This window comes from Streptomyces sp. NPDC092369, from assembly GCF_044755245.1.
Classification (GTDB): domain Bacteria; phylum Actinomycetota; class Actinomycetes; order Streptomycetales; family Streptomycetaceae; genus Streptomyces.
In genome coordinates this window covers 201,203-374,672 of record NZ_JBIVQP010000008.1, presented here as the reverse complement: position 1 = coordinate 374,672, position 173,470 = coordinate 201,203, and the positions used below count along the sequence as shown (strand labels likewise).

The following is a 173,470-nucleotide window of genomic DNA, read 5'->3' as shown; positions in this document are numbered from 1 at the left end:
GCCACGAGCCCGGTCGTCCAAAGGGACGGTGTCCTCGACGCGGGCCGGGAAGCCCGCCGTGGGCTGGTCGCCGCCCGTCACCGGGCCGTCGGCGAAGCCGGAACCGTCCGGCCGAGCCGGCCCCTCCGCGGAACCGCGGACCTCTGCGCGAGCGAACCCCTTCGTCCCGCCCCGGACCCCGCCACGAGCCCGGTCGTCCAAAGGGACGGTGTCCTCGACGCGGGCCGGGAAGCCCGCCGCGGGCTGGTCGCCGCCCGTCACCGGGCCGTCGGCGAGGCCGGACCCGTCCGGTCGAGCCGGCCCCTCCGCGGAACCGCGGACCTCTGCGCGAGCGAACCCCTTCGCCCTCCCCCGGACCTCCCCACGAGCCCGGTCGTCCAAAGGGACGGTGTCCTCGACACCGGCCTGGAAGCCCGACGGGGACTGGTCGCCGACCGGCGTCGGGTCGTCGGCGAGGCCGGAGCCGTCGGATCGAGCCGGTGCGTCCGCGGGGCCGCCCCTGTCTCCGGCTCGGGGGCGCTCGCCCGCCGGGACCCGGGTCTCCGCAGCGGCGACTTCGCCCGCCCGTCCCTGGCCTCGATCCCGGACATCCGTCCTCCCGTCCAGCCAGCCCAGCAGCGCGAGTCCGCCCACCGCTCCCACGACCGCGAGCCCCAGCACCGGCCATGTCACCGGGCGGACGAAGGCGCTGCGGCTCGCGATCGCCGTGATCAGGGCCAGCAGTCCGACCGCGGCCGCGAGCGCGCGCGGGTCCGGTGGGCCGTACGAGAGCGCGTGCCAGGCGGCGATCACCATCAGCGCGCACAGCACGAAGGCCTGGCGGTAGGCGCTGCCCTGCGGGGTGGCGAAGGCGTGCCAGACCAGGTGGGTGGGTTCCCACTGGAGCGACAGCGCCACCGCGGCGACCAGGACCGTCCAGCCGCCGCGCACCCGGCGCGGGACCGTGCGGTGGAAGGGCAGGGCGAGGAGGAGCACCAGGGCGGTGATGCCCACGTAGAGGGCGGGGGTGCCGAAGCTGTACGTCGTCGGGAGCAGACGGGCCAGCAGGTCCTTCGTGGGCACCGGCGTGAAGTGCACGACCCGGCCCGGGTAGGCATGCTTGGTGCCGAAGTACACGACCGTGACCAGTGGCGCGGCCAGGCCTACGCCGAGGGCGACCGTGGCGGCGGCGCGGCCCGCCGTGGCGAACTTCTGCCGCAACGGCAGTCCGGAGAGCCAGAGTTGGAGCAGCAGGACCAGGCCCGCGCCGATCGTGGCCATGTACGCGGTGTAGAAGTTGGCGATCCAGCCCAGGGCCACGACCAGGACGCCGAGCAGCGGGTGCCTTCGGTGCAGCGTCCACTCGCCGACCAGACAGAACAGCGGCAGCGCGACCAACCCGTCCAGCCACATGGGGTTGTACGAGGCGACGGCCACGCTCCACCCGCACAGGGCGTACGAGGCACCGAGCAGCGACGCCGCCCACCAGCGGCCGGGGCGCAGTGTCAGCAGCAGCCAGGCCATCGCCGCGCCCGCGGCGGCCGTCTTCGACACCGTGACGACGTACACCGCGAGGTCGATCCGATCGCGCGGGAACACGGCGACGAGCAGGGCGAACGGGCTGCTGAGGTAGGTGCCGAGGTCGGGCAGGAAGCTCGCGCCGTACCCGGACTGCCAGTTGATGAGGAGGCCGCCGTCGGCGCGGCCGTGCAGCAGGTCCCACAGGTGCGCGTGGAAGGGGACGTACTGGTTGCCCAGGTCGTTGACGCTCCGCGTGTTCGAGCCGAAGGGGTAGCTGCGGGCGACGGCGTCCGCGGCGCAGAACACGGCGACGGTGAGAAGCGCGGCGAGCAGAGCCGCGCGCTGCCTGAGCCCGGCCGGAAAGATGGTCCGTTTCACGCCACAGGAAATGCCTGTGGACAGGGTTGAGCGATCCATCTTCGTTGCCCCCGCACGTCATTGATTCGCCGACTTAGACGGTCGGAGTTTCCGTTCGGTTGTTCCGTCGATGAAAAGTGGTGGAGCGAATTCGGGGAGCGGTCACGGCCTTACCGAAGAGGAAGTGAACATTCGGCAAATTAAAAACTCCCTCCGCATTATTCGGTGATGAACCCACCGCTCCGGCTCTTACTGTCGAGGGCATGACGACCGACGCAGAGCAGCACCGCACGCCTGACGAACGCTTCGCCCACGGCCTGGAGATCCTGCGGGCGATCGACGGGGAGGCGGGCCAGCGGGTCATCGACTCGCTGCAGGACATCAGCCCCGACATGGCCCATCACATCGTCGCCTGGGGCTTCGGGGAGATCTACTCCCGGCCCGGACTCCCCCCGCGCGACCGCCAGTTGGTGACATTGGGCATGCTCACCGCACTGGGCGGTTGCGAGTCCCAGCTGGAGGTCCACGTCAACGCGTCCCTCAACGTGGGCCTCACACCGCAGGAGATCGTCGAGGCGCTGCTGCACTCGGCCGGCTACTGCGGCTTCCCGAAGGCCCTGAACGCGACCTTCGTGGCGAAGAAGGTCTTCGCCGAACGCGGACTGCTGCCGATCGGCAAGCAGCCCACGGACGGTGAGAGCGCTACTTCTGCCTGATCCGCAGGAAGGTGACGGAGTTCGCCGGGAACGTGTACGAGAAGTTCTCGGCGACCGAGCCGAAGGTGGACGTCACCGGGGCGACCGGAGTGGCCGTCTCGGTGTTCACCGCGTCCGGCGCGGCGGCGAGGGTGGTCACCCGCGCTTTCCTGGCGACCTTCGCGCCGCCCAGGTCGATCGCCGTACGGGCCGCCGACGCCTGGGCGTTGACCACCTTGACGATCAGATCACCGGTGCTGTGGTCCTTGGTGACGACCTGCCGGAACGGCTCGGCCGGCTTGTCGTCGGTGAAGCTGCCCCACTCCTGGCCGTCGAGGTAGAGGGTGACCTGGCGGCCCCGCACCTTGATGTCGATGTCGTAGGCACGGCCGGTCTCGATGCTGCCCGCTTTGGAGATCAGCGTCGACTTGCCGCCGTCCACGGCCTGTTCGACCGCGCTCTGGGTGTTGTTCCAGCCGCCCAGGTTCCACCAGTAGTAGTTCCCGGTGTCCTTGACGCCGAAGGCGACCAGGAAGCCCTCCCTGCCGGACTTCTTGGTGGCCTTCACCCGCAGGTCGTAGTCGTGCCAACCCGGGTCACCGGCCGAGACCATGGTGTTCTCGGCGGCTTCGGTGGTCTGCACGTACTGCCCGTCCTGGACCGCCCAACTCCCGCCGCCCGTATGGGTCCACTGACCGGCACCGCCGGAGAAGTCGTCGCTCAGCAGCGTGTTGCCGGCCGCGTCGGTGACCTGCACATCGTCGTACGCGGCGGTCGTGTTCCACGTCGACAGGCCGACGGCGCCGCTGATCGGGCCGGTGAGCGAGGGGGTGCCGGTGGCCGTGGAGGGGACGACCCGGTCGCCGACGTTGGTCATGAACAGCTTCTGGACCTCGTAGTCGGCCGAGCCCCAGGAGGCGTGGTTGTTGAACCACACCATGTCCGGGCGCCACTGCACGTAGTCCTCGTTGGCGAACAGCGGTGCGTAGGAGGCGAGTTTCACGACGTCGGCGTTGCGTTCCAGGCCGGTCAGGTAGGCGGCTTCGGCGAGGCCGTTCTTGAAGGCGTTGCCCTGAGAGGCGTACTCACCGAGGAAGACCTTCGGGCCGGTGCGGCTGTAGGAGTCGTAGCGGTCGTTGTTCTGCAGGAACCACTGCGGGCTGTTGTAGTAGTGCTCGTCGACCATGTCGACGTTCGCGTCCCGGTTGAGCCGCCAGGCGGTGTCGAAGGTCGAACCCGAGTCGTCCGGACCGGAGTTGGAGATCACCGTCATGTACGGGTACCTGGCGCCGATCGCGGCCCGGAACTGCTCGAAGCGGGCGAAGAACTCGACCGGCAGGTTCTCCTCGTTGCCGACCTCGATGTGGGTGAGGTGGAAGGGCTTGGGGTGCCCCATCCGGGCGCGGACCTTCCCCCACTTCGACGTCACCGGGCCGTTGGCGAACTCGACGAGGTCGAGGGTGTCCTGGATGTGCCGCTGCAGCAACGCGTCGTCGTCGACCGCCTGGTTCTGGCCGCAGCCGGTCACCAGTGCGGGCACGACGGGCAGCGGCATCGCGCCGATGTCCTCGGCGAGGCGGAAGTACTCGTAGTAGCCGAGGCCGTAACTCTGGTTGTAGCCCCAGACGTTGGAGTTGGTGGCGCGCGTCTCGACCGGGCCGACGGTGTCCTTCCACTGGTACGAGCGCTTGCGCTGATAGCCGGAGGCCTCGCTGTAGTCCCGCATGGAACCGGTGTTGACCAGGCAGCCGCCGGGGAAGCGCACGAAGCCCGGGTGCAGGGCGGCGATCTTCTCGGCGAGATCCTTGCGCAGGCCGTTGGGTTCGTGCCGGTAGGTGTCGCGCGGGAAGAGCGACACCATGTCGAGGGCCACGGCGTCGGAGGCGGCGACGGTGAGACGGCCGGTGGAACTGGTGCGGGTGGCGGTGAAGGTCGCCTTGTACTGGGCCCAGCCACCCTTCACAACGACCGGGCGGGCAGTGGCGAGAGACCCGTCCCCGTCGCCGAGAGCGACACTCAGGTCGGCACCCGACTCCGCCCGCGCCCACACCGAGAAGTCGTACTTCTTGCCCGCCTCGACGTGGACGCCGGTGTTGTAGCCGGCGTTCGTGACCGACGAACCGGCACCCAGGGAGAGGTAGTTGCGGTTGCGAGCGTTGAGCCGCCCGTCGTCGACCACCACCTGCGCCGCACCGGCGACCGTCCAGGAGGTCAGCGGGGTGTACGACCTGTTGTCGTCGGGGGAGTACTCGAAGGACCGGTTCTGCACGAGTTCGGCGTACAGGCCGCCGTCGGCGGCGCGGTTGATGTCCTCGAAGAAGACGCCGTACATCGTGTCGTCGATCTTCGGCCCTTTGGCTGCGGGGTCGACGGTGATCGCGTAGTCGGTGACGTCGTCGGCGTGGGCCGGGGTGGGAGCGGCCGGGATCAGGCCGACGGCCAGCAGGAAGGCACTGGCACCCAGGCCGAGTCTCAGGCGGGTGCGGGCGGTGCGTGACATGGATACTCCGCGGCTCGTGAAGGTTTTCGAGGCGTTCGACATTTCGGACGTTGGTCAACACTTCGAACGGGAAGATAGGGAAGGGGCATGAGCGCGTCAATGGGGCCCGGGATCGAGAACTTTCGAGACGTAAATGCGGCGACGTAAGGTCGAGGACATGCATGCGCTGTGGCCCTATCTGATCGCCGCCGGCTGTCTGGCCCTGGTCCTCGGGTTCCTCACCTGGGCCGCACGGTGGATCCGGCGGCGCGGCTCCGGCGGCGGGGGTGTCGGCGGGGCGCTGGCCGCGTACGAGGAGGCCTTTCGCGCCACGAGTCACGTCGCGTACCAGGAAATCCGGGCGGAGGCGGGGCGCAAGGACCCCTTGGAGTCCCCGGAATGGCTGCGCCGACTGCGGAAGCGGCGTTGAGCGTGGGCGGGTTCTGGCCCGTGCCGGACGTGCTGGCGCATCTGGCCGGGCGGTGGCGTGTGGAGCGGTCGGTGCGGGATCTGGTGAGCGGGGACGAGGGGCGCTTCGAGGGGGTCACCGTGTTCGGGGCGCCGCGCGTGGAGCCTCTGTCGGAGGGCGAGCTGCCGGAACGCGGCCTGCCGCAGGGCGGGTTGCTGCACGAGGAGTCCGGCACGTTCACCTGGCAGGGCGTCGCGCGGCCCGCCGAGCGGACGTTGAGGTTTCTGCCGGGGGCGGCGCCGGGGACGGCGGACGTGCGCTTCGCCGACGGGCGGCCCTTTCACCAACTGGACCTGAGCAGCGGGCGGTACATCGCCGACCATCCGTGCGCGGCCGACCTCTACCGGGGCGAGTTCACGGTCCTGGACGCGGACCACTGGCGGACCGTGTGGCGGGTGGGCGGTCCGGCCAAGGACCTGGTGCTGATCACGGACTACGCGCGCGAGGACCGCGAGAACTGAACGCCGGCTACGTCCGTGAGTCCTGCACCCGTGACTGTTACGCCTGTGACTTCTACGCCTGTGACTGCTGCGTCGGCACTCCGTCGAAGCGGAGATTCCAGCGCCCCGCATGGCCCGTGAACGTGACCGTCGACAGGGGGCGCACGTCGATGTTCCAGTACGTCGCCGGGGGCGCCTTCAGGACGTACACCAGCGCGGCGCGGATGACGGACGGCTCGGCGACGGCGACGATACGGCCGCGGTCCTCGACGGGCCGGGTGTCGAGCCAGTTGCCGACGCGGGAGATGAAGTCCAGCAGGGACTCGCCGCCGTGCGGTGTCGAGCGCGGGTCGGCCAGCCACGCGTCCACCAGGGCCGGCTCCCGGGCCATCGCCTCGCCCAGCGTCAGCCCGCGCCAGCGGCCCATGTCGCAGTCGCGCAGGGCGAGTTGGACGAGCGGGGCGTAGCCGAGGCCCTCGCCGGTGGAGCGGCTGCGCGGGGTGGGCGAGCAGTAGCGCAGTTCGGCGACCGCGAGCGGGACCAGGTCGTGGGCGGCGCGCTGTACCTCGCCCCATCCGGCCTGGTCCAGTGGGCGGTCGTCCTCGAAGCGTTCGGCGAGCAACGGGGAACTGCGCGCGGCGGCGACGAACGTGACCCGAAGTTGCATGCCGTGATCGTCAGTCTGGAAAGTACGCAGGTCAAGGGGTGTCGGCCGGGCGTTACCCAAAGTACGCGAGGCCTCACTTCACGGTGTGGACCTGGCGGACAATCGCCTCAAACCTCCGGCTGGAGCAGCAGCGCCATCCATCGCTCGGGGTGCGGCAGGGCCCGGAAGCCGACCTTCTCGTAGACCCCGTGCGCGTCCGCCGTGGCGAGCAGGATGCGGCGCAGGCCGTACGGCTGGAGGTGGTCGCGGACGGCGGCGACCAGCGCGGTGCCGATGCTCTTGCCGCGCACCGAGGGGTCGACGTACACATCGCACAGCCAGGCGAAGGTCGCGCGGTCGGTGAGCACCCTGGCGTACGCCACCTGCTCGCCCGAAGCCGCCTCGTACACACCGAAGTTCAGCGACGCCTCGATCGCCCGGTCCTGCTTCTCACGCGGCCGGCCGAGGGCCCAGTACGCGTCGGTGGACAGCCAGCGGTGGACGCGGTCGACGTCGATGCGGTCACGGTCGGTGGAGATCTCGTAGCCGTCGGGGAGGCCAGGGGTGTCGGTCATGGCGGGAGATTCGCAGGTCGGGGGCGGGCTGTCGAGCGGGTTTCGGTGGGCGGACGGGCGTTGCCAGTGGCGGCCGGCACCTGCTGACGGCGGTGGACGGAACCAGCGGTACGGCTGACGGCCGAGCTGCTCGACTCGCTGGAGTCCATCGCCGCACCGGTGCCCGCCCCCTAGCGCACCTCGTCCCAGGCCGTCCGCAACCGCCGTACCCCCTCCACGATCTCCCCCACCCCCGCCACCGCGGCGAAGCTCAACCGGACGTGCGCCGCCGGAGGTTCGGCACTGAAGTAAGGCCGCCCCGGGGTGATGGCGACGCCTGCGCGCAGGGCCGCCGCGGTGAAGGCCAACTCGTCCAGGCCCTCGGGCAGCCGCAGCCACAGGTGGTAGCCGCCCGACGGGATGTGCGGGAGGGCCAGTTCGGGCAGCTCAAGGCTGAGCGCCGCGGTCATCGTGTCGCGGCGGGTCTTCAACTCCCCCGAGATCGCCCGCAGATGACGTGGCCAGGCGGGCGAGCCGACGAGTTCGAGGGCCGCCTCCTGGAGCGGGCGGGGGACGAAGAAGGTGTCGACGATCTGGATGGCGCGCAGCCGTTCCAGGACCGGGCCACGGGCGGCCAGCGCGCTCACCCGGAAGCTCGGCGAGGTCGCCTTGGTGAGGGAGCCGACGTGGACGACGACGCCGTCGGGGTCGGCCGCGGCGAGCGGACTCGGCAGCGGTCCCGCGTCCTCGTGCACGAGCCGCCGTACGAAGTCGTCCTCGATGACGAACGCGCCGGACTCGCGGGCGATCCGGAGGACTTCGGGCCGGCGCTCGGGGGCGAGCACCGCGCCCGTCGGGTTCTGGAACAGCGGCTGGCAGACGAAGACCCGCGCGCCGGTGGCCCGGAAGGCGTCGGCGAGCAGCTCCGGGCGGACGCCGTCCGCGTCCACCGGGACGGGGACCGGGCGCAGGCCCGCCGCCCGGGCGATCGCCAACATGCCCGGGTAGGTGGGTGATTCGACCAGGACGGGCGCGCCCGGCGGGGCGAGCGCGCGCAGCGCCGTGGTCAGCGCGGACTGACCGCCGGAGGTGACGAGCACCTCGGCCGCGGTGACCGCGCCGCCGATGTCACGCGCGAACCACTCGCGCAGCTCCGGCAGCCCCTCCACCGGCGGCCGCCCCCACGCGCCGGGGCGCCGGCCCGCCCGGGACAGCGCGGCGGCCATCGCGCGCTCCGGCTGGAGGGAGGGATGCAGATAGCCGCCGGTGAACTCGACGACCCCGGGCGGCGGAGCGGCGAGCGTGGCCAATACGCCGGACGCGTCCACCGTGCGCGGTACGAGGTCGGCAGCGCTGTCCGCGCTCAGCACCACCTCCTGCCAGGACGTGTCCCCCGCGGGAGCGGCGGCGGCCCGCGCCGCGGCCCGGAAGGCACCGGCTCCCGGCCGGGTGACCACCAGCCCCTCGGCGGCCAGCTGGGCCAGTGCCCGCGAGACCGTCACCGGGCTGACCCGGAACCGCTCGACGAGACTGCGGCTCGACGGGAGCTTTCCACCCGGCGAGTAACGGTTGAGTTCCTGCCGCAGCTGATTCGCCAGTTCACCGACACTGCTACGCTCGTGCATGAGAGCACAGAGTAGCACTACCGCAACGAACGGGATAGCGGTCAGCGGTCCCCCGGCCACCGAGTCGACCGCCGCCGGCACCCTGCTGGCCGCCCTCGGTGTCGTCTCCTTCTCCCTGACCTTCCCCGCCACCGCCTGGGGCCTGGAGAGCTTCGGCCCCTGGGCGCTGGTCGCCGTGCGCAGCGTGCTCGCGGCGCTCATCGCGGGCGGTTGTCTCCTGGTGCTCCGCGTGCGGGTGCCGGAGCGCCGGCACTGGGCTGGCCTGGCCGTCGTCGCCGCCGGTGTCGTCATCGGCTTCCCGCTGCTGACCACGCTCGCCCTGCAGACCTCGACCACCGCGCACGCGGCCGTGGTCGTCGGCCTGCTCCCGCTCACCACCGCGCTGTTCTCCGCCCTGCGCATGGGCACCCGCCCCTCACGCACCTTCTGGACGGCGGCCCTCGCGGGCGCCGCCGCGGTGATCGCCTTCACCGTGCAGCAGAGCGGCGGCGCGCTGACCACGGCAGACCTGTACCTCTTCGGCGCGCTCCTGGTCTGCGCGGCCGGTTACACCGAGGGCGGGCGGCTGGCCCGGGTCATGCCCGGCTGGCAGGTCATCGGCTGGGCGCTGGTGCTGTGCCTGCCGCTCACCCTGCCGGGCGCGGCCGTGGCCCTGTCGTTCGAGCCGGTGCATCTCACCGCGCACGGCGTGGCCGGACTGCTGTGGGTGGCGGCCGGCTCGCAGTTCCTCGGCCTGGTCGTCTGGTACCGGGGCATGGCCGCGATCGGCATCCCGAAGGCCAGCCAACTCCAGCTCGCTCAGCCGCTGTTGACGCTGGTGTGGTCGGTACTGCTGCTGGGCGAACACCTCCCGGTGGCCGCTCCCGTGACGGCCGCCGCGGTGCTCGTCTGCATCGCCGTCACCCAGCGGTCCCGGGGCTGAGAGGCACGTACGGGCAGGTACCGACGGGAGCCCCGCGCCGTAGACTCGAAGCCCCGGACCGCTGCTCCCACACAGGTGAGGAGACCCGACAGATGCGTGCAACCATCGGTGACCGGCTTGTCCAGCACGGCAGGGTGGTCGGCCAACACGACAGGATCGGCGAGATCGTCGAGGTGCTCGGTGCGGAGGGCAACCCGCCCTACCGCGTCCGCTTCGAGGACGGCCACGAGGGCGTGTGCTCGCCCGGCCCCGACACGGAGATCCGGCACAAGGAGACGCTGCAGTAGCCCGACGCGGGCCCCTCGCCCCTGAAGAACGGCTCAGCGCGGGGCCTTCGCCCGCTGCTGGTAGTGGTCGGCGACCACGCGCGCCATCGCCCCGATCCGGTCCGCCGCCACGTCCTTGGCGGCGAAGTACACATGCCCGTCGACCTCTTCGCGGCGGTCGGCCAGGGTGAGGTGCCGGGACAGTTCGGCGGGGTCCTGCCAGGCCGCGGGCTGTGCGGGGTCACCGGCCTTGTACAGCGCCTCGCCGAGATAGAGGCGGGTCCCGCTGCCCCGCGCCACGTCCGCCCACCAGGGCACGAGCTTGGCGTAGTCGGCGGCGGCGAAGCCGATGTTCCAGTACAGCTGCGGGCAGATGTAGTCGATCCAGTTCTTCCGCACCCACTTGCGGGTGTCCGCGTGCAGATCGTCGTACGTCTGCACCCCCGCCCGCGTGTCCGAGCCGAGCGGGTCGGTGGCGAGGTTGCGCCACACGCCGAACGGGCTGATGCCGAACTGCGTTCCCGGCCGCGTCCTCTTGATCCGGGCCGCCGTCTCGCGCACCAGCTTGTCGATGTTGTCGCGCCGCCAGGCGGCCCGGTTCGGGAACGCCGCGCCGTAGCGGTCGTAGGCCGCGTCGTCGTCGAAGGTCTGGCCGGCCACCGGGTACGGGTAGAAGTAGTCGTCGAAGTGCACCGCGTCCACGGGGTACTTGACGACCGCGTCGAGCATCGCGTCCTGCACGAAGGCGCGGACCTGCGGCAGCCCCGGGTTGTAGTAGAGCTTGCCGCCGTAGACGACCACCCAGTCCGGGTGCTTGCGCGCGGGGTGGGTGGCGACCAGCCTGGTGGGGTCGGTGTGGTTGGCGATGCGGTACGGGTTGAACCAGGCGTGCAGTTGCAGGCCGCGGGCGTGCGCCTCCTCGACCGCCGTCCCCAGCGGATCCCAGCCGGGGTCCTTGTCCTGGGTCCCGGTGAGGTACTGCGACCAGGGCTCGTACGGCGAGGGCCACATCGCGTCGGCGGTCGGACGGACCTGGAAGATCACGGTGTTGAGGCGGTTGCGCACCGCGAGATCGAGCTGGGCGATCAGCTCCGTGCGCTGCTCGACCGCGGTCATGCCGGGGCGGGAGGGCCAGTCCCGGTTGGCCACGGTCGCCACCCACACGCCGCGCAGTTCAGGGTCCACCCACCGCCGGTGGCGGACGTCCGGTACGGCGCTCGCGTCCGGCGCCGCCGCCAGGGTCGCCAGCGCGGCCAGTGCGAACGTCCGGCGAGACAGTCGTCCCATCTTCACAACACCCCCATACCCGGCGGATCCGTGCGGTCACGGATCGTCTCCGCCGCCCAGGATGCACGTCCCCGCGCGATCGATCATCGATACTTACGGGTAACGTGCACGATCGGAGCAGGGCACCGAACCAAAGGCGCCCTGCCGCACGCGTAGATCAGCGAAGGGGACGATGTGACGGACATCCCGGCGGGAGACATCGCGAGCGTCGGAGTCGTGGGCTGCGGTCAGATGGGCGCGGGCATCGCCGAGGTGTGCGCCCGGGCCGGTCTTGACGTGAAGGTCGCCGAGACCACCGGCGAGGCCCTGGAGATCGGCCGGACCCGGCTGTTCAACTCCCTTGCCAAGGCGGCCGAACGCGGCAAGATCAGCGCGGACGAGCTGGCGGAGACCCAGGCACGGCTGAGCTTCACCACGGACCTCGGCGAGTTCGCCGACCGCGACCTGGTGATCGAGGCCGTCGTGGAGAGCGAGCAGGTGAAGACGGAGATCTTCCAGGTGCTCGACCAGGTGGTGACCCGCCCGGACGCGATCCTGGCCTCCAACACCTCCTCGATCCCGCTGGTGAAGCTCGCGGTCGCCACCTCGCGCCCGGACCAGGTCATCGGCGTGCACTTCTTCAACCCGGCCCCGGTGCAGCAGCTCGTCGAGCTGATCCCGGCGCTCACCACCTCCGAGGGCACGCTCGCCCGCGCCCAGGCCTTCGCCGAGAAGGTGCTCGGCAAGCACGCGATCCGCGCCCAGGACCGCTCCGGCTTCGTCGTCAACGCGCTGCTGATCCCCTATCTCCTGTCCGCGATCCGGATGTTCGAGTCGGGCATCGCCAGCCGCGAGGACATCGACAACGGCATGGAGCTGGGCTGCGCCCACCCGATGGGCCCGCTGAAGCTGTCCGACCTGATCGGCCTGGACACCGTCGCCTCGGTCGCGTCCAGCATGTACGAGGAGTACAAGGAGCCGCTGTACGCCGCTCCCCCGCTGCTCCAGCGCATGGTGGACGCGGGCCGGCTCGGCCGGAAGTCGGGCTCGGGGTTCTACGCCTACGCCTGACTACGAAGAGCGATGTCAATGGGCCCGGCACCGGGATGGTGCCGGGCCCACGTCATTCACACACCGTGTGCGGACCGGGCCCGCATATGCCGCGCGCACACGCTCCCTCCGGGCCCACCAGGCGAGTTGACTCTTCATGCGCATGCAAGGGATGTTCCGACTACGGAAAGGAGCGGACTCGTGACCGCCGACCCCGAGCATCCCGTGGTCCATGGAGAACTCGCAGAGTTACGCCGCCGCCTCGACGTCGCCTACGCGCGTGTCGAGGGCGGGTTGGCGCTGCTCACTCATCGTACGGAGGAGACCGACAAGGAGATGGACGACCTGAGCGCGCGGATCGTCGCCCTCGAACACTCCCGCTGGCCGCTGCCCGCGGTGGCGGCGCTGACGGCGGTGGGCGCGCTCGTCGTGACGGTCTGGCAGGCCCTGGGACACTGAACGGCCAGGACCGGATGGGGGGTTCAGCGCAGAGTGTCCTGGCCGAGCCTGAGATGGTGCAACAGCAGTAACGCGGCCGCCATGTTGGCGGCCGGGACCTCCCCACGGGCGACCATGTCGGGGACGAGCTTGAGCGGGACCCACTCCCGGCGGTCGGACTCGAAGTCGTCCACGGGGTGCCCGATGTACTCGCCCTCGTCGGACCAGTAGATGTGGTGCCGGGCGTCGGTGAGTCCGTTGGAGGGCTCCACGGTCATGAGGTGGTGCAGGGGTCCCGGTCGCCAGCCGGTCTCCTCCTCCAGTTCCCTGGCGGCCGCGTACGCGAGGTCCTCGCCGTCCTCGACGACGCCCGCCGCGAGTTCCCACCCCCAGCTGTCGGTGATGAAGCGGTGCCGCCAGAGCAGGAGGACCTCATTGGCCTCGTTGACGACCGTGGCCACGGCCACCGGCCGCAGCTTGATCAGGAAGTGATCGAGATGCCGGCCGTCGGGTAGTTCGACATCCGCGAGGTTGACGCTGAACCAGCGATTTGAGTACACGGTTTGTTCGCTCTGTTTCGTCCACTGCACGGTTCTGCCACCTTCCGTCGAGTAAGTGGCAATATCGCAGCAGGAACGAAGACGTGTCGGTGATCATGGGCCGGGTCTACAGCGGTACGCGCAGCGCCCCGTCGATGAGTTCGGCGGCCTCGGCGGTGCCCGAACCGCCGCTGCGCACCAGGTGTTCGCGCACCGCGCGGAGTCTGTCGCGCAGACGCTGGGACTCCATTCCGCGGACCTGTTCGGCCATCTGCACGGCCGCGGCCACCGCCTTCTCGGCATTTCCCTGGCGGAGTTCGATCGTGCTCAGCATGGCGAGCCGGTGCACCCGGCCGCGGTCGTGCGCCGGCTCACCGACGGCGGCCTCCGCGTGCTCGCCCGCCGCCACCAGCTCGCCGAGGCTGAGCAGCGCCTCCGCCACCTGGACGTTGACCAGGCCCGGCTGGACATAGCCCGTCTCGTCGGGTTCGTACCCGCGCCGGATGCGTTCGGCGGCCTTCTCGGCACGCCGGATGCAGGACAGGGCGCTCGTGCTGTCGCCCAGGTGCGCGTACGCCTTGGCCTGCATCGCGTACAGGTCGGAGGCGAGCGCCGGGGTGATGTGCTTGCCGGCGGCCCGCAGCGCGGCCTCGGCGAAGGCGACGGCCTGGCGGTACTCCCGCATGAACAGCGCCTGGTTGACCAGCAGCGCGATGACGTAGGCGCCAAGTCCCTGGTCCCCGCTGGCCTTCGCGAGCCGCAGCGCCTGGTGGAAGTAGCGCTGGGCCAGGCCGTGCGCGTCGGAGTCGTACGCGCAGATGCCGGCGATCGCCACCAACCCGCCCGTGGCGCGGTGCAGTTGGCGGCCCATCGCGTCGGTGTAGCTGCCGCGCAGCAGCGGTGCGGCCTCGGCGTTGAGGAAGCCGACGATCCGGGTGCGGGTCGCGATGCCACCGGCCTTGCGGTACATCTGCTCGTAGTGGGTGCGGGCGGCGCGCAGCATGTCGAGGTCGCCGGCGGTGACCCGGTGCCGGCCGCCGCGGGAGACGTCCGTGTCCTCGGGCGGGTTCTCCCACTCCCACACGGGCATCACGGCGGGTGTGCCGGTGACGGCGGGGGCGCCCAGTATGTGCGGTCGCTGCTGCTCGTCGGAGCGCCACAGGGCGGTGGCCCGCTCGACGAAGCCGGAGAGGGAGGTGCCGTGCGGGGTGGACGGTTCGCCGGGGACGCCGAGGCCGATGTCGTCGAGGGTCACCGGCCGGTGCAGGCGCTGTGCGAGCACTTCGCAGATCAGGTCGGGGACCTGGCCGCGGGGGCGTTGGCCCTTCAACCACCTTGCCACGGCGGTGTGTTCGTACCGCAACGCGAGTCCGCGGGAGCGGCCGGCCTGGTTCACGTGGGCGGCGAGGCCGGCGTGCGAGATGCCCGCCTCGTCGAGGATCGCGTCTAGCAGAGTGTTGGGCTGCATGGATGCCCCCCGGGTGCCTCGGTGCGGACAGAGTAGTGCGGGGCCGTTCACACGGGGTGCGAATGGAGTGCTCGGATCCTCAGGGTGCGCGCTCTGTCGCGGAGAGTCGCCGGTCGGTTGACTGGAGTGCCTCGCCAGAGGCCTGCGGGGTCGCCGGCTCCCCCTCAATAGTGCGGCGACCCTGCCGGGGCTCGGGGGTTCGACTAAGCGCCGTTTGATTGGAGGTGTGTTGTCGGCTGCGGGCTCGATGTGGCTGGTCGCGCAGTTCCCCGCGCCCCTTGGGGGCGTTGGCGTTGGCGGTCGTTCTGGAGTGCCAGTAATGCGACATCGTCTGCAGGAGCACCTGCGGTGTGGCGGAGTAGGGCTGTGAAGACCGTGCCGAGTAGTAACTGGGGGGCCACCAACGGGTGTTCACGAATTCTCTCGGCCAGAACGTCACGCAAGGGAAAGAAACGGCCCCGGGCGTTTCTCGCGTCCTCGGCTCCGTCTGTGTAGAGGAACAGGGTTTCGTCCAGGAGCAGGGGGCCGCAGTGGAGGACCGGGAGTTCCGGTGGGAGGGGGAAGGGGCCGAGGGGTGGGAGGGGGTCCACACAGGTCAGGTGTTCGACGCGGGGGCCGCTGAGGAGGTACGGCCAGGGGTGGCCGCAGTTGAGGGCTCGGATCTCGCCGTCGGGGCGGATCTCCAGGAGGAGGACGGTGACGAACTCCTCGGCGACCGGGTGGTCCGGTTCGAGGCCGGCGGAGGGGTGTTCGGCGCGGGCTCTTTCGCGCAGGTGGCGGGCGAGGGCCCGGTCCAACTTCCGCAGGACGCAGCCGAGTTCGGGTTCATCGTGCACGACCTCGCGGAACGAGCCGAGCACGGCGGCGACGGTGCTGATCGCGCCGATCCCGTGGCCCCGTACATCACCCATGACCACACGCACCCCGTGCTCGGTGGCGATGACCTCGTACAGGTCGCCGCCGACCACCGCGCCGCGGTCCGTGGCGAGTTGGGCGGCCGCGACGTTCAGGCCGTCGATGCGCGGGGGCAGCGGTCGCAGCAGGGCGCTCTGGGCGGCGCCCGCGACCCGGCGGACCGCCCTGAGCTCACGCATCAACGCCTGCCGGACGTGGACCATCAGCCCGGTGCCGACCGCGAAGAAGACCGCGCTGGTGACGATCCGCGCCCCGATCCCGTTCTGCTGGGCGAGCGGACAGGCCAGTTTGTACGTGATCGCCATGGCGCCCCAGACCGTGGGCAGCCCCAGCGCGAGAACCCGGCGAAGTGGCCTCGGCTCCTCCTCGCGGACGGCCCGGCGGGACACCCCAGCCTTGATGCGGATCATGCCGATGGCCCCCCATTCAGGCCCTGACAGCGCAGACGGACCGGCCCCGAAAGGCCGGTCCGATTCTGTCGACCGCATGGCCCGGGAGGACCAGATCGCCCGGAATTGTCACCCGTATGAGTGACGTGACCGAGGGTGGCCGGTCAGGCCATGGCCATGGTCACGGCTCTGAGCCGAAAAGCCACCGTCGCAGCCACCCTCGCGGTCGTCAGCCGCGCAGTACCGCTCCCGTCCGCTCGCCCGCGAGGGCGACCGCCGCGTCCCGGGCCGCCGAGGCCTCGTCCACGGTCAGCGTCCGGTCGGCCGCGCGGAACCGCAGCGCGTACGCCAGCGACTTGTTGCCCGCGCCGAGCTGTTCGTCGTTCTCGTAGACGTCGAACAGCCGGATGGATTCGAGGAGTTCGCCCGCGCCCTCGCGCAGCGCGGCCTCGACCTGGGCCGCCGGCACCTCGCGGGCGACGACGAGCGCGACGTCCTGCGTGGCGACCGGGAAGGAGGAGATCCGGGGCGCCTGCGGGGTGTCGTCGCCGACCGCCGCGAGCGCGTCCAGGTTCAGCTCCATGGCGCTGGTGCGCGCGGGCAGGCTCAGCGCCTTGATCACGCGCGGGTGCAACTCGCCCGCGTGGCCGACGACTTGCTCGACGCCGTCGGTGACGACCACGAGTTCGGCGGTGCGGCCGGGGTGCCACGGACCGTACTGGCCCTGGCGGACGACCAGTTCGGCGCCGGTCTCGCGGGCGACCGTGCGGGCCGCCTCGACCGCGTCGGCCCAGTCGGCCGGCCGGCCCTTGCCCCACCAGCCGGCCTGCTCGCGGGCGCCCGCGAGGACGACGGCGACATGGCGCGGCTGCTCGGGCAGCGCCGCGTTCAGCTCGGCGATCTCCTCGTCGGTGGGACGCCGGTCCACGGGCAGGGACACCGCGGTGCGCTGCTCCTCGGCCGGGTGGAAGACCAACCCGGTCTCGAACAGCGCCAGGTCGTGCCCGCCCCGGCCGTCGTTGCGCCGCAGCGCGCCGAGCAGGCCCGGCAGCAGCGACGTACGCAGCGCGGGCTCCTCGTCGTTGAGCGGGTTGGTGAGCCTGACGACACGGCGGGCCGGGTCGTCGGCCGCCAGCAGGAGCTGGTCGAAGACCTGCTCGCCGACGAACGGGTAGTTCGGCGCCTCGACGTATCCGGCACCGGCGAGCACCCGGCCGACCCGGCGGTGCAGCCGCTGCCTGCGGGTCAGACCGCGCCCGGCCGGGGGCCGGGGCAGCGTGGAGGGCAGGTTCTCGTAGCCCTCCAGACGGATGACCTCTTCGGCCAGGTCGTTGATCGCGACCAGGTCGGGCCGCCACGACGGCACGGTGACGATCAGCTCGTCCTGCCCGTAGACATCGCAGCCGATCTCCTGGAGCCGGCGGACGACGGTCTCGCGGCCGTAGTCGACGCCCGCGACCTTGTCCGGGTGGTCGGCCGGGACGGCGATGGTGTGCGGCGCGGACGGCGCGCTGATCTCCGTGACGCCGGCCTCGGCGGTGCCGCCGGCGAGCAGCACGAGCAGGTCGACGGTGCGCTGCGCGGCGGCGGCCGCGGCCTGCGGGTCGACGCCCCGCTCGAAGCGCCGGGACGCCTCGGAGGACAGCTTGTGGCGGCGGGCGGTACGGGCGATCGACACCGCGTCGAAGTGCGCGGCCTCGATCACGACGTCGCTCGTCGCGTTCTCGGTGTCCTCGTGGTCGGCGATCTCGGTGTTGGCGCCGCCCATGACGCCGGCGAGCCCGATGGGCCCGCGGTCGTCGGTGATGACCAGGTCCTCGGCGTGCAGGGTGCGCGTGACACCGTCGAGGGTGACGAGCTTCTCGCCCTGCTCCGCGCGCCGGACGCCGATGGTGCCGTGGACCAGGCCGCGGTCGTAGGCGTGCAGCGGCTGGCCGAGCTCCATCATCACGTAGTTGGTGACGTCGACGGCGAGCGAGATCGGGCGCATGCCGACCTTCTGCACCCGGCGCTGGAGCCAGATCGGCGAGCGGGCCTCCGGGCTGAGCCCGGTGACCGTGCGGGCGGTGAAGCGGTCGCAGCCGACCGGGTCGGCGACCTTCACCGGGTAGCCGAAGGCGTTCGGGCCGGGCACGTCGAGCAGCGCCGGGTCGCGCAGCGGCAGGCCGTAGGCGACGGCGGTCTCGCGGGCCACGCCGCGGATGGACAGGCAGTCGCCGCGGTTGGCGGTGACGGCGATGTCCAGGACCTCGTCGACCAGTTCGAGCAGCTCGATGGCGTCCTTGCCGACCTCGGTCTCCGGCGGCAGCACGATGATGCCGTGGGTGCCGTCGTCGCCCATGCCCAGCTCGTCGCTGGAGCAGATCATGCCGTGGGAGGTCTTGCCGTAGGTCTTGCGGGCGGCGATCGCGAAGCCGCCGGGCAGCACGGCGCCCGGCAGGACCACGACGACCTTGTCGCCGACGGCGAAGTTCCGGGCACCGCAGACGATCTCCTGCGGCTCACCGGTGCCGTTGGCGGTGCCGACGTCCACGGTGCAGAACCGGATCGGCTTCTTGAAGCCCTCCAGCTCCTCGATCGTCAGCACCCGGCCGACGACGAGGGGACCCTTGAGGTCGGCGCCGAGGTGCTCGACGGTCTCGACCTCCAGGCCCGCCGAAATGAGCTTGGCCTGGACGTCACGGCCGGTTTCGGTCGCCGGCAGGTCGACGTACTCCCGCAGCCAGGAAAGCGGGACCCGCATCAGATCTCCATCCCGAACGGCCGGGTGAACCGGACGTCACCCTCGACCATGTCTCGCATGTCTTCGACGTTGTGGCGGAACATCAGCATCCGCTCGATGCCGAACCCGAAGGCGAATCCGCTGTACTTCTCGGGGTCCACACCGCAGGCGGTCAGCACCTTGGGGTTGACCATGCCGCAGCCGCCCAGCTCGATCCAGCCCTCGGAGGAGCAGGTGCGGCAGGGGCGGTCGGGGTTGCCGACGGACTCGCCCTTGCAGACGTAGCAGAGCATGTCCATCTCGGCCGACGGCTCGGTGAACGGGAAGAAGTTCGGCCGCAGCCGGGTCTTCATACCCGCGCCGAACAGGGACTGGACCATGTGGTCCAGGGTGCCCTTGAGGTCGGCCATGGTGAGGCCCTCGTCGATGGCGAGCAGCTCGACCTGGTGGAAGACCGGGGTGTGGGTGGCATCCAGCTCGTCGGTGCGGTACACGCGGCCGGGGCAGATCACGTAGACCGGCAGCTCACGCTCCAGCAGCGAACGGATCTGCACGGGCGAGGTGTGGGTGCGCAGCACGACACCGGACTCGGTGCCACCGTCAGGGCCCTGCACGAAGAAGGTGTCGGCCTCGCCGCGGGCCGGGTGGTCCGGGCCGATGTTGAGGGCGTCGAAGTTGAACCACTCGGCCTCGACCTCGGGGCCCTCGGCGACCTCGTAGCCCATGGCCACGAAGACGTCCTCGATGCGCTCCGAGAGGGTGGTCAGCGGGTGGCGGGCGCCGGCCGGCACGCGGTCGTAGGGCAGCGTGACGTCCACCGCCTCCTCGACCAGCACGCGCGCGTCGCGCTCGGCCTCCAGCTCGGCCTGGCGGGCGGCGAGCGCCTTGTTCACCGCACCCCGGGCCTGGCCGACCAGCTTGCCGGCGGCGGCCTTGGCGTGCGGGGGCAGCGCGCCGATCTCGCGGTTGGCGAGGGCGAGCGGGGAGGTGCCGCCGGTGTGGGCGACCTTGGCCTCCTGGAGCGCGTCGAGGTCACCGGCGGCGGCGAAGGCGGCGAGCGCCTCGTCCCGCATGCGCTCGATCTCTTCCGGTTTCAAGGCCTCGACCTCTACAGGGTCGTACGACTTATTCGGTGCCGACATCTCTTCCCGTGCTTCCGGTTGGCTGGCGGATGGTCCCCGTCCCGACTCGGGGGGACGCGTCGTCCCTGAAACCTGAAACGGGGACGCAAAGGTGCCAAAGGCCGAGTCTAACGGGGGTGAGACAGGTGACCGCGCCCGTGGGGCCTCGTCGGCGGCTACTGGAGATACGCCGGGGTGCCCACGGGCAACGTAAATCGGAACTCGGCGCCGCCGCCGGGGCCGCGGCCGACCGTGATGGCGCCGCCGTGGGCTTCGACGATGCCCTTGACGATGTAGAGCCCGAGGCCCGTGCCACCGCGCTTGCTGCCCCGCCAGAAGCGGGTGAAGACGCGGTTCATGGACTCCTCCGGGATGCCGGTGCCCTCGTCGCCCACGGTGACCGACGTGCCGGCGGCGTCCTCCCGCTCGCGCGGGGACGCCGAGGGCGTGATGTCGATGGTGACGGTTCCCTCGCCGTGGCGCACGGCATTTTCCAGCAGGTTGCTGAGCACCTGGTCGACCTTGTCCGGATCGGCCCACAGGGCGGGCAGCGGCTGCTCGATCCGCAGCAGGAACTTGTCGGCGGGCTGACCTGCGGCGACGTAGGCCTGGATGTGACGGCCGACGGCGGCCCCCATGTCGACGGGCTGGCGGCGCACCTCCAGGCGGCCGCTGTCGATCCGGGAGATGTCGAGCAGCTCGGCGATGAGCCGGGTGACGCGGTCGGCGTCGGCGTCGACGGTCTCCAGCATCAGCCGCTTCTGGTCGTCGGTGAACCTCTCCCACTTGGCCAGCAGGGTGGCGGTGAAGCCCTTGACCGAAGTGAGCGGGGAGCGCAGCTCATGGGCGACGGTCGCGATCAGCTCGGCGTGGCTGCGCTCGGTGCGACGGCGGGCCTCGGTGTCCCGCAGGGAGACGACGAAGCGCTGGACGGGTCCGGTGGGCTCGTCGCGCACGTACCGCGCGGAGACCAGCACCTCTCGTCCGCCGGGCAGCAGAAGGTTGCGCTCGGGCTGGCGGACCCGGGTGGCGAGGCCGCCGTAGGGATCGGTCAGCTGCCACCAGCGGCGGCCTTCCAGGTCCTCCAAGGGCAGGGCCTTCTCCAGCCGCCGGCCCAGGGCGTCCTCGGCGCGGACGGCGGTGATGCGCTCGGCCGCCGCGTTGAAGCAGATGACCTGGCCGTGCTCGTCGGCGACGACGAGTCCGTCGGGCAGATCGTCGGGGTCGATGCCGAGTCCCGCGGGGCCGCCGTGCGAGGACACGGGTCCGGGCCGCACGTCACGTGCTCCCCGCGCCCTGCTCGTGCCGACGCTCATATCCCCGTATCCCGCCTTTCAACCGGCGCAGGTGGCTCCCGAGCTGGTCACCCTACTAGCTCTCGGTGACGGAGCGGCACCCTCCGGAGGCGCGCTGTGCACGGGCCGACGCATACAGACATACGGCGGCGGCGGTGGCGAGGTTCAGGCTCTCGGCCTTCCCGTGGATCGGAACGCGCACCACGGCGTCCGCGAGCACCCGGGTCTCCTCCGGCAGCCCCCACGCCTCGTTCCCGAACACCCACGCGGTCGGCCCGCCCATGGTGCCCTGATCCAGCTCGTCGTCGAGATCGTCGGTCCCGGCCCCGTCGGCGGCGAGAATGCGCACCCCGATCCCCTTGAGCCCGGCCACGGCCTCCTCGACGGGCACCCCGACGGCGACGGGGAGATGAAAGAGAGACCCGACGGAAGCGCGTACGGCCTTCGGGTTGTAGAGATCGACAGAAGCATCGGTCAGTACGACGGCCTCGGCCCCGGCGGCATCGGCGCACCGCAGGACGGTGCCGGCGTTTCCGGGATCCCGGACGTTGGCGAGCACGGCGACCAACTTGGGCCGCGCGGCGAGGATGTCGTCGAAGGGCGTATCGAGAAACCGGCAGATCCCGACAAGTCCCTGCGGGGTGACGGTGGTTGAGATGTCGGCGATGACCTGCTCATCGGCGAGATGCACCCGGGCGCCGACTTCCCGTGCCTCACCGACGATGTCGGCGTACCGCTCCGCGGCCTCGACGGTGGCGAACAACTCGACCAGCGTGTCCCCGAACCCGGCGGCCTCCCGCACGGCCTGCGGCCCCTCCGCGAGAAACAGCCGCTCCTTCCCCCGAAAATTCCGCTTGGCCAGCCGCCGGGCGGCGGAGACACGGGGGGAACGGGGAGAGATCAGGTCAGGACTGACGGGGGACATCCAACTCACTTTCCGCGTACTTTTCTCCGCCGCGTTCGCGAATCCGTCGCGTTCGCGAATCCGCCGCGATCTTTTCTCCGCCGCAACGGCGATCAACCACGACGGCGGTCAACGGCGGTGCCGAACAAACCCACACCACTCAACGCAATGGACCCGCAGGCAGAAACCCACGGGTCCACACAGTGACGCCGGCCAGAGCCAGCGCAGCGATCACGCAGCCTTGGGCGCGTTGACGTCGCTCGGCAGAGCCTTCTGCGCGACCTCGACCAGCGCGGCGAACGCGCCGGCGTCGTTGACGGCCAGCTCGGCGAGGATCTTGCGGTCGACCTCGATGTTCGCCGCGTTCAGACCCTGGATGAAGCGGTTGTACGTGATGCCGTTGGCGCGGGCAGCGGCGTTGATGCGCTGGATCCACAGCCGACGGAAGTCGCCCTTGCGCTTCTTGCGGTCGTTGTAGTTGTAGACCAGCGAGTGGGTGACCTGCTCCTTGGCCTTGCGGTACAGGCGCGAACGCTGACCGCGGTAGCCGGAGGCGGCTTCGAGGATCGCCCGGCGCTTCTTGTGGGCGTTGACTGCCCGCTTGACGCGTGCCACTTTTTAACTCCTTGTAGCGGGGCCGTGGTTGGACTCACACGGCCCGGAATCGATGGGGTCCCGGTCCAGACGTACGGCGCTCAACCGGAGCGCCGCGTACGTCACTTGCCGAGAAGCTTCTTGATCTTCTTGGCGTCGCCCGGGGCCATCTCGGCGTTGCCGGTGAGGCGACGCGTCACGCGGGACGACTTGTGCTCGAGCAGGTGGCGCTTGCCGGCGCGCTCACGGAGCACCTTGCCGGAGCCGGTGATCTTGAAGCGCTTGCTGGCACCGCTGTGCGACTTGTTCTTCGGCATAGCGCCGTTGTCTCCTCGTCGGTGGCACTCCGGTGCCCGGTTGTGAAAACCGGGCACGGTGGAGCGTCGTGTGTATCGGTTACGTCCTGGGGACTCGCGTCCCCGGGATCACGCCTCGGCGGTCGCCTCGGCCGGAGCCTCGACGGATTCCTCGGCGAGCTCGTCGTCGGCGAGGTCGCTCTCCGCGGCGTTCTGCGACTTGCCGGGGTTGGCCTTCGCTTCTGCCTTGCGGGCTTCCTGCGCCTGACGGGCCTCGGCCATCGCCTCGGTCTTCTTCTTGTGCGGACCGAGAACCATGATCATGTTTCGGCCGTCCTGCTTCGGGTTCGACTCGATGAACCCGAGGTCCTGAACGTCCTCCGCGAGACGCTGCAGCAGTCGGTAGCCCAACTCGGGCCGGGACTGCTCGCGACCACGGAACATGATCGTGATCTTGACCTTGTCGCCCTGCTTGAGGAACCGGACGACGTGACCCTTCTTGGTGTCATAGTCGTGCGGGTCGATCTTCGGCCGGAGCTTCATCTCCTTGATGACCGTGTGCGCCTGGTTCTTGCGCGCCTCACGGGCCTTCATGGCCGACTCGTACTTGAACTTCCCGTAGTCCATGAGCTTGCACACGGGCGGACGGGCGTTCGCCGCGACCTCGACCAGGTCCAGGTCGTACTCCTGCGCAAGCTCCAGGGCCTTAGCAAGCGGCACGATGCCGACCTGCTCGCCACTGGGACCGACCAGTCGCACCTCGGGAACGCGAATCCGGTCGTTGATGCGGGGTTCGGCGCTGATGGATCCTCCTCGGTTAGCACCACACGGCGGTCTGGCGGACAGCCGCGTTTGTCTTGTGACAGACCTAACCGCGCCGAAGCACAAAAAATGCCCCGGACGATCACAAGGCGGGGCTCCAAGCACTACCGGAGCACCGCCGCGAGGGATCGCGGGGCGCACTCTCGGGCGACTCCATCGTCCGTACGGAACGATGGCGGCCGCCTGACCGGGGTGACCCGCCGTCCCGGAGGACAGCTGGGTGGGAGATCGGAGCCTCCACTTGAGGGCCGGGCACATAAGCGTCCGGCCGGTCGTCACACAAGGTTAGCAGCTACCAGGGGGTGGTGCGAATCGGCGTGCGCCGCGCTCTAGGGTGAGGCCTATGAGTGACTCCCCTGCCGACTTCTCCGCCGACTCCGCCGAGGGCCCGCAGTCCCCCGGCTTCGACGAGATGACCCGTGACATCGCCGAGGTCCCCGCCGTCGAGGTGATCGTGACGGTCGCCGTCAACCTGATGAGCGCCGCCGCGGTGAAGCTCGGTCTCACCGAGGAGGGCGACAAGTACAAGGACCTGGACGAGGCCCGCAAGCTGGTGCACGCGCTGGCCGGTCTGCTGGACGCGAGCGCGACCGAGATCAGCTCCTTCCACGCCGCGCCCCTGCGGGACGGCCTGAAGTCGCTCCAGCTGGCGTTCCGCGAGGCATCGCTCGTCAAGGACGAGCCGGGCCAGGGCCCGGGCGAGAAGTACACGGGCCCGATCTACGGCTAGCCCGCGCCCTCCCCTTGGAACCCCTTAACCCTCGTAAGAACCTCTTCACCCTCGTACGTACAAGGGCTCGCCCGGTGGCGTCGCCCCGGCCGGCAGCAGTGCCAGGTCGAGGCCGCGGACCAGGCGGGCCCTGAGTGTTTCCGAGGCGGCGAGCCGCTCGGCGACCGCTCGGGCGGTCTCGGCCGGGGCGGCGGCCGGGTCGAGTACGAGGGCCAGGGTGCCGTCGGCCTGTCCGGGCCCGAGGTGGGCGCGCAGCACGCCGGACTCGGCGGCGACCGCGGTGCGCACCGCCTCCCGTACGGCCGGATCGGCGAGCGGGTCGGCCGTCGTACGCCCCTCGGCGAGCGCCCGCAGCGCGGCCCCCGTCAGCTCGTACGGCACCGGTCCCGCGAGGTCCAGCACGACCGTGTCGGCCTTCTCGTGCGCGGCGGCCTGCAACGCCTGGTGCAGGGGTACGGCGACGGGGCGCGCTTCCGGGTCCCAGCGGGCCAGCGTCTCGGTGGAGGTGAAGGCGGGCAGGGCGGTGCGGGAGCCTGCCTTCAGGGTCGGCACCGCCATGTCGCTGGTCTTCTCGCGGCGCAGCCCGTTCTCGTCCTCCTCGACCTCACCGAGCACGGCGACGACAGGGACCAGCAGTCGGGCGTCCTTCAACGCCGCCAGGACGGGTCCCACGGCGTCGCGGTCCTCGGCCCAGGCCGCTAGCGCCGCGCTCAGCCGGGGGTCCGCGGAGCCGTCGTCGTCGGAGAAGCCGGGGTCGGGAATGTTCTTGTTCGCCACGGTCATCGACCCTATAGGGGGGATGCTGCTGGGCTTGTGCGGGCCCGGAAACCTGGCCGACACCGCTTTCACCGGTTTCTCAGATATCCCTGACACACCTCTAACGTGCGTCTAACGGCCCGCACAGTCACCGGGACGACCATCGCGGGCATGGAGTCCTCCAGAGCCCGCGGCCGCCGTGCCCGCCCGTCCCGGACGCGCCCCCTGCTCTACACCGCCCTCGCCGCCGTCACCATCGTCGGCGGTACGGCGGCGGGGACCGTCTACGTGAAGGCCCAGGCGCACACCGGTACGAGCCCCGTATCGTCGACGGCGCTGCCGTCGGCCACCTCCTCGGCCTCGGCGGACGGGGAGGAATCGGTGGAACCCGTGGCGGAGCCGACGGTCGATCTCGACGCCCTGCTGGCGAAGGCCATGAAGTCCGTGGCCGTCACGGGCGACGCGAAGGTGTCGGTGGCGGTGCTGGACGTGGACTCCGGCGACAGCGCCACGTACGGGGACGGCTCCTTCGACACGGCGAGCATCGTCAAGGTCGACATCCTGGCGGCGCTGCTGCTCCAGCACCAGGAGGCGGGGACGCGGCTGTCCGCGCAGGAGAAGGCGTACGCCACCACGATGATCGAGAACAGCGACAACGCCTCCGCGTCCGCGCTGTGGGACATCATCGGGAAGGCCGGCGGACTGGACAAGGCGAACAAGAAGCTGGGGCTCACCGACACCGAGGGCGGCGACGGGGCGTTGTGGGGGCTGACCCAGACCACGGCCGCCGATCAACTCACCTTGTTGCGGCAGGTGTTCGGGGACGACTCGGAGCTGAGCGAGGCGTCGCGGACGTATGTGCGGGGGCTGATGGGTGAGATAGCCGTCGATCAGCACTGGGGGGTGTCGGCCGCGGCCGACGGTTCCAAGTGGGCGTTGAAGAACGGCTGGCTGGCCCGGAGCACCACCGGTCTGTGGGACATCAACAGCATCGGGCGCGTGACGGCGACGGACGGCCACGACTATCTGGTGGCCGTGCTCTCGAAGGGCAACTCGACGCAGGCGAAGGGGATTTCGCTGGTCGAGGCGGCGGCGAAGGCGACGGTGTCGGTGTTCGCCGAGGACACCTCGACGTCGCCGGCACCCCGGGTCTAGAGGAGACTAGAAGGCCTCCCGGCCCTCGAAGTCCTCCTGCCGGGGTCGCCGCCCGCGCCATACGACAACCCCCGCGACGAGCAACAGGCCGCCGGCGCCTCCGGCCAGCGGGGCCGCCCAACTACTGGTGTTGCCATCGGACTTGGGCGCGTCCGGTCCCTTCCCGAAGTACTTCTCCCCGTACGAGGCGGCCTTGAGGCCCTCCGGTTCGAGCGCGCCGGCCGCCTTGATGGCCGCGGCCGGGTCGATCATGCCGAAGCCGCGGGAGTCGTCGCGGCCGCCGGTCGGGGCGTCGCGGGCGGTGTCCTCCAGGAGCTTCTTGACCTGGGCCGGGGTCAGTCCCGGGTGGGCCGCCTTGATGAGGGCGACGGCTCCGGAGACGAAGGCGGAGGCGGCGCTGGTCCCCCAGCCCTCGTAGTACTTGTGGTCGGGATCGGCGATGACGATGTTGACGCCCGGGGCGCTGACCGTGGCGTACCAGCGGCGGGTGGAGAACGCGGCGCGGGTGCCGTAGCGGTCGACGGCGGTCGCGGCGATGACGCCCGGGTAGGCGGCCGGGTAGGAGACGTGGTCGCCCTTCTCGCCGCCGTTGCCGGCGGAGGCGACGACGGTCACGCCCTTCTTGAGCGCGTACTGGACGGCCTCGTCCTCGGTCGGTTCGGGGTGCGCGGAGGCGGAGTCGTCACCGAGGGAGAGGTTGATGACGTCGGCGCCGTGGTCGGCGGCCCAGCGGATGCCTTCGGCGAGGGCGTTGCCGCGGGTGCTGCGGGCCTTGGCGCGGGCGGAGTCGCCGTCCTCCAGGATCACGCGGACGGGGAGGATCTTCGCCTCGGGGGCGATGCCGAGGACTCCGTCGCCGTTGCCGGGGCCGTGTCCGTGGCCGGCGATGATGCCCGCCATGGCGGTGCCGTGCCGGGCCCAGGCGCGGTCGCCCTCCTTGGCGCCGAAGCCGATCATGTCCTGGGTCGGGAGCACGTTGCCGACGAGGTCGGGGTGGTCGGTCTCGACGCCGGTGTCGAGGACGGCGACGGTGATGCCCTCGCCCTTGGTGGTCTGCCAGGCCTGTTGGGTGTGCAGGGCGTCGAGGGCCCACTGCTGGGCACGGATGCCGTCGGCGTGGGCGGCGGTGGAGGGTATGAGGGCGAGGGAGGCGGCGAGCAGCACGCTCAGCGCCCCGGCCCTGGTGCGGCGCGTCATGAGGGCTGCTCCGAGGCGGGGCTGCTCACGTCCTTGCGCAGGGCACGCTCGATCCGGTCGGCGAGGCCCTGGGCCTCGTGGCCCAGGCCGGCCTGGGCGGGGGGTGTGGTGGCGCCGGATTTCATGGCTTCCTCGGCGGGCTGCGGGGTGTCGACGGTCCGGCCGTCGGACCAGCCGGAGACGGCGTAGGCGACGACGGGGGCGTCGGTGAGGACGGACACGGTCCAGGAGGCGCGCTGCTTGCCGCCGAACCCCGCGGCGACGGTCCCCTTCTCGGCGTACGGGAGGGGCATCAGGTCGGTACGACGTCCCAGGCCCTCGCGTTGGAAGCGGGAGGCGAGGGACTTCATGCCGACTGCGTCGGCGTTGGTGAACAGCAGTCCCACGGTGGTGACGAAGCTCTGGGTGGCGTCGGTGTAGGTGGCGCGCAGCAGCCGCTGGCACCCGACGGGCGCGAGCACCTTCTTGAGCAGCGGGTCGAAGGCGTTCCGACAGCCGCTGTCCGGGGCGACGGCGATCCGGGTCCAGGTCCGGTCGGCACCGCCGGGCCCGGCGCCCTGCCCCTGCACGGTGGTCGGGAACAGTCGGTCGACGGGCACGCTGTGCCACAGCCCGGCGGCCGCGCTGAAGGTGTCCTGAGTACTCCCGTCCCCCGAGTCCCCGACCAGCCAACTCCCCGTCACCGCCCCGCCGATGAGCCCGAGCCCGAGCACCATGCACACGGCGACGGCGGCGACCCGCGGAGGTATCCGCACCCCCAACGGCCGGGCCCGCACGCGCTCGTCGTACCCCTCGGGCTCCCCGAACGACACCACAGGCCTACCGGCCCCTGGCGCGACGGGCGCACTCCAGTTCAGAGCGGGATCGGGAGCGACCCCGACGGACCCGTCCGCTCGCGGCGGATCCGTCGGCGCGGGGGGCACGGGTGGGGGCGGGGTGTCGGTGGATGCCGAACGTGGCGGGTGTGCGGCGGGAACGTCGGAGACGGGAGCGGATCCTGGGCGGGCACCGAGACCCGAAAGCGGGGCCTTGGCAGAGTCCGGCGCCGGGGCCGGAGGGGCGGCTGAGCCAGGAGTACGGGTGGGGGCGACACCCGGCCGCCCGTCCGGTCGCGGAGGCACGCCCGGCCCCGAGGCACGGGCGGAACCGGGCCGCGAAGGCACGTACGGCGCACGCGCGGGATCGACCGGCCCGGAACCGGAACGGCCACCCGAAGCCGGGGGACGGCCTGAATCGGCGGGCGCGGAACTCTGGCGGGAAGACGGGGGCGCGTACGGGGCACGCGCAGCATCGGCCGGCGCAGAGCGGGGACGGTCACCCGAAGCCGGGGGGCTGCCCGAGTCCGCGGGCGCGGAACCCTGACGGGAAGACGGGGGCGAGTACTGGACGCCTGCCTCGTCAGCCGACGCGGAGCCCGGGCGGGTGGTGCGTGCCACAGGCGCGGTCGGGCCGGAGGTACGGGTCGGATCGGCCGACGGGGAGCCCGGGCGGGTGCCCGGGACCGACGGGGCGGGACGGTCGGGAGGGCTGGGGGGTGGCGGGGGATCCAGGCGGGTGTCCGGAGCCGGTGGCGTGGTCGACGGCCTCGTGCCTGACGTGGGCTCGGCGGGGCGGCGGGGCTGGTCGGAGGTGGCCGCGTTGCGGCCGGGGGTCGATTCGTTCGACGGGTCCGGGGAGGGCGGGCGCAGGCGCCTCGTGGTCTCCTGGCCGGTTTCGGTCGGCGTGGGGTACATCAGGCGGAACGGTGGCGTGGGGCGCTGACTCGGGCGCGGCGGCGCGGCGGGGGCCGGCGGTGCGGCCGGGACCGGCGGCGCCGTCCTGCCCTGGGCGCCCGCGTTCCGGGCGGTGCTGCCCGGCGTCGACGGACCCGGCACGCTCGTATCCCTCGTGTCCCTCGCGTCCCCGGCATCGGCACCACGCGGGGAGGTATCTCTCACCTCACCGCGCGACGGTGTGCCCGTCTCGTCCCGGCGGGGTTCGCCGGCGGGTGGCGGTGGGATGTCCGGGAAGCGGGCCGAGGCCTGCGGTGGGGGCAGGGGGGCAGCGCCCGTGTCCTGCGGGGAGCGCAGGTTCGGAAAGTTCGGGTGGGTCGGTGAAGGGGCGGGCGTGGGGCGGTCCGGGGCGGACCGCGCGGTGCTGGTAGCCCGGTGGCGCGGCGAAGGCCGGGCGGAGTCGGGCTCGCCGTCAGGTGATTCGCCCCCGGTGTCGCCCGTCGCCGTCCGCGCAACCGTGTTCCTGGCACCCGGACGTTCCGCGAAGGCGTCGAAGGGCCGGCTTCCCCGCCAGGGCGACCAGACGCCGCCGGAGCCGCCCGCGCCGGCCGACGGACCCGGAGCGGACCCACGTGATCCCCGCGATCCACCGGCCTCCGTGGCCGAGGACGTCCCGTCCATCGCTCCCCACTCGTTCCCCGAAGCCCCGCCCGCGGCACTCCACGCGCTCCCCGCCCCCGGCATCGAAGCTCTGTCGGACGACCTGGACCCAGACTCGGGCCCGGCTCCCGCAGGCGCCGTGCCGTTCACGTTCTCCGGAGACGGCGTGGTGCCGTCCTCATGAGGCGGTGGGGGCTCTCCCGGCGTGCCGGGGGGCGTGCGGTGCGGAGGGGTGGAGGCGTGCCGCGCTTCCGTGCTCATGCACCCCCCGTTTCCTCGCGCCCGGGCCGACTACTCTTACGCACCCCGTCGCCGTCGTGCTCAACGCCCGGTCAAGGCGTCGGCAAGTCCGTCCCGGACACGCATACCCGCACGGAAGGACCGACATCCCGGCGCGGTGGTGACCCGGCGCGTTCCGCCATGCGTGCGCGTCACTCTACGGGTTGACCCGCGCGGAGCGGGAACCAGTCGCCGCCCCCGGGGCATCTGCCCGGAACGTCCCCCTACCCTGCGGTAAACCTGTCTGGCAGGCTTCGTTCATGACTGCGCGCTCCGCCGACAGGGCCCGTTACGACCGGGCCACCGCCCATCTCGACGCCCCTCTCGCCCTCGTGGACCTGGACGCCTTCGACGCCAACGCGGACGACCTGATCCGCCGCGCGGGCGGCAAGCCGATCCGTGTCGCCAGCAAGTCCGTACGCTGCCGGACCCTGCTGGAACGCGCCCTGGCGAAGGACGGCTTCGCGGGCATCATGTCCTTCACCCTGGCCGAATCCCTGTGGCTGGCGCGCTCCGGATTCGACGACGTCCTGCTCGCCTACCCCTCCGCCGACCGCGCCGGCTTCGCCGAACTGGCCGCCGACCCCAAGCTCGCCGCCGCCGTGACCGTCATGATCGACGACCCGGCCCAGCTCCGCCTGATCGACGAGGCACGCGGCGGCGGACGCGAAGTCATCCGCGTCTGCCTGGAGTTGGACACCTCGCTGAAGCTGCTCGGCGGCCGGGTGCGGGTCGGCGCCCGCCGCTCACCGCTGCACTCCCCCGCCCAAGTCGCCGACGTGGCACGGGCGGTGACGCGGCGCCCGGGGTTCAAGGTCGTCGGGATCATGGCGTACGAAGGTCATATCGCGGGCGTCGGGGACGCCGTCGCGGGCCGGCCGATGCGTTCGCGGGCCGTCCGGCTGATGCAGGCCACCGCCCGCCGGGAGCTGGCCGAGCGGCGTGCCGAGGTGGTGCGCGCGGTCCGGGCCGTCGTGCCCGACCTGGAGTTCGTCAACGGCGGTGGCACGGGCAGTGTGCAGTCCACCGCCGCCGAGGACGCGGTGACCGAGATCGCGGCCGGCTCGGGGCTGTACGTCCCGCGGCTGTTCGACAACTACACGTCCTTCACCGGCCGTCCGGCCGCCCTGTTCGCCATGCCCGTCGTCCGCAGGCCCGGCGTCGGTGTCGTGACGGTGCTCGGCGGCGGCTACCCGGCCTCCGGCGCGGCCGGCGCCGACCGGCTCCCGGTGCCGTACCTGCCGGAGGGGCTGCGCTACGACCCCCAGGAGGGGCCCGGCGAGGTCCAGACGCCGCTGCTCGGGCCGCCCGCCGACGATCTGCTGCTCGGCGACAAGGTGTGGTTCCGGCACGCCAAGGCCGGCGAGCTGTGCGAGCGGTTCGACGTGCTGCATCTCGTCGAGGGGGACGCGGTGACGGCGACCGTCCCGACGTATCGCGGCGAGGGCCACACGTTCCTGTAGGGCAACTCCCGTTCGGTACGGGTCAGTTCGTCGGGCCGATACTGCTGCCCACGCCGCCGCCCGTGCCCGCGTCGTCGACGGACCGGATGCCCCGCGTGATCCGGTCCATGTCGGCGAGCGGCGGCCCGTCCGGGCCCGCGTCGAAGACGAAGCGGACGAGGACCGGTGACTCGGTGCCGACGCTCGCGGGGAAGGCGAGGGACTCGACATATCCGCCGGGCCCCTTGGCGGTCTGCACGCGCCAGCGCACGAGGTAACCGGCGCGTCCGGCCACCGCGACCTGGCCCGATTTCACCAACTGGTTTGATTTCAGGCCGCCGTACGGGCGCCGGCCGAGTTCGTCGCGGTCGTAGGCGTCGTCGGCCGCCTTCGAAATGTCCTGCTCGGCGAGGGTCTTGGGGGACGTCTCCGCGTTGGCGGTCACCGTGCGGGAGATGACCAGGCCGTGCCGGCACAGGCCCGTGTCGCCAGGGCAGTCGTAGGTGCCGGGTGTGGTCATGACGACGTCGTCCTCGCTGACGTACTGCGGCGCGACCCAGCCGTCGGGCAACGGGAGGGTGATGCCGTTGAGTTGGTCCTCCACGACGGACGGGTCGGCGGCGGACGGGGACGGCAACGGTGTCGGGCTGTCGCTCGTCGGTGTCGATGCGACCGTGGTCGGCGCGGTCTGGGCCTGCGCGCCGCCCGAGTCGTCGTCCTGGCCCAGGAAGAACGCGCCCGTGACGATCGCCGCGACGAGCACGGCCCCGGCCGTGGTGATCGCGACGACCTTCGCCCGGCCGTTACCCGTGCCGGGCTCCGGCACGGGGGCCTCGGGCGCGTGCCAGTGCTCGGTCCAGCCCGTGCCGTCCCACCAGCGTTGCAGGTGGGGGGCCGACGGGTCGGGGTACCAGCCGGGCGGGGGCGACATGCTCATTCCGCCACCCTAGGACGGGTGGCGGAGGGCGTACACGGCGGCCGGACGTTCCTACAGGGGTGTGACGTACGCGCCCGAGATGCCGCCGTCCACCAGGAAGTCGGTGGCGTTGACGAAGGACGAGTCGTCGCTGGCCAGGAAGGCGACGGCCGCGGCGATCTCGTCGGCCTCGGCGAACCGGCCGACCGGGATGTGGACGAGTCGGCGGGCGGCCCGCTCGGGGTCCTTGGCGAACAGCTCCTGGAGGAGCGGGGTGTTCACCGGCCCCGGGCACAGCGCGTTCACGCGGATGCCCTCCCGCGCGAACTGCACGCCCAGTTCACGGGACATGGCCAGGACGCCGCCCTTGGAGGCGGTGTAGGAGATCTGCGAGGTCGCCGCGCCCATCCGCGCCACGAAGGACGCCGTGTTGATGATGGAACCCCTGCCCTGCTGCCGCATGTACGGGATCGCGGCCTTGCAACACAGGTACACGGAGGTGAGGTTGACCTCCTGGACGCGCTTCCAGGCCTCAAGCCCTGTCTCCAGGATGGAGTCGTCGTCGGGCGGCGAGATACCGGCGTTGTTGAAGGCGATGTCGACGCTGCCGTAGGTGTCGAAGGCCGCCTTGAAGAGGGCCTCGACCTGCTCCGGGTCGGTCACGTCGACCTTCACGAAGAGGCCGCCGACCGCGTCGGCGGCCGCCTTGCCGCCGACCTCGTCGACGTCTCCGCAGACGACGTTCGCACCCTCGGAGGCGAGCCTGCGGGCGGTGGCGAGGCCGATGCCGCTGCCGGCTCCGGTGATGACGGCGGTACGGCCGACGAGTCGACGGCAGACAGTCTGTTCGGTCACTGTGCGGGGCCCTCCGTGCTGATGAAGACGTTCTTGGTCTCGGTGAAGGCGGTCAGGGCGTCCGGGCCCAGCTCGCGGCCGATGCCGGACTGCTTGTAGCCGCCGAAGGGGGTCCAGTAGCGGACGCTGGAATGGGAGTTGACGGACAGGTTGCCGGCCCGGACGGACTGCGAGACACGCAGCGCGCGGCCGAGGTCGCGGGTCCAGATGGAGCCGGCGAGGCCGTAGGGGGTGTCGTTGGCGAGGCGGATCGCGTCGGCCTCGTCGGTGAAGGGCAGCAGGACGGCGACCGGGCCGAAGATCTCCTCGCGGGCCGCCTCGGAGTCGGGCCGCTCCCCGGTGAGGACGGTCGGCGCGAACCAGAAGCCGGGCCCGTCGGGAGCGCTGCCGCGCAGGCCCTGGGCGTCGTCGGGCACGAACGACCGTACGCGGTCCAGCTGTTGACGCGAGATCAGCGGTCCCATCTGGGTCTTCTCGTCGGCCGGGTCCCCCACCACCACACTCGCCAGCGCGTCGGCGAGCAGTTCGTGGACCTCGTCGTACACCGACTCCTGGACCAGGATGCGGGTGCGGGCGCAGCAGTCCTGACCGGAGTTGTCCAGGAAGGAGAACGGGTCGACGGCCGTCCGCAGATCGGCGTCGGCGAAGACGATGTTGGGGCTCTTGCCGCCGAGTTCGAGGGTGACCGGCTTGACCAGGCGGGCGCAGCGCTCCATGACCTCGCGGCCGGTGCGGGTGGAGCCGGTGAACACGATCTTCGCCACGCCGGGGTGGTCGATTAGAGCCCGTCCGGCGGTGTGGCCGTGACCGGGCAGGACCTGGAACAGGCCCTCGGGCAGCCCGGCCTCCAGGGCGAGTTCGGCCAGCCGCAGGGCGGTGAGCGGGGTCGTCTCGGCGGGCTTGAGGACGACGGCGTTGCCGGCGGCGAGCGCGGGTGCGGTGCCCCAGGCGGCGATCGGCAGGGGGAAGTTCCAGGGGGCGATGACCCCCACCACACCCAGCGGTTCGAGGATGGTGACGTCGAGGCCGCCGGGCACCGGGATCTGACGCCCGGTCAGCCGCTCCACTCCCCCGGCCGCGTAGGCGAGCAGATCACGGACGTTGCCGGCCTCCCAGCGGGCGTTGCCGAGCAGGTGGCCGGCCTCGCGCACCTCCAACCGGGCCAGTTCCTCGACGTGTTGGTCGACCACGTCGGCGAACCTGCGCAACTGGCGGGCCCGGTCGGCGGGCGGGAGCGCGGCCCACTTCGCCTGGGCCGCGGCGGCACGGACGACGGCCGCGTCCACGTCGGCCACGGTGGCGGCGGGGACGGTCGCGACGACCTCTTCCGTCGCCGGGTTGAGGACCGTCAGCTCAGGCTCGTAGGACAACTCGGGACCTCTCACAGACGTTCGAAGGAGCGGCGCAGCTCCCAGTCGGTGACCGCGGCGTCGAAGGCGTCCAGCTCGACGCGGGCCATGTTGCGGTAGTGGGCGACGACTTCGTCGCCGAAGGCGGCGCGGGCGATCGGGCTGTTCTCCCAGAGTTCGGCCGCCTCGCGGAGGTTGGTGGGGACGTGCGCGTAGTCGGCGCTGTAGGCGTTGCCCGCGCAGGGTTCGGGCAGCTCCAGCTTCTGCTCGATGCCGTGCAGCCCGGCCGCGACGAGCCCCGCCACCGCGAGGTAGGGGTTGACGTCCCCGCCGGGCAGCCGGTTCTCGAACCGCATGGAGCGGCCATGGCCGACGACCCGCAGGGCGCAGGTGCGGTTGTCGTATCCCCAGGCGACCGCGGTCGGCGCGAACGAACCCGGCTGGAACCGCTTGTAGGAGTTGATGTTGGGCGCGTAGAGCAGCGAGAAGTCCCGCAGCGCGGCGAGTTGACCGGCGAGGAAGTACCGCATGACCTCGGACATCCCGTCGGACCCGGATCCGGCCATGGCGTTGTTGCCGGCCGCGTCCGCGAGCGAGAGGTGGATGTGGCAGGAGTTGCCCTCGCGCTCGTTGTACTTGGCCATGAAGGTGATCGACACGCCCTCCTGGGAGGCGATCTCCTTGGTGCCGGTCTTGTAGATCGCGTGCTGGTCGCAGGTGACCACGGCGTCGTCGTAGCGGAAGGCGATCTCGTGCTGGCCGGGGTTGCACTCACCTTTGGCGGACTCGACGGTCAGCCCGGCGGCGGCCATCTCATTGCGGATCCGGCGCAGCAGGGGCTCGATCCGCCCGGTCCCCAGCACCGAGTAGTCGATGTTGTACTGATTGGCGGGTGTGAGCCCCCGGTAGTTGGCGTCCCAGGCCTGCTCGTAGGTGTCCTTGAAGACGATGAACTCCAGCTCCGTGCCGACCTGGGCGGTGAAGCCGTGCTCGGCGAGGCGCTCCAGCTGGCGGCGGAGGATCTGGCGCGGGGCGGCGACCACCGGGGAGCCGTCGTTCCAGGCGAGGTCGGCGATGAGCATGGCCGTGCCGGCGTTCCAGGGCACCCGGCGCAGGGTGGACAGGTCGGGGTGCATGGCGAAGTCGCCGTAACCCCGGTCCCAGGAGGACATGGCATATCCGTCGACGGTGTTCATCTCGGTGTCGACGGCGAGGAGGTAGTTGCAGCCCTCGGTGCCGTGGTGGAGGACCTCGTCGAGGAAGAAGCGGGCGGCGAACCGCTTGCCCTGGAGCCGGCCCTGCATGTCGGGGAAGGCCAGGACGACGGTGTCGATCTCACCGCTCGCGACGAGGGCGTGCAGCTCCTCGACGCCGAGCGGGGGTGTGCGGTCTGCCACGGAAAGCTCCTTCGGCTTCTTCGCGCTTCTTCGGCCGGGCCGGAAGCCATAAGGTATTGCCGAGAACCATTGCTTGGGAAGGGGGTGCGGCGGGATGTCGGTGGATCCGGAGGGCGACCTGGAGGACCGATTGACGCCGGTGCTGCGGCCGGTGCGGGCGGGGAACGGTTTCGAGGAGGCGCTGGAACAGATCCTGCAGGTCGTACGGCTGGGCCTGGTGCCGGGGGGCGAGCGGCTGCCGGCCGAGCGGGAACTGGCGGAGCGGCTGGGGATCAGCCGGGTGACCCTGCGCGAGGTGCTCAAGGTGCTCCAGGACCAGGGGCTCGTGGAGTCGCGACGGGGGCGGTACGGCGGCACGTTCGTGCTGCCGAAGTCGGATGCGGGGGGCGAGGACGAACTGCGCCGGCGGAGCACCGAGGTCGACATAGAGGACGTACTGCGCTTCCGGGAGGTGTTGGAGGTGGGGGCGGCGGGCCTGTGCGCGACCCACGGCCTGACGGCGGACCAGTCGGACCGGCTGCGCGAGGCACTGGCCCGCACGCACGACGCTCCGCTGGCCGACTACCGCCGCCTCGACACCATGCTGCATCTCACCCTCGCCGAGCTGTGCGGCTCGCCGACGCTGACCGCGCAGTACGCGGCGGTACGGGCCACGGTGAACGACCTGCTCGACTGCATCCCGCTCCTCGTCCGCAACCTGGAGCACTCCCAGCGCCAGCACAGCGCGCTGGTGGAGGCGGTGCTGGACGGGGACGCGGACGGGGCGCGGGAGATGATGCGGGAGCACTGCGGGGGCACTGCGGCGCTGCTCAGGGGCTTCTTGGCGTAGGCATTTAAAGGTAAAGCACTGCACCATTCAGGGAGGGTCCGTGACCGGACGGCCGTTGATCGGCGTGAGTACGTATCTGGAGTCCGGCGCGCGCTGGGGTGTGTGGGAGCTGGAGGCGGCGCTGCTGCCGGCCGGCTACCCGCGCCTTGTGCAGCAGGCGGGCGGCCTGGCGGCGATGCTCCCGCCGGACGCGCCGGAGCACGCGGCGGCGGCCGTGTCCCGTCTGGACGGCCTGGTGATCGCGGGAGGCCCGGACGTGGAGCCGTCGCGGTACGGCGCGGAGCGGGACGCTCGTACGGGGCCGGCGGCGCGGTTGCGTGACGCGTGGGAGCTGGCATTGACGGACGCGGCTCTCGCGGCGCGGGTGCCGTTGCTGGGGATCTGCCGGGGGATGCAGGTGCTGAACGTCGCTCTCGGAGGGACGCTGGTCCAGCACATCGACGGCCACGCGGAGACTCCCGGGGTCTTCGGCCGGCACTCGGTGAAGCCGGTTCCGGGGACGCTGTACGCGGCTGCCGTCCCGGAGGAGACGTCCGTGCCGACCTTCCATCACCAGGCGGTGGATCGGTTGGGGGCGGGGCTCGTGGCGTGCGCGTACGCCGGGGACGGGACGGTGGAGGCGGTTGAGCTGCCGCGGGCTTCCGGGTGGGTTCTGGGGGTTCAGTGGCATCCGGAGATGGGGGAGGACGTGAGGGTGATGCGAGCGCTGGTCGCGGCGGCGACGCAATAGCCTTCCTCGCCCCCGCCGCCCCTACCCGTCCCATCCTTCTGGGGGCTGCCGCCCCCAGACCCCCGCTTCGGCCTGAACGGCCTCGTCCTCAAACGCCGGACAGGCTAAAAAGATCAAGCCCAGGTCCGCACAATCCAGCCCCTTGGGGGTCCCCCCTCTGGGGGAGTTTGAGGAGCGGGGTCTGGGGCGGAGCCCCAGGATGGGACGGGTAGGGGCGGCGGGGGCGAAAAAAGTCAGGTTCGGGTCAGGGACAGCAGATCCCTCGCCGGCCCCACCGGACGGTGACCCGTCGGCCACACCGCGCGGAGCGAACGCGCCAACGCGACGCCGTCGACCGGCACCCGCACCAACCTCCGCACACCCAACTCCTCCCCCACCGCCAACTCACTCAGCACGGCCGGCCCCGCCCCACTCACCGCCGCCGCCTTCACCGCCGTCGTCGAGGACAGCTCGATCAACGGCCGGGCCAGACCCCCCAGCGCCGCGTCCAGCACCTGCCGCGTCCCCGACCCCTCCTCCCGGAGGATCAACGGCGTCGCCGCCAACTCCCCCGCCTCCAACGCCCGTCGACGCCGAGCCCAAGGATGCCCCGGCGCCGTCACCACGATCAGGTGGTCGTGCGCGATGACCGCCGAGTCCAGTCCCGCGGGGACACTGACCCCCTCCACGAAACCAAGGTCCGCCTCCCCGGACAGCACCCGCTCCGCCACCACCGTCGAGTTCCCCGCGAGCAGCGACACCGCCGTGTCCGGCCGCTGCGCGTGCAGTGCCAGGAGCCAGCCCGGCAGCAAGTACTCCGCGATCGTCATGCTCGCCGCCACCCGCAGCCGCGAATCCCGCCGCACCCGCAACGCCTGCGCCCCCGCGTCGAAAGCCGCCGCCGCCTCCACCACCCGCCGGGCCCAGTCCGTGACCAGCGCCCCCGTGTCGGTCAGACGGGACCCCCGCGGCGATCGGTCCACCAGCGCCACCCCCAACTGCCGCTCCATGGACCGGATCCGACTGCTGGCCGCCGGCTGCGTGATCCCCATCTCGCGCGCCGCCCCGCCCAGACTCCCGAGCCGGGCCACCGCCAGCAGCAACTCCAGCGCCCCGAGATCCGGCACCCGATGCGCGAGCGGCCCGGCGGACCTCACCGTCTCGGCGATCTCAGCCCTCTCGTCCCTGTCGTCCATGCCCTTGCTCATAACCTCAGCTTATGCCCCCATAGACCTGTCCTCCCTGGTACCGGCCACCACCCGGCGAGACCGTGGAGGCATGGTCACCGCAGCCCACCCCCTCACGCGTGCCACCGCACGCCCGCCGCACGCCAGGACCGTCCGTCACCTCGGACCCAACTGGTACGCATCCGTCATGGGCACCGCCATCGTCGCCACCGCGGGATCGGCCCTGCCCCTCGGCATCCCCGGCCTGCGCGGCGTCTGCGCGGCCGTCTGGGCCCTCTCACTCGCCCTACTGCTGACCCTGCTCATCGCCCGCGCCCTGCACTGGACCCACCATGCCGACCAGGCCCGGGCCCATCTCCTCGACCCTGCGATGGCGCCCTTCTACGGCTGTCTCGCCATGGCCCTGCTCGCCGTCGGCGGCGGTGCCATGACCGTCGGGCGGGACTGGATCGGGCCGCACAACGCGGTCGTTCTCGATGCCGTGCTCTTCAGCGCCGGTACGGTCGTCGGGCTCGCGTCCGCCGTCGCCGTCCCGTACCTCATGGCCGTACGGCAAAAGGTGGACGCGGCCGACGCCTCGCCCGTGTGGCTGTTGCCGCTCGTCGCGCCCATGGTGTCGGCCGCGCTCGGTCCGCTGCTCGTGCCGCATCTGCCGGCCGGACAGGCTCGGGAGACCTTGCTGCTGGCCTGTCTCGCCATGTTCGGCGTCAGCCTGCTGGCCACGCTCATGATGCTGCCGGTGGTTTTCGGTCGGCTGATCACCGGTGGGCCGCTGCCACTCGCCCTCACGCCGACGCTGTTCCTGGTGCTGGGCCCGCTGGGGCAGTCCACCACCGCCGTCGGCAAGTTCGCGGACGTGGCGCCCGGGGTCGTACCGGCCCCGTACACCGAGGGGTTCGAGGTGTTCGCCGTGCTGTACGGCGTACCCGTGATGGGGTTCGCGCTGCTCTGGTTCGGGCTCGCGACCGCGCATGTGGTGCGGGCGCGCCGGAACGGGATGCGGTTCGCGATGACGTGGTGGGCCTTCACCTTCCCGGTGGGCACCTGTGTCACGGGCGCCGAAGCACTGGGCCGGCACACGGGGTTGCCCGTATACGACTGGCTGGCGGTCGGTCTGTACGTCGTTCTCGTCGCCGCCTGGGGCACCGCCGCCGTGCACACGGCGCGCGGTCTGGTCAGCGGCGAACTGCTCGCAGGGCCGCGCCCAGCACCCCTGGCGCCTCGGCCAACGACGGCCCGTACCAGGTGAGATGACGTCCGCTGACGAGTGCGCAGGGCAGGCCGGGGAACGCCTCCGGGCCGTCGTCGGGGGTGAAGCGGTAGGGCTCGTCGGGGAGTACGACCACGTCCGGGCGGGCCGCCCGCAACTCCCCTACGGGGATGGTCGGGTAGCGCTCGGGGTGGGCCGTGTAGAGGTGGTCCACGCCCAGTCGGGTCAGGACGTCGCCGGCGAAGGTGTCGCGGCCCAGCACCATCCAGGGGCGGCGCCAGATCGGTACGACGGCCGTGGTGCGGGTCCGCGGTGCGGGGAGGGCGGTCCAGGCGGACTGTGCCTCGTCGAGCCAGCGGGGGCGGGACACGGCCCCGCATGCCGTCAGTACCCGGGCGAGTTCCCCGAAGGCCTGCGGCACGGTCCGCACCTCGGTCACCAGGACCTCGACGCCGGCGGCGCGCAGGGCGGCGAGGTCGGGTGCGCGGTTCTCCTCCTCGTTGGCGATCACCAGGTCGGGGCGGAGCGCGAGAATCGCCTCGACCTTCGGGTTCTTGGTGCCGCCGATGCGGGTGACGGCGAGGTCGGCGGGGTGTGTGCACCAGTCCGTCACCCCGACCAGGGCGCCCGGCACGGACTGGGCCACTGCCTCCGTGAGCGAGGGGACCAGGGAGACGACGCGGGGCGTCACTGACGCGGCCGGTCCTGGACGGCCTCGATGTGCTCGGCCACCGCGACGACGACCACGCGCGTGTCCGACACGGTCGCCCGCCAGCGGTGACGCACCCCGCCGGTCAGGTACAGCGTGTCGCCGCGGCCGAGCCGGTAGGCGCGGCCCTCCGCCTCGATCTCCACGGCGCCGTCGGCCACGTACATCAACTGGTCGTTGCGGTAGTGGAGTTCACGGCCCGCGTCGTGGTCTCCGGCGAACTCCGTGGCGTGCATCTGGTGGTGACCCCGCACCAGGGAACGCATCTGCGGTTCGCCCGCCGGGGCGGCTCCTTCGGCCCGGACGACGTCGACGCTGCACGCCGGGTCGGCGGCGGCGAGGAGTTCGACGGCGGTGGTGCGCAGGGCGTCGGCGACCTTCTCCAGGGATGTCGTGCTGGGCCGCGCGCGATCGTTCTCGATCTGGCTCAGGAAGGGGACGGACAGGCCGCTGCGTTCGGCCACGACGGCGAGGGTGAGCTCCAGCGCACGGCGGCGTCGCCGCACGGCCGCGCCCACGCGCAGGGACTGGCCCTTGTGGTCGTCTTTGTGGTCGCCCATCGCTCCGGCTCCCTCCTTCACTCGTCGGCGTCCGGGTGCGGTACTCCTGACGAGTTCTCTGCACCTTACGCAGGTTCGGCAAACTGTTTCATGTGCCCGTCACATACCCGTAAACACTCCGTGCGGTCAACGCGCCAACTCTTGCCAGTGGATGAGTTCCCGTACGGGACCCCTACCGCATAGTTCAATGCCCGAAAGGTCCCGCATGTTCCCGCCCATCGACACGGAAGCGACCGGTCGGGTCCACGGTGTCGCCGTGACCGGGGTGAGGCCTGGGCAGGGATGTAGCGCTATGTGGTTGGCCGGATTCTTCTGGTAGCCCTTGGCATATGTGTTCCCGAGACGGCCCGAGGGGTGGACCCCACCACACGCTGTCAGGACGCGCGGGGAGGCCCACCCCTCGGGGGTGTCCGAGCGGCGGCTAGTGCGGGGTCATCCGGTCCACCATGTCCGGGTGATCCTTGAGCCAGGCGGCGACCGCCTCCTGCACGTGGCCCTGGCCGTGCTCGTTGATCTCGCTCTCCAGGCTGCCCAGTTCGGCCTCACTCATGTGAAAGTTCTTGATCCACTTGGTGAGCTGGGGGTATTCGCCCGGGAACTTCTCGTTCGAGATGGTGCGGATCGTGTTGCCCTCGCCGAAGAGCTTCTTGTCATCCTTCAGCTTGGTGAGGTCGTACTGGCTGTATGCCCAGTGCGGGGACCACAGGACCACGGCGACGGGCTGCTTCTTGGCGTAGGCGCGCTTGAGCTCGGCCAGCATCGCGGGCGTGGAACCGTCGACGACCTCGTACTCCTTGTCCAGGCCGTAGCCCGGCAGCACCTTCGTCTTGAGCAGGTTCATCTCGCCGGTGCCCGGTTCGATACCGATGATCTTCCCGTCGAAGAGGCCGGCCTTGCCCTTGAGGTCCTCGTAGGACGTGATGCCCTTGACGTACGAGGGCACGGCGACCTCCAGGGAGGTCGGCTGGTACCAGGTGCCGAGGTCCTTGAGTCTGTCCTTGCTCTTGTCCCAGTAGTTCTGCTGCGCGTACGGCAGCCAGGCGTCGAAGTTGAGGTCGAGGTCACCGGAGGCGAGGCCCGTGTAGACCGGACCGACGTCCATCTGCTTGAGGTTCAGCTTGTAGCCGCGAGTCTCCAGGACGTTCTTCCAGAGATAGGTGACGGCGATGTCCTCGTCCCACGGGAACCAGGCCACGTCGATCGCGCGCTTGGTCTCGGCCGCGGCCTTGGTGTTCCGGACCGGGGCCAACTTGTCGACGAGACCGGGCTGGTCCTTCAGCCAGGTGCGCACCGCGTCCTGCTGCTTGCCCTTGCCCGCCTTGTTGATCTCGGCTTCCAGGCTGGTGAGTTGCTTCTCGGTGAGCTTGAAGTCCTTCAGCCACTCGCCCACGGTCGGGTTCTCGTCCGCGAACCCCTTGCGGGAGAGGGTGTGCACCCCGTCGCCCTTGCCCCAGGCGCCCTTGGGGTCCTTGAGCTTCTTCAGCTTGTAGTCGTTGTACGCCCAGTGCGGCGACCAGAGCGTGACGACGACCGGCTCCTGCTTGCTGTACGCCCGCTTGAGCTCGGCCAGCATGGCGGGCGTGGAGCTGTCGACGACCTTGTACTCCTTGTCGAGGCCGTACTCCTTGAGGACCTTGCTCTTGAGCAGGGCCATCTCGCCGGCGCTGGACTCGATGCCGGTGATCTTCCCCCCGAAGGTCGACGCCTTGCCCTTGAGGTCGGCCAGGGAGTTGACGTCCTTCATGTACGCCGGGACGCTCAGCTCCAGGGAGGTCCGGTCGTACCAGGCCCCGAGGTCGTCGAGCTTGCTGCCGTACTTCTTCCAGTACTGCGCGTGGGTGGTCGGCAGCCAGGAGTCGGTCTCGAAGTCGACGCTGCCCTGCGCGAGGGAGGTGTAGAGCGGGCCCGCGTCGAACTGCTTGGCGTCGACCTGGTAGCCGCGCTGCTCCAGGATCTCCTTCCACAGGAAGGTGGAGGCGACGCCCTCGTCCCAGGGGATGTAGCCGATGCTGAGCTTCTTGCCCTGGCCGACATCGTTGCCGTCGGCGACCGCGGTGCCGTCCGACCTGCCGCCGAAGATGCCCATGCCGCCCGCCACCAGGGCCAGGACGACGACACCGACCACGGCGATCTGCGGGCTTGGCCGGTACGACCAGATCTTCAGGCCGCTCTGGGCGGCGCGGGCCTTGGCGGCGGCGCGGCGGCCCAGCGGGGAGACCTGGGTGCCCAGGGCGCTGGTCATGCGGTCCAGGTAGATCGCGAGGATCACGATCGCCACGCCCGCCTCGGAGCCGAGGCCGACGTTGAGCTGGCCGATGGCCTCGTTGACGTCGCCGCCGAGGCCGCCGGTGCCGACCATGCCGGCGATCGCGGCCATCGACAGGCCGAGCATGATGACCTGGTTGACGCCGGCCATGACGGTCGGCAGGGCGAGCGGCAGCTGGACGCGCAGGAGCGTGTCGCGGGGCGTGGTGCCGAACGCGTCGGCCGCCTCGACCAGTTCCTTGTCGACCTGCCGGATGCCCAGCTCCGTCATGCGCACACCGGGGGCGAGCGCGAAGATCAGGGTCGCGACGATGCCCGCGGAGGCGCCGGTGCCGAAGAACAGGATCGCCGGGATGAGGTAGATCATCGCGGGCAGCGTCTGCATGAAGTCCAGGACGGGCCGGACGATGCCGCTGACCCGGTTGGAGCGCGCGGCCCAGATGCCGACCGGCACGGAGATCACGAGCGCGATGATCGTGGCGACCAGCACGAGGGAGAGGGTCACCATCGCGTCGTCCCACAGTTCGAGGGAGTCGATGAAGGCGAACCCCACGAAGGTGAGCAGACCTGCGGTCGTGCCGCGCAGCCAGAACGCGAGCACGGCGAAGATGCCTGCCAGCAGCAGGGGTTGAGGCGCCTGGAGAACGGCGTCGATGCCGTCGTAGGTGCCCGTGAAGACGGTCTTGAGGAAGTCGAAGAGCCAGGAGACGTGGTTGAGCAGCCAGTCGACCGCGTCGTTGACCCAGTCGCCGAGCGGGATCCTAGGCACGGGCCACCTCCTCGTTGCCGAGGAAGCCGACCAGGCGCGACTGCCGGACCACTCCGACGAGTTTCCGTTCCGCGTCCACGACGGCCACCGGATGCGTCAACAGGGCGCTGAGCGCGCAGAGTTCGGTGAAGGGCGTGTCGGGCGTCACGGTCCGGCACTCGCTCTCACGCGCACAGCCGCAGTCGGCCTCGTCGCCGCGCACGTCCGTGTCCATCACGGCCGAGGCGGTGAGCACGCGGGAGCGGTCGACGTCCTTGGTGAAGGACGCGACGTAGTCGTCGGCGGGCCGGACGAGGATGTCCTGTGCCGTGCCGGTCTGGACTATGCGTCCGTCGCGCATGACGGCGATGCGGTCGCCCAGCCGCATGGCCTCGTTGAGGTCGTGCGTGATGAAGACGATCGTCTTCTTCAACGACTGCTGGAGCTGGAGCAGTTGGTCCTGCATGTCGCGGCGGATCAGCGGGTCCAGCGCGCTGAACGACTCGTCCATCAGCAGCAGGTCGGCGTCTGTGGCGAGCGCGCGGGCCAGACCCACGCGCTGCTGCATGCCACCGGACAGCTCGTCGGGCCAGGACTTCTCCCAGCCGGCCAGTCCGCACAGGGCGAGCGCCTCGCCGGCGCGACGCTCGCGCTCGGCGCGGGGCACGCCCTGCACGGCCAGACCGTAAGCGGCGTTCTCGACGACGCTGCGGTGCGGGAAGAGCGCGAAGTGCTGGAAGACCATGCTGATCTTCCGGGCCCGGACGGCGCGCAGGTCGCGGTCGGAGAGTGCGGTCAGGTCCTGTCCGTCGAAGCGGACATGGCCGGCGGTCGGCTCCAGGAGGCCGTTGAGCATCCTGAGGAGGGTGGACTTGCCGGATCCGGACAACCCCATCACGACGAAGATCTGGCCGGGGTCCACCGTGAAGGAGGCGTCGATGACGGCGGCGGTGGTGCCCTCCGCGCGCAGTTCCTCCCGGTCGGCTCCGTCCTCAAGTCGCCGCAGCGCCTCGTCGGGTCGTCTGCCGAACACCTTGTAGAGATGCTCTGCCTCTAGCGTGGCTGACACGCGTACCTCTCGTCTCTCGGGGCAAGGGAACAGGAGACGACGGGCCGCAAACAGTCGTATGTGCAATCGGCATCGCTCCGAGGCGGCCCCTGCCCTGGTCGGGGCGGGACAAACGCACCAGTGGGCCAGTTCACACGTCGTTTACAACTGCCATGCGGGGCCCGGTGACGGGTGAGTGTCAGTGCGGTGCGGCATGATGCGAGGCGTGACCGGACGACTGATGCTCCTCGACACCGCCTCGCTCTACTTCCGCGCCTACTTCGGCGTCCCGGAGTCCGTGAAGGCCCCGGACGGCACGCCGGTGAACGCCGTGCGCGGCCTCCTCGAATTCATCGACCGCCTGGTCAAGGACCACCGCCCCGATCAGCTGGTGGCGTGCATGGACGCGGACTGGCGCCCCCAGTGGCGGGTCGACCTCATCCCCTCCTACAAGGCGCACCGCGTCGCCGAGGAGGTCGAGGCGGGACCGGACGCGGAGGAGATCCCCGACACGCTCTCGCCGCAGGTCCCGATCATCGAGGACGTCCTGGACGCGCTCGGCATCGCGCGCGTGGGCGTCGCCCGGTACGAGGCGGACGACGTGATCGGCACGTTCACCGCGCTCGCGAAGGGCCCGGTCGACATCGTCACCGGCGACCGCGACCTCTACCAGCTGGTCGACGACGAGCGGGGGGTGCGCGTGCTCTATCCACTCAAAGGCGTCGGCATGCTCCAGCTCACCGACGAGGCGGTGCTGCGCGAGAAGTACGGCGTCGACGGCCGTGGGTACGCGGATCTGGCGACCCTGCGCGGCGACCCGAGCGACGGCCTGCCGGGCGTGCCGGGCATCGGCGAGAAGACGGCCGCGAAGCTGCTCGCCGAGTTCGGGGACCTGGTCGGGATCATGGCGGCGGTGGACGACCCGAAGGCGAAGCTCACGCCGTCGCAGCGCAAGCGCCTGGACGAGTCCCGCCCGTACGTGGCGGTGGCCCCGACGGTGGTGAAGGTCGCCGACGACGTGCCGCTTCCCGAGGTCGACACGGCCCTGCCGCACTCCCCGCGCGACCCGGCGGCACTGGACGCGCTGGCGGCGCGCTGGGGGCTTGGCGGCTCGCTGCACCGGCTGCTGGTCACCCTCGGGAGCTGACGCTCGCCGCCCCCGGAGCATGATCGGGACGGTCAATACCGCAAGCCTGGTTCTCATATCAGCGACTCACCCTCTCATTTCGGGAGGGCAAAGCTCTGCGTGTCGGTCTCAGCAACCTCTCATGCGGGAGGTGTTAAGTAGGGGAGAGATGCTAACTTAGGTTTACCTAAGCAAGGGACCAGGGAGGACGCCATGGCAGAACGCCCGGCTCGGAAGCCGCGGAAGCCCCACACCGCGCAGGTCGTCCGCACCGAACGGCTCACCCCGCACATGCAGCGCGTGGTGCTCGGTGGCGAGGAACTGGCCGTGTTCGCGGCCGACACCTGCACCGACCATTACGTGAAGCTCCTGTTCCCCACCGGTGGCGCCACTTATCCCGAGCCCTTCGACCTTGAGCGGATCCGCGCGGAGTTCCCCCGCGAGCAGTGGCCGGTGACCCGGACCTACACCGTCCGCGCCTGGGACCCCGAACATCTTGAGCTGACGCTGGACTTCGTGGTGCACGGCGACGAGGGCCTGGCCGGCCCGTGGGCGGCGAACGTCCAACCGGGCGAGAAGGTGCGCTTCATGGGCCCCGGCGGTGCCTACGCGCCGAACCCGGAGGCGGACTGGCATCTGCTCGTCGGCGACGAGAGCGCGTTGCCCGCGATCGCCCGCTCCCTGGAGGCGCTGCCCGCGGGCGCGGTCGCCCACGCCTTCGTCGAGGTCTCCGGCCCCGAGGAGGAGCAGAAGATCGACTCCGATGTGGAGGTCGTCTGGCTACACCGCGGCGACCGGCCGATCGGCGAGCCCCTTCTCGACGCGGTACGGGCACTGTCGTTCCCGGAGGGCCGGGTGCACGCCTTCGTCCACGGCGAGGCGCACTTCGTCAAGGAACTGCGCCAACTCCTCCACTGCGATCTGGAGATCCCTCGCGAAGACCTGTCGATCTCCGGCTACTGGCGGCTCGGCCACAACGAGGACGGCTGGCAGGCCTCCAAGCGGGAGTGGAACGCGCGCATCGAGGCGGAGCAGGAGGGCAGCGCGTCGTCCGCGGCGTGACACGTCCCCTGCCCGGCATCTTGGAAGCGGCGGCACCTCTCGGGTTGCCGCCGCTTCGTCATGCGCCCGTGCCGACGGGGCCAACTCGCCTACACCGACCGCTGATACGACCTGAACGTCCGGATCGACAGCCACACCGCCACCACCGCGAGCGCCAGCAGCGCACCCCCGCGGCTGAGCACGTCACCCCAGTCGGGATCCTCGGACAGCGCCGAACGGCCCGCGACCATCGCCCAGTTGAGCGGGTTGAAGTCGGCGACGTGCCGCATCCAGCCCGGCATCTGGGCCGGCGCCATGAAGGCGCTCGACAGGAACGTCAGCGGCAGCAGCAGGAAGGTGTTGATCCCGATGATCGACTCCCGCTCCCGCACCAGCATGCCCAACGCGTTGGACAGCGCCCCGAACACCGTGCCGAGCAGCACCGAGGCGACCACCAGGATCGCCACGCCACCGATGCCACCCGGGTAGTCGGCGCCGCCGAGCAGGCCGAGCAGCACGATGACGACCGACTGGAACGCGGTGACCAGGCCGTTGTTGACGACGTTGCCGTTCATCAGGGCGGCCCGGCTGACCGGGGTGGTCAGGAAGCGGTTGAGGGTGCCCCGCTGGATCTCCTCCAACGTGCCCATCCCGGCCCACATGTTGGAGCTGAGCGCGCTCATCACCACCACGCCCGGCACCAGGTAGTCGAGGTAGGAGGTGGTGCCGAAGCCGCCCAGCTCGACGACGTTCTTGAAGAGGTCGCCGAACAGGAACAGCCAGATCACCGGTTGGATCAGAGTGATGATGGCGAACGCGGGCTGCCGTGCGAACACCATGAGTTGACGCTGCGTCATGTACCAGGTCTGGGAGACGGCCGTGCTCATCGGGCACCTCCGGCGAGGACGAGGGGCTGGTCGGTTCCGGCGTCGGCCTCGGCGTAACGGCGGCCCGCGTAACGGAGGTAGACGTCGTCGAGGGAGGGGCGGGCGACGGTCGCGGCGGCGACGCCGACCCCGGCCCGCTCCAGGGCCGCGAGCAGGGCGGGTACGGCGGCCGCTCCGTCGTCGGCACGGACGCTGATGCGGCGCCCGTCGACCAACACCTCGTGCACGCCGGGCACTTGACGCAGAGCACCGCCGAGGAGCGTACGACCGGCCTCACCGACCGCCTCGCGCACCTCCAAGTGAACGGCGTCACCGCGGAGTTCGCCCTTGAGGGAGTCCGGGGTGCCTTCCACGACGACCCGGCCGCGGTCGACGATCGCGATGCGCTCGGCGAGCCGGTCGGCCTCCTCCAGGTAGTGCGTGGTGAGCAGGATGGTCAGCCCCTCGTCGCCGGCCAGCCGACCGATCTCGTCCCACATCGCGGTGCGGGCCTCGGGATCCAGACCGGTGGTGGGCTCGTCGAGGAAGAGCACCTCGGGGCGGTGCACCAGGCCGAGGGCCACGTCGAGCCGTCGCCGCATGCCGCCGGAGTAGCCCTTGACGGGACGCCGGGCGGCGTCGGCGAGGCTGAACCGGTCGAGCAGCTCGTCGACGCGGCTGTTGAGCCCGGCGCCCCTCAACCCGTAGAGCCTGCCCTGCAGTTGGAGGTTCTCGCGGCCCGTGGCGACGGGGTCGGCGCCGGAGCTCTGGGCGACCACGCCGATCGCGCGGCGCACCCGGTCCGGATGGCGCAGCACATCGTGCCCGGCGACGGTGGCGGTGCCCGAGTCGGGGCGGGCCAGGGTGGTGAGGATCTTGACGGTGGTGGATTTGCCGGCGCCGTTCGGCCCGAGGAGTCCGAAGACGGTGCCGGGTTCGACGGTGACGTCCATGCCGTTGAGGGCGGTGACATCGCCGGGGTAGGTCTTGATCAGCTGACGCGCCTCGACGGCGGGCGCGCGGGTGGGACTCCCATGTGTGGGACCCGATGGGGTGGGACTCATGACGACAGCTCTCCTGAGTGAGCGGATGCGGATGAGGACCGATCCGTCCGTCCACGCGTGCGAAGAGCGCCGGGCTATCCTGGGTGTGCCGCACCTCGATCAGCCTGGCTCGCCGCACGGTGGAGTCGGTTCGGGGTTCGAGACCCCGGCGGAGCTGCTGCAACAGCTCGGTCGGGGTTCTTCTCCGTTACGTGAACTCCGGTGGCACAACCCCCGTTTCATGGAACTGGCGCCACCCCTCGACGCCGGACAGCGAGCCCTTCTCGATCTCCGCCAGGAGACCCCGGACCCACTCCGCCTGCGCCTCGGCCATGTGCAGTTGGTATTCGACCTCCACGAGGAAGATCCGCGGCAGCGTCTCGCAGAGCTTCGCCAGCGCTGCCCGCCCGCTCGCCACCTCCAAGTCGAGGCTGCGCAGCCGCTCTTCGAGCAACCGGACCGCCTCGTCAGGGGGCAGCGCCCCGATCAGCGACAGCGCGGTCTCGAAGATCGGGTACTCCTTGACCGGGACGGCCACCAGATCCGACAGCCACTCGGTCATCTCCGTGCGCCCGGCCTCGGTGAGCCCGTAGACCGTGCGCTCGGGCCGATTGCCCTGCCGCTCCACATCGGTGACCTCGACGAAGCCGTGCTTCTCCAGGCTCTGCACGACCGTGTAGAGCGAGCCGTAGTTGATCTTCGTGCTGGTGTCCTTGCCCTGGCGGCGCAGGGTCTGGGCGATCTCGTACGGGTGCATGGGTTTCTGCCAGAGGGTGACCAGCACGGCGAGCGCGAGCGGGTTGCTGAGCTTGCGGCGCTTCACCGCCATGGAGAACACCTCGCTTCCGAATATCCGTGAGCGAACATATCGCGAGTGGCCCGCGGCGTCAATACACGATGTATCGCGATTCCGGTGTCACCGCAAGGGCGTGAGGACTTGGGCCCCCCGCGGACACGGCGGCGTGACGCGTACGAAACAGCCCCTCCCTAATTTCTGTCGCCTGACAGGAACTCCGCACGCCCTGTCGCCGACAGGAACCCCGCGCCACTCTCCGCTCCCGCGCCGAAGGCAGGTGCCGCCGTGACGACAACCGCCCCCTCCGACGTACGCCCCGATCCGCCGCACTCCCCCGACGACCACTCCCTCGCCGAGTTCGGCTACCGCCAGGAGCTGCACCGCAGCCTCGGCCGGTACGCCTCCTTCGCGGCCGGCTTCTCCTTCATCTCGGTCCTGACGACCGTCTTCCAGTTCTTCGCCTTCGGGTACGCGTTCGGCGGCCCCGCCTTCTTCTGGGCCTGGCCGGTGGTCCTGGTCGGCCAGCTGCTGGTGGCCGCCTGCTTCGCCGAACTGGCCGCGCGCTACCCGATCTCCGGCGCCATCTACCAGTGGTCCTCGCGCCTGTCGAACCTCACGTTCGGCTGGTTCGCCGGCTGGATCATGGTGATCGGACAGATCGTGGTGGTCGCCGCTGCGGCTCTCGCGCTCCAGATGGTGCTGCCGGCGATCTGGTCGGGCTTCCAGCTGATCGGCACCGACCCCGCCCCGACCTCGGCGGACGGCGCGGCCAACGCGGCCGTGCTCGGCGTGATCCTGCTGGTCCTCACCACGCTGGTGAACATCCTCGACAACCGTGTGATGTCCCTGATCAACCGGGTCGGCGTGACCGCCGAGATCATCGGCGCGATCCTCATCGTCGTCCTGCTGCTGACCCACTCCGAGCGCACCCCGAGCATCACCTTCCACACCACGGGCGCTGCCCAGTCGGGCCTGTTCGGGGCACTGGCGGTGGGCTCGTTCACGGCGGCGTACGTGATGATCGGCTTCGACAGCGCGGGTGAGATGAGCGAGGAGACCCGCGACCCCCGCCGCACGGCACCCCGCACGATCCTCACCGCGCTCGGCGCCGCGGGCCTGCTGGGCGGCCTGATCGTTCTCGGCGGCCTGCTCGCCGCCCCCAGCCTCACCGACGGCCACCTGTCGGTCGACGGCCTGAGCTACGTCCTCACCAGCAGCCTCGGCGACGGCTTCGGCAAGGTGCTGCTCGCCGACGTGGTCGTGGCGATCGCCGTGGCCACCCTCGCCATCCAGACAGCGGCCTGCCGCATGCTGTTCTCCATGGCCCGCGACGGCCAACTCCCCTTCGCCGCCCGCCTGTCCAGGGTCAACCCCCGCACGGGCATGCCCAGCGCCCCGGCCCTGGTGGTAGGCGTCCTGGCAGCGGCCCTGCTCCTCCTCAACTTCTCCTCCCCCGAGGCCTTCCTGGCCATCGGCACCACCTGCATCGTGATGCTGTACCTGGCCTACGCGATGGTCACGGGCCCGCTCCTCCTCCGCCGCCTACGCGGCGAGTTCACGACGGACGGCACCGACGAGAAGGGCGCGAAACTCTTCTCCCTCGGCCGCTGGGGCATCCCGATCAACGCCCTCGCCCTGGTCTACGGCCTCCTGATGACGATCAACCTGGCGTGGCCACGGGCGGCGGTCTACGACCCGGCGGGTGGGCATTGGTACTTCCAGTGGTTCACCGCCGTATTCCTGCTGGTCACGGTGCTGCTCGGGTTCCTGTACCAGGGCGTGAAGGCGCGACGGGGGACGTCCGTTCCGGAAGGGGCAGTGGCGGGAGCGCCCGTCGAATCCGCTTGAGCTCCCCGGCCCGCTCGTACTCTGCGGCCATCGCGATGCCCCGCCCGTTGGCGCTGTCCATCGGGCGGAGCATCGGAGCATCCAGCGCAAGCAGCCGGCGAGCACGGATGGAATGGCCGCCAGGCTACGCGCGAGCACTGACAACGACGCTACGGACAGGACTCGCCGAACTTCACCGCGCCGAACACGACCGGCTGCCCGCTCAACTTCGCCCCCGCGACCGGCTGTTGGCTGCACACCTGCCAGTTCGAGCCGATGAGTACGAGCCGCCCGTCGCCGGACGCGTCATCGACCGTGATCGAGGTACTGGAGTCGAGCGCGTCACGGGCGGCCTGGACCGACTTCCCCTTGAAGTCCGGCATGGTCCCGCCGGCCTCCGAGGGTGCCGCCTGGTCCTCGGTGGGGCAGGTCTCGTCAAGCTTGACCGCGCCGAAGTCCAGCTTGGTGTCCGTGGCCACGCCGGTGCCGGCCTTCACGTTCTGGGAGCAGACCTTCCAATCCCGGTCGAGGATCTGATGCCGGTCACGACCCAGGGAGTCGTGGCTCTTCAGGTCGTAGAACCCGGCCTCCTGCGCGGTGTCCTGGGCGGATTGAAGACCCATACCGACAAAGTCGGGGACTGTCCTGGTCTCGTCGACGGCCGTGGGGCTACCGCCGGTGGCCGGGGTGGTCGGACTGCCGCTTCCGCCGGTCTTGTCGTCGTCGCAGGCGGAGCCGATGCCACCGATGACGAGGATGCCCGCGGTGACACCGCCGACGAGCTTCCAGTTCCGCCGCTGCTTCGGCGGTGGACCTCCGCCCCATGTCGGCGAACCAGGCTGCGGCAATGCGGAGTTGGACACGATGCGACCTCTGATACGTAGATGAGCGGACACCGTGTCAGGTCGGGCCGGACGGCCCGTACGGTGCGTGGCGAACGCGTGGCGGGTACGGATTCTGCAGGCCGGACCCGCGACGCCCCCTACCCCTGAGCCGTGACGCCGGTGATCTCCACGGACACCTTCGTGCCCGACGAGACCGTGCTGATCACCGACGGCGTGTAGTTCAGACTCGTCCGGTCCGACAACTCGGCCGTCGCGATGACCGGGCCCGACTCGTCGCCGTGGATCTCATAGGTGATCCCGTAGACGGCGTCCGGGTCGATGTCCTCACTGTCACCCAGGAAGGTCAGATCCGGCTCGACCGTCACATTGCAGCCGGCCGACCCGAAGCACTGCCGCGACGTGGTGCGCAGTTCGATCGTGAAGTCTTCGGCGGCGACCTCGTCGTACACCGGCGAGGGGTCCGGCTCCTCCTCGGCGACGGTCACGGCGTCCTCGTCCGGGGCACTGGACGTCGACCCGGCCGAGGCCGGCTTGCCGTCGGCGTCTCCGGACCGCGCCACCACGATGCCCGTGCCGATGACGGCGGCGATCACTGCCGCGGCCGAGGCGATGACGATCAGGTGGGTGCGCGACACTTTGGGAGCCGACGGCTCGGGCGCCGACGGCGGGAAGTCGGGCATGGGTGGCGGCGCGGCGTCAGTCATGGTCCCCCCAAGGACGTGATGGGCAGGACGGCATCATGTGTCCTCATGTGCGACGCATGGGGGAAGTGTGCCCATATTGACTACTGATGAGTGAGAGCTCGGGACACCGCTGGACGGAGCGCGACGGAGCCGCAGATCTGGCCCCGTCGTGACCGGTACCGCGGGCCTCGGCCGACTGTGGATCTCCGTCGTCCTGGTCCTCTTCGGCGTCGGCTCACTCGCCGGTGTCACCCTCGCCGGACGCCTGTCCGACCGACGCCCCGGCCTGGTCCTGGCGGCCGGCGGACCGCTGCTGCTCATCGGCTGGCCGGCTCTGGCCGTACTCGCCGACCGGCCGGCCGCCCTGCTCGCCCTCGTCCTCGTGCAGGGCACGCTCTCGTTCGCGCTGGGCGCCACCCTGATCACCCGAGTCCTCTACGAGGCCGCGGGCGCCCCCACCATGGCCGGTTCCTACGCCACCGCCGCCCTCAACATCGGCGCGGCCGTCGGCCCCCTCCTGGCCGCGACCGCCCTCGACACCCCCGCCGGAGACCGCGGACCCCTGCGGGCGAGCGGCCTCCTCGTGGCGCTCGCCCTGCCGATCGCGTACCGGGCTCTGGGCCCCCTGCGCACCGCCCGGCCCCCGTACGCCTGACCCCGATGCCGCCCCCGCTCCTCGTACGCTGACCCCCTGATGAAACGCAAACCCCGCATCCCGCCCTCCCCCCTCCCCCAACGCCAGGGCGTCGACCCCGTGCGCGTGAAACTGCCCCAGGACGGCCCCTGGCCCACCGTGCGCGCGTATCTCGTCGAGCGGCTGAGCGGGGCGGGGGTCGGGGTCGTCGACGGGATGTTCGACGCGGGGGAGATCGTCGGGACCGACGGGCGGGCCGTGGCGCCGGAAACCGCGTACGAGCCCGGCATGTTCGTGTGGTTCCACCGCGAACTGCCCGCCGAGGTGCCCGTGCCGTTCGCGCTGGACGTCGTGTACCGGGACGAGCACCTCGTCGTCGCCGACAAACCGCACTTCCTGGCCACCACCCCGCGCGGCAGCCATGTCACCGAGACCGCGCTGGCGCGGCTGCGCCGGGAGTTGGGGATTCCGGCGCTCGGTGCCGCGCACCGCCTCGACCGGCTCACCGCCGGGCTGGTGCTGTTCACCGTGCGACCCGAGGACCGGGGCGCGTACCAGTCGCTGTTCCGCGACAGGAAGGTGCGCAAGGAGTACGAGGCGGTGGCTCCGTACGATCCCGGGCTCGAACTCCCTCGGACCGTGCGCAGCCGGATCGTGAAGGAGCGAGGAGTGCTGGCCGCCTACGAGGTCGACGGTGAGCCGAACGCGGTGAGCCGCGTCGAACTCGTGGAGCGGCGCACGGAGTTCGGGATCGCGCGGTACCGGCTGCTGCCCGCCACGGGCCAGACGCACCAGCTGCGCGTCCACATGAACCGGCTCGGCGTACCCATCCTCGGCGACCCGCTCTATCCCGAGGTCGCCGACCCCGTGCCGCCCGGTGACTTCCGGCGCCCGCTCCAACTGCTGGCGCGGACCCTGGAGTTCACCGATCCGGTCACGGGGGTGGAGCACCGGCTGCGGAGCACGCGCACGCTCGAAGCCTGGTCCTCGTACGGCGATTGGGACGACCGGGACGCCGAGCAACCGCCCGACCGGGACGCTGAGCAACCGCCCGACCGGGACGCTGAGCAACCGCACGACCGAGACGGTGCGTAGCCACCGACCGGGACGGGGAGCCCGACCGGGATGTCAGTAGCCGCCGCGCCACCAGCGCAGGAACCGCTGCCAGACGCTCGACCCGTGCACGGGTTCCTGCATCGGCGCGGGCGTCGGCAGCGGCGGCGGCGGTGCGACCGGTCGCGGCTCCACGACGGGCGCCGCGGCCACCGGCGTCGACGGCTCGGACTGCGTGGTGCCCACCTGCCAGGTGGCGCGCTGCGGCGGGACCGGGGCGTGGCCCGGCTTCTGCATGATGTCCTGCGGCGGCTTCGGGTCGAAGAAGACCGGCAGCTCCACCAGGTGCCGCGAGGCGATCGACTGCGTCCAGGTCAAGTCCTCCTCGTCGCAGTCGAGTTGGACGTCCGGCAGACGCATCAGCAGCGCGTCCACACCGGTGATCGCGATGCCACGGGCGATGTCCTGGCCCGGGCACTCGTGCGGGCCGCCGCCGAAGGCGAGGTGGGACCGGTTGCCCTGCATGTTGGCGGCGAGGTCGGGGCGCACGCGCGGGTCGACGTTGCCCGGCGCGACACCGAAGAGCAGTCCGTCGCCCTCGCGGATGCGCTGGCCGCCCAACTCCGTGTCGCTCTTGGCGTAGTAGGCGAAGACGGTGCTGAACGGCGGTTCGTCCCACAGGGACTGCTCGACCGCCTCGGGCACCGTCATCTGGCCGCCGCTGAGTTGGGCCCGGAAGCGCGGGTCGGTCAGGACCATGCGCAGCACGTTGGCGATGAGGTTGACGGTGGCCTCGTACGCGGCCATGAGGACGACCCAGAGGTGCTTGGTGACCTCGTCGTCGGTGAGCTTGGCCGGGTGGCCGATGAGCTGGCTGGCGAAGTCCTCCTCGGGCTGCCGGCGCCGGCGCGCGGTCAGCCGTTCCAGTGTGCCGAGGACGTAGCCGTGGCTGGCGATCGCGGTCTCGGTGCCCTTGAGCATGTCGCGGGTGGCCTGCACCATCCGGTCGTTGTACTCCTCGGGCATGCCGAGGATCTCGCACATCACGGCCATCGGCAGGTGCTCGGCGAAGTCGCTGACGAGGTCGGCGCGGCCGGTCTCGCAGAACTGGTTGACCAGGCGCTGCGTCGCGCGGTTGATGTGCCGGCGGGTGCCGCGGTGGTCGATGGTCGAGATGGCGCCGGTGACCGCGCCGCGCAGCCGCAGGTGTTCGTCGCCCTCCGCGTGGGAGCAGATGGGCTCCCAGGCGATGTGCGGCATCAGCGGGTGGTCGGGCTTGACCATGCCCTCCTGGAGCGGGGACCAGATGCGGCTGTCCCGGCAGAACTGCGAGGGGGTACGCAGCATGTGCAGGTTCTCGGTGTGGCCGAGCACCACCCACATCGGCACGTCGTCGTGGAGCAGTACGGGCGCCACCGGGCCGTGTTCCTCGCGCAGTTGCTCGTACAGGGAGGCCAGGTCCTCCGCCTCGGGGCCGTAGAGCCGGTGCAGTCCCCCGGGGCCGCGGTTGTGGGCGGGACAGCCGGGCGGCGGTCCGAGCGTGGGGTCGTCCGTACCGGTGAGGGAGTGGGATTCAGGCGTCACGGTGGTCGCTCCGAAGGGGATCCGTTGTCTGGGGGGCGGGCTGGACCGGGCTGTCAGGTGAGCGCGCCCGTCATGGCGAGCGAGTGCAGGAAGCGCATGAGGGTCATCAGGACGTCCCGGCTGGAGGCCCGGCGGCGCACGTCGCACTCGATGATCGGGATGTCCTCCGCCAGGTCGAGCGCGGTGCGCAGGTCCTCGACGGGGTAACGGGGGCCGTCCGGGAAGGAGTTGACGGCGACGACGAACGGCACACCGCGCTCCTCCAGTCGCCCTATGACGTCGAAGCTGACCTCCAGGCGGCGGGTGTCGATCAGCACGACCGCGCCCAACGCGCCCTCGAAGAGGCCGTTCCACAGGAACCAGAAGCGCTCCTGGCCCGGTGTGCCGAAGAGGTACAGCACCAGTTTCTCGGTGATGCTGATGCGGCCGAAGTCCATGGCGACGGTGGTGGCCGTCTTGGTCTCGGAGCCGTAGTTGTCGTCGACCCCGACGCCGGCCTGCGTCATGGTCTCCTCGGTGGTCAGCGGCCTGATCTCGCTGACCGAGCCGACCATGGTCGTCTTGCCGACTCCGAAGCCGCCCACGATCACGATCTTCGCCGCGGCCTGGGCCGTGTGCGGCAGGTGGTCCTCGGTGCGTGGGCCGGGGACGGTGTCAGAGCCTTTGAAGTCCATGCATCACCGCTTCGAGAAGGGAACGGTCGGGGAGCGCCTGCCGGACGATCGGGGCGCGCGCCACCACCAGTTCGGCCGTCAGCATCTCGGTGAGCAGCACGGTCACCACACTGAACGGCAGGCTGAGATACGCCGAGAGCTCGGCCACCGAGAGCGGGGCGGAACAGAGCCGGAGCATCGTCGTCTGCTCGGGCGTGGAGGAGGGCGACGGGTCGGAGTGCGCCACGATGAGGGTGACCAGGTCGAGGTCGGCGCGCTCGCCGTCCCGTCCGGCGACCACGTACAGCCGTTCCGGCGCCTTCCCGTCGGCCTGTTTGCCCTCTTCGCCCCGCGCGCTTTCGTCACCCTGTTCGGTCTCGATGACCTCTTTGGGTTTGCGGGGCGGTTCTTCCTTGCGATATCGCCGTCGGCGTTGCGGAGGAGTCATACGGTCTGCCCGTTGCGCCTGGGCGGACTGGTGAGGTGGGCTCCGATGCGTACGACGAGGTCGCGCATGCGGTTGCTCATCAGCCCGGGTTCGGCGACGACGTCGGAGAGGACCGCGAGGTAGGCGTTGGCGCCCGCTGCCATCAGGTAGAAGTAGCCGCCGTTGATCTCGATGATGACCAGCTTCATCCGGCCGTCGCTGTCCGGGATCTCCTGGGCCACGGCACCCGCCAGACTCTGCAGTCCCGCGCAGGCCGCGGCGACGCGGTCGGCCGCGTCCGGATCGCCGCCGTAGCGAGCGATGCGCAGGCCGTCGGCGGAGAGCACCACGATCATCTCGATGCCCGGTACTCCGTCGGCGAGATCCTTGAGCATCCAGTCGAAGTTGGCTCGCTGCTGGATCACTTGGGGTCCCTCTCGTCGTCGGCCTCAACACGGGCCGGCTCGTTGGTCGGCTGGGGGGTGTCGAACGGGTCCGGCATGCCCTTGAGTCCGTCCCAGAACGCCTCGACCCACAGGCCGGGTTCGGGTTCGTCCTTCTTCTCCGGCTCGGGCTCGGGCTTGGGCGTGGACCAGACGGTCGGGGTGCCCTCCCGCTCGGCCCGTTCGATGGCGGCCTGCTCGGCGATTCGCACGTGCATCGGGGTCTTGACCCGGCTGCGGCGCTGCGGCAGGCCGCCCGCGGTCCATTCGGTGACCTCGGGGACCTCGTCCTCCATGGACACACCGGCCGGGATGCGCGGACTGGTGGGGCGCCGCTTCTTCGGCGCGCGCTTGGGACCTTCGATCGCGCCGAGTTCGGGCCTGGGCGAGCCGGTGGCGCCGACGCCGTGGGCGAGGCCGGGCGCGGGGTCGGTGGTCATCATCACGCGCGGCACGATGAGGACGGCACGGACACCGCCGTACGCCGAGGAACGCAGCGAGATCTGCATGTCGTACGCCTTGCACAGGCGGCCCACGACAGCGAGGCCCAGGCGCGGGGACTCGCCGAGGTCCTGGAGGTCGACGCCGGCCTTGGCGCGCTCCAGCAGGGCCTCGGTCTTGGCGCGGGCCTCCTCGCTGAGACTGACGCCGGCGTCCTCGATCTCGATGGCGACGCCGGTCTGCACCTCGGTGGCGGTGACGTGCACCTTGGTCTGCGGCGGCGAGTAGCGCGTGGCGTTGTCGAGGAGTTCGGCGCAGGCGTGGATGACCGGCTCGACGGAGACGCCGCGGATGTTGACGTGGGCGATGGAGTCCAGCGAGATGCGCCGGTACTCCAGGATGCGGGACATGGCACCGCGCAGCGTGCTGTAGAGGGTCACCGGGGCCGGCCACTGGCGGCCGGGGCGGCCGCCGCCGAGCACGGCGACGGAGTCGGCGAGCCGGCCGATCAGCGCGGTGCCGTGGTCGATGCGCAGGAGGTCGTCGAAGACCTCCGGGTTGCGGCCGTGGTCCTCCTCCATCTCCCGGAGTTCTTTCGCCTGTTGGTGGACGATCGCCTGAACGCGGCGGGCGACGTCGACGAAGGAGCGCTGCGAGGAGTCCCGCAGGGCCTCCTCGCGGTCGATGATGTCGAGCACCGTCTTCAGCACCCGCACCTGTGCCTCGGGGAGTTCGGCGTAGGAGGGGTCGAGGTCACCGAGTCGGCGAATCACCTCTCCGGGGGAATTCCCGGCCCGCATCAGCTGGAGCGCGGCGGGCGCGATCTCGTAAGCGAAGCGGAGCATCTCCTGCTCGTGCAGGGAGATCCGCCGTTCCAGATACGCAGTGTGACGACCGCTCTGCTCGCGCAGGTTCCGCAGTGCTCGGCCGCGTCGTACCGCTTCGGCCGCCGTCGCGATCACCAGGAGCGTGGCGACGGCGCCGCACCAGCCGACGGCCGCGCGGGCCGGCTCGGTCACCACGGCGACGGCGGCTCCGGTCGCGGCGGCCATCACTATGGCAGGCAGCAACAGCACGCGCGCGTAAGGAAGTTCGCGGCGCCCGGGAGGGGATTGAACACTCACCATGTAGGCCCTCTGAAACAAATCGACGGGGGGAGTCGCACATATGGGGAACAAGCGCACGAATACATCTCAACTCGGTGCGCTGCGGGCGAGCTTAGTCCGACCGGATCATCGCCGTGTCATATTCAGCAAGCACCTGAAATCGCCCACGCAACAGGAGTACTCTCGGCTGCATTTACACGCAGAGACGTCATTCGCACACGTTCGGTCACGGCGTACAGGCATACGAAAACCACTCACCGTGACGGGTGAAGGTCAGATTCCGGCGATGCGCAGAGCCGCGTCGGCGGTCGCTTCGGCAAAGGCCGACACCGGCCGCTCCGGGTCCGAGCGGTGCACGAGGATCACGCCCTCGATCAGCCCGAACAACAGGTCCGTACGCAGATCCAGCTCGCTCTTGGCGAGCGCGCCCCCGGCCTCGGTCGCCGCGAGCAACTGCCGGTAGGCGTCCTTGAGTTCGGCGCGCACGGCATGGAATCCGGCGAACCGCTCGGCGCGCACCTCGGGCAGCAGATAGAGGCCGCCGAGGTTGTGCGGGCCGCCGCACAGCAGCTCCACGTCGGTCCGGCACAGCTCCCACAGCCGGTCCCCGGCCGGGGTCACGTCGTCGGCGAGCAGCTCACGGGCGTACGTGAGCGAGGGCGTGACCGTGGACTCCAGGAGCTCGGCGAGCAGTTCCTCCTTGCCGGAGACGTAGTGGTACATCGACGCCTGCCGCATGCCGGCGCGCTCGGCGACCGCGCGGGTGGTGGTGGCGGCGTACCCGCGGGTGGTGAACAACTCGGCGGCGGCGGTGAGCAGTTCGTCGCGCGGCTGGAGGCCACTGTCCGGCCGCTGCGCGGCGCGCGGCCGGCCGACCCGGCGTCCACCTGTCGCTCCCATGGTTTCGATCCTCGCACACGGCGCCCCGCGGCAGGCTCGGGGCGATCTTGGTGAGGGCTCGGTAACCGAGCGGCAACGCGCGGGCAATCCCGGCGACCCGCCCGCCTCCTAATTTCTGTCGAGCGACAGAAATAGCCGCGCAGCACAGACACCCCCACAGAGCCAACCCCGGAGTCGGAGGTCACGCGATGGCGACAGGTACCACGTACGGAGCCCGCGCCCACGCCCGCGCCCAGGAGGGCGGCCGCGCCGAGGCCATGCCCGTCGTGCCGGCCGCCGACTGGCCGGACCCGCCCTGCGCGGCCGGCCACCTGGTGTGGGCCGAGACGGTCGCGGGCGGCAACTACACGCACCGCGTGCTGGCCCGCGGCACCGAACTGCGCCTGACCGACCTGCACGGCGACGCCTGCGCGCACCTGCTGCTGTACGCGGCCGACCGGCCCTGGGAGCGGCTCAACGTCGCCGACACGGTGAAGGTCCAGTGGAACGCCTACCTCGGCGAGGGGCAGTTGCTCCTGTCCGACCAGGGCCGCGTCCTCGCGAGCGTCGTCACCGACACCTCCGGACGCCACGACGCCCTGTGCGGTACCTCCACCCTGGTCCGCAACACCGAGCGGTACGGCGACGGCACCCCGCAGTCCCCGTCCCCCGCCGGACGCGAACTGTTCAAGCTGGCCGCCGCGAAGAACGGCCTCGAACCCCGCGATCTGCCACCCTCGCTCTCCTTCTTCCAGGGCGTGCGGATCGCCGAGGACGGCTCCCTCGACTTCACCGGCTCCACCGGCCCCGGCGGCAGCGTCACCCTGCGCGCCGAGCAGGACGTCACCGTGCTGATCGCCAACGTGCCGCACCCGGCCGACCCGCGCCCCGAGTACGTCAGCACCCCGCTGGAGGTGCTCGCCTGGCGCGCCGCGCCGACCACGCCGGGCGACCCGCTGTGGGACGCCTCCCCCGAGGGCCGCCGCGCCTTCCTGAACACCGCCGATTTCCTCGCCGCGAGGGGGCTCGCATGACGACCGTGGAGACACCCGTGAAGACCGTGGAAGTGCCGGCCCGCGCCGCCTGGTCCGCGATCGTCCGTGCGGGCGGCACCCTCACCATCACCGATCTGCACGGCAACCAGGCCGTCGACTTCCTCGTCTACGACGCCCACGACACGTCGGTCCGCTACAGCGCGCCCGACACCATCCAGGCCCAGGGCAACCTCTTCCTCACCACCGGCAGCGTGCTCATGTCCAACGAGCACACCCCGCTCATGACCGTGACCGATGACGAGGTGGGCCGCCACGACACGGTCGGCGGCGCCTGCTCCAAGGAGTCCAACACCCTGCGCTACGGCCACCACACCTGGTCGCAGCACGCATGCGTGGACAACTTCCTCGCCGAGGGCGCCAAGTACGGCCTGGGCAAGCGGGACCTGGTCTCCAACATCAACTGGTACATGAACGTGCCGGTCGAGCAGGACGGCACGCTCGGCATCGTCGACGGCATCTCCGCGCCGGGCCTGAAACTGACCCTGCGCGCGGATCGGGACGTCCTGGTCCTGGTCTCCAACTGCCCCCAGATCAACAACCCTTGCAACGGCTTCGACCCGACGGCGGTGGAGATGACGATCACCGGAGCGCCGGCATGAGCCTCACCCCCGACAGGAACCCCGCCTCCGACACCGCGCTCGCCTTCGACACCCTCCTGGTCGCCAACCGCGGCGAGATCGCGGTCCGCATCATCCGCACCGCCCGCGAACTCGGCCTGCGCACCATCGCCGTGTACTCCGACCCCGACCGCTCGGCCCCGCACGTCCGGCTCGCCGACGAGGCGGTCCGGCTCGGTCCGGCGCCCGCGAAGGAGTCGTACCTCGACGCCGACCTGGTGCTGAAGGCGGCCAAGGACGCGGGCGCGGGTGCCATTCACCCCGGCTACGGCTTCCTGTCCGAGGACGCGGCCTTCGCGCGGCGCTGCGAGGACGCCGGGATCGTGTTCGTCGGACCGACGCCGGAGCAGCTGGAGTTGTTCGGCGCGAAGCACACGGCACGGGCGGCGGCAGAGGCGGCCGGGGTACAACTGGCACCGGGAACAGGCCTGTTGGCGGACCTCGACGAGGCGCTCGCCCAAGCCGCGCTGATCGGTTACCCCGTCATGCTGAAAGCGACCGGCGGCGGTGGCGGTATCGGCATGTCGGCATGCCGGTCGGCCGCCGAACTGACCGACGCCTGGGAGCGGGTGCAGCGTGTCGCCGCCGCGTCCTTCTCCTCCGCCGGCGTCTTCCTGGAACGCCTGGTGGAGCACGCCCGCCATGTCGAGGTGCAGGTCTTCGGCGACGGCGACGGCAAGGTCGTCACCTTCGGCGACCGCGACTGCTCCCTGCAGCGCCGTAACCAGAAGGTCGTCGAGGAGGCTCCGGCCCCGGACCTGCCCGACCACGTCCGCACCCAACTCGCCTTCTCCGCCCGCGACTTGTGCGCCTCCGTCGGCTACCGCTCGGCCGGCACCGTCGAGTTCGTCTACGACGCCGCCCGCGAGGCGGCCTACTTCCTTGAGGTCAACACCCGCCTCCAGGTGGAACACCCGGTCACCGAGGAGATCTACGGCGTCGACCTGGTCGCCTGGATGCTCCGCCTGGCCGGCGGCGAGCGCGACGTCGTCCGCGACCCGGGCCCACCGCACGGTCACGCCGTCGAGGCCCGTCTCTACGCCGAGGACCCCTCCCGCGAACACCGGCCCAGCGCGGGCCTGTTGACGCGGGTGGAGTTCCCGACGGGCGTCCGCGTGGACGGCTGGGTGGAGACCGGCACCGAGGTGACGACGTCGTACGACCCGATGCTCGCGAAGGTCATCGCGTACGGCCCCGACCGCGCGCACGCCCTGCGTCGCCTGGACGAGGCGCTGGGCCGCACCCGGGTCGACGGCATCGAGACCAACCTGGGCCTGGTCCGGGCGGCACTGGCCGACCGGGACTTCGGCGCGGCCACGCACTCCACGGCCACCCTTGCCGCGGTGACCGACCCCACCCCGCGCGTCGAGGTGGTGACCGGCGGCACGCTCACCACGGTCCAGGACTGGCCCGGCCGCACCGGTTACTGGCAGGTCGGCGTGCCCCCGTGCGGTCCGATGGACGACCGCTCCTTCAGGCTCGGCAACCGGGCCCTGGGCAACCCCGAGGGCGCGCCAGGCCTCGAATGCACGCTCCAGGGACCGACGTTGAGATTCACGCACGCCACCACGGTGTGCGTGACGGGCGCCCCGGCCCCGGTGACGGTCGACGGCGCGCCGGTAGCGCAGTGGGAGCCGGTGACCGTTCCGGCGGGCGCCGTCCTGGAGATCGGCACCCCGTCGCAGCACGGCCTGCGGACGTACGTCCTGTTCGCGGGCGGCGGCCTGGACGTCCCCGCCTTCCTCGGCAGCGCGAGCACCTTCACGCTGGGCCGGTTCGGCGGCCACGGCGGCCGGGCGCTGCGCACGGGTGACGTCCTGCACGGCGGCACACTCGCCGAGGGCACTCCCGTACCGCCCGCGGATCGCCCGGCCTTCGGCGCCGTATGGGACGTGGCAGCCGTCGAAGGTCCGCACGCGGCACCGGAGTTCTTCACCGAGGACGACATCCACGACTTCTACGCGGCCGACTGGAAGGTCCACTTCAACTCGGCCCGCACGGGCGTCCGCCTGGTCGGCCCGAAGCCGCGCTGGGCGCGCACCGACGGCGGCGAGGCGGGCCTGCACCCGTCCAACATCCACGACACGCCGTACTCGGTCGGCGCCGTCGACTACACGGGCGACATGCCGGTCCTGCTGGGCCCCGACGGCCCCTCCCTCGGCGGCTTCGTCTGCCCGGCGACCGTCACCAGCCAAGAGCGCTGGAAACTGGGCCAGTTCAGGCCCGGCGACACGGTCCGCTTCCGCCCGGTGAACGTCGACGGCTCCCCCCGTCCCGACATCGTGGACGGCGGAATCCTGGCCCGGGACGGAGACGTCACCTTCCGCCGCAGCGGCGACGACAACCTCCTCGTCGAATTCGGCCCCATGCAGTTGGACCTGGCACAGCGCATGCGGGTCCACGCCCTGATGGAGGCGGTGTCGGAGGCCGACTTCGAAGGCGTCACGGACCTCACCCCCGGCATCCGCTCCCTGCAGATCCAGACGGACCCCACCCGTCTCCCCCAACACGAACTCCTCACCTCCGTACGGGAGACAGCGGCAGCCCTCCCACCCACGGACCAGCTGATCGTCCCCTCCCGCACGGTCCATCTCCCCCTCTCCTGGGACGACCCGGCCACCCGCGAGGCCATCGCCCGCTACATGGCGGGCGTCCGCGACGACGCCCCCTGGTGCCCCTGGAACATCGAGTTCATCCGCCGGGTCAACGGCCTGGAGTCGGTCGACGACGTCTACCGCACGGTCTTCGACGCCGAATACCTCGTACTGGGCCTGGGAGACGTCTACTTGGGCGCCCCGGTCGCCACGCCCCTCGACCCGCGCCACCGCCTGGTGACGACCAAGTACAACCCGGCCCGCACCTGGACGGCCGAGAACTCCGTCGGCATCGGCGGCGCCTACCTCTGCATCTACGGCATGGAGGGCCCGGGCGGCTACCAGTTCGTGGGCCGTACGACCCAGGTGTGGTCGGGCTGGCAGCAGCGGGGCGCCTTCGAGCCGGGCTCGCCCTGGCTGCTGCGGTTCTTCGACCGCATCAAGTGGTACCCGGTGGAGGCGGACGAACTCCTCGACCTGCGGGCCGACATCACCTCCGGCCGCTTCGTGCCGCGCATCGAGGAGGGCACCTTCTCACTGGCCGCGTACGAGGGTTTCCTCGCCGAACAGGCCGATTCCATAGCGGAGTTCAGGTCACGGCAGCAGGCGGCCTTCGCCACCGAGCGGGACGCCTGGGAGGCGGCCGGCGAGTTCGCCCGCGCCGAGGCCGCGTCCGCACCGGCCGCGCCGCAGGCCGAGGTGACCGTGCCGGCGGGCGGCCGACTGATAGAGGCCGAATTCGCGGCCTCCGTATGGCAGTTGAACGTAGAACCCGGCGACGAGGTGACGGCCGGACAGCCGCTCCTCGCGCTGGAGGCGATGAAGATGGAGTCCAGGGTGCACGCGCCGGTCGACGGCGTGGTGGCGGAGATCCTGGCCCGGCCGGGCGACCAGGTGGAGGCGGGGACGGCACTGGTCGTCCTCGCTCCGGCCACGAACCGATAGTCGAGGAGCACGTATGTCCAGCACAGTGTCCCGGGTCGGCGCCGCGTACGACCGCATCGCGGCCGTGGACCGCCCGGAGATCTGGATCGACCTGCGCCCCCCCGCGGAGGTCGAGGCCGAGGCCCGGTCGATCGACGAGCGATTGGCATCCGGCGAGCAACTCCCGCTCGCGGGCCGCCTGTTCGCCGTCAAGGGCAACATCGACGTGCACGGCCTTCCGACCACCGCGGGCTGCCCGGCGTACGCGTACACCCCGGAGTCGGACGCTCCGGTGGTGGCCCGCCTCCGGGCGGCCGGCGCGGTGGTCCTCGGCACGACCAATCTCGATCAGTTCGCGACCGGCCTGGTCGGCACCCGCTCGCCGCACGGGGCCGTCCGCAACGCCGTCGACCCGACCCGGATCAGCGGCGGCTCCAGCTCCGGTTCGGCGGTCGCCGTGGCCCTGGGCATCGTCGACTTCGCCCTCGGCACCGACACGGCGGGCTCGGGTCGGGTCCCGGCCGCCTTCAACGGCATCGTCGGCATCAAGCCGACCCGTGGCCTGGTCCCGACGGAGGGCGTGGTCCCGGCCTGCGCGTCCCTGGACTGCGTGACGGTCTTCGCCCGCACCCTCCCGGAGGCCGAACAAGCCCTGGCGTTCATGACCTCCCCACCGACCCGGGACCTCCCCCCGCTCCCCCAGCGCCCCCCGGGCCCCTGGCGCGTGGCGATCCCCTCCCCCGGCCAACTGGGCGAACTGGACGAGGGCTGGTCGGAGGCGTACGAGGCTGCCGTGGCCCGGCTGAGGGCAGCGGGCGCGGACGTCCGTACCCTCGACCTGAGCGCCTTCACGGAGGCGGCGGCGATGCTGTACGAGGGCGCGTTCGTGGCCGAGCGCTACACGGCCGTGGGGAGTTTTATCGACAAGGCGATCGCGGACGGCGTCGACGGCCTGGACCCCACGGTCACCGGCATCATCACCCGAGCCCGCGACATCCCGGCCCACCGCCTGTACACGGACCTAGACCGCCTGGCCGCCCTCCGCACCCGGGCCCTCACCGAACTGGCCGACGCGGACGCCCTGCTGCTCCCGACGACCCCAGGCCACCCAACCCTGGCCGAGGTAGCCGCCGGCCCCCTGGGCACCAACGCCCGCCTGGGCCGCTTCACCAACTCCACCAACCTCTTCGACCTGTCAGCGCTGTCCGTCCCGTCGGGCGAGGTCAACGGCCTCCCGTACGGCGTCATGCTGATCGGCCCGGCCTTCACGGAGGACCGCCTGGGCAGCATCGCGCGCCTGCTGGAACCGGAGACACGTATCGCGGTAGTGGGCGCCCACCTGACGGGCCAGCCCCTGAACCCCCAACTCCTGTCCCTGGGTGCCCGCTTGGACCGCACGACCACCACGGCCCCGGTCTACCGATTGCACGCCCTCGCGACGACCCCACCGAAGCCGGGCCTGGTACACGTGGGTGAGGAGGGAGGAGCGGCGATCGAGACAGAGGTATGGCGCCTACCGGCAGAAGGCCTGGGCCGCCTACTGACCGCCCTCCCCCGCCCGATGACGCTGGGCAGCGTGGAGTTGGCGGACGGCACTGCTGTCCCCGGCTTCCTGTGCGAACCGGCGGCACTGACGAACGCCGAGGACATCACCAGGTATGGAGGTTGGCGCTCATTTCTAAACCGGGGGTAGGGGCAACGCCGCCAGGGGCGCGGGGCTGTATCGATGTGCGGCTCCGCCGCGTGGGCGCGACCAGCCACGGCGAACCCGCACCCGCCAACGAACAGGTCACCCCACAGACGAGTAGGCCACAACCCCCCGCAACAACTGATCAACCGCCTTACGCGCAGCCTTCGCCACAGTCGACCCCTCTGCCGCGGATGCCGCCGAAATCTGCCCCAGTACATCGATCACCTGCTTGCACCACCGAACAAAGTCCCCGGCCGGCATCTCCGCCTCCCGCAGCACCTCATCCAGCCCCTTGCCCGAAGCCCACATATACGCAGGCCAGGCAAACCCAAGATCGGGCTCCCGCTGTCCGACCCCTTCGGTCTGGCTGATCCGGAAGTCCTCCTCAAGGGCATCGAGCCGCCCCCAGATCCGCACCATCTCCCCCAGCGCGGCCTTGGCCTTACCCGACGGCACCTTCGGCGCCATCGCATCGTCCCCGACCCGCGCCTCGTACACCAACGCGGAAACGCACGCGGCGAGTTCGGCGGGACCGAGCCCTTCCCACACGCCGGCCCGCAGACACTCACTCGCCAGCAGGTCCAACTCGCCGTACAGCCGCGCCAGCCGCTTGCCGTGCTCGGTGACCTCGTCGCCCCGCAGATAGTCCAGCTCGGTCAGCAGCGCCACGATCCGGTCGAAGGTCCGCGCGATCGTGTTCGTCCGGCCCTCGATCCGCCGCTCCAGCTGCGAGGTGTCCCGCATCAGCCGGTGATACCGCTCGGCCCAACGCGCGTGATCCTCACGGTCGTTGCACCCATGGCACGGGTGCGCCCGGATCGCCGTACGCAGCCGGGCGATCTCACGGTCGTCGGCCGCCTGGGCGCGCTTCTTGCGGGCCCGCTCCGGCGGGATGTGCCCGGCCTTGGTGCGCAGCGCGGAGGCGAGGTCCCGACGGGACTGCGGTGAGCGCGGGTTGAAGGACTTCGGGATGCGCATCCGCTCCAACGCCTCGACCGGCACCGGGAAGTCCATCGACGCGAGCCGCTTGACCTGCCGCTCGGCGGTCAGGACCAGCGGGCGGGGCCCGTCGTGGTGCTCGAAGCCGCGGTGGCCGTTGGACCGGCCGGCCGGCAGCCCCGGGTCCAACACCAGCGCCAGGCCCGCGTACTTGCCGGTCGGGACGTGGATGACGTCCCCGGGCTTGAGCTTCTCCAGCGCCACCGCCGCCTCGGCCCGCCGCTCGACCGCGCCCTGTCTGGCCAGTTCGTTCTCGCGGTCCTTGAGCTCGCGGCGCAGGGTCATGTACTCGTCGAAGTCGCCGAGGTGGCAGGTCATGGAGTCCTTGTAGCCCTCCAGGCCCTCCTCGTTGCGCTGCACCTGCCGCGAGATCCCGACGACCGACTTGTCGGCCTGGAACTGCGCGAAGGACGTCTCCAGGAGTTCGCGCGAGCGGTGCCGGCCGAACTGCTCGACCAGGTTGACCGCCATGTTGTACGACGGCTTGAAGCTGGAGCGCAGCGGGTACGTACGCGTGCCGGCCAGGCCCGCGAGGTGCTCGGGGCTGATGCCCCGCTGCCACAGCACGACCGCGTGGCCCTCGATGTCGATGCCGCGCCGGCCGGCGCGCCCCGTCAACTGCGTGTACTCGCCGGGGGTGATGTCGGCGTGCTCCTGCCCGTTCCACTTGACGAGCTTCTCCAGCACCACCGAGCGCGCGGGCATGTTGATGCCGAGCGCGAGGGTCTCGGTCGCGAACACGGCCTTCACGAGGCCGTGCAGGAACAGTTCCTCCACAACCTCCTTGAACGTCGGCAGCATGCCCGCGTGGTGGGCCGCGATGCCGCGCTCAAGGCCTTCCAGCCACTCGTAGTACCCGAGGACGTGCAGATCCTCGTTCGGGATGGACGCCGTGCGTTCCTCGACGATGGCGCGCACTTTCTCCCGCGCCTCGTCGTCGTTGAGCCGCAGCCCGGCGAACAGGCACTGCTGCACGGCGGCCTCGCAGGCGGCGCGGCTGAAGATGAACGTGATGGCGGGCAGCAGGCCCTCGGAGTCGAGGCGCTCGATGACCTCGGGGCGGCTCGGGGTCCACACCCGTGAGCGCTGTCTGCGCTCCCGCTCCCGGTCGGCCTCGCGCATCGCGCGGCCGCGTCTGCGGTCCTGGTAGGACGGGCGCTGGGCCTCCATGCGGGCCAGCCGCGTGAGGTCGGGGTTGACGGCCTTCTTGCTGCCCTCGCCCTCCTCGAAGAGGTCGTACATCCGGCGTCCGGCGAGCACGTGCTGGAACAGCGGCACGGGCCGGTGCTCGGAGACGATCACCTCGGTGTCGCCGCGGACGGTGTCGAGCCAGTCGCCGAACTCCTCGGCGTTCGACACGGTCGCCGACAGGGACACCAGGGTCACGGACTCCGGCAGGTGGATGATCACCTCTTCCCATACGGCGCCGCGGAAGCGGTCGGAGAGGTAGTGCACCTCGTCCATGACCACGTAGCCGAGGCCGAGGAGGGTCTGCGAGCCGGCGTACAGCATGTTCCGCAGCACCTCGGTGGTCATCACGACCACCGGTGCCTCGGAGTTGACGCTGTTGTCGCCGGTGAGCAGGCCGACCTTGTCCACGCCGTAGCGGCGGCACAGGTCGGCGTACTTCTGGTTCGACAGCGCCTTGATGGGTGTCGTGTAGAAGCATTTCTTGCCCTGCTGGAGGGCGAGGTGGACGGCGAACTCGCCCACGATCGTCTTGCCGGAGCCGGTGGGAGCCGCGACCAGCACGCCCTTGCCGGCTTCGAGCGCCTTGCAGGCCTCGATCTGGAAGGGGTCGAGGCCGAAGTCGTACATCTCGCGGAAGTCGGCGAGCGCGGTGGCCTGCTCGGCAGCGCGACTGCGGGCAGCCGCGTACCGCTCGGCCGGTGAGAGGTCCTCTGTCATCGTGCTTTCGAGCGTACCGGGCCCCACTGACAACAGGACGATCATTATCCGTATCCACCCCTGGCAAACCCCGGATCCCCGCAGCTCAGCGACGGAACGGGAACTGCTCACGGCGACCGGCGGGCACCGCCCGCAACGCGAAAGCGGCCGGGTGCGCCCGGTGGGCGCCCCGGCCGCGATCCGCGGTGAGGGTGACGAACGGGTCGTCAGGTCACGTCGTCATAGCCGTTGACCCGGTCCGTGCTCGCCTGTTCGGGCAGTGCGCGGCTGGCGGAGACGGTCTCGATCTCGCCGATGTCCTCGGGGGTGAGGTCCAGGTCGGAGGCCTCGTCGTCGTCCGGGCCCTCGGCCTCGCGGCGACGCTTGCGCCGGTCGTTGACCAGGGAGAAGACGACCGCGGCGAAGTACAGGACCCAGATCGGTCCGGCGAGTGCCAGCATGGTCAGCGGGTCCGTGCTCGGGGTCGCGACGGCCGCGAACACGGTGATGCCCATGATCATCGCGCGCCACCAGCCGAGCATCCGCTTGCCGGTGAGCACGCCGGTGAGGTTGAGCATGATCAGCAGCAACGGCAGCTCGAAGGAGAGGCCGAAGACGAGCACCATGCGGGTGACCAGGTCGAGCAGGTCGTCCAGCGGCAGCAGGTTGTTGACGTCCTTCGGCGTGAAGCCGATGAGCACCTTCGCGGTGGTGGGCAGCACCCGGTAGGCGAAGTAGGCGCCGCCGAGGAACAGCGGGACGCCGGTGCCGACGAACGCGTAGGCGTACTTGCGCTCGTGGCGGTGCAGGCCGGGGGCGACGAAGGCCCACAGCTGGTAGAGCCACACCGGGGAGGCCAGCACGACGCCGGCCATCAGCGACACCTTCAGAGCCAGTGTGAACGGCGTCAGCAGACCGTTGATCGTGATCTGCGCACACTGGTGGGTCTTGTCGCTGGATTTCGCCAACTGTTCGAAGGTCTGGCCGCAGCCGACCGAGTCGAGCACCGGTTTGGTGATGATGTTGACGATGTCGTTGTAGAAGAAGGCAGCCACGGCCGTGACGACAACGATGGCCAGCATCGCCTTCGCGAGCCGGTTGCGGAGCTCACGAAGGTGTTCCGCGAGGGGCATCCGCCCCTCGGGGTCCCTCTCCTTCTTGCGGGCAGGCTTCAGCAACCCACGTTCCCATCTCGTGCGGCGGGCCGGAGGTCACCGGCCCGGCATCAGGCCTTCGTGGTATCCGTCGGCTCGGTGACCGGGCGCGAGCTGGTCACGTCTCCGGGAGAGGCCTGGATGGTGCGCGGCGCCTGGGTCTGCTCGCCGGTGGTGGGCGCCTGGGCGGTGGCGGAGCTGTTGTTGCCCTCGTCCTTCATCGCCTTGGCCTCGCTCTTGAGGATGCGCGCGGACTTGCCGAGCGAACGGGCCATGTCCGGAAGCTTCTTCGCGCCGAAGAGCAGGATGATGACGACGAGGATGAGAATGATCTCGGGGGCTCCGAGCCTTCCGAACATAAGTCTTTACCTTCTCACCGAGGCGGCTGGGTGGGGGTGCTGTCCGATCGGTCGGACATCTGTCCGATCAACCGTGCTGACAGCGATCGTAACGCTCAGGGGTAAACGTGAGGCAATCCCCGTGCGTACTCCCGGTCCGCGGTCCGCGCCTCGTTCGCCGGGCCGCGACCAGCAGCGTACCTGCCGCAGTGGCAAGGGTGACAGGCCGAAGTGACCCAAAACGCCTCCGGCGCGGGACTCACACGCCCCGCACAGTGCGGCTCACAGAGAGTCGACCGTGCGCGCGGTGCTCACCGCGGCCTTCTCCAGGTCCTCCGCGGCCCGGTTGATCCGGCGTGCGGCGTCCGTCACCTGCAGTCCCAGGCGCCGCGCCTCCAGGAAGACCCGAACCGCCAGTACTCCGAGGACCGCGAGGCCCAGAAATCCCACCGCTACCGCGAACATCGGCCAGAACATGGAGGCGAGCCTAGAGGGTCTGGTGGGCGGAGTGCAGACGCAGGGTCTTGACCCCGCCGCCCGTCAACAGCTCGACGATCCGCTCCCCCGCGGGCTTGCGCACCAGGGAGTCGCAGTCGGGGCAGGTGAAGGAGTAGAAGGTGGTGCGGCTCGTGGCACCGATGGCCAGGCGCAGGTCGCTCGCGGTGAGCTCGAAACTGCCCCGGCACTCCGGGCAGCCGGCCCGGAACGTCACCGGAGAGACGCTTCTCATCCCCGCGAAGGCCGACGCGACCGACATCCCCTGCACACCCATGTCCTGCACACTCATGTCCTGCACACCGGACATCGACGACTCGCTCAAAGCTCCTGCTCCTGCCTGTCGTGGTGCTGGTCGAAGGTCCCGTCGTGAACCGTGCCGGCGCCCTGCGGGCCCTGTGCCTCGACGCCGTCGTACGCCGCCAGCGCCTCCCGGGCCGCCTGGCGGGCGCTGTCGGCGAGGTCGTGCGGCGAGACGATGCGGCCGTCGCGCCCGAGCCGCAGCGCCAGGCGTCGCAGAGAGGTCGGGTCGGGGGTACGCAGAGTGATACGCAGCCCGCCGTCCGGAAGCTCATCCGCACTGTCGTGCGGGTAGTACTCGGCGACCCAGCGCCCGCCAGGGCCCACCTCCACGACGACCTCCGGGTCCTCGGCGGCCGGCTGCACCAGCGCTTCCGACAGGTCCCGCAGCTCCATCTCGGGCGGCGCGGACGGCTCGTCCAGGATGCGGATCTCGGCGACCCGGTCGAGCCGGAAGGTGCGGCGCGCCTCGGAGCGCCGGCACCACGCCTCCACGTAGGTGTGCCCGACGCTGACCAGGCGGATGGGGTCGATCTCGCGCTCGGTCAGCTCGTCGCGAGCCGGTGAGTAGTAGCGGATCCACAGCCGGCGGCGCTCGGAGATGGCCCGGTCGACGTCCGCGAAGACGCCACCCTCGGCCTCGAAGGTGACCGAGAGGCGGGAGCTGGCGCCCGCGGCCTCGCCGGCCGCGGTCTCCACCTTGGCGGTGGCCCGCAGCAGCGCCTGCCGGTCGCTCTCGCGCAGCCCCGGCAGGGTGGACACGGCCCGGCCCGCCACCAGCAGCGCGGTCGCCTCGTCGGCGGCCAGCCGCAGCGGTTCGGCCGCCTCCTCGCCGAGGGCGGCGGGGTTGTGCCACCAGATCCGGTCGCCGTCGGTGTCGATGTCGAGGAGGTCGCCGCCGCGGAAGCTGGTGCCGCACATGGGCAGCACGTCGAGGTCGGAGACCAGCTCGTCCTCGGTGATCCCGAACGCGCGGGCGACGTCCTCGACGCGTGCGCCGGGCCGCTCCCGCAGATAGGTCACCAGCGAGAGCATCCGCCGGGTCTGGTCGATGGCGCTCGCTGGCCTGACCGGTTTGCCTGCCACTGTGTTGTCCGCTCCCCCTCAGCCCTTGGCCACGGCGCGCAGCCGGTCCACCACGTCCGCGCGCAGCTCGGCCGGCTCAAGGACCACCACGTCCGGCCCGAACTCCACCAGCCAGGCGTCCAGCCCGTGCCCGTACGGAATCTCCAACTCGTCCCAGCCGTCGCCGAGTTCCCGCACCGAGGTGGCCTTCGCCCGAAGGGGGTAACCGGATCCGGTGCGCAGCCGGATCAGCGCGGACCGGTCGGCGTTCTCCCCCGCCCAACTCGCCACGGTCTCCCGGACGGTGACGACGTCGGGGATCTCGGCGGTGAACTGTCCCGTGCGGCTGCGCACCCGGCCGGTGATCCGGGAGAGCCGGAAGACCCGCTCGGCGCTGCGGTCGCGGTCCCAGCCGGCCAGGTACCAGTGGCCGCGCCAGCACTCCAGCGCCCACGGCTCCACGTGCCGGGGCTCGGGGTGGGCGGCAGTGGCCTTGCGGTAGTCGAAGACGACCGGGCGGCGGTCGCGGCAGGCGAGCATCAGCGGCTCGAACGCCGCCTCGTGCACGGGGATACGGGGCTCGAGGGCGCCGTGCGCCTCGTAGGGATCGACGTCCTCGGGCAGACCGGCCGCGCGCAGTTTCTGCAGGGCGCCGCTGGCCGCGCCGGCGAGTCGGGCCTGCTGCCAGACCTTGGCGGCGAGGCCGAGCGCGGCGGCCTCCTCGGCGTCGAGGGTGATGGGCGGCAGGCGGTTGCTGTCGCGGCGGGCCAGGTAGCCCATCTCGCCGTCCAGGTTCTCCACGGTCTCGATGACCAGGCCGAGTTCGCGCAGATCGTCCTTGTCCCGCTCGAACATCCGGTTGAAGGAGTCGTCGCTGCCGGCTTCGAGATAGGCCTCGATGGACTCGCGCAGTTCACGCTTGCTGAGCGGCCGCCGCGTCCCGAGCAGACACAGCGCCAGGTTCATCAGCCGCTCTGCCTTGGCAATGGCCATCGACGCCCTTCGCCTCCCTATGGTGCTTACGGACGATGACCGTACCGCCCCGCGGTGGCACGGCAAAAGCCGAGGCCCATGCCCGGACGGGCATGGGCCCCGGCTGATCGGGTCCGGTCGGATCCGTCGATCAGACGCCGACCAGGTCGACCACGAAGATCAGGGTCTCGCCGGGCTTGATCGCCGGGGTCGGGCTCTGGTTGCCGTAGGCGAGGTGGGCCGGGATGGTCAGCTGGCGACGGCCGCCGACCTTCATGCCCTGGACGCCCTGGTCCCAGCCCTTGATGACACGGCCGCCGCCCAGCGGGAAGCGGAACGGGGTGCCGCGGTTCCAACTGGCGTCGAACTCCTCGCCGGTGCTGAAGGCCACGCCGACGTAGTGGACGGTGACGGTCTGGCCCGCCTGCGCCACCTCCCCGTCGCCCTCCCAGATGTCCTTGATCTCCAGGTCCGCCGGGGGCTCGCCGCCCGGGAAGTCGATCTCGGGCTTCTCGATGCTCACGTCTCTAGCTCCTGCTTTGTCTGCGAAAAGGCAACACACACAGTCTTACACCCCGTCGGTGCTACATCTTGGCCAGGATGTCCACCGAGAAGACCAGCACGGAGTCCTTCTTGATGCCGCTGCCGGCCGGCGGGCTGTCGCCGTAACCCAGGCTCGGCGGAATGACGATGAGGACGCGGCTGCCGACCTTCTTGCCGGTCAGACCCTGCGCCCAGCCCTTGACGACCTGCTCCAGGGAGAACGAGGTAAGCGCACTGCGGCTGTACGTCGAGTCGAACTCCTTGCCCGTGTCCCACAGGACGCCCTTGTACTGCACGAGCACGCTGGAGTTGGCGGCGACCTCGTCGCCGTCGCCCTCGATGACGTACTCCGCCACGAGCTTGGTCGGCGCGTCCCCCTTGGGGATGTCGATGGAGGGCGCCTTGCCGTCGGTGTTGGTGCCGACCTTCGGCAGCTTGGCGTCGCTCTGGGGAACGTCGGTGCCCTTGGCGGAGCTCTTGCCGTTGAACGTGTCCTGGATGTCGACCACGAACGCCAGCGTGTCGGTGCCCTTGATGCCCGCCTGCGAGTTGCCCTCGGTGCCGTAGCCCCAGGTGGGCGGCACGGAGAACTCGACGCGGCTGCCGGTCTTCTTGCCCGTCAGGGCGTAGCGCCAGCCGTCGATGATGCCGCCCTGGGCGAGCTGGATGATCAACTGCGTCTTGCGGTCGTAGGAGTTGTCGAAGACCTTCGCCGTGGACCAGATCTGGCCGAGGTAGTGGGCCTGGATGAAGTCGTTCTCCGCGACGGTCTTGCCGCCTCCCGCGATGACCGTCTTGACCGCGAGCTGCTTCGACGGGTCGCCGGTGCCCTTGGCGACGGTCGGCTTCTCACCGAACTTCGTGCCCGCCGTGATGGCCGGCAGCGGACCGTCGACGATCTTCGGCGGCGGAGGCGCGGAGGCGGACGCCGAATCGGTGGGCGAGGGCGAGGCGCTGTCGCTGGCCTTGCTCGAGTCGGACTTGTCGTCGTCACCGCATCCGGCGAGCGTGACCAGTCCTGCGGGTACGGCGATGAGTAGGGAGCGTCGGCGCACGGTGAAGGCCTCGTATCGGTCGATCTTGATGATGGCGTGCGCGCAACTCTACGGCGTGAGAAGGGCGCCGCACTGGAAACGTGCGGCGCCCGTGTTGCGTTCCGGTCCGTCACCGGAACGCGTTGTTCACATCTCTCACATTCCCGCGATCAGCTTCTCCACCCGGTCGTCGACGGAACGGAACGGGTCCTTGCACAACACCGTGCGCTGCGCCTGGTCGTTGAGCTTGAGGTGGACCCAGTCGACAGTGAAGTCCCGGCGCTGCTCCTGGGCTCGGCGGATGAAGTCGCCGCGCAGTCGGGCCCGAGTGGTCTGCGGGGGCACGGACTTGCCCTCGAAGATCTTCAAGTCGTTGCAGATCCGGGCCGCTTGGCCCTTGCGCTCCAGGAGGTAGTAAAGACCCCGCCTCCGGTGGATGTCGTGGTAGGCGAGGTCGATCTGCGCGACGCGCGGGTGGGACATGGTCATGTTGTGCTTGGCGCGGTACCGCTCGATGAGCTTGTACTTCATGACCCAGTCGATCTCGGTACCGATCCGGTCGAGGTCCTCGGCCTCGATCGAGTCCAGGGTGCGGCCCCACAGCTCCAGGACCTGGTCCACGACGCCGGTGCGGATGCCACGCCGCTCGACGAAGTCCACGGCCTTCTCGTAGTACTCGCGCTGCACCTCGAGGGCGGAGGCCTCCCGGCCGCTGGCCAGGCGCACCTTGCGCCGGCCGGTGATGTCGTGGCTGACCTCGCGGATCGCCCGGATCGGGTTCTCCAGGGTCAGGTCGCGCATCACGGTGCCCGCCTCGATCATGCGCAGCACCAGGTCGGTGGCGCCGACCTTGAGCAGCATGGTGGTCTCGGACATGTTCGAGTCGCCGACGATGACGTGCAGGCGGCGGTAGCGCTCGGCGTCCGCGTGCGGTTCGTCGCGCGTGTTGATGATGGGCCGGGAGCGGGTCGTCGCCGAGGAGACGCCCTCCCAGATGTGCTCGGCCCGCTGGCTCACGCAGTACACCGCGCCGCGCGGGGTCTGCAGCACCTTGCCCGCCCCGCACAGGAGCTGGCGGGTGACCAGGAACGGAATGAGGATGTCCGCGAGCCGGGAGAACTCCCCGTGCCGGGCGACGAGATAGTTCTCGTGGCACCCGTAGGAGTTGCCCGCCGAGTCGGTGTTGTTCTTGAAGAGGTAGACGTCGCCCGCGATTCCTTCCTCGTGCAGGCGTCGTTCCGCGTCCACCAGGAGTCCTTCGAGAATGCGCTCGCCGGCCTTGTCGTGGGTGACCAGTTCGGTCACGTTGTCACATTCCGGTGTCGCGTATTCCGGATGTGATCCCACGTCGAGATAGAGGCGGGCGCCGTTCCGCAGAAAGACATTGCTGCTTCGGCCCCATGACACGACACGGCGGAAGAGGTACCGCGCCACCTCGTCGGGAGACAGGCGGCGCTGTCCCCTGAACGTACATGTGACGCCGTACTCGTTCTCCAGCCCGAAAATGCGGCGGTCCATGACTGAACATTACGCCCGATCCCCTGAGCTGAAACGGGGTTCGACCGCACGGTTTGGATCATTTTCCGATGAAGCCGCAACGACCGCGCCCCCTGCGGGAGCTGCGAGGACCCGTCCGGTGGCCAGCAGAACCAGCAGCGACACGGCTCCCGCGGCACCCGGCACGACGAAGCCCCACACCGCCCCGCCCCACTCGACGACCGGGCCCGCCAGGCCCGTTCCGACCGACGAACCCACGGTGAACGTGGTCACGATCCAGGAGAACGCCTCGGTGACCGTCCCGCGCGGCGCGTGCCGGTCGACCAGGACGAACGCGCAGGCGAGACAGGGCGCCAGGAAGAGCCCCGCGACGGCCGTGAGCGCCGTCATGGCGACCGGACCCGGCGTCAGCGCGAGCGGCAGGTAACACACCGCCAGAAGGGCGACCAGCACCCGCAGTCGACGCTCCGGCGGCCCGCTCCACTGCCGCGCGCCGTACGCCGTGCCGCCGACGAGCGCGCCGAGACCGATGCCGGCCATCAGCCACCCGTACACCGCGTCCCCGCCGTGATCGTCGGCGTAGGACACGGCGGCCACCGTGATGGAGCCGAGCGCGATGCCCACGGCCAGGAACGCGCCGAGCAGCACCAGCAGCCCGGGCGAGCGCAACGCGCCCAGCCAGTGCGCCTCACGCGGCGCCGACCGCCACGCGCGCGAAGGCGGCGACACGACCACCGAGAGCGCGCCCAGCACCCCGACGACGTTGATGAGCACGAGCGCCGCCTGCGCCGACCACAGCGACACGCACAGGGTCACCAGCAGCGGGCCGACGGTGAACATGACTTCCTGGGCGACCGCGTCCATCGCGTACGCCGTCTGCACCTGACCCTCACGGGGCAGGACCGAGGACCACAGCGCCCGCAGACCGCCCTCCAGAGGAGGCGTGAAGAGCCCGGAGAGCGCCACGCACGCGTAGGCGAGCGCCAACGGGTCGGTGCCGGTGAAGGCGAAGGCGGACATCGCGAGCGCCGAGACGAGCGCGGCCGGCAGCTGGACCCGCGGCTGCCCGTACAGGTCCACGAACCGGCCCAGCAACGGCTGCCCCACGGCGTTGGCGACCCCGTACGCCGCGGCGAGCCCGCCCGCGAGGCTGTAGGTGCCGCCCTCGGAGCGGACGAACAGCACGATGGCGATCGCGGCGACCGCGCACGGCAGCCGGCCCACGAGCGTGCCGGCGAGCAGGCGGGCGGCATGCCGAGCCCTGAGGATCTCCACGTATCCCGCAGCCATGTCCGCTTCCCCTCACCCGCAACGCCGAAGTTTTACGTATAACTCCTTCTCTCATACGTACCATGTGCGCTGTTCACCAGTCCAGACGAAGGACCAGCCGAAGGAGCGACCCGCCGGTGTCACCAGGCAGCACCCGCCCCACGAGCCGAGACGTCGCCCAGGCCGCCGGCGTCTCCCAGGCCGCGGTCTCCCTGGTACTCGGCGACAAGTGGCGCGGCCGGGTCTCGGAGACCACCGCCGAACGCGTCCGGGAAGCCGCCCGCGACCTCGGCTACCGACCCAACCTCGCCGCACGCAACCTGCGCCTGGGCCGCACCCGCACCGTGCTCCTCGTCGTACCCGCGCTGACCACCGAGTTCTTCGCCGGCGTCTACACCGGGGCCGCCCGCGTCGCCGCCGACCACGGATTCGGCGTGGTCCTCTACCCCTCCCCCGAGGGCATCGGCCCCGCCAGAGACCCCTTCGCGTCCGCCCAGGCGGCCCTGGACGGCGTCATCGCCTCCTCCATGGCCGCCGACGCCCTCACCGCCATCAGGGGCGACCAGCTGCCCCTGGTGATGCTCGACAGCGACCCCGAGGGCAGCCTCGGCGCGGCCACCGTGAACCTGGACATCACCGACGGCGTCCGTCAGGTCGCCGAACACCTGCTCGACCTCGGCCACCGCCACTTCCTGCACCTCGCCGCCGACGTACCCTCGTGGACCTTCGAGGTACGCGGGCGTGAACTGGCCGCCCGGGTCGGCGCAGTGCCCGGCACATCCGTACGCACCGTCCACGCGCCGATCTCCATCGACGACGCCCTCACCGCCGCCTCGACCGCCCTGGCCGCGCCCGGACCCCGACCCACGGCACTGGTGTGCGACGACGACAAGCTGGCAGCCGGCGCCTACAAGGCCGCCCGGCGCCTGGGCCTGCGCGTCCCCGACGACCTCTCCGTCACCGGCCTGGACGACCTCGCCCTGGCCACCGCCCTCGACCCCGAGCTGACCACCGTACGGCTGGACGCCGAACTCTTCGGCGAACACGGCATGCGCGCCCTGCTGGCCGTCCTGGAAGGCCGCACACCCGACGCGGGCGACATCCCCGTCGAACTGGTCGTACGAGGCTCCACAGCGCCCCCCAGCACCCCCTGAACGCCCTGTGCCCCGGCCGTGACGACGGCCGGGGCACACAGTGGACGGGGTGGCGACGGTGTCACTCCTCCTCGGAGGTCTCCTCCGGCTCCTCGTCGGACGCGTCATCCGTCGTGGCCGTCGCCGAACCGTCCGCATCCAGCAGACGCGAAAGCTGACGGCCCACGATCCGCTTGAACTTGCGCTGCTGCGGACGCGTACGGTCCAGAACCGCGACCTCCAGACGCTCCGCGGGAATGTCCCGCTGAGTGCCGTTCGACTCACGGGACAAAGCCTGCACCGCCAGCTTCAGCGCTTCCGCGAGGGTCATGCCCTCCTCGTGACGCTGATCCAGGTAATTGCTGATCAACTCGGCGTTGCCACCGACCGCGACCGAACCGTGCTCGTCCACGATCGAACCGTCGTGCGGCAACCGATAGATCTGGTCACCCTCGGGCGTGTCGCCGACCTCCGCGACCACCAGCTCCACCTCGTACGGCTTCTCGGCCGCACTGGAGAAGATCGTGCCCAGCGTCTGGGCATAGACGTTGGCGAGACCGCGGGCGGTCACGTCGTCCCGGTCGTAGGTGTAACCCCGCAGATCGGCATAACGGACGCCACCGATACGGAGGTTCTCGTACTCGTTGTACTTGCCCGCGGCAGCGAAACCGATCCGGTCATAGATCTCGCTGAACTTGTGCAGCGCACGGGAAGGGTTCTCGCCGACGAAGACGATGCCGTCGGCGTACTGGATCACGACCAGGCTGCGGCCGCGCGCGATGCCCTTGCGGGCGTACTCGGCCCGGTCGGCCATCGCCTGCTGGGGTGAGACATAGAACGGCGTCGACACCGGCTATCCGTCCCTTTCTTCGGAGGGTTCCGTCGAGTTCACAGGATCACCTTGCTGAAACCGGGCGCCGACTACAGCAGCGCGGCCCGCGGGCCGTCCGGCTGCTCCAGGCGCCGCGCCAGGATCGAACGGGCGATCTCGGAGGACTCCTCGTCGTTGAGCCGACGGAAGCCGTCGTCGGTGATCACAGTGACGATCGGATAGATCCGGCGCGCGACATCGGGACCACCGGTCGCCGAGTCGTCGTCCGCCGCGTCATAGAGGGCCTGGACCACGAGAGTCGTGGCCTCCGCCTCGTTCAGGTCGTCACGGTAGAGCTTCTTCATGGCACCGCGCGCGAAGATCGAACCGGAGCCCGTGGCCGCGAAGCCGTGCTCCTCCGAGCGGCCACCCGTCACGTCGTAGGAGAAGATGCGGCCCCGGTCACGGTCCACATCGAACCCCGCGAAGAGGGGAACCACGGCCAGGCCCTGCATGGCCATGCCGAGGTTGGAACGGATCATGGTCGACAGGCGGTTCGCCTTGCCCTCCAGGGAGAGCTGCGCCCCCTCGACCTTCTCGAAGTGCTCCAGCTCCAGCTGGAACAGCTTCACCATCTCGACGGCCAGGCCCGCCGTACCGGCGATACCGACGGCGGAGTACTCGTCCGCCGGGAACACCTTCTCGATGTCGCGCTGGGCGATGACATTGCCCATGGTGGCCCTGCGGTCACCGGCGAGCACGACACCGCCCGGGAAGGTCACGGCCACGATCGTGGTGCCGTGCGGCGCCTCGATCACACCCTGCGTGGGCGGCAGTTGACGCCTGCCCGGCAGCATCTCGGGCTGATGGTCGGACAGGAAGTCCATGAAGGACGAGGATCCCGGCGTCAGGAAGGCAGCTGGTAGACGCCCGGTGCTACGAGTGTTGGCTTCCACGCGATTCCTTCCACGTAAGCAGCAGCCCGCCTTATGGCATCGGGCCGATCCTTGAACTGCCCCAGTGCGGCATTGCAGCTGAAGCACAGTACGCCTCGGACCCTACCCGTCTGATGGCAGTGATCCACATGTTCGGCAGGGGCCGCCAAGCATATGCAGCAGATGCCCAACTGATCGGCGATCAACGCGTCCAACTCCGCCGACGCGAGACCGTACTTGCGCTTGAAGTAGCTGATCCGGTTCCGCTCGGCACGGCACTCGCGGCAGTAGCTCGACCAACCGTCCGCCGAAGATCTGTTGCGTTCCCACTCGGCATGCGGCTTCACCACCTCGCACTGCGGGCACCGCTTGTGACCGGATGGCACCGGCACCTTCTCGCGGACCTTCTTCCCCTTGGCCTCCTGGCGCTGCCGGTAGTACTCGGCAGAGCACTCCCGGCAGTACGCCTGGAGACCGTCGGGCATCGATCTGTTGCCGGCGAATGCCGATCGAGGGAGCTGCTCCTTGCACCGCGAGCAACGCCTACCCTCTACGGCTTCCCTCATCCCCCGTAACCTTCGATTCAAAGGAAATGGGCGCCTACTGCCCACCCTTTTGAACGAAGGACCTCACGAAATCCTCTGCGTTCTCCTCGAGCACATCGTCGATTTCGTCCAGCACGGAGTCGACGTCGTCGCTCAGCTTCTCCTGGCGCTCCTTGAGGTCTTCGGATGCCTGCGCCTCGGGCGCCTCCTCGACCTCCTCGGTTGAGCGCGTCGCCTTCTGCTGGCCGCCGCCGGTGTCCTTGGTCGCCATAACCCTCACCCCGCTCGGTTCGACGTTCTTGATCAGACCCTACAAGCAGGGTCCGACATCGGCCCCGCAGTTCTCTCAACGTACGGGGACCACCTCGATGATTCCCGGCCGCCGGCTTTTCCACCCTGTCGGGCGGAGACGGCACCAGTACCCGCTCAGCCGCCGGAAAGTACCTTGACCAGGTCTTCCGCCGTGCGGCAGCGGTCCAGGAGCTCCTTGACGTGATTTCGCGTTCCGCGTAGCGGTTCCAGGGTTGGGACCCGCTGCAGGGAGTCGCGGCCCGGCAGATCGAAGATCACCGAGTCCCAGGAGGCCGCCGCCACGTCGTCCGCGTACTGCTCCAGACAGCGTCCGCGGAAGTACGCGCGCGTGTCCTCCGGGGGCTTCGTACGGGCCCGCTCGACGTCTTCCTCGCCCAGCAGCCGCTTGATCCGGCCACGGGCGGCGAGACGGTTGTAGAGGCCCTTCTCGGCCCGTACGTCGGCGTACTGGAGGTCGACCAGCTGGAGGCGGGCGGCGTCCCAGTCGAGGCCGTCACGGCGCCGGTAGCCCTCCATGAGCTCTCGCTTGGCGACCCAGTCCAGCTCGCCGGCCAGGCTCATGGGGTCGTTCTCCAGGCGGTTGAGGGTGTCCTCCCAGCGGGCCAGGACGTCCTTGGTCTGGTCGTCCGCGTCCGAGCCGTAGCGCTCCTCGACGTATTTGCGCGAGAGCTCGAAGTACTCCATCTGGAGCTGGACGGCGGTCAGCGTGCGGCCGCTGCGGAGGGTGACCAGGCGCTTGAGGGTGGGGTCGTGGGAGACCTGGTGGAGGGTGCGGACCGGTTGGTCCACGGCCAGGTCGACCGCGATGAAGCCGTCCTCGATCATGGAGAGCACGAGGGCGGTGGTACCGAGCTTGAGGTAGGTCGAGATCTCGGAGAGGTTCGCGTCGCCGATGATCACGTGCAGGCGGCGGTACTTCTCGGCGTCCGCGTGCGGTTCGTCGCGGGTGTTGATGATCGGTCGCTTGAGGGTGGTCTCCAGGCCGACCTCGACCTCGAAGTAGTCGGCGCGCTGGCTGAGCTGGAAGCCGTGCTCGTGTCCGTCCTGGCCGATGCCGACGCGGCCCGCTCCGGTGACGACCTGTCGGGAGACGAAGAAGGGCGTGAGGTGGCGCACGATGTCCGAGAAGGGGGTCTCCCGCTTCATCAGGTAGTTCTCGTGCGTGCCGTAGGAGGCGCCCTTGTTGTCGGTGTTGTTCTTGTAGAGGTGGATCGGCTGGGCGCCCGGGAGTTGGGCCGCGCGGTCGGCGGCCTCGGCCATGATGCGTTCGCCGGCCTTGTCCCACAGGACGGCGTCCATGGGGTTGGTGACTTCGGGGGAGCTGTACTCCGGGTGGGCGTGGTCGACGTAGAGCCGTGCGCCGTTGGTGAGGATGACATTGGCCAGGCCGATGTCCTCGTCGGTGAGCTGGCTCGAGTCGGCGGCCTCCCGGGCGAGGTCGAAGCCTCGCGCGTCGCGCAGCGGGTTCTCCTCCTCGAAGTCCCAGCGGGCCCGTCGGGCCCGGTGCATCGCCGCCGCGTAGGCGTTGACGATCTGGGACGAGGTGAGCATGGCATTGGCGTTGGGGTGACCGGGAACGGAGATGCCGTACTCCGTCTCGATGCCCATTACTCGCCGTACGGTCATGCGGCCCTCCTTGCCCGGCGATGTCCTCGGTCGGGGACGTCGCTCAAGTACCGCTGGCGCTCCGGTGCGTGTGCGGTGCCCGTCCCCGCACTGCGCGACTCGGCGGTACCGAAGAGCCTAGAACGGCTTTGCGCTGGTGGGGAGATCATTTTCGTCATTGCCTTGCTCGCCTTTGTTCCGGTCGTGGCCTGAAAAACAGTCGGCTGCGGGTACCCAGTTAGGGCACCCGCAGCCGCCCTGTCTTCTACAGGTACTGACCGGTGTTCGCCACCGTGTCGATGGAGCGTCCGGTGTCCGCTCCCTGCTTTCCGGTGATGAGGGTACGGATGTAGACGATCCGCTCGCCCTTCTTCCCGGAGATCCGGGCCCAGTCGTCGGGGTTGGTGGTGTTGGGCAGGTCCTCGTTCTCCTTGAACTCGTCCACGCAGGCCTGGAGGAGGTGGGAGACGCGGATGCCCTTCTGCTTGTCGTCGAGGAAGTCCTTGATGGCCATCTTCTTGGCGCGGCCGACGATGTTCTCGATCATGGCGCCGGAGTTGAAGTCCTTGAAGTAGAGGACTTCCTTGTCACCGTTGGCGTAGGTGACCTCCAGGAAGCGGTTCTCCTCGGATTCCGTGTACATGTGCTCGACGGCCGTCTGGATCATGCTTTCGACGGTGGTCGTCTTGCTGCCGCCGTGCTCGCCGAGGTCGTCGGGGTGCAGCGGGAGGCGTTCGGTGAGGTACTTGGCGAAGATGTCCTTCGCGGCTTCGGCGTCCGGGCGTTCGATCTTGATCTTCACGTCCAGGCGGCCGGGGCGCAGGATGGCGGGGTCGATCATGTCCTCGCGGTTGGAGGCGCCGATCACGACCACGTTCTGCAGGCCTTCGACACCGTCGATCTCGGCGAGCAGCTGGGGGACGATGGTGTTCTCCACGTCCGAGCTGACACCGGATCCACGGGTGCGGAAGAGGGATTCCATCTCGTCGAAGAAGACGATGACGGGTGTGCCCTCGCTGGCCTTCTCCCGTGCGCGCTGGAAGACGAGGCGGATCTGCCGCTCGGTCTCGCCGACGTACTTGTTGAGGAGTTCGGGGCCCTTGATGTTGAGGAAGAAGCTCTTGCCGGCGGCCTGGCCGGTGACCTCGGCGACCTTTTTGGCCAGCGAGTTGGCGACGGCCTTGGCGATGAGCGTCTTGCCGCATCCAGGCGGTCCGTAGAGCAGGACGCCCTTGGGCGGGCGCAGTTCGTGCTCCTTGAAGAGGTCCGGGTAGAGGTACGGGAGCTCGACCGCGTCGCGGATCATCTCGATCTGGCCGCCCAGACCGCCGATCTGCTCGTAGCCGATGTCGGGTACCTCTTCGAGGACGAGTTCCTCGACCTCGCTCTTGGGGACGACTTCGTAGACGTAACCGGAGCGGGGTTCGAGCAGGAGGGCGTCGCCGGGACGGATGACGACGTCGAGGAGCGGCTCGGCGAGCCGGACCACCCTCTCCTCGTCGGTGTGTCCCTGCACCAGGGCGCGTACGCCGTCCTCGAGAATCTCCTTGAGGGTGACGATGTCTCCGACGCTCTCGTACTCCATGGCCTCGACCACGTTGAGCGCTTCGTTGAGCATCACTTCCTGGCCGCGCCTGAGCTCGTCGAGCTCGACACTGGGACTGACGTTCACCCGGAGCTTGCGCCCGCCGGTGAAGATGTCGGCCGTGCCGTCCTCGTTGGCCTCGAGGAAGACACCGAAGCCGGCCGGGGGCTGTGCGAGCCGGTCGACCTCCTCCTTGAGGGCCACGATCTGGTCGCGGGCTTCACGGAGCGTGTTGGCGAGTCGCTCGTTCTGGGCGGACACGCCGGCCAAGTTGGTCTGCAGCTCGACGATCCGCTCTTCGAGAATCCTCGTGTGTCGCGGAGAGTCGGCGAGCTTGCGGCGCAGGACGGCGATCTCCTGCTCAAGGTAGGCAATCTGCCCGGCCGGGTCGTCGGACCCTCGTCCCGGGCGGATGCCGCGGTTCATGTCGTCGTCGTGGGCTGCCACGGTCCTCACCTCCTCCAAGGGGAGCTGGACGCTTCCAGACCCTACCTGGGTGGGTGTCGATTGAAACCCCTAGATCACAAAGACTGTCGAGGTGTGTCCGATCTTCACCCTTGCGCTCTCCCTCACGCCAGGGGAATACCCACCGAACATGATTGGGAAGCCGCCGGAGGTAGGGTCGAAGTGTTCAACACCCGTCAGAGCTGGCCTGATTCCCGTCGGCTCGACATCTAAACGGCAGGAGACATGAGCGTGCAGCAGGAGGCCGGAAGCGGCGGTGAGGCTCTGGAAGTCTGGATCGACCAGGACCTGTGTACCGGCGACGGCATCTGTGTGCAGTACGCGCCGGAGGTCTTCGAGCTGGACATCGACGGACTGGCTTATGTGCGGGGCGCGGGCGAGGAACTGTTGCAGGCCCCGGGTGCGACAACGCCCGTTCCGTTGCCGCTTCTCACGGATGTGGTGGACTCCGCGAAGGAGTGTCCGGGCGAGTGCATCCATGTACGGCGAGTTTCGGACAGGGTCGAGGTCTTCGGTCCGGACGCGCAGTGATGATCCGCGCGCGTTATGTCACGTCTGCCTGATTTCTCACCGGCTCTGGTGACGTGGGTCACACGCGTTGGGCACCGGCGGGTGTCGAGCGGACGAACGAGTCGTTCTTCCACTGCCACTTCACGCTGTCCTTGATGTCCGGGCAGCAGCGGGGCGTGTCCTTCGACGAGTAGCCGAACAGGGTGGCGAGGACGGCTCCGTCGCGCACCGAGAAGTCACTCACCGTGTTGCCGTCCTTGGGGTCGACCAGGGTGGCCACCAGGCGGGGCTTGCCGCCGTCCGCGGCGTGGGTGAGGACGTAGACGCCGTCGGGCGGGGTGCCCATCGCGGAGTCGCAGTGGACCACGGCCACCGTTTCGGGGCTGCCGTCGCCGTCGAGGTCTCCGGTGGCCTTCTCCCGCACCACGGCCTTCACCGGGCCGCAGCTGAGCGGGAAGCGCACGCCCGCGGGGTCCGGTGCGGTGGCGTGCGTGGCCTTCGCCGCCGGGGCGGCCGTCTGGGCCGTCGCGGAGTTGGGCTGCAGGACCGAGGACAGGGCTATCACGCCGGCGACTGCCGTGGCGGTGGCGACCCAGTGGATCGGACGGGTGTGCGTGTGTGCCAGTTCCGGGACGGCGGATTGCTGCACTAGGAGTGTCTCCTGTGAGGGCTGTGCCGGTGGGGGTGGCCTGCATCGTGCCACACGTCACAGTGCGGGGGAACGGCGGGGTCAGGGGTCGTGCGCCGGAGCCTGCCGGGGGCGGGTGGAGGGGGCGGCGCGTCGATGCGAAGGCGCCGAGGCGAAGACATCGGTAAGAGACGAAGGCGTCAATACGAAGGCGCCGCGCCCCAGTTCCCGGGTCGGTCCGGGAACTGGGGCGCGGCGCCCGTTCGTTGACTGCGGCACGGACCGCCTCAGCGGCCGGCGCCGCCGTCGGCGTTGGGTCCGTCGTAGTCCTCGCCGTAGGCGCCCTTGGCGGGGCGGCGGCGGCGCATGGGCGGCTCGACGCCGTCCGCGAGGCGGCGGGCGGTGAGCAGGAAGCCGGTGTGGCCGATCATCCGGTGGTCCGGGCGGACGGCCAGGCCCTCGACGTGCCAGTTGCGGATCATCGACTCCCAGGCGCTCGGCTCGTTGAAGCTGCCGATCTCGCGGATGGTCTCGACGGTCCGGGCGAGCTGGGTGGTGGTGGCGACGTAGCAGCAGAGGATGCCGCCGGGGACCAGTGCCTTGGAGACGGCCTCCAGGCATTCCCAGGGGGCGAGCATGTCGAGGATGACGCGGTCGACCTCGGTGTCGGAGAGGTTGTCCTGGAGGTCGCCGACGGTGAGCTGCCAGGCGGGGTGCGGGCCGCCGAAGTAGCGCTCCACGTTCTGCTGGGCGATCTCGGCGAAGTCCTCGCGGCGCTCGTAGCTGTGCAGCATGCCCTGGTCGCCGATGGCGCGCAGCAGGAAGCTGCTGAGCGAGCCGGAGCCGACGCCGGCCTCCACGACGCGCGCGCCGGGGAAGATGTCGGCGAAGGCGAGGATCTGCCCCGCGTCCTTCGGGTAGACGACGGCTGCCCCGCGGGGCATGGACAGGACGTAGTCGGGGAGCAGGGGGCGCAGCGCGAGGTAGGCGACGTTACCGGTGGTGCGGACAACGCTGCCCTCGGGTGCGCCGATCAGCTCGTCGTGCGGGAAAGAACCCTTGTGGGTATGGAAGTTCTTTCCGGCCTCGAGCGTGAACGTGTAGTGGCGGCCCTTGGGGTCGGTCAGCTGAACCTGGTCCCCGACCTTGAAGGGCCCGCGCCTGCGGGCGGCACCGGTCGGTTCGGACATGTGACCACCCTACCGGCGTTTAGGGCGTCGGCCGACCACGGGATGGAGCACCGCTCTCCTAAAGCGGGTGTGTCAGTTGGGCCGGGCCATCGCCTTCACGAACGCGCGCTCGACGTCCGCCGCCGACAGGACGCCGTAGATCTCGCCGGTCTCCTCGACCACCAGGTACTCGGTGGCCGGGGTGGCGCGCAGGGCGTCCAGGAGGTCCTCGCCGGCCAGTTCGGCCGAGACGCGCATGCCGTCGGTGAGGTCCTGGGCCAGTCCGCTGACGGCGACCCAGGGGCGGCGGTGTTCCGGTACGCCGACGATGGCGGCCTCGCGGACGAGGGAGAGGGGCGTGCCCTCGGGGTCGACGACGACCAGGGCGCGGGCGCCGGCGGAGTTGGCGCGGCGGAGGGCCTCGGAGAGCGGGGTGTTGGTCTCGACGGGGACGGCGCGGCGGGTGAGGTTGCGGGCGCGCAGTTCGGGGAGGTGTTCGCGCAGTCGGGCCATCCGCAGGCTGTTGCCGGCGCCGGTCCAGATGATCGCGGCGAGGATCGCGGCGAGCAGGGCGTCGGTGACGGTGTCCATGCCGACGTTGTCCTCGGCGGTGGAGCCGAGCGCGCCGGACTGGGTGAGCAGCGGGAGGCCGATGAGGACGGAGACGGCGAGGGCGCGGCCGACCCAGGCGGCGGCGATGGTACCGCTCATCGGGCGACCGGTGATCTTCCAGACGACGGCGCGCAGCATGCGGCCGCCGTCGAGGGGCAGGCCCGGCAGGAGGTTGAAGGCGGCCACGATGAGGTTGGAGACCATCAGGCCGGCCAGCAGGACGCCGGGGACGGTGCCGGGCTCCACGGGCTGCATCGCGAGGTAGAAGATGCCGGACAGGACGAGGGAGAGGAGCGGGCCGACGAAGGCCAGCACGAACTCCCTGCCCGGGGTCTCGGCTTCCTTCTCGATCTCGGAGACGCCGCCGAAGAACTGGAGCTGGATGCGGCGGACCGGGAGTTTGAAGCGCAGTGCGGCGACCGTGTGGGCCAGTTCGTGGATGAGGACCGAGGCGTAGAAGGCGACCGCGAAGAAGAGGGAGACAAGGTAGCGGGCGGCGCCGAGTTCGGGCAGCACGCGGTCGAGCTGGCCGCCGAACACCCAGGTGATCAGGGCGGCGACGAGGAACCAGCTGGGCGCCACGTAGACCGGCACACCGAAGGGCCGTCCCATCAGCAGGCCGCCACGGGGTTCGGGGCGCTGCGGCGGACGCTGCTTGGCGCCACCGGAGCGGGCAAGCCTGCGGTTGCCGTCGGCGACGGGCGTGGGGGTGGTGGGGTGGTCGTCGTCGTGCGGGTAGGCAGGAATCGCCGTCGGGACGTCGGCAGGGGCCTCGGGGTGGCCGCCGGTCGCGGGGGTCTCGCCGGGTGCGGGCTCACGGTCGTCGGGCACCGCGGCGGGCTCGTCGGGCACGGGCGCGTGGCCGTCGGCCGCGGAAGGACTGCCGTCGGCTGCGGAGGGGGTGCCACCGGAGGCGGAAGGGTTGCCACCGGAGGCGGAGGGGTTGTTTCCGGCCGCGGAGGGACTGCCACCGGAGGTGGAGGGGTTGCTTCCGGCCGCGGAGGGGCTGCCACCGGAAGCCGAGGAGCTGCCGTCAGGCGTCAGCGCACGCTCACCGGACGCTTCGGCGTGCGCGCCGGAGAAGAGGGGACGGTCACCGGACACGGAAGCGCCGTCATCGGAACCGCCCCCCGAGACCGGCACAGCCTCGGCGGGTGTGCCCGGGACGGGAGCGGGGTCGAGGGGCGTGGAAGCGTTGCCGTCGCGGCTGACGCCCGATGTGGGGTCGCCCTCGGCAGAGGCCGGTTCGCTCGGGGCGTCGGTCTCGGCGTCGGCTTTGTCGCGGGACGGGACGGGACGGCGTAGGTCCGTGGGGCGGTCGTCGGCCGGGCCGGCCGGGGCCGCAGGGCTCGCGTGGTGGTCGGCCGACTCGTCGGTGCCGGACCGCGGCTGCCCGCTCCCGCCGCTCTCGTCCACGATGTCCCCTCGTTCGAAGCGTCTTCCGAGCCTGTCGGCCGGAAGGGTCTCGGGTCGATGGTATGCGGCAGTCGCGGCGCGTTCCGCCCCGGCACCCCCTGAGTTTCCCCACCTGTCGCAGCCGTTGCGGCCATCGCGGGGTCACTGTCAGTGGCGGGCCGTAAGGTCTGGAGGCATGGAGACGAGCACGGAGGACACGGCGCCGGCCCTCAGCGGGGGTGCCCCGCAGGGGGATTCACCGGTCGCGGCCGAGTCGGCGGGGACGGTGGCGGTCGAGTCGGCGAGCGCGGTGGCGGTCGGGAGCGGGACCGCGAGTGGGAGCGGGGAGACCGTCGACGTGATCGGCGCCGGCGGCCCGGACGCCGTCGTGGCCCCCGTCGCCATAGCGCCCGCCAGCCTCTCCCCCTCCCGGGCCGGCGACTTCATGCAGTGCCCCTTGCTCTACCGGTTCCGTGTCATCGACCGGCTGCCCGAGAAGCCGAGCGAGGCGGCGACCAGGGGCACCTTGGTGCACGCGGTGCTGGAGCGGCTCTTCGACGCGCCGGCCACGGAGCGGACGGCGCCGCGGGCCAAGTCCCTCGTCCCGGGGCAGTGGGACCGGCTGCGCGAGAGCAGGCCCGAGGTGGTGGAGCTGTTCGCGGACGACCCCGACGGGGAGCGGCTGGCGCGCTGGCTGGGTGAGGCCGAGCAGTTGGTCGAGCGGTGGTTCACGCTGGAGGACCCGACGCGTCTGGAGCCCGCCGAGCGGGAGCTGTTCGTCGAGACGGAGCTGGACTCGGGGCTGAAGCTGCGCGGGATCATCGACCGGGTCGACGTGGCGCCCACGGGCGAGGTGCGGATCGTCGACTACAAGACGGGCAAGGCGCCCCGCCCGGAGTACGCGGAGGGCGCTCTGTTCCAGATGAAGTTCTACGCCCTGGTGGTGTGGCGGCTGAAGCAGGTCGTCCCGCGTCGGCTCCAGTTGGTGTACCTCGGCAGCGGGGACGTGCTGACCTACGATCCCGTCCCCGCCGACCTGGAGCGGGTGGAGCGCAAGCTGCTCGCGCTGTGGGAGGCGATCAGGCTGGCGACGGAGACGGGCGAGTGGCGACCGCGTCCGACGAAGCTGTGCGGCTGGTGCGATCATCAGGCGCACTGTCCGGAATTCGGCGGGACTCCCCCGCCCTATCCGCTGCCGGTGAGGGCGCCCGAGTCCGGTGCCGTCCAACAGGGCAGAATGGGGCCGGACTAGCGAAGGAGACTTACGTGGCCATCCGCGTCCTACTCGTCGACGACCAGCCGCTGCTGCGTACCGGCTTCCGGATGATTCTGGAAGCCGAGCAGGACCTCGCGGTCGTCGGCGAGGCCGGAGACGGCCTGCAGGCCCTCGACCAGGTCCGGGCCCTGCAGCCCGACGTGGTCCTGATGGACATCCGGATGCCCCGGATGGACGGCGTGGAGGCGACCCGGCAGATCACCGGACCGGGGCGGGACGGCCCGGCGAAGGTGCTGGTCCTGACCACCTTCGACCTCGACGAGTACGTGGTGGAGGCACTGCGCGCGGGCGCCAGCGGTTTCCTGCTCAAGGACGCCCCGGCCAATGAACTCGTGCAGGCGATCCGGGTGGTGGCCGCGGGCGAGGCCATGCTCGCGCCGAGCATCACCCGACGGCTGCTCGACAAGTACGCCACCCACCTGCCCTCCGGGGACGAGCCCGTGCCGGACACCCTGCACACGCTCACCGAGCGCGAGGTGGAGGTGCTGAAGCTGGTGGCGCGCGGTCTGTCCAACGCGGAGATCGCGGCCGACCTGTTCGTCAGCGAGACCACCGTCAAGACGCACGTCGGGCATGTGCTGACCAAGCTGGGGCTGCGCGACCGGGTGCAGGCCGCGGTGTACGCGTACGAGAGCGGGCTGGTTCGTCCGGGCGCGCAGTAGGGCTGCGTACGAGACACCTCGTACTCAGCGGTCGCAGGCACGAAGCAGAGGGGCCGTTTCCTCCCGGGAGGAAACGGCCCCTCTGTTCGTGTCTCGCTCAGGTCGGCGTCAGCCGCTCACGCCGCGGCTGAGCTCCCAGAGCTGCAGGGTGGCGGAGGAGTTGAGCACGTAGGCCGTGCCCGTGACGTCGTCGCGGGCGGCGACGTACTGCTTGCCCTGCCACAGCGGGAGGATCGGGACGTCGTCGGCGACGATGTCCTGGATCTCCGTCAGGCTGGTGCCGGCGGCGAGCCGGTCGGCCTCGCGGCGGGACTCCGGGATCAGGTTGTCGATGATCTTGGCGTTCGCGTACGGCGAGTTGAGGAAGTTGTCCTTGTCGAGGAACGGCGCGATGAAGCTGTCCGCGTCCGGGAAGTCGGGGAACCAGCCCATGCCCCAGACGTCGTACGAGCCCTTGCGCTCGGCCGGGACGAAGGTGTCCCAGGCCGCGCCCTTGATGGTGACGTCGAACAGTCCGCTGCTGTTGAGCTGCGTCTGGAGCTGCTCGAACTCCTTCTTGGTGGCCGAGCCGTAGTGGTCGGTCGTGTAGTGCAGGGTCAGCTTGACCGGGGTGGTGATGCTGGCGCCGGTCAGCAGGGCCTTGGCCTTGGAGACGCTCGGGTCGCCGTACTTGTTGAGGAACGAGTTGGAGTGTCCGGTGACGCTCGCCGGAACCAGCGAGTACAGCGGCTCGGCCTGGGAGCCGTAGACCTTGGAGACAAGCTCGGCGCGGTTGATGAGCTGGGCCATCGCCTCGCGGACGGCCTTGGTCTTCACCGTCGGGGCGTTGGTGTTGAAGGCCAGGTAGCGGATCTCCAGGCCGGCCATCTCGACCAGGTCGACGTTGCCGTCGGTCTTCGCGGACAGCTTCTCGATCTGCTGCGGCGTCATGGTGCGGGTCATGACCTGGATGTCGCCCTTGTCGAGGGCGGTGCCCATGCTGTCGGCGTCCTTGAAGGACACCATGTCGACCTTGGAGTTGTTGACCTTCAACGACCCCTTGTAGTTGGGGTTCTTGGTGAAGGTGGCCTTCACGACCTCGTCGTTCTTGACATCGGTCGACAGGGTGTACGGGCCGGAGCCGTCCACCTCGAAGCCGTCGCGCAGCTTGTTCTTCTCGTAGTCGTCGGGGTTGACGATGCCGGCGACCGGGGTCGACAGCTTGTACGGGAAGGTGGCGTCGGCGGTCTTGAGGTGGAAGATGACCTCGTTGTCACCCTGCGTCTCGACGGTGTCGATGGTGGACAGCAGGGCGAAGACGCCGGAGTCGGCCTTGATGGCGCGGGCGCGGTCGATGGAGTACTTCACATCGGCCGCGGTGACCTTGTCGCCGTTGGCGAACTTCAGTCCGTCGCGCAGGGTGCAGGCGTAGCGCTCGTTGCCGCTGTCGGTGAACTCGCAGCTCTGGGCGGCCTCGGGTACCGGGTCGCCGTCGCCCTTCGGCTGCATCATCAGCGTCTGCACGGTCTGGCGCAGCACGTTCCAGCTGCCGACGTCGTAGGCGTAGGCGGGGTCGAACGGTGCCGGCGCGTCCTTCGTGGCGATGAACCGGTCCGTAGTGCCCACGGCGATCGCGTCGCCGCCGCCGCTCCCGCTGTCGGACCCACCACAGGCGGCGAGCACGGGCGCGAGCAGACCGACCACGGCCGGCAGCACCAAAGTCTTGCGGTTCATGCTCGAGTTTCTCCAGGCTGTCGAATCCGTGTACCCGGCATGCAGGGGTGTTGCGGGCGGATCACGGGGTAAGGGCGATGTTCTCGCGATGAGATTAGTCCGCACCAGTATGCGGGTTCACTGTCACCGGAGTTGAGCCCCCATCACGCAGCGAAACCGGTTGCGGACAGACCGAAAACCCGACGGCGGAATGATTAGTGCAGCGTTCCATCAATCGGGACACAAGGGCACGTCGGCGACGCCCGAAACGGGGTGAACAGCACACGCCACCCCGACTGTCGACCCTCGGGAAGGTGGGGAACCTCACATTCCCAATGACCTTGGCGGGTACCGGAATTCGGCCATCCGCCGCGATTCCAATTCCTCCGCACGCGGGCTCGGGGAATTACCGCCGTATCGATGTTGCACGCTGGGTGAACGGCCGACGCATTTCCGTCATCGAGCGGTGATCACTCCGCGCAGAAATGCCAGGTCGACGTCTTCCAGGGAGGACACCACCGTGCGCCCCGCGGCCGGGCCGATGGGGGCCACCGAGGGCACCACGACTACGTGACAGCCCGCCGCCTCGGCCGCGGCGACGCCGGTCGCCGTGTCCTCGACGACGGCGCATCTGGCCGGGTCCACGCCGAGGCCGGCCGCGGCGGCCAGATACGGGTCGGGGTGCGGCTTGGTGCGCGGCACCTCGTCCCCGGCCACCGTCAGCGCGAAGTGATGGGCGCCGAGCGAGGCGATCACGCGGTCGATGATGCGCCGGTGCGAGGCCGAGACGAGGGCCGTGGGGATCTCGTACTCGGAGAGTTCGGCGAGCAGTCTGGCGGCTCCCGGCATCAGCGGCAGGGCGTGTCCGATGCGGTCCTCGAACCCGTCGTTCAGCAGGACGGACAGCTCGGCGAGGGTGATGTCGGCGCCGGTGGCCTCGATCAGGAAGCCGGCGCTGCGGGTCATCGGGCCGCCGACCACGACATGGCGCCAGGAGTCGTCCAGCTGGTGGCCGAGGCGGGCGAAGATCTCCACCTCGACGTCCCACCAGAAGCCCTCGGTGTCCACCAGGGTGCCGTCCATGTCGAGGAGTACGGCCTGCAGGGCTGAGCCTTCGGCCGTACGGGTTCCGAGCGCGGGGACCGTACTGGTCATCCTGGCGCACCTCCTTGAGGGACGATCAGGCCGGCCGCCTCTTTTTCACAGAGAGGCGACCGGCCTGCGGTGGACCGACCAGTATACGACTTGTCCGATCAACGTGCGTTGAAGTACTTCGCCTCGGGGTGGTGGATGACGATCGCGTCCGTGGACTGCTCCGGGTGGAGCTGGAACTCCTCGGACAGGTGGACGCCGATGCGCTCCGGCTGGAGCAGGTCGGCGATCTTGGCCCGGTCCTCCAGGTTCGGACAGGCGCCGTAGCCGAGCGAGAAGCGGGCGCCCCGGTACTTCAGGGCGAACATGTCCTCGACGTCGGTCGGGTCCTCACCGGCGAAGCCCAGTTCCGAACGCACGCGCGCGTGCCAGTACTCGGCGAGCGCTTCGGCCAACTGGACGGACAGGCCGTGCAGTTCGAGGTAGTCGCGGTAGGCGTTGGCCTCGAACATCCGGGCCGTCTCCTCGCCGATGCGGGAGCCGACGGTGACGACCTGGAGGCCGACGACGTCGGGCTCCCCCGCCTCCTCCGGCCGGAAGAAGTCGGCGAGGCAGAGCCGGCGGCCGCGGCGCTGGCGCGGGAAGGTGAAGCGGGTGCGCTCGTTGCCCCGCTCGTCCAGGAGGATCAGGTCGTCGTCCTTGGAGACGCACGGGAAGTAGCCGTAGACGACGGCCGCTTCGAGGAGGTTGTCCGTCTGGAGCCGGTCCAGCAGGCCGCGCAGCCGGGGCCGGCCCTCGGTCTCCACCAGTTCCTCGTACGTCGGACCGTCGCCGGTGCGGGCCTGCTTGAGGCCCCACTGGCCCTTGAACAGCGCGCCCTCGTCCAGCCAGCTCGCGTACTCCTTGAGCTGGATGCCCTTGATGACGCGGGTGCCCCAGAAGGGCGGCTCGGGGATCGGGTTGTCGACGGCGACGTCGGAGCGGACGTGGCCCTCCTCGGGCCGCTCCTCGACCTCCGCGGCGGCGGCGGCCGGGCGCACCCGGCGCTGCTTCAGCTCGGGCAGCGCCACCCCGGGCACACCGCGCTTGACGCCGATCAGCGCGTCCATCAGGCGCAGGCCCTCGAACGCGTCCCGGGCGTAGCGCACTTCGCCCTCGTAGATCTCGTGCAGGTCCTGCTCGACGTAGGCGCGGGTGAGGGCGGCGCCGCCGAGGATGACCGGGAAGTCGGCCGCCATGCCCCGCTGGTTGAGCTCCTCCAGGTTCTCCTTCATGATCACCGTGGACTTGACCAGGAGCCCTGACATGCCGATGACGTCGGCCCGGTGCTCCTCGGCCGCCTCCAGGATCGCGGAGACCGGCTGCTTGATGCCGAGGTTGACGACGGTGTAGCCGTTGTTGGACAGGATGATGTCGACGAGGTTCTTGCCGATGTCGTGCACGTCGCCGCGCACGGTGGCCAGCACGATGGTGCCCTTGCCCTCGGTGTCCGACTTCTCCATGTGCGGCTCCAGATAGGCCACCGCGGTCTTCATGACCTCGGCGGACTGGAGCACGAACGGCAGCTGCATCTGGCCGGAGCCGAACAGCTCGCCGACGACCTTCATGCCGTCCAGGAGCGTGTCGTTGACGATGTCGAGGGCGGGTCGGGTCTCCAACGCCTCGGCGAGGTCGGTCTCCAGGCCGTTCTTCTCGCCGTCGATGATCCGCCGCTTGAGCCGCTCGTCCAGCGGGAGGGCGGCCAACTCCTCGGCGCGGCCCGCCTTCAGGGACTTGGTGGTGGCGCCCTCGAACAGGGCCATCAGCTTCTGCAGTGGGTCGTAGCCCTCGGCGCGGCGGTCGTGGATGAGGTCGAGGGCGGTCTGCACCTCTTCCTCGGTGAACCGGGCGATCGGCAGGATCTTCGACGCGTGCACGATCGCGGAGTCCAGGCCCGCCTTGACGCACTCGTCGAGGAAGACCGAGTTGAGCAGGATGCGGGCGGCCGGGTTGAGGCCGAAGGAGATGTTCGACAGACCCAGCGTGGTCTGCACGTCCGGGTGGCGGCGCTTGAGTTCGCGGATCGCCCCGATGGTGGCGATGCCGTCCTTGCGGGACTCCTCCTGACCGGTGCAGATGGTGAAGGTCAGGGTGTCGATGAGGATGTCCGACTCGTGGATGCCCCAGTTCGTCGTCAGGTCCTCGATGAGCCGCTCGGCGATGGCGACCTTGGTCTCGACGGTACGGGCCTGGCCCTCCTCGTCGATGGTCAGCGCGATCAGCGCGGCACCGTGCTCCTGGGCGAGCTTGGTCACCTTCGCGAAGCGGGACTCGGGGCCGTCGCCGTCCTCGTAGTTGACGGAGTTGATGACCGCGCGGCCACCCAGCTTCTCCAACCCGGCCCGGATGACCGGGACTTCGGTGGAGTCGAGCACGATCGGCAGCGTGGAGGCGGTGGCGAAGCGGCCGGCCAGCTCCTCCATGTCGGCGACACCGTCGCGGCCGACGTAGTCCACGCACAGGTCCAGCATGTGGGCGCCCTCGCGGATCTGGTCGCGGGCCATCTCCACACAGTCGTCCCAGCGGCCGTCCAGCATGGCCTCGCGGAACTTCTTCGAGCCGTTGGCGTTCGTGCGCTCGCCGATCGCCATGTAGGCGGTGTCCTGACGGAACGGGACCGTCTGGTAGAGGGAGGCGGCGCCGGGTTCGGGCTGTGGGTGGCGCTCGGCCGGCACCATACCCCGGACGCGCTCGACGACCTGGCGCAGGTGCTCCGGGGTCGTACCGCAGCAGCCGCCGATCAGAGAAAGGCCGTACTCGCGTACGAAGGTCTCCTGGGCGTCGGCGAGTTCCGGGGGCGTCAGCGGGTAGTGGGCGCCGTCCTTGCCAAGGACCGGGAGGCCGGCATTCGGCATGCAGGACAGCGGGATGCGGGAGTGGCGGGCGAGATAGCGCAGGTGCTCGCTCATCTCCGCCGGGCCGGTCGCGCAGTTCAGGCCGATCATGTCGATGCCGAGCGGCTCCAGGGCGGTGAGCGCGGCGCCGATCTCGGAGCCCAGCAGCATGGTGCCGGTGGTCTCTACGGTCACCGAGACGACGAGCGGGACACTGACGCCGAGCGCGTCCAGGGCTCGCCGGGCGCCCAGCACCGAGGCCTTGGTCTGGAGCAGGTCCTGGGTGGTCTCGACGAGCAGCGCGTCGGCGCCACCGGCGAGCATGCCCTCGGCGTTCCGCTGGTAGGCGTCACGCAGCAGCGTGTACGGGGCGTGGCCCAGCGTCGGCAGCTTGGTGCCAGGTCCCATGGAGCCGAGGACCCAGCGCTGCTGTCCGGTCTCGGCGGTGAACTCGTCGGCGACCTCGCGGGCGATGCGGGCACCGGCCTCGGACAACTCGTACACGCGCTCGGGGATGTCGTACTCGCCAAGCGCGGAGTGATTCGCACCGAACGTGTTCGTCTCGACGCAGTCCACGCCGGCAGCGAAGTACTCCTGGTGAACCGAACGGACGATGTCCGGCCGGGTGATGTTCAGAATCTCGTTGCAGCCCTCGAGGTTCTCGAAGTCCTCAAGAGTGGGGTCCTGGGCCTGCAGCATGGTGCCCATCGCTCCGTCGGCGACCACCACTCGGGTGGCCAGCGCCTCACGGAGCGCGGACACACGGGTCCGGCTGTCGGCGGAAGGGGTCAGTGGCGACGAGGCCATGAAAGGGCTCCCTTTAGGTGCGACGGCTGTCGGCTTTGCGCGGTCCGTGGAACTCTCCGCGGTGGGCGCACCTCGCCAGGGTAACCGGGTCCGCCGCCCCGTGGACGGAGAGTCCACGGGACGGACGAGGATGACCGGCGCGCCACTTGTGGGATACGAGTGACGCGCGGGTGACATACGAGTGACGCGACCGGAACCGACGGACTGTTGGCGGGAGGTCGGCATGGACCGGTAGTGTTCGACATTGCCGAACGGTGGCGGCTACGAAGCACACCGGACGGTCGAGGGGACGGAGGCAGGACGGCGATGGCACGGAACATCCAGTCGCTCGAACGGGCGGCCGCGATGCTGCGCCTGCTCGCGGGCGGCGAGCGGCGGCTCGGCCTCTCGGACATCGCCTCGTCGCTGGGCCTCGCCAAGGGGACCGCGCACGGGATCCTGCGCACCCTGCAGCAGGAGGGCTTCGTCGAGCAGGACGACACCTCCGGGCGCTACCAGCTGGGCGCGGAGCTGCTGCGGCTGGGGACGACCTACCTCGACGTGCACGAGCTGCGGGCGCGGGCGCTGGTGTGGACGGACGACCTGGCCCGGTCCAGCGGCGAGAGCGTCTATCTCGGCGTCCTTCACCAGCACGGCGTACTGATCGTGCACCACGTCTTCCGGCCCGACGACAGCCGGCAGGTGCTGGAGATCGGTGCCATGCAGCCGCTGCACTCCACGGCCCTGGGCAAGGTCCTCGCGGCGTACGACCCGGTGGCGCACAGCGAGGCGCTGGAGGCCGACCGCAAGCCCTTCACGGACCGCACGGTGTCCGAGGCGGCGGACTTCGAGCACATCCTCGACCTCACCCGCGCGCGTGGCTACGCGGCCGACGTGGAGGAGACCTGGGAGGGCGTGGCCTCGGTCGCCGCCCCCATCCACGACCGGCGGCGCATGCCGGTGGGTGCCGTGGGCATCGCCGGCGCGGTGGAGCGGGTGTGCCGGCCCGACGAGCCGGGCGCGCTGCGGCCCGAGCTGATCGCGGCGGTGCGGGACTGCGCCCGCTCGGTCTCCCGCGACCTTGGTGGCGGCCGGTTCTGAGAAGTCGGTGTGAGCTGCCGGAACGCCATTTCGGTGTTCCGGCTTCAGCCATACCCTGAAGTGGACATATGGGGCGACACTTGACAGGTGCCCCACGCCAAGATCGACGGCCCACAGCAATCCATAACGATCGCGGTTTGGACAACACAACCCTTGACGCACGCGTAACGCCGGAGCGAGACTCCCGTCCATCGGTCGACATTGTCGAACACCTACCGGCAATACGCGTTAGAGTGTGACAACGCCAAGGGCCGGTAACGCTCTCACCCCGAGAGCAGCTCGAACTCCCGGAGGGACCCGGGGTTCGGTCCCCTGGACGAAGGACAAAGGAGTCGCGGGTGTCCAGCTCCGACATCTTCATCGGCGAGACCATAGGTACCGCCGTACTCATCCTGCTCGGCGGTGGCGTGTGCGCCGCCGTCACGCTGAAGGCCTCCAAGGCACGTAACGCCGGCTGGCTCGCCATCGCCTTCGGGTGGGGTTTCGCCGTCATGACGGCCGTGTACATCTCGGCACCGCTCTCCGGTGCCCACCTCAACCCGGCCGTGACGCTCGCCCTCGCCATCAAGGACGGCGGCTGGGACAACGTGCCGGTCTACTGGGGCGGACAGCTCCTCGGCGCCATGATCGGCGCGACCCTGGTCTGGGTGGCCTACTACGGCCAGTTCCAGGCGCACCTGACCGACAGGGAGATCGTCGGCGGTCCGGGTGCGCAGGCCACGTCCGCCAAGGCCGTCGAGGCGCAGGAGAAGGGCGCGGGACCGGTCCTGGGCATCTTCTCCACCGGCCCCGAGGTCCGTAACGTGGTGCAGAACCTCGCCACGGAGATCATCGGCACGGTCGTCCTGATCCTCGCCATCCTCACGCAGGGCCTGAACGGCAACGGCGACGGCCTGGGCACCCTGGGCGCCCTGATCACCGCGTTCGTGGTGGTCTCCATCGGTCTGTCGCTCGGTGGCCCCACCGGGTACGCGATCAACCCGGCCCGTGACCTGGGTCCGCGCATCGTGCACGCCCTCCTGCCGCTGCCCAACAAGGGCGGCTCCGACTGGAGCTACGCCTGGATCCCGGTGGTCGGTCCGCTGATCGGAGGCGCGATCGCTGCAGGCATCTACAACGTCGCCTTTGCTTAAGAGCATCGAGTGCACAGCCGCACCGAGCCGTACTCGCTCATCAGCACCGCGCCGTAAGACAGCCGCCCTCCACCCACGGAACCCCAGGAGCACACAGTGACCGACGCGCACACCGCCGGACCGTTCATCGCGGCCATCGACCAGGGCACGACCTCCAGCCGCTGCATCGTCTTCGACCGGGACGGCCGTATCGTCTCCGTCGACCAGAAGGAGCACGAGCAGATCTTCCCGAAGCCGGGCTGGGTCGAGCACAACGCCACCGAGATCTGGACCAACGTCGAGGAGGTCGTCGCCGGGGCCATCCAGAAGGCCGGCATCACCCGCGACGACATCAAGGCCATCGGCATCACCAACCAGCGTGAGACCACGCTGCTGTGGGACAAGAACACCGGTGAGCCCGTCCACAACGCCATCGTCTGGCAGGACACCCGCACCGACGCGCTCTGCAAGGAGCTCGGCCGCAACGTCGGCCAGGACCGCTTCCGCCGCGAGACCGGCCTCCCGCTGGCCTCCTACTTCGCCGGGCCCAAGGCCCGCTGGCTGCTCGACAACGTCGAGGGCCTGCGCGAGCGCGCCGAGGCGGGCGACATCCTCTTCGGCACCATGGACAGCTGGGTCATCTGGAACCTGACGGGCGGGGTGAACGGCGGCCGGCACGTCACCGACGTCACCAACGCCTCCCGCACCATGCTGATGAACCTGCACACCATGCAGTGGGACGAGAAGATCGCCGAGTCCATCGGCGTCCCGCTGAACATGCTCCCGGAGATCCGCTCCTCGGCCGAGGTCTACGGCGAGGTCACCGGCGGCAAGCTGGGCGACCTGCTCGGCGGCATCCCGGTCGCCTCGGCGCTCGGCGACCAGCAGGCGGCCCTGTTCGGCCAGACCTGTTTCGCCGAGGGCGAGGCCAAGTCGACGTACGGCACCGGCACCTTCCTGCTGATGAACACCGGCGAGAAGCCCGTCAACTCCTACAACGGCCTGCTCACCACGGTCGGTTACCGCATCGGCGACCAGAAGGCGGTCTACGCCCTGGAGGGCTCCATCGCCGTCACCGGTTCGCTGGTGCAGTGGATGCGCGACCAGATGGGCCTGATCTCCACCGCCGCCGAGATCGAGACGCTCGCGCTCTCGGTCGAGGACAACGGCGGCGCGTACTTCGTGCCGGCCTTCTCCGGTCTGTTCGCCCCGTACTGGCGCTCCGACGCCCGCGGTGTGATCGCCGGCCTGACCCGGTACGTCACCAAGGCACACCTCGCGCGCGCCGTCCTGGAGGCCACGGCCTGGCAGACCCGTGAGATCACCGACGCCATGACCAAGGACTCCGGCGTCGAGCTCGCGGCCGTCAAGGTCGACGGCGGCATGACCTCCAACAACCTGCTGATGCAGACCCTCGCCGACTTCGTGGACGCCCCCGTGGTGCGCCCGATGGTCGCCGAGACCACCTGCCTCGGTGCCGCCTACGCCGCCGGTCTCGCCGTCGGCTTCTGGACCAGCACCGACGACCTGCGCGCCAACTGGCGCCGGGCCGCCGAGTGGACCCCCAACATGGCCGCGGAGAAGCGCGACCGTGAGTACAAGAGCTGGCTCAAGGCCGTCGAGCGGACCATGGGCTGGCTCGACGACGAGAGCTGAGCACCCCCTCAACAGCTCTGACGAGGAGTAAGAACCCGACATGACCAGTCAGTCCACCCTGCAGTCCGTGCCTGCCCTGGGCACGCGCCCGGCCTCCGGCTCCAACCCGAGCCGCGCCGAGACCCGGGAGCAGCTCGCCAAGGCGTTGTACGACCTTCTCGTCATCGGCGGCGGCATCCTGGGCATCTCCACCGCCTGGCACGCCGCGCAGTCCGGTCTGCGGGTGGCCCTGGTCGACGCCGGCGACTTCGCCGGCGCCACCTCCTCCGCCTCCTCCAAGCTGCTCCACGGCGGTCTGCGCTATCTGCAGACCGGCGCGGTGAAGCTGGTGGCGGAGAACCACTTCGAGCGCCGTGCGGTCTCCCGCCAGGTGGCCCCCCACCTGGCGAACCCGCTCACCTTCTACCTCCCCGTGTACAAGGGCGGGCCGCACGGCGCGGCGAAGCTCGGGGCGGGCGTCTTCGCCTACTCCGCGCTCTCCGCGTTCGGCGACGGCGTCGGCCACCTCCTCTCCCCCGCCAAGGCGGCGCAGGACGTGCCCGAGCTGCGTACCGAGAACCTCAAGGCCGTGGCCGTGTACGGCGACGACCAGATGAACGACGCGCGCATGGCGCTGATGACGGTCCGCGCGGCCGTCGAGTCGGGCGCGGTCGTCCTCAACCACGCCGAGGTCACCGGCCTGCGCTTCACCCGGGGCCGGGTCACCGGCGCCGAGCTGCGCGACCGCGTCTCCGGCGACGAGTTCGGCGTGAACGCCCGGCTGGTGCTGAACGCGACCGGCCCGTGGGTCGACCACCTGCGCAAGCTGGAGGACCCGGACGCGGCCCCCTCCATCCGCCTCTCCAAGGGCGCGCACCTCGTCCTGAAGCGCACCGCGCCCTGGAAGGCCGCGCTGGCGACCCCGATCGACAAGTACCGGATCACCTTCGCGCTGCCGTGGGAGGACATGCTCCTGCTCGGCACCACCGACGAGGAGTTCGAGGGCGACCCCGCCGACGTCTCGGTCACCGAGAAGGACATATCCCAGATCCTGGACGAGGCCGCGTTCTCGGTCCGGGACCAGCAGCTCTCCCGCGACCTGATCACGTACTCCTTCGCGGGCCTGCGCGTGCTGCCGGGCGGGCCGGGCAGCACGGCCAAGGCCAAGCGCGAGACCGTCGTCACGGAAGGCCGCGGCGGGATGCTGTCCGTCGCGGGCGGCAAGTGGACGACCTTCCGGCACATCGGCCGTACCGTCATGAAGCAGCTGGAGTCGCTGCCGGGCGCTCCGCTGGGTGACGACTACGAACCGATCTCGTCGCTGCCGAAGAAGCTGCCGCTGCCTGGTGTGGCCAACCCCCGTGCTGTCGCGCACCGGTTGCTGGTGGACAATCCGGCGCCTGGTCCTCGTATGGCCGCGGACACGGCGAAGCATCTCGCCACGCACTACGGATCGTTGGCCTTCGACATCGCCCGGCTGGCGAACGAGAGCCCTGAGTTGGGCGAGCGGGTACATCCTGACGCGCCGGAGATCTGGGCGCAGGTCGTGTACGCGCGGGACAACGAGTGGGCCGAGACGCCGGATGACGTGCTGCGCAGGCGTACGACGTTGACGATTCGGGGGCTGGCTACGGACGAGGTACGCGCGAAGGTTCAGGATCTGCTCGACAAGAAGTGACGTTGGTGTGGGAAGGGCGGCTCCTCGTCGTGGGGGCCGCCCTTTTCTGCCGGGTGCGGGTTCGTTGTGGCTGGTCGCGCTCACGCGGCGGAGCCGCATATCGATAACAGCCCCGCGCCCCTAGGGTGCTGCCCTGACCGGCGTCAAAGCCTCACCGTTTCTTTCTCTGGAGCCTCCCTCATGCCTCAGGACCTCCTGCCCATCACCCGCGTCCCCCGCACCGGGCTTCCCCCCTGGACCCTGGTGGTCGGTGATCCTGCGCGGGCCGCGCTCGTCGCCGCGCTGCTGGACGGTGCCGTCGAGGTGTCGTACCACCGCGAGTACCGCGTGTTCCGCGGGAGTTGGAAGGGGCTGGGGGTGACCGTGGCCTCGCACGGGGTGGGGGCGCCGGGGGCGGTTCTGCTGTTCCAGGAGCTGGCCGACGCGGGGGTGCGGACCTTTCTGCGGTTCGGTACGGCGGGGGCGATGAAGCCCGGGATCGGTGACGGCGACCTGGTCATCGCGGAGGCGGCCGTGCGGGACGACGGGGTGACGCAGCAATTGCTGCCGCCGGAGTATCCGGCGTACGCCTCCCCCGAGGCGGTGCTGGCCCTGCAGCGGGCCGCGCGCGAGGCGGGTGCCCCGCATCACCGGGGGATCGTGTGGACGCGGGCGGCCTTCCAGCCAGGGCTGATCCCGCTGTTCTCCTACCAGGGCGCCGGCCTTGCCGCGATCGAGATGGAGCTGTCCGCGCTGCTGGTGACGGCGTCGCTGCGCGGGCTCGTGGCCGGCGGGGTCGTCGTCATCGACGGGGCCAATGCCGACGAGCTGGTCGACGAGGACGCCACCGGCGGGTACGACCCGCACCGGGACGTCGTCGCGGCGGGCGTCGAGCGTGGAGCGGTGGTGTCCCTGGAGGCGCTGCGGCTGCTGGCGGAGTCGAACGGGGCCTGAACGGCGACCCGATCGGGGGCCACCTGCGCATTCGGCGTCCCGTTCAGCCCACTGAACCGCCATAATGGCGTAAGACATCGGATGTCTCAACAGGCATGCGGGGACGACTTGGAGGCCGGGCATGGCAGTCACCGACGAGGCGATCGAGAAGATCAAGGGCATGATCGTCTCCGGCGCGCTGCGCCCCGGGGACCGACTCCCCAAGGAGAGCGAACTCGCCGCCGAGCTGGGGCTGTCGCGCAACTCCCTGCGGGAGGCCGTGCGCGCCCTGTCGCTGATCCGCATCCTGGACGTGCGCCAGGGCGACGGCACGTACGTGACCAGCCTGGACCCGCAACTCCTGCTGGAGGCGCTGAGTTTCGTCGTCGACTTCCACCGCGACGACACGGTCCTTGAGTTCCTGGCCGTTCGGCGGATCCTGGAGCCGGCCGCCACCGCCATGGCCGCCACCCGGATCAGCGAGCAGCAACTGGGCGCGCTCTCCGCCCAGTTGGACAAGCTGGGCGACGCGCCGTCGGTGGAGGAGCTGGTCGCCTGCGACCTCGACTTCCACCGGGGCATCGTGCAGAGCTCCGGCAACTCCGTGCTCTGCTCGCTGCTCGACGGACTGTCGGGGCCCACCACCCGGGCCCGTATCTGGCGTGGCCTCACCCAGGAGGACGCGGTCAGCCGCACCCTGCGCGAGCACCGGGCGATCCTGGCCGCCCTGCACGACCGGGACGCGGAGGCGGCGCGCTCGTGGGCGACGGTGCACATCGCGAGCGTGGAGCAGTGGCTGCGCGCCTCGCTGTGAGCGCCCACGGGGCGACGAGGTCGGCCGGACGGGCCCTGGGGCGCCGGGGTGGCCGCGGGTGGCGATCTTGGGTGTTCGAGCGGCTCGGACGGGGCAGTGATCCGTTCACTCCCCCGTGCAAGGGGGCTGCGGGCGCCCCCGCCGCACGCCGTAAGGTTGGGTGGTCAAGCGAGGGCACGTCGGAAGGAGGCCTGGGTGATCGAGCTCGAGGGGGTACCCGAGCTGATCGACCCGGTCATGGTGGCCGCGTTCGAGGGCTGGAACGATGCCGGTGACGCCGCCTCCGCCGCGGTCGCACATCTGGACAGGGAGTGGAAGGGCGAGGTGTTCGCGGCGCTGGACGCCGAGGACTACTACGACTTCCAGGTGAACCGCCCCACGGTGTGGATGGACGCCGGCGTACGCAAGATCACGTGGCCGACGACCCGCCTCTCGGTGGTCCGGATCGGCGGCGAGAAGCCGCGTGACCTGGTGCTCGTGCGCGGGATCGAACCGTCGATGCGCTGGCGTTCGTTCTGCAACGAGCTGCTGGGCTTCGCGCACGAGCTGGGCGTGGAGCTGGTCGTCATCCTCGGCGCGCTGCTCGGTGACACCCCGCACACACGTCCGGTCCCGATCAGCGGCACCACGTCCGACGCGGACCTGGCGCAGCGGATGGACCTGGAGGAGACCAAGTACGAGGGCCCCACGGGCATCGTCGGCGTCCTCCAGGAGGCCTGCACGCACGCGGGCGTACCGGCGGTGAGTCTGTGGGCGGCCGTACCGCACTACGTGTCGCAGCCGCCGAACCCGAAGGCGACGCTGGCGCTGCTCAACCGCCTGGAGGACCTGATCGACGTGCGCATCCCGCTGGGCGAACTGCCCGAGGACGCGCGCGCCTGGCAGGTCGGCGTGGACCAGCTGGCCGCCGAGGACAGCGAGGTCGCCGAGTACGTCCAGACGCTGGAGGAGGCCCGGGACACCGCGGAGCTGCCGGAGGCGTCGGGCGAGGCGATCGCCCGTGAGTTCGAACGGTATCTGCGGCGCCGGGACGGTTCCGGTCCGGGCGGTGCCGGCGGGCACGCCACGGAGGGCGGGGACGGTCCGGCACCGGGCACGTACCGGCGGGACAACCCCAGCGGGCGCACCCGGCCACCGAAACCACCCAAACCGGATACCGAGGACGACGATTCCTCGGAGGAATGAACGAGAGGGCGGTGCGCGATGCGCACCGCCCTTCTTCATGTGCCGTGGGTCTTCACGAGCTTTTTCAGGTACACGAGGGTCTTCACGTGACGGGGGAAGGGGGCCGCATCCGATGAGCGAGCAGGTACAGCGGGCGGGGGATCCGGGCGAGGGTTGGGGGCCGGGGCCCGACGGAGCGGGGTTCGCGTACCGGGGTGCCGAGCCGGAGCTGATCGTCGTCGCCCGGCCGGAGGCCGGTCTGCGGGCCGGGGCCGAGGGCGTCCGCTCGGCCGTCGACGTCGACGTGTCGGCGCTCGATCTGTTCCTCGCCGAGGAACGGCTCGTGCTGGAGCCGCTGTTCGGCAGCGAGGTGCGCCTCCGGACGACGGACGCGGCGGACGACGGGCCCGACCTCGCGCAGTTCTACCGGTTGCGCGGCGGCGAGGGGCGCGCCCGTGAACTGCGGGCGCGGATCGCCGCGTTGCCGGGGATAGCGACGGCCTACGTGAAGCCCGGCGCCGTGCCCGCCACGGTGGCCGACGACGACCGCGGCCTCACGGCAGACACCCCGGTCACGCCCGACTTCACCGGCCGGCAGGGCTATCTGCGCCCGGCGCCCGAGGGGACGGACGCCCACTGGGCCTGGCAGCGGCCCGGCGGGTCGGGGCAGGGGGTGACCGTCATCGACGTGGAAGGCGCCTGGCAGTTGGGGCACGAGGATCTGGCCGGGCGGCGGCTCGCCGGGGTCGTGATCGGCACCCCGCTGGCCGACCTCGCGTGGCGCAACCACGGCACCGCCGCGATCGGGGTGATCGGCGGCGACCGGGGCGAGTCCGGGGTCACGGGGATCGTGCCGGAGGCGGTCACCGCCGCCGCGTCCGTCCAGGGCATCGGCACGGCGGCGGCGATCCGCGCGGCGGCCGACCGGCTCGGCCCGGGAGACCTCGTACTGGTCGAACTCCACCGCCCCGGACCGCGCTTCGAGTACGCCGAACGCGAGGACCAGCGCGGCTACTTGGCGATCGAGTGGTGGCCGGACGACTACGCGGCCGTCCGCTACGCGACCGCCAGAGGCGTCCTGGTGGTGGCAGCGGCGGGCAACGGCGGCGAGTCGCTCGACGACGCGCTGTACGAGCGCCGCCCCGACGAATTCCCCGAGTGGTGGCGCAACCCGTTCAACCCCGTCCACCGCTCCTCCGGGGCCGTCCTGGTCGGCGCGGGCGCGCCGCCGCCCGGCACGCACGGGCGCGACCACGGCCCGGACCGGTCACGCCTGGCGTTCTCCAACTACGGCGCCCGCGTGGACGCGCAGGGCTGGGGCCAGGAGGTCACCACCACCGGCGGCTCCTGGGAGGGGCCCGGCGACCTTCAGGGCGGGCCCGAGGAGATCGCCTGGTACACGGACAGGTTCTCCGGTACCTCCGCCGCGTCCCCGGTGGTGGCCGGCGCGCTGGCCGCGCTGCAGGGCATGCTCAAGGCCGCAGCCCGGCCACCGATGACCCCGGAACGGGCCCGCGCGGTCCTACGGGCCTCGGGTTCCCCGCAGCAGGACGCGCCGGGCCGGCCCGCATCGCAGCGGATCGGCAACCGGCCCGACATCAAGGCGGCGGTCGGCCAGTTGCTGCCGCACGCCGTCGGCTCCGGCCAAGCCGAGAGGTACTGGGACGAGTTGCTGCCGTACCCGCCCGAACTCCCGCCCAGGCTCCGCCTGTTCGTGGCCGGCGCCTGGCGCAGCCTCAACCGCCCCTCCCCCGAGATCCGCCAGGCGGTGCACTCCGCCTTCGCGAGCGGACGGCCCGATGTCCGGGTGTGGTTCTCGGACGACGAGATCGTCGGGCTGGTCGTGACGGGGTGACGCGCCCGGGTGCTTGACGCACTCCTGCTGCTTGAGATGACAAAGGGGCGGCTCCCCGCTCGCGAGGAACCGCCCCTGTCTGCCGACCCGTTGCTAGAGCGCCACGCCCAACAGGGCGTCCACCGCACGCGATACGACACCGGGGGCGCCCTCGTCGCTGCCGCCGCGGTCCCGCTGCAGGGCCGCCCAGCGGTCGACCGCGGCGAGCGCGGCCGGGGCGTCGAGGTCGTTGGCGAGGGCCTCGCGGAGCTCCTCGACGAGCCGCTCGGCGGGCGGGCCGTCGGGACGGGAGACGGCGGCGCGCCAGCGGGCCAGCCGGGCCTCGGCCTCGGGAAGGACCTGGTCGGTCCACTCCCAGTCGGCGCGGTAGTGGTGGGCGAGCAGGGCGAGCCGGATGGCGGCGGGGTCGACGCCTGCGCGGCGCAGCGCGGAGACGAAGACCAGGTTGCCCTTGGACTTGGACATCTTCTCGCCGTCGAGCGCGACCATGCCGGCGTGCACGTACGCCTTGGCCATCGGGAACTCGCCGGTCAGCACCTGGGCGTGCGAGGCGCCCATCTCGTGGTGCGGGAAGGCGAGGTCGGAGCCGCCGCCCTGGACGTCGAAGCCCATGCCGAGGTGGTCGAGGGCGATGGCGACGCACTCGATGTGCCAGCCCGGCCGGCCGCGGCCGAGCGAACCGCCGTCCCAGCTGGGCTCGCCCTCGCGGGCGGCCAACCACAGCATCGGGTCGAGGGGGTTCTTCTTGCCGGGTCGCTCGGGGTCGCCGCCGCGCTCGGCGGACAGCAGCCGCATGGCGGCCGCGTCGAGGTTCGAGACCTTGCCGAAGTGAGGGTCGGACTCGACGGAGAAGTAGACGTCGCCTTCGAGTTCGTAGGCCGCGCCGGCGTCCCGCAGCCGCTCGACGAGCGGGACGATGCCGGGTATCGCCTCGACCGCGCCGATGTAGTGCTGCGGGGGCAGCATCCGCAGGGCGGTCATGTCCTCGCGGAAGAGGGCCGTCTCCTGCTCGGCGAGGGCGGTCCAGTCGACGTCGTCGCGCTGGGCCCGCTCCAGGAGCGGGTCGTCGATGTCGGTCACGTTCTGGACGTAGTGAACCTGGCGCTTGGTGTCGAGCCACACGCGCTGCACGAGGTCGAACGCGTTGTAGGTCGCCGCGTGTCCCATGTGGGTGGCGTCGTAGGGCGTGATGCCGCAGACGTAGATACGGGCGACGGGACCGGGGTCGAGGGTGACGAGGCCGCCGGTCGCGGTGTCGTGGATCCTCAGGTCGCGGCCCTGACCAGGCAGGGCGGGGACCTCGGAAGCGGGCCAGGCATGCATGTCATGAGCCTAACCGGACGGATGTTCCGTATACGAACCGGACCGGGCCGGAAGGCCGGTAAGGCCTTCTTGCGCGGTACGGCCCGTTGTGCAGCGGGAGGTGGTGTGCGAGGGGGCGCTAGACGGGCGGCCAGGGGATGGCCGGCCATTCGCCGCTGGGCTCGGGGTGCTTGCCTGAGGTCAGCAGGTCGTCCACGCGCGCGCGGGTGGCGTCGAGTTCGGCCGCGGTGATCAGTCCGGTGAGCCGCTCGGTGAGCGCTCCCGACGCTCCCAGCGCCTCCTGGAGGCCCTTGAGGACGTCGACGGCCTCTGCGGTCAGCGGCTCCCCCGCCCAGCCCCACAGCAGGGTGCGCAGCTTGTTCTCGGTGTTGAAGGTCACGCCGTGATCGATGCCGTAGAGCCGGCCGCCGCTCGTGGGCAGCAGGTGCCCGCCCTTGCGGTCGGCGTTGTTGATGACCGCGTCCAGGACCGCGAGCCGACGCAGCCGCTCGTCGTCGGCGTGCACGAGCAGCGCGGTCTCGCCCTCGCCGACCTCCGCGAGGCCGATCGCCTTCCAGCCCGGCGCCGGTTCCTCCGTGTCGACCAGGGCCAGCAGGTCGGAACCCGCCTCGCCCTCGATCCACAGCTGGCACATGCCCTCACCGAAGGGTCCGTCGCGCAGCACGGTGAGGGGCACCAGGCCCCAGCCGGTGGCCTCGGAGACCTCGTACGCGGCGACCTCGCGCTGGGCGAGCGTGCCGTCGGGGAAGTCCCACAGGGGACGCTCACCGCGGACCGGCTTGTAGACGCAGGTGGCCTCCGCCCCCTCGTGGGAGACGGCGCAGTACAGCACCGCGTTGGACGCTTCCCTGATCTGCCCGCGGACCGTCAGCTCGCCCCGGGTCAGCAGCTCTGCCGTGCTCACGCTCCGCGGCGGTATCCGTTCTGGCGCGGACATACGTGTCCTTCCGGGTCGAGCGGGAGACTGCACAGCGGGCACGGCGGCCGCCCGGCGTTGACGACGTCCAGGGCGCGCTTGGTGAAGGCCCTGGCCTGCGCGCCGGTCAGCCGGACCCGCAGCATCGGGGGGCCGTTCTCCTCGTCCTGGAGGAGGCGCTCCTCGGCCTCGGCGAGGTCCTCCTCGGAGTCGGCGTCCAGCTCCACCAGGGCCTGCGCCTCGACGATCATGCGCTCGCCCTCGCCGTCCCAGGCCAGGGCCATGGTGCCGACCCGGAACTCCTCCTCGACGGGGGTGTCCAGGGGGGCGGAGTCGGAGATCTCGGTGGGCACCACGGCCGGAACCGGGGCGTTGCCGCCACTGCGCCGTACGACCTCGTCGAGCAGTTCTTCCATGCGCTCGGCGAGGGCGGCGACCTGCGTCTTCTCCAGGGCCACGCTGGTCACCCGGGGGCCTGCGGTGGCCTGGAGGAAGAACGTACGGCGTCCGGGCAGTCCGACCGTACCGGCCACGAAGCGGTCCGGAGGGTCGTAGAGGAACACCTGACGGGACACGTCCTGTCTCCTGGAATCGGGGATCGACAAAGGGACCGGCGCTATTGCGACCGCTTCACCCTACTGCGCCCGACGATCACGGTGCGCCCGCACCGCCCCCGACCGGGGCGTCGTCGGCCGGCGGCTCCTCGCGCGGCACCAGGGAGGTGAAATCACCGGTGTCACCGAGGCGCACGAGAAAGGGCCTCAGGCGTGTGTAACGGATCGCGGTGATGGAACACGGTTCAACGGAGATCCTTTGGAAGAGGTCGAGATGAAGTCCGAGTGCGTCCGCAACAAGAGACTTGATGATGTCGCCGTGCGAGCACATCAGATACACGGCGTCGGGGCCGTGATCGCGCTCCACGCGCGCGTTCCACTCACGTACCGCCTCGGCGGCGCGGGTCTGCATGGCCCGCATCGACTCGCCGCCGGGGAACGCGGCGGCCGTCGGGTGCGCCTGGACGACCTGCATCAGGGGTTCGTCCATGAGTTCGGCGAGCTTGCGGCCGGACCAGTCGCCGTAGTGGCACTCCCCGATCCGCTCCTCGGTGTGGACGGTGACGTCCGGGCGGGCCGCCAGCAGCGGGGCGAGCGTCTCCTGGCAGCGCTGCAGCGGGCTGGTGACGATCTCGGAGAGCGGCAGCTCGGCGAGGCGGCCTGGCAGCGCGGCCGCCTGCGCGGCCCCGCGCTCGTCGAGCGCGACGCCGGGCGTCCAGCCGGCGAGCACCCCTTCGGTGTTGGCGGTGGAACGTCCGTGCCGGACCAGGATCAACGTGGGCATGCGGCCCAGGGTAGGCACACCACCGGATGCGGTGGAGTGCGAGCGACGGGAGAATACGCTCCGTGATCGTCGACTGTGGCATCTACCGCGACGGACAACGTACGGAAGGCCCCGCGGACCTCTCGGACGCCCTGGCCGAGGCGCGGGCCAGGGGCGGCTTCGTGTGGATCGGGCTGCACGAGCCCTCGGAGCAGGAATTCGACCTGGTCACCCAGGAGTTCGGGCTGCATCCCCTCGCCGTCGAGGACGCCCTGAAGGCACATCAGCGACCCAAGCTGGAGGTCTACGACGACTCGCTGTTCCTGGTGCTCAAGCCGGTTGTCTACGAGCAGGAGAGCGACCGGGTCTCCAGCGGCGAGGTCATGGTCTTCCTCGGCGACTCCTTCGTGGTGACCGTCCGGCACGGCGAGGGCTCCCCGCTCAAGGCCGTACGGGAGCGGCTGGAGCACGAGCCCGAGATGCTCCACAAGGGACCCACCGCGGTGCTGTACGCGATCGCCGACAACGTCGTCGACCACTACCTGGAGGTCGCCACCGAGCTGCAGACCGACCTGGAGGAGCTGGAGGCGGAGGTGTTCTCGCCGGATCTCGGGGGCTCGCGCAACACGGCGTCCAGGATCTACACGTTCAAGCGGCAGGTGCTGGAGTTCCGCCGGGCGACCGGGCCGCTGGCGCTGCCGCTGACGCGGCTGGCGGGGTTCGGGCAGTCCGGTCTGTCGGTGCCCTTCATCAACGAGAAGGCGCGGCCCTTCTTCCGGGACGTCAACGACCACCTCACGCGCGTGAACGAGTCCGTGGAGGGCCTGGACCGGCTGGTCTCGGACGTCCTGTCGGCGCATCTCGCGCAGATGAGCGTCCGGCAGAACGACGACATGCGGAAGATCTCCGCGTGGGCGGCCATGGCCGCGATCCCCACGATGATCGCGGGGATCTACGGCATGAACTTCGACCACATGCCCGAGCTGCACTGGCTGTGGGGTTATCCGGCCGTCATCGCGGTCATGGCCGCCCTGGAGGTGCTGCTGTACCGGCAGTTCAAGAAACGGGGCTGGTTGTAGGGCGGGAGTGGGTGAAGGGCCGGGGTCAGGCGAACTCGGGGGCCGCGGTGGCGGGGCCGCCGAGCGCGTTGCGCCGTTCGGGCGTCCTGAGGCTCACCATCCGGCGCCAGCCCGCGGTCCGCTCGTAGGCGTACACGGCGTGGATGCCGGCCGCGAGCACCGCGGACTTGGGCCGGGGCCAGTCGAGGATGCGGCCCATGCGGTCCATCACGGCGAGGCTGACGTCCCGGTAGACGCGGATCTCGGCCAGCGCGCACTCCCGCAGCGTGCGCTGGATCGCGCGGCCGTGTCCGGCGTGCGCGAAGCGCAGGAGTTCCTCGTGGCAGTAGGCGAGGTGGTTGTCCTCGTCGTTGGAGATCATCTTCACCGCGCGGCCGAGTTCGGGGTGGTCGGCGAAGTGCCTGCGCAGCAGTTCCATCTGCTCGGAGGCGCGCTGCTCGGTGACCCGGCTGTGGGCGAGGTAGGTGACGATGTCCTGGACGGTGAGCGGTTCGTCGCCCTTGAGCTTCTCGTGGGCGAGACCGATGCCGTGCTTCTCCAGGAGCATCGTGTAGTCGGTGTCGGGCGGGACGGGGACCGGTTCGAGGCCGCGCTTCTTCATGAGGGCGTTGAAGATCCGCCCGTGCTTGTCCTCGTCCGCGCCGTGCCGGGCGATCTTGGGGGCGAGGGCGCGCTCGTCCGGCGGTACCAGCGCGGCGATGCGCGCGTTCTCCCAGCCGCCCTGCGACTCACCGCTGGCCGCGATGGAGCAGAACAGGGCGAAGGACTCGTCGTCGTCGAGGATCTCCTGGAAAAGGCTCTTGGCCGAAAGCATCGTGGACACCTCTCTGCGGGTTCGCGTGCCACCGCGGAAATCGCGGGAATCCGCAAAGAACGAGTCAAATGCGGCGCCAGAGGTGCTGCAACAGCTGTGTCGGACAACTCCGCCAAAAGGAGGACTCCCGGGGTCATCTCCGGGCGTAACAGCACGGGTCCCCGGAGGGCGTAACCGCGTGGGCCCCGGCGCGTTGTTCCTCGTGACGGCCGTGGCGGGGAGACCCCCGAGCCCCCACCACGGCCGCAGAACTTCCTGCGCGAGGCCGACACGCGTGCACGTGTGCCGCACGGGCCCTACGCCAGTCCGGCGAGCTCCAGGGCCTCCGTGCCGGCCCTCAGGGCGGCGATCCGCTCGTCGAGCGTGAAGCCCGCGGGCGACAGCGTCAGGGTGGTCACGCCGGCCGCCGCGTACTCCTTCATCCGGTCCGCGATGCGCTCCACGGAACCGAGCAGCGTGGTCTTGTCGATCAGGTCGTGCGGTACCGCGGCCGCGGCACCCTGCTTGTCCCCGGACAGGTACTTGTCCTGGACCTCGACGGCGGCCTCCTCATAGCCCATGCGCCGCGCGAGCTGGTTGTAGAAGTTCTGCTTGCGGCTGCCCATGCCGCCGACGTACAGCGCGGTGTAGGGGCGGAAGGCGTCGGCGAGCGTGGTGACGTCCTTGTCCTCGCCGAGGGCGAGCGGGAGCGTCGGGCAGACGTCGAATCCGTCGAGGGTCAGGCCGGCCTTCTCGCGTCCCGCGCGCAGGTGGCTGATCGCGGTCTCCTCCAGGTGCTCGGCGGAGGGGAAGATCAGCAGGGCGCCGTCGGCGATCTCACCGGTCTGTTCGAGGTTCTTGGGGCCGATCGCGGCGATGTAGAGCGGGATGTGCTCGCGCTCCGGGTGCACGATCAGCTTGAGCGGCTTGCCGGGGCCGTCGGGCAGCGGCAGCGTCCAGTGCGCGCCGTCGTACGACAGGCGCTCGCGAGTCATCGCCTTGCGGACGATCTCGACGTACTCACGCGTGCGTGCCAGCGGCTTGTCGAACTTGACGCCGTACCAGCCCTCGGAGACCTGCGGCCCGGAGACGCCGAGACCGAGCCGGAAGCGGCCGCCGGAGAGCGAGTCGAGGGTCGCGGCGGTCATCGCGGTCATCGTCGGCTGACGGGCCGGGATCTGGAAGATGGCCGAGCCGATGTCGATCCGCTCGGTCTTGGCGGCGACCCAGGAGAGCACAGTGGCCGCGTCCGACCCGTAGGCTTCCGCGGCCCAGCACACGGCGTACCCGAGCCGGTCGGCCTCCTGGGCGACCGCGAGGTTGTCCCCGTCCATTCCGGCACCCCAGTAGCCGAGGTTGATCCCGAGCTGCATGGCCGATTCCCCTTACCGATCAGTAACGTCCCTTGCCGGCTGACCTTAGCGCGCGGGCGCGGATCGGGGCAGGTGGCGGTCGTGTCGGTCGGCCCACATCAACGCGGGTGCCGTGTCGCCAATCCGTTGTCCACAGGCCCCCACAGCTCGATCCATGGCCAGTAATGTCGGCGTTCATGGAGCAGAGGCATCTCGGCCGTACCGGCCTTCGCGTGTCCCGCATCGGACTCGGCACACTCACCTGGGGCAGGGACACCGACGAGCACGACGCCGCGGACGTCCTGAAGACCTTCTGGGAAGCGGGCGGGACACTCGTCGACACGGCCGACGTGTACGGCGACGGCGAGGCCGAATACCTGCTCGGACGCCTCATAGAAGGGCTGGTCCCCCGGCGGGACCTGGTCATCTCCACCAAGGCGGGCAGCGTGCCGGACCCGGACCGGCGCTTCGACGGCTCGCGCGGGCATCTGCTGGCCGCGCTGGACGCCTCACTGGCCCGCCTCGGCACGGACTACGTCGATGTCTGGCACATCCACGCCTTCGACCCCTACACCCCGCTGGAGGAGACCCTGCACGCGCTCGACCTGGCCGTGAGCAGCGGCCGGGCCCGCTACGCCGGTGTCTCCAACTTCTGCGGCTGGCAGCTCGCGAAGGCGGCGACCTGGCAGTTGGCCGCGCCGGGCAACCGCACCCGGCTGTCGAGCACGCAGATGGAGTACTCGCTGCTGCAGCGCGGGGTCGAGCGCGAGGTGCTGCCGGCCGCGCTGGACCTGGGGATCGGCCTGCTGCCGTCCTCGCCGCTGGGGCGCGGGGTGCTCACGGGCAAGTACCGGGGCGATGCCGTCCCGCCGGACTCGCGCGGCGCCTCGGAGCATCTGGGCCTGTTCGTCGAGCCGTACCTCGACGACACCGCGAGCCGCATCGTGGACGCCGTGCAGACCGCGGCGGACGGGCTCGCCGTGACGCCCCTTCAGGTCGCCCTGGCCTGGATCCGCGACCGGCCCGGCGTGACCGCGCCCGTCGTCGGCGCGCGCAACGCGCAGCAGCTCACGGCGGCATTGTCAGTGGAGGCCCTTAGTCTTCCTGACGAGATCTGCCGGGCGCTCGACGATGTGTCGGCGCCCGTGCACCGCTATCCCGATCACGACTGGAGCACGCTGTGAGCACGGAACCGGAGACCACGGAGGAAACGGAGCCGGGGACACCGGGGGGCGTCGAGCCGGGAGGCGCGGTGGAGGGTGCCTCGGGGGAAGAGACCTCTTCCGAAGGGGAATCGGGGGCTTCCGTCGAGGGCGTCTCGGAGGCTTCCGGTGAGGAGGCCGAATCGGCGGGCGGTGACGGCGAGGCCGGTGATGAAGGTGCGGCCGGCGAAGGAAGTGCGGCCGAGGGCAAGGACGATGCCGACGCCGACGGTGAGGCCGCCCGGCAGAAGTCCGAGGCCGAGGCCGAGTTGGCGGCGCAGCGGATCGAGCGGGAGCGGATCGAGCGGCGCAAGGCCGAGAAGCAGGGGCCCATCGCGGCCGGCACCAAGCTGAGCGGGACGGCCGCCGATCTGCTGGCCGCCGTGCGGGCCGTGGAGAGTGGCGAGAAGCCCGTCGCCGTGGCCCTGCGGGAACCGCCGGCCCCGCGCCGGCCCGACGCCGAGCCGGTACGTCGTCCGCAGCCCGCGCCAGCCTCCGCCGTGCCCGCGTCCCCGGGGGCCGGGTCCGTCGACGGCGTACGCCGCGTGCTGACCGAGGGCGGCGCCCCGGACACGCTCGCCCCGCAGGTCGCCGCCGCGCTCGGCGAAGGCGCGGAGGAACAGTTGCGCGCCGACCCCTGGCTGTTGCTGCGCGTCGGCGCGGTGCGCCCCGAGCAGGCGGACGGGTTCGCGCGGGCGCTGCTCGGCGCGGAGTGCGGTCCGGACGACGAGCGGCGCGGCCGGGCGCTCACCGGCCGGCTCCTGGAGCAGGCGGCGCTGGCCGGGCACACGGCGCTGGAGATGCCGGCGCTCACCGCCGCGCTCGCCCAGTGGGGCGTGCCGGATCCGGAGGCGGCCGTGCAGAGCAGTGTCGCGGAGGGCGAGGCGCTGGTCTTCGAGGACGCCCTCGACCCGACCGCGCCGGTGCCGCCTTCGGCTTCGGCTTCGGCAGGGCACGACGAGGGCGAGGGAGACGACGAGGACGGTGAGGTTGCGGAGCGCCCGGTCCGGGTTCTGATCGGTCTTGAGCGGTACGCGCTCGCCGAGGAGAGCCTCGCCGACGGGCTGGCCCGGGTGATCAACTCGGTGCCGAAGGAGGACGGTTCGGCCGAGGAGTGGGAGCGTGCCGCCGGTGCGGCGAAGGGTTCGACCGCCGAACTCCTCCGCGCGGTCGCGGGCCACGCCCTGGTGCTCCACACCGGTGGCGAGGCATCCCTCGTCGAACCGGCGGCGCTGCTCCGCACGGCGACGGGCCTCGGTCTGCGCGCCTGGGCCGCGGCGCACTCCGTGATCGGGCGGGACCGTTTCGCGGGGCGTCTGACGGGTGCCGGGAGTCCCAACGGCTCTGCCTCGGACGGCAGTTCGTCGATCGAACCCCCAACTGGCTGCTCAGCGGCGGACGACGGCGCGGCGGACAGCCCCGTCGCCACCGTCGCCGGTCTGCTCTCCGGGGCCGAAGGGCCCGGGCGGGACGGTGAGGGCGCGTTGGATCTCGATCTCCTCGTCGTGCTCGACGCGCCCCAACTGGACGTCGAGAGCGCCGCGTTGCTCGTCGAGTCGCTGCCGGACGGGGCGCGGCTGGTGCTGGCCGGTGATCCGGCGGGGCTGTGGTCGGCGGGGCCCGGGCGGGTGTTCGCCGATCTGCTGGCCGCGCGGGTCTGTCCGTCGGTCGCCTCGCGGGTGCCGGATCCCGGTCCGCTCGGTGAGCTGGTCTCCGGTGTCGGCATCGGCGAGCTGAACCAGGTCGAGGCGCCCGGCAAGGAGGTCGTGATCGTGCCGGTGCGGGACGCGGGCGAGGCCGTGCACCGGACCGTGCAGCTCGTCGCCGACTCGGTGCCGCGGGCGATCGGCGTACCTGCCGAGCAGACGCAGGTGATCACGCCGGGGCACGGCGGCGCGGCGGGCACGCGCGCGCTCAACGCGGCGCTGAAGGAGCGGCTCAACCCCGGTCCCGGCCGCTTCGGAGGGTTCGACCCCGGTGACCGGATCGCCTACTCCCCCGAGCCGGGACGCTCGGTGCCGGGTCACGTCGTGACGGCCGACGCCGAGGGGCTGCACCTGTCCGTCTCGGGCGCCCCCGTCGTCGTACCGAAGGAGCGGGTGGAGCAGTCCGTGCGGCACGGGTGGGCGTTGACCGCGCACCAGGCCGTGGGGGCGCGCTGGCCGGCGGTGGTCGTGGTGCTGCCCGGGGACGCGGCGCAGGCGCTCAGCCGCCCGTGGGTCTACACGGCGTTCGGCCGGGCGGACCGTCATCTGTCCGTGGTCCACGGGGTGGAGCAGGCCCTTGCCCGGGCCGTGTCCGAGGTGCCGCCGAAGCCGCGCACGACCCGGCTGCCGGTCCTGCTGGCCCCGCAGGTGCCGGTGGCCGCCGCCGGCTGAGACACGCGACGGGAACGGCGGCGGTCCCGGGGCACGAGGAGCCCGGGACCGCCGCCGTCTTCGTACGGCCGGTCGTGCCGTCAGCGTCTTACGTCGGGCTCCGCGTCCAGCGGTTCCAGGTCCTCGTCCGTTTCGAGCTCGGCGTCCAGCTCGTCGAGATCTTCGTCGTCCACGTCGTCCACGCCGTGCGTGCCGTGGGCGCCGATCCCGTCGATCTCGTCGTCGAAGACCGCGCTGACGTCGAAGCGGCAGACCACCCGCTGCGGATCCAGTTGCTCGAAGGGCGATTCCAGCCACTCGCCGGGCTCGGGCGCCTCGTCCGTCGCCGTCACCCAGAGCGTGGAGTCACCCTCCTCCAGGCCGAACTCCTTGTGCCGGGAGGCGATCTCGTCCGGCTCGAACTCGCCGAACAGGATGCCCAGTGCGCCGTTCACGGTGCCCGAGGCCTCCACGCCGATGCTGTCCTCGTCCGCCGCCTCGACCCGCTGCGCCTGCGCCAGCAGCCGCTGCGGCTCCACCACGGCGTAGTCGCGCCGGATCAGCACACTGAGGGCATTGGGCTCCTCGGGGCCCGTGTACGGCGGCAACGCGTCCTCCGTACCGGGGATCTCGAACGGTGTGACCTCGTCATAACGGTCGTAGAGCAGCTCGTCGTACGCCTCGGCGGCCGTCGCCAGCTGGTTGAACGCCTCGTAGACGGCCGGGTCGTCCTCCCCGGACCGGCGTTCGACCGCGGCCAGGTGGCGGTCGAGCGCGGTCTTGACCGCCTCGGCGGCGGCTCGTACCTCGGCAGCGGTGGGCTGCGCAGCATCAGACATAGTGCAGACGCTATCCGTACCGGGCCCCAGCCCGCACAATAGATGCGATGCCGGAATACGAATTTGTCGACGTGTACGTACCTCGCGGGGTTTCCCGCAAGGACGCCACTCGCCTGCTGACGGACCATGCCGAGTACGGACACTGGGAGTTGGACCGCCTGAGTCTGCTGCGCGACGGCAGCCGCAGGGTACGGCTGCGCCGGCGGATCATCCGCCAGGTGCGGGCCACGTGGTGAGCTGAGACGGAGACGAGACGGAGCGGGCCCCGTGACGCCGGGGCCCGCTCCGTAGTGCGTTCATGAGGGCGGTACTACGCCGACGCACGCGCTTTGCGGTAAAGGACCGCGCCGGCGAGCAGCGCCCCGGCGCCCACCGGGAGGGCGAGGCCCAGCGGCAGTTCGCTGCCGGTGTGCGCGAGCTGCGCGCCGCTGTTCGGCTGGGTGACCGACTGGCCGCCCGGCTGGTTGACGTAGGAGGAGCCGCCCGGCGTCCCGTGGCCCGTGACGGGCGGGGTGCTCGGGGTGCCGGTGCCGGGGTGACCGGGAGTGCCGGGGTGACCCGGACTCCCAGGGGTGCCGGGGGTGCCGGGGTTCCCCGGCTGGCCGGGCGTTCCGGTCGGAGGCGTGTGGTGACCGCCGCCGTGGTGTCCCCCACCGTGATGGCCTCCGCCGTGGTGGCCGCCACCGTGATGGCCGCCGCCCCCGTGGCCCCCGCCCTGGTGGCCACCGCCTCCGTAGCCGTCGTTGTCGCAGTTGTTGCCGAAGGCCGGGTTGCCGACTCCGACGACGTCGACGCTGTTCCCGCAGACGTTCACGGGCACGTCCACCGGTGCCTGGACCGTGTTGCCGGAGCCCACGCCGGGCGAGCCACCGGTGTGTCCGCCGGCGTGCGAGCCCCCTGAGCCCCCGTGTCCGCCGGAGCCTCCGTGACCGCCATGGCCCCCGTGCCCGCCATGACCGCCGTGGCTGCCCGAGTCGCCGTAGCCGCCCGAAGAGCCGCTGCCGCCGCTCCGGTTGGCGCACTTGTTGCCGACCGCCGGGTTCAGGACCCCGACGACGTTGACCGTGTTGCCGCACGCGTTGACCGGCACGTGCACCGGCGCCTGCACCGTGTTGCCCGACAGCACGCCGGGCGAGTCCGAACTCGAGCCGGTGGCGCCGGAGGCCGCGTGGGCGTACCCACTGCCGGCCGCGGCGATCACACCGGTCGCGGCGGCCACGGTCATCAGGCCCTTGCGGGTGACCTGTCGCATTTGCTGAATCCCTGCCTTCGAGCTTGCCGTCGACCTTGTCCGAAAAAGACCGGTCGGCTCCGGAGCGCATGGCGCGCGCTCCGGAGCCGACCGGTGTGCACGACCCTCAGGGGGTCGACGTCACTTGTTGATGCAGGTGTTGCCGAAGGCGGGGTTCAGCAGCCCGATCACGGAGACCGTGTTGCCGCAGACGTTCACCGGGATGTGCACCGGAACCTGAACGACGTTGCCGGACAGAACGCCCGGGGAGTGCACGGCAGCACCCTGGGCACCCGAGTCGGCGACGGCCAGGCCCGCACCCGCGAGAACCAGACCACCAGTGGCAGCCGCAGCGGCGACGACCTTCTTGATCATTATTCCTCCTTGTTGGCAATGCGATCCCAAGTAGCGGATCGCATCACCTGTAACGAGGAGGGAGTAATGGAGCTACGAGCTTATGAGCACATTCACCCGTCCCAGTCACCTCCGTACGGGCTGTCGAATTCCGGCGTCAACCTGCGTCGACCGGCCTTTCACGACGCGTCGATGAACCGGTCCAGGACGCGCACGCCGAACTTGAGCCCGTCCACCGGCACCCGCTCGTCCACGCCGTGGAACATCCCGGCGAAGTCCAGCTCCGGGGGCAGCTTGAGCGGCGCGAAGCCGAAGCCGCGGATGCCGAGGTCGTCGAAGGACTTGGCGTCCGTGCCGCCCGAGAGCATGTACGGGACCGCCTTCGCGGTGGGGTCCTCGGCGAGCAGCGAGGACTGCATCGCGGCGACGAGGGGGCCGTCGAAATCGGTCTCCAGGGCCTTGTCCGAATGCACGTCCTCGCGCCGGACGTTCGGTCCGAGCAACGTGTCGAGATCCGTGAGGAATTCCTCCTCGAACCCCGGCAGGAAACGTCCGTCGACGTTCGCGGTGGCCTCGCCCGGAATGACGTTCACCTTGTAACCGGCGTTCAGCTGCGTGGGGTTGGCGGTGTTGCTCAGGGTCGCGCCGATGAGCTTGGCGATGCCGCCGAGCCGCGCGAGCGTCGACTCCATGTCCTCCGGGTCCAGCGGGGTGCCGAGCGCGTCGCCGAGTTCGTCGAGGAAGGCCCGCGTCGTCTTGGTGACCCGGACCGGGAACTTGTGCCGGCCCACCCGTGCGACGGCCTCCGACAGTTCGGTGATCGCGTTGTCCCGGTGGATCATCGAACCGTGCCCGGCGGTGCCGGCGACGGTCAGCTTCAGCCAGTGCATACCCTTCTCGGCCGTCTGGATCAGATAGAGCCGGCGCTCCTCGCTGACGGTGAAGGAGAAGCCGCCGACCTCGCTGATGCCCTCGGTGACGCCCTCGAAGAGGTGGGGGTGCTTGTCGACGAGGTGCCGCGCCCCGTACGTACCGCCCGCCTCCTCGTCGGCGAGGAACGCGAGCACGATGTCGCGCGGGGGCTTGCGGCCGCTGCGCAGCCGGTCGCGGACGACCGCGAGGGTCATCGCGTCCATGTCCTTCATGTCGACGGCGCCGCGTCCCCACACGCACCCGTCGGTGACCTCGCCGGCGAAGGGGTGGTGGGTCCAGTCGGCCGCGTTGGCCGGCACGACGTCGAGGTGGCCGTGGATCAGCAGGGCGGGCCTGGACGGGTCCGCGCCCTCGATCCGGGCCACGGTGGAGGCCCGCCCCGGGTGCGACTCGAAGATCTGCGGGTCGAGACCTACCTCGGCGAGCTTCTCGGCGACGTACTCGGCCGCCTTGCGCTCGCCCGGTCCCGAGTGGTCGCCGTAGTTGCTGGTGTCGATCTGGATCAGCTCACGGCAGAGGTCCACGACCTCGTCCTCGCCGGTGACGACCCTGGCCGTGTCCGTCTCGCTCACGCTGCTTCCTCCCGCTGTCACTGCTGGTGGTTCCCCTCATCCTCCCTCTCCCCGGGGCCGCGACCCAAGGCCGGGCCCGGCCCGTCACACGCGGTTCACACACCGGCGGGAGCGGCCGGGGGCCGGTCAGGGGCTGGTCAGGGGGTGATCGGGGACCCGTGAAAGCCTGGTAATGTTTCCTTCGTCGCTGCGGCCAGTCCCGCGCGACAGACACCTTGTCCGGGTGGCGGAATGGCAGACGCGCTAGCTTGAGGTGCTAGTGCCCTTTAACGGGCGTGGGGGTTCAAGTCCCCCCTCGGACACAGCCGATCCCCTCGGCCGCTCAGCGGCCGGGGGGATCTTGTCGTTCCCGGCACCGGGCCCCCTCCCCGGCGCCCTCCCCCGCGTCCGCTCTCACTCCCGCCCTGACTCCTGCCCTCACGCCTGTCGAGTTGTGCGGGTACCCCACCAGTTTTACAAGCCACTTGACTCAACCTTACAAGGCTTGTTGACTGACTTGGGTGCAGCCAGCCATGTCACGGAACCACCGTCAGACGGATTCGCAAGGGACCTGACTGACGCTCGACTACTCAGGTGACAAGAGGTGAAGCTCTGTGAAGGTCCAGGGAAGCCTGACGATGGAGCCACGAGCGGAGGCGACGTCGAGAGTGTCACCCGGGCGCCCGCAGCCACTGGGCGCCAGCGTCGACGCGGACGGGGTGAACTTCTCGATTTTCTCCGAGTACGCGACCAGGGTCGATCTGCTGCTCTTCGACCGCTGTGACGCCCCACGCCCCTCGCGGGTGATCCGGCTCCACCCCGAGCAGCACCGAAGCTTCCATTTCTGGCACTGTCACGTGGCGGGCCTCGGCCCCGGCCAGGTGTACGCGTACCGGATCGACGGCCCCCGCAACACCCCGCACTCCGGCGGCCGTTTCAACCACCGCAAGGTGCTGCTCGACCCGTACTCGCGGGCCAACATCAACACCTGCTGGGACCGCGGCCGCGCGGTCGGCGTGAGCGACAACGTCGAGCACTCCATGCGCAGTCTGGTCGTCGACCTCGACGACTACGACTGGGAGGGCGACCGGCCGCTGAACACGCCCATGGCGGACACGGTGATCTACGAGGCGCACGTACGCGGGCTGACCGCGTCCCCCACCTCGCACACCACCCACCCGGGCACCTTCTCGGCGGTCGTGGAGCGGATCCCCGACCTCCAGCGCCTGGGTGTCACGGCGGTCGAACTGCTGCCGGTCTTCGACTTCGACGAGACGCAGACCCTGCGCATCGGCCCGGACGGCACCCCGCTGCGCAACTACTGGGGCTACGACCCCTACGGCTTCTTCGCCCCGCACACCGGGTACTGCGCCCAGCCCCATCTCGCCGGACACATCACCGAGTTCCGGGACATGGTCAAGGCGCTGCACAAGGCCGGTATCGAGGTCATCCTCGACGTGGTCTTCAACCACACCAGCGAGGGCAACGAGTTCGGGCCGACGATCAGCTTCCGCGGCGCGGCCAACGAGGCGTACTACCACCTGTGGCCGCAGGACCGCAGCCGCTACATGGACTTCACGGGCTGCGGCAACGCTGTCAACGCCAACCACCCGATGGTCACCAAGTTCATCCTGGAGTGCCTGGAGTACTGGGTCACCGAGCACCACGTCGACGGCTTCCGCTTCGACCTGGCCTCGGAGATGTCCCGCGGGCCGATGGGCTACGAGATGGCGGTGCCGCCCGCGCTGTGGGCCATCGAGCTGTCGCAGGTGCTCGCCGAGACGAAGATCATCGCCGAGCCGTGGGACGGCGGCGGCCTGTACCAGGTCGGCCGGTTCCCGGGGAAGCGCTGGGCACAGTGGAACGGCCCGTTCCGCGACGACGTACGGCGCTTCGTGCGCGGGGACGCCGGTCTGGTCGGGGAGATCGCCTCCCGGCTCGGCGGGTCCGCGGACCTGTTCTTCCCGCAGCAGGTGCTGCCGACCAACAGCATCAACTTCGTGACCTGCCACGACGGGTTCACGCTCAACGACCTGGTCTCGTACAACCACAAGCACAACCACGCCAACGGCGAGGCGAGTGCCGACGGGGCGCACGAGAACTTCAGCTGGAACTGCGGGGTCGAGGGCCCCACGGACTCCGAGGAGGTCGAGCGGCTGCGGGTGCGGCAGATCAAGAACCTGCTGTCGATCCTGATGCTGAGCCGGGGCGTGCCGATGCTGCTGGCCGGCGACGAGTTCCGCAACAGCCAGCAGGGCAACAACAACGCCTACTGCCAGGACAACGAAGTCTCCTGGCTGAACTGGGACCAGGCCGAGAAGGAGACGGAGATACGTTCCTTCACGGAGCGGGTCATCGCCCTGCGCAAACGGTTCGCGACCTTCCGCGAACCCCGCTTCTTCACCGAGCGGCGCAACGACCGGGACATGGCCGACGTCACCTGGCACGGCACCCAGCTGCACTGCCCCGGCTGGGAGGACGCCGACGCGCGCGTCCTGGCCGTGACGCTGGGCGGCTTCGGGGGCGACCCGGACCTGCACATGATCCTCAACATGTACCACCTGGGCCTGGACTTCGAGCTGCCGGAGGTCGCCGGCCACAGCTGGTTCCGGATCCTCGACACGGCCTGCGCCGGAGCGCGCGACCTGCTCGCGCCCGGTCAGGAGGAGCCCGTCGAGGCGGACGTCATCCATGCACACGGCCGCAGCGTCGTCCTGCTGGTCGCCTTACCGAATGAGAAGGACGCCTGACGATGACCGACACCGCCAACCACCGCATCCTCTCCGACACCGTCGCCGGCTACGTCACCTACTTCAGCCCCACCGAGCACCGCTTCGGGCTGCGCACCTCCGACGGCCGCGAGTTCACCGCGCACCTGGCACGCAATGTCGTCTCCCGGATCGTCCGCAACCTCGGCGACCCCTACCAGGACACCACCGCGCAGACCCAGGACATGCTCAGCACCGGGCGATTCCTGTTCGCGTACGGCGTCTTCTACGAGTGGGAGGGCGGCTCGCGCTTCGAGGTGAAGGAGATCACCTTCGCCGAGGAGAGCCGCGGCCACTACGTCTTCGAGCACCCGCGCTGGTGGGTCCAACAGGCCACCGAGATCGCCGACTTCTATCTGCGCGGCCAGTTCCCCGACGGCGACTACGACTGGCGCCACTACCGCACTCAACTCACGCTCGACGGGGCCCAGTTGCCCGAGCACGCCGGGCAGAACGTGCGGCAGGAGACCGACACCATCTCCCGTCTGGTGTACGGCCTGTCGACCGCGTACCTGCTGACCGGCGAGGACCGGTTCCTGGACGCGGCCGAGAGCGGCACGGAGTACCTGCGCCAGTACATGCGCGTGGACGACAAGCACGACGGGATCGTCTACTGGTACCACGGCATGGACATCACCCCGACCGGGCGGCGCAAGGTCTACGCCTCGGAGTTCGGCGACGACTACGACGCCATCCCGATGTACGAGCAGATCTACGCGCTGGCCGGGCCCACCCAGACCTACCGGGTGACCGGCGACCCGCGGATCCTCCAGGACATCGACCGCACGGTGGCGCTCTTCCAGCGCTACTTCCGGGACGAGGAGCGCGGCGGCTTCTTCTCGCACATCGACCCGATCAACCTCAGCCCGTGCGACGACGCCCTGGGCCACAACCGCTCCCGCAAGAACTGGAACTCGGTCGGCGACCACGCCCCCGCGTATCTGATCAACGCCTATCTGGCCACCGGGCGCACGGACTTCGCCGAGCTCCTGGAGGAGACCGCGGACACCATCGTGGCCCGCTTCCCGGACGAGCCGCACAGCCCCTTCGTACAGGAACGCTTCCACGAGGACTGGAGCGCGGACCAGACCTGGGGCTGGCAGCAGGACCGCGCCGTGGTCGGGCACAACCTCAAGATCGCCTGGAACCTGACCCGGATCCGGGCGCTGCACGACAAGCCCGAGTACGCCGAGGCGGCCCGCCGGATCGGCGAGATCATGCCGCCGGTCGGCAGCGACCAGCAGCGCGGCGGCTGGTACGACGTCGTCGAGCGCAAGCCCGACCCGGACAGCGGCATCCACCGCATGGTCTGGCACAACCGCAAGGCCTGGTGGCAGCAGGAGCAGGCGATCCTCGCCTATCTGATCCTCGCCGGCACCGGCGACGACCCCGAGTCGCTGCGGCTGGCCCGGGAGGCCTCCGCCTTCTACAACGCCTTCTTCCTGGACCACCAGGACGGCGGTGTGTACTTCAACGTGCTGGCCGACGGCATCCCGTACCTCGTGGGCACCGAGCGGTTCAAGGGCTCGCACTCCATGGCCGGCTACCACGCGCTGGAGCTGTGCTACCTCTCGGCGGCCTACACCGGGCTGCTGATCAGCCACGAGCCGCTGACCCTGCACTTCCGGCCGCGCCCGGCCGATCTGCCGCAGCGGGAGCTGCGGGTGGCGCCCGACCTGCTGCCCACCGGCTCGGTGGAGCTGACCCGGGTGTGGGTCGACGGCAAGGAGCACCACAACTTCGACGCCAAGCTGCTGACCGTGAAGCTGCCGGAGAGCGACGAGCCGGTGCGGGTGCGGGTCGAGCTGGAGCCGGCGCGGATGCGGCTGCGGGTGCGCAGCGAGGTGGCCGGCGGCACCGCGCACGTGCGCTGCTCCGGAGCCGTCGACGCGGTCGAGCTGGACCGCTTCCGGCACGTGCTGGGCGAGGTGATGGCGGCCGGGCCGCACCGGGTCGAACTGCACCTGGGCGAACTGACCGAGATGTGCAGGCCCGCGGTCAACGAGCTGCTCGTGCAGCGCACCAAGGCGGGTCTGGAAGTCGACTTCGTGGTCGTGGGTTCCGTACTGCCCGAGGTACGGGAAGCCCTGCTGGCCACCGACGCCTTCCTTTTCGAGGGCGAGGAGGACTGAGCCGACATGACCACGACGCTGCTTCCCCCCAGGTACGTCATGGACCGGCCGGCGCAGACGGCTGTGCCGCACGAGCCGGTGGACTTCTCCGCCTACTGCCAGGACCTCTTCGGCGCGCTGTCCCGCTCCGACCAGCGCCGCTGGGGCGAGGTCTACGTCCGGGGCCTGCTCGACGTGCCCGGGCGCAAGACGCCGGCCCGGATCACCGAAGAGGTGCTGGGTCGTCGGGCGGTCCAGCAGATCCAGCAGTTCGTCAACCAGAGCCCGTGGCCGTGCCGTCCGGTGCGGGAGCGGCTCGCCCACCGGATCAGCCGGGCGCTGCAGGCGGAGGCCTGGTGCTTCGACGAGGTCGTCTTCACCAAGAACGGCGACCGTTCGGTGGGCGTGGCCCGGCAGTACGCACCCTCGCTGGAGCGGACCGTCAACTGTCAGCTGGCGCTGGCCACTTCGCTGGCCGGACGGTATGGCGGGGTGCCGGTGAGCTGGCAGTTGCTGCTGCCGCAGCGCTGGGACCGCGACGAGGCGCTGCGCACCCAGGCGCACGTGCCGCCGGACGAGCGGGCCAAGCCGCGCTGGCGGTATGTGCTGGAAGCGATCGACGAGATGCTGGAGGAGTGGTACCTGGAGCCGCTGCCGGTCCTGGTGGACTGGCGCTGCGACGGCGATGTGACACCGCTGCTGCACGGTCTCGAGGCGCGCGGTCTGGCCTATCTGGTGGAGGTGGCGCCCACCGTGGCGGTCACACTGCCGCGGCCGTGCGCCGGTTCGGCGCCCGGCCGCGGCACGCTGTCGGAGCTGGCCCGGCACGCCGTCCAGCACCGCAAGCGGATGCCGATCGCCTGGCAGGACCGGGCGACCTCGCGGATGCGGCAGTCCCAGGTGCTGTCCATGCCGGCGCTGCTGCTCGCCGAGGCGCGCCTTGGCACCGCGGCCGGGCGCCCGCTGCCCGAACGCCCGCCGCAGCGCCCTCGGCACCTGATCGCCGACTGGCCCTACGGCAGGCCCGCCCCGCGCACCTACTGGCTGACGAACCTGCCCGCGCGCCGGATCGCCGACGTGCTGCCGCTCGCGCAACTGCGGGCGCTGTGCGGCAACAGCCTGGCGCGGCTCCAACAGGACTTCGGCCTCGGTGACTTCGAGGGCCGCTCGTTCCGGGGCTGGCACCATCACGTCACGCTGGCCTCGGTGGCGCTGGGCTACGACACGCTGCGCCGGCCCCGGGCGGTCCCGCCGGGTTCGGCCGGCTCGGTCGGTTCGCCCGGTCAGGTCGGCTCGGTCGGCTAGGCGGGAGGCGGACGGATGCGGCCGGGCGGCGCGCGGGGGTGCCGTGGCGAAGTCCCGTCCTTTTCCCGATGTCCTCACCTCGTTTCCCCGTTCACGCCCTCGCTCGTGCAGCGAGACACAGGAGGCTCGTATGAACCAGGCGCAGACGGCCGCGGGCAAGGTGCTCGCGGGCCGTACGGCGGTCGTGACCGGGGGCTCGCGCGGCCTCGGCCGGGCGATCGTGCGACGACTGGCCGACGACGGCGCGGCCGTCGTGTTCAGTTACGCGACCAACAAGGAGGCCGCCACCGAGATCGAGGAAGAGATCGCGGCGGCCGGCGGCACCGCCTGGGCGGTGCAGACCGAACTGGCGGAAGTGGCCCAGATCGAGCGGCTGTTCACGACGGCCGACGAGCACTTCCGCTCCATCGGCGCCGAAGGCCTCGACATCCTTGTGAACAGCGCCGGCGTGGCGTCGTTCACGCCGATCGGCGAGACCGCGGAGGCGGAGTACGACCGGGTGATGGCCGTCAACGCCAAGGCCCCTTATTTCGCGGTGCAGTTCGCCTCTCAGCGGATGGGGGACGGCGGGCGGATCATCGGCCTGTCGACGGTCACCACGCGCTGGCCGCGGGTGCCGGAGTCGGTGTACATCGCCAGCAAGTCGGCGGGCGAGGCGTTCGTACGGGTGGCGGCACGGGAGTTGGGTCCGCGCGGGATCACGGTCAACACCGTCTCGCCCGGGCCGAGCGACACCGACATGCTGCGCGGCGCGACCACCGCGGAGATCCGCGAGCACGTGATCGCCGACACCCCGCTCGGCCGGCTGGGACGGCCCGCGGACGTGGCCGCCGTGGTGGCGTTCCTCGCCGGGCCGGACGCGGCCTGGGTGACCGGACAGAACATCCGCGCCGACGGCGGACTCGTCTACTGAGCGCGGTGCGAGGGGAATGGGGGCGGCCCGCGGCCGTCAGCGTGCCCAGCCGACCTGGGTGAAGTCGATGTCACCCAGGCCCGGTACGCCGTAGTTGGCGAGGCCCTCGCGGACGGCGAGGATCTGCGGGCGCTGGTAGAGCAGGAGATCGTGGGCCGCCGCCCAGATCTCGGCGTCGGCCTGCCGGTACAGGCCGGCGCGGCGGACCGGGTCCAGCGTGTGCACGGCTTCGCGCAGCAGGGCGTCGATGCCGGGGCTGGATATCCGGCCGTAGTTCTCATAGGCCTGGTTGCCGCTCGGCTGCCGGTAGATCGAATACAACGAGCTGGGGTACGTCTGGCCGATGAAACGGAAGATCGCCATGTCGAAATTCCCGCGGTTGAGGTACTTCGACAAGTAGTCGTCGGCGGGAACCTTCTGGATCTCCACCGCGATGCCGACCCGGGAGAGCATTTGCTGGATCAGCTGGGAGAGGTCGAGCCCGAGGCGGGTGGTGGACTGACTGAGCACGAATCGCAGCTTCAACTCCTGCCCGTCCTTGGCGCGTGTTCCGCTTCCGTTCTTCCGGTGCCATCCACGCGCATCCAGAATTCGCTCGGCCTCCTTCAGGTCGTAGCGCCCGAGGGTTCCCGAATTGTCGCTGTAACCCGGCTGGTTGGTCATGAAGAAGTGATTGCCGAGCAACGGCACTCCGATCGGCAGCCCTTCGCCCGCGACCGTCGCCAGCGCGTTCCGGTCGACGGCCCGCAGCACGACTCTTCGCACCTGGGGGTCGGCCAGCGGGCCGCTCGCGCCGTTGAAGGAGACCAGCACCTCGTCCCAGGCGGAGCCGGTGCGGATGTCGGTGCCGGAGGCGCCCTTGAGGCGGTCGTACACGTCCCCGGAGGCCGCGTTGACGGCGCTGATCTCGCCGTTGAGGTAGGCCTGGACGGCGGTCGTGGGGTCGAGGGTGCGGAAGACGACCTGGTCGAGGAGCGGCCGGGTGCCCCACCATTTCGGATCGCGTACGGCGGTCAGGGTCTTGCCCGTGGTGTCCAGCGAGCCGACCTTGAACGGGCCCGCGGTGACGGGCAGTCCGGTCCGCCAGCCGTCGTTGAACTGCTCGGGGGTGCTGAACGCGGCGGCGGGATACAGCGGGGTGAACAGCCGCTGCCAGTCGGCGAACGGCGTCTTGAAGGTGACCTTGACCTCGTGGGCGTCGGCGCCCTCGGTGACCGACGCGATGTCCTCGTAGCCGCTCGGGTCGGCGATCTGGTAGCGCTGGTCGCCGCGGCCGAGGGCGCGCCACTGGGCGGCGAAGTCCTGCCAGCCCAGGGCCGTTCCGTCGGACCAGCGGGCCTTGGGGTTGAGCCGGTAGACGACCGTCTGGGGAGCGGTGGAGGTCACCTTGGCGGATGTCAGGTAGTCGGGGACCGGATGCGGTACGCCTTTCGCGTCGCGCAGGAACAGCCGTGGCTCGAAGAGGCCGACGACGGTGAGCGCGTCGTCCAACGCGCCGTCCAGCTGGAAGTAGTTGAACTGGGTGAGCCACTGGACCATGGAGAGGGTGAGGGTGCCGCCGTCCCGAAGTGCGCTGCGGGGGCGGGCGTTGACATCGGTGCGGTCGTACGCCGGAACCGCCGCGCGGGAATCCCGGTCGTCAGGTTCGTTCGGTCCGCCGGACGACGTGCATCCGGCCAACAGGGCGGCGAGCGCGATGCACACCTGAACGGTCCATAAGAATCTGCTTCGTTCCGGGAATCTCGTCATTTCGATGCCCCTCCCGAGCGGCTCGGAAGTTTAACATTGGCTCATGTCAAGGCCGTGAAGCGCCGCGGGGGGAGTCGCATTGTGGGCGATGCTGTCAAAACGTCTGGCGAACTACTGTTTATTGCTCGTCACGTCAACTTTCCTTTGCTATTTGCTTTCCTCGGCAGCTCTTGACCCTCGCGCGTACTTCGAGGAGCGCACACCGCCTCCGCCGCAGCGGGTGGTCGACCAGCGGTTGGCCGAACTCGGCCTGGACCGGCGGACGCCGGTGGTCGAGCGGTTCGGGCACTGGTCGTGGCGGGCTCTGCACGGGGATCTGGGGCGCACGCTCGACGGGACGTCCGTGACCGCCGAGTTCGGCCGCCGGGTGGGGGTGACGGCCCGGCTGCTGCTGGTGGGCACGGTGACCGGCACGGCACTGGGGGTGCTCGCCGGGGTGTGGGCGGCCGTGCGGCGCGGCCGGCTGCCCGACCGGGGGCTGACGCTGCTGTCGTTCACCGTGCTGTCGGTGCCGCCCTTCGTGCTGGGGCTGTTGCTGCAGACCGGCGCGATCGCGGTCAACGACGCGACGGGCCGCAGCGTGATCCGCTACACCGGCGAGAGCACCCCTGGCCTGGACGGCGGGCCGCTGATCCAACTGCGGGACATGGCGGCGCACTTGGTCCTGCCCACCCTCTCCGTCTCCCTCGGCGCGGTCGCCCTCTACAGCCGCTACCAGCGCGGGGCGACCCTCGACGTGCTCGACGCCGAGCATCTGCGCACCGCCCAGGCCAAGGGACTCACCCCCGGACGCGCCCTGCTGCGGCACGGGTTGCGCACCTCGCTGATCCCGCTGACCACCGTCTTCGCGTTCGGATTCGTGACGATGTTCACCGGCGCGGTGTTCACGGAGAAGATCTACGGCTGGCACGGCATGGGCAGTTGGTTCCTCGACTCGGTGCAGAGGGGCGACGTGAACGCCGTAGTCGCGATCGAGGTGTTCGGCGCGGTGCTCGTCCTGCTGGCCGGGCTGTGCGCGGACCTGCTGCACGCCGCGCTCGACCCACGGGTCCGATTCGCATGAGCTACCCGCGTAGCGCACGGATGCCGCGGCGGCTGACCCGCTCGCCATCGGCGGTCGCGGGCACGGCGTTGCTGTGCGCGCTGCTGCTGCTCGCCTTCGCGGGACCCGCGCTGACGCGCTGGCCGTACTCGGCCGTCGACTACACGGCGCTGCGCGTGCCGCCAGGTTCCGAGCACTGGTTCGGCACCAACCGCATAGGGCAGGACGTCTTCGCGCAGTGTGTGCGCGGACTGCAGAAGTCGCTGCTCATCGGGTTCCTGGTGGCCGTCGTCTCGACGGCGGGCGGAACGGTCGTCGGCGTGTGCGCCGGCTATCTGGGCGGCTGGCCGGACCGGGTGCTGATGTTCCTGGTCGACCTGATGCTCGTGGTGCCGGCGTTCCTGGTCCTGGTGGTCGCCGCGCCGCGGCTGCGGTCCCTGGGCTGGCTCGGCTACGGCGGACTGCTCGCGGCCTTCGGCTGGATGGTCACCGCCCGCGCGGTGCGCGCCATGACCCGCTCCCTGAAGGAGCGTCAATTCGTGGTGGCGGCCCGGTACATGGGCCTCGGGCCGGTCGCGGTGGTGCGCCGGCACATCCTGCCGCACCTGGTGTCCTTCCTCACCACCAGCGCCACGGTCGCGGTGGCGGGGGCGGTGATCAGCGAGACGGGCCTTTCGTACGTCGGTTTCGGCGTACAGCCGCCCGATGTCTCGCTGGGCACGCTGATCGCCGACTCCTCGGACGTGCCGACGACGTATCCGTGGATGTTCTTCTTCCCGGTCGGGCTGCTCGTGCTGCTGGTCCTGGCCTGTCATCTGGTCGGCGAGGGGTTGCGGGACGCGTTCGACCCGGTCGGTTCGGCGGATGCCTCCGGCGTGGGGGGCGCGGCGAACGGGGTCGGTCCCGCCGCCGTGGAGAGCGGTCCGGCGGTGGGCCGGGCATGACGGCGCCGGGATCCGGGACGGCCTCAAGGGAGGTGCTGCTGGAGGCGCGCGGGCTGCGGGTCGGGCGCCCGGCCTCGCGGCGCTTCCCCGCTCTGACCCTGGTGCGGGGCGTCGATCTGCTGCTGCGCCGGGGCGAAGTGCTGGGCCTGGCGGGCGAGTCGGGGGCCGGCAAGAGTCTCACCGCCCTGGCCCTGCTGGGGTTGTGTCCCCCGGGCCTCGAAGCGACGGGGTCCGTACGGCTGTCGGGGCGGGAGCTGGTCGGGCTGCCGGTGCGCGAGCTGGCCCGCCTGCGGGGGCGGCACATCGCGATGGTGTTCCAGGACGCGCTGGCCGCCTTCACCCCGGTGCACCGGATCGGCGACCAGATAGGCGAGGCCCTGCGCATCCACCAACGCCCGCGGCCGGGACGGGAGTCGGCCCGTCGCGCGGCGGCGGAGCTGCTGGACGCGGTCGGGGTGCCGGAGGCGGGCCGGGTCGCCGACGCCTATCCGCACCAGCTGTCCGGCGGCACCCGGCAGCGGGCGATGATCGCGATGGCGATGGCGAACCGTCCGGACGTCATCGTGGCCGACGAGCCCACCAGCGCGCTCGACGTCACGGTCCAGGCACAGGTGCTCCAGGCGCTGGTCACCGCGCGCCGCGAGACGGGCGCGGCGCTGCTGCTGATCAGCCACGACCTGGGGGTGCTGGCCGGCACGGCGGACCGGGTGGCGGTGATGTACGGCGGGCGGGTGGTGGAGTACGGCCGCACGCGGGAGCTGTTCGCGCGGCCCAGGATGCCGTACACCGCCGGGCTGATCGGTTCCGTGCCCCGGCTCGACCGGGACGTCGCCCCGACCCCGATGCCGGGAGCTCCGCCGGCACTGGGGGGCCGGGACTCTGGCTGCGCCTTCGCGCCGCGCTGCCCGCTGGCCGAGCCGGAGTGCCGGACGTACGAGCCGGAACTGACGGGTGACGAGGGGGATGCGGCGGGCGGCCCTGAGCATCCGGCTGCCGACGAGGGGCCTTTGGCCGGTGGCGATGGGCGCCTGGCCGACCAGGAGCCGTGGGTGCCCGTCGACGAACGGCCCTCCACCGACCGGAAGCGGCGGCCGGCTCCGGACGAGCGATGCCCGAGCGACCACCGGCAGCCTTCGGCCGACGGCGCGATGGACCTGGCCGACCCCGGGCGGCGGCTGCGGGCCGACGCACAGCACTCGGATCACCACCAGCGGCAATCGCCCCCCGACGACCCCCACCTGGCCGCCTGTCGGCGCGGTGCGGAGGCCGTGCGGCTGGGTGCCGCGGAGTTGTTTCCGCCGTCGATACCCGTGCGGGCGGCCGTGGCGCGGGGCGTGGTGGAGCCGGTGCTGCGGATCAGGGGGCTGGTCAAGACGTTCCCGGTGCCCGGCGCCGGCGGCCGGCGGCGGCGTGGCGGGCGTGCGGTGCGGGCGCTGGAGGGGGTGGATCTGGAGGTGCGCCGGGGCGAGACGCTGGGGCTGGTGGGCGAGTCCGGGTGCGGGAAGTCCACCACGCTGCTGGAGGTGATCTCACTCAGGGCGCCGCAGGACGGCGGGACCATCGAGGTGCTCGGGCATGACACCGGCACGCTCTCCCGGGACGCGGAACGGCGGTTGCGGGGCGCGCTGCAGATCGTGTTCCAGGATCCGATGGCGAGCCTGGATCCGCGGATGACGGTGGGCGACATCGTCGCCGAGCCGTTGCTGGTGCAGCGGGCGCCGGCCGAGCGGATCGCCGCGCGGGTGCCGGAGGTGCTGCGGCTGGTCGGCCTGCGCCCGGACGACGCCGCCGCCCTCCCGCACCGGTACTCCGGTGGGCAGCGTCAACGCATCGCCATCGCCCGGGCGTTGGCCGTGGAACCGCGGTTGCTGTTGCTCGACGAGCCGGTGTCCGCGCTCGACGTGTCCGTGCGGGCCGGGATCCTCGATCTGCTGCGCCGGCTGAAGGAGGACCCTGGCCCCTCGTGCCTGTTCGTCTCCCACGACCTCGCCATGGTCCGGCAGATCGCCGACCGGGTCGCGGTGATGTATGCCGGTCGCGTCGTCGAGACCGGCACGGTGGACGAGGTGTTCGGACAACCCTGTCATCCGTACACCAAAGCCTTGCTGGACGCGGTTCCGGTGCCGGATCCCGCGGTGGCGCGAGTTCGTTCGGCGACGGTGCTGCGCGGCGATCCGCCCGCTGCCGGCGACAGCGGTACGGGATGTCGGTTCAGGCCACGCTGCCCGGTGTTCGAGTCATTGGAGCCGAGTCAACGGTCGCGCTGTGAACGGGAATTCCCCGCGGTGGCTCGGACGCCGATCGACGGCGGCCGGTCGGTTGTCTGCCATTTCCCCCTCACGGGGGGCTGACTCGGCGCGGGACGGAAATGTCTCGAAGGGCAGGACCACCTTGGCCCGACGGCCTCAGCAGCAGCCGTTCGGACCGTTCTGCATGGACTGCTTGACCGGTTCCTTCGACGGCTCACCTGCCGCGACATAGAGACCGGAGGCGGCGAGGCCGGCAACCAGCAGCATTGCCACAAGCAATATGACGTGTTTCGGAATCACTTTTCTCTCCTCTCCCGCTTTCTTTTCTTTACAACGACAGTCAAGCGTGAATTACAGATCAAGTCAAGAGCGGTTTTACAAAGAAACGACAGGCAGAACCGGAATTTCCATTTCCTCTCCGGCGCCGAAAGGTCATCCGCTGGAGCACGGCATTTTGGGCCATCGGCGGGACGAGGTCCTCCCCAACCATTGGCGTGCCTCAGTCATGCTGGTATTGTGATCTATGACATCTCAAGTCATGTGCTCACCCTGGGAAGCCAAATGGATCATGTCGAAGACGTATCTCCGGTCCAGGTGGGCAGGCGCATCCGAGACCTTCGGGTCGAGCTCGGCCTGAAGCAGCAGGATCTGGCCTCCACGGATATCTCCGCGAGCTACATCTCGCTCATCGAATCGGGCAAAAGGGCTCCCTCGGATGCGGTGCTCACCACATTGGCCCGGAAACTCGGGTGTTCGCCGGAGCATCTGCGCACCGGCCGCGACGACCACGCCACGGAAGACGCCCGACTCCGGCTCTCTTTCGCCGAAATGGCACTGCGCAACGGTGACAACGGAGAGGCACTCCAGGCGTTCGGCGAACTTCTGTCGAAGCCCGGCCTGGTCGACGCCGCGATGCGGCTGCGCGCTCGTATCGGGCAGGCGACCGCGCTGGAGAAGCTGGACCGGGTCGAGGCCGCGATTCCCGTTCTGGAGGATCTCGTCAAGGACCCGTCTCTCGCGGCCGGTTCGGACGAATGGTGCCGGGTGTCGGTCGCCCTCGGCCGTTGCTACCGGACCATGGGCGACGTCACGCTCAGCATCGAGATCTGCGAGCGGGCGCTCGCGACCCTCGACTCCCTCGGGCTCGACGTCACGGTGGACCACATCCAGGTCGGCTCCACGCTCATCGCCTCGTACCTGATGCGCGGTGACATCACCCGGGCCCATCTGCTCGCCCAGAAGCTGATCCCGGTCGCGGAGGAGCACGGCGGGCGGACCGGCCGGGGCGCGGTGTACTGGAACGCGGGTCTCGTCGCCGTCTCCCGCCGGCAGCTGCCCGAGGCGCTGGCGCTGACCGAGCGGGCGCTGGCGATGATGGCCGACGACGACAATCTGCGGCACGTGGCGATGCTCAAGGTCAACGTCGCCTGGCTGGAGCTCCAGTCCGGCAACCCCGACCCGGCCCGCGCCAAGCAGTTGCTGGACGACGCCGGCGAGACACTCGCGCAGTTCGGCACCGCCGTCGAGCAGGGCCGGTGCGAGATCTGCCTGGTGGACGCCAACATGCAGCTCGGACACTGGGACGAGGCCGCCGACCACGCCCGGCGCGCGCTGGGTCTGATGAGCTCGGGTCCGCGGGTGGAGGCGGTCGGGGCGCGGGTCCGGCTGGCCGAGATCCATCTGCTGCGCGGGGACTCCGACCAGGGACTGCAGGCCCTGCACGCGGCGACACGTCAGCTGCGGCACTTCACCGCGTCGTACGAGACGGCCCAGGAGTGGCGGCACATCGGTGACGTATGGAAGCGCCAGGGCCGCTCGAAGGAGGCCCTTGAGGCCTACGACCACGCGCTGCAGGCCTCGGGCATGCCGATGACCTACGACCCCGCCCAGTCCCTGGCCCGGGCTCAGGAACGGCACGGCTGACGCGGTCCGCGGCGGGGGCGTCACCGCGACGGCCCCCCGCTCTTCCCCACCGGATCTCATCGACGTACTCCCCCCGTCGCTCTCCCAGGCGTCGCCGCCGCACCCGTGAAACGGGGTGCGGCGGACGTGTGTCGCGCACGGACGTGTTGCGGGCGGACCCGCTGCGCACGAGAGCCCGTGTTCGGTGGACTCGACGGGCTCGGTGGTAAGGGGTCCTCCCCCGCCCGTGACGTGGTCACGGGTGTCTCCGGCGGGACCGGGGACGGGCCGCCCGCGAGGAGGGGGACCGCGGGCCGGGCACCGGGGCGGGGGGAGGAACCGCCGGACCGTGGTGCCCGGTCGCCGGTTCGCGGGCGGCCCGGTGCGGCGGCGCGGTCACGGGAGCGCCGCCGCGGGGGGCTGCCCGGTCAGCCTCGGGGTCGTCCAGGACGGAGCCGGCAGGCCCCGCGGATGGCTGGCGAGCAGCTCGATGATGGTGCGGGCGAACAGGTGGCAGTGCTCGCCGGTGCGCCCGGTGATCAGGTCGTCGTCGACGACCACGTCCTGGTCCACGTAGATCCCGTCCATGTTGCGCAGGTCGCCGAGCAGGTTGTTGTGCACCACCGCGCGCCGGCCCCGCACCAGGCCCGGCACCGGGGCCGCCAGCCACATGCCGTGGCAGATGATCCCCTTGACGATGACCGGGTCGGCGAACGCGCGGCGCAGGAACTGCGCGGCGGGCGGCAGTTGCTTCGGATCCTCGGTGTAGCGCAGCCGGTCGGCCACGATGCCCGAGGGCACGATGACGGCGCTGAACTCCTTGAGCGCGAACTCGTCGATGTCCTCGAACGATTCGGTCACCGTGAACGGCATCCGGTGCTCGTGCCCGTGGAAGGTGATCCGCTCCGCGCCCCACAGACGGGTCAGGAAGTGGACCTCCGCGCCCTCCTCCGGGAACCTGCGCTGGTAGTAGAGGATCTCGGGCTCGTAGAAGTCGCTCTCCATCAGTACGGCGATCTTGTGCCCCGACAGACGCACGGCTACTGCCCCTTCCCGCGACCGGTCACGAGATCGATGAGGAACGGGCCGGGGTGCGCCAGCGCGTCGGCCACCGCCCCCGCGACCTGACTCGGCTTCTCCACCCGCACCGCGGGCACGCCCAGCGACCTCGACAGCGCGCTGAAGTCGATGGCGGGGTGGGAGAGGTCGAAGATCTCCGGCTGCGCGTGGGCGGGGATGTCCTGCTCCCGCCAGTACTGCTCGATGTTGTCCTCCAGCAGCTTGTAGCTGCTGTTGTTGCAGATCACAAGCTTCGCGCCGATACCGTGCCGGGCCGCCGTCCACAGCGCCTGGAAGGTGTACATGCTGCCGCCGTCACCGGTGAAACCCACCACCGTGCGGTCGGGATGGGCGAGTTGGGCGCCCAGCGCGCCGGGGATGCCGACGCCGAGGGAGCCGCCGCGGGTCTGGTGCCAGTGCCCTGGCACGGCCGCCGGCAGCGGTCCGAAGAGCGCGGGTCCGGCGGTCAACGACTCGTCGAACAGCACGGCGTCCTCGGGCAGTTGAGCGGCCAGCTCCTCCGCGAAGGCGATGTGCGGCAGGTCCTGCGCGGCAGCGGTGTCACGCAGGTGCGCCGCCGACTCCGCCCGGACCCGGGCGCGTTCGGCGCTTCCCACACGCAGCCGCTCACTCGCCGCCTCGCGCTCCGCGTCGCTCATCCGCTCGTCCAGCGCGCCCGCGAGCAGCGCCAGCGTGCGCTTGGGGTCGGCCGCGAGTCCCAGGTCGACGGGGTGGTTCTTGCCGATGGCGTCGGTGTCCAGGTCGATGTGCACGACCGGGACCCCCTTGCCGAACACCCCCTCCAGGGCCGGGAAGACCTCGGGCAGCGCGTACGTCCCGCACAGCAGGACCGCGTCCGCCGCGCTCGTGACCCGGCGGCTGCTCTCGCCGAACATGTGACCCAGCTGGCCGGCATACGCGGGGTGTTCCACGGACAGGTTCACCTCTGCCCAGTCCGCGCCCCACACCTCCGCGCCCCACACCTCGGCCAGCCGGGCCAGCTCCTGCTGGGCCCCGGCGAAGTGGACCCCGTCCCCGGCGATCACGATCGGGTGCCGGGCGCCGGACAGCAGCACGGCGGCGTGGGCGATCTGCTCGGGACGTGGTGCGGAAGCGGTGTCGGGATACACCACCGGCACCGCTTCCTCGCTCGTGTGCCGGTCCATCACGTCGGCGGGCAGCACCACCAGAACCGGGCCGTACGGCGGGGTGCCGGCGACCTTGAAGGCCCGGCGCAGCACCCGCAGTGTGGAGTCGGGGTCGACCACGCGGGTCGCCCACTTGGTCACGGGCCTGGCCATGCCGACCAGGTCCGCGGCCATCTGCGCCTCCATGGCCTCGTAGCGCAGGCCCGCCTCGCCGACCACGACGACCAGCGGGGCGTGGCCGCGCATGGCCTGGTACAGCATGCCGATGCCGTTGCCGAGGCCCACTCCGGAGTGGAGCTGGACGAGGGTCGGCCGGCGGGTGGCCCGGGCGTATCCGTCGGCCATGCCCACGGCCACGGACTCCTGCAGGGTCAGCACGTACTCGAGGCCCGGGAAGTGGCGCAGTTCGTCCAGGAAGCCCTGCTCGACCGTGCCGGGGTTGCCGAACATGTACGGCACCCCGTCGGCGACCAGTTGCTCCAGGAACGCCGCCCGGGCCGGCCTGCTGTCCATCGTCTCTCCGTCCGTCAGGGGGTGGGCGGTTACGCGGTGGCCTTGAAGCCCCACTGGCGCAGGCCCTGGTCGAGGACCTCGACGGTCTTCTGACCGGTGAGGTAGGAGTCGGGGGTCGAACGCCCGGTGATGAAGGGGTAGTCGACGATGACGGAGGTGGTCCGGCCGAAGTTGCCGTGGTAGGCGCCGCCGGGGGCGGTGGCGTCGCGGAGGATGTACTCCAGCGGGTACGGGGGCGGGCCCATGTTGAAGTCGGTGCCGACGAACCCGGTGCCGTCCTGCCAGTCGTACTCGATGCAGTGGCCGGTGACGTGCTTGCCGCGGATGATGCTCTCGCGGTCGCGCTGATCGCGGGCGAACGCGAGGCAGGTGACGCCGTAGCACTCGGCGGCGATGGGGCGGTCCAGGTAGTAGAAGGCGAGGATCAGGTCGTGCACCCGCCAGTTGTTGGCGAGGTCGACGATCGGGCCGCTGCCGCCGACGACGAGCAGCGCGTCGTAGCGGTCGGCGACCTGCTCCTGGACCTTCTCCAGGCGGGTGTTGTACGACTCGTACTCGCGCAGGAAGTACGGCTTGGAGCGGTAGGGGCGCTCCGGGAGCCACGACGACAGGTCGAGCGGGTTGTCGAGGCGGTCGGAGGCCTCGACGGCCTTGACCTTGGCCGCCATCTCCGGGGTGGTGACGGAACGGCCCAGCGGCGGGTCGACGAAGTCGGGGTCGTAGCTCGGCGGCAGGGCCACGGGCCGCTTGCCGGTCGGGGTGGCGAAGGTCAGGTGATAGCCGGCCTTGTCGAAGGTCTCCAGGGGGCCGATGAGTTCCTCGCCCCAGTAGCCGTACTCCGACAGGACGACAAGGATGCGCCTGCTCACGGGGGTTCCTCTCGTTCGGCGTTCAATTCGGACAAGCGAACTGCCGAACTCATGTCTAGTTTTAGGGGTTTGGCCCCTACCAGGCGGGAGGGGTGCGGGTGCCACACAGGTCGAAGTGGCAGACCGCACTACGGCAACTCGCCGTACCACGCGGCTGGTTGTCCAGCGCCGGGCGCACACCGCGAGCGCGCACGTCATGAGGGCGCACAGGACGGCCGCGAGGAGGAAGACATCGGGCGCGCCCCCTTCCCGCAGCCGGGGTGCGGCCAGGGCCACGCCGAGGCCTCCGGCCAGTACCCCTGAAGTGGCGAACAGCGAGGCGGCGGTGGCCCGTCGGCCGGACGGCAGCAGCCGGGGCAGCCAGGTCTGCAGGGTGGTGTGCAGCAGCGTCCAGGACAGCCCGAGGAGCACCGCGCTGCCGGTGAGCACGACGGGTGTGGTCCGGGTGGCGGCGGCGAGGGCCGCGGCGACACCGAGGGCTCCGCCGGTGGTGACCAGAGCGGCGGGGGTACGCCGTCCACCGGCCCGGCGCAGCAGGACGCTGCCGCCCAGCACGCTGGCCCCGTAGGCCACGGCGACCGCCGTACCGCTGCCCGCCCCGGACCCGCCGACCGCGAGCGCGGGCGCCAGAAGGGCGGGCAGGGTGAGTAGCACGGCGCCTTCGGCTGCGCCGACGAGCAGGATCAGGAAGAGGGTGAGGGGGGCGCGAGGGTGAGTCGGCCGGGCGCCGGGCGGGGCATCGGGGGGAGCGCCGGGTGTGCCGGGAAGCGGGCCGGAAGTCGCGGTCGGCACCGGAGAGTCGGAGCTGCGCGGGCCCTTCGGGAAGCGGGTGGGGAGGGGATGCCCGGGATCCTGCCGCGGTCTGGCACGGGTGCCCTGCGGGGCGCCTGACACCACGGTGGCCCGGGCGGGCGGGATCGTTCGGACGGGCGAGGTGGCTCGGGCCTGCCGGCCTCTCATGTCACGCCGGCCGTCCCGGCCGGGCTGTCTGCTGCGGCCATGCGGGCCCCCTGGCTCGCGCAGGCCGTGCGGGCCGTCTCGGCCGTCCGGGCCTGCTGACTCGCGCACGCCTTCCCGGGCGTCGAACCGATCGGCCGGCAACGGCAGTTGAGGGAGATTCCTGGTGGACAGCGCCACCGCTGCGCACAGGACCGCGATCGTGAGGAAGACCAGGCGCCAGGAGGCCAGGGCCTCGGTCGCGTCGGCGTAGAGGGGGGCCGCGACCGCGCTGCCCGCGGAGAGGGCCATCACGTCGGCGAAGCGGCGCTGTCTGGACTCGGCGGGGCCGCCGGCCTCGTGGCAGTACAGGGCGACGGCCGGGGTCACCGCGGCGAAGGCGGCGCCGGCGGCGGTGCGCAGCAGCAGCCATTCGGTGCCCGTGCGGCACAGCGCGCCGCCGGCCGACGCGAGCGCGGCCAGGGCGAGGCCGGTGCGCAGGGTGCGGGCGGGGCCGTACCGGTCGGCGGCCCGGCCCCAGAACGGCAGCGCGAGCCCGTGGCCCAGGGAGTACGCGCCGACGGCCGTGGTCACCGTGTCGATCCCGGTGCCCAGTGCGGCGGTGAGCGCCACCAGCAGGGGCGCGGTGAGGTGCCAGTCCGCGTTGGCCACCGCCGCGGCCCAGCGCAGACTGCCGGGACATCGGTCGGTGGCGTCGGCGACGGTGCCGGGTGCGGGCCGACGCGGACGCGGTGCGGCGTCCGGCGGCGGGGTTGCGGGCATGACGAGGTGTCCCTCCACGGCGGGGCGGGATGGGCTGGGTCGTGTCCGCGACGTCCCGTCGTGCGCCCGGAGGGCGGCCCGCGCGGCGACCGGTGCGTGCTCTCGGAGTGCGGGCGCAAGCCCTCGTAGCGGGCGTACTCGGGGTTGCGCTCGGTGCGGCGAGAGTGCGTGCCGGGCGTCGCGCGGCTGGGCGCGCCCCTGTGGGGGCGGGACTTCGCCGGCACGGCCTGGGTCGTGGGAGGGGCGGCTCCTACGGCAGACGCCTCCCGCTCAGGCGGGAGGCGTCCACGTACCAGAAGTGCGGGCCCGGCTCAGAGTCGGAACAGGCCCGGGTCGGCGACCACGACGTCCAGCAGGACCGGTCCTTCGGCCGTCAGCGCGTCGTGGAGGGCCTCGCGCAGGCCCTCCGGGGACTCGACCCGCTCGCCGCGGACGCCGAAGCCACGGGCCAGCTGGGCCATGTCGACGCCGCTGAGGTCATAGCCCTTCTGCCAGGACTTCTGGTCCTGGAGGTAGTACTTCAGGGACAGGTACCCGGCGTTGTCGGGGATCACGAAGGTGACCGGCAACTGGTGCTGGGCCGCGGTCCACAGGGCGTGCAGGGTGTACTGCGCGGAGCCCTCGCCGACCACGACGACGGTCCGCCGGTCGGGCTGGGCCAGCGCGAAGCCGACCGCGCCCGCGAACGGGAAGCCGAGCGCGCCGCTGGCCGTGGCGAAGTAACCGTTGTCGGCGCCCAGCGGGATCTGCTCGTGGAAGTCGGCGCGGGCGATGGGCAGTTCCTCGAACAGCGCCGCGTCGGAGGGCAGTTCCTGGGACAGGACGTGGAACAGGTACGCCTGGCTGAGCGGGGTCGAGGGCTCCGGGACCGGCACCGGCTCGCGCACCGGCGCCAGTTCGACGCGCTCGCGCTGCTCGACCAGCGGCACCAGGGCCTTGACGACGGCCCCGGGCGGAGCGACGTAGCTGGTGTTGGCCAGGGTCGCGGCGGCCGCCTGCGGATTGTCGGTGACGTGCAGGAAGCGGACGTCCGAAGTGAGCGTCGGACGCGGGGTCCTGTCCAGGTCCGCGGGTGCGGTCGAGAACAGATCCCAGGCCGTGAAGAGGGTGAACGCCGGGCCGCCGAGGACCACGACCACGTCGTGCTGGGCCGACAGCCGCTCGTTGATGAGCTCCGGGATGGGCGGCAGGACACCCGCGAACAGCGGGTGGTCCTCCGGGAACGCGCCGCGGTTCCACACCGGGGCGCCCCACACGCGGGCGTTCAACTTCTCGGCCAGCGCGATCAGTTCGGGGCGCGCACCCTGCGCGTCGACCGGGCCGCCGGCGACGATGCCGGGCCGCTCGGCGCCGTTGAGGGCCGCGGCGATCTCCGCGAGGGCCGCCGGGTCGGGTACGACCGCCGTGTTGACCTGCGCGATGCGCACCGGCTCGGGGTCGGCCGGGCGTACCCAGTCGTCCTCGGGCACGGCCACGAACACCGGTCCCTGCGGGGCCTGTTTGGCGATCTGGTAGGCCTGCGCGATCAACGCCGGCACGTCCTGCGGGCGGCCGGGCTCGCCGGCCCACTTGATGTACGGCTTGGGCAGCTGGGTGGCGTCCTTGGCGACCAGGAAGGGGTCGCCGAGGAGCATCTTGCGGGCCTGCTGCCCGCCGAGTATGACCATCGGCGTGTTCGCCGAGGCGGCCGTGTAGATGCTGCCCATGGCGTTGCCGACGCCGGGGCCGCCGTTGATGAGCACGAGCGCGGGTTCGCCGGTGCCCTGCGCGTAGCCGTCGGCCATGCCGACGACGGAGGCTTCCTGCAGGCCCATGACGAAGCGGAACTCGTCCTCGGGCCAGTACTCGAACAGCTTCATCTCGGTGTGGCTCGGGTTGCTGAACACGGTGGTCAGGCCCAGCTCGCGCAGTACGTCCAGCGTCGCGTCCCGTACCGTCCGCGTCCCCTCGGGGACGCTCGACTCTTCGGTCACGGTGATCCTTCTCCTGGGTTGAGGGCGGGCGGTTCCAGCGCGGCGACCGCGCTGAAGACGTGGTCCGGGTCGTAGCGCTCCTTGACGTCGAGCAGTCGGCCGACGTGCGGGCCGAAGCCGTCCAGGGTGCGCCGGTGTTCGTGCGGGCCGAGCAGGTTGGGGTAGCCGCCGGGCAGCGCGTACGGGTCGAGCTGCTGCTCCAGCTCGCGCGCCCAGCGCCGGTGCTTCTCCCCCGACTCCCCCGGACGGTCCGAGGGCTCCCAGGTCGCCGCGACCTCCACCAGGAGGTGGTCCCGGCGCAGGGCGAAGGCGGTGTCCGCCACGGGCACCTTGCTCGCGGCGCCGTGGAACTGGTGCACGAAGATCCCGGAGTACGGCGAGGTGATCCGGGCGGCCGCGTCGATCAGCAGCTCGCTCGTCTCCTCGCTCGGGCCTTCGAGCCAGCGGGTGCCCACCTCGTTGTGCCGGCCGTCCACGACGACCTGGTCGAAGGTGGACAGCACGCTCGCGTACTCGGTGGGCAGCACCTGGCCGACGACCGGTTTCCCGATGCCGTCGAACAGGTCCATGACCGTGCGGCCCAGCTCCGGCGAGCCGCAGCACACCGGCAGCAGGAAGAGCAGCGGCCGGCCTTCGGGACCGCAGAAGAACCCGGCCATGACGGTCAGGGCGTCCGGGGCGTCGGCGACCAGTTCGCGGTAGCGGGCCAGCACGGCGGACGCCTGGTCCAGCGGATACAGCAGCAGTCCCGCGAAGACCGTGCTGACGGGGTGCAGCCGGTAGCGCAGCGCGGTGACGACACCGAAGTTGCCGCCGCCACCGCGCAACGCCCAGAAGAGATCGCTCAGTTCCTCGCCGCTCGCCGTGACGGCGCGGCCGTCGGCGAGCACGACCCGTGCCTCGACGAGGCTGTCGAGGGCGAGCCCGTGCTCCCCGGCGAGCAGGCCGTAGCCGCCGCCCAGGGTGAGCCCCGCCATGCCGACGGCCTTGACCGTGCCGGTGACCGGGGCGAGCCCGAAGGCACGGGTCCGCTCGATGAAGTCGCCGGCCTTGGTGCCGCCCCCGATCCACGCGGTGCGGGCGGCGAGGTCGACCTCGACCGAGCGCATCGCGCTCAGGTCGATGAGCAGGCCGCCGTCGCGCAGGGCCCGGCCGGCCCAGTCGTGTCCGCCGGCCCGCACGGACGGGCGCAGTCCGTGCCGGCGCGCGATCTCGATCGCGCGCACCACGTCCTGCTCGTCGGCGCACCGCGCCACGACGGCGGGCCGTGCCCGGACGGCGCCGTTCCAGACCGTGTACGCCTCCTCGAAGCCGCGGTCGCCGGGGGCCAGGACGCGGCCCCGCAGCGTGGCCCGGAGCGCGCGCACGGCGGCCGTCGGTGTGTCCGATGTCGTCGGTGATGCCATGGGCCCACCGCACCTCCTCGCGTCCGCCGCAGGGCGGGTGGGTCAGTGGGGGACGAGCTCGTAGCGGCCCGACTGGACCGTCGAGACGTCGACGGCGCCCAGGAAGCCCTGGGTCTCGGCCGCGCCGAAGAACTGGCCGATGGTGGCCTCGGCGGCCTCGACGGTCTCCCAGTGCACGGTGACGAGGTACTCGCCGTCCGCGGAGCGTGCGGTCGACCGGGACACGAAGCCCGGGCGCTTGGCCATGTACTCGTCCTCGACCGTGCGGTTGAGGACCTGGAAGTCGGCGTCGCTGACGCCCTCGCGCAGATGGAACCGGATGGTCTCCACGGTGCTCATGTCGTCACGCCTCCCAGCGCGGTCACGGTGCGAGCTTGAGGTTGTACTTCGGTGCGACCTCGACGATCCGCTTGCGGTCCGCGTCGCTGAACGGGGTCGGGGCCTCGCCCTTGCGCGCGGGCACGCCGAGCTCGTTGAAGAAGCCCTCCATGCCGGCGGTGGTGAAGAAGAAGATCAGCCGGGCCACGTGCAGGCCGACGTTGCGGAACCGGTGCCGGGTGCCGCGCGGGACGTAGACGAAGGAGCCCTCCTCGGCGATGAACGTGGTGGTGCCGTTGAGGAACTCGATCTCGCCGCCGAGGATGATGAAGCCCTCGTCGGCGTGCGGGTGGATGTGCGGGGGCGGGCCGCTGCCGGGGGGCACGGAGGCCTCGGCGAGGGTCAGCACGCCGTTGGTGTTCTCGGCGGTGGCCTTGAAGGTGTAGATGGCGTCGCCGAACCAGATGGTCGGGCCGGAGCCCGCCGGGTGGTGGATGACGTTGCCCTGCGGGTACTGCGTCGAGGGCGCGGTCGCGCTCTCGGTGTCGGTGCTCATCACGATCTCCGATCTCGCTTCGGGTCTCGCTTCGGGGTTGGGGGAACTGCCGGCACCGCCCGCGGGGCCCGGGGCGCGCGGGGCGCCCCGGGTGCGGGAGTCAGCCGACGTCGAGGACGATCCGGCCGCGTACGTGGCCGGTCTCGCCGATGCGGTGCGCCTCGGCCGCGCCGTCGAGGGGCAGCGCCTGCTGGATGCCGATCCGCAGCCGCCCCTCGGCGAGCAGCGGGGCGACCCGGTCCAGGGCGGTGCCGTCGGGGGCGACATAGGTGTAGGCGGCGCGGACGCCGTGTTTGCGCAGGAGCGGGGTGTGGTCGGGGCGTTCGCCCTTGAGGGTGACGATGAGACCGCCGGGCCGCAGTGTGGCCAGGAGTTGCTCGAAGTCGGGGCCGCCGCGTGTGTCGATGACCACGTCGACGTCCTTGACCAGGTCCTCGACCCGCTCCTTGGTGTAGTCGACGACCTGGCGGGCGCCGAGTGAGGTGACGAAGTCGTGGTTGTGCGCCGAGGCGGTGGCGCTGACCTCGGCGCCCGCCAGCGCCGCGAGTTGGACGGCGACGTGGCCGACCCCGCCGGCGCCGCCGTGCACCAGGACACGTTGTCCGGCGGCGATGTCGGCGTGCAGGTGCACCGATTCCCAGGCGGTCAGGGCGGGCATGGCCGCGCCGGCCGCGGTGCGGTCGTCGAGGCCATCGGGGATACGGGCCAGGTCGTCGGCCGCGGCGGCCACGTACTCGGCGTAGCCGCCGGCCAGGCGCGGGAAGCCGACCGTGCCGAACACCCGGTCGCCGACGGCGAACCGGCCGGCCCCGGGCCCGGCCTCGACGACCGTGCCGGCGATGTCCCAGCCGAGGACGGCGGGGAAGCGCGTGACGCGGACGGCGTGGCCGGCCCGGCTGAGCCAGTCGATGGCGTTGACGCCCGCGGCACGGACCCGGACGAGCACCTCGCCGTCGCCCGGTTCGGGCCGCGGCACCCGCGCGACGCGGAGTACCTCGGGCGGCCCGTAGGCGTCGATGACGGCGGCGTGCATGGTGGGGGAATCGGTCACTGTCCGTGCCTTTCGAAGTGGTGCTGTGTCACTGCCGGTCGGCGGCGATTCAACCGCCGCCGACCGTCGAACCGTGGGAAGCGGGGCGTTCAGGCGGATTCGGAGCCGATGATCCAGTTCTCCTTGACCGCCATCTGGTGCAGATAGCGCGGCTGGACGAAGGTGACGAGGTTCTCGCTCGCCTTCGCGTACTCCGGCGAGGCGAGCGCCGCCTCCAGCGCGGCCGGGCTGTCGAAGGAGAGCAGGTAGGCGGCGTCCAGGAGAGCCTCGCCGATCGCGTAGGCGCCGTCGCGGGCGAAGCACTGCAGGTAGCGGCGCAACCCCGGTACACGCAGGACCAGTTCGGCGTGGTCGCCGAGGCTCGCGGCGCGGAACTCCTCCACGGTGGTGCCCTCGGTGCGCTTGACCAGGAGGACGAGCTTGACGCCCTCCTCCGGCGCCGGGTGCTCGCCGGAGCGCAGCACGTGGGCGTCGGTGTCGAGGACGACGGTCCGCCAGAACGCGGCCCAGTTGGGCTCGTCGAGGCGGGCGCCCTGGAGGAACTCGGGGGTCTGGAGGGAGGCGAGCTGGTCCTCGTCGTTCTCCAGCCAGATCTCCGCGATGCCGCTCCACAGCGGGTCCTCCGGCTCGGGGCCGAAGGGGACGCGGGTGTCGACGAGGTACCTCTTGATCTGCGGGATCTTGCTCGCGTACTGCACGGCGTGGACGTTGACCCAGTAGTCCTGGAACTCCTGCTCGGTCATGCCGGGTTTGGGGTGCGCGAAGATCAACTGGTGGATCATGGCGGCCTCCTGAGGGGCGCGGGGGTCAGACCTTGTAGGCCTTCTTGACGTCTTCGGCGAAGCCGAGGTAGTCGCGCAGCGGCCAGACCTCCTCGAACTCCAGGTACTCGCGCATCGGCAGCCGGCCGAGCGCGGTCCGGTCGAGTTCCTCGGCGTTCGGGGCGTCGATGATCCCGATCACCATCTTCTTGGCGGCGACCTTCCACAGGCCGACGGCGAACCCGGAGTCGAGGGTCTCCTGGGCGTGTTCGGCCTCTTCGCGCTCGACCTCCCACAGCTCGTCCAGGGTGATCCGTCCCTCGTGCTTCCAGCGCATCTGGACGTAGAACAACATGGCGGTTCCTTAAGGGAGTCGGTCAGGCCGCGGCGAGCGCCGCGATCCGCACGGTGAGGGCGTCGTCGCGGCCGAAGACCTCGACGGCCAGGTCGAAGGGGGTCTTGCCGTCGTGCCCGACCAGGTCGATCGGGGCGCCGGCGTCCAGCAGGACGGTCACGCAGTCGGCGTAGCCGTGCCACAGGGCGTCGTGCAGCGGGCTGTAGCCGTTGGTGGCGCCCTGGAAGCCGAGGTCGATGCCGGGGTGGGCGACCAGGTCGGCGGTGATGCCGGCGTGGCCGTTGTAGACGGCCTTGTGCAGCGGTACGGCGCCGAAGCAGGGCTCGACGGCGTTGATGTCGGCGCCCGCGGCCAGCAGCAGCCGGACGATCTCGTCGTGGCCGTCGCGGGAGGCGACGAGCAGCGGGGTGTGGGCGTCGTTGAAGCCGTTGAGCATCGGCGCGCGGGCGTCCACCTCGGCGCCCGCGGCGAGGAGTTGACGCACCGTCTCGGTGTCGCCGGCGGCGACGGCGGCCATCAGGGGCTGTGCCTCGACGGCCGAGGCGTCGTGCTCCTGGCGCTCCTTGAGCAGTTGCTCGGCGCGCAGCAGCTTGTCCTTGCCGAAGGTGTTGACGTTCAGCTCGTACGCGAAGTGCTGCTCCAGGGAGAAGCCGTAGTGCGTCTGGACCTTGAGGCCGGCGCCCTGGTCCAGCAGGTACTCGACGAGGTCGGGGTACTTGTACCAGAGCGCGTCCATCAGCGGGGTGTGCCCGGTGGTCGGGGCGACGGCGTCCACGAACGCCCCTGCCTCGACGAGGAGTTGGGCCACCTTGAGGTCGCCGCCCTGGCAGGCCTTGTGCAGGGCGGTGGCCCCGGCCCGGGTGTCGGCGGTGTGCACGTCGGCCCCGGCGTCGATCAGGACGCCGGTGGTGGCGGGGCCGGCCTGGCCCGCGGCGATCATCAGGACCGTGAGTCCGGAGGCGCTGTCGCGGGTGGAGGGGTCGGCGCCGGCCTCGATGAGCCGGCGTACCTCGTCGGTACGGCGATCGCGTACGGCGGCGATCAGTTCGGCGCTCATGAGCCCCCGCTCTCGGGGGCGTCGCCGCGGATGGCGCGGATGATCGTCGAGGGGTCGGTGTGCGACTCCCAGCGGACGATCTTCCCGTCGCGGACGGTCAGCCAGTGGGTGAAGATGATCTCGAAGTCCTGGCCGGTCGCCTTGACCTTCGACACCTCGTGGATGACACCGGCGGCCTTGTCGCCGTCGACGACGAGGTCGAGGAGCTCCTCGAAGGTCACGTCGCACTGCTCGGCGAAGACACCGACGCTGGCGGCGACGTCGTCGCGGGTGTGGAAGGTGCCGATCCACTTCATGTCGTCGTTGTAGCCGGGCACCACGCGGTAGTTGATCCACTCCACGTCGTCGGCGAGGAGGCCGAGCGCGGTGGGGAAGTCGCCGCCGGTGAGTGCGGAGAACCACTGCTTGGCGACGTCCCGGGTCTGTTCGGTGAGCTCGCTCATGGCGTCTCCTTCTGGGCGTGCTGGTCGAGCTGGTCAACGGGGTCGGGCGGCCCGTCCGGCGGGGTCATGATCTGCTGGTTGCCGTCCGCCCACAGGGCCGTCATCACCACGCCGGCGATCCGCCAGCCGGCCGGGGTGCGGGTCAGGTCGAAGCGGTAGCGGCCGCCGAGCGTCCAGGTCGCCCCGCCCTGCGGATTGGGCAGCAGATGGGTCGCCTGGAAGTGCGCGGTGACCACCGCGGCGTCCCCGGTCACCTCGGCGACCTGGTTGCCGATCATGTGCTGGGTGGCCCTCAGATGGCCGAGACCCGCCGTCCAGTCGGCGATGATCTGCGCGCGGGTGCGCACGGCCGGTTCGCCGCCGAAGAGGCTGGTGTAGTCGAGCGCCACCTTCTCGGCGAGCAGCGCGGGGAGCGCCTCCCACTGCCGCAGGTCGACGGACCACAGCATCCTGGTGCAGGTCTCGATCACGTCGAGACGGTCTTCCGCGGAACTCATGGGCGACTCCGGGGGTGACACGGGATGGTCGTGAGGACGGTGGGCCACGCCCGGCGGGCGCGTCGCGATCGACGCTAACCAGGCCGGTGACCTGCGGCGCGGCCCGATGGCGGGGCCCACCGGACTCTGGAAGCTCTGACCCGGTACTACGTCAGTTGCGGGACGGGACGACTACTTGACGCAGTGCCGTCCCGCGTGTGACGGAATGCGCGATCACCCCGCCGCGCGCCGCTCGGGGCCCGCTCCCGGTGGGAAGGGTGAGGCGACGACGACCGCGACGACCGACGAGGAGGTTCCCATGGCGAACGTGACCGACAGGCGGGGCGGGACTACGACGTCCACAGAGGACGACGGTTGGGGTCTGGCCGGAAACGGGTGACGCCCCGGTGATGGACAACCGCAAGTGCATGCGTGTCGGTGTGGTCTTCCCGCACCTGGAGATCGGCCCGGATCCGGGAGCCGTCCGGGACTGGGCCCAGGGGGTGGAGGACCTCGGCTTCCGGCACGTGGTCGCCTTCGACCACGTGCTGGGCGCCGGCACCGGCACCCGGCCCGGGTGGTACGGCTTCAGCAGCGAGGACCTCTTCCACGAGGTCTTCGTGCTGTTCGGCTTCCTCGCAGCGGCCACCCGGACCCTCGAACTCGCCACCGGCGTCCTGGTGTTGCCGCAGCGGCAGACCGCCCTGGTGGCCAAGCAGGCCGCCGAGGTGGACGTGCTCAGCGACGGCCGGCTGCGTCTGGGCGTCGGCATCGGCTGGAACCGGGTGGAGTACGACGCCCTCGGCATGTCGTTCGCCGACCGGGGTGCCCGCTGCGCCGAACAGGTCGAGCTGCTGCGGGCGTTGTGGGCACGGCCCACCGTGAGCTTCGACGGCCGCTGGCACCGGGTGGACGACGCGGGCATCCTGCCCAGGCCGGTGCGCGGCACGATCCCGGTGTGGTTCGGCGGCAGCGCGGAGCCGGTGCTGCGCCGGGCCGGCGAACTGGGCGACGGCTGGCTGCCGGAGCGCCCGCCCGACGAGACGGCCCGCGCGATGGTGGGCCGGGTGCGCTCCTACGCGCTGGGCGCGGGGCGCGATCCGAGCGAACTCGGCGTCGAGGCCCGGCTGGTCCTCTCGGAGGTGCCGGAGCCCAAGTGGCCGGACTTCGTGGCGGGTTGGCGCGACCTTGGGGCGACCCACCTGTGCCTGAACACGATGGGCCTGGGCCTTGCCACCGCCGACGACCACATCCGGATGCTGCACAGCACCCTGCGCGATCTGGGCCCCGTGGCGGGGAGATGAACCGTACGGCGTCACCACCGCCGACCGCTCCCGCACCGACCGCTCCCCTGTCGCCCGTGCCCCTAGCGCCCGTACTCCTCGGCGAGGAACCGGATCGTCTGGTCGACGAAGACCCGCATCTCGCGGGTGAGGTTCTTGCCGCGCCGCCAGGCGAGCTGGGTGAACACCTCGAAGGGGATCTCCCAGTCGAGTTTTACCAGCAGGCCCGCGTCCAGGGCGTCCTGGACGGTGGCGGTGGGCAGCAGGCTGATGCCGAGCCCGGCGGCCACCCCGCGTTTGATGGACTCGCTGGTGCCGAACTCCAGGAACGGAAGCGCTTCTCCGGTGCCGTCGTTCAGCTCCGCCTCGAACAGCTCGCGGTAGGCGCAGCCGGCCTCGGCGGAGATGACCTGGGTGCGGCGCAGCTCCTCCGTGGTCACCTTGGGCAGCCGGGTGAGCGGGTGGTCGGGGGCGGCGACGACGCTGAGCGGTTCGGAACCGAGGACCTCGGTCTGCACGCCGGGATGGCTCGTCTCGGCCTCCATGAGGAAGCCCATGTCGAACATGCCCTGGCGCAGCGCGTGACAGGTCTCGGCGCACAGGCTGGGCCGCAGCACGATGTGCAGGGCCGGATAGCGGTGGTGGAAGAACTCCAGCAGGGGCGGCATGCGATAGGAGGTGATGGACTCCATCGAGCCGACGGTGAGGACGCCGGCGGGATCGCCGGTGCCCACGGTGGCGCCGCGCGCCTCGCCCGCCAGGGCGAGCATCTGCTCGGCGTAGGGCAGGAGCCGCTGGCCCGCCTCGGTCAGTTGTATGCGGCCGCCGAGGCGGTCGAAGAGGTCCACTCCGAGCGACATCTCCAGCCCTTTGATCTGGCTGGTGACGCTGGATTGTGCGTACTTCAGCTCGGTGGCCGCCTTCGAGAAGCTCAGCAGCGTGGCCACTTTGTGGAACGCCGCCAGCTGCCTGATATCCATGGTCCACTCCCTTTATGGGTCGACACCGGGCGGATTTCCGGCACCAGTTCTCTGGTACCGGTCCTGCGGTGCCGTTTCTCTTTCCAGGAGAACACCGGGCCCTGCGGGAACGCCATGTCCCCGGGTTGTCACATTGCGGCCAACGGCGTCATTTAGCGGCCAGTCCGGTGAGGTCGACGTCGAATTCGGCGTCGGAAAGCAGGCCCTGACGGCCAATCATGAGCCCGGCCTGGAAACGGCTCACGGCGCCCATTTCCTCCATGATCGCGGAGATGTGGCGGCGGCAGGTGCGGGTCGCCATGCCGAGCCGGCGGGCGATCACCTCGTCCTTCAGACCGAGCGCCATGAGGCGGATGATGGACATCCGTACCTCCTCCGCGAGTTGGTGGTACTCCTCGGGCCGGCCGTCTGCCTCCCAGGGCCGGCCGATCTGCCAGACGGCCTCGAAGGACCGGCAGAGATAGCCGACGAGGGTGGGTTCGGTGACGACGGCGGCGCCGGGCGGCCGGCTGTCGGGCCGCTCCTTGGGGATGAAGGCGACCTTGCGGTCGTAGACGATGAGCCGCTCGGAGAGGTCCTCGACGGTGCGGACCTCGGCGCCGCGGCGGGTGATCTCCTGCACGTAGGTGCGGGTGGCGGGGCTGGTGCGGGCGGTGTGCTGGTACAGGATGCGTACCCGCACACCGCGGCGCAGCAGTTCGAGCGTGTGCTCCCGGTCGGCCTCCAGGAGTTCGGGGGGCCGACCGCCGCCGGACTGCAGGCTCATGCGCTCCTCGGCGCAGCCGTAGCGGGCGCGGTCGATCTCGCGCCGCACCTCCTCGTAGTCGTCGAGGACCGTGATGGGCACCTCGTCGGCACTGCCGTCGCGGCGGGTGCGGTAGGTGGCGGCCAGCGAGCGCAGCTCCTGCTGGATGCGCGCGATCTCCCGGCGGCGCCGGGCGACCGCGACCTCCAGCGGGGTGACGAGTTCGGCCTCCGCGACCTCGGGGTCGAGCGGGACGACGGGCCGGCCGGGCAACTCCGGGCTCAGCAGCCGCAGTTCCTGCAGCGCTTTGCGGATCCGGGTGACCGCGCCGGGCTCGGCGCCGAGTTCGGCGGCGATCTCCTCGTCCACGAACCGCCCGTGGTCCAGGGCGATTTCGTACGCCCGGACCGCGAGGTCGCCAAGGAGAGGAATACCGTCGGACAACTCGTCACCCTTCCCCGTCACTTCGCCCGGCCGCGGCGGGCGCGTGGGTGTGCCTTTTCCACCCTAGGACACCGTGGCCGCCCCGAAGTCCTGGCAGCCTCGCGCGCATTCGACAACGTCATCTCGGGGGCTCAGTAGTGCACGCGCCGGTCCTCCGGGGTCGCGCGGTAGCGCACGCTCCACAGGTTGCGCCGGATGTAGGTCCGCTGCAGCCAGCGGTCCTGGCCGTCGTAACGCGCCTGGAACACGGAACGGGCGTGCACGCCCTTGCGGTTGTTGATGAGCAGGGCCTGGCCCGGGCTGAGCCGGACCTCGTCGGCGGCCACCCGGCAGGCCTGCCGCAGCGCCTCCAGGGCCGCCGTGGCGCCCCGGGTCAGCGGGCGCGTGCCGTTGGCGGAGACGGCGATCTCCGGGAACCGGGCCGCGCCGCTGAGGATCGGCACCGGTTCGGAGAGCACCTCGTCGCCCTCGGCGACGTCCCGGGTGTAACTGCCGGGCGCGTTGAGGCGGAACAGCGGGCTGCGCAGGGTGTCGACGACGGAGTCGGGCAGCGCCGCGCAGATCGCGCGGGCGTCCGCGTAGTACGTGACGGCGTCACCGTCGGGTGCGCCGCGCAGACAGTTGAGCACCAGGAAGTCGGGGTTGGCGAGGTCGTAGCGGCCGATGGCGTCGTAGGTGATGTCGCTGTGGAAGTTGAGGAAGACCGCGGAGCCCTGGTTGGTCTGGGCGTGCGCTCCCTGGGGCACGGGGACGACGTCGTGGACGATCCGGCCGTCCTTCTCGGTCAGGACGCCGATCGGTTCGCCGAGCAGTCCGGTGAGGCCGAGCAGCACCCCCTCGGCGACGAAGCTGCTGCGGCCCGGGGCGGGTCCGCCGTCGGCCGGGGTCGGCGGCAGCTCCGCGTCTCTCGGCAGATTGCGGACGAGCATCAGACCGGGTGCGTCGTTGTGCCGGCCGAAGTCGATGATCTGTTGCAGCAGTTGGGTCGGCAGGTCGGCGAACGCCTGGTGGTAGCGGGTCAGCGCGCGGTCGACGTCCGCCGCCGGGTCGGGCAGCGGGCGCAGCCGGGCGCCGAGGGCGTCGCGGACGGGATCGGGCAGCGCGAGGTCGGCGAAGGTCAAGGCGTCACACTCCGGCGAGTTGCGGCTGCGGGGCCGCGGGGCCCGCGCTCGGCAGGTCGATGGTGTCGTGCAGTCGCTGGGCCAGGTGCAGGGCGTCCTCGCCGTCCCCGGCGATGTGGGTGACGACCTTGGAGCCGCGGATCTCGGCCACCGGAACCCCCACGTACGTACCGGGTTTGAGGTTCTGGCGGCGCTGCACCTCCTCCAGGTCGACGAACCCGCCGACCACCGCGACCCACGGCTTCTCGGTGAGCCGCACGGTGTCGATGCCGGCCGCGTGGAAGAGGCCGTGCGCGATGTCGGCGGCGTCGTCGGAGTCGTAACCGAGCACCACCGAGCGCTGGTTGAAGACGATGGCGGTGAGCTGGTTGCCCTCCCGGCTGATCGTCGTGCCCTGGGCGAAGGGGGCGCGGTTGTAGCGGCAGACGATCTCGATGTTGTGCCGCAGGGCGAGTTGGACCGCGCGCCGGTGCAGCACCTTGGCGCCGTACAGGGACATCAGCGCGGCCATGTTGAACGAGACGTGCGGCAGCATCCGCGCTCCGCGCACCAGGTGCGGGTCGGAGGTGTAGATGCCGTCGACGTCGGAGTGGATCTCGCAGGAGCCGCCGCCGGCGGCGCGCGCGACGGCGATCGCGGACAGGTCGGAGCTGTTCTTGCCCAGCCAGGTGGGCCGCCGCTGCGCGTCCACGGCCTGTCCGCCGGGCACGACCACGACCTCGTACTCCTGGAGGGAGCGACTCAGCGGTCCCGGGTCGGTCTCGATCACCCGGGCCCACAGGAACGCGGAGTTGGTGGTCAGCCCGACCTGGTGGCCGGCCAGCACGGTGGCGCTGCGGCCCCTGCGGTGCAGGGCGGTGGCCAGCAGATGGGCGCTGATCAGGTCGGCGGTGGCGAGCATGCCGGCCGACGTGGCGTCCTCCGGGTGCACGTTGACCTCGTGCAGCCGGCCGCGCAGTTGCTCGGTCTCCCCCGCCATGGCGCTGACCACGACGGCCAGCCGGCGCCCCTCGGTGTCCAGCCGGCGTTCCAGGCCGGCCGCGAGGTCGTCGTAGGAGGAGTGCGAACGGAAAGTGGAGCCGCCGAACTTGAGAATGGCGGTGTCGCTCACAGCAACCCCCGGTCGAGGACGTACTCGGCGATCTGGACGGCGTTGAGGGCGGCCCCGATCCGCACGTTGTCGGCGACCAGCCAGAGCCAGAAGCCGCGCGGGTTGTGCGGGGCGACGCGGATGCGGCCGACGTGCACGTGGTCGGGCTCGCCCGCGGTGCGCGGGGTCGGGAAGCCGCCCGGCGCGTCCTTGTCGTGGACGGTGACCTCGGGCAACTCGGCCAGGCGCGCGACGAGTTCGGCGCGGTCCACGGGCTCGGTGGCCTCGACCCAGACCGCCTCGGAGTGGGAGTTGACCACGGGCACGCGGACGCAGGTGGTGGTGACGTCGAGGTGCGGCAGGCCGAGGATCTTGCGGGACTCCTGGAGCATCTTCTGCTCCTCCATGGTGAACCCGGTGTCCAGCAGCTTGTCGATGAACGGCACGACGTTGAAGGCGAGCGCCGGCTTGAAGCGCTCGGCGGGGAGTTCGGCGTCGGGGTCGCTGAGCGCGAGGGCGCTGCCCTCGCGCAGTTCGGCGATGCCGTGCTGGCCCTGTCCGGAGGCCGCCTGGTAGGTGCTGACGACGACCTGGCGGATGCCCCAGCGCTGCTCGACGGTCTGCAGCAGCCGCACCAGCGGGATGGTCGAGCAGTTCGGGTTGGCGATGATCCCGCTCGCCGGGCGGCCCGCGAGCAGGACGTCGGCGTTGACCTGGGGCACGACCAGCGGGGTGTCCGGGTCCATGCGGAAGGCGTTGGTGTTGTCGATGACCAGGGCGCCCTGCGCGGCGGCGGGCCGGGCCCACTTCTCGCTGACGGAGGTGCCCGCGGAGAAGAACGCCAGGTCCACGTCCGTGAAGTCGAACCCGTCGAGGTCCTCGACCACTTGGGCGCGGCCGTCGACCTCGACGGTGCGGCCGGCCGAGCGGGCGGAGGCGGCGAGCCGGACGCCGCGATGGCGCAGTCCGCGCGAACTGATCAGCTCGATCAGGGTGTTGCCTACGGCGCCGGTGGCGCCGGCGATCGCGATCCGCGGGGCCGCGGGGTCGCTGACGTAAGTCATCGGGGTTCTCCGATCCGGGTGAGCGCGGCGGGCGATGTGTCGTCCCGAGAGGGGCGGCGCCCGAAGGCCGGCAGCAGGTGCCAGCCGAGGTTCACACCGAGGCCCGCCAGGACGATCAGCGGGATGCCCAGGGCCTGGAGCAGCGAGATGTGGTGCCCGTAGACGGTGAAGTCCACGAGGATCGCCACGGCCGGGTACACGAAGGACAGCACCGCGATCCTCGCGGTGGGCAGCTTCTGGTACGAGGCGTAGAGCAGGATGTACAGCAGACAGGTGTGGATCACGCCGAGGCCGACGAGCCAGCCCCAGTCGGCGCCGAGTCCGGCGGTGCGGCCGAGCGCGGTGAACGGCAGCAGCAGCGGGATGCCGACGGACGCCTGGGTGAAGGCGGTGATCTCGGGGCGGATCGACGTCAGGTGCTTGGCGATGACGGTGGCGAAGGCGTACAGCAGCGCGGCGAGCAGGGCCTGGCCGACACCCAGGAGATACGTTCCTCCCTTGTCGCCTGTGGCCGAGCCGAGGTCGGCGACCAGCACCACACCGGCGAAGGCGAGCAGGATCCAGCCGGCCTGGTGGCGGTCGAGGCGCTCCTTGAACAGGATCAGGCCGAGCAGCACGACGTAGAACGGCTGGGTGTGGTAGACGACGGTGGCCACCGAGATGGACGTCTTGCTGTACGAGCTGAACAGCAGCACCCAGTTGAAGACGATGCACACACCGCCGAGCACCGCCAGCGCGAAGGTGCGACGGGTGAAGTTGTGCGTCCTGAACAGACCGCGGGCCAGGCAGTACGCGCCGAGGGCCAGGGCGCCGAACACGCAGCGGAAGAAGACCACGTTGAAGCTCGGCTGGCCCGACTCCAGGACGAAGACGCCCAACGTGCCCGACAGGACCATGGCGGCGGTTAACTCCAACGCCCCTCTGGTCTGCCGTCGGTTGGCGGAAGTGGTCACGGTCGGTACCTCGTCTCCGGTCGCGTGTGGGGGTCAGTGCAGGGGCACGGCGTAGTGCAGACCGCCTCTGGTCCACAGCTCGTTGGGACCGCGGGGCACGTCCAGCCCCGAGGAGTGCCCGAGGTTGCGCTCGTACAGCTCGGCGTAGCTGCCGACGGCGTCCAGGACCCGGGCCGCCCAGGCCTCGTCGAGTCCTGCCGCGGGGCCGTGCCGGCCGGCCTGGCGGGCGACGGCGGCGCGGCCGGGGAAGCCGTCGCGGTGGGTCTCGTACTCGGCGGCGAACAGGAGTTGCAGGACCCAGCGGCAGACGCGGAACCAGCGCGGGTCGTCGTCGCGCACGACGGCGGCCATGGGTTCGCGGGAGATCTCCGCGGGGAGGATGCGGTGCGCCTCGGGGTCGGGCAGGGTGCGGCGGGCGCCGGCCAGGGCGACCTTGTCGAGGACGTACGCGGCGCAGTCGCCGGCCGCGTAGGCGTGCAGGGCCTCCTGCGGGTCGCCGAAGACGACCGGGGTGACCGTGAGGCCGCGCGGCCGGTACCAGTCGGCGAGGTTGTCGGGGGTGGTGGAGCCGGCGTGCACCGCGAGGCGCTGTCCGGCGAGGTCGGCCGGGTCCTCGACGCCGGAGCCGGCCGGCACCAGGAAGCCTTCCCCGTCGTAGCAGGTGACCCCGGCGAACAGCAGCCCGTGGTCGGCCTCGCGGCCCATGGTCCAACTGACGTTGCACACCGTCACGTCTGCCTCTCCGGCGGCGAGCCGGGTCAGCCGGGCGGCGGAGTCGGAGGGCCGCCAGTCGACGGCCTCGGCGTCGTCGAGCACGGCGGCGGCGACCGCCCGGGCCACGTCGGCGTCGAGGCCGGTCCAGCGCCCCTCGGCGGTGCACATCGACAGCCCCGGCTGGCCGCGCGAGACCAGCGCGCGCACGGCGCCGCGGGCCCGGACCTCGGCGAGGGTGTCGACGAACGCGATGCCGGGCGGCACGATCCCGCCCGCCGGTGTCATCGGGGTCGTCGGGCCGTTCACGCCGCGCTCCGCAGCAGGGCGCCCGCGATGTCCTCGCGGTCGTAACGGCGTTCGTTGTGGGACAGCATCCGCGTCAGACGGGCCGCCGTGAGGGGGGCCGCGGCCATGGCGTCGGTGCGGGGTACCCGGACCGGCATGCCGCCGGCGCGGGACCAGGCGAGCATGCCGCGCTCGTCGATGACGGCCCTGGACTCGCCCGCGTTGTCGCGGTGCAGACAGTAGGGGACGTCCAGGACGCCCCGGGCGAACGCGGCGACGAGGCTCTCGCCGACGGTCCGGCCCAGTTCGAGGGTGGCCGCGAGCAGGGTCCTGGTCTCCTCCAGGAGGCCGGTCTCGGCGGCCGGCGGGCAGTGCGCGGTCGCGCAGTCGGCGGCCTCCTTGGCGGCGACGGCGGCGGCGAACTCCAGTGCCTCCACGTTCTCCTCGACCGCGGGGATGCGCCGGGCCTCGGCGGGCGTCTTGACGATGAGCCGCTCGGTGCGGCTGTGCACGGCGAGCCGCACGCTGTCCTCCAGGAGCCGGAAGGAGCCGACGGGGGTGCGCGGGAAGACGCCCATGTAGGTGTAGAGCGTGACGTGCCAGTCGATGTCGCCGAGGTGTTCGGCGGCCAGCGAGCGCAGGGCCGCAAGTGCCTCCAAGTCCTGGCCCAGGTGTACCTGTTGGGCGTAGCTGAGGGAGACCGAGGGCAGTCCGTGCTCGCGGAAGAACATCCCCTCCAGGACGCTGAGCGCCACCAGCAGGGAGGGCGGGCAGAGTTGGCCGAGCATGCAGCCGCCGAAGGTCTCCAGGTGCATGGGATCGGGCGCGTCGGCGGCGAGTTCGCAGCAGCGGGCCCAGTTGTCGGTGGCCTGCGGCAGCGGTACGCGGCCGTAGGGCAGACAGTAGGAGACGGGTCCGCCCTCGGTGGCGTCGACGCCCGCGGCGACCATGATGCGGAACAGGCCCAGCGGCAGCGGGGAGCCGTGGCGGACCTGGACCGGGAAGTTCCGGGAGCTCACCTCGCCGAGCAACTCCCGTACGGCACGCGCCCCGTGGGCCGCCAGCGGGAAGCCGTTGAGTTCGGCGCCGTCGCGCAGGGCGCGGCGCGCGGAGTCGAAGTCCCCGACGCGGGTGTAGCTGTCGAGGGTCACGGTGCCGACGGTGGAGGCCCGGCAGTCGCGTACGGCGGTGAGCCCGGCCCGCATGCGGTCGAGCGGGCCGAAGCCCATCCGGGGCTGGACGACGAGCACGCCCGCCCCCGCCGCGGTGCGCACGAAGTCGGCGAACCGCGGCATCAGCGTGCCTCGGCCAGGGCCGCGGGCTCCCTGGGCGCGAGGCTCCCGGCCAGCGTCCGCAGGAAGGCGCCGAAGTCGGCGAGCATCCGCGCGACCGGGGCCTCGGACTCGTTGAAGACCGCGTTGAAGCCGGCGTCCAGCAGGCGCTCGCCGAAGCCGTCGTCTCCCCCGCGCACACCGAGCTTGCCGCCGATCACGACGGGCAGCAGGGCGAGTTCGGGGTCCCGTCGGATCGCCCGGATCAGCCGGAGTCCGTCGAGGTGGCCGTGCCCGTTCACGGTGCTGAGGACGACGAGGTCGGGCCGGTCGGCACCGCGGCAGGCGTCCATCACGGTCGCGTCCGGAGGGCACACGCCGAGATTGGTGACCTCGTGCCCCGCCTCTTCGAGGAGCAGCTGGAGGTAGACCAGGTTCCACATGTGCGCGTCGGACGAGACGCTGGAGACCACGACGCGCAGGGAGCGTTCCGGCATCGGGGTCGTCATCGGGTATTCAGACATACCCCTCACTCTTCGAATCGCCAGGGGATATGTACAGACTTATCCGAACGGAATTCCAGAAGGGGTCGATCACTATTTTCTATGCGGGTCACCGCGGGAGCCCTATTAAAGGGAGAAATTCCGCTCCAGGAAATCGGTGGTCACACCTGTCCGGTTGAATTCCGGATGACTCAGTATCTGCTGGTGCAACGGAATGGTCGTGTGAACTCCGGGACCTTTCACATCGAACTCGGCGAGTGCGCGCTGAGCCCGGTCCAGTGCGGTGGCCCGGTCGGGGCCCCAGACGATCAGCTTGCCGATCATCGAGTCGTAGTAGGGGCTCACCCGGGAGCCGGGCACGTAGTCGGTGTCGACGCGGACCCAGGGGCCGCCGGGGACACGGTAGTTCTCCAGCAGGCCGGGGGTGGGCGCGAAGTCGCGGTCGGGGTCCTCGGCGTTGATGCGGCACTCGATGGCGTGGCCGCGCACCACGACGTCCTCCTGCTTGACGGAGAGCGGGGCGCCGGAGGCCACCCGTAGCTGCTCGTTCACGATGTCGACGCCGGTGACGAGTTCGGTGACCGGATGCTCCACCTGGATACGGGCGTTCATCTCCATGAACCAGAAGGTGCCGGCGGCGGCCGGGTCGGTCTCCAGCAGGAACTCCACGGTGCCGGCGCCCCGGTAGCCGACGGCCCTGGCTCCGGCGACGGCGGCGGCGCCGAGCCGCTCGCGCAGCTCGGGCGAGATGTCGGGGCCCGGTGACTCCTCGACCAGTTTCTGGTGCCGGCGCTGCACCGAGCAGTCGCGTTCGCCCAGGTGGATCGCGCCGCCGAAGTCGTCGCACAGGACCTGGATCTCGATGTGCCGGGTGCGGGTGAGGTAGCGCTCGATGTAGACGGCGCTGTTCTTGAACACGGCCTGGGCACCGGCCCTGGTGCGGGCGTAGGCGTCGCGCAGGTCGTCGGGGCGGTGGACGACGGTGATCCCGCGTCCGCCGCCGCCCGCCGCCGCCTTGATGATCACGGGGTAGCCGATCTCGCGGGCGATCTGCTCGGCGCTGTCGGCGGAGTCGACGGGTTCGGTGGTGCCGGGCAGCAGCGGGAGCCCGGCCTCCGTCATCAGCCGGCGGGCCGTGGCCTTGTCGCCGACGTTCTCCATGACGTCCGGCGGCGGACCGATGAAGGTGACACCGGCGTCGGCGCAGATCTCGGCGAAGTACGGGTCCTCGGAGAGGAATCCGTAGCCGGGGTGGACGGCGTCGGCGCCGGTCCTGAGCGCGGCGCCGATGATGTTGGGGATGTTGAGGTAGCTGCGGCTGGGCGCGCCGGGCCCGATGTGCACGGACTCGTCGGCGGCCTTCACGAACCGCGCGTCGGCATCCGGGGTGGAGTACACGGCGACCGTGCGTACGCCGATGTCACGGCAGGTCCGGATGATCCGCAGCGCGATCTCGCCGCGGTTGGCGATGAGCACCTTCTCGAACATGGCGGTCCGCCTCAGCCGGCCGGGACGAAGTCGATCAGGGGCTGGTCGTACTCGACGACCTCGCCGTCCCGCACGTGGATGGCGTGGACGACGCCCCGGACCTCTGCGGTGATGGAGTTGAGCAGCTTCATGGCCTCGATGACGGCGAGTTGCTGTCCGGCCTCGACGGTGTCGCCGACCTGCACGAAGGGGTCGGCGCCCGGGGAGGGTGCCTGGTAGTAGGTGCCGACGAGAGGGGCGGTGACCTGGACGACGCCGGCGGGCGGCTGCTGCGCCTCCGCCGGGGCGGCTTGCGCGGGCGGGGCCGCGGTGGCGGCCGACGCGGCGGGGGCGACCGCGGCGACCGGTGCCGCCGGTGCGTTGTCCCACTCCACGTCCACGCTCAGGGAACCGGCTCGCAGCGTGATCCGCCGCAGGGTGCCGGGGAGTTCACCGGCGAGCAGGCGGGTCTGGGCCCGCAGCTGCTCCACCGTCAGGTCGGCGGCGTCCTCGGCCGCGGTGTTCAGCTCAGTGCTCATCGTGCGTCTCCCAGTCCACTACGGGCTGCAGTTGCGGATCCCCGAAGCGGTCGTACCGCCTCCGTCGGGCTGCGACGAGTTGTTCGCCGTCGAGGTCGAGCAGGGGGGTGAGGGCCTGCGCCAGGGCGTTCTTCACCGTCAGGGCGGTGGTGTGGGGGGCGGTGTGGGCGCCGTCGGGCGGTTCGGGCACGACGCCGTCGACCACGCCGAGCCGGAGCAGTTCGGGGGCGGTCAGGCGCAGCGCGTCGGCGGCGCGGTCCGCGTGTTCGGCGGTGCCGAAGAGGATCGTGGAGCAGCCTTCGGGGCTGATCACCGAGTAGTAGGCGTTCTCCAGGATCAGTACGGTGTCGGCGACGCCGAGGGCGAGGGCGCCGCCGCTGCCTCCTTCGCCGGTGACCACGGAGACGACGGGGACGCGCAGCCGGGACAGTTCGAGGATGCAGTCGGCGATGGCGACGCTCTGGCCGCGCTGTTCGGCCTCGATGCCGGGGAACGCGCCCGGTGTGTCGATGAAGTTGATCACCGGCAGCCCGAACCGGTCGGCGAACCGCATCAGCCGCAGCGCCTTGCGGTAGCCCTCGGGATTGGGCATGCCGAAGTTGCTGCGCACCAACTCGGCCGTGTCGTGGCCCTTTTGATGCCCGAGGACGACCAGGCTCTGGCCGCCGAACCGGGCGATCCCGCCGACCAGCGCGTGGTCGTCGCCGAAGGCGCGGTCGCCGTGCAGGGAGACGAAGTCGTCGAAGACGTACCCGAAGTACTCCAGGGTGGTGGGCCGCCCGATGTCCCGGGCCAGCGCGACGGTCTCGCGGGTGCTGCGCGTGGACGGCACCGGCGTGGTGCGGATCGCCTCGGGGCCGGTGGCGTCGGGGAGTTCGGGCAGCGACGGGCCCAACAGGGCCAACAGCCGGGCCAGTTGCTCGCGCTGGTTCTCGCGGGGTACGACCGCGTCGATCATCCCGTGCTCCAGCAGGAACTCGGCGCTCTGGAAGCCGGGCGGCAGCTCCTGGCGGATGGTGTTGCGGATGACCTGGGGTCCGGCGAAGCCGATGAGGGCGCCGGGTTCGGCGAGGATCACGTCGCCGAGCATCGCGAAGGAGGCGCTGACACCGCCGAAGGTCGGGTCGGTGTTGAGGTTGATGACGGGCACACGGGCCTCGCGCAGGGCGGCGACCCACTGGGCGGTCTTGGCCATCTGCATCAGCGACAGCGCGCCCTCCTGCATGCGGGCCCCGCCGGAGGCGGCGATCAGCAGCAGCGGCAGGCGCCGCGCCAGCGCGTTGCGGGCTGCGGCGGCGACGGCCTCGCCGACCACCGTGCCCATGCTGCCGCCCATGAACGTGAAGTCGAGGACGGCCACCACGACCGGCCTGCCGCGCACGGTCATCCGGCCGGTGAGGATGGCGTCCTGCCGGCCGGTGCGCGCCTGGGCGTCGCGCAGCCGGTCCGGGTAGGGCTTGCTGTCGCGGAAGCCGAGGAGGTCGCGCGGCGCGTAGGTGTCGGGGAACGCCTCGAAGCTGCCCGGGTCGGCGAGCTGTCCGATGCGGACGTCCGGCGGGATGCGGAAGTGGAAGCCGCACTCCGGGCACACTTTGAGGTTGCGGTCCAGGCGCTTGCCGTAGATGAAGGACCCGCAGGAGGCGCACCTGCGCCACTGCACGTCCTGCTGCGCGGCCCGTACGGGCGAGGGGACCTGCGGACTCGGCGTGACCGGTGGCATCTGCGTGCCCTGTGGAGGCTGCGGTATCTGTGGCATCTGTGGGGTCGACACGGGTGCTCCCTTCCTCTCAACTGCCGTCGCCGGACGGCACCGGAGCGGACCGTTGCGGCCGGTGCGCGGTGGCCGCGCCGAGGCCGAACGGCGGCATGTTGCGGTAGACGGTGTGGGTGCGTGCCGGGTCCACGACGTACGCCTCGTGGTAGATGCCGACCGCTCCGTTGTCACCGACGGCCCGGTTGAAGCGGGCCCAGGCGGGCCGGTGTTCGGCGTCGAGGTTGTGCGCGTACGCCATCAGCTCGTCCATGGACCGCCAGTACTGGACGACGACGACCGTGCGGGCGAGCCAGGTCCTGGCGGCGAGGAAGCCGTACTCCCGCTGCCGGTGCAGCTCGGTCAGCATGCGGATCATCGCGAGGAAGGAGGGCACCCAACGGTGCACCTTCCAGAGGCTGTTGACGCGCATGCCGATCAGGAAGACGACGGTGCCCTCCGGTGGATCGGCCACCTGGGGCACACGCTGGACCTCGACTGCCACGGGAACTCCTCAGAAGGGGTACGTGCGGGGCGGTGTACTGGTCGTGCGGGTCCGCCAGCGGGTGAACGCCTCCAGGGCGGCCCGGCCGCCGAAGCCGGAACCGTTGCCGGAGGCGCCGACGCCGGCGAAGGGCAGGGCCGCGTCCTGGACGACGGTCTGGTCGCCGACGTGCACGACACCGGTGTGCAGCCGGTCGGCGATCGCCTCGCCGCGTGCGGAGTCGCCGGTGTAGACGGCCGCCGTCAGTCCGTAGTCGGAGGTGTTGGCGAGACGGACGGCGTCGTTGTCGTCGGCGAAGGGCGTGACGGTGGCGACCGGTCCGAAGACCTCGGTGTGGAAGACGTCCAACTGCTCGGTGACGTCGGCCAGTACGGTCGGCGGGTAGTACGGGGGCAGCGGCCGTCCGCCGGTGACGAGCCGCGCGCCCTGGGCGACGGCCTGCTCAACAGCGTTGGCCACGGTGGTGAGTTGACGCCCGTCGATCATCGGGCCGATCTGGGCGTCGGAGCGGTGCGGGTCGCCGATGCGCAGGGCCTCGGCGTGCCGGGCGAGCGCCTCGGTGTAGGCGTCGGCGATCGAGTGGTGGACGAGGTGGCGCCGGGCGGACATGCAGATCTGGCCCTGGTGCAGGAAGGAGCCCCAGGCGCCGGCCGCCGCTGCCGCCTCCACGTCCACGTCGTCGAGGACCACGAAGGCGTTCTGGCCGCCGAGTTCGAGCACGACCCGCTTGAGCAGCCGGCCGCAGGCGGCGCCGACCTCGCGGCCCACCTCGGTCGACCCGGTGAAGGACACCATCACCACATCGGGCGCCTGGACCAGCGCCGCACCGGTCTCCGCGTCGCCGTGCACGACCTCCAGGACGTCCGGCGGCAGGCCCGCGTCGGCGAACACCTCGGCGAGGATCCGGCCGCCGCTGAGCGGCGTGTGCGGGTCGGGCTTGAGCAGGACGGCGTTGCCGAGGGCGAGCGCCGGGCCGATCGAGCGGGTGGCGAGCAGCAGCGGGAAGTTCCAGGGCACGATCACCCCGACCACGCCCAGCGGGACGCGGGTCACCTCGGAGACGCGGGCCGGGTCGTCGGCGGGCGGGTGCGGGAAGCCGGGGTGGCGGGCGAGGGAGGCGCCGTGGCGCAGTTCCTGGGCGGACTGGTAGACCTCGAAGAACGCCTTGCCGGGGATCGCGCCGCCCTCCCGGACCAGCAACTCCTGTACCTGGGGCGCCCGTTCGACCAGCAGCTCGGCGGCCCGCTCGACGATCGCGGCCCGCTCCTCGGCGGGCGTGGCGGCCCACCCGGGCGCGGCGGCACCGGCCCGCCGACCGGCCGACGCCACGTGGTCGGGCGTGCACAGCTCGACGGTCCCGAGCGGCTCACCGGTGATGATCTCCCGGCTGACCAGCAGGGTCTCGGTTTCGGCGAGGGTGGTCACCTGGGTACCTCGGTTCCGTCGGGGGTGCGTACGGAGGGCGTGGGGCGGGGAACCTCAGGGGCCCGGGCGGGCGTGGGGGCAGCGCCGGGCGCCGCTGTGGGCGCTGTCGCGTACCGGGCGCCGGGAGTACGGTCCGGTGGCGTGCCCGGAGCAGGAGCGGGCGCCGGCGCGTGTACGGCCTCGGCCGGGCCGGCGGACGCTGTCGCGTGCGGCGCGGCGGGCGTGCGGGCCGGGCAGCGCGTGCAGTCGTCCGCCGAGGGCGCCGGCACGGCACCGTCCCGGTCCAGCGCGCGGCGCAGTCTGCGCAGGCAGCGGGTGCGGATGGGGCCGACCGAGCCGAGGGGCATGGACAGGGCGGCGGCGATCTCCTGGTAGGAGGCCGGCGGGTCCTGGAGGGCCCGTAACAGCAGTTCGCGGCACTGGTCGGAGAGGCTGTCGATCGCGCGCAGCACCTCCTGGCCGCGGTCGGCGCGCAGGGTGATCTGCTCGGGGCTCTCGTGGTGGTCCAGGAAGTGCTCAAGGGTCGCGCTGTCGCCGACCATCACCAGGCGCCGGTCGCGGGTGGCCGCCTTGATGGCCTCGCGGCGGGCAACGGTGGCCAGCCAGTCCCCCAGCCGGTCCGGGTCGCGGATGCGGTCGGCGTTCTGCATCAGCCGGAACCAGGTGACCTGCCGCACGTCCTCGGCGTCGACCCGGCTGACCCGGTGGCTTCGCGCCACCGACCAGACCAGCCGGCCGAACCGGTCGACCGTCTCGTCCCACGCCTCCGCCTCGCCGCGGGCACAGCCCGCGAGCAGCTCCGCGTTCCCCTTCGCCGGCATCGCTCGTCCTCCGTCCGCGACCGCCCGCGCTGCGGCGGGATCCGGCTTCCATGCAACACACCGGACACGGTGGCCGGATACGGATGACGGCGTCAGGTAGCGGTCATGCCAGGAGTGGACAGCGTGGCGGTTCATCGCGGGCCGCTCCGGGAGACGGCCGGCAGCAGCTCCGCCATGGCCGAGCGCAGCCGTACGGGGATCGGCCCGGAGTCGTCCTCGCTGGCCCGGATGGCGATGCCGAGCGCGAACCGGTCCCACACCTGGAGCACCTGGATCTGCCACAACGGCCGCTCGGGCTCCGGGATTTCCTCGTCGACGACGGCCAACCCGCCGCCGCGCAGCCGGTGCACGGAGAAGGCGTCGAAGCCGCGCGCCATCCCCATGCCGGTGGCCTTGGTGTACGCCTCCTTGGCCACCCAGGAGTCCGCGAAGGCGTGCCCGCGCTGGTCCTCGCGGTCGCGGCGCAGCACCTCCTGCTCCAGCGGCGTGAAGACCTTCGGCGCGAACCGAACGGCCTCGGGCCGGGCCGGCGTGTTCTCCGCGTCGACTCCGGCGGTACGACCGCGGACGACGATCGCCGCGATCAGTCCGTTGGTGTGGGTGAGGTTGAAGTCGAGCCCCCAGTCGGCGCCATGGACGCTGGGCCTGCCGAATTTGCCCTTGTCGAACCGCCATTCCTCCGGCGCCACGTCGGCGTACTGCGACAGCACCTCACGCGAAAGCAGTCGGGCGCCGAGAAAGCGGGTACGGGCGGCGGGAAACAACAGCCGGTCGTGCCGGGCGCGTTCCTCCTCCGTGAGCAGGTCGAGGCCGCCGGTCGCGGCGGCGAACTCCTCGACGTCCTCCTCGGCGAGCAGCCAGACGTCGGCTCCGCCGGCCAACGGGTCGTCGGCCGGCTCGCGCGCGGTGTCGGGGGCCTCGGCGGTCACAGGCATCTGCGGGTCACCAACTCACCTGGAACGGACGGAAGGAGAACAGCCGGCCATCGCGGTGGGCGTCCGCCATGACCTCGGCGACGGCCTCGATGTCCGCGGGTCCGGTCGTCCACCGCGTGGGGTGGAAGCGCCGCAGCAGCCGCTCGAGACAGAGCAGCAGCACGGCGGGCGAGCGCAGCGCGGGCGCGAAGCTGTCGCGTCCGCGCAGATAGAGATGGACGCAGGCGGCCGCCGCCGACACCGCCGCGTACTGCTTGGCGAGGTCGTACAGTTCGGCCGACTGTCCGGCCCTACGCCCTTGTTCGGCTACGAGCTTGGCGTGTTCGTCGGCGAGCCGGTGCACCTCGTCGGCGAGCAGCCCCGCGGTCTCGGCGCAGCCGGCCAGCCAGCCGGCCTCGCGTCCCTCGGCGGCATCGGCGGCCCGGCGCAGTTCGGCGACGGCGGACCGCAGGGCGAGCACCGAGTCGTCGCCGCCCCGGCTGAACAACTGCTGGGCTGCGGGCTCGTACGGCTCCATGGGCTGGGCGGGATCGAAGAGCCGCTCGGTGGCTGCGACCGCTTCAGTCACCGGACCGGGCTCCTGGGCGACCGCGCCGCCGAGCAGGGCGGGCAGTTGGAGGGCGATGTTCTTGAGGTTCACCACGGTGTTGCCGTCGGCGAAGTTGGAGATGGCGAAGTCCCGCAGCACCTTCTGGAAGATGCCGTGGCGGGGATGGGCGCGCAGGTAGTAGCGGGCGCCGAGGACGGTGGTCAGCCGGGCCAGGGTCTCCTCAAGGAGGGTCGGCACGAAGTACTTCACGACCGAGGACCAGATGCTGGCCTGCGCGGGCGCGAGCTGCAGCGACCGCACGGCACCGGTGGTCAGCGCGTCGGCGATCAGCAGCTCGGCGAAGCTCTCGGCCAACTGCCTCTTGGAGTACGGCACTTCGAGCACGGTCCCACCGAAGATGACGCGTCCGGAGGCGAAGTCGAGGGTGGAGCGCAGGGCGGTGTCGACACAGCTCATGGCGATGCTGGAGATGGCGACCCGGGCCAACTGGCTGCTCTTCAGAGCGACTTCGAGGCCCTGTCCGACCCGTCCGAGGAGCGCGGAGTCCGGCACGAAGCAGTCGGTGAGCCGTACGCCGCTCATGTCGAGCCCGCGCAGTCCGTGCAGGGGCTCGTCGCGCAGGTGGGCCAACTGCTCCGCCGGAATCCCGTCCTTCTCGACGGCGAAGATGGAGTACCCGCCGGGGCCGCCCTTCTCCGAGGTCCGGGCGAAGACCATCACGGCGGCGGCGACGGTCGCGTTGCCGATGGTCCACTTCTCACCGTTCAGCAGCCAGCCGCCCTCGGTGCGGCGCGCGGTCGTCTCGTTGGCGAGGATGTCGCTGCCGTGTGCGCGCTCCGACAGGCCCCAGGCGAGCTTCCGCCCGGCCCGGATGGCGTCGGCGAAGTGCTGACGCTGGGCGGGGCTGCCGGCGATCCACACGGGCATGTAGCTGAGGCTGGTCAGCACCATCGCGGTCGCGGAGGTGGGGTCGCGGCGCCCGACGAGACGGTAGAGGTTGAACCCGTCCTCGACATGCACGGCCTTGCCGCCGTTGGCCGCCGGCACGATCCAGTCGTACAGCCCCCAGCCCGCGAGCACGTCCACGAACTCGTGCGGGTACTCCTGACGTTCGTCGAGGTCGAGGATGCGCGGGTAGGGCATGGGGCCGGCGGGATCCCAGGGATCCCCGAGATAGGCCTCCAAGTCCCCCATGAGCGCGCTGAGATCGGTCATGTCGTCTCGTCCCCCTCGTGCCCCTCGTCGGGCTCCGGCCGCTCGTCGGACAGTTGGACCGGGAATGCGGTGAAGAGGAGCCCCGCCGCGTCGAGTCGGGTGAGGGCGCGTACGGCGGGCGGCAGTTCGGTCGCGGCCTGTCGAGGATCACGCCCGTCGGCCAGGGCGAGGAGGACGGCCAGTACGGCGGTGAGCCATCCGCTGCCGCCGGGCTCGTCGCCGTAGAGCCGCCGGTCGGGATGGGCCCGCCAGGCGAGAACGGCCGCCGCACCCGCGTACAGCAGACAGCAGCGCTCGGCGAGATCGAGCAGCTCGGCCGAGGCACCGAGCCCCCGGGCCCGGTCCCGCTGGGCCTCGGCGGCGGTGGCGAAGGTGTCGACGAGGGCGGCGCGCAGGTCCCGTACGAGTTCCGAGCCCCGCACGTCCCCGCCGTCCGCGATCCGCCGAGCCGTCTCCTCGGCCTCCTGGGCGAACCCGAGCAGCACGAGGTCCTTGGGGCGCGCGGAGAGGTCCAGCGCGGCGGGGTCGAGGTCGGGGAGCCGACCGCCGAAGGCGAAGAGGGAGGCGAGCGTCGATTCGGCAACGGGTTCCCGGGTGAGCGCGATGCCGGGGGCAGGGGCGGGAGCAGCGCCGGAGGCAGGGGCTGGCGTAGATCCGGAGGCAGAGGGCGGCGTAGATCCGGAGGCAAGGCCGGACGCAGTGCCGGAGGCAGGGGTTGGCATAGATCCGGAGGCAAGGCCGGACGCAGTGCCGGAGGCAAGGGCAGGAGCAACCCCGGAGGCAAGCTGGGGAGCAGCGCCGGAGGCCTGGGCCGGCGTCGCCCCGGAGGCGAGAGCGGACGCAGTGCCGGAGGCAAGGGCAGAAGGACCCCCGGCGGCAAGGTGGGAAGCAGCGGCGGGGGCAGGGGCGGGAGCAGCGCCGGAGGCCGAGGCCGGCGTGGATCCGGAGGCCGGAGCCGGCGCAATGCCCGAGGCCGGGGCCGGTGGCACGCCGAATGGCGACGGGGGGCCGGGGGTCGGAGGAGGCGGCAGGGCTGCAGCCGCCGCGGAACCGCCGGACGGAGCCGGCGGCACTCCGAAGGGAGACGCCGATCGGGGAGCCGCAGCCGTCGACGGGGCGGGAGCCGGGGCCGGGGCCGTGGCCGGGGCCGGAGC

151 protein-coding genes, 1 tRNA gene and 3 pseudogenes are annotated in these 173,470 nt (G+C 70.9%); 48 read left to right on the top strand and 107 right to left on the bottom strand.

Annotation, left to right across the window (positions count from 1 at the left end):
- A partial coding sequence (locus ACIQI8_RS39640; RefSeq protein ID WP_402362206.1) for a YfhO family protein occupies window positions 1–1,917 on the bottom strand: 1,917 nt, incomplete at its 3' end.
- Window positions 1,918–2,120: 203 nt separating this feature from the next.
- Here ACIQI8_RS39640 and ACIQI8_RS39635 point away from each other — a divergent pair.
- Window positions 2,121–2,573, top strand: a complete 453-nt coding sequence (locus tag ACIQI8_RS39635) for a carboxymuconolactone decarboxylase family protein (RefSeq protein WP_402362203.1) — start codon at window positions 2,121–2,123, stop codon at window positions 2,571–2,573.
- Here the strand turns inward: ACIQI8_RS39635 and ACIQI8_RS39630 are convergent.
- Entirely contained in the window at window positions 2,560–5,052 is a 2,493-nt protein-coding gene (locus ACIQI8_RS39630) for an alpha-L-arabinofuranosidase C-terminal domain-containing protein (protein WP_402362200.1), read from the bottom strand. The two genes, ACIQI8_RS39635 and ACIQI8_RS39630, sit on opposite strands and share 14 nt — an antisense overlap.
- A 157-nt stretch (window positions 5,053–5,209) precedes the next feature.
- Here ACIQI8_RS39630 and ACIQI8_RS39625 point away from each other — a divergent pair, with 157 nt between their 5' ends.
- Window positions 5,210–5,461 carry a hypothetical protein gene (locus ACIQI8_RS39625; protein WP_402362197.1) on the top strand — a complete coding sequence of 84 codons (252 nt, stop codon included), beginning with the start codon at window positions 5,210–5,212 and terminating at the stop codon, window positions 5,459–5,461.
- Window positions 5,462–5,463: 2 nt separating this feature from the next.
- A complete protein-coding gene (locus ACIQI8_RS39620) occupies window positions 5,464–5,961 on the top strand; it encodes a DUF6314 family protein (RefSeq protein ID WP_402362791.1) in 498 nt (165 codons plus the stop codon).
- A gap of 52 nt (window positions 5,962–6,013) precedes the next feature.
- Here the strand turns inward: ACIQI8_RS39620 and ACIQI8_RS39615 are convergent, their stop codons facing one another.
- From ACIQI8_RS39615 to ACIQI8_RS39605, 3 genes are all read right to left on the bottom strand, one after another.
- Window positions 6,014–6,607, bottom strand: a complete 594-nt coding sequence (locus ACIQI8_RS39615; protein ID WP_402362194.1) for a histidine phosphatase family protein — start codon at window positions 6,605–6,607, stop codon at window positions 6,014–6,016.
- 107 nt (window positions 6,608–6,714) lie between these two features.
- On the bottom strand, window positions 6,715–7,161 hold the full coding sequence (locus ACIQI8_RS39610; RefSeq protein ID WP_402362191.1) for a GNAT family N-acetyltransferase: 447 nt from the start codon (window positions 7,159–7,161) through the stop codon (window positions 6,715–6,717).
- Window positions 7,162–7,331: 170 nt separating this feature from the next.
- Entirely contained in the window at window positions 7,332–8,765 is a 1,434-nt protein-coding gene (locus ACIQI8_RS39605) for a PLP-dependent aminotransferase family protein (protein ID WP_402362188.1), read from the bottom strand.
- Between ACIQI8_RS39605 and ACIQI8_RS39600 the strand changes: the two genes are divergently transcribed.
- Together ACIQI8_RS39600 and ACIQI8_RS39595 are read left to right on the top strand one after the other, a co-directional pair.
- Window positions 8,764–9,687, top strand: a complete 924-nt coding sequence (locus ACIQI8_RS39600; RefSeq protein ID WP_402362185.1) for a DMT family transporter — start codon at window positions 8,764–8,766, stop codon at window positions 9,685–9,687. The two genes, ACIQI8_RS39605 and ACIQI8_RS39600, sit on opposite strands and share 2 nt — an antisense overlap.
- A gap of 92 nt (window positions 9,688–9,779) precedes the next feature.
- Complete coding sequence (locus tag ACIQI8_RS39595) at window positions 9,780–9,974, top strand: DUF1918 domain-containing protein (RefSeq protein WP_402362182.1); 195 nt, start codon at window positions 9,780–9,782, stop codon at window positions 9,972–9,974.
- Window positions 9,975–10,007: 33 nt separating this feature from the next.
- Here ACIQI8_RS39595 and ACIQI8_RS39590 read toward each other — a convergent pair whose 3' ends face one another.
- Entirely contained in the window at window positions 10,008–11,240 is a 1,233-nt protein-coding gene (locus ACIQI8_RS39590; protein WP_402362179.1) for a glycoside hydrolase family 10 protein, read from the bottom strand.
- Window positions 11,241–11,414: 174 nt separating this feature from the next.
- Here ACIQI8_RS39590 and ACIQI8_RS39585 point away from each other — a divergent pair, with 174 nt between their 5' ends.
- On the top strand, window positions 11,415–12,290 hold the full coding sequence (locus ACIQI8_RS39585) for a 3-hydroxybutyryl-CoA dehydrogenase (protein ID WP_402362176.1): 876 nt from the start codon (window positions 11,415–11,417) through the stop codon (window positions 12,288–12,290).
- A gap of 180 nt (window positions 12,291–12,470) precedes the next feature.
- Window positions 12,471–12,728 carry a hypothetical protein gene (locus tag ACIQI8_RS39580; protein ID WP_124002748.1) on the top strand — a complete coding sequence of 86 codons (258 nt, stop codon included), beginning with the start codon at window positions 12,471–12,473 and terminating at the stop codon, window positions 12,726–12,728.
- Window positions 12,729–12,751: 23 nt separating this feature from the next.
- Here ACIQI8_RS39580 and ACIQI8_RS39575 read toward each other — a convergent pair whose 3' ends face one another.
- The 10 genes and pseudogenes from ACIQI8_RS39575 to infC form a co-directional block, all read right to left on the bottom strand.
- Window positions 12,752–13,297, bottom strand: coding sequence for an NUDIX hydrolase (locus tag ACIQI8_RS39575; protein ID WP_402362173.1), 546 nt, complete (start codon window positions 13,295–13,297; stop codon window positions 12,752–12,754).
- A 76-nt stretch (window positions 13,298–13,373) separates the two neighbouring features.
- Window positions 13,374–14,714 carry a transcriptional regulator gene (locus tag ACIQI8_RS39570; RefSeq protein WP_402362170.1) on the bottom strand — a complete coding sequence of 447 codons (1,341 nt, stop codon included), beginning with the start codon at window positions 14,712–14,714 and terminating at the stop codon, window positions 13,374–13,376.
- Window positions 14,715–14,917: 203 nt separating this feature from the next.
- Window positions 14,918–16,039, bottom strand: a complete 1,122-nt coding sequence (locus ACIQI8_RS39565) for a PP2C family protein-serine/threonine phosphatase (protein WP_402362167.1) — start codon at window positions 16,037–16,039, stop codon at window positions 14,918–14,920.
- 208 nt (window positions 16,040–16,247) lie between these two features.
- Complete coding sequence (pheT, locus tag ACIQI8_RS39560; protein WP_402362165.1) at window positions 16,248–18,761, bottom strand: phenylalanine--tRNA ligase subunit beta; 2,514 nt, start codon at window positions 18,759–18,761, stop codon at window positions 16,248–16,250.
- On the bottom strand, window positions 18,761–19,882 hold the full coding sequence (pheS, locus tag ACIQI8_RS39555; RefSeq protein WP_402362162.1) for a phenylalanine--tRNA ligase subunit alpha: 1,122 nt from the start codon (window positions 19,880–19,882) through the stop codon (window positions 18,761–18,763). Before pheS ends, pheT begins: the two co-directional genes overlap by 1 nt.
- A gap of 155 nt (window positions 19,883–20,037) precedes the next feature.
- Complete coding sequence (locus ACIQI8_RS39550; protein WP_402362159.1) at window positions 20,038–21,177, bottom strand: ATP-binding protein; 1,140 nt, start codon at window positions 21,175–21,177, stop codon at window positions 20,038–20,040.
- A 55-nt stretch (window positions 21,178–21,232) separates the two neighbouring features.
- On the bottom strand, window positions 21,233–22,081 hold the full coding sequence (locus tag ACIQI8_RS39545; protein WP_402362156.1) for a TrmH family RNA methyltransferase: 849 nt from the start codon (window positions 22,079–22,081) through the stop codon (window positions 21,233–21,235).
- Between the two features lie 210 nt (window positions 22,082–22,291).
- Window positions 22,292–22,675, bottom strand: coding sequence for a 50S ribosomal protein L20 (gene rplT / locus ACIQI8_RS39540; protein ID WP_019066261.1), 384 nt, complete (start codon window positions 22,673–22,675; stop codon window positions 22,292–22,294).
- Between the two features lie 101 nt (window positions 22,676–22,776).
- Complete coding sequence (gene rpmI / locus ACIQI8_RS39535) at window positions 22,777–22,971, bottom strand: 50S ribosomal protein L35 (protein WP_019065473.1); 195 nt, start codon at window positions 22,969–22,971, stop codon at window positions 22,777–22,779.
- Between the two features lie 108 nt (window positions 22,972–23,079).
- Window positions 23,080–23,779: pseudogene (gene infC, locus ACIQI8_RS39530) on the bottom strand (translation initiation factor IF-3).
- A gap of 336 nt (window positions 23,780–24,115) precedes the next feature.
- On the opposite strand from infC, the gene ACIQI8_RS39525 reads away from it, so the two are divergent.
- Entirely contained in the window at window positions 24,116–24,502 is a 387-nt protein-coding gene (locus ACIQI8_RS39525; protein ID WP_124002740.1) for a DUF1844 domain-containing protein, read from the top strand.
- 45 nt (window positions 24,503–24,547) lie between these two features.
- Here the strand turns inward: ACIQI8_RS39525 and ACIQI8_RS39520 are convergent, their stop codons facing one another.
- Window positions 24,548–25,279: an SseB family protein gene (locus ACIQI8_RS39520; protein ID WP_402362152.1), complete on the bottom strand. Its 732-nt coding sequence runs from the start codon at window positions 25,277–25,279 to the stop codon at window positions 24,548–24,550.
- A gap of 150 nt (window positions 25,280–25,429) precedes the next feature.
- Here ACIQI8_RS39520 and ACIQI8_RS39515 point away from each other — a divergent pair, with 150 nt between their 5' ends.
- A complete protein-coding gene (locus ACIQI8_RS39515) occupies window positions 25,430–26,413 on the top strand; it encodes a serine hydrolase (protein ID WP_402362150.1) in 984 nt (327 codons plus the stop codon).
- A 6-nt stretch (window positions 26,414–26,419) separates the two neighbouring features.
- On the opposite strand, the gene mycP is transcribed toward ACIQI8_RS39515, so the two are convergent.
- Both mycP and ACIQI8_RS39505 read right to left on the bottom strand, forming a co-directional pair.
- Complete coding sequence (gene mycP, locus ACIQI8_RS39510; RefSeq protein WP_402362147.1) at window positions 26,420–27,610, bottom strand: type VII secretion-associated serine protease mycosin; 1,191 nt, start codon at window positions 27,608–27,610, stop codon at window positions 26,420–26,422.
- Window positions 27,607–28,422 (bottom strand): hypothetical protein, encoded by an 816-nt coding sequence (locus tag ACIQI8_RS39505; RefSeq protein ID WP_402362789.1) that lies wholly within the window; start codon window positions 28,420–28,422, stop codon window positions 27,607–27,609. The genes mycP and ACIQI8_RS39505 overlap by 4 nt, the downstream gene beginning before the upstream one ends.
- A 2,099-nt stretch (window positions 28,423–30,521) precedes the next feature.
- Here ACIQI8_RS39505 and ACIQI8_RS39500 point away from each other — a divergent pair.
- A complete protein-coding gene (locus tag ACIQI8_RS39500; RefSeq protein ID WP_402362144.1) occupies window positions 30,522–31,724 on the top strand; it encodes an amino acid deaminase/aldolase in 1,203 nt (400 codons plus the stop codon).
- Between the two features lie 22 nt (window positions 31,725–31,746).
- Here the strand turns inward: ACIQI8_RS39500 and ACIQI8_RS39495 are convergent, their stop codons facing one another.
- From ACIQI8_RS39495 to ACIQI8_RS39480, 4 genes are read right to left on the bottom strand one after another with little or no spacing between them, the layout of a single operon-like run.
- The gene (locus tag ACIQI8_RS39495) at window positions 31,747–32,634 is read right to left on the bottom strand and encodes a DUF2510 domain-containing protein (RefSeq protein ID WP_402362786.1); all 888 of its coding nucleotides are present in this window, start codon (window positions 32,632–32,634) and stop codon (window positions 31,747–31,749) included.
- 57 nt (window positions 32,635–32,691) lie between these two features.
- Window positions 32,692–33,474, bottom strand: coding sequence for a 3-oxoacyl-ACP reductase (locus ACIQI8_RS39490; RefSeq protein WP_402362141.1), 783 nt, complete (start codon window positions 33,472–33,474; stop codon window positions 32,692–32,694).
- The gene (locus ACIQI8_RS39485) at window positions 33,471–34,844 is read right to left on the bottom strand and encodes an aldehyde dehydrogenase family protein (protein ID WP_402362138.1); all 1,374 of its coding nucleotides are present in this window, start codon (window positions 34,842–34,844) and stop codon (window positions 33,471–33,473) included. Before ACIQI8_RS39485 ends, ACIQI8_RS39490 begins: the two co-directional genes overlap by 4 nt.
- 11 nt (window positions 34,845–34,855) lie before the next feature.
- Entirely contained in the window at window positions 34,856–36,220 is a 1,365-nt protein-coding gene (locus ACIQI8_RS39480; protein ID WP_402362135.1) for a glutamine synthetase family protein, read from the bottom strand.
- Between the two features lie 94 nt (window positions 36,221–36,314).
- Between ACIQI8_RS39480 and ACIQI8_RS39475 the strand changes: the two genes are divergently transcribed.
- Both ACIQI8_RS39475 and ACIQI8_RS39470 read left to right on the top strand, forming a co-directional pair.
- Window positions 36,315–37,049, top strand: coding sequence for a FadR/GntR family transcriptional regulator (locus ACIQI8_RS39475; RefSeq protein WP_402362132.1), 735 nt, complete (start codon window positions 36,315–36,317; stop codon window positions 37,047–37,049).
- A 40-nt stretch (window positions 37,050–37,089) separates the two neighbouring features.
- Window positions 37,090–37,779 (top strand): gamma-glutamyl-gamma-aminobutyrate hydrolase family protein, encoded by a 690-nt coding sequence (locus ACIQI8_RS39470; RefSeq protein WP_402362129.1) that lies wholly within the window; start codon window positions 37,090–37,092, stop codon window positions 37,777–37,779.
- A 233-nt stretch (window positions 37,780–38,012) separates the two neighbouring features.
- Here the strand turns inward: ACIQI8_RS39470 and ACIQI8_RS39465 are convergent, their stop codons facing one another.
- Window positions 38,013–38,954, bottom strand: coding sequence for a LysR family transcriptional regulator (locus ACIQI8_RS39465; protein ID WP_402362783.1), 942 nt, complete (start codon window positions 38,952–38,954; stop codon window positions 38,013–38,015).
- Between the two features lie 82 nt (window positions 38,955–39,036).
- Between ACIQI8_RS39465 and ACIQI8_RS39460 the strand changes: the two genes are divergently transcribed.
- Entirely contained in the window at window positions 39,037–40,194 is a 1,158-nt protein-coding gene (locus ACIQI8_RS39460; RefSeq protein ID WP_402362126.1) for a TDT family transporter, read from the top strand.
- Here the strand turns inward: ACIQI8_RS39460 and ACIQI8_RS39455 are convergent.
- The 4 genes from ACIQI8_RS39455 to ACIQI8_RS39440 all read right to left on the bottom strand — a co-directional run bounded on the left by ACIQI8_RS39455 (window position 40,121) and on the right by ACIQI8_RS39440 (window position 45,506).
- Entirely contained in the window at window positions 40,121–40,846 is a 726-nt protein-coding gene (locus tag ACIQI8_RS39455) for a helical backbone metal receptor (protein WP_402362123.1), read from the bottom strand. The genes ACIQI8_RS39460 and ACIQI8_RS39455 overlap by 74 nt on opposite strands.
- Entirely contained in the window at window positions 40,843–41,424 is a 582-nt protein-coding gene (locus tag ACIQI8_RS39450; protein WP_402362120.1) for a helix-turn-helix domain-containing protein, read from the bottom strand. Before ACIQI8_RS39450 ends, ACIQI8_RS39455 begins: the two co-directional genes overlap by 4 nt.
- 421 nt (window positions 41,425–41,845) lie before the next feature.
- Window positions 41,846–44,458: an ABC transporter permease/substrate binding protein gene (locus ACIQI8_RS39445; RefSeq protein ID WP_402362117.1), complete on the bottom strand. Its 2,613-nt coding sequence runs from the start codon at window positions 44,456–44,458 to the stop codon at window positions 41,846–41,848.
- On the bottom strand, window positions 44,451–45,506 hold the full coding sequence (locus tag ACIQI8_RS39440) for a glycine betaine/L-proline ABC transporter ATP-binding protein (RefSeq protein ID WP_402362114.1): 1,056 nt from the start codon (window positions 45,504–45,506) through the stop codon (window positions 44,451–44,453). Before ACIQI8_RS39440 ends, ACIQI8_RS39445 begins: the two co-directional genes overlap by 8 nt.
- A gap of 196 nt (window positions 45,507–45,702) precedes the next feature.
- Here ACIQI8_RS39440 and ACIQI8_RS39435 point away from each other — a divergent pair, with 196 nt between their 5' ends.
- Complete coding sequence (locus tag ACIQI8_RS39435; protein WP_402362780.1) at window positions 45,703–46,632, top strand: 5'-3' exonuclease H3TH domain-containing protein; 930 nt, start codon at window positions 45,703–45,705, stop codon at window positions 46,630–46,632.
- 192 nt (window positions 46,633–46,824) lie between these two features.
- Window positions 46,825–47,673 (top strand): siderophore-interacting protein, encoded by an 849-nt coding sequence (locus ACIQI8_RS39430; RefSeq protein WP_402362111.1) that lies wholly within the window; start codon window positions 46,825–46,827, stop codon window positions 47,671–47,673.
- Between the two features lie 89 nt (window positions 47,674–47,762).
- Here ACIQI8_RS39430 and ACIQI8_RS39425 read toward each other — a convergent pair whose 3' ends face one another.
- The 3 genes from ACIQI8_RS39425 to ACIQI8_RS39415 all read right to left on the bottom strand — a co-directional run bounded on the left by ACIQI8_RS39425 (window position 47,763) and on the right by ACIQI8_RS39415 (window position 50,390).
- Window positions 47,763–48,539 (bottom strand): ABC transporter permease, encoded by a 777-nt coding sequence (locus ACIQI8_RS39425; protein ID WP_402362108.1) that lies wholly within the window; start codon window positions 48,537–48,539, stop codon window positions 47,763–47,765.
- The gene (locus ACIQI8_RS39420; RefSeq protein WP_402362105.1) at window positions 48,536–49,582 is read right to left on the bottom strand and encodes an ATP-binding cassette domain-containing protein; all 1,047 of its coding nucleotides are present in this window, start codon (window positions 49,580–49,582) and stop codon (window positions 48,536–48,538) included. The genes ACIQI8_RS39425 and ACIQI8_RS39420 overlap by 4 nt, the downstream gene beginning before the upstream one ends.
- Window positions 49,583–49,769: 187 nt before the next feature.
- Window positions 49,770–50,390, bottom strand: a complete 621-nt coding sequence (locus ACIQI8_RS39415) for a PadR family transcriptional regulator (RefSeq protein WP_402362102.1) — start codon at window positions 50,388–50,390, stop codon at window positions 49,770–49,772.
- A 252-nt stretch (window positions 50,391–50,642) separates the two neighbouring features.
- Here ACIQI8_RS39415 and ACIQI8_RS39410 point away from each other — a divergent pair, with 252 nt between their 5' ends.
- Complete coding sequence (locus ACIQI8_RS39410) at window positions 50,643–52,205, top strand: amino acid permease (protein WP_402362099.1); 1,563 nt, start codon at window positions 50,643–50,645, stop codon at window positions 52,203–52,205.
- Window positions 52,206–52,354: 149 nt separating this feature from the next.
- Here ACIQI8_RS39410 and ACIQI8_RS39405 read toward each other — a convergent pair whose 3' ends face one another.
- A complete protein-coding gene (locus ACIQI8_RS39405; RefSeq protein WP_402362097.1) occupies window positions 52,355–53,047 on the bottom strand; it encodes a PASTA domain-containing protein in 693 nt (230 codons plus the stop codon).
- Window positions 53,048–53,166: 119 nt separating this feature from the next.
- Window positions 53,167–53,733: a hypothetical protein gene (locus tag ACIQI8_RS39400; RefSeq protein ID WP_402362094.1), complete on the bottom strand. Its 567-nt coding sequence runs from the start codon at window positions 53,731–53,733 to the stop codon at window positions 53,167–53,169.
- Window positions 53,734–53,875: 142 nt separating this feature from the next.
- On the opposite strand from ACIQI8_RS39400, the pseudogene ACIQI8_RS39395 reads away from it, so the two are divergent.
- Together ACIQI8_RS39395 and ACIQI8_RS39390 are read left to right on the top strand one after the other, a co-directional pair.
- Window positions 53,876–54,367, top strand: a pseudogene (locus ACIQI8_RS39395) (Cmx/CmrA family chloramphenicol efflux MFS transporter); the annotation flags it as partial.
- Window positions 54,368–54,406: 39 nt separating this feature from the next.
- Window positions 54,407–55,441, top strand: coding sequence for an RluA family pseudouridine synthase (locus ACIQI8_RS39390; RefSeq protein WP_402362091.1), 1,035 nt, complete (start codon window positions 54,407–54,409; stop codon window positions 55,439–55,441).
- 33 nt (window positions 55,442–55,474) lie between these two features.
- Here the strand turns inward: ACIQI8_RS39390 and ACIQI8_RS39385 are convergent, their stop codons facing one another.
- The 6 genes from ACIQI8_RS39385 to ACIQI8_RS39360 form a co-directional block, all read right to left on the bottom strand.
- Window positions 55,475–56,983: a cytochrome P450 gene (locus ACIQI8_RS39385; RefSeq protein ID WP_402362088.1), complete on the bottom strand. Its 1,509-nt coding sequence runs from the start codon at window positions 56,981–56,983 to the stop codon at window positions 55,475–55,477.
- 53 nt (window positions 56,984–57,036) lie between these two features.
- Entirely contained in the window at window positions 57,037–57,657 is a 621-nt protein-coding gene (locus tag ACIQI8_RS39380) for a GTP-binding protein (protein ID WP_402362085.1), read from the bottom strand.
- Entirely contained in the window at window positions 57,638–58,084 is a 447-nt protein-coding gene (locus tag ACIQI8_RS39375; RefSeq protein ID WP_402362082.1) for a DUF742 domain-containing protein, read from the bottom strand. The genes ACIQI8_RS39380 and ACIQI8_RS39375 overlap by 20 nt, the downstream gene beginning before the upstream one ends.
- Complete coding sequence (locus ACIQI8_RS39370; RefSeq protein WP_124002712.1) at window positions 58,081–58,488, bottom strand: roadblock/LC7 domain-containing protein; 408 nt, start codon at window positions 58,486–58,488, stop codon at window positions 58,081–58,083. Before ACIQI8_RS39370 ends, ACIQI8_RS39375 begins: the two co-directional genes overlap by 4 nt.
- Window positions 58,485–60,074, bottom strand: a complete 1,590-nt coding sequence (locus ACIQI8_RS39365; RefSeq protein WP_402362079.1) for an ATP-binding protein — start codon at window positions 60,072–60,074, stop codon at window positions 58,485–58,487. The genes ACIQI8_RS39370 and ACIQI8_RS39365 overlap by 4 nt, the downstream gene beginning before the upstream one ends.
- 252 nt (window positions 60,075–60,326) lie before the next feature.
- Window positions 60,327–60,953 carry a TetR/AcrR family transcriptional regulator gene (locus tag ACIQI8_RS39360; protein ID WP_185146351.1) on the bottom strand — a complete coding sequence of 209 codons (627 nt, stop codon included), beginning with the start codon at window positions 60,951–60,953 and terminating at the stop codon, window positions 60,327–60,329.
- Between the two features lie 188 nt (window positions 60,954–61,141).
- Here ACIQI8_RS39360 and ACIQI8_RS39355 point away from each other — a divergent pair, with 188 nt between their 5' ends.
- The 4 genes from ACIQI8_RS39355 to atzF are packed head-to-tail and all read left to right on the top strand — an operon-like array spanning window position 61,142 to window position 67,815.
- On the top strand, window positions 61,142–61,966 hold the full coding sequence (locus ACIQI8_RS39355) for an urea amidolyase associated protein UAAP1 (protein ID WP_402362077.1): 825 nt from the start codon (window positions 61,142–61,144) through the stop codon (window positions 61,964–61,966).
- Window positions 61,963–62,586 (top strand): urea amidolyase associated protein UAAP2, encoded by a 624-nt coding sequence (locus tag ACIQI8_RS39350; protein WP_402362074.1) that lies wholly within the window; start codon window positions 61,963–61,965, stop codon window positions 62,584–62,586. The genes ACIQI8_RS39355 and ACIQI8_RS39350 overlap by 4 nt, the downstream gene beginning before the upstream one ends.
- Complete coding sequence (locus ACIQI8_RS39345; RefSeq protein WP_402362071.1) at window positions 62,583–66,143, top strand: 5-oxoprolinase/urea amidolyase family protein; 3,561 nt, start codon at window positions 62,583–62,585, stop codon at window positions 66,141–66,143. Before ACIQI8_RS39350 ends, ACIQI8_RS39345 begins: the two co-directional genes overlap by 4 nt.
- Window positions 66,144–66,156: 13 nt before the next feature.
- Window positions 66,157–67,815 carry an allophanate hydrolase gene (gene atzF / locus ACIQI8_RS39340; protein ID WP_402362068.1) on the top strand — a complete coding sequence of 553 codons (1,659 nt, stop codon included), beginning with the start codon at window positions 66,157–66,159 and terminating at the stop codon, window positions 67,813–67,815.
- A 96-nt stretch (window positions 67,816–67,911) separates the two neighbouring features.
- On the opposite strand, the gene ACIQI8_RS39335 is transcribed toward atzF, so the two are convergent.
- The 11 genes from ACIQI8_RS39335 to ACIQI8_RS39285 form a co-directional block, all read right to left on the bottom strand.
- The gene (locus tag ACIQI8_RS39335; RefSeq protein ID WP_402362065.1) at window positions 67,912–70,764 is read right to left on the bottom strand and encodes a DEAD/DEAH box helicase; all 2,853 of its coding nucleotides are present in this window, start codon (window positions 70,762–70,764) and stop codon (window positions 67,912–67,914) included.
- A 161-nt stretch (window positions 70,765–70,925) separates the two neighbouring features.
- Window positions 70,926–71,876, bottom strand: a complete 951-nt coding sequence (gene tatC, locus ACIQI8_RS39330) for a twin-arginine translocase subunit TatC (protein ID WP_402362062.1) — start codon at window positions 71,874–71,876, stop codon at window positions 70,926–70,928.
- Window positions 71,877–71,923: 47 nt separating this feature from the next.
- Window positions 71,924–72,211: a Sec-independent protein translocase subunit TatA gene (gene tatA / locus ACIQI8_RS39325; RefSeq protein ID WP_402362059.1), complete on the bottom strand. Its 288-nt coding sequence runs from the start codon at window positions 72,209–72,211 to the stop codon at window positions 71,924–71,926.
- A gap of 261 nt (window positions 72,212–72,472) precedes the next feature.
- Window positions 72,473–72,667, bottom strand: coding sequence for a hypothetical protein (locus tag ACIQI8_RS39320; RefSeq protein ID WP_280877892.1), 195 nt, complete (start codon window positions 72,665–72,667; stop codon window positions 72,473–72,475).
- A 10-nt stretch (window positions 72,668–72,677) separates the two neighbouring features.
- Window positions 72,678–73,010 (bottom strand): hypothetical protein, encoded by a 333-nt coding sequence (locus ACIQI8_RS39315; RefSeq protein ID WP_402362056.1) that lies wholly within the window; start codon window positions 73,008–73,010, stop codon window positions 72,678–72,680.
- Window positions 73,007–74,071, bottom strand: a complete 1,065-nt coding sequence (locus ACIQI8_RS39310) for a helix-turn-helix transcriptional regulator (protein WP_402362054.1) — start codon at window positions 74,069–74,071, stop codon at window positions 73,007–73,009. Before ACIQI8_RS39310 ends, ACIQI8_RS39315 begins: the two co-directional genes overlap by 4 nt.
- Window positions 74,072–74,089: 18 nt before the next feature.
- Window positions 74,090–75,043 carry a helix-turn-helix transcriptional regulator gene (locus ACIQI8_RS39305; RefSeq protein WP_402362051.1) on the bottom strand — a complete coding sequence of 318 codons (954 nt, stop codon included), beginning with the start codon at window positions 75,041–75,043 and terminating at the stop codon, window positions 74,090–74,092.
- Window positions 75,044–75,173: 130 nt separating this feature from the next.
- Window positions 75,174–75,545, bottom strand: a complete 372-nt coding sequence (locus ACIQI8_RS39300; protein ID WP_402362048.1) for an FKBP-type peptidyl-prolyl cis-trans isomerase — start codon at window positions 75,543–75,545, stop codon at window positions 75,174–75,176.
- Window positions 75,546–75,606: 61 nt separating this feature from the next.
- A complete protein-coding gene (locus tag ACIQI8_RS39295) occupies window positions 75,607–76,620 on the bottom strand; it encodes an FKBP-type peptidyl-prolyl cis-trans isomerase (RefSeq protein WP_402362045.1) in 1,014 nt (337 codons plus the stop codon).
- Window positions 76,621–76,755: 135 nt separating this feature from the next.
- A complete protein-coding gene (gene pafA, locus ACIQI8_RS39290; protein WP_124002698.1) occupies window positions 76,756–78,117 on the bottom strand; it encodes a Pup--protein ligase in 1,362 nt (453 codons plus the stop codon).
- 9 nt (window positions 78,118–78,126) lie between these two features.
- A complete protein-coding gene (locus tag ACIQI8_RS39285; protein WP_402362042.1) occupies window positions 78,127–79,386 on the bottom strand; it encodes an MFS transporter in 1,260 nt (419 codons plus the stop codon).
- Window positions 79,387–79,448: 62 nt separating this feature from the next.
- Between ACIQI8_RS39285 and ACIQI8_RS39280 the strand changes: the two genes are divergently transcribed.
- A complete protein-coding gene (locus ACIQI8_RS39280) occupies window positions 79,449–80,519 on the top strand; it encodes a LacI family DNA-binding transcriptional regulator (RefSeq protein WP_402362039.1) in 1,071 nt (356 codons plus the stop codon).
- A 61-nt stretch (window positions 80,520–80,580) separates the two neighbouring features.
- On the opposite strand, the gene prcA is transcribed toward ACIQI8_RS39280, so the two are convergent.
- From prcA to arc, 6 genes are all read right to left on the bottom strand, one after another.
- Window positions 80,581–81,348, bottom strand: a complete 768-nt coding sequence (gene prcA, locus ACIQI8_RS39275; RefSeq protein WP_402362036.1) for a proteasome subunit alpha — start codon at window positions 81,346–81,348, stop codon at window positions 80,581–80,583.
- 71 nt (window positions 81,349–81,419) lie between these two features.
- Entirely contained in the window at window positions 81,420–82,265 is an 846-nt protein-coding gene (gene prcB, locus ACIQI8_RS39270; protein ID WP_402362034.1) for a proteasome subunit beta, read from the bottom strand.
- Window positions 82,217–82,810, bottom strand: coding sequence for an endonuclease VII domain-containing protein (locus ACIQI8_RS39265; protein ID WP_402362031.1), 594 nt, complete (start codon window positions 82,808–82,810; stop codon window positions 82,217–82,219). The genes prcB and ACIQI8_RS39265 overlap by 49 nt, the downstream gene beginning before the upstream one ends.
- 34 nt (window positions 82,811–82,844) lie before the next feature.
- The gene (locus tag ACIQI8_RS39260) at window positions 82,845–83,060 is read right to left on the bottom strand and encodes a ubiquitin-like protein Pup (RefSeq protein WP_030606474.1); all 216 of its coding nucleotides are present in this window, start codon (window positions 83,058–83,060) and stop codon (window positions 82,845–82,847) included.
- A gap of 155 nt (window positions 83,061–83,215) precedes the next feature.
- Window positions 83,216–84,727 carry a depupylase/deamidase Dop gene (gene dop / locus ACIQI8_RS39255; protein ID WP_402362027.1) on the bottom strand — a complete coding sequence of 504 codons (1,512 nt, stop codon included), beginning with the start codon at window positions 84,725–84,727 and terminating at the stop codon, window positions 83,216–83,218.
- 244 nt (window positions 84,728–84,971) lie between these two features.
- Entirely contained in the window at window positions 84,972–86,738 is a 1,767-nt protein-coding gene (arc, locus tag ACIQI8_RS39250; RefSeq protein ID WP_402362024.1) for a proteasome ATPase, read from the bottom strand.
- A 243-nt stretch (window positions 86,739–86,981) separates the two neighbouring features.
- Here arc and ACIQI8_RS39245 point away from each other — a divergent pair, with 243 nt between their 5' ends.
- Window positions 86,982–87,287 (top strand): ferredoxin, encoded by a 306-nt coding sequence (locus ACIQI8_RS39245; RefSeq protein WP_402362021.1) that lies wholly within the window; start codon window positions 86,982–86,984, stop codon window positions 87,285–87,287.
- 58 nt (window positions 87,288–87,345) lie between these two features.
- Here the strand turns inward: ACIQI8_RS39245 and ACIQI8_RS39240 are convergent, their stop codons facing one another.
- The 3 genes from ACIQI8_RS39240 to ACIQI8_RS39230 form a co-directional block, all read right to left on the bottom strand.
- Window positions 87,346–87,915: a hypothetical protein gene (locus tag ACIQI8_RS39240; protein ID WP_402362018.1), complete on the bottom strand. Its 570-nt coding sequence runs from the start codon at window positions 87,913–87,915 to the stop codon at window positions 87,346–87,348.
- Between the two features lie 266 nt (window positions 87,916–88,181).
- Window positions 88,182–89,084 carry a tRNA (adenine-N1)-methyltransferase gene (locus ACIQI8_RS39235; protein WP_402362015.1) on the bottom strand — a complete coding sequence of 301 codons (903 nt, stop codon included), beginning with the start codon at window positions 89,082–89,084 and terminating at the stop codon, window positions 88,182–88,184.
- A gap of 72 nt (window positions 89,085–89,156) precedes the next feature.
- Entirely contained in the window at window positions 89,157–91,091 is a 1,935-nt protein-coding gene (locus ACIQI8_RS39230; protein ID WP_402362012.1) for a site-2 protease family protein, read from the bottom strand.
- 175 nt (window positions 91,092–91,266) lie between these two features.
- On the opposite strand from ACIQI8_RS39230, the gene ACIQI8_RS39225 reads away from it, so the two are divergent.
- Window positions 91,267–92,322 (top strand): RecB family exonuclease, encoded by a 1,056-nt coding sequence (locus tag ACIQI8_RS39225; RefSeq protein ID WP_402362009.1) that lies wholly within the window; start codon window positions 91,267–91,269, stop codon window positions 92,320–92,322.
- A 14-nt stretch (window positions 92,323–92,336) separates the two neighbouring features.
- Complete coding sequence (locus ACIQI8_RS39220) at window positions 92,337–93,008, top strand: response regulator transcription factor (RefSeq protein WP_058926326.1); 672 nt, start codon at window positions 92,337–92,339, stop codon at window positions 93,006–93,008.
- 108 nt (window positions 93,009–93,116) lie between these two features.
- Here ACIQI8_RS39220 and ACIQI8_RS39215 read toward each other — a convergent pair whose 3' ends face one another.
- The 3 genes from ACIQI8_RS39215 to metH form a co-directional block, all read right to left on the bottom strand.
- Window positions 93,117–94,721, bottom strand: coding sequence for an ABC transporter substrate-binding protein (locus tag ACIQI8_RS39215; protein ID WP_402362006.1), 1,605 nt, complete (start codon window positions 94,719–94,721; stop codon window positions 93,117–93,119).
- 435 nt (window positions 94,722–95,156) lie between these two features.
- Window positions 95,157–95,855, bottom strand: coding sequence for an HAD family hydrolase (locus tag ACIQI8_RS39210; RefSeq protein WP_402362003.1), 699 nt, complete (start codon window positions 95,853–95,855; stop codon window positions 95,157–95,159).
- Between the two features lie 98 nt (window positions 95,856–95,953).
- Window positions 95,954–99,472, bottom strand: a complete 3,519-nt coding sequence (gene metH / locus ACIQI8_RS39205; protein ID WP_402362000.1) for a methionine synthase — start codon at window positions 99,470–99,472, stop codon at window positions 95,954–95,956.
- Between the two features lie 306 nt (window positions 99,473–99,778).
- Between metH and ACIQI8_RS39200 the strand changes: the two genes are divergently transcribed.
- The 8 genes from ACIQI8_RS39200 (at window position 99,779) to ACIQI8_RS39165 (ending at window position 109,722) form a co-directional block, all read left to right on the top strand.
- Window positions 99,779–100,552 (top strand): IclR family transcriptional regulator, encoded by a 774-nt coding sequence (locus ACIQI8_RS39200; RefSeq protein WP_402361997.1) that lies wholly within the window; start codon window positions 99,779–99,781, stop codon window positions 100,550–100,552.
- Between the two features lie 338 nt (window positions 100,553–100,890).
- A complete protein-coding gene (locus ACIQI8_RS39195; protein WP_402361994.1) occupies window positions 100,891–101,685 on the top strand; it encodes an MIP/aquaporin family protein in 795 nt (264 codons plus the stop codon).
- Window positions 101,686–101,781: 96 nt separating this feature from the next.
- Window positions 101,782–103,320, top strand: coding sequence for a glycerol kinase GlpK (gene glpK, locus ACIQI8_RS39190; protein ID WP_124002682.1), 1,539 nt, complete (start codon window positions 101,782–101,784; stop codon window positions 103,318–103,320).
- A gap of 40 nt (window positions 103,321–103,360) precedes the next feature.
- Window positions 103,361–104,977 carry an FAD-dependent oxidoreductase gene (locus ACIQI8_RS39185; protein WP_402361991.1) on the top strand — a complete coding sequence of 539 codons (1,617 nt, stop codon included), beginning with the start codon at window positions 103,361–103,363 and terminating at the stop codon, window positions 104,975–104,977.
- Between the two features lie 180 nt (window positions 104,978–105,157).
- Entirely contained in the window at window positions 105,158–105,910 is a 753-nt protein-coding gene (locus ACIQI8_RS39180; protein WP_402361988.1) for a nucleoside phosphorylase, read from the top strand.
- A 121-nt stretch (window positions 105,911–106,031) separates the two neighbouring features.
- Entirely contained in the window at window positions 106,032–106,703 is a 672-nt protein-coding gene (locus tag ACIQI8_RS39175; protein ID WP_402361985.1) for a FadR/GntR family transcriptional regulator, read from the top strand.
- A gap of 195 nt (window positions 106,704–106,898) precedes the next feature.
- Window positions 106,899–107,888, top strand: coding sequence for a PAC2 family protein (locus ACIQI8_RS39170; RefSeq protein ID WP_402361982.1), 990 nt, complete (start codon window positions 106,899–106,901; stop codon window positions 107,886–107,888).
- 112 nt (window positions 107,889–108,000) lie between these two features.
- Window positions 108,001–109,722: a S8 family peptidase gene (locus ACIQI8_RS39165; RefSeq protein ID WP_402361979.1), complete on the top strand. Its 1,722-nt coding sequence runs from the start codon at window positions 108,001–108,003 to the stop codon at window positions 109,720–109,722.
- 93 nt (window positions 109,723–109,815) lie between these two features.
- Here the strand turns inward: ACIQI8_RS39165 and mshC are convergent, their stop codons facing one another.
- The 4 genes from mshC to ACIQI8_RS39145 all read right to left on the bottom strand — a co-directional run bounded on the left by mshC (window position 109,816) and on the right by ACIQI8_RS39145 (window position 113,299).
- Window positions 109,816–111,045 carry a cysteine--1-D-myo-inosityl 2-amino-2-deoxy-alpha-D-glucopyranoside ligase gene (gene mshC, locus ACIQI8_RS39160; RefSeq protein WP_402361976.1) on the bottom strand — a complete coding sequence of 410 codons (1,230 nt, stop codon included), beginning with the start codon at window positions 111,043–111,045 and terminating at the stop codon, window positions 109,816–109,818.
- A gap of 118 nt (window positions 111,046–111,163) precedes the next feature.
- Window positions 111,164–111,982 (bottom strand): SCO1664 family protein, encoded by an 819-nt coding sequence (locus tag ACIQI8_RS39155; RefSeq protein ID WP_402361973.1) that lies wholly within the window; start codon window positions 111,980–111,982, stop codon window positions 111,164–111,166.
- The gene (locus ACIQI8_RS39150; RefSeq protein WP_124002674.1) at window positions 111,946–112,536 is read right to left on the bottom strand and encodes a DUF3090 domain-containing protein; all 591 of its coding nucleotides are present in this window, start codon (window positions 112,534–112,536) and stop codon (window positions 111,946–111,948) included. Before ACIQI8_RS39150 ends, ACIQI8_RS39155 begins: the two co-directional genes overlap by 37 nt.
- 76 nt (window positions 112,537–112,612) lie before the next feature.
- Window positions 112,613–113,299 carry a histidine phosphatase family protein gene (locus ACIQI8_RS39145; protein ID WP_124002673.1) on the bottom strand — a complete coding sequence of 229 codons (687 nt, stop codon included), beginning with the start codon at window positions 113,297–113,299 and terminating at the stop codon, window positions 112,613–112,615.
- A 62-nt stretch (window positions 113,300–113,361) separates the two neighbouring features.
- On the opposite strand from ACIQI8_RS39145, the gene corA reads away from it, so the two are divergent.
- Complete coding sequence (corA, locus tag ACIQI8_RS39140) at window positions 113,362–114,357, top strand: magnesium/cobalt transporter CorA (RefSeq protein WP_402361969.1); 996 nt, start codon at window positions 113,362–113,364, stop codon at window positions 114,355–114,357.
- A gap of 25 nt (window positions 114,358–114,382) precedes the next feature.
- On the opposite strand, the gene ACIQI8_RS39135 is transcribed toward corA, so the two are convergent.
- Window positions 114,383–115,171, bottom strand: coding sequence for a ferritin-like domain-containing protein (locus ACIQI8_RS39135; protein WP_402361966.1), 789 nt, complete (start codon window positions 115,169–115,171; stop codon window positions 114,383–114,385).
- 296 nt (window positions 115,172–115,467) lie between these two features.
- Window positions 115,468–116,523: an LLM class F420-dependent oxidoreductase gene (locus ACIQI8_RS39130; protein ID WP_402361963.1), complete on the bottom strand. Its 1,056-nt coding sequence runs from the start codon at window positions 116,521–116,523 to the stop codon at window positions 115,468–115,470.
- A gap of 176 nt (window positions 116,524–116,699) precedes the next feature.
- On the opposite strand from ACIQI8_RS39130, the gene ACIQI8_RS39125 reads away from it, so the two are divergent.
- Both ACIQI8_RS39125 and ACIQI8_RS39120 read left to right on the top strand, forming a co-directional pair.
- A complete protein-coding gene (locus ACIQI8_RS39125; RefSeq protein WP_280877857.1) occupies window positions 116,700–117,686 on the top strand; it encodes an aldo/keto reductase in 987 nt (328 codons plus the stop codon).
- Entirely contained in the window at window positions 117,683–120,082 is a 2,400-nt protein-coding gene (locus ACIQI8_RS39120) for a helix-hairpin-helix domain-containing protein (protein ID WP_402361960.1), read from the top strand. The genes ACIQI8_RS39125 and ACIQI8_RS39120 overlap by 4 nt, the downstream gene beginning before the upstream one ends.
- An 80-nt stretch (window positions 120,083–120,162) precedes the next feature.
- Here the strand turns inward: ACIQI8_RS39120 and ACIQI8_RS39115 are convergent, their stop codons facing one another.
- Window positions 120,163–120,900 (bottom strand): hypothetical protein, encoded by a 738-nt coding sequence (locus tag ACIQI8_RS39115; protein ID WP_402361957.1) that lies wholly within the window; start codon window positions 120,898–120,900, stop codon window positions 120,163–120,165.
- A gap of 47 nt (window positions 120,901–120,947) precedes the next feature.
- Between ACIQI8_RS39115 and ACIQI8_RS39110 the strand changes: the two genes are divergently transcribed.
- The gene (locus tag ACIQI8_RS39110) at window positions 120,948–121,136 is read left to right on the top strand and encodes a DUF5703 family protein (protein WP_005485166.1); all 189 of its coding nucleotides are present in this window, start codon (window positions 120,948–120,950) and stop codon (window positions 121,134–121,136) included.
- A 74-nt stretch (window positions 121,137–121,210) separates the two neighbouring features.
- Here the strand turns inward: ACIQI8_RS39110 and ACIQI8_RS39105 are convergent, their stop codons facing one another.
- From ACIQI8_RS39105 to ACIQI8_RS39095, 3 genes are all read right to left on the bottom strand, one after another.
- Window positions 121,211–122,152: a chaplin family protein gene (locus ACIQI8_RS39105; RefSeq protein ID WP_402361954.1), complete on the bottom strand. Its 942-nt coding sequence runs from the start codon at window positions 122,150–122,152 to the stop codon at window positions 121,211–121,213.
- A gap of 120 nt (window positions 122,153–122,272) precedes the next feature.
- Complete coding sequence (chpH, locus tag ACIQI8_RS39100) at window positions 122,273–122,506, bottom strand: chaplin ChpH (RefSeq protein WP_046256631.1); 234 nt, start codon at window positions 122,504–122,506, stop codon at window positions 122,273–122,275.
- Window positions 122,507–122,664: 158 nt separating this feature from the next.
- A complete protein-coding gene (locus ACIQI8_RS39095) occupies window positions 122,665–123,990 on the bottom strand; it encodes a M20/M25/M40 family metallo-hydrolase (protein WP_402361950.1) in 1,326 nt (441 codons plus the stop codon).
- Window positions 123,991–124,207: 217 nt separating this feature from the next.
- Between ACIQI8_RS39095 and ACIQI8_RS39090 the strand changes: the two genes are divergently transcribed.
- From ACIQI8_RS39090 to ACIQI8_RS39070, 5 genes are all read left to right on the top strand, one after another.
- A tRNA-Leu gene (locus ACIQI8_RS39090) sits at window positions 124,208–124,292 on the top strand.
- Between the two features lie 315 nt (window positions 124,293–124,607).
- Window positions 124,608–126,719 (top strand): glycogen debranching protein GlgX, encoded by a 2,112-nt coding sequence (glgX, locus tag ACIQI8_RS39085; protein WP_402361947.1) that lies wholly within the window; start codon window positions 124,608–124,610, stop codon window positions 126,717–126,719.
- Window positions 126,720–126,721: 2 nt separating this feature from the next.
- Window positions 126,722–128,869 (top strand): AGE family epimerase/isomerase, encoded by a 2,148-nt coding sequence (locus ACIQI8_RS39080; protein ID WP_402361944.1) that lies wholly within the window; start codon window positions 126,722–126,724, stop codon window positions 128,867–128,869.
- Window positions 128,870–128,875: 6 nt separating this feature from the next.
- A complete protein-coding gene (locus ACIQI8_RS39075) occupies window positions 128,876–130,153 on the top strand; it encodes an IS701 family transposase (protein ID WP_402361941.1) in 1,278 nt (425 codons plus the stop codon).
- A gap of 130 nt (window positions 130,154–130,283) precedes the next feature.
- Complete coding sequence (locus ACIQI8_RS39070) at window positions 130,284–131,066, top strand: SDR family oxidoreductase (protein WP_124002663.1); 783 nt, start codon at window positions 130,284–130,286, stop codon at window positions 131,064–131,066.
- A gap of 36 nt (window positions 131,067–131,102) precedes the next feature.
- On the opposite strand, the gene ACIQI8_RS39065 is transcribed toward ACIQI8_RS39070, so the two are convergent.
- Window positions 131,103–132,770, bottom strand: a complete 1,668-nt coding sequence (locus ACIQI8_RS39065; RefSeq protein ID WP_402361937.1) for an ABC transporter family substrate-binding protein — start codon at window positions 132,768–132,770, stop codon at window positions 131,103–131,105.
- Between the two features lie 133 nt (window positions 132,771–132,903).
- Here ACIQI8_RS39065 and ACIQI8_RS39060 point away from each other — a divergent pair, with 133 nt between their 5' ends.
- Genes ACIQI8_RS39060 through ACIQI8_RS39050 form a run of 3 tightly spaced genes read left to right on the top strand, consistent with a single transcriptional unit; the run spans window position 132,904 to window position 137,152 of the window.
- Entirely contained in the window at window positions 132,904–133,878 is a 975-nt protein-coding gene (locus ACIQI8_RS39060; protein ID WP_402362777.1) for an ABC transporter permease, read from the top strand.
- Window positions 133,875–134,801, top strand: a complete 927-nt coding sequence (locus ACIQI8_RS39055; RefSeq protein ID WP_402361934.1) for an ABC transporter permease — start codon at window positions 133,875–133,877, stop codon at window positions 134,799–134,801. The genes ACIQI8_RS39060 and ACIQI8_RS39055 overlap by 4 nt, the downstream gene beginning before the upstream one ends.
- Window positions 134,798–137,152 (top strand): dipeptide ABC transporter ATP-binding protein, encoded by a 2,355-nt coding sequence (locus ACIQI8_RS39050; RefSeq protein WP_402361931.1) that lies wholly within the window; start codon window positions 134,798–134,800, stop codon window positions 137,150–137,152. The genes ACIQI8_RS39055 and ACIQI8_RS39050 overlap by 4 nt, the downstream gene beginning before the upstream one ends.
- Window positions 137,153–137,206: 54 nt before the next feature.
- Here ACIQI8_RS39050 and ACIQI8_RS39045 read toward each other — a convergent pair whose 3' ends face one another.
- Window positions 137,207–137,350 (bottom strand): hypothetical protein, encoded by a 144-nt coding sequence (locus tag ACIQI8_RS39045; RefSeq protein ID WP_185146347.1) that lies wholly within the window; start codon window positions 137,348–137,350, stop codon window positions 137,207–137,209.
- 261 nt (window positions 137,351–137,611) lie between these two features.
- Here ACIQI8_RS39045 and ACIQI8_RS39040 point away from each other — a divergent pair, with 261 nt between their 5' ends.
- Entirely contained in the window at window positions 137,612–138,973 is a 1,362-nt protein-coding gene (locus ACIQI8_RS39040) for a helix-turn-helix domain-containing protein (RefSeq protein WP_402361928.1), read from the top strand.
- Window positions 138,974–139,348: 375 nt separating this feature from the next.
- On the opposite strand, the gene ACIQI8_RS39035 is transcribed toward ACIQI8_RS39040, so the two are convergent.
- The 15 genes and pseudogenes from ACIQI8_RS39035 to ACIQI8_RS38965 form a co-directional block, all read right to left on the bottom strand.
- Window positions 139,349–139,990: a DJ-1/PfpI family protein gene (locus ACIQI8_RS39035; RefSeq protein WP_402361925.1), complete on the bottom strand. Its 642-nt coding sequence runs from the start codon at window positions 139,988–139,990 to the stop codon at window positions 139,349–139,351.
- A gap of 2 nt (window positions 139,991–139,992) precedes the next feature.
- Window positions 139,993–141,672 carry a thiamine pyrophosphate-binding protein gene (locus tag ACIQI8_RS39030; RefSeq protein WP_402361922.1) on the bottom strand — a complete coding sequence of 560 codons (1,680 nt, stop codon included), beginning with the start codon at window positions 141,670–141,672 and terminating at the stop codon, window positions 139,993–139,995.
- 29 nt (window positions 141,673–141,701) lie between these two features.
- Window positions 141,702–142,541 (bottom strand): type 1 glutamine amidotransferase domain-containing protein, encoded by an 840-nt coding sequence (locus ACIQI8_RS39025; protein WP_124003005.1) that lies wholly within the window; start codon window positions 142,539–142,541, stop codon window positions 141,702–141,704.
- A 288-nt stretch (window positions 142,542–142,829) separates the two neighbouring features.
- Window positions 142,830–144,260, bottom strand: a pseudogene (locus ACIQI8_RS39020) (MFS transporter); the annotation flags it as partial.
- A 311-nt stretch (window positions 144,261–144,571) separates the two neighbouring features.
- The gene (gene mdlC / locus ACIQI8_RS39015) at window positions 144,572–146,233 is read right to left on the bottom strand and encodes a benzoylformate decarboxylase (protein WP_402361919.1); all 1,662 of its coding nucleotides are present in this window, start codon (window positions 146,231–146,233) and stop codon (window positions 144,572–144,574) included.
- A complete protein-coding gene (locus ACIQI8_RS39010; RefSeq protein ID WP_402361916.1) occupies window positions 146,230–147,639 on the bottom strand; it encodes an FAD-binding oxidoreductase in 1,410 nt (469 codons plus the stop codon). Before ACIQI8_RS39010 ends, mdlC begins: the two co-directional genes overlap by 4 nt.
- A 42-nt stretch (window positions 147,640–147,681) precedes the next feature.
- A complete protein-coding gene (locus ACIQI8_RS39005; protein WP_402361913.1) occupies window positions 147,682–147,978 on the bottom strand; it encodes a hypothetical protein in 297 nt (98 codons plus the stop codon).
- Window positions 147,979–148,000: 22 nt separating this feature from the next.
- On the bottom strand, window positions 148,001–148,513 hold the full coding sequence (locus ACIQI8_RS39000) for a cupin domain-containing protein (RefSeq protein ID WP_124002653.1): 513 nt from the start codon (window positions 148,511–148,513) through the stop codon (window positions 148,001–148,003).
- Window positions 148,514–148,613: 100 nt separating this feature from the next.
- On the bottom strand, window positions 148,614–149,564 hold the full coding sequence (locus tag ACIQI8_RS38995) for an NADP-dependent oxidoreductase (protein ID WP_402361910.1): 951 nt from the start codon (window positions 149,562–149,564) through the stop codon (window positions 148,614–148,616).
- Window positions 149,565–149,653: 89 nt separating this feature from the next.
- Window positions 149,654–150,346 carry an EthD family reductase gene (locus tag ACIQI8_RS38990; protein WP_402361907.1) on the bottom strand — a complete coding sequence of 231 codons (693 nt, stop codon included), beginning with the start codon at window positions 150,344–150,346 and terminating at the stop codon, window positions 149,654–149,656.
- Between the two features lie 25 nt (window positions 150,347–150,371).
- Window positions 150,372–150,680, bottom strand: coding sequence for a muconolactone Delta-isomerase family protein (locus ACIQI8_RS38985; protein ID WP_124002651.1), 309 nt, complete (start codon window positions 150,678–150,680; stop codon window positions 150,372–150,374).
- 22 nt (window positions 150,681–150,702) lie between these two features.
- A complete protein-coding gene (locus ACIQI8_RS38980; RefSeq protein WP_402361904.1) occupies window positions 150,703–151,737 on the bottom strand; it encodes an ankyrin repeat domain-containing protein in 1,035 nt (344 codons plus the stop codon).
- Complete coding sequence (locus ACIQI8_RS38975) at window positions 151,734–152,180, bottom strand: nuclear transport factor 2 family protein (protein ID WP_402361901.1); 447 nt, start codon at window positions 152,178–152,180, stop codon at window positions 151,734–151,736. The genes ACIQI8_RS38980 and ACIQI8_RS38975 overlap by 4 nt, the downstream gene beginning before the upstream one ends.
- Window positions 152,177–152,677 carry a nuclear transport factor 2 family protein gene (locus ACIQI8_RS38970; protein WP_402361898.1) on the bottom strand — a complete coding sequence of 167 codons (501 nt, stop codon included), beginning with the start codon at window positions 152,675–152,677 and terminating at the stop codon, window positions 152,177–152,179. The genes ACIQI8_RS38975 and ACIQI8_RS38970 overlap by 4 nt, the downstream gene beginning before the upstream one ends.
- A gap of 213 nt (window positions 152,678–152,890) precedes the next feature.
- Window positions 152,891–153,019 (bottom strand): hypothetical protein, encoded by a 129-nt coding sequence (locus ACIQI8_RS38965; protein WP_402361895.1) that lies wholly within the window; start codon window positions 153,017–153,019, stop codon window positions 152,891–152,893.
- Between the two features lie 47 nt (window positions 153,020–153,066).
- On the opposite strand from ACIQI8_RS38965, the gene ACIQI8_RS38960 reads away from it, so the two are divergent.
- Window positions 153,067–153,960, top strand: coding sequence for an LLM class F420-dependent oxidoreductase (locus ACIQI8_RS38960; RefSeq protein WP_402361892.1), 894 nt, complete (start codon window positions 153,067–153,069; stop codon window positions 153,958–153,960).
- Window positions 153,961–154,022: 62 nt separating this feature from the next.
- Here the strand turns inward: ACIQI8_RS38960 and ACIQI8_RS38955 are convergent, their stop codons facing one another.
- From ACIQI8_RS38955 to ACIQI8_RS38870, 18 genes are all read right to left on the bottom strand, one after another.
- Entirely contained in the window at window positions 154,023–154,919 is an 897-nt protein-coding gene (locus ACIQI8_RS38955; protein ID WP_124002647.1) for a LysR family transcriptional regulator, read from the bottom strand.
- A 148-nt stretch (window positions 154,920–155,067) separates the two neighbouring features.
- Window positions 155,068–156,108, bottom strand: coding sequence for a LuxR C-terminal-related transcriptional regulator (locus tag ACIQI8_RS38950; RefSeq protein ID WP_402361889.1), 1,041 nt, complete (start codon window positions 156,106–156,108; stop codon window positions 155,068–155,070).
- 131 nt (window positions 156,109–156,239) lie between these two features.
- Window positions 156,240–157,229, bottom strand: a complete 990-nt coding sequence (locus ACIQI8_RS38945) for a TauD/TfdA family dioxygenase (RefSeq protein WP_402361886.1) — start codon at window positions 157,227–157,229, stop codon at window positions 156,240–156,242.
- 4 nt (window positions 157,230–157,233) lie between these two features.
- Entirely contained in the window at window positions 157,234–158,340 is a 1,107-nt protein-coding gene (locus ACIQI8_RS38940) for an aspartate kinase (RefSeq protein ID WP_402361883.1), read from the bottom strand.
- The gene (locus tag ACIQI8_RS38935; protein ID WP_402361880.1) at window positions 158,337–159,383 is read right to left on the bottom strand and encodes an aspartate-semialdehyde dehydrogenase; all 1,047 of its coding nucleotides are present in this window, start codon (window positions 159,381–159,383) and stop codon (window positions 158,337–158,339) included. Before ACIQI8_RS38935 ends, ACIQI8_RS38940 begins: the two co-directional genes overlap by 4 nt.
- Window positions 159,380–160,279, bottom strand: coding sequence for a DMT family transporter (locus ACIQI8_RS38930; protein WP_402361877.1), 900 nt, complete (start codon window positions 160,277–160,279; stop codon window positions 159,380–159,382). The genes ACIQI8_RS38935 and ACIQI8_RS38930 overlap by 4 nt, the downstream gene beginning before the upstream one ends.
- Window positions 160,280–160,369: 90 nt before the next feature.
- The gene (locus ACIQI8_RS38925; RefSeq protein ID WP_402361874.1) at window positions 160,370–161,356 is read right to left on the bottom strand and encodes a transporter substrate-binding domain-containing protein; all 987 of its coding nucleotides are present in this window, start codon (window positions 161,354–161,356) and stop codon (window positions 160,370–160,372) included.
- On the bottom strand, window positions 161,353–162,630 hold the full coding sequence (locus ACIQI8_RS38920; RefSeq protein ID WP_402361871.1) for a methylaspartate mutase: 1,278 nt from the start codon (window positions 162,628–162,630) through the stop codon (window positions 161,353–161,355). The genes ACIQI8_RS38925 and ACIQI8_RS38920 overlap by 4 nt, the downstream gene beginning before the upstream one ends.
- The gene (locus tag ACIQI8_RS38915) at window positions 162,630–163,130 is read right to left on the bottom strand and encodes a cobalamin B12-binding domain-containing protein (protein WP_402361868.1); all 501 of its coding nucleotides are present in this window, start codon (window positions 163,128–163,130) and stop codon (window positions 162,630–162,632) included. Before ACIQI8_RS38915 ends, ACIQI8_RS38920 begins: the two co-directional genes overlap by 1 nt.
- Window positions 163,131–163,235: 105 nt before the next feature.
- Window positions 163,236–164,597, bottom strand: a complete 1,362-nt coding sequence (gene accC, locus ACIQI8_RS38910) for an acetyl-CoA carboxylase biotin carboxylase subunit (protein WP_402361865.1) — start codon at window positions 164,595–164,597, stop codon at window positions 163,236–163,238.
- Window positions 164,598–164,608: 11 nt separating this feature from the next.
- Window positions 164,609–165,115, bottom strand: coding sequence for an acetyl-CoA carboxylase biotin carboxyl carrier protein (gene accB / locus ACIQI8_RS38905; protein WP_402361862.1), 507 nt, complete (start codon window positions 165,113–165,115; stop codon window positions 164,609–164,611).
- Window positions 165,105–166,886, bottom strand: coding sequence for an acetyl-CoA carboxylase carboxyltransferase subunit alpha (locus ACIQI8_RS38900; protein WP_402361859.1), 1,782 nt, complete (start codon window positions 166,884–166,886; stop codon window positions 165,105–165,107). The genes accB and ACIQI8_RS38900 overlap by 11 nt, the downstream gene beginning before the upstream one ends.
- A gap of 16 nt (window positions 166,887–166,902) precedes the next feature.
- Entirely contained in the window at window positions 166,903–167,370 is a 468-nt protein-coding gene (locus ACIQI8_RS38895) for a DUF4188 domain-containing protein (RefSeq protein ID WP_402361856.1), read from the bottom strand.
- A gap of 9 nt (window positions 167,371–167,379) precedes the next feature.
- Window positions 167,380–168,795, bottom strand: coding sequence for an aldehyde dehydrogenase family protein (locus tag ACIQI8_RS38890; protein WP_402361853.1), 1,416 nt, complete (start codon window positions 168,793–168,795; stop codon window positions 167,380–167,382).
- Window positions 168,792–169,616, bottom strand: a complete 825-nt coding sequence (locus tag ACIQI8_RS38885; RefSeq protein WP_402361850.1) for an RNA polymerase sigma factor — start codon at window positions 169,614–169,616, stop codon at window positions 168,792–168,794. Before ACIQI8_RS38885 ends, ACIQI8_RS38890 begins: the two co-directional genes overlap by 4 nt.
- 131 nt (window positions 169,617–169,747) lie before the next feature.
- Window positions 169,748–170,551 (bottom strand): 4'-phosphopantetheinyl transferase family protein, encoded by an 804-nt coding sequence (locus ACIQI8_RS38880; RefSeq protein WP_402361847.1) that lies wholly within the window; start codon window positions 170,549–170,551, stop codon window positions 169,748–169,750.
- A gap of 7 nt (window positions 170,552–170,558) precedes the next feature.
- Complete coding sequence (locus ACIQI8_RS38875; protein ID WP_402361845.1) at window positions 170,559–172,316, bottom strand: acyl-CoA dehydrogenase family protein; 1,758 nt, start codon at window positions 172,314–172,316, stop codon at window positions 170,559–170,561.
- Window positions 172,313–173,038 carry a hypothetical protein gene (locus ACIQI8_RS38870; protein WP_402361842.1) on the bottom strand — a complete coding sequence of 242 codons (726 nt, stop codon included), beginning with the start codon at window positions 173,036–173,038 and terminating at the stop codon, window positions 172,313–172,315. The genes ACIQI8_RS38875 and ACIQI8_RS38870 overlap by 4 nt, the downstream gene beginning before the upstream one ends.
- Between the last annotated feature and the right edge of the window lie 432 nt (window positions 173,039–173,470).

Bases quoted from the DNA above. Each gene is read 5' to 3' on its own strand.
- ACIQI8_RS39180 (WP_402361988.1), top strand. From the start codon at position 105,158: ATGCCTCAGGACCTCCTGCCCATCACCCGCGTCCCCCGCACCGGGCTT.
- ACIQI8_RS38930 (WP_402361877.1), bottom strand. From the start codon at position 160,279: ATGGTCCTGTCGGGCACGTTGGGCGTCTTCGTCCTGGAGTCGGGCCAG.
- ACIQI8_RS39110 (WP_005485166.1), top strand. From the start codon at position 120,948: ATGCCGGAATACGAATTTGTCGACGTGTACGTACCTCGCGGGGTTTCC.
- ACIQI8_RS39260 (WP_030606474.1), bottom strand. From the start codon at position 83,060: ATGGCGACCAAGGACACCGGCGGCGGCCAGCAGAAGGCGACGCGCTCA.
- ACIQI8_RS39280 (WP_402362039.1), top strand. From the start codon at position 79,449: ATGTGCGCTGTTCACCAGTCCAGACGAAGGACCAGCCGAAGGAGCGAC.
- ACIQI8_RS39135 (WP_402361966.1), bottom strand. From the start codon at position 115,171: ATGCTTTCGGCCAAGAGCCTTTTCCAGGAGATCCTCGACGACGACGAG.
- ACIQI8_RS39515 (WP_402362150.1), top strand. From the start codon at position 25,430: ATGGAGTCCTCCAGAGCCCGCGGCCGCCGTGCCCGCCCGTCCCGGACG.
- pafA (WP_124002698.1), bottom strand. From the start codon at position 78,117: ATGGACCGCCGCATTTTCGGGCTGGAGAACGAGTACGGCGTCACATGT.
- ACIQI8_RS38980 (WP_402361904.1), bottom strand. From the start codon at position 151,737: ATGAGCGCCGAACTGATCGCCGCCGTACGCGATCGCCGTACCGACGAG.
- ACIQI8_RS39185 (WP_402361991.1), top strand. From the start codon at position 103,361: ATGACCAGTCAGTCCACCCTGCAGTCCGTGCCTGCCCTGGGCACGCGC.
- ACIQI8_RS38870 (WP_402361842.1), bottom strand. From the start codon at position 173,038: ATGCCAACCCCTGCCTCCGGCACTGCGTCCGGCCTTGCCTCCGGATCT.
- ACIQI8_RS39550 (WP_402362159.1), bottom strand. From the start codon at position 21,177: ATGAGCGTCGGCACGAGCAGGGCGCGGGGAGCACGTGACGTGCGGCCC.
- ACIQI8_RS39040 (WP_402361928.1), top strand. From the start codon at position 137,612: ATGGATCATGTCGAAGACGTATCTCCGGTCCAGGTGGGCAGGCGCATC.
- ACIQI8_RS39070 (WP_124002663.1), top strand. From the start codon at position 130,284: ATGAACCAGGCGCAGACGGCCGCGGGCAAGGTGCTCGCGGGCCGTACG.
- ACIQI8_RS39320 (WP_280877892.1), bottom strand. From the start codon at position 72,667: ATGTTCTGGCCGATGTTCGCGGTAGCGGTGGGATTTCTGGGCCTCGCG.
- ACIQI8_RS39030 (WP_402361922.1), bottom strand. From the start codon at position 141,672: ATGGACAGCAGGCCGGCCCGGGCGGCGTTCCTGGAGCAACTGGTCGCC.
- ACIQI8_RS39130 (WP_402361963.1), bottom strand. From the start codon at position 116,523: ATGCAGCTCGGGATCAACCTCGGCTACTGGGGTGCCGGAATGGACGGG.
- ACIQI8_RS39200 (WP_402361997.1), top strand. From the start codon at position 99,779: ATGGCACGGAACATCCAGTCGCTCGAACGGGCGGCCGCGATGCTGCGC.
- ACIQI8_RS39435 (WP_402362780.1), top strand. From the start codon at position 45,703: ATGCGAGGCGTGACCGGACGACTGATGCTCCTCGACACCGCCTCGCTC.
- ACIQI8_RS39605 (WP_402362188.1), bottom strand. From the start codon at position 8,765: ATGCACGAGCGTAGCAGTGTCGGTGAACTGGCGAATCAGCTGCGGCAG.
- ACIQI8_RS39375 (WP_402362082.1), bottom strand. From the start codon at position 58,084: ATGACTCCTCCGCAACGCCGACGGCGATATCGCAAGGAAGAACCGCCC.
- ACIQI8_RS39525 (WP_124002740.1), top strand. From the start codon at position 24,116: ATGAGTGACTCCCCTGCCGACTTCTCCGCCGACTCCGCCGAGGGCCCG.
- ACIQI8_RS39235 (WP_402362015.1), bottom strand. From the start codon at position 89,084: ATGTCCGAACCGACCGGTGCCGCCCGCAGGCGCGGGCCCTTCAAGGTC.
- ACIQI8_RS39060 (WP_402362777.1), top strand. From the start codon at position 132,904: ATGCTGTCAAAACGTCTGGCGAACTACTGTTTATTGCTCGTCACGTCA.
- mshC (WP_402361976.1), bottom strand. From the start codon at position 111,045: ATGCATGCCTGGCCCGCTTCCGAGGTCCCCGCCCTGCCTGGTCAGGGC.
- ACIQI8_RS39570 (WP_402362170.1), bottom strand. From the start codon at position 14,714: ATGCAGCCCAACACTCTGCTAGACGCGATCCTCGACGAGGCGGGCATC.
- ACIQI8_RS39125 (WP_280877857.1), top strand. From the start codon at position 116,700: ATGGAGCAGAGGCATCTCGGCCGTACCGGCCTTCGCGTGTCCCGCATC.
- ACIQI8_RS39430 (WP_402362111.1), top strand. From the start codon at position 46,825: ATGGCAGAACGCCCGGCTCGGAAGCCGCGGAAGCCCCACACCGCGCAG.
- ACIQI8_RS39005 (WP_402361913.1), bottom strand. From the start codon at position 147,978: ATGAGCACCGTGGAGACCATCCGGTTCCATCTGCGCGAGGGCGTCAGC.
- ACIQI8_RS39415 (WP_402362102.1), bottom strand. From the start codon at position 50,390: ATGGCGGTGAAGCGCCGCAAGCTCAGCAACCCGCTCGCGCTCGCCGTG.
- ACIQI8_RS38885 (WP_402361850.1), bottom strand. From the start codon at position 169,616: ATGCCGGCGAAGGGGAACGCGGAGCTGCTCGCGGGCTGTGCCCGCGGC.
- ACIQI8_RS39145 (WP_124002673.1), bottom strand. From the start codon at position 113,299: ATGCCCACGTTGATCCTGGTCCGGCACGGACGTTCCACCGCCAACACC.
- ACIQI8_RS38975 (WP_402361901.1), bottom strand. From the start codon at position 152,180: ATGAGCGAGCTCACCGAACAGACCCGGGACGTCGCCAAGCAGTGGTTC.
- ACIQI8_RS39355 (WP_402362077.1), top strand. From the start codon at position 61,142: ATGGCGACAGGTACCACGTACGGAGCCCGCGCCCACGCCCGCGCCCAG.
- ACIQI8_RS39225 (WP_402362009.1), top strand. From the start codon at position 91,267: ATGGAGACGAGCACGGAGGACACGGCGCCGGCCCTCAGCGGGGGTGCC.
- ACIQI8_RS39615 (WP_402362194.1), bottom strand. From the start codon at position 6,607: ATGCAACTTCGGGTCACGTTCGTCGCCGCCGCGCGCAGTTCCCCGTTG.
- ACIQI8_RS38880 (WP_402361847.1), bottom strand. From the start codon at position 170,551: ATGCCTGTGACCGCCGAGGCCCCCGACACCGCGCGCGAGCCGGCCGAC.
- ACIQI8_RS39380 (WP_402362085.1), bottom strand. From the start codon at position 57,657: ATGGACTTCAAAGGCTCTGACACCGTCCCCGGCCCACGCACCGAGGAC.
- ACIQI8_RS38955 (WP_124002647.1), bottom strand. From the start codon at position 154,919: ATGGATATCAGGCAGCTGGCGGCGTTCCACAAAGTGGCCACGCTGCTG.
- ACIQI8_RS39215 (WP_402362006.1), bottom strand. From the start codon at position 94,721: ATGAACCGCAAGACTTTGGTGCTGCCGGCCGTGGTCGGTCTGCTCGCG.
- ACIQI8_RS39475 (WP_402362132.1), top strand. From the start codon at position 36,315: ATGTCGGTGGATCCGGAGGGCGACCTGGAGGACCGATTGACGCCGGTG.
- atzF (WP_402362068.1), top strand. From the start codon at position 66,157: ATGTCCAGCACAGTGTCCCGGGTCGGCGCCGCGTACGACCGCATCGCG.
- ACIQI8_RS39425 (WP_402362108.1), bottom strand. From the start codon at position 48,539: ATGAGCACGGCCGTCTCCCAGACCTGGTACATGACGCAGCGTCAACTC.
- ACIQI8_RS39590 (WP_402362179.1), bottom strand. From the start codon at position 11,240: ATGGGACGACTGTCTCGCCGGACGTTCGCACTGGCCGCGCTGGCGACC.
- ACIQI8_RS39420 (WP_402362105.1), bottom strand. From the start codon at position 49,582: ATGAGTCCCACCCCATCGGGTCCCACACATGGGAGTCCCACCCGCGCG.
- ACIQI8_RS39050 (WP_402361931.1), top strand. From the start codon at position 134,798: ATGACGGCGCCGGGATCCGGGACGGCCTCAAGGGAGGTGCTGCTGGAG.
- mycP (WP_402362147.1), bottom strand. From the start codon at position 27,610: ATGACGCGCCGCACCAGGGCCGGGGCGCTGAGCGTGCTGCTCGCCGCC.
- ACIQI8_RS39635 (WP_402362203.1), top strand. From the start codon at position 2,121: ATGACGACCGACGCAGAGCAGCACCGCACGCCTGACGAACGCTTCGCC.
- ACIQI8_RS39545 (WP_402362156.1), bottom strand. From the start codon at position 22,081: ATGTCCCCCGTCAGTCCTGACCTGATCTCTCCCCGTTCCCCCCGTGTC.
- ACIQI8_RS39080 (WP_402361944.1), top strand. From the start codon at position 126,722: ATGACCGACACCGCCAACCACCGCATCCTCTCCGACACCGTCGCCGGC.
- ACIQI8_RS39055 (WP_402361934.1), top strand. From the start codon at position 133,875: ATGAGCTACCCGCGTAGCGCACGGATGCCGCGGCGGCTGACCCGCTCG.
- ACIQI8_RS38970 (WP_402361898.1), bottom strand. From the start codon at position 152,677: ATGAGTTCCGCGGAAGACCGTCTCGACGTGATCGAGACCTGCACCAGG.
- tatA (WP_402362059.1), bottom strand. From the start codon at position 72,211: ATGTTCGGAAGGCTCGGAGCCCCCGAGATCATTCTCATCCTCGTCGTC.
- ACIQI8_RS39610 (WP_402362191.1), bottom strand. From the start codon at position 7,161: ATGACCGACACCCCTGGCCTCCCCGACGGCTACGAGATCTCCACCGAC.
- glgX (WP_402361947.1), top strand. From the start codon at position 124,608: ATGGAGCCACGAGCGGAGGCGACGTCGAGAGTGTCACCCGGGCGCCCG.
- chpH (WP_046256631.1), bottom strand. From the start codon at position 122,506: ATGATCAAGAAGGTCGTCGCCGCTGCGGCTGCCACTGGTGGTCTGGTT.
- ACIQI8_RS39115 (WP_402361957.1), bottom strand. From the start codon at position 120,900: ATGTCTGATGCTGCGCAGCCCACCGCTGCCGAGGTACGAGCCGCCGCC.
- ACIQI8_RS39350 (WP_402362074.1), top strand. From the start codon at position 61,963: ATGACGACCGTGGAGACACCCGTGAAGACCGTGGAAGTGCCGGCCCGC.
- ACIQI8_RS39210 (WP_402362003.1), bottom strand. From the start codon at position 95,855: ATGACCAGTACGGTCCCCGCGCTCGGAACCCGTACGGCCGAAGGCTCA.
- rpmI (WP_019065473.1), bottom strand. From the start codon at position 22,971: ATGCCGAAGAACAAGTCGCACAGCGGTGCCAGCAAGCGCTTCAAGATC.
- ACIQI8_RS39165 (WP_402361979.1), top strand. From the start codon at position 108,001: ATGAGCGAGCAGGTACAGCGGGCGGGGGATCCGGGCGAGGGTTGGGGG.
- ACIQI8_RS38915 (WP_402361868.1), bottom strand. From the start codon at position 163,130: ATGTCTGAATACCCGATGACGACCCCGATGCCGGAACGCTCCCTGCGC.
- ACIQI8_RS39450 (WP_402362120.1), bottom strand. From the start codon at position 41,424: ATGGGCGACCACAAAGACGACCACAAGGGCCAGTCCCTGCGCGTGGGC.
- ACIQI8_RS38920 (WP_402361871.1), bottom strand. From the start codon at position 162,630: ATGCCGCGGTTCGCCGACTTCGTGCGCACCGCGGCGGGGGCGGGCGTG.
- ACIQI8_RS39400 (WP_402362094.1), bottom strand. From the start codon at position 53,733: ATGACTGACGCCGCGCCGCCACCCATGCCCGACTTCCCGCCGTCGGCG.
- ACIQI8_RS39460 (WP_402362126.1), top strand. From the start codon at position 39,037: ATGGTCACCGCAGCCCACCCCCTCACGCGTGCCACCGCACGCCCGCCG.
- pheS (WP_402362162.1), bottom strand. From the start codon at position 19,882: ATGTCGGCACCGAATAAGTCGTACGACCCTGTAGAGGTCGAGGCCTTG.
- ACIQI8_RS39245 (WP_402362021.1), top strand. From the start codon at position 86,982: ATGAGCGTGCAGCAGGAGGCCGGAAGCGGCGGTGAGGCTCTGGAAGTC.
- ACIQI8_RS38990 (WP_402361907.1), bottom strand. From the start codon at position 150,346: ATGATCCACCAGTTGATCTTCGCGCACCCCAAACCCGGCATGACCGAG.
- ACIQI8_RS39345 (WP_402362071.1), top strand. From the start codon at position 62,583: ATGAGCCTCACCCCCGACAGGAACCCCGCCTCCGACACCGCGCTCGCC.
- ACIQI8_RS39010 (WP_402361916.1), bottom strand. From the start codon at position 147,639: ATGGCATCACCGACGACATCGGACACACCGACGGCCGCCGTGCGCGCG.
- accB (WP_402361862.1), bottom strand. From the start codon at position 165,115: ATGAGCACTGAGCTGAACACCGCGGCCGAGGACGCCGCCGACCTGACG.
- ACIQI8_RS39305 (WP_402362051.1), bottom strand. From the start codon at position 75,043: ATGGCCATTGCCAAGGCAGAGCGGCTGATGAACCTGGCGCTGTGTCTG.
- ACIQI8_RS39335 (WP_402362065.1), bottom strand. From the start codon at position 70,764: ATGATCGTCCTGTTGTCAGTGGGGCCCGGTACGCTCGAAAGCACGATG.
- ACIQI8_RS39075 (WP_402361941.1), top strand. From the start codon at position 128,876: ATGACCACGACGCTGCTTCCCCCCAGGTACGTCATGGACCGGCCGGCG.
- accC (WP_402361865.1), bottom strand. From the start codon at position 164,597: ATGTTCGAGAAGGTGCTCATCGCCAACCGCGGCGAGATCGCGCTGCGG.
- dop (WP_402362027.1), bottom strand. From the start codon at position 84,727: ATGACCGTACGGCGAGTAATGGGCATCGAGACGGAGTACGGCATCTCC.
- ACIQI8_RS38875 (WP_402361845.1), bottom strand. From the start codon at position 172,316: ATGACCGATCTCAGCGCGCTCATGGGGGACTTGGAGGCCTATCTCGGG.
- ACIQI8_RS39625 (WP_402362197.1), top strand. From the start codon at position 5,210: ATGCATGCGCTGTGGCCCTATCTGATCGCCGCCGGCTGTCTGGCCCTG.
- ACIQI8_RS39105 (WP_402361954.1), bottom strand. From the start codon at position 122,152: ATGCGACAGGTCACCCGCAAGGGCCTGATGACCGTGGCCGCCGCGACC.
- pheT (WP_402362165.1), bottom strand. From the start codon at position 18,761: ATGCGGGTCCCGCTTTCCTGGCTGCGGGAGTACGTCGACCTGCCGGCG.
- ACIQI8_RS38960 (WP_402361892.1), top strand. From the start codon at position 153,067: ATGGACAACCGCAAGTGCATGCGTGTCGGTGTGGTCTTCCCGCACCTG.
- ACIQI8_RS39000 (WP_124002653.1), bottom strand. From the start codon at position 148,513: ATGAGCACCGACACCGAGAGCGCGACCGCGCCCTCGACGCAGTACCCG.
- metH (WP_402362000.1), bottom strand. From the start codon at position 99,472: ATGGCCTCGTCGCCACTGACCCCTTCCGCCGACAGCCGGACCCGTGTG.
- ACIQI8_RS39465 (WP_402362783.1), bottom strand. From the start codon at position 38,954: ATGGACGACAGGGACGAGAGGGCTGAGATCGCCGAGACGGTGAGGTCC.
- ACIQI8_RS39595 (WP_402362182.1), top strand. From the start codon at position 9,780: ATGCGTGCAACCATCGGTGACCGGCTTGTCCAGCACGGCAGGGTGGTC.
- ACIQI8_RS39565 (WP_402362167.1), bottom strand. From the start codon at position 16,039: ATGATCCGCATCAAGGCTGGGGTGTCCCGCCGGGCCGTCCGCGAGGAG.
- ACIQI8_RS39285 (WP_402362042.1), bottom strand. From the start codon at position 79,386: ATGGCTGCGGGATACGTGGAGATCCTCAGGGCTCGGCATGCCGCCCGC.
- ACIQI8_RS39265 (WP_402362031.1), bottom strand. From the start codon at position 82,810: ATGAGGGAAGCCGTAGAGGGTAGGCGTTGCTCGCGGTGCAAGGAGCAG.
- ACIQI8_RS39175 (WP_402361985.1), top strand. From the start codon at position 106,032: ATGGCAGTCACCGACGAGGCGATCGAGAAGATCAAGGGCATGATCGTC.
- ACIQI8_RS38935 (WP_402361880.1), bottom strand. From the start codon at position 159,383: ATGACTTACGTCAGCGACCCCGCGGCCCCGCGGATCGCGATCGCCGGC.
- ACIQI8_RS39630 (WP_402362200.1), bottom strand. From the start codon at position 5,052: ATGTCACGCACCGCCCGCACCCGCCTGAGACTCGGCCTGGGTGCCAGT.
- ACIQI8_RS39600 (WP_402362185.1), top strand. From the start codon at position 8,764: ATGAGAGCACAGAGTAGCACTACCGCAACGAACGGGATAGCGGTCAGC.
- ACIQI8_RS38985 (WP_124002651.1), bottom strand. From the start codon at position 150,680: ATGTTGTTCTACGTCCAGATGCGCTGGAAGCACGAGGGACGGATCACC.
- ACIQI8_RS39390 (WP_402362091.1), top strand. From the start codon at position 54,407: ATGAAACGCAAACCCCGCATCCCGCCCTCCCCCCTCCCCCAACGCCAG.
- ACIQI8_RS39495 (WP_402362786.1), bottom strand. From the start codon at position 32,634: ATGTCGCCCCCGCCCGGCTGGTACCCCGACCCGTCGGCCCCCCACCTG.
- ACIQI8_RS39500 (WP_402362144.1), top strand. From the start codon at position 30,522: ATGACTGCGCGCTCCGCCGACAGGGCCCGTTACGACCGGGCCACCGCC.
- ACIQI8_RS39365 (WP_402362079.1), bottom strand. From the start codon at position 60,074: ATGGTGAGTGTTCAATCCCCTCCCGGGCGCCGCGAACTTCCTTACGCG.
- ACIQI8_RS39360 (WP_185146351.1), bottom strand. From the start codon at position 60,953: ATGGGAGCGACAGGTGGACGCCGGGTCGGCCGGCCGCGCGCCGCGCAG.
- ACIQI8_RS39155 (WP_402361973.1), bottom strand. From the start codon at position 111,982: ATGTCCGCGCCAGAACGGATACCGCCGCGGAGCGTGAGCACGGCAGAG.